Below are 162,008 nucleotides of genomic sequence, written 5' to 3' on the forward strand. Positions count from 1 at the left end.
CTGATGGTCACAACGGCTTCTCGTTCGTCGTACTCGCCGGACAACAGCGTGACGATTTCGAGGTCCGCGAGAGCCTTGCGAATAGAAGTCAGCTCTTTGGCGGCCTCGGCCATTGAGGCTTCGTCGCCCTCGTCCTGGCCGAGTTCCACCAGTACTTCGAGGTCGTCAATCCGGGAGGCAAGTTTGGACAAGCGCTCCACTTCGGCTTGGCGGTGGGACAAACGCGACGTCACGACTTGCGCCGATGCGGGGTCATCCCAAAGGTCCGGGGCGCCAGCCTGCTCACTCAATTCGGCGATTTCTGCCTTCAAGGCATCAACATCGGTGACGTTCTCGATGGAACTGTAAGTGGCGCGAAGCGCGCGGATTTCTGCGGGAAAATCAATCTCAGCCATGGTCTTTCCAGCGTACGCTATCAGCCGGACTCCCCCGACTGGGCGCCGTCATTGCGTCTCTATGATTGCGTCCTTGCGTTGTGCCGCTATTGGGTGAGCCGGGACCTGGCGGTGGATCTTGCTTCAACGGGGATTCCCTCAGGCAGCAGGAAGGTGACCAAGGGCGGATGGGCGACGGCAGTTAAGACCACCAGCGCTGTACCGCCGGGTGAACTGCCCGTTTCAGGAGAGATTTCCAAGTGATCGTGCGTTGAGAAGGCTTCGCTGTTCCCCAGATACAGTTCAACCGCGCCCAGCACCCGCTCGTCCACCAGCGGCGCCGAGGGCGCACCGCTTCCTCCGATGTCACCCACCACGTACGAGTCTGCAGCAGCAAGTGCGGCGCCATCAGCCAAGGACAGGAGTTTCTTATGCTCCAGGTAAATCGCCGAAGCAGCCATTACCACCGCGGCCAACAGGAGCGCCAGAAGTACGAAGCCTACGATCAGCACGGTCATCTGGCCCTCTTCCGCTTTGCGCCCTATTCGCCCCATCACCATGTTTACGGCTCCTCCTCACGTTGACGATTCACTTAAAGCGGCCAACGACTTGTGTGGCAGAGGCATTGAGCACGGCAGCGTTCAGATGTAGGGAGTCGCCAAACGGCACCATCGGCAACGGGACAGTCAGTCGAACCCAAACTGTCACTGCTGCGCCCGCTGAAAGGCAATCTGCCCGGTCGCACGTGATCTCCATCTTGGCCGCTTGCGCCGGGTAGCCGTAGTCCTTCAACGCCATGAGGACGCTCTGTTCTGCGTTGGTCCTCGCCAGGGCGGGTTCAGTTTGGGAGACAAAGACCTTGGCCGCCTGATCCGCAGCACCCACCACCGCGAAGGATCCGCCTTGGATTTGGCCCACGGTTACCAGGAAATAGACAACCGGGACCATGAGCATCAGTGCCAGGAACGTAAACTCCACGATGGCACTGCCGCGTTGCCTTTCGACGTCGGTACCCACTGTGGATATGTCTTGATATGGTCCGAACGCCAACCGCCAAGCCTTGGTCAGCAGATGCCTGCGGCGGTTCGAGGGCGAAGCGGGAAACGGCGCCGGAGCCAGAACATCACTTTGGAAGGGCAGCATGTCCGGTAACCTCCATGACTCCACGCGGTCCGATAAGCCCCACGACTGGCATAGGCGCCCTCACGGTCACTTCCAATGCCCGAATTCCATCCAGATTCCTTTCGGCGGTGGTCACATCTGCCGCGAAATCGCCATTGAGCGCCGTTTCGATCAGTTCGGACGCCCTGGCCTCCGCGTCCGTTTCCGTTCGATCGGCAAGGGTTCCATATCGCGCTCCGGACGCGGCGGCATCAACAATCGTGTTTCGGACGTGAAGGACAAGCGTGAGCTGGACGATCGCCATGAATAGCAAGGTCAACAGGGCCCCAATCATCACAAAATCGATAACCGCGGAACCTCGTTCCCCGCTATTAGGTGCGTCGGGACGTTTTAATTCACGCAGCCTTTCAAATGCGCAGGACAGGCGGAGTGTGTGATATTTTCTGCGGGACCAGGCTTGTCCCATCTCCTACTTGCCCACTTTGGCCATGGCCTGCGTGAAGAGGTCCGCCAGCGCTGGCGATGCAATTGCGAGGAGTCCCGCGACCAATATTGCAGACATTAGTGTGATCATCACCCACCCCGGGACGTCACCGCGCTCACGGTGTTCCAGCGGCGCAACATTTCGCGACGTCACGGCGAAGGCCCATGAGAAAAAGGGCCAAGTCATCGTGTTTGCGGCAGAAAACGATCGTCCATGCTTCTTCATTATTTTCCCCAATGTGTGTGTTTGTATCGCTGGCATTAAGCGATGGGTGGATAGAGATAATTGGTCAAGGCGCCCGGCTTGGTCCCGTCAAAGGCTCAGCTGCAAGGCGGCAAGTGCTGGAAACGCTGCGAAAATTACCGTTAGTGGAAGGACTCCGAATACCAGGGGCACCATCATGCCGATTTCTTTTCGACCGGCTGATTCCATCAATTCCCGCTTCGCAGCGTCGCGGACATCGGCGGCTTGCGCCCGAAGTACATCGGCCAACGGAGTCCCCCGCTCCACGGCCACCACCAGTCCGTCAACGAATCGGACGAGGGGCGGCAGTTGCGTCCGGGTAGAGAACGCTTGGAGTGCTTGGACCAAGGACTTTCCTGATCTCGTATCCGCCAGAACCGCGGTGAACTCCTTGGCCAGTTCGCCGGTGGAGGTACGGGAGATCCTGTCCATCGCACCCACTGCGCTCTCTCCGGCGGCGACGGCCAGCGCCATGAGTTCGGCAAGGCTGGGAAACTCCGCGAGAATTACCGATTCGCGGCGCTTAATTTTTTGGCCAAGCACGAAATCGCGGAGCACGTACCCACAAAAGGCAGCCCCGATTACCGCCACCAGTGATGGAAGCGGGCTGAATCGTCCGGAGGCAGCACCCAGCCCTACGCCGACCACAGCAAGCAGGAAACCGGCTGCGGCCCACACCAGTTGCTCCGCCCTGAAATCCAACACGCTTTTCGCGGACCCGGCACGAGCGAGTCTCTTTCGCAACGCTGGGCCGCCGCTGTTAAAGCGGTACAAGTAGCCAATCCCATCCTGGATAACCGGGCGGAGTATGCGTTCCAATGGTCCAAAGGGTGTCAGATTATGTGTAGGCGCCCGAAGGAGGCGCGACTCGAGATTATGCGACCTAAGCTGCGGGTGAATGCGCTCCGCGAAAGTCCGGCCACGCATGAATGGAAGCCGCACCAGGATCAACCATGTCCCTGAACCCAGGAGTAGTCCGAGGAGTGTTGCGATGGCGGTCGAGGTGCTCATCGCAGGACCCGCCCATCTTCGGGTAACGCCCCAATGCGCAGCATGACTGCGTAACACAAAACCGAGACGATAAGCCCGCCGAGCAGCACCACGGCCCCGATTCCGGAGTTGTAGGCAAGCATGGCTTCAGGTCTACCGGCCATGACCACCAAGACTATCCAGGGTGCTGCGACGGCAAGCCGGGCACCGTTTACGGTCCAAGACTGCCTGGCCTCGAGTTCGCTGCGCGTCCGGGCGCTTTCCCGAAGAAACCCGGCCAACGTACCCAACATGCGCCCGAGGTCCGAGCCACCCACCTCCCGGGTCATGCGAAGTGCCTCGATGATCCGGTCAGCCACCGGATCTGCCAGGCGGTCCTTGAGTTTGTTGACAGCCGCATCGAACTGACCGCCGGACCTATAGTCGGCACCAAAATCCAGGAACAGGCTCCTTAGTTCGGCCGGCCCGTTGTGTCCAAGTTGGATCAAGGCCTCTGGCAAAGCCAGACCGGCGCGAATGGCGGATCTGAGGTGGTCAACAACATCGGGCCACAGTTGGCGCAGGGTGGCACGGCGTTTCCGCGCCCGCCGACGCACGAGGCCAAAAGGGATCCAAGCGCCAAAGAGGCCGAAACAAAGGCAGACCGGCAATGACGCGGTCACAACGAAAAACAGGAGCATCGCGATGATTCCGCATCCAGTGCAGCTGAGAAGGAGGCCCGTACTCGTGACCTTTTCTATGCCTGCTGAGAGCAAGAGATGTTCAAGCCGTCGTGGTCGGGGTTCCCTTGCCCTGACGCCTGGCGGATGCTCCCAGGTGGACCACCAGATAAGTAATGCTCCACCGCCGCAAAGGATCCCCAACAGCGGTGCCATTAGTTAAGTTCCAGCAGCGCGGCCACATCAAAACCTGCCACGGCAAACTTTTCGACCGCGGGCATGGAGTTGGCTTTGGGCTGCAACTGCCCTTCCAGCATGCGGAACACCACCGAGGATTCGATGACGCCGTTTTCCACACGGCGTCCCAACGACAGGATTTCGGTTACCTGCCTGCGCCCATTGGCCTGCCTGGCACAATGCACCACCAAGTCAATGCACGAGGCAACTGTGGGCAGGACGAATGCACTGGAAATGTTCGCCCCTGCCAGCAAAGGCAGCGTGCAAATCTTGGTGACGGCATCATGTGCCGAATTGGCATGGACTGTGCACATGCCAGGCAGCCCGGAATTCAACGCGATCAGCATGTCCAGGCTTTCGGCCTCGCGGACTTCGCCAACCACCAGGCGATCAGGTCTCATGCGAAGGGCTTCTTTAACGAGCCTTCGCAACGGAATTTCTCCATGACCTTCCAGGTTCGGTTGCCTGCATTGCAGACCCACAACATCACGCAGAGGGAGTTGCAATTCAAAGATCTCTTCAACGGTCACAACGCGCTCACGTGAGCCAATGCTTGCCGAAAGGCAGTTCAACATTGTGGTCTTCCCTGCCTGGGTCGCACCGGAAACGAGGATGTTGAGTCCGCTTGCAACGGCTGCGCCAAGGAATCTGGCGGATTGGGGTGTGAGGCTTCCCAACTCGACGAGATGCTCAAGCCGGTTCGCCCTGGCGATGAACTTTCTGATGTTGACGGCCCAGTGCTTCCTGGTCACGTCTGGAATAGCAACATGCAATCGTGACCCGTCCGGCAGGGCCGCATCCACGAACGGTGACGACAAGTCCAGCCGCCGTCCCGAACTCTTGAGCATCCGTTCAACGAGGTCCCGGATTTGCTGTTCGCTCAGGGTGATGCCCGTCAGCTCGGACTCCCCATTACGCGCGACATAAATCTCGTGGGGCGCGTTGATCCAAATTTCCTCAATTCCGGGATCATCCAGGAACGGCTGCAGGGGTCCGAATCCCGCTACGGCGTCAAAGACGTGCCTGCGGGCGGTTTCCAGATGTCCCAATGGCGGAAGGGGTCCAAGGAGCGCCCTCTCGTCATAGTCGTTGACCGCGTCCTCAACCAAGCGTCGGACTTCCGCGGTCTGTTCGAAGGGGTCCAAGCCGCGGCGTCTGATAAGTTCGCGGACCTCACCTTCCACAATCCCAACGGCCTCCATATTTCCCCCAAAAAACCTTCGTGTCCGTATCCGAGAGGCGTATCTCGAGTGACCTACGCTAAGGGAGCCGCTGTCGAGGGCCAAGTTGTGCTTGGCGGGTTGTGGATAACTATTGGAACAAGAGTCCCTTCAGCATCGCCTGTACCACTAGTCACTCCAGTTTCCGAATGTTAGGGTAAAGCCCGTTAGGAGCTGGCCTTTGGTCCCATGCGCAGGCGCCCGCCCCGGAGCTTGTCAGCAAGCCACACCATGCGCCGCTGAACCGCGGCACAGGGCCGGAATTGGATATGACAAGAACCCCCATAGAGTCGGTCCGTCGCTTGCCGCTTGCAAGGACTGGGATCACCCTTTGCCTGGCCCTCCTTGCAGGGACTTTTTCCGGCATTCCTGCATGGGCGGAGGACTCCGGCCCACGCCCGGCTCCCGCCCCCATCGCTGAACAGACGCCGCCCACAGCGGACTCGCTTCGTCCATCCGGTTCGGGGAGCACCTCGGACAGCGCCCCGACGGTGACCGACCAGCCGCAGGTGCCTACCGCCGTCGAGCCTTCACCTTCGGTTGCACCGCTGCCGGCCGTCGGCCCTGCTCCGGACGATCAAGCAACGCTGCCTACCACGAAAGCAATGCCTGGCAGTGCTCCGGATGCCGAGACCATGAAAGCGGCAATGCGCGCCGCAATTCCTGCTGGCGGGGCAGAGATGGGTCAGCGCTCACCCAGGGTCATTGCAGCAAAGCAAGGCAGCGGAAATTCAGGGCCTGCTGGCGCACGCACAGTGGGACAGGTGGTGCCGATGGACGCCGATCCAGGTCATTGGAGACCAACCATCGGTATCCATGGACAGGACGTCAGCGCGCACCAGGGCAACGTCGACTGGCAAAGCCAATGGAACGAAGGATCCCGCTGGGCTTACGTGAAGGCCTCCGAGGGCAACTATTACCTGAACGAAAACTATGCACAGCAATATAACGGATCCCGCAACGCCGGCATGGTCCGCGGCGCCTATCACTTCGCCATCCCCAACTGGTCTTCGGGTGCGGACCAAGCGAGATACTTCGTGGCAAATGGCGGCGGATGGACAGCGGACGGTTACACACTTCCTCCAGTCCTGGACATCGAATACAACCCCTACGCCGGACGGACCATCAATGGCTTCTACTTCGGCAACACGTGCTACAACATGTCCAAGGCACAACTTGGACAGTGGGCTGCCGATTTCGGCAACACGGTCAAAGCCCTGACGGGGCGTTTTCCCGTCGTTTACAGCACCACTGACTGGTGGAATACGTGTGTAGGAAACTCCACGTTCGGGAGTTACCCGCTGTGGATCGCCTCGTACTGGAACAACCCCACGAACTCCCCTGGCTCCTTGCCCGCCAGTTGGGGCAACTACACCATGTGGCAGTACAGCAGCACCGGGCCGTTCGAAGGTGATTCCAACATCTTCAATGGCAGCTACGATCAGCTGCGGACGTTCGCACGTGGCGCCTCAGCCCCCTCCAACCCGTCCATCAAGTCCGGTGCTGACCTCCTGGCTACAAGCTCAACCGGCAGGCTCGATGCATTTCCGGCGGACGGAAGTGGCCGGATCACTGGTCCAGTGGCCATCGGTTCGGGGTGGACGGGTGCAAAATCGCTCTACGTCGTCGATTGGAACCAGGACGGTGTTCAGGACATTCTTTCTCAGTGGTCCGACGGAACGCTGAAAGTCTTCCGGGGTGCTCCTGGCGGCAGCTTCTATGCTCCCATCCAAGTCGGTTCCGGTTGGCAGGAAATGTCCCTGACCGTGGGTTGGTGGAACTCCAAAGATGCCTATCCGGGCGTTATAGGACAGGACTATCTGGGCAATCTGTACAGGTACCCCAACACAGGAGGTGGAGCGCTTGGGGGTGGCGTCTTGATTGGGACAGGCTTCAGCGGCCACCAGCTGAACCAGATCGACTTCGATGGCGACGGCAGCCAAGACATCGTTACGCGCACTTCCGATGGCACTCTTCGACTGTACCGTTCGAATGGCTTGGGTAGCTTCCTCAACCAAGCCGCCCAGGTGATCGGTTCCGGATGGAATGGCATGACGTCGGTAAGTTCAGCAATCGGCTTCAGCGGCGCCGGTTCCCAGGGACTCCATGCCCGCACCGCCAATGGTGACCTCTACTATTACCCAGCCGTCGCGGGTTCGTGGGGCGACCGCAGTCTCATCGGACTGGGCTGGGATGACGCGATCCGGATCAGCGACGCTCCCCTGGATGTTGAGACAACACTCGGCATCGACCCGGAGGATGTTGTCGCGGTCCGTGCCGATGCCAACCTCTACCGCTATCCCGGGACTGGTACCACTGCCCTTCTACCGGAAGACCTCATCGGAACAGGGTGGGCCGGCCTGAAGGCCGGGTTTGTCACGGATTGGAACGGAGACGGCGCCCTGGACATTGTGGCGCAGTGGGCCGACGGCCGGCTTAACGTCTACCCGGGCAAGACGGGCAGCGGTTTTGGGGCTCCCATCGCCCTCGGCAGTAACTGGAAGGACTGGACGCTAAGCGTTGGGACATGGAAAAAGGCCGATGCACATCCCGGAATCGTAGGATACGACTCCACGGGTCGCCTCTACTACTTCAGCAACCCCAGCGGAAAGACGGTGTCCACCGGTATCTCCATCGGAGTCGGTTGGACTGGCTTGGACATAGTTCAAATGGACTTTGACAAAGACTCCAATGCCGATCTCCTGGCGAAAAACGCAGCGGGCGATCTGAAACTGTACCGTTCCAACGGCACCGGCAACTTCATGCAGGAAGCTGCAGCGGTGGTCGGAACAGGTTGGAACGTCATCACAAGTTTCGGTGCCGTCCGCGGATTTGCCGGAACCGGCTCCAGCGGTGTCATCGCCCGGACCACCGTAGGCGAGCTGCGGTACTACCCGGTGGGTTCAAACGGGTCGTGGGGAACACCAGCCCGAATCGGCACAGGCTGGAATTCCCTGACGATTCTGGCACCCGCGGCGAAATAGTACCCACGCAGTCCACTTTCGAGGGCCCGTTCGTGGAAATCTTCCATGAACGGGCCTTCTTTTGAATCCGGCAGACCGCCCCGTCCGGGCGGTCGATAAATATCGCCCAGGAGCGGGCAAATTTCGGGGATCACATGGTCTAATGAAGGTGGTCTCACGTATTGGCTGTTCAGCGCATTTTGGGATACGGACTTTGTTTGGGGGCAAGCGAAGATCACCCATTGCGCACAATCAAGGAGTGATCTTTTATGGCGTTTAGAGTTGGAACTGCAAGCGCTGACATTACGCCGTCGCTGAGCACCAATCCGTATATGGCCGGATATGGCACCACCGATGGCGGACGCGAGGCCACCAGCAGTTCACCGTTCGAGCCCCTGTATGCTCGGGCAATCCTCATCTGGGAAGACGCACATCCCCACATCATCATCTCGTTGGACGTTCTGGCACTGCCTCGGGCCATGCATCAAAGGATCCGCGACAGGATCATTCAACTCGCGGATTGGTCCAGCAGCGACATCCTGATCCAGGCGACGCATACGCACAACGGTCCAGCACTGATCGATACGTTGCATCCCTACATGGCGTATGGGTTGGCAGACCTTGGGTTGCTCCGCTCGTACAGCGCCGACCTGGAAGACACGATCGTTGACCTTGCCCAGGAAGCCCTGGATGCCAATGAAATTCCGGTGACTTTCGACTACAAAGTCTCAACACAGAATTTTTCCGCCAACAGAGTGGGGCTTCCCTATACAGAAACGGCCGTCCCCATTCTCGTGGCCAGGCGCGGCAACGGTACACCTGCGGCCGTGATTTTCAGCTATGGCTGCCACCCCATCAGTGCAGGCTTGCGCACGCTGTTTGACGGAGATTTCGCAGCAGGTGCCTGCAATTACATCGAGAACCGTAACCCGAATTGTTTCGCCATGTTTGTGCAGGGACCCGCTGGGGACCAAGACCCAGGCGGAGTCCGCAGCTGGGAGCTCAGGGACCAGCATGGGGACGCCCTCGGCGCGACCGTCAATTCAAACATGCAGTCGGCCGGACGAGCACTCAGCGGCCCGATGGTGACTCGATACCAGGAGGTCCAGCTTCCACTGGACATCACAGCGACGGCCAGCAACCTGGCTGCTGTGCGTGCCGCGTACGTGGCTCGTTTGGGGAACCCCAATGGCCAGCCGCAGTGGTATCAGCGTCATGCCCAGGTAATGATCGGCCGTATCGACAGCAACAGCTACAAGACAGCGGTGCCCTCCCCGTTCCAAGTGTGGAAGTTCAACGGAAGCCCCCAGCTTAAGATCGCCATGATCGGCGGCGAGCTCGTCAGTGGATATGGGGCGTATTTCCGGAATCGCAACGGCGGAACCAACGGCATCATCGTCGGCGGATATGCCAATGAGTCCTGCTGCTACATACCAAGCAATGAATTTTTTCCGCCCAACATGCCACTCGGCAGTTATGAGGGTGGCTGGGAGCCGGATTACCCAGGAATTGCTGGTGGCTCAATGACCGTCTATGGACATCTGGCCCATTTCAAGGCGGGTACGAATGGCGTGGAGACCACACTTATCAATGCGATGAATACCTTGCTTGCCTGACTGGATGGACTGTGTGAAGGCGCGGATCCAAGAGGGTCCGCGCCTTTCCGTGTCTGCCCCTTCAGGGAGTCGCCTACTTACACTTCCGTCTTAAGCCACTTGGTGAGCACAGCCGCCTGCGGCGCCAACGGCGCAAGCGTCAGGGCCCCTTTCACAACAGGAACCCCATAAGTGCTGAGCGAGGCTGCGATTGTCCTGGGATCCGTCCGGGTGCAGGCCTTAATGATGCGCAGACAGAGACCAGACGCATCGCCTGGTGCAGCACCCGCTGCCAGGGCGGCATTAACGGCTGCTGTCTCCTCCGGAGTCAGGATATGTGGTCCTTTTCCGACGTAGTCGACTTGGCAGTCAGTGACGTGCAAATACCGGGTGGATGCCCAGACTTCTTCAAGGCTCGAGAACTTGCCTATGAGGCTGCCATCGGCCGCCGTACAAGTGAATTGATACCGGGTCAGGGGCTCCGGACGTTCCCGGGGGATTTTGTCCTTGTTGTCGACCACAGGTGCCATATCAAGTGCGGCTGGTTGGGAAGTATCTATATTGGTTCCTGAGCAACCGGCCAAGGCAATAGCTGCCACACCGAACTGAAGAACACTGCGCCTGCGCATGTCCACCGAGGGATCCCCACTTCATTCGGATGCTCCCCAGCTCCGCATGCATTGGTTATTCGCCCCAAGCCGTTTCCGGCTGCGTCTTAGTACATCTTCCCCCAAATTCCGCATTTGTCACTAGTAAAGTTTTGGCCGGCAGCAAGATCGAGGCCTTCGCCCACCGCTGGAAGTCCTCCCTCGGCGGCAATGGCACCCCCTGCGCCGGTTAAGGACCACCTGCAATCTGCTGCGGACGGGCCCTGCCTGACGACTTGATATTTGCCGGGTTGCACCGAATCGCCCACGAGGTGGCTGCCATCAGCCATCCTCGTACCCTCGGCCCATGCTGCGATGATTTTGCCCTGCGGAGCATCCGGGCAGAGTGAGGCCGCGGCAAGCAACGTCCCGCGTCCGGCTTCCTCAAATCCGCCCGGCCCGCTTTCATCACTGATCCGCGTGCAGAGGCGGAGGACGTCCAACATCACTGCCAGTCCGTCATCGTCGCCCGCTCCTTGCGGTGCCGCCGTCGAAATTGCTTCGGTTTCACGGGGCGTTGGCTCGAACGGTTGCGGCCCTGTGTAAGTGACCTCACAGGAGCCCATCCGCGTGTAATTGGTGGCGGCCCAGACCTCGGCGAGGCTCGACAACTGGACTTCCGGCGAGGCGTCCAGGCTTGTGCATCGATACGCGTAGCGGCCAGGTTCATCACCGTCGCCCAATGGCTCGCCGCCATCGGTGGTGCCACTACTGGGAATCGTCGACGGCGAGTGGCTGGGCTCCGCTGTGGCGCTGCTGTTTGCGGTGCCGGTTGTCGTGGACGAGGTACTCGTTCCCGGCTGTGGTTGGGCCGATGGAGTACAGGCGACCAAAAGCATCACCAGCGGCACCACCATCGGAAACAGTCTGCGCATTATGACCTCCATCTCAATCGTGCGGGGCTGCGCATGCGCGGTCAAGACGTCCGCCGGGGCGACGTTGCGGGCAAAAAATGTCTCCCATCAAAAAGTACCTAGTGACAAATGTGAAAATTGGGGGAAGATGTACGTAGACGCAGCCGGAGACGGCGTGGGGCGAATAACCAATGCATGCGGAGCTGGGGAGCATCCGAATGAAGTGGGGATCCCTCGGTGGACACGCGCAATCGCAGTGTTCTTCAGCTTGGTTTGGCGTGTCTTGCCTTCGCCGGTCGCTCAAGAACCTCTCATGTAAACTCCCATCCCTCCGCGTTCAGCGGGAGAGTTGCAGGACGGCGTCGCCATAGACTCACCGCATTGATCGCCTCGGCGAGCCTGGCTACGGCAGCGCTCACAGGTGTATTCACAGCGGGGGCTGCCAACGCCGACCAGGCCCGCCAAACTGTGGCAGTGGGTCTTACGAAGGCAGCTGGATCGGTGGTGGACCCGGCCGGAAGGATCTGGGTCTCAGATGCGCGTGCCGGATTCTGCCGGGTGACCGAAGCTGCAGGGGCCACCCCGGGCGGGCTCGAAACAGGCACCTGCCTCGGGGGCACCCTGACTGGCCATAAGAAGGGCCCCGCACTAGCCGGAACTCCTGCCATGATTGATCCGTCTCCTGGCAATCACGGCTCTGGCGACGAAATCGCGTTCATTCCGGATGCCGCCGTCGGAAGTTCCGAGGTAGTCCGCGCAATTTGGAAGCCCAGCGCAGGCATATTCGACTATGACAGCCAGTTGACCATTTTCGACGGCGACCTCCGTCCGAATGCCGTCAGTGACGGCCCCGATGGCAACATCTATCTGTCGTTCGCAAATGCCCGGTCGATTGTAAAGATCGCGGATCCGACGGCCCTCCATCCGAGCATCGAATCAATCGCTTCGGTTAACTCAAACTCCCTGAGTCTTGCCGCCACGCACCGCAACAGTGCCGGCAACGTAGTGGTTTATGTCGCTGAAACCTCAGGACTGACGGTATTCACGGCACCCGATGATGGAGTATTGACCAACTTCGTTCCAGCACCGCTATATAACGTCGGCAAGCCCACAGCCATCTACTACGACTGGCAGACGCCACTGGTCCTGTACACGGGAACGGGTGGGGGAACCACTACGGCCGACGCCGGCAAAGACACCGTCTCGCGCATCGACTTGAGCACCGACACCGTAGACAACCAATGGGCCCTCGGTTTCAGCAAGATCGGCGGACTGAACATGCGCGACGGCAAACTACTGGTCATGGAAGATCCGGGACAGCTGGATCCTGCCAAACCCGCCCAACAGGGCAGGTTGCTCACCCTTGGTGGCGTCGTACCTTCGATCGTGAGTGGTCCGACGGCGGCAAACGGAACCCAGGCAGCGAACCCGGCGTACACCAATGATTCCACTCCTACTTTCACCGTGGCCTCAACGCCTCCGGGCGGCGCCCTTGAATGCAGCCTCCAGTTGAGCACCGCAACACCTGTCTGGCAGGTGTGCACGACTGGCACGTTTACGCCGGCAACCGCATTGACCAACGGCGCCTACACATTCTCCGTACGCGCGGCTCCATCAGGGCTTCCTGTATCACGGGCGTTCACTGTGGATCTGACGGCCCCCGCCGCTCCGGTCATCACCTCACCCGCTGCTGGAGCAACAGTCAATGGTGCGCCCGTCCTGGGCGTGACTGCGGAGACGGACACTGTCCTGTCCTGCTCGGTCGATTCCACGACTGCTTTCACGGCCTGCAGTAACGGATACGTCTTCAACCTCAGCACCGAGGGCCAGCACGTCCTTCGGGTTCGGGCGACAGACATGGCAGGCAATATCAGCACCGTGGCATCGGTGACTGTTACCACTGACCTGACCGCACCGCAGGTGTCCATCAGTTCTCCTGCAGAAGGCGCAACAGTCGGCATCTCGCCGTCGTTCGTCTTTGCCTCGACGTCCACGGACGTTGCCGGGTTCAGGTGCAAGCTGGGCACAAACGCCTTTACGGCGTGCACGTCGCCAAAGTCCTACACCAACGTACCCAATGGACCTATCGCGTTCACGGTGGAAGCCCGGGACAATGCGGGGAACACCTCCACCGCAACCAGAAACGTCACTGTCTTCGCTCCCGACACCACGCCACCTGTGGTCTCTGTCGATCCGGTCGGAGGAACGTACGGGCCCAACAAAACCATCAGCCTCACCGTGAACGAAGCAGCCACCATCTACGTGACCACCGATGGCACGACGCCGACAACGTCCAGTCCCGTCTACTCCGGGCCGATAGCGTTGACGTCATCGATGACGTTGAAGTATTTCGCACGCGACACTGCGGGCAACTCTTCAACGGTAGCGACGCAGACGTACGTCCTTGACAACACCGCCCCGGTTCTAACGGTTGCGCCCGCTGCCGGAGCCTATGCTTCAGGGCAGCTTGTCACCATGACCTCCAGCGAACCTGGAAGCATCCTCTACACAACGGATGGCACCACGCCCGCTACTGCAGTTGCAGGAAGCACGAAAGCATACTCGAGTCCATTCGCGCTCACGGCCAACACCACCGTAAAGGCCCTAGCTGTCGACGCGTATGGAAATGCTTCTGCAGTCACTACCAGTGCCTACACGATCTTGGACACCACCCCACCGGTGGTCACCGCGACTCCACCCGGGGGCAGTTACCCGGTGAACCAGCAGATCACCCTCACGGTGAACGAAGCAGGCTCGAGCATCTACTTCACAACCAACGGCACCACCCCGACTGCCACGGCAGCCAACAAGTACTCCACACCCATCACGCTGACGGCCGCCATGACCTTGAAGTACTTCGCGGTTGATCCGTCAAACAATAGTTCGGCGATCATCAGCCAGAACTACACCGTGACGGCGCCACCGGCGAACACATGGAAGGACTACAGCGGAGACGCAAAGAACGACGTCGTGGCGCGGGACAACGGCGGCACGCTCTGGCTCTACCCGGGTAATGGCAGTGGTGGTTGGTTGACGCAACGCTCGCTGGGAACTGGTTGGAACTTGCTGAACGCGATCATTCCCACCAAGGACTTCAACGGTGATGGACGCAGCGACGTCCTGGCGCGCGATACCAATGGCGCCCTCTGGCTCTATCCCGGAAACGGGGCTGGCGGGCTCCAGCCCAGGGTGCAGGCCGGCACAGCTTGGTCGGGCATGACGCTCATCCTCGCGCCAGGGGACTTCAGCGGTGATGGGAAGGCTGATGTGTTGGCGCGCGATTCAGCTGGTGTCCTGTGGCTGTACCGCGGAAACGGCACGGGAGGCTTCGCGTCAAGCGCCCAGGTCGGGACTGGGTGGAACTCCATGACGGCCATCCTGAGTACCGGCGATTTCAACGGCGACAGCAAGACGGACGTCCTGGCCAGGGACACGTCCGGGATCCTATGGCTGTATCCAGGCAACGGCACCGGCGGTTGGCTGAGCAGGGTCCAAGTTGGAAGCGGCTGGAGCGGGATGACTGCAATCCTGGGCCCCGGCGACTTCAACGGAGACGGCAAGAACGATGTGCTTGCGCGCGACTCCGGTGGCAACCTCTTCCTGTATCCCGGCAACGGTACATCAGGATGGCTCTCCCGGAGCCAGGTCGGGTGGGGCTGGGGAGGGTTCACGTCGCTCCCCTAGCAGCAAAGACGTGACCCCGGCAGGAAAGAGAAGGGAGGGTCAGGACGCCAAGCGTCCTGACCCTCCCTTTCTTGTTGCGGGAATTCGCTACGTACGTTCCTTCATGGGATGCATCGTCGGCCTGTTTGGACTTGCCTGTATATCCAGTTGGAGGGACACCAACAGCATTTGAACGCCCAGCACAAAGGGCACGACAGCCAACATCACCGATCCCGCGGTAGGAGACCCTACGCTTGCGGCGAGAACCCATATCCCAGCCACAAGACCCATGACGATAAGAGCGATTCCTGCGATCAACAGAAGAGCCACTGCTGAGAAGGACCAGACCATGTACTTCCACCAAACACGGCGCCAGAAGCCGCCAAAGAGCATGGCCAGCAGCTCGGGGATCACCTTCCGAAGCTTGATGCTGGAAACTTCATTGCCGTAGACAGCGGGAATCGGGACATCCACAATCGGTACATCGAGGATATTGAGGTGAATCAGGAGGTCGTTCTCAAAGCTGTAGCGTGCGGCCACCTTATTCATTGGCAGGCGACGAAGAACTTCCGTCCGGATCGCCGTGTAGCCATTCTGGGGGTCGAAGATGTGCCAGTAACCCGAGGCCAGCTTTGTCATGAACGACAAAACGATGTTGCCAAAGATGCGGTAGCCAGGCATACCGGCAAAGGACTCACCTGAAAAGAAGCGGTTGGCCTTGGCAAAGCCGTAACCATCCACCACGGGATCGAGCAGCTGGGGCAGGTACTCCGGATCCATCTGGGCATCGCCGGCCATCACAACGTTGATGTCGGAGCCCAGCTCCATTGCCGCTTTATGCGCCGTCAGGACAGCGCCACCCACACCTTGGTTGACCTCATGCCGAATCAAGGTGACCCTGCCGTCGTCCGCCCGAAGGGCAGCCCCAGAGGTGTCGTCAGGGCTGCAGTCATCAACAATGACAATGTCATCGACGAAATCAGGCATCGTTTCGATCACCTGTGCGATGTGGTTCTCTTCTTTATAGGCCGGTACTACCGCGGCAATTCGAACGCCTCGATACATCGATTATCCTTCGCTGCTGTTAGGTGTGAATTTCTGTGCTGGCGCGTCAGTTTCCGACGCGCCATCTGTCTGTCCGCTGGCGCTCTTCGGATGCTTCTTTTGCGGGAAGATCCAGTGCTTGTAAATGAAGTAGTTCCATCCCATGGTCACAATCGTCGCAACCACTTTACCGGCAACATATCCGGCACCCAGGAACTGGAAGAGCTCCACGATTCCCATGACCGCCAAAGTGTTGAAGGCCAGGAGTCCGGAGTACCGCAGCACTCCACCCAGAGCCGTTCCGCCTCCCCCAAAAGCAAAGTGGCGCTGCAGGAAGTAGTTGAAGAAGAAACTGCCCCAGAATCCTGCGCCCGTGGCCAACCAAAGGGGCCAACCAAACACTTGGAAGCACAGCGCAAGCAGACCGAGGTCCACAATGAAGCTCAGACCGCCCACCACAAGGAATCTGAACAAACTGGACGAGAAGAACTTTTTGATGAATGCCTTCATTGGTTAGCAGATCCTTCCAAGCGGGGCGATGCCATCGGGTTTCCGGTTCTCGAGGATCCCTGGGACTCCGTCAAGCTGCACGCGGTCCTTGGAAGCTGCGTCGAAGGCTTGTTTGCCACCCGGTAACTGGGACCAATCGATCCGGTACAAGGCTGCGTTTCCATCTCGCACAACAAGCTTCAAGTAAGGGATGGAATCAGGATGGGTCAACCCCGCCTTGGGCTCGTCCCAGGCCCGGATCCGACCGTCGGCTATGTACACCCATTCGATACCAAGCTCGGAAGCGGCCGCCCGCGCGTCGGGATCCGTCGCCAACTCAGGGAGCTTTTGAAGGACAAGCAACTGGCGGTTCGTGGGAAGTATTTCGAAGTGCCGGATCATCGGCATTCGGTTCCCGAGTGCATACATCCATACGGAGCCATCACAGGCGTCATTCAGCACTGTGGCGTCCTGGGGAACATATTGGTCAATTTTGCTCAGCAGATCCACTTCGGATGAGCTGAGGGTGAGGCCATCAATCTTTGTATTGATGTTGATGCGTTCGGCGTTTTGCTTGAAGTATGGGATGGCGCCCACCCCGCATACCAACAAAACGGCGACGGCGGCCGCTGCCGTGACGACGTGGTTCGGCCTGCGCCCATTCTTGCCCCCGGATTCCTGGGATTCTGCCCGACGATTGCGGAAGCGCCGGACGGCCCACTCGATTGCCTCGCCAGCCTGGGCAACACCCAAGCCCGCAAGCGGCACGAGAAGCATGACAAGGATGCCGAAAATGCGCCATTGGTCGTCGTAGAAAGGTGCTGTCAGGTTCAGGAAACGGGGGCTGTCGCTGCCCATGGTGTAAACCGACAGAAACGCAAAAGCCAGGACCGGGCAGAAGTACCACCACATGCGGATCCTGAACGCAACAGCAAGGCAGCCAAGGGCAACAAGCGTTGTCAGGATCGGCATTGCCATGGAGCCATGGTTCAGGAAAACAATATTCTGAATGGCACCGTTGCGATCAGTATCCGGTGCCCACATCATCTTGGAGACGCGCTCAGATTCCTTGAGCATCTGGGTAATGATCGGCAGACCGATGATCGCCGCGAGAACCCCCGACACTGCCAGATAAACAGTAATGCCCAGGATCCTGCCCTTGCGACGTATCAGTGCGGAGAGCAGCCAGAAAAACAGTACCGGCAGTACGACGAAAGCCAGGGAGGGGTGCACAGCAATAAGTCCCACTGCGCCGAAGGCAATGCCCAGGACCCAGAACTTTTGCCGCTCCAAAGCACCTTTGACGGCCAGGAAGACGAATGGACCCACCAACAGCATGCCAGCGAAAAATGGAATCAACGGGCCACGCCACAGTAGGTCGTAGGGGTAGACCGTGAACCATCCCGAGACTGCGGCCGCGGCGGCGACGGCAACCGGGCGGCGTGTGAGGATCATGGTTAAGGCCATGGCGCTCAGGGGCAACTGAACGGCCATCATCACCAAGACGAAAGCATTCAGGAACACCGGGATGCTGACAGTACTCATTGGCCAGAACAGCGCGAGCACGGCGTGGAAAGCGATCGGGTAGCTCCTGATGGGTGCATCAGAAATAGTGGTGTCGTAGTAGGCGAAGTTTCCCGCTATGGAGGGATCCCATTCATGATTCACCGAGATAAGCCGGATCATGTTTGCGTGCCAGGGAATGTCCCAGTCCTGGTTTATGCCCAGGAGGCCCTCGGTGCCAACAAACCACGACACGGCTGCTACGGCGCCGCCCGCAAGAAGGCCTACCAGCAGGATCCACCAGGAGCCGGCAAATCGGTGCTTACCGAAAATGCTTGGCTGTGTTCGGACGCGAGTCTGGAACTTGTCGGGGAATCTACGCCTCAACAGGAGGCGTAGACCAAACAGGACAGCAGCCAACACCAGAAGGACGACGGATACAGGAAGCAGCTGCCAGCTCAACCCCAAGGAATTGCCCATCACACCGATGACCGTCAGGGCACCCATGCCCAACAATGGTGCCACCACGGGCAAGAGGGTTCGGCGCACTCCCAGTGCTTCACCGAGAAGCCAACCTGGACCCCACCACAACACAACGATCAGGAGTACACACAACAGCAGCGGGCCGATACCCATTCCTACGATCGCCTTTCTTAGATGCTTCCACTAGCCATCCCTTGACAGACGACTTTTGCTATTGGATGCCGGACTTTAGTTGCGTTCCCGCAGCCAGGCGACAGCCTGGTCAGCCGGACCTTCGAATTGGACAGTTCCGGAGGATAAGACGACTCCCCTGTCGCAGATCCGCGAAATCATGTCCAGGTCATGGCTAACAACCACGAGGGTCCTGCCTTCGTCGGACAGCTGCTTAATCTTGGCCAGGCACTTGCGCTGGAAAGGTTCATCGCCAACAGCCAGGATCTCGTCCACGAGGAAGATGTCCGGCTGCGTATGAACAGCCACCGCAAAAGCAAGACGCAGGAACATGCCGGAAGAATAGAACTTCACTTCCGTGTCGATGAACTGCTCGATTTCCGAGAAAGCGACGATCTCGTCGAATTTCTCGTTGATCTCCTGCTCTGTCATTCCAAGGATCGCGGCGTTGAGGAAGACGTTCTCACGGCCGGACAAATCCGGGTGAAACCCCGCCCCAACCTCAATCAGGCCCGCGACGCGGCCTTTGGTCCGCACAGTGCCCTGATCCGGAAGAATGACGCCGGAAATCAACTTAAGCAACGTGGACTTACCGGAGCCATTGAAACCCAGAAGGGCGACGGTCTCCCCATCCTGTATCTCGAAACTGACATCGTGCAGCGCATCGAACTTCTTGGTGAGGTCACCCTTGCGTCCCTTGACGAGCCACACAAGCGTCTCTTTAAGAGAGTGGGAGTGACGCAGATTGAAAGTCTTTTTCAAGCCTTTGACTATGACGGCGGCGCCCACTCAGACCTCCTGCGCAAAGTGGCCTTCGAGCCGGCGGAACACCAGCTGGCCGATAATAAGGAAAACTGCGGCCATGCCCAGTCCAGCCAGCCCTGTCAACATCAGATGAGGGGGCAGTTCTACAGGCTTGGTGACGGTCGGGTACCAGAACGCCCAGTGGAACAATTCCACGGCTACGGTCACGGGGTTGAGCTGGTAGATCGTTAAGACCCAATCCGGGGCAAGACGACGGATCATGGTCCAGTCATAGAGGACGGGTGAAGTCCAGGTGACAATCATCATCAACATGTCCACGATGTTCTCTGCATCGCGGAAAAACACGTTGATGGCACCTGCCAGGAGGCCCAGGCCAGTGGCGGTCACGGCCACAATGACAAAGCCCAGCGCTGCGCCCACCAGCTGCATCACGTCTGGTCGCCACCCGCTGAAAAGGGCAGCAGCCAGCAAGACGACAAGCTGGGGAAGGAAATGCACTGCAGCGACCCAGACCGACGCCACGGGAAAAAGTTCCCGTGGCAGGTAGATCTTCTTCACCAATGCGGCATTCCACACTATGGATCGCGTAGCGTTCGAAAAAGCTTCCGTGAAGAAATTGACCACGATGACGCCGGAGAACATGTACAGGGCGTAGTTGGGGATCTGGTCCCCCACGCGAAGTACGATTCCCAAGGCAAAGAACAGAACCAAGTACTGGACCAACGGCTTCACGTATGACCAAGCCAGACCCAGCACGGAGCCCCGGTAGCGGACCCTGAGTTCCTTGCGGACGATCAATTTGAGGAGGTACCGGCGCCGGAATACATCCAGCAGACCGGCACCTACCCCTGGAACAGCATAAATATCAGTGGAGTTGGCCATCGCTACTTTTTGGGCTCCGAGGCATCGAACGTCTCTCGCCACGACTCCATCGATGTGATCTGAGGCAGCGCCTCACGGTACTGGGCGCGGAGCGTCTCCCAATTCGAGAAAAGCTGCGCGTGCAGCTGCGCTGTCTCAACCAAAAGCCGGCGCGCCAGCTTGGGGTCACGCTGGTACCACGACGCTCCTGTTCCATCAGCGTTGGAGACCACTGCACTGTCAAGATGCGCCAAACTCCACCATTTGCCGTCCTGATGCGCTACATGGGCTTCGGGGTTGGTCTTGGCAGAATCGCGAACCGGAGCAAGGGTCTGCTTAAGGACAGTCTTTACCGCCCAAGGCAGAAGGCCAAGCGCACCCGGCTGCTTGTAGGTCTGCGGCTTCTTCGGGGGACGTTTACGGAAGGACTCAGGGAAGGCGCCGGGGTCGGTCTTGACCTGGGAGTCAACAAATTCCTCGCGCATTGCACGGAGTTTGGGCATTGTGGTGGGCAACTGCTCGTGGAGCTTGCCTGGCCCCTCCAAGACATCCCGGAGAGCCATGACGCGAGCTTGCTCGGGGTAGTACTGCATCGATACCAAATGCTTAATGTCCGTATTCAGGCTTTCCCGGAATATCCGGCCACCTTTGGGGAACGGGGAATGCAGAAGAGTCGCGATGAGCCTGTTGCGTTCGTGGTAGTAAGCCTGCCAGTCCACAGAATCATCTTTATCAGCCCATGAGACATGCCATACCGCTGCACCTGGGAGGGTAACGGTCGGGAAACCTGCCGCGCGGGCGCGCAAGGAGTACTCGGCGTCGTCCCATTTGATGAACACGGGAAGGGAGAGTCCGATGTTTTCCACGACGGTCTTGGGGATGAGGCACATCCACCAACCGTTGTAGTCAGCGTCCCAGCGGCGGTGCAGCAGTGGCGTTGAGCGAAGGCCTTCTGCGGAGAAGTCGTGATTTCCCAGGCCCTCCACGGGTCCCCAAAGGAAACGGTAAAAATTCACTACTTCGGCGTAGGCGTGCAAAACGGACTTGTTATACATGTCGAACATGTGTCCGCCGACGATGGTGGGCTTACGGCATAGGTCGGCAAATGCGACCGCTCTGAGCACACCTTCGGTTTCAAGTTCAATGTCGTCGTCGAGAAGCATGACGTAGTCGCTCTTGTCAGAGACGAGCATCTCGTACATGTTGCGGGCGAATCCACCCGACCCACCAAGGTTGCCTTGGTTGATAATGCGCAACTGCTCGCCCATGGATGCGGCGACGGCGTCGAACCCGTCTTCGTCGGCCACCTTTTTGTTGCCTTGGTCAACGATGATCAGTTCCGCGAGGATTTCACGGAGGCCGGAGTCGGCATCGATTGATTTGATGGTTTCAAGGCAGTAATCGGCACGGTTGAACGTTGTAACACCCAGCGTGACTTTCCCCTGGGGCCTGCCTTCATCAGGAACAGCCCAATGGGCGCTCTTGAGTGTCATTCCATCGCCGCCGGCGATGAGGTCGAACCAGTACCAGCCGCCATCACCAAAGGGAGCGAGCGTAAGTTCGAACTCGTTCGATGCAGTTCCCTCAACAAGGATCGAGTCGACCCGCTGCGACGCGCCGCGCGCATTCGAGCGGTAAACGATGACCGTTCCTTCGCCCTCGGTCTCGATGTGGAGAACCGTCTTTGTGGCGATGGTCCATTTCCGCCAGTAACTGGCCGGGAAGGCATTGAAGTAGGAACCAAAGGAAAGACGCTCGCCCCGTCGAACCTGCACCGACCCGCGGTCCAGGATGTCCTCCGGGTGGAGTTTGCGGGCCATGCCCACTGCCTGGACAACTGCTGTGCCGTTGTCGTCCTGCTTGCGGACCTTATTGGTGTCCGGATCGACATAGAGCGGCAGGGTGTCGAGGTCGCGGTTGGCTGGGAAAACCACACGCTGGACTATTCGAAGGTTCTGCTCAGTCGACGCCGGGCTGTCTGCGACTGTTGTGGCCGTCATGGCAGTCTCCTGGCTTTCATTTGTTGTGGCGGTCATGCGTCCACTCCACCACTTTCCAGCTTTGCGCCGCCCGTAAAGTGCGGCTTGATCTTGTTGTCGAACATGGACAGGGCCGAACCGATGGCCATGTGCATGTCCAGGTACTTGTACGTTCCAAGACGGCCGCCAAACAATACAGATTTCTCGCCACGTGCAAGATCACGGTAAGCGAGCAGTTTGCTGCGGTCGTCTGATGTGTTGACGGGGTAGTAAGGCTCGTCGCCCTTCTCAGCAAAACGCGAGAATTCGCGCATGATGACCGTCGCGTCCTTCGTGTAGTCGCGCTCAGGGTGGAAGTGGCGGAACTCGTGGATGCGGGTGAAGGCAGTCTCCGGATCCGGGTAGTTCATCACCGGGCAGCCCTGGAAATCCTCAATCGGCAGCACTTCTTCTTCGAGGTCGATCGTGCGCCAGGAGAGATCACCCTCGGCGTAGTCGAAGTAGCGGTCTACGGGGCCTGTGTAGATGACCGGAACCTGCCCGAGGACGGATGACCGGCCGAACTCGCCATCGTCAAAGAAATCGGTGTTCAGAACGACTTCGATGTTGGGGTTGTCCGCCATGCGTTCGATCCAGGCCGTATAGCCGTCAACCGGCAGCCCTTCATGGGCGTCATTGAAGTAGCGGTTGTCATAGTTGTAGCGAACCGGGAGCCTCGAGATGATCTCCGCGGGAAGGTCCTTCGGATCCGTCTGCCACTGCTTGCCGGTGTAGTGCTTGATGAATGCCTCGTACAGGGGCCGCCCGATCAGCTGAATACCCTTGTCATTCAGGTTCTGCGGATCAGTACCGGCAAGCTCGCCTGCTTGCTCCGCAATGAGCTGGCGCGCTTCGCTGGGGCTCATTGCTGCACGGAAGAACTGGTTGATAGTACCGAGGTTGATCGGCATGGGGTACACCTCGCCCTTGTGGCTGGTGTAAACCTTGTGCTGGTAGTTCGTGAACTTGGTAAACCGGTTCACGTACTCCCAGACACGTTCATTCGACGTATGGAAGAGATGCGCGCCGTAGCGGTGCACCTCGATTCCCGTCTTCTCTTCATTCTCGCTGTAGGCGTTTCCTCCAATATGGTGGCGGCGATCAAGAACCGCGACCTTTAGCCCCAACTCGGTAGCGGCGCGTTCTGCAATGGTCAGGCCAAAGAAACCCGAGCCGACGACGACGAGATCAGCGTTCACAAACTCTCCTGTGTATTGGCGTGCGGGCACAGAAGTGCCCACGTCTACTGGTCAAGGCTACCCGACATGGCTTGCGTTCCCCGTATCCGGGCCCATGGCCGAGCATGGGCGGCCGGGGTCCACAAACACCAAAGGGAGGCTGGCACATGGCCAACCTCCCCCAAAGACGATGCTTGATTTGGCGTATCAGAGGCAGATGACGGAGCCCGACTTCGCCGAGTCCAACACGGCCTCAGCAACCCTCAGGGTCTCCAGGCCTTCCGCCATCGTGACGATATTCATCGACTTTCCGAGGATTGCGTCACGGAACGCCTCGTGTTCCATCTTTAGCGGCTCCCGCTTGGCAAGGGCGAACCGTGTCGAGGATCCCTCCGACACTCCCCGGAAGGCTGCGACGGAATCCCAGTCTGTCTGGAACGTTCCGTTCTCCACGAAGGTAAGGTCTGCAGAAATGGTGTCTGCGATGAATGCTCCACGTTCGCCCAGAACTACCGTTGTACGTTCCTTCATGGGTGACAACCAATTCACGATGTGATTGGTTACAACGCCGCTCTTGAGGTGGCCAATGGCTGTGACCATGTCCTCATGTTCGCGGCCACTACGGGAGGTTGTGTGCGCTACGACGTTCACGAAGTTGCTCTGCGCGAGCCAGGCGGTGAGGTCGATGTCGTGCGTGGCAAGATCCTTGACCACCCCGACGTCGGCGATGCGTGCAGGGAAGGGTCCCTGGCGCCGCGTGCTGATCTGGTAGACGTCACCGAGGTCACCGTTCCCGAGCCGCTCGCGAAGGCTTTGCAGGGAAGGGTTGAAGCGCTCGATGTGGCCGACGGCGCCGATGAGGCCCTTGGCTTCGAAGGCCTGGGCAATGCGTCCACCCGACTCGGAATCGTTGGCAATCGGTTTCTCAACGAGGCAGTGGATGCCAGCTTCAGCCAGCCGCAAGGCCACTTCCTCATGCAGGATGGTCGGCACGGCAGCCACTGCCATGTCGATTCCTTGCTCAATGAGTTCCTCGACTGTGTTGTAGACAGTCAGGCCATCAGCAACGTTGTGCGGATCGCCGAACGAATCCGCGACAGCAACCAGGTCAACGCCATCAAGCTCGCGGATAACCCGGGCATGGTGGCGGCCCATCATACCCAGTCCGATGAGGCCTGCGCGGAGGTTTGCCACTAGCTTCCTGCCTTTGCGATGGCGTTGACAGCCGTCACGATGCGGTCCAGATCGTCCTGGCTCAAAGATGGGTGCACCGGGAGGGACAGCACGCTGGCCGCAGATTCCTCAGTTACGGGCAGCTCATCCGATGTCTGGAAAGGCGCAAGACGGTGGTTCGGGATGGGGTAGTACACGCCACAGCCGACGTTGTATTCCTCACGCAATGCCTTAGCAAAACCATCACGGTCCTCGGAAATGCGGATGGTGTACTGATGGTAGACGTGCTCATATCCCTCGGCTACCTTCGGCGTGATGACGCCTTCGATGTTCGCGTCAAAGAACGCTGCGTTTTCCTGCCGCGTCTTCGTCCAGCCTTCGACCTTCGTCAGTTGGACGCGCCCGATGGCTGCATGAATGTTGGTCATGCGGGCATTAAAGCCAACCAACTCATTCTCGTACTGGCGCTCCATGCCCTGGTTCCGCAAGAGGCGGAGGCGACGTTCGACGTCGGCAAGGCCTGTGCTGACCATGCCACCCTCACCGGAGGTCATGTTCTTCGTGGGGTAAAGGCTGAACATGGCGAAGTCGCCGAAGGTTCCAACCTTCCGGCCGTTGACAGCGGCACCATGGGCCTGAGCCGCATCTTCGAACACCTTAACCCCGTGCTTGGCAGCGAGCGCGCCAATGGCATCGACGTCGAAGGGGTGGCCATAGAGGTGGACCGGCATGATCGCCGCCGTGCGGTCGGTAATCTTCGACTCAACAGAGGCAGGATCCAGCGTGTAGTAATCCGGGTCAACATCGGCAAAGACTGGCGTGGCTCCGGTCAGAGCGACCGAGTTGGCCGTGGCTGCGAAGGTGAAGGAAGGAACAATGACTTCGTCGCCGGCGCCTATGCCGGCGGCCAGAAGGCCAAGGTGCAGCCCTGAGGTGCCGGAGTTGACGGCGACAGCTGCGCGGCCGTCCAGAAGTACTTGGGAAAATTCCTGCTCGAATGACGCAACCTCCGAGCCTTGGGCAAGCTGGCCGGAGGCCAGAACTGCCTCTACGGCCTTGCGCTCGTCATCGCCAATGATGGGTTTGGCGGGGGGAATGAATTCGGGGCTCATGCCTCTACCTCTCGAAGTGTCTCGTTCTGTTCAACATATGTGGCGCCGGTTTCCGGGCATACCCAGTTCCCGCCAATGTTCTGCAGCGGGAAGCCCGCCTTACCGACCCAGCCCCGCCGCTTGGCCGGAACCCCGACCATCAGCGCGAAATCAGGGACGTCTTTGGCCACAACCGCTCCGGCGGCTACGGTGGCCCAGCGTCCGATGGTCACGGGAGCGACGCATACGGCGCGGGCACCAATGGACGCTCCTTCACGAATAGTGACGCCCACAGGCTCCCAGTCGTGCGCACTCTTCAGGCTTCCGTCCGGACCTACGGCACGGGGATAAGTATCATTCGTCAGCACTACTGCCGGGCCGATAAACACCCCGGCTTCCAGTTCTGCGGGCTCGTAGACAAGTGCATAGTTCTGGACTTTGCAGTTGTCCCCCATCTTGACGCCAGTGCCGATGTAGGCACCACGTCCGACGATGCAATTGACGCCTAATTCGGCTTTCTCGCGGACTTGGGCCAGATGCCAGATCTTGGATCCATCACCAATTACCGCCTCGTCCGAAACATCGGCGCTCTCTGCAACCACTATCACCGGTGAAGGTCCCTTCTCATTGAGCACACGCGACAACGAGTTTCATCTTAGCCGAGACGCCATGTCCTCGCGTCAAGTCAGCGCCTTCAGGTGGTACCGCCAAGAGTTATCCACATAGCCCAGGAAAGGGGCAGCCGCCTGCCCGGGAATTCCATAGCCTCAGTTCTGGACGGCTGCGGGATTCCAGGAAGGAATGGGCGAATGAACTTTGAGTGCACACTGGTCCGCGGCCCGAACGCCGCATCACTGGAGCCACCGGAAGAGCTGACAATCACCGTCGACGGCGGAATGCCGGGCTCAGAGCTCCAGCGGCAATTGCACAAGGCCCGCGGGGTCGGTCCCCTCTCAGTTGCGGGGGAAGACCTATCCACGCTGACTGTCGGACACCCGCCACTCGTGGCGGGGGCCGTCCTGGTGGACGGACACCGTCCCGCGGAAAAGTCCGACTCTCCGGCAATGCCGCTCCTGCTCCTGGCACATACCGGGCCGGGGGCCGGCACAGTCTTTGCACTCCAACGCGGTCACCACCACATTGGCCGCGGCGATGTGGACATTCGCATTCCTGATCCGGGGATGTCCCGCGAGCACGCCGTGTTGAGGGTGTCCAGCACCGCATTGAGCATCACGGACACAGGGAGCCGGAATTGGGTACTTGTTGATGGGGAGCGTGTCCGGGAAAAGACTGTGACGTCGTCGTCGAGAATTCGCTGCGGCAACACAAGCTTCACTATCGTTACGCCAAAGAGCTCCACTCCCGGGATTCATGCCGACGCCGGCCGTTCCGTTGAAGTGCCACTTGAAGTCCAGCGTCAGGCGGGCTCCTTGAACCGGTGGTCGGTTGCCGTTGCGGCGGGCCTCCCGCTGGTAGCAGGCGTTGGTCTAGCACTCGCAACGGGAATGTGGATGTTCCTTGGATTTACGGCCGTTTCCGCGCTGAGCCTGCTTGTTCCGATGATCACCGGAAGGAAGGGACGCAGGGAGTTCAGGCTTGCCGTCGCAACGGCGGCCCTGCAGGACGCCGAACGCCGCCGCCGATGTTCGCCGTCTGCCGCGGAGATCATCGTTGCCACCTTGGCCCCGGCGGCAGGCTTGGTCCTGAACCCCCAGGCACCTCTAGCATTGCCTCGCCCTGGGGCGGGATCGCCTGTTGCGTCACGACAAGGTACGGCCGCCGGGCCCGAAACATGGGTCCGTCTAGGTACGGCGCCCACTCTGGCCAACGTGCGGCCCGTCCCTGCAGATCCCCATTTCCGTCCACCAGCAATCGGCTCCATGCCAGTGACGCTGGGCTTGCACCCCGGGATTGTTGAGCTGCACGGCCAGACCGAGCACGTCGATGCCCTGATCCGTTTCATCGTCATGCAATTGGCAAGTTTCCCAGGGTCGTCGGCCAAGCCGATCATTCTTCTTGGACCAATAGGGCGCCTGCCTCTCAGCGCCCGGTTCCTGCCGTACCTGACGCTTGCCACGAATCAGGCGGCCGCGACAGCAGCTCTTCGAAGGTCGAAAGGAACCAACAATGGCAGGCTCGTAGTTCTCGATGACCCGTCGGGCGGGGATGACGGCAATACCAAACTCCTGGATGCCGCCTTGGAGGCTTCCTGGCAGGTGTTGCGGCATTCCGGCCCCTACGCCGGGCCCACCGGAGTTGTCATTGAGATCGGACAGTCTGGTACATCCGCTGTTTTGCAGTTCCCCGGTGGCCTGCAGGAGTTCATCCCGGACATGGTTCCGCTAAAGGCTTTCGATCAGTTTTGCCGCACAGTTGCGTCCACTCCGCACCGGGAAGGTCCTGCCGACGACGGCATACCAGGATTCTGCTCTCTGAATGACCTTCTTCCCGGCGGACCTCGAGGCATACTCCGGCGATGGGTAGGCGAGAACGGGTCAAACGAGCTCCAGGCAATTCTGGGGCAGGGCCAGGACGGGCCCTTGACCTTTGACTTCCATGTCGATGGACCACATCTCCTGGTAGCCGGAACGACCGGCGCCGGGAAGTCAGAACTCCTGCGGACGATCGTGGCATCCATGGCCCTGAATCATTCACCGGACCAGGTGACATTCCTGTTTGTCGATTTCAAGGGCGGCTCGGGCCTACGCCCTTTACTTGGGCTTCCACACTGCGTGGGCCTTCTTACTGACCTTGGAAGTCATCATCTTGACCGCGTGCTTACTTCCCTGCGAGGCGAGATCCGCCGTCGCGAGGAGTTGTTCGCGGACCTTGGGACTTCAGACTTGGCTGCATATCAACGTTCGCCCGCGGCTACAGAGGCGGCGGTCCCCCACCTGGTCCTTGTTGTGGATGAGTTCCGAATGTTGGTCGACGAAGCCCCCGGGGCACTGCGTGAGTTGATGCGCGTGGCCGCCATTGGACGGTCCCTGGGCATTCACCTGGTCATGGCTACACAAAGGCCACAGGGTGCATTGACTGCCGACATCCGCGCCAACGTCACCTCAAGCGTCGCCCTGCGTGTTCAGTCGGATGCGGAATCAATGGACATCATCAATTCCAAAGCCGCAGCTTCCATCGGCGTCGATGTCCCTGGGCGGGCATATCTTGTGAGGGCCACCGGTGACCCCGAAGAATTCCAGACGGCGTCCCTTGCCGTGCCAACCACGATCAGCCGGCGGGCCCCGGGGGCAGCAATCGTGCAGTCGGCGATCGGTGCCTTGAACCCTCCCCCGGACAAACAGCCAGTGGCCGGGAAGTCGACGGCACAGGCGGAAGCAAGGGCGGAAGGGGTGGTCTCGGCGACCCGAACCGCTTGGCGCTCGCTGGGGCGGGCCGACCCCAGACAACCTGTAGCCCCACTGTTGCCGGTCTCCATTGGGTGGAGTGAAGACCTGTCCACTTTCCGTGTGGCGGGCAACGACGGTGAAGACGCAATGGACGCGTCGATAACCCCTGTAGGTCCATTGGGGATCGTGGACAGACCGGAACAGCAGTCAGTTGATGTCCTGCAATGGTCGCCTTCCGAGCACGGTCATTTAGCCATGATTGGCAGCAGTTCCAGTGGGATGCACGAATGTTTCAAGGCTGCATCGGCGATGCTGGCAGCACATGGGACCCCACCGCATCTGTACATCCTGGATGCAGCTGGAATGCTGGGAAAGCTCCGCCAAGGCGGCAGCTATGGCGCCACTTTGGGCCTGCATCAGTTGGCGTTGGCGGTACGGGTCCTTGAGCGGCTCGCTGAAGAAATGGCACGTCGCCGCGCGGCCGGCGAGGACGTGTCCACAAGTCCCCGTTTGGTCCTGGTGGTTACTGGCTTTTGCTCATGGGCCGCAGCGCTCCGATCAGGGCGTTTCGCGTGGGCGGAGGACCTTTTGAGGGACATCATCCGCGACGGGACGCCCCTTGGCGTCACAGTCCTGATCTCCGGAGAACGTGAACTAGTCAGCTCACGCTTTTTCGGCGCAATCCCAAACCGGGCATTTTTCCCAACGGGCGCCACGGAGGAATCGCGTTATCACTGGCCCCGCCTTCCGGAAGTCGAGTCTGTCCCAGGGCGCGCTGTTGCCATGGGCGGATTTGTTCAGGGCGCAGCCACCATGGTTCATTTCCGCACTGCCCCAAGCGGGACGGACTGGCCGTTCGTTGATCTTCAACCTTCGTCGGAACCACCTTTCCGGATCCGGCCCCTCCCGGAATCCCTCAGCACGTCTGATTTCGATGTCGCCGTGGCAGCTACCCCAAGAGCATCGCGGCGATCCCCCGAATCGGCGCAGTCCGGTAGCTACCGCGTTGCAGCTGAAGACCTGGAGTGCGGGATATCGCCGGACTTCGTTCCCCTTTGGATCGGCATTGGGGGTGACGAATCGGTCCCCGTGTCATTTCCCCTTGCACCGCGTGGTGTCAGCATCATCATTGGGGGTCGTGGCTCCGGCAAGACTTCGGTGTTGACATCCCTGATGTCCCTTAATCCCCAGGTTCCATGGATCTTCCCGGGGGCTGGAACTACCACGGGGGCTTTCTGGGCAACCGTGGCCGACTCAGCCACTGCTGGATCACTGGATCCTGCGAGCATCCTCTGTGTCGATGACGCCGATCTCCTGGATCCGGGGGGACGGGCAGCTCTCGCCGCCCTGGCTGGCCGGACACGAGGAGTGATCATGACCGCCACGTCAGGTCCCGGATTGCTTCAGCGCTTGCCACTGGCCGCAGAGGCCCAAGCCAATGGCAAGGGCCTCATTCTGGCTCCGAGGACTCCTCTGGACGGCGACATCCTCGGCGTGAGGTTGGAAATAGAAAACTCACCGCGTGCCGGTCGGGGCGTGATTGTCCGGGGAAACCGTGCAGTCCAGGTGCAGGTGGCGTTCACTACCGACTCCGCGACGCACATCAGCACCATTGGAAGTCAGGGCAGCATTGACTAGAGCGCGCCCTGCGTCCCTCCCGCTCGTGACGCATAGGCGATAACGCTCTTTTGGAAGAGAAACACGATCGCTGCCAGCGCAGGCAAAATCATAGCCAACCCTGGCAGAACCAGGCCGCCGGTCATGGTTGGGAAACCGATGGTAAGGACGAACAACTGGGCCACAAGGGCGGCCGCGCGGGTCCATCGGTAGCCGCGGAACAGGAAATGGCCCACTGCGAACAGCCACGCGGAGAAGGCCAATAAGAGGCCCAGCGTAAAGACCGCTCCCCAAAAAGTCAGGACAGGGGCTCCGGTCAATAGTTCGAAGGCGTACCAGGCCGCAGCGCCCAGGAGCGCCAGTGCTTCCAGCACGACAACGATCGAAATAATCAGGATTCCGGGGGGTTTCTTGCCTCCGGATTCCAGACCCGGGGTTACGGGGCCGTCGGACGCAGGTCTAACTGGACCGTTGTTTCCATCTGATCCAGAGTTTGGTTGGGCCGGGTTAACAGGAGGTCTTGACACACTGGCACACTACCGGACATAGTCATCTAGCAGTGAGGGCACTGGCGGCTGATGTGATGCATCGCTCACGGATTCAGGGCATTTCAACGACTAATACCCCTTGTTTACAAGGCGTTAACATGAAACGCTTGACTCAGACGACCAAGGGGGCCCATGCGGGCCCCTTTCCTTTGGAGCCTCTCGTGAATGTTTTCACAAAAGGCTCAAACTAGTTCTCACGAATGGAGTGACTGATCAGCATGGATTGGCGTAATCGCGCAGCCTGCCTCGACAAGGACCCGGAGCTCTTTTTCCCAGTCGGCAACACGGGACCAGCACTTCTGCAGATTGAGGAAGCAAAGAGCGTTTGCCGCCGGTGCCCCGTAGTGGACACTTGCCTTCAGTGGGCTTTGGAGTCCGGCCAGGATGCAGGCGTCTGGGGTGGCATGAGCGAGGACGAACGCCGCGCACTCAAGCGTCGCGCAGCACGAGCCCGCCGCGCTTCTTAGCAGCCCAGCGCGCTTCTTCGTAGGCAGTACAAGCACCAAACGCAGAAGGCCGCGGACCACATGGTCCGCGGCCTTCTGCGTTTAAGTCAGCTGCCCGTTAAACCCTTCCACCTCCGGAAGGTCCTATGCGCGCGCGAGGTTCAGGACAATTTCGACGGCGGTGCCGCCACCGTCCCGGGGGCTCCACTGAATGGATCCCCCAAGCTCGCTTGTGACCAGGGTACGCACGATCTGCAGACCCAGGCCTTCCGTGTATTGCCCGTCCGGCAACCCAACGCCATCATCGGCAATTGTCACCGTTAGGAACTCGTCATTTCCGTCTCCCGCTGCACGGTCAGCCAGCAGCCAAACGGTTCCCGTCCTTCCCTCCAAACCGTGCTCAACAGCATTCGTTACGAGTTCGTTGATGACCAGGGCCAGGGGCGTTGCGAAATCGCTCGGCAGTTCGCCGAACATCCCGGACCTTTCCGTCCGTACTTGCTGGGAAGGTGAAGCGACTTCGGCAGAAAGCCTGAACTGGCGCCCGATGAGTTCATCGAAGTCGACGCTTTGAGTCAGGCCTTGGGACAGGGTCTCGTGAACAAGCGCGATGGTAGCCACGCGCCGCATGGCCTGTTCCAGTCCCTGTTTTGCTTCGTCGCTGACCATCCGTCGGGACTGCATACGCAGCAGGGCGGCAACGGTCTGGAGGTTGTTCTTGACTCGGTGGTGGATCTCGCGGATCGTTGCGTCCTTGGTGACCAGCTCCATTTCGCGGCGCCTCAACTCGGAGACATCGCGGCATAAAACAAGGGCGCCAAAGCGATGTTGCTCGTCGCGCAAAGGAATGGCACGCAGGGAAAGGCTGACCCCTCTGGACTCAATCTCGCTGCGCCATGGCATTCGGCCCGTGACAACCAACGGCAGTGTCTCGTCCACCATGCGCCGATCCTTCAGTAGTCCGGCCGTCACTTCAGCGAGGGAACGTCCTTCCAGGGACTCGACCTCGCCCAACCGCCGGAAAGCAGACACGCCATTGGGACTCGCGTACTGCACAATGCCTTCAGCGTCGAGCCGGATGAGTCCGTCCCCTACACGGGGGGCACCTCTGCGGGATCCCGTCGGCGATGCGAAGTCGGGCCACAACCCTAGAGTTCCCATGCGAAGGAGATCGTAGGCGCACTGCCGATACGTGAGTTCCAGCCGGGACGGCATACGGGAACTGGATAGGTCCATATGGGACGTGACAACCGCGAGAGTCCTGCCGTTGCGCACCATCGGCACGGCTTCGACACGCAGCGCCATCTCGCTGCTCCAGCTCGTCTCACTGGAGCGCTCAATGGAGCGGCTGTTCCAGGCCTTTTCCACGAGTGGACGAAGATCCGAGCGGATGCCCTCACCCACGAAGTCCGCATGAAACACCGTGTGCGATGTTGACGGACGTACGTGGGCGAGGGCGATGTACCCAAACTCCGGATGCGGAAACCACAAGGCCAGGTCGGCAAACGCCAGGTCGGCGACCATTTGCCAATCGCCCACCAGGAGGTGCAGCCATTCGGCATCCCCAGGCCCGAAATCAGCGTGTTCCCTGATGGGGTCTGTAAAGATTGCCACTGCACCTCCATTTGCGACGCGGGACCAGCCCCTAGCGTCGAACGATTGACCTCAAGAGCCTTAATGCTACCGATAGTGAAGCCATGTCATCGGCCTCGAGGGAATTGACCTCATCAAACATGGTCTTCGCCCGTCCAAGTTGTTCGGCATTCAGGCCTTCCCACGCCCTCAGGCGATCCTCGGCAGGGGTGCCGGGCGTGCTCGACTCAAGAACCGACGTCGTCATATCTGCGACGGTTGAGTAGAGATCGTCCCGGAGCGCCGCACGGGCAAGTGCCTGCCAGCGGTCGTCGCGGGGCAGGGCGCTGATCCGTTCCAGCAGCGAGTCCACGTGGAAGCGGTTGAACACCGTGTAGTAGACATGCGCTACTTCCTCGACGCTGTTGGTCCCGGTCTGGGCGATCCTTGCGATGTCCAGCAAGGCATAGCTCTCGAACAACTCGGCCCACCTGTGGGCCAAGTGATCCGGCAATTCCCAGCCACGGGCTTTTTCCAGCCAGCCGCTGATACGAACTTTGTCATCGCCACGCAGGTAGTCCAGCAATTTGGCCCGAAGTGGCGCCATCATGGGCTTGAACGACTTCACGACGTCGGCAATCGGGCGGGACGCCATGCCCTGCCCGAGCACCCACCGGACTGCGCGGTCCAGGAGCCGGCGGACATCCAGATGGACTTCGCTCCAGTGCTCGGTGGGGAACGATGCCGGAAGGGCATTCAATTCCTCAACCATCGGATCGAGATCGTAGATTTCACGCAGCGCCACGAATGCCTTGGCTACCGCTACCTCGTTGGCAGATGTTTCTTCGATCGCCCGGAAGGCGAAGGTAATGCCACCGAGGTTGATGATGTCGTTGGCCACCACCGTAGCGATGATTTCTCGCCGCAGCGGGTGGGTGTCAAGTTCGGCGTCGAACCTCTCCCGCAACTGCTTCGGGAAGTAGGCCCGGATCGTGTCCTTGAACCAGGGGTCGTCGGCCAGGTTGCTGTCCCGGAGGGCAGCCGCCAACTCGATCTTCGCGTAGGCGGCCAGGACGGACAGCTCGGGAGATGTCAGTCCCTGTCCCTGTTCCAGGCGCTGGCGCAGTGTCTCGGTAGTGGGCAGTGCCTCGAGGTCACGCTTGAGGTCGGCTGATTTTTCCAGCCAGTCCATCAGGCGCTCGTAGCTGGGGCTCCAGTCCGCAACGCGGGTCCGGTCGTTAAGGAGCAAGATGTTTTGGTCGATGTTGTCCTGCAGGACCAGGCGGCCGACTTCCTCGGTCATGTCAGCCAGGAATGCTGCGCGTTCTGTGGCCTCAAGCTTCCCTGCCGCCACCATACGGTCAACGAAGATCTTGATATTGACCTCGTGGTCGGAGCAGTCAACGCCCGCCGAGTTATCGATCGCATCCGTGTTAAGGATGACGCCCTGCAACGCGGCTTCAATACGTCCACGTTGGGTCAACCCCAGGTTGCCGCCTTCGCCGACTACCTTGACGCGGAGGTCCTTCCCGTCCACGCGGATGGCATCATTGGCTTTGTCTCCGACAGCAGCATGTGTCTCCGTGCTGGCTTTGACGTAAGTGCCGATGCCACCGTTGTACAGAAGGTCCGCCGGGGCAAGCAGGATTGCCCGAAGCAATTCGGGAGGGCTCAGCTGGGTGGTTCCGTCCGGCAACCCCAGCGCCTTACGCACCTGGTCCGACACGGGGATTGTCTTGGCTTGACGTGGGTACACGCCACCGCCCTCGCTGATGAGTGTCCGGTCATAGTCGTCCCACGAGGATCGCGGGAGCTCGAAGAGCCTTTGCCTTTCTGCGTACGATGCTGCGGTGTCCGGGTTCGGGTCCAGGAAGATATGGCGGTGGTCAAAGGCTGCCACGAGCCGGATGTGGCGCGAAAGCAACATACCGTTGCCGAAAACGTCCCCTGACATGTCTCCCACACCAACAACGGTGAACTCTTCGGTCTGGGTGTCCAGGTCGAGTTCGCTGAAGTGCCTCTTCACAGACTCCCAGGCGCCACGGGCGGTGATGCCCATGGCCTTGTGGTCGTAGCCCACGGATCCGCCCGATGCGAAGGCGTCGCCAAGCCAGAACCCGTATTCGGCAGCCAATCCGTTGGCCGTGTCTGAGAACGTTGCGGTTCCCTTGTCGGCGGCCACCACCAGATAGGAGTCATCGCCGTCGTGGCGGACAACGTCCGACGGCGGCACAAGCCTTTCGCCGTCCGTTGTAGTAACGAGGTTGTCGGTGATATCCAGCAGCCCGCGAATGAAGGTCTTGTAGCTCTCCACACCTTCGGCCATCCACGCGGCGCGGTCCACTGCCGGGTTGGGCAGCTTCTTCGCGAAGAATCCACCCTTGGCGCCGGTCGGTACGATGACGGCGTTTTTCACGGTCTGTGCCTTCACAAGGCCCAGGATCTCAGTACGGAAGTCTTCGCGGCGATCGGACCAGCGAAGACCGCCGCGGGCCACCTTGCCGAAGCGAAGGTGGACGCCCTCCACGCGCGGAGAGTAAACCCAGATTTCGAACATGGGGCGCGGGAACGGCAGACCCTCGATGGTGGTGGGATCCAGCTTGAAGCTCAGGTATCCCTTGTTTTGGAAGAAGTTGGTACGCAGCGTCGACTCAATGAGGTTGACGAAGGTCCGAAGCACGCGGTCCGCGTCCAAGGTTGCGACTTGCTCGATAGCTTCTGCCAGGGCAGCCCTTGCGGCACCTTGCTGTTGGGGACGCTTGCTTTCTTCGACGTGGGGATCAAAGCGGGCGGCAAACAATACGGTCAGACCCCGCGCCACATCCGGATTGGCCAAGAGGGTATCGGCGATGAACCCAAAGGAATTGGTGTTGCCCATCTGGCGCATGTACTTGGCGTAGGCCCGGAGGACTACCACCTGGCGCCAGTGCATGCCTTCGCGAAGCACAAGGCGGTCAAAATTGTCCGACTCGACGGCCCCTGTGACCGCAGCACCAAACGAGTCAGCCAGGAGATCTCCGGTGGCCAGCGGGTCTATGCCGGCCGGGTACTTCAGCCCAAGGTCATACAGGAAAAAGTCGCGGTGATCCGCGGTTTCGATTTCGAAGGGCCGTTCGTCCAGGACTTCGAGGCCAAGGTTGTGGAAGTAAGGAAGGATCTGGCTCAGGCTCTTGGGCTCCATCAAGTAGAGCTTGACCCTCGCATCCTCCTCCAGCACGTCACCGGCACCTTCGGGAAGGTACACGTGCACGCCGGGGCGCAGTTCCTTGCTCGCTTCCCCTGCCCGTTCGGCCTGGGCTCCATACTTTTCAAACCGTTCGATGTCCTCCAGCGCGTCCTCAACCTCGTAGTCGACGCGGTAGCCGGGAGGGAATGCCTCAGCCCACAAGGCGGACAGTACGTCAGCACTCTCCGCGGGACGGTTCTCACGAAGTACCTCGGCGATGCCTTCGCTCCATGACCGTGACGCCCGCATTAGCCGGTGTTCGAGTTCTTCTGCGTTGACATCGGCAAGTTCCGCGGTGCGTGGCAGCCTGATCCTGAAGAAAACGCGAGCAAGGGCCGACTCCGTGATCCTCGCTTCGTAGTCAATGCTCTCAGCTTGGAACGTCTCGCGCAGTTCCTGCTCAATACGGAGCCTGACACTCGTGGTGTACCGGTCACGCGGCAGGTACACGACTGCGGACATGAAACGTCCGTAGATATCGGGGCGCAGGAAAAGCTTGGTCCGGCGCCGTTCCTGGAGTCGCTGGATCCCGGTGGCCGTGGCCGCAAGATCCGGGATTTCGATCTGGAACAGTTCGTCGCGTGGGTATGTTTCCAGGATGCCCAGAAGGTCCTTGCCCGAGTGGGAATCCATGGGGAAGCCCGCATTCCGCAGCACTGCGTCCACTTTGTCGCGGACGATGGGGATGTTGCGGACCGATCCTGTGTAGGCACTTGTGGCGAAAAGTCCGATAAAGCGCCGCTCACCGTTGACGTTCCCTGCCGCGTCGAAGCTCTTGACTCCGATGTAGTCCAGGTATGCGGGACGGTGGACGGTTGAGCGGGAGTTGGCCTTTGTGATCACCAGTGCCCGCTTTTCACGGGCGCGCTTGCGGCCGGCGTCGGTGAGGTGCTGGATCTGCCGGGTGTTGTCGCCAGCGCGGAGCAAGCCAAGTCCGCTGTCCTCACGAAGTTCCAGGACGTCCTCGCCGTCTTCATTGACGAGGTCGTACTCGCGGTAACCGAGGAAGGTGAAGTTGCCGTCATCCAGCCAGCGCAAAAGGTCCTGCGCCTGCCTGAGTTCGGCAATCTGCTCGGGGTGGGAGACGCTTCCAAGCGTCTCTGCAAGTTCCAGTGCCTTGCTACGCATTTTCGGCCAGTCTTCAACGGCGGCGCGAACATCCCCGAGGACACGTTGGAGCCCCGCAACCAATTCTGCGCGGGCTTCTTCGCTTACGCGGTCAATTTCGACGGCGATCCAAGACTCCATGTGCGACGAATTGTCGTTATCGCCGAGCAGGTGGGCGACGCTGGGCAGTGCCGCGGTGTCGCCACTGGAAATGCCGATATTTGACGGGACTCTGGAAACGCTGCTGAGTTCGCCCGAGACCCGGTCGCGGGTAACCACGAAAAGCGGGTGCATCACGAGCCGGATGGCGCAGTTTTGGCGAACGAGTTCGGCGTTGACGGAATCAACCAGGAACGGCATGTCGTCAGTAACGATGTAGACCACGTTTCGGTCAGCCTCGACGCCGATCTCCACGATGGCATTTCCAGGCCGCCGGGACTGCGCAACTTTCTTATGTGTGCTTGCCCGCGAAATCAGGAGCTCGGGGGCATACGCCCGGGAGTCCTCCTCTGCGAGGTGCTCATAGTAGTCACCGAAGAACCCCTCACGGACAACTGCTGCATCGGACCGATCCTCCACGCTGGATCCTGACGACATCTACAAACGCCTCCATCACATGTTGATTGCTGCGACTCTGCAGCCCACATAGCGAGCCTAGCGCTTAAGCAGACCGAAAGGTCTGGTAGATCGGACAAGGGATTTCCGATTTTGCTGGATAGGTGCACAGACCAGCCCCGCAATGGCCTTACGCAAGGGAGAGTCGGGCGATGATTCCAGCAAGACAGACCCCGACAACAGTGCGGCATCGCACGCTTCCGCGTCCGCAGGTAAGTAGGCATCAACGCCATGGCCAGGGCCGAAGCGCTCCCAGGCCTCGGATAACTGCTGCCTGGGAGAACGGCCCGCCGACGCCTGCTTAACCTTATTCAGGAGCACACGTGGTGTTGCCTGCGGAACCGCAGCTTCGAGCTCGGCAAGGCCACGGACCAACCGCGGAACGCCGATCGCGTCCGCAGCCCCGACGGCAAAAACCTCGTCTGCCAACTCCAAGCTGCGCAGGGTAGCGCCATTGCGGCGTGGCGCCATAGTGTCAAAGCTCAATTCCTCGTCTGCTTCCAGGCAGAAACCGGTGTCCACGACGACTACATCGGCGACCTGCTTGGCCCTTTCAAGGACAAGCGAGAGCGCAGAGGCCCTCAGTTCAGGCCAGCGGTCCGCCCTTGTAGTTCCAGTGAGTACGCGAAATCCACCACTCTTGGTGAAGACAGGCGTAGCAGCCCGGTCCAGTGCATCCGAATCCAGCAATCCTTGGTCAGCGAGCCTGCAGGCCTGGGCGAGGCCAGCAGACTCCTCCAACAGCCCCAGCATGGCCGACACGCTCGCACCGTAGCTGTCAGCATCCACAAGAATCACGGACTTGCCTTCGGCCGCCAACTCGGCAGCCATGTTTACCGCAACCAGAGTTCTTCCCGGCGCGCCTGTTGGTCCCCACACAGCTATTACCCTCCCTGAGCCGGCCGCTTCGGGTACTCGGGTTTCCGGCACCAATTGGAATCCCGCAGATGAGTCTGCGAAGCCGGCGTCTGGGAAGGTGCGCGCGCCTACATGCCCACTGTGGCGACCGACTGCCTCGGAAATCCTCACGGCAAGGGCAGCGGGCTCAATATCAGTAGATGCTGTTACTACACCAATGGCGGTGAGCCTCGAGACCTCCACCGGGTCCACGGTCAAGGCGAGAATGGACACGCCTACGGCAGCCAGCCGATCCACCAATGTAGCGGTTAGTTCTTCGCAGCCCTCGGCAACGACTGCCGCCAAGGCAAGGCCGCTTTGGCAAGCAGCCATCAACTCCGCAAGCTCTGAACACCGGCGAACCACTGTGACGGGGCCATGCAAGCGCTCCAGCCCACCAACCACCGCTTCCTGTGCCTGGCCAACAGTTATGACCGGGATGCTCATTGATTGATGCCCGCGGGGTTCCAAACAACAGATACCTTGGCGGCGTTTGCCTTGGCACCCAGCAGCTTGGGCATCTGCTTGTCCGTGACCAGCACCAGCACCACCGTTGTCTTTGAGGCGCCGAGGGCACCGGAACCCACAGTTACCTCTGCAATTTCGGCACCAGGCAGCAATAGCTGTGGTTCTTCAAAGGCGTTTTGCGAGCCCGGCATGGCGACCCAGACGTCCACCTTCGCCCCGGGAACCGCCTGCGCTGGAAGTGACTCATCCATTGATATGGCAACGGGCTTGCGATTCAGGGCGTCAGCCTGCCCGAGGCTCTTCCGTGGAACGAGTTGGTCCTTCTCAATTCTCTGTAGCGCCACCTTGCCCTGGGCAATTCCGCCCTCCACGGTTACGTAGCCGGACTCGACGTCATCCAAGCGAACCTGGACGACGGTTAAATCCTCTGGCCCCACGGTTTGGCCAACCGCGATACCCTCCCGTGCGGCATAAACCTGTGTGGTCCGGTCAGCGGTACTAACGACTGAGATGACCCCGGCGACGGATACAAGCATGAGCAGCACTCCCACCAATAGGCGTGGATCCTTCCAAGACGGCTTCTTCAACCTGTTGCTGGCGACGCCTGTACTCGGATCCATTTTCCCGCTCCCCCATTGAAGTTTCATGGCACGGTTACCCGCGCCTCTTCATTGTTGCCGTGACCCGGCGCAAGCCAAAGTCAAGAACCCCAAATCAATGGAAATTGTGGATAACTGTGTCAAACGGTGCCAACAGATGCCAAAATAGTCACATGCCCCGATTCCTGACTCTGGCGGACGTCGCCGAACAACTGCAGATAAATTCGCCGCAGGCCTACGCCCTGGTCCGCAGCGGCGAGTTGAAAGCCATTCAGGTCGGAGGACGCGGGCAATGGCGCATCGAGGAAAAGATGTTGGAGCAATACATCGAGGAGCGGTACGCCGAGGCCAGCCGCATGATTGAAGAGGCCAAGTCCAAGTCGAGCTAGCGTTGGGCGGTCAAACACGCCTATGAACGGCTAGAGTCCCTGGTTCCCGCTTGAGCATAGGGCCGCGAGTGATGTGAAGGGAATCGTCCTCACGGCAGCCACTGCACCGCCCCGCCGCGCCTCGCCCCGCGTATCAGCAAAATCGAAATGGTCCCGCCCAACCCTGTCGATGACACCATGGAGCCTCTGGTCTCCCCCCGGACCAGTGGCCAGGACGACTGTCACCGGCGCCCTGTCACGGGAGAGTCCCCGGAGGGCGCTGGCAAGCCTTAGCGAACTTTGGACCTGGGAGGCGGGTTTTCTAGCCAATCTTCCGAGTCCGTCGTAATGACTTACCGATGCGCATGGAATAAGCCATTGCCGTCCGTTGACGACCAACACAAACCAGTCACCGCCAATGTGGCCCAGGGTCCCTTGGAGAGAAATACCGCCGCTCAGCACCAAAGCGATCTCAGCTCCGGCGACTCCTCGAAGCCTGTCCGCAAGGTCCAGACCGGCAAGCTCGACCCGCACGCGTTCGGATATTTCCGATTCACGGGCCAAGGTGCGCTCAGCAGAAAATTGCGCTTCCAGATCTTCGAAGAGAGAGTCCCATCTCATATGGTCACAATAGGACCCGTAGCGCGTGGCGCCAACCGCAATGGGATTTTCCCGTCATGATTGGACAAAGCCCTTCGACTGTGCTCAGAATTAGCAAACAGCACCAAATGATATCAAACAGCATTAAAGAGCCGAAAGGGTAAGAATGAGCAGCGATCCACCAAGGATCCGCCACGATGCCGCCTTCGCCGCCGTGCTCCTCGCGCTGGGGCTGTTGCTGGTAATCGTCGGGCAGAGCCTCTTGGGGCAGTGGCAGGTGGATGTGTCCCACGGACAGACAAGTACGTTCGAGCACCTCCTGGCCCTCGCATCCAGCGCCTCGGGAATTGCCATTGTGTCTTGGTGGATCCTTTCACTTGGCCTCGCAGCCTGGGCTGCAGTTCTGCACGGCGCGGGAAGGAGCGGGAGGGCCGACGCCATCGCCAAGTTCAGTCCAGGTTTCATGCTAAGGCTGGCGTTTGCCCTTCTAAGCCTGAATTTCCTCGGAATACAGGCCGCACAGGCTGCCGCAATGCCGGAACCACAATGGCAAGCCACCTCCAATGGCGCCGCGGGCATGGCAGCGTGGCATCCATCAGCTGGCGTACAAGGACCCGTGCCCGCTGTGGAAATGGTTCCAGCGGTAACCACCGAAGAAAGCCGCGAGGCAACCCGGACAGGGCCTGCATGGCGGCCACATCCTCCCATAGTTGAGCCTGACCTCCTGTCGCGCCCAGGCTCTCGCGAGATGGCGTTTGAACACCCCGTGGAGGCCGGCGTTGCCGTCAAGCCGGGTGACACGCTGTGGTCCATTGCCGCGGACCACCTTGGACCCTTCGCGACAGACGTTGACATCGCTCTCCATTGGCCGAGCTGGTATTCAGCCAACCGAAGGATCATTGGTGACGACCCCGCGTCCTTGCGCCCGGGGCAAGTACTGCAGCCCCCAACGCCGGACTAAGGTCCTCGCGGCCCGTAAAGAATCCGCCAGTAAAGAATCCGACTGTAAAGAACGGCACCCACTCAGGGGCACTCGTTCAAGACGTAAGACAGTCCCATTGTCATCCCAGACGTAGCAACCTGAGCCAAGCGATGCCCGCGCAACGGCTCACAGAGTGAACTCATGAGGATTGACCATGACTGTTGCAACTGCACGCCGCCACGCAGACCGCCAAAGAACCAAACGTCCCGCACCGAATGCCGGTGCCGACGCCTCTACCCTGGACGTAAGGCTAGTGGCACGAAGCATCGCCCAAGCTGCAGTAGAGGTACTTGCGGGGACCAGGCCTGCTCTCCAGTTGTCCAGATCCCTCGATGCGCAATGCTTTCTTTCGCTTCAGCATCGGGCTGCCCTTACACGCGAACACGCTGCACGTAGCCGCGGCACGGTTCAGGTCCACAGAAGCCCAATGGTCCGTTCCGTCCGTGCTTGCGCCATTTCAGACTCCATCTACGAGGTCAGCATCGTTGTCTCTGAGGAGCAGCGCTCGCGCGCAATTGCCATGAGGTTGGAACACTCCGACGGGACATGGCAGGTCACCGCCCTGGAGATTGGCTAGGCACCCGTGGCACCCGTGAGCCAACCAGGTTGCCTCAACCGGGAGGCAGCAGATCTACGAAAAAAGACCCCGGACTTGTGTCCGGGGCCTTCTCTCACAGGGTGGCTGGATCAGCGCCGCTTCTTCTTGGCGGTTTTGCGCTGTTCCTGGGTGGCTGCTTTAGCAGGATTACCCGATCGGCCCGAGGAGCGGCCTTCGATGCGGGTCTGGCTCGCCCCGTCCTCGCCTGGGGCTGTGTACTGCAATTGCGCTGGCTTTTCGGGTGTCTCCAGACCGGCAGCACGGATCTGGGGATCGTGGTGCTCGGTGTGTGCACCTGCCGCAGTATCGTCGGCAACAACGACATCTTCGGCGGGGGTCACCTCAACTTCAAGGTTGTAGAGGAACCCGATGCTTTCCTCCCGAATGGCTTCCATCATGCTTTGGAACATCACGAAGCCTTCGCGCTGGTACTCCACCAGCGGATCGCGTTGAGCCATGGCCCGCAGCCCGATGCCCTCTTTGAGGTAGTCCATCTCGTACAAGTGTTCTTGCCATTTACGCCCAAGCACCGACAGAACCACCCGGCGCTCCAGCTCGCGCATACTTTCGGAGCCAATTGCTTCTTCACGGGCCTGGTACACCAGCCGCGCGTCAGAGAGGATCTCTTCCTTGAGGAATTCGGCAGTGACCCTGGACTTACCGCCGGCTTCATCAATGATTTCCTGCGCAGTGACGGTGGCTGGGTAAAGCGTCTTCAGGTTTGACCAGAGCTGGTTGAAGTCCCAATCATCGCCGTTGCCTTCTGCCGTGGCGGCTTCAATAAGGGCGTTGATGGTGTCTTCCAGGAAGAACTGAACTTTTTCGTGGAGGTCATCGCCTTCGAGGATCCGACGACGGTCCCCGTAGATCGCTTCACGCTGGCGGTTCAAGACGTCGTCGTACTTGAGGACGTTCTTGCGCTGCTCCGCGTTGCGGGCTTCCACCTGACCTTGAGCCGAGGCAATGGCACGGGAAACGAGCTTTGATTCCAGCGCGACGTCGTCCGGCACGGAACTGTTCATGAGTCGCTCGGCAGCACCGGAATTGAACAGCCTCATGAGGTCGTCGGTCAGTGAAAGGTAGAAACGGGATTCCCCGGGATCGCCCTGACGTCCGGAGCGGCCGCGCAACTGATTATCAATCCGGCGGGACTCGTGGCGCTCGGTGCCCAGCACATATAGGCCGCCAAGGTCCAGTACTTCCTCGTGCTCGTCCTTAACCGCCTGCTTGGCCGCTGCGAGTGCCTCCGGCCATGCTGCCTCGTACTCTTCCGAGTTCTCCTCGGGGTCGAGCCCCCTCTTGGCGAGCTCTGCGATAGCAGTGAATTCGGCGTTGCCACCAAGCATGATGTCGGTACCGCGGCCTGCCATATTGGTTGCCACCGTGACGGCACCCTTACGTCCGGCCTGCGCGACGATGGAGGCTTCCCGTGCGTGGTTCTTGGCGTTGAGAACCTCGTGGCGGATTCCTTCCTTTGCCAGCAGCTTGGAGAGATATTCGCTCTTCTCGACGCTGGTGGTGCCAACAAGTACTGGCTGGCCCTTTTCGTGGCGTTCCGCAATGTCCTTGACTACAGCGTCAAACTTGACGATCTCGTTCTTATAGACGAGGTCCGACTGGTCAATGCGCTGCATGTCCCGGTTGGTGGGAATGGGTACAACTCCGAGTTTGTACGTACTCATGAACTCGGCTGCCTCGGTCTCGGCCGTACCCGTCATGCCGGACAGCTTCGAATACATGCGGAAGTAGTTCTGCAGCGTTACCGTTGCCAGGGTCTGGTTTTCGGCCTTGATCTCGACGTTTTCCTTGGCCTCGATGGCCTGGTGCATGCCTTCGTTGTATCGTCGCCCGGCAAGGATACGGCCTGTGTGCTCGTCAACAATCAGGACTTCGCCGTCGAGTATGACGTAATCCTTGTCGCGCTTGAAGAGTTCCTTCGCCTTGATGGCGTTGTTCAGGAAACCAATGAGAGGGGTGTTGGCCGATTCATACAGGTTCTGGATACCGAGGTAGTCCTCCACCTTTTCAATTCCGGTTTCCAGGACACCAACAGTCCGCTTCTTCTCGTCGACTTCGTAGTCGACCTCCGGCTGTAGCCGGAGAACGACCTTTGCGAATTCGCTGAACCAGCGGTTTGTGTCGCCTTGGGCCGGACCCGAGATGATGAGGGGGGTACGCGCTTCATCGATCAGAATCGAGTCAACTTCATCCACAATGGCGAAGTTGTGCCCCCGCTGAACGAGTTCACTGGCGTCCCAGGCCATGTTGTCGCGCAAATAGTCGAAGCCAAATTCGTTGTTTGTCCCGTAGGTGATGTCTGCGGCGTACTGCTGCCGACGCACTGACGGATCCTGGTTGGAGAGGATGCAGCCGCTGGTAAGGCCAAGGAAGCGGTAGACGCGTCCCATGAGTTCGGACTGGTATTCGGCAAGGTAATCATTCACCGTGACCACATGGACGCCATTGCCCGTAAGGGCATTGAGGTAGGCCGGCGCCGTTGCCACGAGGGTCTTGCCTTCACCGGTTTTCATTTCGGCAATGTTGCCCAGATGGAGGGCGGCGCCACCCATAAGCTGGACGTCAAAGTGCCGCATGCCCAACGTTCGGGATGAGGCCTCACGGACCGCAGCAAATGCCTCCGGCAGGAGGGCATCCAAGGTCTCGCCGTCCTGGTGCCGGGAGCGCAGGCGGTCTGTTTCCTCCCGAAGTTCAGCGTCTGAGAACGTCTTGAAAGAGTCTTCCAGGGCATTGATGGAATCGGCATAGTTCCGCAGTTGCCGGAGTGTTTTCTTGTCACCCGTGCGGAGAAGTTTTTCGATTAGTGATGCCACGTGAAATTGCTCCCAGTCTCATGCTGCCGAATTCTGGCTGTTTCAGTCTACGGGAGAGAGTATCGCCACGTTATCCGGTTCCCCTGTGAGCGGACTGCTTTGCCCATCTGGCCCACGACGCCCGGTAGGGCCTCCGGCCACAGCCTCGGAGAGCGAAACCGCGAGATCCCCCACGGGCCACACAACAACTTCCTGAAGGCCGAGCCATTCGGCCATGAGCCACAATTCGGCGGAAAGCTCGACGGCGGTATCCGGTGGCGCTCCTGGTTCACCAAATGCGGACCGAACCAAGAGTTGGCCTGCGGCCCTGTCAGCCTTCAAATCGACCCGGGCCACGATGCCTTCCCTAAGCAGGAAGGGCAAAACGTAGTAGCCGAAACGGCGCTTGTCAGCAGGCGTGTAGATCTCAATTCGATAGTGGAATCCGAACAACTCTTCCAGGCGCCGCCGCTCGAAGACGAGCGAGTCAAAAGGGCTCAGCAGCGCCCGGCCTTCGGCCTTGCGTGGCAATCTGGCATCGATGTGCCGGTACGTTTCCCGGTCCCAACCGCGAACGGAAACGCGCTCCAGCCGGCCTGCCTGGAGGAGGCGCTGCACCGACGCCTCCCCAGCCTTCAGCGGGGTCCGAAAATAGTCGGCAAAACACCGGACCGTTCCGATGCCATGTGCCAAGGCAGCTGCATCCATGAGCCGGTCAAGGGCGGTATCTGCATCCATCCCGCTGTGTACCGAACCCGGCAGAACCCTGGAAGTAAGTGTGTAGAGACGTTCGAATTGGGGTGTCCGCGAAGCCGCTGAAACGCGGCCTTCTTCAAACAGGTGCTCTAGAACGCGCTTTACGGTGTTCCAGTTCCAGCCCCAATTTGCGCTTTCGGTGTCCTGGGTGTGCCCAAGTTGTACAGTCAAGGCAGACGCCGTCATCGGCGGTCCGGCCTCAAGGGCTGCGAGGATTCGTTCCTCCATGGCGATCCGCACCGCGGGCTCCATGTGATGTGCCCCCACCCACGCCCGCTTTTGCCAGAGAAGCAGGTCGGGAAAATGCTCCGGACGGATATAGCTGGCCTCGTGAGCCCAGTACTCCATCATTTTGCGCGGTTTTCGGCCTGCCATGGAGTGAAGGATTGCCGGATCATAGTTTCCCAGGCGGGAAAAGAATGGCAGATAGTGGCTCCGAGCCAGCACATTCACGGAGTCGATCTGGACAAGCTGGATCCGGGCAAAGGTCCGGCCCACCGCCCGTGGGGTCACGGGGCCGGCGGGCCGGACTTTCGCCAATCCTTGGGCTGCCAATGCGATCCGCCGTGCCTGTGACAGGCTCAGCGAAGCGGTCATTGAAGTCCTTTCTCGTGCGATTAAGCCTTACTTGGCGGTGGCCGCCTGGTCATCCGAGCGGTACGCGTGGATCTTCTCCTCCACGGCTTCCTCGCCGGGCTCGCAGGTGGAGTCGAGGGTTATGACACCATAAGTCCAGCCACTGCGCCGGTATACAACCGAGGGCGCATTGGTTTCCTTATCCAGGAACAGGTAGAAGTTGTGCCCCACCAGTTCCATGTTGTCCACTGCATCATCGAGTGTGAGGGATGCGGCGGGGAAAACCTTCCGACGGATCAAAACGGGTGAATCACCTGCTGGAATATCGTTCTCGATGTCGTACGGCGACCGCTCATCGGCCTGCGGTTCAGCCTCTTGGTGGTTGTTGGCGCCTGCGTAAATTGGCTCACTGGCACTGGCGGGCTCGAGGGAGGCCGTTGCTTCCCGAACGGCCTTGGGCGTGTGGCGCCCGTGGTGCACCTTCTTCCTGTCCTTTGCGCGACGCAACCGCTCAAGCAGCTTGTTGTACGCAAGATCGAAGGCAGCAAATTTGTCAGCGGCTGTGGCCTCGGCACGGATAACAGGGCCTCGGCCCAGGACGGTCACTTCAACGGTGAGCTGTCCCGGCGTTTGCCGGGGGTTGGTCTCCTTGGAAACCTTGGCGTCGACTCGCTGGACTTTGTCCCCCAGCGATTCAATCTTTGAGATTTTCTCGCCGGCATATTCGCGAAAGCGGTCAGAAACTGTCAGATTTCGTCCGCTGATCATGAACTCCATGGTGCCCTCCAAATAACTCAGGTGACACGATAACGACGCTGTAGGGGGCTGGTCTGACGGACAGTCGAGCCCCTTTCCGAGCCGCTATCGACAGGTACATCTGTTCTTGGTACCCACAACCGACGTTAGTTCATCGGCACGAGTTATTCACCCTTTGGTCACTTATTTTTTGTTTGCGTCTTAACCCCACCAGGGGGCTCGTCCCCGGGGGTACGGGAGGCGTAGGCTGGTGGCCTCGTGGCCGCGAGAACAACGGCGCCGCAGACTATCCCGCCAGCCGCAGACACTGCCCGGGCAGCCTCCGCGAGGGTGGCTCCAGTGGTGAGAACATCGTCCACAATCAGGCATCTTTGTCCGCGCATCTTTTCCCTGCAGCGGGGTCGAACCCTCATGGAACCCCGGACACGCCTGGCACGCTCACCCCTGCCGAGTCCTTTTTGGCCCGTGGAACCATCTCTCCCCTCGGTGCCAAGGATGGCCCTGACGCCACTTCCGATCAGGTCTTTGCACGTTGCGGCCAGCCGTCGGCTTTCCAGGCGACTCCCGGTCTTTTCAAGCGCATCGAAACCCGGGCACCGGGACAACATCCCTCGTCTCTTCATGCATCGGAGCAGAACGTGTACGGGGCTGAAACCGCGACTTCGGAAGGCCTTGCCGCTGCTGGGAACGGGAACAACGCAAAACCCCGGCTGGTCACCAATGGCCAGACGGAGTGCGTTTCCGAAGCAGGGCGCCAACACCTCAGCCAGCCGCCACTGGCCGAAGCTCTTGAAGGACAACAGGGACTGCGAAAGTTCATCCCTATAGGGTCCTGCGGCCACCACACCGAGCTTTACACTGCCATCAACATCGACCAACGCAGGCGATTCCTGTTCGGCCCTGAAGGGGTTCCTGCAAAGCTGACGCACCCGCTTCGCACAATCCCTGCACAGGACGGCATCTTCCACACCGCAGCAGACGCAATCAACGGGAACCAGGAGTGCAACCAACTCCATCAGTGCCGCTTGCAAGTTGGCAATCAGCCGCCCAAGCAGGCGCCGGTCCTCTCCGCGTCGCCGGGGTCCTGAGGGGTCCGGGGCACCGACATCCGGGTCAATCCGGCGCTGGATGCGTTGGGCAGATCGAGGACCGTTGACGGCAAACGGGAGGTTGATCACGAAATCATTCATGCTGGTAGCCTTAGCCACTTTTTGGTCCGGTAACAGCCCAGCAGCCTGCTATGTGAACAACCACGGTCTTGGGGGCGACGCCTCCAGGGTGCCTGGCTCCCGGTCAGCCCGGGAAGGCCGGCTCCGTAGGGCCCTTGAGCTGAAGTTCCCAACCATTTCCGACTCGTTGAAAGATTCCCGCCGTGGACTGGCCGTAGATCTGTTCTGCCCCGTTACCTGCGCTCAGACTCATGAGGCCGTCCCACGGCGCCAGTTGCTGCGGCTCCCCCGAGGTCAGCGAGAGCAACTCCGGAACCACGGTAGCCGTTGCCGAACTGGCCATTACGGCAACGGTGGATCCGTTGACCCACACTCCCTGGTCAGGCGAGGTGGAAGTGAAAAGAGTGATCGGAGTCGTAAGATCCTTCGGCGCGCCGTCTGCATTCCGGACGATGCCCGTAACCTGAACCACTGATTTACCGTTAGCTTCGGATATCACCAGCGCCCGGGTACCTTCGCGTGAGATGCGGAAATCCTTGATAGTCCGCCCGGAAAGCCACGTGGGAGATATGGTCGCGGTGGGCACAGCCATGCCAGGGGCAACGCCAGTGGGCTTGAAAGCCACAACCTCAGTATTCCCGCTGGCGCCTGGTCCCGCCGTCCAAACCCAATCATGAGGGCTGAACGAAGGACCGGCCAAAGTGCTTCGGGTGGTCAGTTGCCGGGCCGGTTGACCAGGCTCAATGGAGTACAACGTGGTTTTGTCGCCGTTGAGGAAGGCAACGGTTTGGGATACCGGCGACTCGGCGGGCGAATGGGGGCCGAGCCCCGCAACCGACTGAATGTCAGGCAATGGCGAAACGCGATTGTTCTCATAGCGGACCAAGTCGCCGTTACTGACGGCAATCTGGCGGGCAGGCACATTCTTGTCCACAACCGGCGGAAGAACTGTCCCATTGTCCTCGACGCGGACCAGGTCCTGGTCTGCGCGAAGCTGGACGTTGATGACGTCCGGTTGCCCCCTGAAGGTTAACGCCAGCTGGTTCTGCATGCGTTGGCGGTCTTCTGCCGATGCATCGAACAGTTCCTTGGCCGACAAATCCACCTGGGCTGCGCCTGAAACGACGGGGACAGATTCCCGGGCCAACTTCATTCCGGAGGGAAAGGCGCTTACCACCGCCCCACGCAAATACGGCGCAGGCCCGGCAAGCAGGGCGCTGGTCATGGACTTAACAGTCTTCTTCTTGATGAACCATCGGTAGTCCGGCACCGCATACGTGAACGTCGGATCATAGAAGTAGATCGGAAAAGCGCCGTAAATGACTTTGAACGTCTCTTCCGGAATCGCAGTACCATCCGGAACCTTGGAGATCCGCCACTCCCCCTCCACTTTCTCCAGCGAGACTGGGATGGTCTCCTTGGTCCCCGGTGGGAACTGCGTCGCTATTCCGTCCGCATCCACTGTGTAGGCAAGGTCCACCTCGTAGAGGTACTCATTCTCCACGGCCGTCTTGACCACGTGGGCTCCGCGGAAAACGATGGCCCGCTTATCCGGCTTCCACGTTACGGCTTGGGCTTGGGTCAAATATTGCCGCGCTACGGGATAGTCGTCCTCATAGCCGCTGCCAGCCATATAGAAATCCTCAATGACGGCTTCCGGTGTGGAGCCTGCACGCGGTGCTGCGGGGAAGAATACAGGGGCGTTGGGGTTTCCTGCTCCCTCATCCTGGCTCTTTCCCACTGGACCGGACCGGGGAATCTGGGCGCACGAGGCCAGCAAGACCATCAGCGCCGCCAACGCGGCAACGAAGGCCCGCCTGCGTCCGGTGCAAAGGAACCTCATGATGCACCGCCCTTTCCCTCGTCACCCGAAGGAGGTGTTCCGACGTCGGATTTGCCGTCTGTGGTGCCAAAACCCGTACCCAGGACAAGCATCTGGCGTTCGCTACGGGCTCCGGGCAAGTCGATGTCCGCAGGTTCCAACTGCAGGGGCGACTTGAGGATGGTTCCACCTTGCTTGAGCGGCAATGTCAACCTGAAGTTTGAGCCCGCCCCTTTGCGACCCCATGCTTGAAGCCAGCCGTTGTGGAGCTTGGTGTCTTCGGCGGCGATGGACAATCCCAGTCCGCTTCCACCAGTAGTTCGGGCGCGTGCCGGGTCAGCCCGCCAGAAGCGGTCGAAGACCCTGGCAGCTTCCGCTTGGCTCATTCCAATGCCGTGGTCCCGCACGGCCACAGCCACGGCGTCGTGGTTTGCTGCCACAGAAATGTGGATCGGCTTTCCCTCGCCGTGCTCAAGGGCATTGAGGAGCAGGTTCCTCAGGATCCGGTCGATCCTGCGCGAGTCCATTTCGACAATGATGCTCTTCTGACGGGCGTTCAGGCGGACCTCAGAACCGTATTCGGAGGCTACGGGTGCTGCGCCCTCCATGACGTGCGAGATCACTTGGAATATGTCCTGGGGTTCGGCGTCCAAGACGGCAGCACCGGCATCGAAGCGCGAAATTTCCAGCAGGTCAGACAACAAGGACTGGAACCGTTCCACTTGGTGATAGAGGAGTTCGGCCGAGCGTTTGTTCATAGGATCGAAGTCTTCACGGGCGTCGTAAAGGACCTCCGCGGCCATGCGAACGGTCGTCAATGGGGTGCGAAGTTCGTGCGAGACATCCGAGACGAACCTTTGCTGCATTTGGGACAGCGTGGCCAACTGGGTGATCTGTTCCTGCAGGCTGGCCGCCATATGGTTGAACGAAGCACCAAGCCTGGCAACCTCATCCTCACCCTTGACCACCATGCGCTCTTGGAGTTGGCCCGCCGCCAGCTTTTCCGACACCACGGCAGCATGGCTCACAGGGCTGACCACATTGCGCGTGACGTACCATGCGATGGCACCAATCATGAGCACGAGCGCCGCACCACCGGCCCACAGCACGTTCTGGATTTCGTCCAGGGTCTTCTGTGCAGTGTTCAGGTCATAGATCAAATACAACTCATAGGCAGTGCCGTTAAAGGTGACTTTGTTTCCGACAGCAATACCGGGGCGGTCCTCGTTTCCAACAGGGAACTGCATGGAGGCCCAGAACTGTTGCTTCCCGCCGTCCTGGACAGCCTTTCGCAATTCCGGCGGGATGACGCGGACGGTGAGCTGGTCCGAGGCTCGCGACTCCACCCAGCGGTTACGGGGTTTGGTCTGTTCCGGGACGGCTTCAAAGACGTAGCGCCGCTGGATCACCGAGCCCCGGCCCTCTACCGCGGTTAACGTGTCGTAGACCAACGTGATGACGCTTGATTGATCAGTAACCTGTGCGCCGTCGAAGGTGTCCTGAACCTGTTTTACGTTGTAGCGGGACTCCGACTCCGCTTGGGCCAGCCTCTCCTGGAAAAGGTTGTTGGCGATCTGGTTGGAAAGGTACGCACCGACGATCGCAAAAGACGTTACGGCAAGCAGGAGCGTGGTCAGCACGGTCCTGAACTCCAATGACCGCCGCCATCGCCTCAGCAAAGAACGCCAGAGGAAGCGAAGACCCGGCCGTATCTGCCGGACACCGATCGAGACGAGGCGGGAAACCCTCAGAACCAGAATTAGGCCACGTCGAGTCCATATCCGGGCGCGCCACATCAGCCAGGGAAGGTTCCTTGGTAGTGGATCGCTGGGAGTAGAGGGTGAATTCCCGGACGCCGAAGTCTCCGCGGTCTGCTCCAAGGATGTCGTCTTCTCCTGGGCGCGCTGCTCCGGACTGTTCGGACTCTGGTCCTTGCCCGTGGTGCCGGTCTTGCCGGCGGGAGACTCAGGAACCTGCTTTATACCCGACACCACGCACCGTCAATACAACTTCGGGCGCTTCCGGATCCCGTTCAATCTTGGAGCGCAAACGCTGAACATGGACGTTGACCAACCGGGTGTCCGCGGCATGGCGGTATCCCCACACCTGTTCAAGCAAAAGTTCGCGTGTAAAGACCTGCCACGGCTTGCGGGCCAATGCCACCAGGAGGTCGAACTCCAACGGTGTGAGCGAGATACGCTCTCCACCGCGGGTGACGAGGTGCCCTGCGACGTCGATGGTTACGTCAGCAATCCGCAGGGTTTCCGGAGCCTTTTGTTCGCCCGGCCGAAGGCGCGCACGGACCCGCGCCACGAGCTCAGCGGGTTTGAAAGGCTTGGGCACGTAGTCGTCAGCACCGGACTCAAGCCCGCGGACAACATCCGAGGTGTCCGATTTCGCCGTCAGCATGACGATGGGAACGTCCGATTCTCCACGAATCTGCCTGCAAACTTCAATGCCGTCCGAACCCGGCAGCATGAGATCCAAGAGCACCAAATCGGGTTTGGACGAACGGAACACTTCAAGAGCCTGGCCGCCGTCTGCGCAGAATACGGGCTCGAAGCCATCATTGCGCAGGACAATACCAATCATCTCTGCGAGCGCTTCGTCGTCGTCAACTACCAGAATGCGTGCCTTCATAGTTATATATTCCCTTATCGCCAAGCCTTTGTCCTGTTGGGCGGGCGCACGGCATGGCGTCCCCCAGGGCACTTCCACCGTACTGTACGGCCGCGATTTGCTCGACGTAGACCTGCGGTCCGGGCAGTATGGGCTCAGGCTATGAGGGAGGACACCGGGACTATAGGCTTGGGGCGAAGGTCCATGTGGGGGACGTCGGATGTCGGCGGGCCGGATCTCTTGGGGAGGAAATCGTGTCACAACCAGAGCACGGCCAGCAGCCATATCCAGGCGGTCAGCCTGCGTGGGGCAACCAGCCCCAGTGGGGCGGTCCGCCCGCGTGGGCAGCCCCTCAGGGCGGCGGCAACAACTGGCCCGGCTACCCTCCGGGAGGACCAGCGGGTGTATGGCCTTCGGCTGCGCCCGGCGGACCACCCTATGGCCAACCCATGTATGTTGCCCCACCCAAGCCCGGTGTCATTCCCCTACGACCCCTGCAATTCGGAGAGCTGCTCGACGGCTCCTTCCAGACCATACGCCGGAATGCCGCCTCCATGTTTGGTTCAGCCCTGATCGTCCAGGCCATTGCCGCAGCCCTCCTGGGCGTTGTGACCGTTGCCATGTACGAGCTCATGGATTCGTTGGAATCGACGGATTTCAGTGAGGACGCGGCTGGATTCTTCGGCCCGTTCCTGGCCGTCATGGCGGGTTCGGTGGGAGTCTCCGTGCTAATCGGCTTTCTCGGCGCCGTTCTCCAAGGCGTCATGGTCATTCCGGTTTCCCGTTCTGTCCTGAACCGACGAACAGGCTTCGGGCAAATGTGGAAGCTGGCCGCCGGGCGGATCCTGCCTCTCCTGGGGGTAGCAGCCCTCCTCACTATCGGTGGACTGCTGGCCGCAGCCGCCGTCGTCGGGATTGCTGTGCTGTTGTTCACGGCCTTGGGACCGGCTGCCTTGTTGATTGTCATCCCCCTGGGTTTCGGGGCCATCATTGTCTTTGTCTGGATTGGGCTGAAGCTCATGTTTGCTCCCGCCGCCATCGTCGTGGAGCGGATCGGCGTCTATGACGGACTCTTGCGATCCTGGCAGTTGACCAAGAGCAATTGGTGGCGGATCTTTGGCATAACCCTGTTGGTGAGCATCATGGTGGGAATCATCGCCCAGATAGTGCAGATTCCAGCTTCTCTCGCCGCGACCGCCATTGGATCGGTAGTCTCCCCCCACCCGGACGCCGAAACAGTGGCCTCCACTCTGATCCTCACCACCGTGATCTCGATGATCATTGGGGCTTTGGTGGGGTCTGTGACGTTCGCTTTCCAAACATCCGTGTCCGCGCTCATCTATATGGACCTTCGAATGCGCCGGGATGGGCTGGACGTGGAGTTGATGCGGCTGATGGAAAGCGGTGCAGATCCGGACGGAATTCCGGGTGGTCCCCCACAACAGGTACACGTCAACACGTGGCCCCCGGGCGCGGGCCACTCGCCAGGCACTCCTCCTGGCCTCTGGCCGCAGGCATGAGGGAAACATTAGGCCATTCCATTACCGCTTTGGCCGGCATGGAGCCGCCGGTGACGCCTGACGGTGCGGAAGCACGTCGTTGGGCGGAGGAGGAACTATCCAAGGCGCAGTATGCCCAAGCCCGACCCAGTTGGCTGGACCAGCTTTGGCGGGATTTCCTGGACTGGCTCAACTCCCTGGAAGGGGACGGAACTTCCCCGGAAAGCAACTTCGCTGTTCCCGTCATCATCGCCTTGGCTGTGGTGCTCATTGTGGTGGCTATCTTCGTTGTCCGGCCCAGGCTGAATGCCAAGAGAAAGACCTCCGTTAGCGGCATGTACGGCAGGGACGCGGCTGTGGATGCTGCGACGTACCGGAAGCGCGCTCTTGCCGCAGCCGACGACGGCGACTGGCCTACCGCCGTCGTCGATCAGTTTCGGGCCTTGGTGCGTTCCGCGGAGGAACGGGATGTCATTGAAGCGCGGGCCGGGCGGACGGCCGATGAGGCCGCAGGCCACTTGGGCCTGGCCTTCACCCCTGCTCAACACCGACTGGTCGATGCCGCCCGCCTGTTTGATGCGGTCCGCTATGGAGAACAGGCGGCAACACGCTCGGACTATGACGAATTGCGCAAGCTGGATATGGACCTCCTTGCCCTGACACCTGACTTCAGTGACCAGGAGCAGCAGGGATTCGCGGTGCCGCGATGACCCTCAAGGAACAGGTGCCAGAAGCTTTACAGGGAGGAACTCCTCCTCATCGGCGGGTCAGCGCATTGTGGAGTTGGTTCCGCAGGCACTTGGTTTGGATTGCGCTGGGGGTGGTGTTTGCCGCATTCGTGACGTTCCTGGTAGTGGAGCGGTTCTCGGCACCCAAGGATTCACGGTCCTTATCTACCCGTAATCCCGCTCCCGACGGGGCCATGGCCTTGGCCGAAATACTGGGGCGCCACGGTGTGGGCATAACTCCCACCGATACCCTCGAAGACACCCTGGCCGCACTTTCCGACGACGACTCCACCGTGCTGCTGTATGACCCCCGCGGTTTCCTGGACAGATCGCAGTTGCAGGATGTGAGGGCTGCAGCCGGGCGGGTGGTGGTGGTCGCACCGCGCCTACGCACGTTGAACGGCCTCGATCCGGACTTCCGTCCCGGCGGGGTGGTTCCCGAAGCGACAAAAAACCTTGAACCGGGCTGCGGCCAGGAAGACGCCGAGCAGGCGGGACCCGTTGCCGCACAAGGACCGGTGTACCTGGGGCCCGTAGTTTGCTACGCCACCCGCAGTGATGGACCAGGACTCTACGTGTCCTCGGCAGATGGGCATTTCGTTGTTTTGGGGAGCACCGAGTTGCTGGAAAACCAACACCTCGCGGCCGCTGGTAACGCCGCATTGGCGACGCGGACCTTGGGAAGCGCCCCCAACTTGGTCTGGTACACACCAGGCCTCGCGGATGTAGCGTCCGATAGATCCACCCCGACGCTCAACCAGCTTGCACCGCCGTGGGTGGCGTTTGCGGGTCCATGGCTGGCCGTCATAGCTATCCTTGCCATCCTCTGGCGCGGACGACGTTTGGGACCGTTGGTCTTTGAACCGCTTCCCGTGGTGGTTAAGGCCGCAGAAACAGCCGAAGGGCGTGCACGTCTATATCAGGATTCACGTGCCGTGGAACGCGCAGCCGACAATCTACGGGCAGGAACCCTCGCCCGGTTGGCCAAGCATTTCAATCTGGGGACGGACGCCACCGCGGAGGCCATCATCGACGCCGTGGCCCGGCGCCTTGGACGGCAGTCCCCCGCGGTCCGGTGGGCGCTCATTGATTCCAAGCCGCAGACAGAAGGACAACTGGTGCAGTGGGCACAACAGATCGAACGAATCGAACAGGAGGCGACGGCCCGATGAGCAACCAGCCGAACAACTACACGGACAGCACCAACCAATACTCCGGTGGCGCGGCCCACCAGGTAAACCAGGCGCACGCAGGCGATCCGCATGTGCATGGAGCAGAGGTAAATGGAACACAGCTAAATGGACCACAACAGGGCGGCCACCGCAGCGGTACGGAGGATCCTGCCCGACAGTCCCTGCTGAACGTCCGGAACGAGGTTGGGAAGGCTGTGGTCGGGCAGGATCCCACAGTTACGGGCATGCTGATCGCCCTTCTTTGCGGCGGCCATGTCCTGCTGGAAGGCGTGCCCGGCGTCGCGAAGACCCTGTTGGTCCGGGCGTTGTCCACTGCCCTGAGCCTGGAAACCAAGCGCGTACAGTTCACCCCGGACCTCATGCCCGGTGACGTCACGGGCTCCTTGGTGTACGACTCGCATTCATCGGAATTCACTTTCCGGGAAGGGCCGGTTTTCACTAACATCCTGCTGGCCGATGAAATAAACCGAACGCCGCCCAAGACGCAGGCCTCGCTCCTGGAAGCCATGGAGGAACGCCAGGTTTCCGTGGATGGCGTATCGCGGCCGCTCCCTGCCCCATTCATCGTGGCAGCCACCCAGAATCCCGTGGAATACGAAGGAACCTACCCCCTGCCCGAGGCCCAATTGGACAGGTTCCTCCTCAAGCTGACCATGCCCTTGCCAGGCAGAGCCGAGGAAATCGAAGTGATCCGCCGGCACGCCGGTGGCTTCGACCCCCGAAACCTCGCTGCGGCAGGCGTGCGGGCGGTGGCTGGCGCCGTCGAGCTTTCCAACGCTCGTGCGGCTGTGGCGCAAGTGGCCGTCGCACCGGAAATCCTGGCCTACATTGTGGACGTAGTCCGGGCAACCAGGTCAGCCCCGTCCTTCCAACTGGGCGTCTCTCCTCGCGGCGCTACTGCCCTCCTGAACACTTCGAAGGCATGGGCCTGGCTGTCCGGGCGGCCCTTCGTGACACCGGACGACGTCAAAGCCTTATCGTTGCCTTGCCTCAGGCACCGGGTAGGCCTGCGTCCTGAGGCCCAGATGGATGGCATCCACGTTGACGACGTGCTCGGAAGCATCCTCGCGTCCGTTCCGGTGCCTCGTTGATTCTGCCGGTGATGCAGATGACAGCAATGGCAAGAGTGCCCTGATGGCCATCACGGGTCGTTTTGTGTTGCTGGCAGTTGCCGGGCTGGTTCCGTTGCTGCTGTTTCCGGCCTGGAGCACGGTGCTGTTCATCGTTATCGGACTGCTGCTGTTCCTGGCCCTTGACCTTATCCTGGCGGCTTCCCCAGCCAAGCTGGGCTTGGCACGCCAGCAACCGGGCAACGTCACTTTGGAGAGTCATGTTGATTCCGTCCTCACTGTGACCAACCTGGGCCGCCGAAAGCTGCGGGCGATGGTCCGGGATGGTTGGCAACCCTCCGCTGGAGCCCTAAACCCAGCCCAGGCGCTTGACGTTCCACCCGGCGAACGTCGCCGCGTGACGGTATCCCTGATGCCACGGCGTCGCGGCGATCTTGAGAGCCCACATGTGACGATCCGTTCGTATGGACCCTTGCGGCTGGCCGCACGGCAGCGGACGAGGACACTTCCCGCCCGCCTTCGAGTGCTGCCGCCTTTCCATTCCAAACGGCATCTGCCATCGAAACTTCGCAAGCTGCGCGAACTTGATGGCAGGGCGGCTGTGCAGATCCGGGGCGCGGGAACGGAGTTCGATTCCCTGCGGGACTACGTTCGCGGCGATGACGTCCGATCCATTGACTGGCGTGCAACCGCCCGTCGCACATCTGTGGTGGTGCGGACCTGGCGTCCGGAACGGGACAGGCGGGTTGTGATCGTTCTGGACACATCCCGAACCGCAGCGGCCAGGATTGACGACGAGCCGAGGCTCGATACCGGGATTGAGGCTGCGCTGCTGCTCGCGGTTCTAGCGGAACGGGGCGGGGATCGGGTTGACTTCCTCGCCTACGACCGGATGCTCCGCGCGAGGGTCGAATCTGCTTCGAAAGGCAACCTCCTGGCCCAACTCGTTCAAGCCATGGCGACGTTGGAGGCCGAACTCATAGAACTGGACTGGCAGCAGATCCCAGGCCAGGTACGGGCCGTATCGGCGCACCGCTCGCTGGTGGTGCTTTTGACAGCCCTCGACGGCGGCGCCCCCGAGGAAGGCCTTCTCCCCATGGTGGCCCAGCTGGTCCGCCAGCACGTAGTGGTAGTCGCATCTGTCCGGGACCCCTTGCTGGCAGTAATGAAAGCCGGACGTTCCACCGCCAGCCAGGTTTTCCGTGCCGCAGCCGCGGAGCGCGCCCTGCTGGAACGCGCTGCCGTCACAGAACAATTGCGGCAACTCGGGGCTGAAGTGGTGGACGCCGAACCCTCTGAAGTCCCTCCCTTGCTTGCTGACACCTACATCCGGCTTAAAGCGGCCGGGCGGCTCTAGGAAGGACTCCAATGAACGAACCTATCTACCAGCTCGCCCTGGGCAATGATTTCACCAAGTTGGCACCCGAACTCCAGGAGTACTTCTCCCTGGCGGCAGGCTCCGGGTCATATGGAATTGGTGAGGGGGTCTTTGACGTTGTAGGGTGCCAGCAAAAATGGTTGCGTCCTTTGCTGGCCCTGACGGGAAGCGAAGAGGCCTTCTTCCCTGAATACGGCGAAGGCATACCGTTCCGTATTGAGAACCATGCCCACGTGGATCCCTTTGGCCGGCAAGCCCTCACGGCACGGCGTGAAATCTACTTCCCCTCCGGGACGCGGTTGTTCCACGACACCACGAGCGCTATCACCACGCCGCAGACCGGCTCCGTCACGCCCGCACCGGTCCGGTTGGTGGACCATGTTGGCCGTTACCGTCGCCTCGTCACGGACCTTGACGTAACTGCCATGCCCAACGGCCGGCTACGAGGTGTGTCGAAAGCCAGCCGGCTCTTCCTGGGTCCATTGCGCATTCCGTTGCCGGCAGCCTTGGACGCAAAGGCCTTTGCGGAGCAATGGTGGGACGAGAACGAGGGCAAGCACCGGATCCAGGTCAAGGTCATCCAACCCCAGATCGGCGTAGTGCTTGTCTATGCCGGCCGCTTCGATTACCGGTTGGCGCCTTACTTGGCCGGGGCTGCCCAGGGCACATCGCTCCCGCGCTATGCAGAACCGGATCGCTGGGAAAAGAGGATCTAGCCCTCGCCAATCATCCCTGCGACAGGCCAATCAACCTGTGACAGCCCGATCAACCCTGTGACAGCTGATCAAGGCCATCGGCCACTTGGGTGAGTCGGGCAAGGACTTCCTTCGCTGTGGAGGGCTTCACGTGGGCGAGTCCCGTCGCCGGCGTTAGGCGCAGTGCCGGCAAGGCAGACGCCGGGAGGCCCAGTTGGCTCCAAGGCCGCCAAATGCTTTCCACAATGTCCGCGGTCCGCGGAAGCATGGCATCAGCATCCGCTGTGGGCATCGCACCGGCCCACACGCGTTTGCCCTTTTCCACTGCTCCGGCAAGGTGCTCCCACTGGCGGGTAGTCAACGCCTTCAGGGGAACAGCAACGCCATCGGCGCCCGCATCGAGTATGCGATCAATCGGGGCCTCGATCTCCGGTACGGCCACCACAATTTCGACGGCGCCCGCTGCCCTGAGCGCCTCGATCACCAACCGCCAGGCTCCCGCAACTTCCTCGCCGGGGATGGACCGCAGAGTCCGGTAACCACTCGCCGTCGGGATTGTTCCGCCCATCACTGCAGCAATATCCGGCTCGTCCAACTGGACCACAACGCCCGCTCCGGGCACCGCTCCCGAGATCCGCTGAAGGTGTTCTGCGACTCCGGCTGCCAGTGACTCTGCAATGTCACGGCGTGCCCCAAAATCGAGGAGGGCTCTTTCGCCGTTGTGGAGGTACAAACCGGCTGCGAGGCTCAGGGGGCCCATCAGTTGGACCTTGATCCCGCTGGCTGAAACTTCTTCCGTTCCAGCGACATCAGCCAGGATGTTAATGTCAGTCGCAAGCGCAGACCGTGCCCGCTGGGCGTCCTTTCCCGGCCGGTCCACCAATCTCCAACCGTGGGGTTGAACGTCCACGGCCAAGTCCACCAGCAGCGATGCTGTCCTGCCTACGGCATCGGATCCGACACCACGGTCCGGCAGTTCGGGCAGGAACGGAAGGTGGGGGTCCCCCAATTCGCCCCGGACGATCCGCAGGGATTCTGCAGGGTCAGTCCCTGGCCATGGGCCAAGAGCCGTCGCGCTGACCCGTTGCACTTCACCCGACATACTTTCAGGCCTGCTGGCTGGAGATCTGGTGATCCTCTGCGATGGCCTCATGATGGCGGATCACTTCACTGATGATGAAATTCAGGAACTTCTCGGCAAATGCGGGGTCAAGATGCGCGTCCTCGGCCAGGCGGCGAAGCCGGGCGATCTGGGCTGCTTCCCGTCCGGGGTCGCCAGCGGGAAGCTTGTGCGTGGCCTTGAGGACCCCTACTTTCTGGGTGGCCTTGAAGCGTTCCGCGAGCAGGAAAACGAGTGTGGCATCGATGTTGTCGATGCTGGACCGGATGGAGAGCAGCTCATCCATGACGCCGCGATCCACCTGGCCCGCGAGGGAGCTCGCTGACGGGTTGAAGGAATCGTGGTCTTCGGGGAGGGCATTGTTCTGCTCGGTCATGTTCCCCAGTCTATGGGGTGCGGCGGTAGCGTTGCCGGTGTTACCTGACGGCATCCCGTAAGCAGTGTTCCTGCCGCGGGAATCGGTGCAGAATGGCAGCATCACTGCACTCGACCAAGGGAGCTTCCATGAAAATCGCTGTCCTGGGAACAGGAATGGTGGGGCACGCCCTGGCTGGCAAGCTGGTGTCGTTGGGCCACGAGGTCATCATGGGTTCCCGCGAATCCGGCAATCCCAAGGGCGAAGAGTGGGCCCGACAAGCTGGTCCACGCGCCCGTGCCGGCTCTTTCGCGCAAGCGTGCGCAGAGTCCGAGCTGATCGTGAATGCCACACCCGGTACTGTGAGCCTGGCCGTCCTCGCTGAAGCCGGCGAGGCCACCCTGAACGGCAAAATCATCTTGGACGTAGCTAATGCCCTGGATGGATCCAGCGGCTTCCCGCCATCGCTCACAGTCTGCAACACCGACAGCATCGCCGAGACCATTCAACGGACCTACCCCGAGCTTCGGGTAGTGAAATCCCTTAATACAGTCAGCGCCCCCGTGATGGTGGATCCTGGGCGGCTTCCGGGCCCACATGACATGTTCATGGCGGGAAACGACGCGGATGCCAAGTCCACAGTGTCAGGCCTGCTGCAGGAGTTTGGTTGGGCGCCCGAGCACATCAGGGACCTTGGCGGACTCGACGCTGCCCGTGGCATGGAAATGTGGCTGCCCTTATGGCTAAGGATCTTCATGCAGCAGCCGAAGGGAAAGATGTTCAACATCGCTATCGTCTCGGAATAGCTCAGGAACCACCCTCCGCAATGGAGACACTAAAGGCCCGCTCCCCAGCGTGGGAAACGGGCCTTCGGTGCATCATCCGGACTTTCTCAGCGCCGGGCTAACTCAGTGCCGGGCTTTCTCAGTGCGGGCCTTTGGGACTAGCCGCCCAACAGCGCGCGGTGGGCTTCCCGGCGTCGCGCCTGTTCGTCTGGGTCCGGAACCGGCAAGGAAGCGATCAGCCGCTTGGTGTAGTCGTGCTGGGGCGAGCTCATCACATGGTTGCCGATGCCCTGCTCCACCAACTGTCCCTTGTACAGCACGCCAACCCAGTGCGACAACATGTCCACCACCGCGAGGTCGTGGCTGATGAAAAGGGCCGCGAAGCCGAACTGCTCCTGGATGTCCTTGAACAAGTCCAGAACCTTGGCCTGCACTGAGACGTCCAGCGCGGAGGTTGGTTCGTCGGCAATCAGCAGGCGTGGGTTGAGCGCCAACGACCTCGCAAGAGAGGCGCGCTGCCGCTGTCCACCGGACAGCTCGTGCGGGTAGCGTTGCGCATACGACGCCGGCAGCTGGACCGACTCGAGCAGCTCGCCTACCTTTTTCCGCGCCTCAGCCGCGCTGGGCTTCGTGTGGATAATCAGCGGCTCAGCCACGCACTCGCCGATGGTGAGATGCGGGTTAAAGGAGGCGGCAGGGTCCTGGAAAACAAAGCCGATCTCCTTCCGCAGCGGACGGAAAGTGCGCTCCTTGAAGTCCAGCATCTCGTAGCCAAGGACTTTGAGACTGCCGCCCGTTGTCCTGTTCAGGCCTGCGATTGCCCGGCCAATGGTGGACTTTCCGGAACCGGACTCGCCCACCAAGCCAAAAACCTCGTTCTCCGAGACCGTAAAGGTGACGTTGTCCACGGCTTTGAAGCCATGGCGTCCAAACCGGCCCGGGTACTCAACGGTGAGGTTCTTCGCCTCGACGAGGACCTTGCCGTCCTGATGCAACCGGCCACGGGCGCCTTCGGAGGCGGAGTTCCGGCCCAGGTGCGGGACCGCTGCAAGGAGCTTTTTCGTGTAGTCCTGCTTCGGCTCCGCGAACAACACCCTCGAGGGCGCTTCCTCCACCACATCGCCTTGGTACATGACCACCACGCGGTCAGCGAGGTCGGCCACTACGCCCATGTTGTGGGTAATCAAGACGATGGATGTGCCGTAGTTATCCCGCAAGTCACGGAGTAATTGCAGGATTTCCGCCTGTACCGTCACGTCCAGGGCTGTCGTTGGTTCATCGGCCACAATCAGGCCCGGGTTCAGTGCCAATGCCGCGGCAATCACCACGCGCTGCTTTTGCCCGCCGGAAAACTGGTGTGGGTAGTAGTTGACCCGGGTTTCGGGGTCCGGAATACCCACCTTTCGCAGGGCTTCCGTGGCCCGTTCCTTGGCTTGCTTTGCAGAAACGCGGTGGCCATCCTTGGCGTGCGCACGGATCCCTTCGGCAATTTGCCAGCCCACCGTGAACACAGGGTTCAAAGCGGTGGAGGGTTCCTGGAAGACCATCGCTACGTCGCGGCCTCGGATCCTTCGCAGTGCGGATTTGCTGACACTGATCACGTTGCTTCCATTGATCACCACGGCGCCGGAACTGATGGCGGTTTCCGGAAGCAGCCCAAGGATGGTCTTGGCCGTCACGGTCTTGCCGGAGCCGGACTCCCCCACGATCGCCACTACTTCCCCGGCTTTGACGTCCAGGCTGACATCCTTCACGGCATAGACGTCCCCGCCGTCCGTGGCGAAGGTGACTTTGAGCCGGTCAATGGTGAGGACGGGTTCGCTGGGGGCCGCGGCGTCGGAAATGTTTCCGAGGTTGGTGGTCATGGCTTACCTGCCTCTGAAGGTGTAGGGGTTGCAGGGGTTTTCGTGGCGCCTGCGCGCTTGCGGCCACGGATCCGCGGATCGTTGAGGTCGTTGATGCTTTCGCCAACCAGCGTCAGGCCCAGGACTGTCAGCACGATTGCGATGCCAGGGAAGACACCCGTCCACCAGATACCCGAAGAGGTATCGGCAAGCGCCTTGTTCAGGTCAAAGCCCCACTCCGCAGCGGATGTTGGCTCGATGCCAAAGCCCAGGAAGCCAAGGCCTGCAAGCGTAAGGATCGCTTCGGAGGCATTGAGCGTGAACATCAGGGGCAGGGTCCGCGTTGCGTTTTTAAAGATGTGCCGTCCGATGATACGCAGGCTGGACGCACCCAGTACCTTGGCCGACTCGACGAATGGCTCAGCCTTGAGCCGGATGGTTTCGGCGCGGATGACCCGGAAATATTGGGGCACGAACACGACGGTGATCGAGAACGCACAGGAGAAAATACCGCCCCAGAAACTGGACTGGCCACGGCTGATCACGATCGAGATGACTATTGCCAAAAGCAGGGTGGGGAACGCATAGATGGCGTCCGCTACTACTACAAGGATCCTGTCCAGCCAGCCGCCGAAGTAGCCGCTGAGCAGGCCCAGTGCGACGCCGAGGAAAAGTGACATCGCCACGGACACGATGATGACGGTCACGGCCGTCTGGGATCCCCACAGGACGCGGGACAGGACGTCATAGCCGCCCACAGTGGTGCCAAGGAGGTGCTTGGCGCCCGGTGCCTGCTGGGTGGGGAAGGAACCGGACGCATCGCTGAGTTGGGAGTAGCCGTAGGGGGCCAGAAGCGGGGCGAAAATGCTTGTCAGCAGGAACAACCCGCTGAGAACGACGCCCACCACCAGCATGCCCCGCTGGAGGCCAACGCTTTTCCTGAGGTGGGACACCACCGGAAGCCGGAAGAAGAGGGGCTGCTTGGGAGCAGTCAGTGAAGGAGTGCTCATGGTCAGTACCTCACTCGGGGATCGATGAGCGCGGCAATGATGTCCACGATGAAGTTGGTCACGGCGACGATGATGGCCAGCAGCACGACAATGCCTTGGACAGCCACAAAGTCACGGGCATTCAGGTACTGCACCAACTGGTACCCCAGGCCCTTCCACTCGAAGGTTGTCTCGGTCAGGATGGCACCGCCGAGCATGAGCGCAATTTGCAGGCCCATGACAGTGATGATGGGGATCAGTGCAGGCTTGTAGGCGTGTTTGGTCACCAGCCGGAACTCACTAACGCCCCGGGAACGGCCGGCCTCAATGTAGTCCTTTCCCAGTGTGCCAATGACGTTTGTCCGTACCAGCCGCAGGAAGACCCCTGCGGTCAGCAAACCAAGGGCCACGGCCGGCAGGACAGCGTGGGATGCAACATCTCCAAGAGCAGCGAAGTTGCCGCTGCGGAGCGCATCCAGCCAGTAGATGCCTGATGGCGCTCCCAAGGTGCTCATGGTCAGTTCCGTGCGGGTGGAGGCGCGTCCTGCTACGGGGAACCATCCGAGCCACACCGAAAATGTCAGTTTGAGAAGCAGGCCGGAGAAGAACACGGGGGTGGCATAACAGAGGATTGCGAAGAACCGCAGGACGGCGTCGGAGCTCTTGTCGCGGTATTGGGCGGCGATGAGTCCGAACGGGATACCGACTGCGAGCGCCACGATCAATGCGTTGATCGACAGCTCCAGCGTTGCGGCACCAAAGGTAGTGAGTACCTCCACGACTGGTCGACGATCAGTGATCGTCGAGCCAAAGTTGCCGGTGATGAGTTGGCCGAGGTATTCAAAGTACTGGATCAGAACCGGGCGGTCATAGCCGGCATCGTGGATTCGCTGGGCCAGTACATCCGGTGGGAGGCGTCCGCCTTGGGCAGCTGTGATGGGATCTCCAATGACCCGCATCAAGAAGAAGACCAGCGTCACCAGAATGAAGACGGTGGGGATGATCAGGAAGAACCGGATCACGATGTATTTTCCAAGGCCTCCCCCGGCCTTGGACTTGCTCTTGGGAGCTACTATTCCGGGCTCGGCCTCGGGTACCTCTATAAGTGTTGTCATTGTTACCTGTATTTCCTGCCCGTGGATTGCGCGGGATTGGCTCATGCATGCCGGCCACGATCGTGGTCAGCAAAGGAGGCGGGACACCGGATCAGTGTCCCGCCCCTTTCCATCACATGGTGTGGTTACTTGGAAACAGTCCCGAGGCGGAACTTGAATGAAGCGTCCAGTGTCTTGTCGACACCGTTGACACCACTTCCGACCACCGCCACCTGTGCGCCCTGAAGCAGCGGCAGTGTGGAAATGTCCTTCGCAAGGGCGTTTTGGACGTCCTTGATGGCGGTTTCACGGGCCGACTTGTCTGCCTCTGTAAGCTCCTTGTTGATGAGCTCGTTCACAGCATCGTTGTTGTAGTGGTTGTTCAGGAAGCCGCCCTTGGGGAAGAACGGCGTCAAGTAGTTGTCAGCGTCACTGAAGTCCGGGAACCAACCGAATTGGAACAGCGGGTACTCATCGGCGCGGCTGGCCTTGGTATACGTGACCCATTCGGTGGACTGCAGGTTCACCGTGAACAGCCCGGACTTCTCCAGCTGCTCCTTGACCATGGCGTATTCGTCACCCGACGACCCACCGTAGTGGTCCGGGTTGTACTGCAGGTTCAGGGCCACTTTTTCAGTGATTCCGGCGTCTGCCAGCACCTTCTTGGCCTTGTCGAGGCTTGGCTTTCCTGCGTCGCCGTAGGCATCCTTGAACGACTCGTTGGCGCCCAGGAATCCGCTCGGAACGTTGGAGTACAGCGGCAGGTAGGTGCCCTTGTAGACCTGGTCCGCAATCGCCTGGCGATCGACAAGGTTGGCTATTGCTTGCCGGACCGCCAGGGCCTTTGCCGGATCTGCGCCCGGCGCCTTGGTGCCGAAAGGCATGGTGTCGAAGTTGAACGTGATGTAGCGGATCTCGCCACCTGGACCGACCAGAACCTTGACCTTGGAATCCTTCTTGAGGTCGTCAACATCGGTGGCACTCAGGCTGCGGAACGCCACATCGAGGTTGCCCTGCTGGATATCCAGCTTCAGGTTCGTAGGGCTGGCGTAGTACTTGATCGTGGCGGCGTCATTGGCCGGCTTGCCAAGGACACCCTTGTAGTCGGGGAATGCCTTCAGGCTGACCAGTTCATTCTTCTTGTAGCTATCGATCGTGTACTGCCCGTAGAACGCTTTGGCCTTGATGATCTCGTCGTCAGGAAGGACCTTGTCCGCGGGGAAGACTTCATCGTCCACAATCGGCGCAGCTGGGCTGCTGAGGATAAACGGGACGGTCTGGTCGTTGGCCAGCTTCGACTTGAACACCACCGTGTTGGCATCCGGGGTGGTCACGCTCACAATGTTGGCCAGCAACGACGCCGGGCCGGAGGGGTCGTTGATGGCGACCTGGCGGTCAAAGGAGAACTTGACATCCTTTGAATCCAGCGTGTGTCCATTGGCCCATTTCAGACCGGACTTGAGCTTGACGGTGTATTCGGTAGGTGCCGTGAACGACGACGACTCCGCAAGGTCCGGGACCGGTTCTGCACCGCCTGGCTTGGAGTTCAGCAGGAACGAGTAAATCTGGTTCATCACCATGAATGAACCATTGTCGTAGGATCCTGCCGGGTCCAATGCGGTGACTTTGTCTGTGGTGCCGTAGGCGATCGGGCCGCCGGCAGCCGGGGCGGACGATGAACCGCCGCCGGAGGGGCCCGTGCATGCAGTCAAAGCGAGGGCGGAAACGCCCGCCAGCGCGATAACGCCATGCAGGGCCTTCTTCTTCAGTGCCATCTGTGAACCTTCTGTTCGATGGATTAGGCGAACCGCCGTGGGATATTTGTGACGGAGCGCACTCTTGATTCCACGATTCAATCAGACTTCCGCGCCCCGGGGCCCTTGATTTTGTGATTCGAGACACAATATTTACCAACCAGTAGGTTTTCCAGGGGACGCTAAGGCATTGCCCCTGAAGAAGCGCCGGAATATCTTTATTCCGAGTTGATAAGCGCTGGATCACGGACAGGCAGAACACGGCCGTGGACAGCATCCAGGCGGCGGTTCAGGGGGCCGCCGAGGTAATTGGTGCAAGGACCAGTCCTAAGGACGGGAACATGAGCAAGACAGCCCTCTGTGTGGGGATCAACAAGTTCAAGTATTTACCCGAATCGAGCTGGCTTCACGGTTGCGTTAATGACGCTGAAGACCTGGCCGCCCTCCTTGGGGCGCAGTACGGTTTCGCTTCCTCCAGCATCAAGGTCCTAAGGGATGCCAAGGCCACCAAAAAGTCCGTAATGGCCGAACTCAACAAGTTGGTCGACAGCGCGGTGGAGGGAGCGTCCAACCATATTGTCTTCACCTTCTCCAGCCATGGCACGCAGATACCCGATACCAGCGGCGATGAGGTGGATCGGCTGGACGAGGCCTTTGCCTGCTATGACATCAACAACGCCGGCGACTCCTGGGACCCGGAGACAGTGATCAGTGACGACGAGTTGGCCACGCTCTTCGGGCGTCTGCCGGAGGGTGTCCTCATGGACGTCGTCCTGGACACCTGCCACAGCGGCACTGGACTGAAGTCCCTGGACCTCTTGCCGGGCAGACGCCCGCGTTTCCTGCCTGCCCCAACACCCCGGGCCGCGATCGCGAACGAGTTCAGCGACGCCCGCACCCTTCGCGATTTGGTGAAATCAGCCACACTGTCCAAGCCTGTGCTGATGGCAGCCTGCCGATCTGACCAGACTGCTGCGGACGCCCTGATCGAGGGCCGCTACAACGGAGCCTTCACCTATCATTTCGTCAAGGCCCTGCAGGGCAACGGCACAGCAGTGCGTGCGGAAGTCCTGAAGCTGGTGAGCAAAGCGCTCAAAGGCGGCGGTTTTGATCAAATCGCCCAATTGGAAGGCACGACGGCGGCACGCAAGGCTGCCTGGGGCAGCTAACCTTCCGTTGGCGTCACCCCCGGGGCATCAGCTATCGCCCGCGCCTATGCCGCCGGGCCTATTCCCCCGTACCTATTCCCCTGTGCCGTGGAACTTGTGCCTGGCACCGGAAGATGCGGCTTCCTCGACGTCGTGCTGTTGATCGGAACCAAACAGCATCCCCTGCCGCTCCCGGTCCATTACTGGTTTGAGCGCGGCATAGACCAGGCGGCCACCGGCGTCGAATCTGAGGATTCCTCCTCCACGGACATCCACGAAATCCCGCCGCGTCTTCAAGCCAAGGCGGACATAGGCCTCCTTGCGGCTCATCCGCACCGTTTGAATGAATGATGCCCCGATTTCGGAGATGATGAAGCCGTCCGGTGACACGCGTTCGGACGTGCGCACCCGCGTGGAGCTCAGTGGAGTGCGCCGCTCCAGCCGGGCCGCGTCCAGGAGCCTCGGGTTTTCCCACACGAAGCGTTGGACTTCCTGGGGGTCTGACCCCAGGGCCGACAGTCGGATGGGATAGCGAAGCCCCTGGTAGTTATCCACCCCGCTGATGTTGTTCAGCGACACCCGGCGGATCCCTATGGCAGAGAATTCCGTTTGGAGGGCGTCCCGATAGCCGTAGGTGTCTTCCGGGACCATGTCCAGGTCTGCGGCAATGATGCCACGTAGGAGATCCCGCCAAGTAACGTCCACGGGTGGCATATAGGAAAGGCCCCTGATCACCATGCGCAGGACCCTCATAGCCACAATGGAACCGGATTCGGCTTTCTGCTGAAGGCTTTGGTTGTCCCCAAAACGGGCGTTTCTTTCCGACCACAACCGCTGGACGGCCCTGAGTACTGCCCCGACCACCACAGCTCCGCGGGCGTGCGGGTCCGGCATGGTTTGCCAACCCTCAGGAACGGCGCCAACAAATGGTTCCCTCAACGGACCACGGGCGAAAAGGTCCCTCGCAAAGTCAAAGAGGGACCTTATCAGGATCGCGTCGTCCACCACCTGCCCTGCCTCAAACCCTTCCCCGGCAGCTTCAAGTTGCCGGAAGACCACCTCACGGGATGAAAACACCGACAGTATGGCCACCAGGTCTGCCAGTGCCTCGTGCATGGCAAGTTGCTCCATGGTGGCCAGCTGGTCCGCCCACGCAGGCCGGAAGCCGTCCAGGATCGCGTGGGTGACTTCGTGGGCAACAATGTCCCTGAACAGCGCAGTGGGTACTTTGTAGCCCATGCGGTCCACGGAGCCGAAGCGTATGGTGTTGGTACCGCGCTCATATCCGGTATCGATGGCTGTGACACGATCCCTTGCCTTCAGGACCACCCGCCCCTCCGGATTCCAGGGCATTCGCCGGCCGAGCGTGGATTCGAAGATCTCCAGGGTGCTCATGGCCACGCCGTAGACGTGCTGGGCGAGGAAACGGGTATCGTCCAGGAGTTCGCGGAGGTCCGTGGGCGGAGCTTCTGAAACCAGTTGCCAGGGGTCGCCTTGGCGAGTCAGGGTTACTGGAGACACATTGGTGCCGCGCCACTTCCGGATGTGGATCGCGTAGCGGTGTCCAGTGGGGCCACGCCGGAGCCGCTCTACGGGTATCCGTACCTGGGCTGTCAGCGGTGGAGCCCCGCCGCTGCCTATCGGCCCCTCTGCAAGGACCGTCACGGAGACCATCTGCCCTGCTTTGATGTCTCCCGGGCTCTTCTTTGGAAATGCCACAGCCATCGCCATCTTCGAATGCGGACCCCAACACACCGCAGCGGTTGCGCTGCTTAGGCCAGTATGGGGGCCCTCAAACTCGGAGGCAATAATCCGGTGACAGCTAAAGAACTGCCCTCTGCAGGGAACGTGCGGCGTCGATGGTTGCCTGTCCCAGTACCCGGGTGCCCTGATACAGCACGACGGTCTGGCCAGGCGCCACTCCCCGTAGCGGTTCGGTCAGGGTGACCACGAGTTCGGCCCGCTCAACACCCTCTTCATCGGCAACCGGCTCAATGTGTGCACGGGCCGGAACGGGATCACCATGTGCCCGCACCTGGGCGTGGCACTCGAATTCTGCACCCGTATCAACCTCGGAGATGGGCAGGCCAGCCCATGACACCTTGATGCCGCGGATTTCATCGATGGCAAGGAGCGCTTCCGGCCCCACAACCACCTTGTTTTCCTTCGGACGGATTTCCAGGACAAACCGGGGCTTACCATCGGAAGCCGGCGTGCCCAGCTTCAGTCCCCGGCGCTGGCCGACGGTGAAGGCGTTGGCACCAGGGTGCTCGCCTACCTTCGTGCCGGTTTCGTCCACGATGTCGCCAGTTGTCATTTCGATTTTCTCGGCCAGCCAACCACGCGTATCTCCATCGGAGATGAAGCAAATATCGTGGCTATCCGGCTTGTTTGCCACCGACAAACCCCGCCTTTCGGCCTCAGCCCTTACCTCGGCCTTGGAAGGAGTGTCCGCAAGCGGGAACATGGAGTGCTTAAGCTGCTCATGGGTCAGTACGCCCAGGACATAGCTTTGGTCCTTGGCCCAGTCCGCCGCCCGATGCAGTTCACGGTTGCCGTCGGCGTCTTCGATGACTTTGGCGTAGTGCCCGGTGCATACAGCGTCAAACCCCAGGGCAATGGCCTTTTCCAGCAAGGCAGCAAACTTGATGCGCTCGTTGCAACGCATGCACGGATTCGGGGTGCGTCCTGCAGCATATTCGTCGATGAAGTCCTGGACGACATCTTCCTTGAAGCGTTCGGAGAAGTCCCAAACATAGTAGGGAATCCCTAGGACATCACAGGCGCGCCATGCATCGCGGGAGTCTTCGATGGTGCAGCAGCCCCGGCTTCCGGTGCGAAGGGTGCCGGGCATGCGCGACAACGCAAGGTGGACTCCGACGACGTCGTGTCCGGCCTCGACGGCGCGGGCGGCGGCCACGGCGGAGTCGACTCCGCCGCTCATTGCTGCAAGTACTCGCATGCTGGCTTTCCGTGGTTTAGGGGTTTTGCTATTGAATCCGGCTGAGGCGAGCCGGCACGCCCAACTATTCTAGCTCCCGCACCAATGTGCGCGCTAAATCCCTTGACTGGCCATAGGACGAAATCTAAAGTCAAAGTAAGTTGTTTTAGAAAGGCAAAGACAAAAGGTGGGCTGAAATGACGCATGAACGAATGCTCATCGCCGGCGGCGGCCTGGCCGGTGCAACCGCAGCAAAAACCCTTCGCTCAGAAGGCTTTGCTGGACCCGTTACCCTCCTGGCATCCGAGGAGCGGATCCCTTACCTTCGGCCGCCCCTGTCCAAGGAGTTCCTTCTGGGCAAGGCCGACGAAGATAGCGTTCCGGTGGTGCCAGCCGGCTGGTACGAAGAAAACGACGTCGAACTGCTTTTGGGCAACCCTGCAATGGGCATCGATGCCGGGAACCGAACCGTAACCCTTCAGGACGGCCGGACCCTTGACTACGCCAAACTGCTGATAGCCACCGGGGCGCAACCCCGGCGCATCCCGCTTCCCGGCATTGACCTGGAGGGCGTGATGACTTTCAGGACCTTTGAGGACAGCCTGCGCCTGCAGTCCCTGCTCAGGGACGGAGGCAAGCATGTGGTCATGGTGGGTTCCGGGTGGATCGGCATGGAGCTGGCCGCGGCTGCCCGCAGTTACGGCAATGATGTGGTCCTGCTCGGCTTGGAAGAGATTCCACTTAGTGCCGCCATCGGCCCTGAACTGGGCAACTACTTCCGGGCACTCCACGAAGAGAACGGCGTCAGCTTCAGGCTACCTGCGAGCGCTTCTGCCATCGAGGGGAATGATGGCCATGTCTCCGGAGTCCGAACCAACGCGGGAGAAGTCCTACCCGCGGATATCGTCATCATTGCAGTGGGGGTGGTGCCCGACACATCGTTGGCAGAAACAGCAGGGCTAAGCCTGGACAACGGAGTCCTGGTGGATTCCGCTCTTCGCAGCAGCGCCCCGGACATCCTGGCAGCAGGTGACGTTGCCAACGCCCTGCATCCCTTCACCGGCGAGCACCATCGCAGTGAGCATTGGGCGAATGCACTCAATGGCGGCAAAGTGGCCGCAAAGACGATGCTGGACCAAAATGCCGCCCTGGATGTTGTGCCGTATTTCTATACGGATCAGTTCACGCTCAGCATGGAGTACTCGGGTTTCCCTTCGCTGACCTCCGGGGTGGAGCCCGTGATTCGCGGCTCGCTCGATGACGGCAGTTTCATCGCGTTCTGGATGCGCGATGGCCAGAAGGAGCAGGGCGAAGTGGTGGCCGGAATGAGCGTGAATATGCGCCGCGTGCAGAAGCCCATCAAGGCGCTGATTTCCGGCCGGGTGCCCGTAGACATAACCCGTCTGACAGATGCCGACGTTCCCCTTGAGGAACTGTTGCCCCACGAGTGAAACCCGGCGCTAAAACTCCGTTGGCCCTCGCCGCGCCACCGTTGCCGCTGTCTGGATGCTGGATTCATGACCGGCCATGCCTGCTTGCCGAGCCCGCGAACAGGCCTCCGGCAGCGCCTTAAGCAGTGCCTCAACATCGGCTTCTGTTGAGCTGTGCCCCAGCGTGAAACGTTGAGCACCACGGGCAGTGTCTTCATCCAGCCCCATGGCCAGGAGGACGTGGGAGGGACGGGGCACCCCCGCGGTGCAGGCCGAACCGGTAGATGACTCAACGCCTGCGAGGTCCAGAAGAAACAGGAGCGAATCTCCCTCGCACCCAGGAAAAGTGAAGTGGGCGTTGCCGGGCAGTCGGCCTTCCCCAGGTGCCCCACGGAGCACAGCATCAGGAACAGCCTGCCGAACCCCGGCAATGAGACGGTCGCGCAGCCCGCTGATGCGCTCGCCCTCAGCGGCCAGGCTACCTGTAACGGCCTCCGCAGCTGCCGCAAAGGCAGCAATAGCCGGAGTGTCCAGCGTTCCCGAGCGCACATCGCGCTCCTGCCCGCCGCCATGTTGAACCGGAGTCAACTTGATCGCGCGTCCGAGGAACAACGCGCCAACGCCGACGGGCCCGCCGAGTTTATGCCCCGAGACTGACATTGCAGCGAGCCCGGAAGCCCGGAAATCGACCGGAACGGAACCGAAGGCCTGGACCGCATCCGAGTGCACCGGAATCCCGTATCGGCCAGCCAGTTCCACTATCTCTGCAACGGGCTGAATGGTGCCCACTTCGTTATTGGCCCACATCACCGTGACAAGCGCAACGGAGTCGGGGTCACGTTCCAGTTCGCGCTGCACGGCATCAAGTCGCACCGCACCCTGGGCATCGACCGGCAACCACACGGCCTCGGCTCCCTCATGACGCTCAAGCCACTCCACTGTGTCCATGACCGCATGATGTTCGACGGCGGAGCACAGGATACGGGTCCGGCGGGGGTTTTCGTCATGGCGGGCCCAGAAAAGGCCCTTGACGGCCAGGTTGTCGGCCTCAGTCCCACCCGAGGTGAAAATTACCTCGGAAGGGTGGGCCCCGGCGGCCGCCGCCAACGTTTCGCGCGCATCTTCCACCGCGCGCCGTGCCCGCCGCCCGGCTCCATGGAGGGAGGACGGGTTGCCGGTCCGCGCCAGCTCGCGCGTCATGACGGCAAGGGCTTGGGCCGACATGGGGGTGGTGGCGGCGTGGTCGAGGTATACAGGCACGTTGCAATTCTACCGGCGGCGTCAGCGTCAGGTCCGGGGTCAGGTTTTTGGGCCTGGTTCCAAGCTGCCGATCCGGGCACAGCAATGGCCAGGGCCAGGTTCCGGAAGGACGTTGTCAGCACTAAGACCGGATGCGGTGGCCGCGCCCTTGAGGAACGCGCCGTTCATGGCGCAGACCACCTCCTCATGATCCTGCGAAAGCCGATGGAACGGACAGTTAAGCAGTCGGTACCCTCCCGCGTCATCAGCCATTGGCTCATAGCCGAGGTCCGCCAAAGCACCCAGGAAATCGCCGGGCCGGCCCGCTTCCTGGCCCTTGCGGCCCGCAACATCCAGCAAAGCGTCCCGCACGGGAAGTTCCCCTTTCAGGGAACGCGTGATAGCCGTAGCCATCAGATCCCCGGCGAGATCGTACTGGCGCTCAGGGACAGAGGCACCAACCTCATCCATGGCCGGGCGGTAGAGCTTGGCAGGCCGACCCGAACCAGGCCCGGCTTTGTCAGAGGACTTTCTGAACTCCACCTGCAAGACTCCGTCCTTCACCAAACGATCCAGATGGAAGGAGGCCGTGCTTCGGGGAATACCGAGGGCACGGGCCGCTTCGTCCCGACCGACCGCATCTGCGGCGCCGCGCACGTAGGCGAACAACACCCTGCGGTTGTCGTCGTCCAAGGAGGCGATCGCCGAGATCCTTTGGAGCCAAGAGTGGCGTGCAGTGGTCATACAGTCAGAATATCTCTAAAAACAAGATTCGTTGCTTAAACTTCGACTCGGATCTAAAATCAAGTTACCTATTTTTAGAAAGGAATGCGTCATGGAAGCCGCAACCACCCACATGAGCCCGAAGTCCAGCCACAGCGACCTCCGGGACCCTTCCCGGCAGGCCTTTCTCCTCCTGAGGACGGTCTTCACGATTGCCCCGATCATTTTCGGGCTCGATAAATTCAGCAACCTCCTGGTGGACTGGACTGTCTACTTGGCGCCCGCAGCCACCGCCGTGGTACCTGTTTCAGCCCAGACCTTCATGTACGGCGTGGGAGTCATCGAAATTATCGCCGGCATCCTCGTCGCCCTGCGGCCACGCTGGGGATCCCTCGTTGTCGCAGCCTGGCTGCTCGGCATCATCGTCAACCTGCTGGTGCTTGGCTCGTTCTTCGACGTAGCGCTGAGGGACTTCGGCCTGCTGGTGGGAGCACTCGCGTTGAACCGCCTGGCCACCGCGTTCAAGAAATAACTCTCAGGCTGGTGGGACCACGGCCAACCGGGACTGGACCTCAGCCCTGGCCTTGGCCAGGGTCCCGCTATCCGGACAAGCAACCGATATGTAAACAGAGGAAGCCGGGCTGCTGAAAAGCCTGGCAAGGACCACGGAAGCGACACCGCCGGAAGCCGGAGCTGATTCCAAGGCCAATAATTCCACGCTATGCTCCGGCTTGCCCGAATCCTGGCCCCACCGCAATGAGGCCGGCGTTAGCTTGTCCACAGCGATGCCTGGATCCACGTAACGGAACAGTTCCTTCGTGGACGCGGCGTCATCCCCCGGCACTACCAATGGCCCCTGGTTAACGCTGACCCGGACAACCACCGCGCACCCATCTGTCTTTGCGTACCGGGTTTCACCTTGCAAGCCGGAGTGCACAACGGACCATCCTGGCGCCTCCTCCAGGCGGCTTGACACTAATACCGGGTCTCCGGGCGCCAAAGTTCCTCCCGCGTCCAAGGGCAGGTCCCTCGCGGCGAGAGCCTCAGCATCGTGTCCGGGCGTGATGGTTGGGGTGGAAAGCGTCGACTCCGAAGGTGAAGGCTTCGGTGCTGCGGGGTCAGGCACGTTCACACTGCATCCGGCAAGCAGCGCACCCAAAGCAGCCACAGCAGGCACGACGCCCAAACCAGGTACAGCGCCCACCAACGCCCGGAACTGCCGTCGTCCAACACCCCGCGTCATTGGCGATCCTTTCTTTTGCCGGCCAGCCACGTCTGCCGCGATCGAGTCTAACCTCCCGCCACAGCGGACCGTGGCCGGCGGACCTCAGACTGGTCAAACGGCTCCGGACAGTTCAACTATGCAAGGACGCGCAGACCCCCGGGCACAACCTCGACCTCCACAGGCAACCTGCCCACGCGCTCGCCGTCGGCGTAAGCCACAACGCCTTCTGCCTCCAGCCGCACCTTCCGGACCCGGCGGATCTCCACGGCCGGATGGCCAAGGTGTTTGCCGGCGAACACCTTGGGAAACACTGCCAGGAAATTCAGCCGCGATAACGGCTTGACGATAAACAAATCCAGCCACCCGTCGTCGGGTAAAGCATCGGGCGTTATTCTCATCCCGCCGCCGATCGATTGGCCGTTCGCCACGGAAATCAGCAACGCCGGTTGGCGCCACTGCCCGCCGTCGGCCGTCACTGTGTATTCGATACGCCGGAAGGAACCGAGTTCCCGGAGCATCGCCAGGTTGTAACGGCTCTTTCCCTTGGGCCAACGCCACGAGTTCGCCCTCTCATTGACGGCAGCGTCAAATCCAGCAGACAGGACCCCCGCAAAATAGCTGCTTCGGCCGCCTGCGGTGACGCGTCCGGCGTCGATCTTCCGCCCGCCCGATGGCATTGACGCCAGCAAACGATCGCACGCCGCCTTCGTGTCCGTGAGTGGCAAGCCCAGCAATCTGGCAACATCATTGCCAGTGCCAGCGGGAACAATTCCCAGGGGAACGTCCTTTCCGGCGAGCGCATTGACACCCAAATGGACCATGCCGTCCCCGCCCACCACAACCAGCGCACTGATGCCTGCAGTTATGGCCTCATCAACCAGGGTTCGGAGGTCGTCATAGCTTCCTGCTTCCAGCACGACGACGTCACAACCGCCAGCGCGAAGGGAGGCTGCCGCCTCGTCCCCGGCGAGGCCGCGACGGCCGAACGATGCTGTTGGATTTATGGCAAGGGCGATCTTCTCCGCCGAGTGCGTGGGATTCTTGGGCGCCGGAGGATTCACCTGCTGAATTATGCCAGCCGGGAACCACCGCGCCCGCTGCCGACGTTCTCATAGTGGCTGGATAAACTGGCCATACCGCCCCGCGAGTGGAGCGGACCACCATCCTAGAGAAGGGCCTGTGCTTGGCCGAGGGCAGCAGTTCCCACTATCAGGTTCTTCGCGTGTCCGTCACTGCGACTGACAAGGAGATCAAGGTGGCCTATCGGAAGGCCGCCCGGATGGCCCACCCCGATCACGGCGGCGAGGCCGAAATGTTCCGTCGCGTAACGCTCGCGTATGAGACCCTGATTGATCCGAAGCGGCGGGCCGAGTATGACCGCAGGTATGCCAGCGGCGCTTCCGGACGCAGCCAACCGCGTCCGGGAGACTATACGGGTGCATCTGCGCCCGGTCCGGCCACCAGTGCCGGGGTCAGGCGTCCGCAGGCCCAGCGCAACACGGCAGGCGATCCGCCCGTTTACGTTCCGGCCTTTGATGACCCGCTGGAGGTTCCGCTCATTTCAAAAGCGGAAGCCGCCCAACAGGTCCATGGATTGCCGCGAAAACGTGGCATATTCGGTGCCGAAGCGCGCATCCAGCGCGAGATGCGTACGGTTCAGCTCATCAGCAGGCAGGTCCTGCCCGCCATCCCCGCCGCAAGGCTCATCAATGGGCTCCGCTCCCCCTCTGACAACAACCACATCGACCACGCGGTGCTTTCCGGCTACCGGCTGGCGTTGGTTGGTTCCATGCTGTTGCCCAAGGGCGCCTACGCGTGGGACGGCAATTCGCTGCGCCACGGCGGCCGGTCTGTGGCTCCGCCGCAACTGGCCCACATTGTCCGCCACATGCAGGACCTCTTCCCTGAGTTGAACGTCACCGGCTGGGTGGTCCTGCACAGTCCTGACGGCAACCTGCACGAACCGGTCATTGACCAGTACGGCAAAGGACAGTCCAGCCATAACGCGGTTGAGATGGTCAATGGTGCAGGATTGGTCCGCGGTTTGAAGCAGTTCGTTGCTTCAGGACCAGCACCCAACACGGTGGTGGTTCCAGTTCTTGCCCGCTTGCTCCGCGGCATGCACTGACATCTTGCTTTCGCCGGCACTGGGTGGCTCAGAATGAAGCCAACGCAATGGGACTGGCTGGGACGGGACTGGCTAGGATGGGACGGTGTTCCGCATCCTCTTCCACACTCCAGAAATCCCGGGCAATACGGGCAACGCCATTCGTTTGGCCGCCATCACCGGCGCCGAACTCCATCTGGTGGAGCCTCTGGGCTTTGACTTTTCCGATGCCAAGCTGCGCCGGGCGGGCCTGGACTACCACGATCTCGCCGTCGTCACGGTCCATAAGGACATCAACGCGGCATGGGCAGCCCTGCAGCCTGAGCGTGTGTTTGCGTTTACGTCCGACGGCGAAACGTCCTACACGGATATCAACTACCGTGAGGGTGACGTACTGATGTTCGGCCCTGAATCTGTCGGGCTCCCGGATTGGCTGAAGAAGGATTCGCACGTCACTGCCCGGGTGCGGCTCCCGATGCGGCCTTCCCTGCGTTCACTGAACCTGGCAAACGCCGCGTCCATCGCCGTTTTCGAGGCGTGGCGCCAGAACGGATTTGCCGGCGCCAAGGTGTAGCCCATCCACGGCGCCCGCAGCTGCGAATAACCTATGCAGGATGAATTCCTGCTTTGGACATTCGATGAGGGAGCCACATGAGCGCACTCGAGGCCAGGGTAGTGACGGCAAGCTGCACCGCCGCGCCACTCCCTCGTGCTGCCCGTTTCAAACCGCACGACTTATGCTGGACAGTGATGGACACCCCCAACAATCCCGGTCCCCCGGTCGTCGAGACTTCCGGGACCGCGAAAGACCTGAACCCGCAGCTCGCGGGACTGCTTGAGTTGGTTGCAGCTGGCGACCAAGAGGCCTTTGCCGAGTTCTACCGATTGACGTCCAAACGCGTCTTCGGCATGGCCAGGCGCGTCCTGGTCGATTCCGAACTGAGTGAGGATGCCACCCAGGAAGTCTTCATCCAGGTCTGGCAAGGCGCCGCAAAATTCGACCCCGCGGCCGGCAGCCCCCTGGCTTGGCTGATGACCATCGCGCACCGCCGGGCCATCGATCGCGTCCGTGCCGTCCAGGCGGCCACAGACCGCGAAGCCCGATACGGGGCGGCGAGCCAGGAACTTGATCGCGACGTCGTGTCCGAAGAAGCCGACACAAACTTTGAGGCCGAGGCAGTCAGCCGGTGCCTGGGCACTTTGACGGACACCCAGCGCGAGTCCGTCCGCCTTGCCTATTACGGTGGGCTCACTTACCGGGAGGTCGCTGAGCACCTCGGTGCCGCAGTTCCCACCATCAAGTCCCGCATTCGCGACGGACTCCTGCGCTTGAAGACCTGCTTGGGGGTGGGCTGAATGAGCGAGAACAACGGTGGAGGATTTGTCCGCAGAATGTTCGCCAATGACATCGCAACCGACTTGGCCGAGGGCCGTGTCCTCGAACTCGCGGAAATCTATGCCTTGGACGCCGTCACTGAATCCGAACGGGCACTGATTGACGAATACGTCAAGGACGCTCCGGAAGGTCCAGCGTTCCAGGAGCGGGTCCGGCAGGCCCGCGAGACCCTGGTGGTGGGTTTCACTCCTGAAGAAGAACCGCCCCCTGCCGTCTTCGCCAACATTATGGACCGGATCAACCGGGAATCTGCCATGGACTCCGCCGCCAGGACCGGCATTAATGTAGAGGCGGAGCCAATCCTCGACGAACTGGCCCGCGCCAGGACCAAGCGCGGAGAACGCCGCCTCGGGCGGGGACGCGCATGGCTGGTTGGCGCAGCGGCTGCTGCCGTCATCGCTTTGGGTGGCGTAGGTGTCGGCGTGTACGTTGCCGGCCAGAACGATCCCGTGAACCAGGTCCTGCAGGCCCAGGATGTCCAAAAGAAGACGGCTCAGGTTCCCGGCGGCGGGACGGCTACAATTTCAGCTTCCTCCACCAAGGACTCCTTTGTGGTGCTGATGGACGGCGTAGCCCCGGCCCCCGACGGTAAGGTCTACCAGTTGTGGACGTTGCCGAAGGATGGGTCAGCCCCCGTGCCGCAGGGCACTATGGACGCCGAGACGTTGTCCAAGCCGGCAGTGGTGAAGGGATTGTCCTCAGCTTCGTCGGTAGCCATTACGGTGGAGCCCGCTGGCGGATCAAGCTCACCCACGCAGCCGCCTGTGTTGGTGGTTCCGCTGAGCGCCTGATGTCAGCCAAGCCTTTCTTCAACGGTTAAGGTCCGACGGCGGCCGTCCCACCAAGGTGGGGCGGCCGCCGTCGTTCTTGCCTGCAGTTGACCGGCAGCTACAACACGAGCGACAACAGCATCACGAAGCCGAACCCAACCAGGGACATCAATGTCTCCATCACAGACCAGGTCTTGAAGGTCTGCCCGACTGTTAGGCCGAAGAGCTCCTTGACCAGCCAGAAACCGGCATCATTCACGTGCGAAAGGAACAATGAGCCTGCACCGATCGCCAAGGCGAGCAGTGCCGCGTGGGTTGGGGTCAAGCTGCTGGCCAGGGGCGCGACAATGCCGGCGGCAGTCACGGTTGCAACGGTTGCCGAGCCTGTGGCGAGGCGGAGCGCCACCGCCACAATAAAGCCCAGCACGAGGACGGACATGTTGGCCCCTTCCGCCCACTTCTTGACGGCGTCGCCCACGCCGGCACCAATCAATGTCTGCTTGAAACCACCGCCAGCTCCAACAATCAGAAGGATTGCTGCGATCGGGCCCAGGCTGTCGCCCAGCTTGGCAGTGATCTTGCTGCCCGTGAATCCCACTGCGTACCCGAAGCTCACAATGGCAGCGAGTACGGCCAGTGTCATGGCCACCAGGGGCTGGCCCACGAAATCGAAGAAGATCCTGATCATCGGAGCGGTTGCGGCGTCCGGCCAGATGATGTCACCCAAAGCCTTGAGCAGCATGAGGACTACCGGGAAAATAATGGTCAGCAGCGTCACCAGGAACGAGGGCTGGCGCTTGACGTCGCTGAGGTCAGCGCGGTGCTGGGTGTCGATGCCACCCGCCACGGCGGGAGCGTCCACCGGGACCCAACGCGCAGCCAGCCGGGAGAAAAGCGGCCCACAAATGATGACCGTGGGAATGGCCACGAGAATGCCCAGGCCCAGTGTTGTTCCCAATTCGGCTTTCACAGCGCTGATGGCAATCAGCGGTCCCGGGTGCGGGGGCACCAAGCCATGGAGCACTGAAAGGCCCGCCAAAGCCGGGATCGCGATGCGCATGAGCTTCATCCCGGATCTCTGCGTCACGAGGACAATCACGGGAAGCAGGAGCACAAGACCGATCTCGAAGAACATCGGCAGGCCAATGATCACTGCCACGAGCGTGATCATCCAGACGATCTTGTTGCCGGTGGCTTTGGCCAACAAGGTGTCCACTACCCGGTTGGCTCCACCGGAGTCCGCAAGCAACTTGCCAAGCATTGCGCCCAAGGCAATCAGCAGGCCGACTTCCTTGAGGACGCCGCCAACTCCGTCCTCAAAGTTGGTAATGACCTTGCCCAGTTCCACGCCCGAGGCGAGGCCGACAAACGCCGAGCCCAGCACCAGCGCCAGGAATGGGTGGAGTTTCAGCTTTGCGATCAGAACCACGATCAGTGCAATGCCCACGGCTGCCACCACAAGAAGCTGGGTGTCGTGCCCGGTCCACTCCTGTACCTGCGTGGCAGTTTCCACGGCGATCACGTGGCGCTCGCTTCGGAACCTGCACCCACGGGGCGCAAGCCGAGCCGCTCGATGACTTCGTCCGCTTCCTCAGCGGGCGATGCTGAAACACACAGCGAGATATAGTTCTCGTCTTCCGTGGGTTCCTCGAGTGCTTCAAACTGGGACTCCAGGAGCGACGGCGGCATGAAGTGGCCGTGCCGCGACGCGAGCCGGTCCGAGATCTTGTCTTTGCTCCCTTGCAGGAAAACAAAGACAACCCCTTCGCCCCGGAGTACGTCGCGGTACTTCTTCTTCAATGCCGAGCACGTGATGATGGCCGGCGTACCGGCATCGGTGTGTTCCCGGATCCAGTCGGCAATGATGCCAAGCCAAGGCCACCGGTCCTCATCGCTGAGTGCCTGGCCCGAGTGCATCTTGGCCACATTCGCTTCCGGATGGAGGTCGTCGCCTTCGGCGAGATCCCATCCAAGCTTTCCGGCCAGTACGCCGGCTACTGTCGACTTGCCCGAACCGGAGACTCCCATAATCACCAGTACGGGTTGCTGTGCAGTCTTCGCCATCAAAGTCTGCCTTCCTCGAATAAATATGATTTAACCGAGGTCCAGCATATGACACGGGTTACATATCGGCAATGTCAGAAGCCGGCGATAGTACTGGATCCGTTGACGGACACCACGTGGAAACTCTCAGCACTGGTCCCGGCAGGAAGCCCTGCACGCGCACCATTGGCCATCAACATGCCACGGACCACGCGCTCCATCCCCTCGATGTCCGGGTGCTGGCTCGCGTGGATGCGGATCGCATCGAGCTTGGCATCAACATGCTTGGTGACGTCCACGAAATGGTTCTCACGGTCCGCTGGACTGGAGATAAACCAGAGCCAGGGCAGTTTGTAGGCCGCGAGTCCGGCCTCAGCCAACTCAGGGTACGCAAAGGGATTCTCCACAGCGGGATATACCGCCCTGGTCACGGCTTCCCCGGCTGCGAGGTGGTCGGGGTGGCTCTTCTGAAGGCGGTCCCAGTTCCGTTCCGGGTGCATGGTCAACACGATGTCCGGGCGGATTTCCCGAATGAGCTTCACAACCTGCTTGATGACGTTGTGTGTCGGCTCGAGGTAGCCGTCGTGTTCGTGCAGGTACCGGATGTCGTCGACTCCCACCAACTCGGCTGCGCGTTGCTGTTCGGTGGCACGGAGTTCGATAATGCGTTCCCGGTCAACGGGATCAAACCCGCCGGCGTCGCCGTCAGTCATGATGCAGTAGGTGACCTGAACGCCCGCAGCAGTCCAGGCAGCTATGGTTCCTGCAGCTCCAAAGTCGATGTCGTCAGGATGGGCAGTAAAACAAAGCACCCGCTCAACACGCTCCGTGGAGGCGTTGAACGGGCTCTTTGCTGACGGAACGCCAGAAGTCAAAGGGATCAGCCTTTCCGCTTTTTGATCTCAGCTGTTGCCTGCGGCACGACTTTGAACAGATCGCCGATGATGCCGAAGTCCGCGATCTCAAAGACAGGAGACTCTGCATCCTTGTTGATGGCCACAATGACCTTGGATGTCTGCATTCCAGCCTTTTGTTGGATTGCTCCTGAGATGCCTGCCGAAATATACAGCTGCGGAGAGACAGTCACACCGGTTTGGCCCACTTGCGCGTCGTGGCCAATCCAGCCAGCATCTGTTGCTGCACGGGAAGCGCCAACGGCAGCACCAAGAGCATCAGCGAGTTCTTCCAAGGGGCCAAAGTCGCCATCGACACCCCGCCCGCCGGCCACGACGATCCGGGCCTCGCTGAGGTCGGGCCGGCCACTGGCGGGCTTCTCCGTGCGGGAAGAGATCCGGGCCGCATTAGCTGCTGCGTCCGCAGGAACCTCAACCTTGGCTGTCGTGGGAGCTGTGGCTGCGCCTGCAGGCTCTGTTTCGACGATGTTCGCTTTTACCGAAAAGACCGACACTGGAGTGGTGGCCTTCGCCGTGGTGTTGTACGAACCCGCGAGAACCGACTTGTGAGCGGTGCCATCCGCATCCAGACCAACGACATCCGTGATGACTCCGGCGTTCAACTTAATGCCGAGTCGTCCCGCGATCTCTTTGCCCTCGGGCGAGTTTTCGATCAGGACAGCCGTGGCGCCTGAAGCCGCCACTGCAGCCGCGAGGTACCCGGCCTTTGGCGCAACCAGGTAGTCGTCAAGGTCCTCCACCGAGGGCTGGTAGATCGTCGCCACGCCATAGGCACCCAAGGTGGCAGCGACGTCGTCGGTTAATTCACCGTTGATCGCGACGGCGGTCTCCCCCAGCTTCCGCGCAAGGGTCAGGAGCTCCAAACTGCTCTTCTTGAGCGCGGCCCCGGGGTTATCAATGAAAACAAGTGCATTAGCCATGGTTGGAGTCCTTTAGAGCAGCTTCTGTGCGGCCAGGAAGTCGACGAGCTTGATGCCGGCGTCGCCCTCGTCGGTGATGATCGTACCTGCGGTCCTGGGCGGGCGGGCAGCTGCAGACTCCACAACTGTCCACGAGCCTGCTTGGCCTACCTCGGAAGGATCGACACCGATATCGGCAAGCGACAACGAGGCAATCTTCTTCTTCTTGGCTGCCAGGATTCCCTTGAAATTGGGGTATCTCGGTTCATTGATCTGGTCTGTGACCGAGACGAGCGCCGGGAGCTGCGCTTCGACGGTTTCCGAGTGGGAGCCGGCATCGCGACGTGCCACGACGGTTCCGCCGTTAACCTCGAGGCTGGACGCAAACGTAAGCTGCGGGAGCGACAACCGCTCGGCCAGCTGGGCCGGGATGAGCGAGGTCTCGCCGTCCGTGGAAGCCATGCCGGTCAGGACCAGGTCCACCGGGCGTCCGTCTGCGGAGAGATGGCGGATGGTGGCTGCAAGCGCCAACGAGGTGGCAGCGGCGTCCGAACCAGCCAGCGCGTCATCGCTCAGGTGGACTCCGGAGTAGGCGCCAATCTGCAACGACTTCTTGACTGCGTTTACCGCACCGGAGGGTCCCATGCTGAGGGCAATGACCTCGTTGCCGGCTTTGGCCCCGCCACGCTCTTCAGCCAGCTGCAGTGCTGCCTCAAGGGCGTACTCGTCAAGTTCGGACAAGATGCTCTCATCGCGGTCAGTTGTGTTGCCGGGTCCGGTGATGTGCCGGTCGAACTGCGCGTCCGGGACGTGCTTGACCAGAACGACAATCTTCAATGTCTCTTCCACTGTCTTCGAAGCAGCCTTCCATGCTTGTGGACGGCCAACCGCAGGAGCGTGGCCGTGAATTGCCCAGCGCGTGGGCTTCCCCTAGCTAAGCATATTGCCCGCAGAAACCCGCAGAAAAACGACTGTGCGTTAACGCCTGTTTCATGAGCTACGTCAACAGAGGCACAACGCCTGCGTCAACAGGAGGGCGGGTGACACCTGTGAGGTGGCACCCGCCGTCGTCCGCTTTGCCAGCAGGTTCCTGCTGTTGGGGTTGTTACTGCTGTGCGGCGTCCAAAGTAACTTCTACTTCCTGCGACTGGCCGTTGCGCTGGATAGTTACCTTCACCTTGGCGCCGGCGGCCTGTTCGCGGACGGCCGCGGTCAACTGGTTGGGGTCAGTCACCTGGTAGTCACCGAACTTGGTGACGACGTCGCCAACCTTGATGCCGGCCTTCGCCGCGGCCGAGCCCGTTGTCACCGAGGCCACCTCTGCGCCAACCGAGAACCCCGAATCATTGTTCGTGGACGACTTCGATCGTACAGAGACACCAAACTGGCCATGGCTTGCCTTGCCGGTATCGATGATTTCCTGTGCAACGCGCTTTGCGTGATTGATCGGGATGCTGAAGCCCACACCGATGTTTCCGGTGGAGGAATCCGCTGTGCCACTGCCCGCCGAAGCAATAGCCACGTTGACGCCGATGATCTCGCCCTTGCTGTTTACCAGTGCGCCACCGGAATTGCCCGGGTTGATGGCTGCGTCTGTCTGGATCACGTTGATCGAAATCGAGCCCTCATTGGCACTGGGCTGGCTTTGGCCGCCACCTGGAGGTGCAAACTGAAAGCCCTGGTCACCGCCCTGGGAATTGTCAGTGCCTTCCTTCGGGGCGGCAGAGGAAGCGACGCTAATGGTGCGGTTGAGGGTGGAGACAATACCGTCCGTGACAGTGCCCGTTAGGCCAAGCGGCGAACCAATCGCGACGGCGGTATCGCCCACGTTGATTTTCGAGGAATCCCCGAGTGTGGCCGGCACCAAACCGGACGTATCGTCCACCTTGATAACTGCGAGGTCGGAGAGCGGATCAGTTCCAACAACCTTCGCCTTGAGAACCTTTCCGTCACTGGTGCGGACCTCGATGGCAGCATTGGATGTTGCACCATCAAGCGTGACGACGTGGGTGTTGGTCAGGATGTGGCCTTGGTCATCGATAATAATGCCGGACCCTGTTCCGCCCTCGTTTCCACTGGTTGCCTTGATGGTGACCACGCTCGGCGACGCCTTGGCTGCTGCTGCCGTGATGACGTTGACGTCGTCCTTGTTATTCACGATCACCGTGCTCGACTGGCCACCACTTGAGGCCGCCGGTGCCGGGTTGTCCAAAAGCGCGGTGCTGCCTGCCACCACACCGCCACCTACGAGGCCGGCGGCAAGGATGCTGGCAATGAGCGTTCCGATACCGAATGCCGGCTTGCGCTTGGTGCCAAGGGAGGACTGCTGGCCCGGAGCGCTGTGGAGGTTTGGGTTCCCTGGATTGCTGCCTCCGCCATAAAACGGCTGGTGCTGCGGGTAGTTGGGACGATGGCCCGGGTCTTGGTGCTGGGGACCGCCGTAGTACTGCGGCTGGCCTGTGTTTCCGTAAGGCTGGCCGGTGCTTGCCTGCTGGCCGGTGCTTCCCTGGGAACCCGGGTTGCCGTCAGGGCGTGTGTTAGTGTGCAGACCTTGGTTTGCATTGGTGTGAGGTGCCGGTTGGGCCGGCGGCTGAAAGGCCGGCAGCGGAGTCGTTGCATGCGGACCGGTTCCCTGCCCGGAGTTCCAGCCAGACTGCTGCGGCTGCTGGTGGGTGGCAGCGGAGTCAGGCCTCGCAGCGGGATCCCGCGGCTCGGACGGATCACGGTTCTCTGGTGCGGTGCCCTGCGCTGGGTTCTCCGTCATGGGTCTTCCTTTCATCCTTGTCTTCCACAACTATGGCCCTTTTTACTGGAACAAAATCGGACGTTCGCTGGGAGCTTCCTGAAAGCCGTTGGCCGTGCTCCAACAGGGCCCGCGTTGAGGCCCACATGGCAACCGCACAGAGCCTCAACGCCCAGGCACCGCGCGTTTCTCCTGTGTTTCGCTGGTGGCATATTCAAGGCTGTGGACGGGGTATGGGGTGCACCATAGAATCAAGTGGAATTGCCACAGCGACCTGCGGCTTTACAAACCATGCGTGGGGGCGCTGAGCATTCTGTGACGATTGGTTCGCCTTGTTCCAGTCGCAGACGTGCTGAAGGGTTGCACATGCGGTCAATAGTGAAACGTGTACTCGCCGTGATTGGCGTGGCTGGAATGTTGGCCCTCCCGGCTGGCGCAGCCTGGGCTGCAGATCCGGTGACCATACCGTCCGGCACAAACATCGTCGATGACGCCAACGTCCTTGGCAGCCGGAAGGGCGAAGTTCAGGACGCCATCCAGAAAACCCTCAAGGATCACAAATACAACCTGTACGTGGTTACGGTGAACTCCTTCGAGAATCCGTCAGATCCCAAGGCGTGGACCGCAGCGGTAGCCAAAGCCAAGGGCATGGGCAAGCCTGATGCGATCCTTGCGATTTCCACGGCTGGCCAGTATAACTTCGCGCTCAACTCAGATAGCCCCATCTACTCGAAGCAGGGCGCTATAGCCCAAAACGCCGTGGCAGCCAACCTGGGCGGCGGCAAGAAGGACTACGCCCAGGCCGCCATTGACACCGCTGCTGCCATTGGCGACGCGGCAGGCGGTGGAAGCGGTACCGTGCCAAGCGGCAACGGCAGTGCCGGGGTCCTCGTCGGTGTTGGCGTAGTAGCAGCAGGGGGCGCGGCCACCTATCTCTACCTGCGAAACCGGCGCAAGAAGGCCGGCCAGGCGTCCAGTGCCAGCTACGGCCCGCAAGGACAAGAGCTTGACCCGCTGGCAGCACTGAGTATTCCAGAGCTGCGCCAGAAGAGCGGCTCGCTGCTGATCGAAGCTGATGACGCCATCAAGTCCAGCGAACAGGAGCTCGGCTTCGCCCAGGCCCAATACGGTGACTCTGCGATTGGCAACTTCACCAAGGCCCTGCAGGAAGCCAAAGCCCATATGACCGAATCGTTCAAGTTGCAACAGCAGCTCGACGACCATATCCCGGACACCGAGGAACAACAGCGCACATGGCTCGGAGAGATTATTCGCCGTTCAGAAGCGGCCCTCGCATCACTACGTGACCAGAAAGCGGACTTCGACTCCCTTCGTGAACTCGAGAAGAAGGCCCCGCAAGCGTTGGCCACAGTCACCGCAGGCGCCCGGGAGGCCGACTCCAGGATCGCCACCGCAGAGCAATCCCTCGAGGGCCTCCGCAGTAAGTACGCCGAATCTGCCTTGACGCAGGTCTCAGACAACATCCTGCAGGCCAAGGAACGCCTTGCTTTCGTGCAGAACGCTGCCACCACCGCCCAGGAAAAACTGGCTGCCGGCGAAAACAGCCTGGCTGCCGTAGCTGTCCGCGCTGCCGAAGAGAGCCTGCACCAGACAAACGTCCTGATCGATGCCATCTCCAAGACTGCAGGCAGCCTTGACGAGGCACGCGCATCGCTGGAAAGCGCGGTTGCGGAGACCAGCCAGGACCTCGCGCAGGCCAGGGCCATGATCCAGTCGGGTGAACATCCCGAACTCGCTGGGCCCGTGGCTGGTGTGGAGGCGGCGCTGGGTCAAGTCAAGGCTGAAATCCAAGGTGGCAAGATCGACCCCATTGCTACGTTGACCCGCGTAGAAACAGCGCACCAGGCGCTTGATCAGTCGTTGTCCGGCATCCGGGACCAGCAGGAACAGGCCCGCCGTGCCCAAGCATCCTTGCAGCAAACCATCATGGCGGCACAGGCCCAGATCAGTGCTACCTCGGATTACATCACGGCCCGTCGGGGTGGCGTTGGCACGGAGGCCCGCACCCGGCTCGCCGAGGCCCAGCGCAATCTCGACTATGCTTTGTCGATCTCGCGCAATGACCCGGTGACGGCTCTGACCTATGCCCAGCAGGCACACTCACTCGCCGCGCAGGCAGCACAGCTGGCGCAGGCCGACGTCGACCACTTCGGCTATGCCGATCAAGGCTACGGCCGCGGTGGCATGTTCGGCGGTGGCGGCGGAGGTGGCGGTCTTGGAGGCGCGATCCTCGGCGGCATTCTGATTAACTCCATCTTCAACAGCGGTGGCGGCGGTTGGGGCGGCGGCCACAGCGACGGCGGTGGCGGCGGCGGGTTCTTCGGCGGCGACTCCGGCGGCGACTGGGGCGGCGGTGGAGGAGACTTCGGTGGCGGCGACTCCGGAAGTTTCTAGCCCCACAGTTTAGATGGGGTCCATGCCCCGTCTAGGAGCGGTACAACAACTGATCACTGATTTCAGTGGCTTCCACTGAGCAGGACGAAAGGCAACACCATGGTTAAGCAGTCCATTTTCGGTCGGATCTCGCAGCTCGCCAAAGCAAACATCAACGCTTTGCTGGACCAGGCTGAGGACCCGCAGAAGATGCTGGACCAGATGGTCCGCGACTACACGAACAACATTGCTGAGGCCGAGTCCGCAGTGGCTCAGACCATCGGGAACCTCCGCATGCTGCAGGCCGACTACAACGAAGACGTCAAGAACGCCCAAGACTGGGGCAACAAAGCCCTTGCCGCGTCACGCAAGGCCGACGAATACCGTGCTGCCGGGGATACCGAGGATGCCACGAAATTCGATAATCTGGCCAAGGTTGCCATCCAACGCCAAATGACGGCAGAGTCCGAAGCCAGGGCCGCCGAGCCCAGCATTGCGTCCCAGACTGAGGTTGTGGACAAGCTCAAGAGCGGGCTTGACCAAATGAAGAACAAGCTCAACCAACTCACTGCCAAGCGCAATGAACTCGTGGCCCGTTCCAAGACCGCTGCTGCGCAGTCGCAGGTGCACGATGCCCTGAAGAGCATCGACATCATGGACCCCACGAGTGAAGTTGGCCGCTTCGAAGAGAAGATTCGTCGCGAGGAGGCCAAGGTCCTGGGCCAGCAGGAACTTGCTGCATCCAGCTTGGACGCCCAGTTCAACCAGCTGGAAGACCTTGGGGAGCAGACCGAAATTGAGGCGCGTCTGGCAGCTCTGAAGTCCGGCGGCAGCAAGCCTGCGATCGGGGCCGGTGCCCCTGCCTCCAGCGGTGCAACCATCGACGAAACCGACTTCGACAAGCTCTAACAACGTAGGGCATGGCAGCCCTTTGATGTTGCCTGAACCATGAAAACTGGCCGGATCCCTCTTCGGGGTCCGGCCATTTCGTTTTCTGTGCAGAACTTTGCCTACAGCGGGGAGGCCTCCAATGGATCCTGGCTGGGGCTGGCATCTGTGGCCACTTCAGCACGAATTTCGAAGCCCTTTGGGTGAAAATATGTCACAGTGCATTCCAGGACTTCACCGTGTGCTCCCAGCGTGGTCCTTTCCAAGCGCGGAACCATGGGAAATTCGCGGACATTCAGGGCATCAGCGAGGTGCTCCGGCGGGGCGTGCATCGTGACGTTGATTTCAGCACGCTGGAGGGGCTTGGATGTCCGGTCCTGGATCACCTGGTAGATGGAATTGCGCTCGGCGTCCGCGAGGCTGATGTGACGGCCAATGTGCGAGGGAATGAAGATCTCCGCGATGGCATAGGGCCAACCGCCGCTTGAATAGGAGCGACGGATCACGAGGACAAGGTTGTCATCGGATACCAGCTTGGCTGGCACCGACCTATCCTTCTCCATCCATTTGTATTCAATCAGGCCTTTGACAGTCTTCATTCCTGCCGCTGTGAACGTCTCCATGAAGGGCGCCAGGCGGTTCAGCATCCGTACCGGACGCTGGGCCATGACGAAAGTTCCCTTGCCCTGCCGGCGAACAAGCAGCCCCTTCACAACAAGGCTTTCTATCGCCTTGCGGACCGTAGTACGACTGATCCCGTACTCGTCCATCAATGATTCTTCGGTCGGGATCCGTGCGCCCGGTTCCAACCGGCTGACTTGATCCGTCAGTACGTCTGCAACCTGCTGGTAAACCGCTACAGGGCTGTTCCTCTGCAGGGCGTGTCGATCCAGGCCCTGGTTGTAGTCTTCCTTGACCATCCGGCCTTCCCATCCATTCCCGGCGTGCAGCCGTTCCGGATTTGATGCTAGCACCGGCACTGAACGCGAACACCGGCACGGCCGGGCCTGTGCCGCACAAACAAAAGGTCCGGATCAGTGAAACTGATCCGGACCTTTCTCCAGTTGCGGGGACAGGATTTGAACCTGTGACCTCTGGGTTATGAGCCCAGCGAGCTACCGAACTGCTCCACCCCGCGTCGCAAGAACAACTCTACCGCACCAGGCAGGGTGCTTATGACCATAATGGGTTGAAGGTGCTGCAGATCACGGCCCTGGGGTTGGCCAGCAAATGGTCGCCAGGCTCTGCGGCGAAATCGACCTTCCGAGCCTGCCCCTGACCCTGCGTCAACTCCGGCCCAAACACCCGGGGAAAACAAAAGATCCGGACCAGTAAATACTGATCCGGATCTTTTCTCCAGTTGCGGGGACAGGATTTGAACCTGTGACCTCTGGGTTATGAGCCCAGCGAGCTACCGAACTGCTCCACCCCGCGTCGCAAGAACAACATTACCGTCCGGTGAATGACAGACCAAATCCTGGCGACGTGACGTGCATCTCCCCCCGTCAATATCGCTCCCCCGGACGCCCAGCAGACCGCTTGCCCGAGGGGCTCCTCTAAATCGAAAGGGCCGTTGCCCGCTCCAGGAGGAGAGGACAACGGCCCTTCTAATCATGCGGCGTCAAACATTCACCGGGTACTAGCTGCTCGGTGAAGGCGACGGTGTGGCGCTGGGTGTAGCTGTCGGTTCGGGCGTTATGCCGAGCCGGGTTTCAGCGTCGATCGCCCTCTTGAGAGCATCGGAGAGCTTCGCCTGCTGCTGGCCATAACCGGCAAAGTCTCCCTTTGCCAAAGCTCCTTGGCCATCCTGGATTGCCTTGTTGGCGTCGTCGAGAGCAGCCTTGAGGTCAGCCTTGGCATCGGTCGGGCCGGCAGGAGGCGTTGTGGTCCCAGGGGGTGTTGCGGGCGTCTGGCCATTGTTCTCAGAGTCGCCAGCCTTGGCACCGGAGTTACCGCCGAACAACTGGTCCAGGGCCTCATCCAAGGTAGCTGCAAAGCCGATCTTGTCACCGAATGCCACGAGGACCCGCTGCAGGGTGGGGTAAGAGGTCTCGCCTGTTGACTTCAGGTAGACGGGCTGGACGTAGAGTAGACCGCCACCGACGGGCAGGGTCAGCAGGTTGCCGTTCAAAACGTCCGAAGCGCCCTGACGCAGCAAGTTAAGCGCCTGGGAAACGGTGGGATCCGAGTTGAACTTGTTCTGCGCCTGTCCGGGGCCAGGAACCTGGGTGTCCGTTGGAAGTTGCAACAGCCTTAGTTTGCCGTAGCTGTCCGCCTTAACACCCTTGACATTCCCGGCATCGGAGTCGGCGGCCAGGAATCCGTAGAGGATATTCCTTGCATTGCCGTTGACTGTTTGTGGGATGAACGAAGACGTCAGCTGGAACGCAGGCTTCTCCTGGTCTGGCATCTGCAAAGACATGTAGAACGGCGGCTGCTTGACTGCTTCCGAGACCGTTGGGTCGTTCGGAACACTCCAGGCATCGTTGTTCTGATAGAAGTTGTCTGGGTTGGTGACGTGGTAGCGACCCAGAAGTTCACGCTGGACCTTGAAAAGGTCCTCGGGGTAACGGACGTGGCTCATGAGGTCGCCAGACATCTCGCTGTAGGGCTTGATCGTGGTGGGGAACACCTTCTGCCAAGCCTTCAGGAGAGGATCCTGGTCGTCCCAGGCGTAGAGCGTGACCGAGCCGTCGTAGGCATCAACCGTGGCCTTGACCGAGTTGCGGATGTAATTCACCGAGCTGTTGGGCAGTGTCACCGTCCGGCCTGCGCTGGTCTGCGAATCAACGGTCGCGTTCTGCAACTGCTGGGGTTGGGAGTACGGGAAGTACTGGCTGGTGGTGTAACCATCAACGATCCACTTCACCCGACCATCCACGACGGCCGGATACGCGTTGCCATCCACGGTCAGGTAGGGAGCGAGCTTCTCAACCCGTTCGCGGGGATTGCGGTCGTAGAGAATCTGGGATTTCTCGTTCACGCCGTCCGAAAGCAACAAATCCGAGGACTGGAATTTGATGGAGTACAGAATGCGGTTGAGCCAGTTGCCTACATTGGGTCCGCCGTTGCCGGTGAAGGTGTATTGCGTCTCTCCCCCGCCTTCGCGTCCCGCTGGGCGGTCCTGTTCGCGATGCTGGGCACCTTCGGGAGCGCCAACGATCGAATATTCAGGAGAGTTCTCGCCGAAGTAGATGCGGGGTTCGTACGTGGTGTCATTGCCGAGAACGCCGTTGGACGGAATGCCTGATTGCAGGAATTCCGGCTTGCCATCAACGGTGAACTTATTGCCCTTCGCGGCGACCACACCATAACCGTGGGTGTAAACGATGTGCCGGTTGACCCAGGTCTGCTGGTTTGCGCTCAGGCCATCAGGGTTCAGCTCGCGAACAGCGATTACTGTGTCCTGTACTTTGCCGTCCACCGTGTAGCGGTCCACATTCAGCGTCTGCGGGAATTGATAGTACGGACGGTACTGCTCAAGCTGGGCGAACGCCGAGGAGATGAGGTTCGGGTCCAGCAGGCGGATGTTGGCCGCCGTCTGCGCGTCCTTTGCCAAAGCTCCGCTTGTAGCCGTTGTTGTGGCGTTATAGGCGGAGACATCAATCTTGTCCAAGCCGTAGGCTGCCCGGGTCATCTTGATATTGCGGTCAATAAACTCCCTTTCCAGGGTGTTCTCCGAAGGGCGCACCTGGAATTGCTGGATTACCCATGGGTAGACGCCACCAGCCAAGATAGCTGTGATGATCAGCATCGCGGTACCGATCACGGGCAGGCGCCAGCGGCCAATAACCGCAGCAATGATAAAGAGGATCGCAACCAAGCCCGCAGCAACCGCCAGGATGGCCTTGGTGGGCACAACGGCATTGACGTCCGTATACAGCGCACCTGCCCACCGTCCGGATGAGCTCTGCACAGTGGAGTACCTGTCCAGCCAGAAATTCACGCCAAGGAGCAACAGGAAGAATGCACCGGTTACGGCAATGTGGATTTGGGCGGCACGGCTGGTGAAAACACCACGCTCCATGAGCCGGATGCTTCCATACAGGTAATGCGTGAGGATGCCGGCAATGCCAGCCACTACGGCGATGCTGATGAGGAATCCGGTGACAAAGCCAAGGAACGGGAGCGACATCAGGTAGAAGCTGATGTCCAGATTGAACAACGGATCCGTTTGGCCGAAGGGCTCCTGGTTGAAGAAGAGGAGGACCTTCTGCCACTGGCTTGCCGCGGCGCTGCCGGCAAAGAGCCCGAACAGGATGGGAAGGCCAACCATGACGACGCGGCGGACAGGCTCAAGCTGGGCCTGGTAGCGGTTGAGCTTGTCACGTGACTCAGCATCCGGAGCATAGACCGGCCGGGCGTGGTACGCGATCCTGATGGCGAAGTAGACGGCAGCGAACATCATGGCGAAACCGACCAGGAACGTGACGATCCGGGCGAGGTTCTCACGGACATAAACTTCGAAGAAGCCGAGCTGCTGGTACCAGAGGACATCTGTCCATACATTGGCGAAGAAAATGAATCCAACGACGGCCACTGCCACGACGATGAGCGTCGGAGTCAGGGCACCTCGTCTCAGCGGCGATCTTCCGGGCGGGTTGGAGCTGGCGGGACGGGACAAACTCTGTACCTCATTGGTGGTCGTCAGTTAAAAGTCGGTGTGCGTGTGTTCGACGATCTCTGCCCCTGGGCGATGGCGGAGTCCGTCATATATGCCACGAGTGGCGGTGGAGCTAAGTTCCACCGCCAGTCTAGTTGTTGGTGCAGGTGGGAAGGCCCGCCGTGTCCTGTCCTGAACCGAGTCGTTCCACTGCCGCGGTGGCATCGGCCAAGGTTTCCACCTTCACCACCTGCAGGCCATCAGGAACGTGCCCTACGACGTCGCCGCAATTCGCGGCCGGAGCCAGGAACATCGTGGCTCCATGCTGGCGCGCTCCAATCATCTTCTGCGCAATGCCGCCGATGGCTCCCACTGCTCCATCGGCGGTGATGGTTCCGGTCCCGGCCACGTGCTTTCCTCCTGTGAGGTCCCCCGGCGTGAGATTGTCCACGATGCCCAGGGCAAACATCATTCCTGCGCTTGGACCCCCCACATTGTCCAAGGAAATTTTCACCTCAAACGGGAAAGTGAAGTCGCTGCCCAGGAGGATGCCCAGGACATAGCGGCCAGCCGGATTCTTGGTGGGCGTTATCGTTTCCGTGACTGCAGAACCGTTCCTGTCCACGACGAGGACCGCCGGGGTGCCGTTTCCGGCTGCCAGTTCAGCCTGGACCATGCTGAGGGAGGAGATCGGCTTTCCATTAATGGAGGTCAACCGGTCGCCCTCCTGAAGTTTCCCCACTGAAGGTGACGGATCCGACAGGCCCGCCACCTTGAGCCTCTGTTCAAAAGGGATGTCCAATTGCCGCAGCGCTGCGGCAACAGCGTTTTCCTGCGAAGTCTCCATGGCAATTTCGCCTTGCTGGACCGTCTCCTCCGCCGTCGTGCCTTTGGGATAGATCAATTCCTCGGGATAAACGGCTTTCGATTTGTCCAACCACGCCCGAAAGACCTCAAAAATAGTTGCAGGAGTCTTCGGCCCGCCCGCCATCACTACCGTCGTCAGGTCCAGGTTCCCCTTGGCCGGGAAGGACTCATGTCCCGAAATGCTGATGACCGGCTTGTCCCCATCCTGCCCCAACGTATTAAACGTCGGTCCGGCAGACTCAACAACGTAGGGAACCGGCAAAGCAGCCGCCCCGATCCCAAGTCCGAGTGCCAGCAGTCCCGAAACCACCATGATCATGTACCGGCCGCTGCCGGGAGGTTCCGGAGATTCCGGGGAGGAATCGGCGTCGGGCGTTTGACGCGGATCGAGCGAGCCCTCCGGGCTGGGCGAAGTAAGCATTGAGGCCTCTCTTTACCGGCATTGCGAAACCGGCATTTTGGCTCCTGCCGCTGGCCGCGGCGACGGGCACATACCAAACATCCACATTACGCGGTCGGACGTTGTGGGGATGCTTTGCCTACAGCGAACGACGCCGCACACAGGCAGACAGCCTTCCCACCGCGCGGTACGGTGAAAGTGATCACCAGCCAGTTCGACGATCGGCGGCACCATGACTTCCAACCCCAACAACCCGTCAGATGACGATGAGACGCCCAAGGACCCGCTGGCGGAAATGCTGCAGAACCTGATGGGCGGCCAAGGCATGGGCAACATCGATCCCGCCGAACTGGCCAAGGCCGCGGGGCTGCCCAACGATCCCCAGCTCCTGCAGCAAATGTTCGCACAGGTTCAGGCCATGATGAGCTCAACATCCGAGGGCCCGGTGAACTGGCAACTGGCCCATGAGAACGCACGACGCGTTGCGGCTTCCGGGAGCGATCCCTCGGTGAACGCCCAGCAGGCCCGGGACATCGATGAAGCACTCCGGCTAGCGGAACTATGGCTGGATCCGGTGACAGATCTTTCCGCCACCGGACTTATCGGCCGTGCGTGGTCCCGCGCCGAATGGGTTGAAGCAACGCTTGGAACGTGGAAGCGGCTGACTGAGCCAGTTGCCAACAGCATCGCCAATGCCTTGTCCAATGCCTTGACCCAGCAGATGCCCGAGGAAATGAAGTCCATGATGGGTGGTGCCTCGTCAATGCTCCAGAACATGGGCGGCGCCATATTCGGGATGCAATTGGGCCAGGCGATAGGCGCGCTCTCGGCCGAGGTAGTCAGCTCCACGGACATTGGTGTTCCCTTGGCTGACCTGGAGATGGCTCTGCTGCCGGCCAACGTCGCCAAGTTCGGCGAAGGACTCAGCCTCCCCGAAAATGATGTCCGGCTCTTCCTCGCCGTCCGCGAGGCAGCCCACGCCCGGTTGTTCGTTCAGGTCCCCTGGCTTCGCGGCCACTTGCTGGGCGCCATCGAAGCCTATGCACGAGGGATCCACATCGACATGTCCCGAATCGAGGATCTCGCGCGGGATCTGGATCCGGGCAATCCTGAAGGAATCCAGGAAGCCTTGTCCCAGGGTGTCTTCACTCCGGAGCGGACGCCGGTGCAGACCGCCGCTCTCGAAAAGCTCGAAACAGCGCTTGCCCTCGTGGAGGGTTGGGTAGATGAGCTCACTGCTGAAGCCACGGAAAAGGTACTGCCCTCGGCTACCGCCCTGCGCGAAACCGTCCGTCGTCGGCGTGCCACTGGCGGTCCTGCCGAACATGCCTTCTCGTCGCTTGTGGGGCTGGAACTGCGCCCCCGCAGGCTTCGGGAGGCCGCTACCCTGTGGGCAACCCTGAAGGCAGAACGCGGTATTGCAGGCAGGGATGCCATCTGGCACCACCCTGACCTGTTGCCCACCGGTGAAGACCTGGACGATCCCAAGGGCTTCTCCGAACGCCGCAGGCTCGCCGAGGCCAGCGACACCGAAGTTGACGATGCTCTGCAGAAGCTCTTGAGCGGTGGCTACGATGAGCCTGCGGACGCTGTGTCGGAGGACGCCGAACCGGAGGACGAAGACTCCCAGGACGACACCGGGCCCGACTCGGGCAGCGCAGACCCGAAGTCACCGTCCACATGATCTCAGCAATGGTCGCCATGGATTTTCATGGCGGCCATTGTCGTCTCTAGCCCGTTGCCTCCGTGCCAGCGCTCGTTCCAGCAGATTGGTTGGCGTCACCGCTAATCCCATCACCGCTAATCCCACGGGATGTCGCGAACGCGACCCCCTCCAGGAATGCTTTGGCGCGCTGTGTCTCCGGGTAGGCCTCAAGCAAGCGCCAAAACTGCGCGTTGTGTCCAGCTACCAACAAATGCGCCAGTTCGTGCAGGAGCACGTAGTCGATCACCCACTGCGGCATCGCCTGAAGCTTGTTCGAAAGCCGGATGGTTCCATCCGCTGGAGTGGCCGAGCCCCACCGTGAGTTCTGGTTCGTCACCCAGCGGACCGACGTCGGAACCGCCCGTCCTCCGAGGTAGGTGCGCGAAAGGTGCGCTGCATGCTGGGCAAGTGCCTCGTCCGTTGCAGGCCTGCGCCGATCTGGTTTACCCGCTCGACGCTCCCCTTGCCTCTGCAGCTTCGCAAGCATGCGCCGCACCCACTCGCGCTCCTGCGATTTGGTAAAACTTGCCGGAATCGCGACAACGGCATTACCGTCTTCCCAAAACGCAGCTACCGTTCGCCGGCGCCGGGCTGAGCGCCTGACGACTACCGGAGCGCCGTCGTCGGTGAGCATAGGAACGTCCGGCTGGCCGGCTGTTGAGCGCGGCATCAGAGGTTGGTGCTCTCGGCGAGGACTGCGAGGACGGCTTCGCCGTAACGCTCGAGTTTGGAGGGCCCTACCCCCGCCAGTCCGGCCAATTCCTCCAGCGACGCCGGCCGGGCTTCGGCTATTGCGGTTAACGTGGCATCAGTGAAGACAACGTAGGCGGGAACGTCGGCAGATTGCGCTTCATCGCGCCGCCACTGCCTCAGGGCGTCGAAGGTCTGTTCCTCATACGTGGGCGGGCATTGGTTGCAGCGACCCACCTTCCTCTCGGCTCCGGAGGCAAGCATGCTTCCACACACCCTGCACGACGCCGGCGCGGCAGCTTTGCGGCGGGTGGAACCTGCCCGGCTCCTGGCGTTCGCAGACGCTACCGAATCCGGCCGGAGTCCATCGAGGAAGCGCGAGGGCTTGCGGTTGGCGCGGCCACCAGGAGTGCGCGCCGAAGACCACGACAGGTTCAGATGCTCACGCGCACGAGTGATCCCGACGTACAGCAGTCGGCGTTCTTCGTCCACGTCCTCCGGTGTGTCCGCGAAGGAGATAGGCATGAGTCCTTCGCTGAGGCCCACCAGGAAGACGGCATCCCATTCAAGGCCCTTTGCTGCGTGAAGGGAGGCAAGCGTTACACCCTGAACTGTGGGAGCATGTTGGGCCACCGAACGTTCCTGGAGCTCGTTGACGAACTCAGCCAAGGTGAAAGACTCTCCACGGCTGACTGACAACTCATCAGCCAAGGCCACCAAAGCGGCCAGGGATTCCCAACGCTCGCGAAGGGCTCCCCCGCTGTGGGGCGCGGATTCACTGTAGCCAAGGGAGGCAACGATGTCACGGACAATCTGGCCCAAAGGCTCCAGGGGGCCTTCCGCCACAGCCCTGGTTGCCGCACGCAGTTGCAGGATGGCATCCCGGACCTCCTTGCGGGCGAAGAACCTCTCTCCGCCGCGAAGTTGGTAACCGATCCCCGCCGACGCCAACGCTTGCTCGTAAGCTTCGGATTGCCCGTTGGTGCGGAACAATATGGCGATCTCGCTAGCCTTGACACCCGTGGTGAGTAACTCCTGGATTCTGCCTGCAACAACCGCCGCTTCCGCTTCGTCGTCGGGACATTCCATGAACCGCGGTTCCGGGCCGGCCGGCCTTTGGGCGACAAGCTTGAGCGGAGGCGCCCACGCCGCATCGGCAACCGGTCCACCACTTCGGCGGGACCCGAGGAGATCATTGGCCAGCTTAACGACCTGTGGCGTAGACCTGTAGTCACGGATGAGCTTGACCACGGTGGCGCCTGGGTAGTGTGCCTTGAAATTCAAGAGATGTTTGGGTGAGGCTCCCGTAAAGGAGTAAATCGTCTGGCTGGCATCGCCCACCACGCACAATTCGTCACGACCACCCAACCAGAGGTCCAGGAGCCGCTGCTGAAGCGGGGAAACGTCCTGGTACTCGTCGACGACGAAGTGGCGGTATTGCTCCCTGACCGTCGCGGCCACCTTGGGATCCTCTTGGAGGATCCCGACCGTAATCAGCAGGACGTCTTCGAAGTCAATGACGTTGCGGTCAGTCTTAATATCCTCGTACGCCTGGAACACCCTGGACACAGCCGTGAGGTCGAAGCCTCCCGGAGTCCCGCGTCCTTGTGCATTCTCCAGGTAGTTGGCAGGGGTGAGCATAGAGACTTTTGCCCATTCAATCTCTGCAGCCAAGTCCCTGATGGACGCGCGATCAGTGCTGAGCCGAAGCCTGCGTGAGGCCTCAGCGATCATGTTGGCCTTGTGGTCCAGCAGGCTGGGCAGGGTACCGCCGATCGCCTGCGGCCAGAAGAACTGTAATTGCCTCAGGGCCGCAGCATGGAAAGTCCGCGCCTGGACATTGGCCACGCCAAGATCCCGAAGCCTGCTCCGCATTTCGGCCGCCGCCCTGGCTGTGAAGGTCACTGCCAGCAGCCTCTGCGGTGAGTAAACCCCCGAGTGCACTCCATAGGCGATGCGGTGCGTGATGGCGCGGGTCTTGCCTGTGCCTGCACCTGCAAGTACGCACAGGGGGCCAGTGAGAGTGCTGGCTACTTCACGTTGCTCATCATCCAAGCCGCTGAGGACTCGCTCCTCAAGTGAGCCACCGACGTCGAAAATTCCTCCTGTCACGGCTGGAGGTCTTCGATGACGCCGCCGTACCAATGCTCAATCAACGAGCGCGCAATCGACAGGCGCGTGGAGATGGTGATGTCGCCACTCAACACGGCCTCCTGCAACTCTTCCCGGCTGAACCACCGCGCGCGGGTGACCTCGACGCCGTCGGGGCGGGCAACGGCGTCGTTCGTTATCGCCGTAAAGCCCAACATGAGCGAGGCAGGGAAGGGCCACGACTGCGAACCGAGATACTGGCACGCTGTAACGCGGACACCTACTTCCTCGCCGATTTCACGGACAACAGCCTGCTCAAGCGATTCCCCGGGTTCAACAAATCCAGCCAGGGTGGAGTAGTTCCGGGCGTCGGCAGGCCCGCCGCCACCCAGCAGAAGCCGGCCATCAGGGCCAACGACAGTAACGATGATCGCCGGGTCTGTGCGCGGATAGTGCTCAGAGTTGTCCTGGGGACACCGCCGTACCCAGCCCCCGGATTCAATATCAGTTGGCGTGCCGCACTGCGGGCAATGGGTATGTGTCGCGTGCCAGTTGGAGATGGCACTCGCCTCGATGAACAAGGCGGTGTCAGTAGCATCGAGACGTCCGGCAACCTCCCGGAACCCGGCCAACTGCGTATCGGAAGGGATCAGAGCTGTCCCGGGCAAAGGCGGCTCAGCAACTGTAAACAGCAAAACAGGAGTACCCTCGGCCACGGACGAAGGCCGCAAGGTTGTACCCAGGTAGATAGCAGTCAAAGCGCCGGCTTTTGCTTCGCCGAGGGCAGCCCACAGTGGACCAGCGTCCCCGAACCATAGGCCGTCCCTGCTCACCAGCGCCTTGCGTTGGGAAATGACCATGGCCTTGGCCTCACCGGAGACGATCAGGTCCTCAACCATGCCAGGCTTCATGCGCTCATTTGAGCCTCGGTCCACCAACGCCGGGCGCACTGGAAGAACAGTTTCCATCAAGTGGTTGGCCAGCGCCGGAGACTCCGCATAACTCATGTATCTACCGTACTGATTCGCACCGACAAAGAACATTTGGATCGGCCGCATGTGCATATCGTGGCACTGCCGGCCGGTGAACGGACCGATGATCCACTTCTGCCTTGTTTTCGTGCGGATCTGAAGACTCGCCGCACTGCATCATGGCCATAGGCGCCACTCAATCTACCGTGGAAGACGTGAGAAGAACACCGCTCGAACTGGCCGCTGTAGCAACCGCGGCGGTGCCCGGACTGGCACCGACGGCTACAGCCTATTCCCCCGATGACGACGCCGACTTCGATTCGGCGTTGTTGCTCGACGCGGAAGGCAAGCGCTGGCGCGTCCGTTCGCCGCGTCATCCCGAGGCCAGTACCCGTCTCGAAACGGAATTCATGGTCCTGCGCGCCTTCGCGCCCGCCATCCGTGCCGAGCTTCCTTTCCATGTGCCAACCGTCGCCGGCACAGTCCGGCAGGGCGCCCTCACAACGTTCGTATACGCCCATCTGCAGGGTTCCACGTTGTCCATTGACGAGCTATCCGCCGGCAGTCCGGCTTTGGCCCGTGATATTGGCAATGCCCTTGCGGCCATCCACGACCTCCCACTGGCACTGGTCAACAATGCAGATCTGCCCAGTTACTCGGCCAACGAGTTTCGGCAGCGCAAGCTCAACGAATTGGACCAGGCGGCCACTACCGGCAAGATTCCCGCAATTTTGCTGCGTCGCTGGGAACATGCCCTCGAGGACGTCGCACTATGGCGATTCAACCCCTCGGTGGTTCATGGCGACCTCCATGAAGACAACCTGATGGTCCAGGACGATACTGTGACGGCCTTGACAGGATGGACTGATCTCCGCATCGGTGATCCAGCAGATGATTTCGCGTGGCTGGTGGCGTCCAACGAAGCCTCGTTTGTTGAGGCCGTGCTGAGCCGGTATACCGAGGCGCGCCGGGACACGCCCGACGCCCATCTGCTTCGACGGGCCGCTTTGCTGGCTGAATTCGCGTTGGCCCAGTACCTGGTGAAGGCAATGGCCGTTGGACACGAGGACATGACGACCGAGGCAGTATCGATGCTGCAGTCCCTCGCGGACGACATCGAAGAGCAAGCCCGGCATGACGAGGCCGCCCTGGCCGCCGAACAGGCAGCAGCAGCTGACGCCGAGGCAGAAGGCGCAGCACTACAGGAGGCCTCGAATCACTCGACGAACGCCCGGCAGCCTGCCGTTACCGTCGTGGCGATTCCCGACGCCGGGACGCCAGTCTCAGTGACGCCCGTACCGCCCACATCGTCGAAGGAAGTCCCCCGCGCCGGAGTGCCTGACGCCGAAGCGCCTGACAAGGAAGCGGCTGACAAGGAAGCGCCTGACAAGGAAGCAGCATCAGACGCGGATGCTGGAAGCGCGTCTGAGAAGCTGGCGGAAGAATCCACCTCCCGGCCTCAGGATGACGCGTCGACTGCAGCTTTGAATGTTGTCACTGTGACACCGCTGCATGCCGGCGGGCGTTCCTAGACCAGCGCTTCTCCAGGACTCCTTCTACTTTGAGGCCTCACTTGCGGGATCGCTCTTGAGGGCCTTGGCGATGATCTGCTCGAGTTCCTCGGCGCTGCCCAAGTCATGCGGGCGCACCACAGCATCCTCCGCAACGTAATAGAACGCCGCGCTGACTTCCTCCAGGGAAACGCCCTTCAACCGCGCCCAGGCAAGACGGTACACAGCCAACTGCACGGCCCTCGCTGCAAGCTGTTTGCCTGCAGGCCGGCGACCTGTTTTCCAGTCGATGAGTTGCCATCGCCCGTCCGCGTCGCGGAAAACGGCGTCGATACGTCCGCGGACCACCACGTCACCGATCTTCGTTTCCACGGGCACTTCCACAAACGCTGGAGCCCGATGCGCCCACTCGGACTGCTTGAACGCTTCAACCATGTGATCCAAGCCGTACGCTTCGTCGATATGGGCATCCGAGCCAGGTGCTTCGTCGATGTCCAACATGCCGGTTGTTCCGAAGTACTCCTCCACCCAGGCGTGGAAAGCTGTTCCCTTTCGGGCCGAAATGCCTGGTTCCCGGGGTACGGGTCGGCGCAGTTGGGCCAACACCGCTGCAGGATCGGCGCCAAGGTCAACGAACAGGGACGCCGAAATATGGCTGGGTAAGTGCACGTCCTGATGAAGCTTTCCCTGGAGCCGGCGATCCAGGAGCAGCTGGGCTTCGTGTGACCACCGCCCCGGGTTGCCAGTCAAAGCTTCCGGTGATGCTTGAGAAGCGCATTCCTCCATGAATTCAAGCACACGGGCTGCCGCCCGGTCCATGGCGGCACGGCGGCCGGGAACGAGCCTAATGCGGGCTCCGGTGCGGGGATCGGACGGGCCTTCGAGTGGATCATACGGAAATTGAGCCACTTCCAACGTGGCGGTGAGCGGACTGTTATCGGGCAGTGATTCTTCGGCTACTGACTCAGGGTGGACCACAACAACGCTCCGCCCAGTCCCGACAGCGCGGGCGTCCCCGGACGAGGAAGACACTCCCGCGAGTGGCGCCAGTTCGGAAAGGAACGACGACATCCCTGCCATACCGGATCTGGACCCGTTCCACGCTGAGCTGGACACCATCAAAACAAACTTGGCCCGAGTGTAGGCGACGTACGCAAGCCGGCGTTCCTCGGCTTCGCCATGATGTTGAACATCCGATTTGAAGTCCCTCTCTGCGTCCAACCACCCTTTTTGGTCGTTGTGGTCCAGATCCCACTGCGGCAGATCAGCCCGGTCACCCCGCAACGGCCATGGCAAGGCGGCTGCGCCGCTGCTCCATCGGGAGTCCCTGTTGCTGGGGAAGGAACCTGCGTTGAGCCCCGGGACAAAGACGACGTCCCATTCCAGCCCCTTGGAGGCGTGGACTGTCAGGAGTTGGACTGCTTCCCGATTGGTTTCAAGAGGTGCAATGTCCAGGCCACCTTCCTCGGAGGCTGCGGCTTCCAGCCAGGAGAGGAATGCCAGGAGATCTATCCGCTGGGAAGTCTGCAGGAATCCGGCTGCTGCGTCCTGGAAGGCATCCAGGTTTCGGCGTGCTTGGTGGATGCTGACGCCAGGCTTTGCGGCTACCTCGATATCCAGCAACATGGCACGTTCAACCTCGCCGAGCAAGGTTGTCAGGTCATCCCCGATGTAGGTGCGAAGGGAGCGCAATTCCTCCGACAACCTCGTCAATCGTTCCAGGGCTGAAGGGCTCAGCGTCCTCCCGTGTCCGGATGTCCATCCCGGCCGCGGCAGGAAGTCCAGGGCTTCCACAAGGCTTGCGGCGTCAGTGATGTCGCTTTCCACCGTCACAGCCGCCGGGTCCTCGTCGGCGACCTCAAGAGTGTTCCCTGGTCCTGACCTTCGCCTGGCCAAAAAACGGGACCAATCGTTGAAGGCCATGAGGTCCGCTGGTCCAAGGCGCCATCGGGCTCCGGCAAGAAGCCGCATCAACGCATCGGAACGGCCAGGATCAGCCAGGACCCGCAGCGTTGCCACCAAGTCCACGATCTCCGGAGTGTCCAACAGACCGCCGAGGCCGACGATCTCATAGGCAATTCCCTGAAGTTCAAATTCCCTCCGAAGGCATTCCAACTGCGCACGTCGCCGGCAAAGAACCGCCATGGTTGGCTTAACAGGAGTACCGTCTTTCTCTTCTTCGAAGACGGTCCTCTGGTAGCGCCGGACGTCGCGGGCAATAGCGCCAGCCTCGTCTTCATCTGTGCTGAACCGACCGATAACAACGCTGCCTTCGGCCGCGAACGGACTTGGCACCAGGGGCGGAACCGCAACGCCACTTGCAGTGTCCCTCTCCCCTGCGGGGCCGTCGGCAGCTGCCGCCTTGTTCAAGGGTGCGGCAATAGTGTTGGCCGCTTGGAGGATGTTCCTGCCGTTGCGCCAAGCCGTGGTGAGGTAGGACGTTGGCGCCACGGAGTAGGCATCTCCGCCAGATGCCTGGTCGTTGTGCCTCACGGGGAACTCCTGCACAAAGTGGAAGAGCTGTCCCGCCGAGGCGCCGCGGAATCCGTAAATCGATTGGTTCGGGTCCCCTACCGCGGTGACGGCATGACCTTGGCCGAAAAGGCGCGAAAACAAGACAAGCTGAGCATGCGAAGTGTCTTGGAACTCGTCCAGCAGCACCACCTTGTAGCGTGCCCGCTCAGTGGCCGCAGCCAACGGTATTTCCCGCGAAATGCGGGCCGCGAGTGCCACGAGGTCACCGAAATCCAGCACTCCCCGTTGACGTTTGGCATCCTGGTACCGGAGAACCATATCTGCGACGCTGGCCCGGGTGCGCAGCATGGAAGCCAGTTCCCCTGCCGCCTGCGTGGGGTTCTTCTTTGCACCGGCCATGTAAGGGAGTTGCTCGAAGGACTGAACGCGTTCCAGCACCCAGTCGCGGACAGTGGCGGGGTCCTGCAGGTGTTCCGCGCACTCGCCGGCCAGCTGGATGACGGCATTGACGAGCGTCGACTTTGCAGCGGTGAAATGCTCATATTCGCCGTCGTAGGCCTCAACAACCTCGCTTGCCAACTGCCACGATTGGGCCCCACCCAGCAGGACGACGTCCCGCTCGATGCCCAACCTCAATCCATAGTCCGAAACAATTCCGCTCGCGTAGGAATGGTACGTGGACACCTTGGGCTCGAGGTCGTCGGCACCCAGAAGCCCCTCCGGGAAGCCAATGCTGCCGTCGTCCTCGGTCGCTATGCGCTGGAGGGTGGCCAGTTTTGTCCGGATTCTGCTGGCCAGCTCGCCAGCAGCCTTGCGGGTAAATGTCACACCCAGGACCTCCTCCGGCCGGACCCAGCCATTGGCCACGAGCCACACAACGCGGTCTGCCATGGTGGCGGTCTTTCCCGAGCCAGCGCCGGCAATCACAAGCCGTGGCGTAAGTGAGGAAGCAATGATGCTTGCCTGCTCTGCGGTGGGGTGGTTCTTTTCGCCAAGAATGTCTGCCAACTCCGACGGGGAGAATCTGGGAACAGGCAGCCCGGACTCCACATGCAGGATTCCGGCATCCCTTGTCCCGGATCCTTCAAGAAGTTCGGTAGTCATTCAGTGACCTGCTTTCCTCTGGCGCACAGTGGGCAAACATCGGGCAGACGGCAACCATGTCCGCCGTGTCCCGCTTTGCTCGGATCATGCCGGGCCTCGAACGTTGCGCCGACCATGAGTTCCGCGGCCTCATTGACCAAAGCCTCTGCCCAGTTGTCGTCGGGCTCGAGCGGATCCTGCTGTTGAACCCCGGGGCTCTTGGCCTTGGTTCCCAGCTGCGCGAGAACGGCGCCACCTGGAACAGGTTTGCCAAACTCCCCAAGCGTGCCCGCTTCCTCAAATGCACCTTTGAGCACCGCTGCCTGGTACGCACCCAGCTGAGGGTGCCTGGCTACTTCGGCCTTGCCCGGCTGGCGTTTCCCGGTCTTGAGATCGACGATCACCAAGCGGCCTTCGGCGTCGATTTCCAAGCGGTCAACCTGTCCGCGAAGCACAGCGTGCCGGGTGGCGGCGGAATCATCCGCATCCTCGTCCCGACGTACAGAACGTAGGTGGACGTCAGGAAGTTGGACTTCGAAGTCGTGCTCCACGGCGAGCAGGCTCCTGCCTTCGCTGCGCATGATGAGTACGTACTGGGCCAATTTGCGCACCATCAGTTCCGCACGCTGGTAATCAAGCTTTCCTTCCCAATTGTCTTTCATGCCAAGGGTGGGCCAGCGGCGAACAAGTTCCGCAACGTACTGCGCGCCTGTTGCGTCCGGCAGTTCCTGTGCAATGCTGTGGACCAGCGTGCCAAGGCTCCGTGCGAAGTCAGTAGCAGCTTCTCCCCCGGCCGCTTGCACAAACCAATCCAGTGGGGACTTATGAACAGACTCCACCTTGGATGGCGATACCGACACAGTTCCTCCTGGAGGCACAACCGCTTCCTCGGAGCTCAAGGGCGCCAAGCCCCACCATGTATCCGGATGTGCCCCGGCCACGGGTGGATCAACAGAGGCAAGACGGGCCAGCACACGTGCTGCTTCGCGCGCGGTGGGCGATTCGTTCTTGGCGTCGTGATCGTCAGCCTGAACATGCTGCCTCAACTCAGCAACAAGCGCGCGAAGAGTCATCGGGCGATCCACCGGGGTGTAATCGCGCCGGTATTCGCCAGAAGCCAACGGTGCGACGTAATCCAGGAAGGCCGAAGGTTGTTCGTCCTCGGAGGAGACAGCCGTGCAGATGAGCACCTCCTTGGCGCGTGAGACCGCAGTGGAGAAACTCCTGAGTTCGTCGTAGCGAATGTCCCTCAGCCTGCTGAGGGGGCCGCGGCCCAGCGCGTAGTCAACTCCATGCTCCACGGCGTCCGCAAACAGGGTACTGCCCAGGAGTTCCCCGCGTAGACGGGTGTTCGGCCAGACACCTTCCTGCAGGCCGGCCACGATCACCACAGGCCATTCGCGGCCCGCGGCGCTGGCCGGCGTCATGATTTCCACGCATTCCTCAAGCTTGGCCCTTGCCGCCAGGGTGTCCATCGGAAGTTCCTGGTTCAACAAGTAATCGAGGAACTGTTCCGGGCCGGAGCCGGGCAGTTGATCCACAAATCGCTCCGCTGTGTGGAACAGCGCCATCATGGCGTCAAGGTCGCGGTCGGCGCGGGCCCCCGCACTCCCACCTTCCATCGCAGCGTCAGTCCAGCGCGAAGCCAACCCCGTGGCGTGCCATAGCGCCCAGAGGACGGATTCCGCGTTGGCCCCAGGCTCGGCTGCGGCGGCGGTGCCCGCAGCAATCATCCGTGCGAGTCGTCGGGCAGGGTTCCCTTCAATCCCCAACGAAGCCAGCGCTCCCGGTTCAAGCAACGCTTCCACCAGCAAAGCGTCACTGGAACGTCCGCCGCCGCCAAGTAGCTCCTCGCGCCGGAGTGATTGACGGAGGCGGCGGAGCTCAATGGCGGAGGCTCCACCAATGCGCGAAGTCAGGAGGGAAACAGCGGTTTCAGGAGTGAGCTTGGCCGGATCAAGGATGACAGCGAAGACTTCAAGGAGGGGTCGGACGGCCACCTCATCCCGGACTGCAGAATCCGCCACAGGAACGCGCACTGGAATTCCCTGTCCACTGAGGTAGCGCTGGAGTTGCGAGATCAGTCCACCATTGCGGACGATGACCGCAATATCACCGAAGTCCCGGCCGTCGCGCAGCTGCGCTTCCAGAATCCGCTGTGCAACATACCGGAGCTCATGGACGGGAGAAGGCAGCACATGCCCTTCCACCCGCCCTCCGTTGCTGATTTCCTGAACGCCTTCGAGGGACTCCGGCTGTTCGAGGCGCCTGGCCCGTTGGCCTCCGGATCGTTGGGAGATACGTGCGGCAACCCTTGTCCAGGCCTGCGCCACCTTTGGGCAATGACGGTGCGTGGTCCACAATGGCCGCTCAAGTACCCCGTGGCTTCCTTCGAGAAGCAGGGGCAGCTCCGCGACAAGGTCCGGCCGCGCTCCGCGGAAGCCCTGCACCACGGTGTCAGGCGAATAGGTAACTACGGCATCCTTGCCCTCGGCAATATCCGCGAGGAGTTCAAACACGGCAGGATTGGATTCCTGGGCATCGTCCACGAGAATCAGCTGCAGGCGGTCGCGCTCAGCGGCGAGGAAAGCGGGCGAGTCCTGAAAAATCTGGCGTGCCGTGGTGATGATCCCCGCTGGATCAAAGGCCTCGGGCATTCGGAGGTCCAAAACATCCCGATACTCACTGTAGAGCTCGGCGGCTGCCATCCAATCCGGACGCCCGCATTCATAGGCGAGCCCCACGAGGTCCTCTGCAGTGCGGCCGGACTCAATAATGCGGTCAAATAATTGGCGGATCTCGTGGCGGAAGCCACGGGTAGGCAGTGCTGCGGAGAGGTCCTCGGGCCAGGGCAACTGATGCCCAGGGCGGGAATGGCCCTCCAGTAACTCCTTGATGATCAGATCCTGTTCTGGTCCGGACAGGAGCTTGGGCTGCCGGGGCAACGGCTGGACGCCCTCCGCTTTGGCCCGCCGGATGACGTCGAAGGCGTACGACGCCCAGGTGCGTGCCGGCGTCGTACTGAGGCTTCTGTCCAGGCGGCCGGTGAAGGTGTCCCGCAAGGCGGCCGCGGCGTGCCGCCCAGGAGCGAGGATAAGTATCCGATCGGGATCCACGCCGTCTTCATTAACGCGGCGGACCGCGGATTCGACCAGCACGGTGGACTTTCCCGTGCCCGGGCCCCCAGGAACCAGAACAGGTCCGCCTCCTTGCCTGACTGACACAACCGCATCCTGGTCCGGAGACAGGTCAGGCGCCGCGTAGTGAATCTCGCGCGGCGGAAGCAGACGGAGTGCTGCCGGGGCTTGGCGGGTTTTGGTAGCTGTTGCGGTCACACAGACATTTCATCATCGGGCACCGACAAAATATGGAGCTGACGCTCCAACTGGTCCGAGATCACATCAATTCGATCGAACTCAGCATCGGTTGGCGCCCATCGTGCAGCTCCGAGATCCACGCGCCAGCGGCCCTCACCCGTCCGCAGGAATTCCTCAAAGGCGCCGTGCAGGGGCGTGGACTCCTGCACATAATGGCGCAGGGCCTCTGCCTCATGGCCGGGCGGTGCATCCCCGCTTGCCCGCAGGACACGCCACCAAGCTACGGAACTGCCGTAGTGGCTCATCACCGACCCCACCTGCCGGGGTCCGCCGGCTCCAAGGAGTTCAGCGACGTCGCCATATGACACGGCCGCGCCGGGCGGAACAAGGTCCACGACAGCCAGCACCGCCGTCACATACTCCATCCGCATGTGCTCCAGCGTAGCCGCAGGAGTGTCGTGCCCAGTACTGTCAGTGCCAGCCGGTAGCGTGAAAACATGAGCTCCTGGAACACCCTCCCCCGCGCTGCCTTCGACCTCGAAACCACTGGAAAGAATTCCCGTTCCGCCCGCATCGTCACCGCTTCAATCACTGTGGTGGATGCACACGGAGAACTCATCAGAGAGCATGAATGGCTGGCGGACCCCGGGGTGGAGATTCCCCTGGAGGCCAGCGAGGTCCACGGAGTGACTACGGAGAAAGCCCGCGCGGAAGGCCGACCAGCGGCCGAAGTCACCCGCGAGGTGGCAGCGGTTCTTCAGCAATTGTTCGACGACGACACCCCCGTCATTGCATTCAACGCCAGCTACGACTTCACGGTGCTCGCTGCCGAGTCAGCGCGGCATGGTGTCCCCCAATTGACCCGTTTCCCGGTACTGGATCCATATGTGATGAACAAGCAGGTGGACCGGTACCGCAAGGGCAAGCGCACCTTGACAGCTTTGTGTGAGGAATATGGCGTGATCCTGGACAACGCCCACACCTCAGCTGCGGATGCGTTGGCGACGCTGCGCGTTTTGGATGCCATGGCTGGCAAATTCCCCAAGTTGCAAATGCCTGCCTCCAAGCTGCACCATTTGCAGGTGGACTGGGCTGCATCCCAAGCTGCTGACTTCCAGCAGTATCTGCGGCGAAGCAAGCCCACCGCTGTGATCGAAGGCGAGTGGCCCGTACTGCCACCCGAGGACGCCAGCCGAGGCGGCTTCTGAGACAGGTTCCGGCACGGGCGACCCGCAGTTGGGACGCAAGTCACAAGAATTCCGAAGCTCCTCAAGCACGAGCGCTGTGCGCAGGGATTCCATCACTTTGCCCATCGCCGGAATAGATCGGGGAGCTCAGGGTTCCCTGTAGGAACTTTCTTCGGAAAAAACGAGCCCGAGCAATCACTTGTTCGATTCACCTCCCGTTCGTGGGCTGGTGACATAATTAAGTTTGGCGGGTTGAAGTCTGCTAGGGCAGCCATCCCCATACTTGTTGCCACGTTCCCCGCCCACCGCGAACGTCTCTGTGACCCGACGAAAGTGATTTCTTCATGAAATTCAAAGCCCTCAAGTGGCTGTCTGCTGCTCCCGTAGCCGCGGCCCTGGTGATCTCCTTGGCAGCATGCGGCGGAGGATCCTCCCAGCCCAGCGGCTCGCCCACCGATGCCCTCGCCGGCAGCGACCAGCAGACCCTGGACAAGTACACCACCGCGGACGTCACGCCGCTGGACAAGATCGACAAGTCCAAGTTGGGCCTCGTCACCGATGGCACGCTGCGCGTCGGCACCCTGTCCGATGCGCCGCCGAACATCTTCATCGATCCTTCGGGCAAGTTCACGGGTTATGACAACGAACTCCTTCGCGCCATCGGCGACAAGCTTGGCCTGAAGGTGGAGTTTGCGTCGACTGACTTCTCCGCGCTGCTCTCGCAGGTAGCAAACAAGCAGTTCGACGTCGGATCTTCCTCGATCTCCACCACGGATGCCCGTCGAAAGACCGTCGGCTTCACCAACGGCTACGACTTTGGCTACATGGCCGTCGTGACCAAGAGCGACGCCAAGGTCACCGGCTTCGCCGACCTCAAGGAAGGCGTCCGGATCGGCGTCGTCCAAGGCACCGTTCAAGATGACTATGTCACGAACACTCTCAAGCTCGAGCCCGTGCGTTTCCCTGACTACAACACCGTTTATGGCAACGTGAAGAACGGTCAGATCGACGCTTGGGTGGCTCCCTCCCAGCAGGCTTCCGGCCAGGTCAAGGACGGCGACGGTACCAAGATCGCCGAAAAGGTTGTCAACACGCAGAACTTCACGGCCTACGCCGTGAACAAGGACAACCAGCCGCTCCTCGATGCGCTGAACGCCGGCCTGGACGCCGTTATTGCTGACGGTACGTGGACCAAGCTCACCTCCCAGTGGTACACCGACCGTCCCACCGCGGCCGAGCAGACTCCGCAGGGCTGGAAGCCGGGCAGCAAAGCCGTCCAGATTCCGGCCAAGTAACCCGGGCGTTCCATGGATATCCTCAAGCAACTCTCTGACACCTTCCTCGACTGGGAGGCGATGGGCGAAGTCGTACCCAAGATGTTCGCCGTCGGCCTGCCGAACACCCTGGTGCTCGCTGTCATTTCGGGCATTATCGGGACCCTGCTGGGCATGGCCCTGGCCCTGATGGGGATTTCCCGGAACGCCGCGGCCCGGTGGATTGCACGCATCTATACGGACGTCCTCCGCGGACTTCCGCCCGTGTTGACCATTCTGGTCATCGGATTCGGCTTTGGCCCCATCATCCGTGAACTGACCGGTTCCACGAGCCCCTACCCGATGGCCATCGCAGCGCTGTCTTTGATGTCGGGGGCCTACATCGGCGAGATCTTCCGATCCGGTATCCAGAGCGTGGACAAGGGACAGCTCGAAGCGTCCCGCGCCTTGGGGTTCGGCTACGGCGCTTCCATGCGCTTGGTAGTGGTTCCCCAAGGCATCCGCCGGGTGCTTCCTGCGTTGGTTAACCAATTCATTGCCCTGATCAAGGAATCCTCCCTCGTCTTCCTCCTGGGCCTGCTGGCTACGGAGCGCGAGATCTTCCAGATCGGCAAGGACGCGGCTGCGACCAGCGGCAACCTCTCGCCCTACGTGGCTGCCGCCATCTTCTACCTGGTACTCACTATTCCGCTCACGCACTTCGTGAACTGGATTGATGCCCGCTTCCGTTCAGGCAGGCCTGAAAAGAAAGAACCGGACGATGCCGCGGCGGTCGTCGGGAAGGGAGCCCACGCATGAGCGAATTTACATCCGGAACGTTGACGGCAAAGAACATCCATTTGTCGTTCGGCACCAACCATGTCCTGCGGGGCATTGACCTGCACGTTGAGAAGGGCACCACGGCTTCGGTCATCGGTCCCTCGGGTTCAGGCAAGTCAACGCTGCTCCGTGTGATGAACCGGCTCATCGAACCGGACCAAGGCGACATCCTGTTGGATGGCCGTTCCGTCCTCAAGGACAATCCCGACGAGCTCCGGCGTCGGATCGGCATGGTGTTCCAGCAGTTCAATCTCTTCCCCCACAAGACGGTGGCCGAGAACATCTCCTTGGCGCTGCGTAAGATTCGCGGAATGTCCAAGGAACAGGCGCGTGAGGAAGCCTTGGCCCAACTGGACCTGGTGGGCCTCAAGCACAGGGCCGATGCCCGCCCTGCCAATCTTTCGGGTGGACAGCAACAGCGCGTAGCCATTGCCCGTGCGCTTGCCATGAAGCCCGAGGTCATGTTTTTCGATGAGGCCACTTCCGCGCTGGACCCGGAACTCGTCAAGGGCGTACTTGCCCTGATGACCGATCTTGCACAGGGAGGCATGACCATGGTGGTGGTTACCCATGAGATGGGCTTCTCCCGCAATGTCTCAGACGTGGTGACGTTCATGGACGCTGGCGTAGTTGTGGAATCCGGTCCGCCGGAGCAGCTGTTCAACGACCCCCGGACAAAGCGGCTCCAAGGCTTCCTCTCGGACGTCCTATAGTCCCCGCAAGGCAGCCAAACAGCAGACCCCGCCTCCAGACCTTCGCCCTAGTGGTGAAAGTCAGGGATGCGGGGTTTCCTGCATTAAGCGCAATGGCGGCGGGGCACCAGCCAGTCTCCGCCCCCTTATCTTATTTCCAGCATTACTTCCCAAGTTTCACAGACAACACCGTCAGGGCCGCAGCGTCCACCTTATTGCGGAAATCCGGCTCGGACTGCGCTTTCTGGAGTACGGCGTCATACATAGCGGGGATGCTTCCCGGGTCCGCGCAAACCAGCATTGTGCCGCCCGCTGCGAAGAAGTTGATAGCGCGGTCCGCGGTGGTCCACGGCTTCAACTGTGCTGCACTACAGACGTCATCCGAGAGGATAATGCCTTTGAAGCCAGCGTCGCCGCGAAGCATCTGCCCCATGACCACGGGTGAGAACGGCGCGATGTTGGCGGGGTCGATTTGGTCGTAGTAGGCATTGGACACCATGACCCATTGCACGCCGTTCGTAATGGCTGTCCGAAATGGCTCCAGGGCAGGGTCATTCCGCGTAGTTTCAGTGTCCCTGACGTTCTGGCTGACATCGGTGTTGGGAACTACCCGGCCGAGACCTGGGAAGTGCTTCACGACCGGTGCAACCCCGGCATCCTTCATGCCTTGGGCAAAAGCGTTTCCGAGGTTGGACACTTGCCCCGGTACATATCCATACTCGCGTTGGAATTGTCCGATGGGCGCATTGGATGGCGCGAACCCAGGGCTCGTCACAGTATCAAGGACCGGAGCCAGATTGACGTTGACGCCAGCGCTACGGAGTTCCTTCCCCCAAACAGTGGCGTCTGCCCGCAGCTTCGCGGGACCAGCCCCGGCCTGCGCCAACGCGGCAGGGATGGCGGAGAAACCCGGACCAGCCAGGACCTGGACGTATCCACCTTCCTGGTCAGTGGCCACGAAAAGAGGCAGCCCACCGGTAGTTTCAGCGGAAACCGTCCCGGTGAGGGACGCCACGAGGGCAGCTGTGGCAGCAGTCCCGGCCTTGCTGCGACCACTCAAGTAGACGTTCCCTGCGTGGTATTTGGTGAGTGCTTCCATGGTGCCCGGCTCCGCACCCGTCGCCTTCGCGGCAACCATGAAGAGCTGCCCAACACGTTGCTCGAGGCTTAGCCTGGCCAGCTGTTGTTGCGCCGTGGACAGTGCGTCGGGGGTAGGTGCTGCCGAAGGTGCCGGGGAGTCCTTGGGCTGGCTCGACGCCCCGGACGTGGCCTTGCCCGGAACAGGGGTATTCGTCGGCGAGGGGGTAATTGCAGACGGCGAAACCGGTGCAGTTGTGGGGCTCGCGGTTTCATTTCCGCTTGAGCAACCAGGCACCATAGTGACCAGGATTCCGGCCGCCGCGGCCCTTACACCAAGGGATGCAATTGACTGGATTCTGCGCATGGTAAACCGTGAATTCGTTGGGGTTGGGTTTCCCTTACGAGCCTACCCCGGGAAGTCGCAGTGCCCCAGCCTGCTTCGACCAGCCGGCCGGGGCGCCGCGTTGTCCTTGACTTAGGCGATCGCGGCGGCTGCAGCCTTCGCAGCAGCCGGGAGTGCGTCAACGATCCTGTTCATGGCAGCGTCGTCATGAGCCGCGGACAGGAACCAGGCCTCGAAGACTGACGGCGGCAAGTAGACGCCGGAGTCAAGCATCGAATGGAAGAACGGTGCGTAGCGGTAAGCTTGCTGGCCCTGGGCGTCGTCGTAGTTGTGCACGCCGTGGGTGGAGGTACCGAACGCAACCGAGAACAGGTTGCCTGCACGCTGGATGGAGTGGTCCACGCCTTCTGCATCAAGGGCGGACGAAAGAGCGGCGGACAGCTCCAGCGAGCGGGCGTCCACATAGGCATAGACGTCAGGCGTGGCATGGGTAAGCGTTGCGACACCGGCAGCCATGGCCACAGGGTTTCCTGACAGCGTGCCTGCCTGGTACACCGGACCCACGGGTGCAAGGTAATCCATGACGTCGGCACGTCCGCCGAGGGCCGCCGTCGGCATTCCCCCTCCAATAACCTTGCCGAAGGTCAGCAGGTCCGGCGCCCATCCTTCCTGACGGCCCGTGAGTCCCCAGTAGCCGGCGTAACCAGTCCGGAAACCGGTGAGGACTTCGTCGAGGATGAGGAGCGCCCCGTGTTCCGCGGTGATGCGGGACAGCCCAGCGTTGAAGCCCTCGCCCGGGGTCACAACACCCATGTTTGCCGGGGCAGCTTCGGTAATCACGGCCGCGATGTTGTTGCCGTGCTTGGCGAAGGCAGCTTCGACAGCTGTGAGGTCGTTGTAAGGCAAAACAAGTGTCTCAGCGGCGGTGGCTGCCGTGACGCCGGCCGAACCCGGGAGGGCCAACGTCGCGAGGCCGGAACCTGCGGCTGCCAGCAGGCCGTCCAGGTGGCCGTGGTAGCACCCTGCAAACTTGATGATCAGGTTGCGGCCGGTAAAGCCACGGGCGAGGCGAACCGCCGTCATCGTGGCCTCAGTGCCCGTGGACACCATGCGCAGGCGTTCGACGGCGGACACGCGCTCTTTCACGATCTCGGCGAGGTTGGCCTCATCCGGGGTGGATGCTCCGAAGGACAGGCCGCGGTCCACAGCAGCGTGTACGGCGTCGAGCACGGCGGGGTGGGCATGGCCAAGCAGGGCCGGGCCCCACGAGCAGACAAGATCCACGTATTCCTTGCCATCAGCGTCAGTGAGGTACGCGCCCTTGGCCGAAACCATGAATTTCGGAGTGCCGCCAACGGATCCGAAAGCACGCACGGGCGAATTCACTCCGCCGGGCATCAAGGACTGGGCACGATCAAAAAGCTGGTCGGACACAGGGGTGTTTGAAGTCATGGTTCCTATTCTTTCAGTCATTCAGAAGCGTCTTTCGGTGATTCAGAAGCGCAGTTATGAGGCGTCCGCCAGCAGCTCAGCGACCCGTGGGGCCACTTCAGTGCCGTACAACTCGATGCAGCGCATCATGGATCCGTGCGGCAGGGTGCCGTTGCTGTATTTGAGGTCGAAGCGGTCCACGCCGAGGTTGCGCTTAAGCAGGGCGATTTTCCGGGCCACAGTCTCGGGAGAACCCACATAGAGAGCGCCCTCCGGGCCGCACATTGCGTCGAATTCCCCCCGGTTTCCCGGACCCCAGCCGCGCTCGGCCCCGATTCTGTTGCGCTGCTCGAGCCAATGCGGAAAGAGTTCTTCCCGGGCATTCTGGTCAGTGTCTGCAATGAAGCCGGGTGAGTGTGTTGCGATCTGTCGCATCGAGTGACCGTATTTGGCCATTGCGTCGCGATAAAGATTGACAAGGGGAGCGAACCGGCGGGGCTCTCCCCCGATGATCGCCAAGATAATCGGATAGCCATATTCCGCGCACCGCAACACAGATTCGGGTGTCCCACCCACACCTATCCATGCCGGCAGCAAATGGTGCTGCAAACGCGGGTAAACCTGGAGTCCGTTCACGTTGGGGCGGGTCCGCCCTTCCCAATGAACCGGCTTCTGGGCCCTTACTTTGTCAAAGAGCTCAAGCTTTTCTTCGAAAAGGACGTCGTAGTCCGCGAGGTCCAGCCCGAACAATGGGAAGGACTCAATAAATGAGCCCCTGCCCAGCATGACCTCCGCCCGGCCGTTGGAGATTGCGTCAACGGTGGCGAAACGTTGGAAGACCCGGATCGGATCATCCGAACTAAGTACTGTCACGGCCGATCCGAGCCGAATGCGGGATGTTACTGCGGCAGCTGCCGCGAGGAAGACCTCGGGAGCAGATACGGCAAAATCGCGGCGGTGATGCTCTCCCACGCCAAAAGCATGAATGCCCAGGGCATCAGCCAGCTTTGCTTCCTCAAGCAACTCCCGCAGAACCTGGGCGTGCTCCTTCGGGTTACCGTCGGCATCGAGGCCTGCGTCCCCGAAGGTGTTCAGGCCGAGCAGGATTTCGGCATCGCCCACGGGTGCGGTGGGGTCGGAGTCAGCCCTGGATGCAGATGGAAATTCCGATTCGGAAGGCACTGCGGTCATCAGGACTCCTTCAGCCAGCCTGCCAGTTCGGAGGCCCAGTAGGTCAGGACGGTATCGGCTCCGGCCCTCTTGATGCCCAGCACGGACTCCGTGATGGCGCCGCGCCGATCGATCCAGCCGTTGGCAGCTGCCGCTTCGATCATGGCGTACTCCCCCGAGATTTGGTAGGCCGAGACGGGTACGGGGCTCATTGCCGCAATATCCGCGAGGATGTCGAGGTAGCTCATGGCTGGCTTGACCATGACCATGTCAGCGCCTTCTTCAAGGTCCAATTCCACTTCGAGAATGGCTTCGCGACGGTTGGCTGCGTCCATTTGGTAGGTTCGGCGATCGCCCTTCAGCTGGGAGTCCACCGCTTCACGGAACGGGCCGTAGAAAGCTGAGGCGTACTTGGCCGCATAGGCCAGGACAACGGTGTTCTTGTGGCCCGAATCCTCCAAAGCCTGGCGGATGACGGCGATTTGTCCGTCCATCATGCCCGAAGGTCCCAACACATGGGCGCCCGCCTCCGCCTGGGCAACGGCCATCTGACCGTAGATCTCCAGGGTGGCATCGTTGTCCACGTATCCTTCGGCATCCAGGACGCCGCAGTGTCCGTGGTCAGTGAATTCGTCCAGGCAGACATCGCCCATGATCACGAGGTCATCGCCTACTTCGGCCTTAACGTCCCGGATGGCCTTGTTCAGGACACCTTCCGGGTCCAAGGATGCCGTGCCCCGAGCGTCCCGAACCTCTGGTACGCCGAACAGCATGATGCCGCCCACGCCAAGTTCCACGGCTTCCGCAGCTGCGCGCTTGAGAGTGTCAGTGGTGTGCTGGACGACGCCGGGCATTGAACTAATCGGGCTGGGCTCGCTGAGGCCCTCACGGATGAAGGCCGGAAGTATGAGGTCTGCCGGGGCCAGACGTGTTTCTGCCGTAAGCCTGCGCATCGCCGGGGTTGTGCGCAAGCGGCGGGGACGGTGGTTTGGAAAGCTCATCTGGGGTTCCCTTCATTGGCGAATACTGTTTCCAAGGCGGCCGCGATGCCGTCCGGGGTAGGTTCTTTGGCGGTGGCTCCGACGGTGATTCCGAGATGAGTGGCCTCTTCCGCCGTCGGACGGCCAATGGCTATGAATCGGCACCTGCCCAAGGGCAGAAGGGTCTGCGCAATCCGCCGGGCGGCACTGGGGGAAGCGGCCACGACGGCGTCGAGCATCCCGGCGTCAATGGCCGCGCGGGCTTCCGAGGGAGTCATTTCCTGCGGCTGTCCGCTACGGGAACCAACAGTGCCGGAGGCAGAACTGGCGAACGCAGAATTGCCGGAATGCACGACGACGGCGGGCAGTTCGGCTTCGAGGCGCAGTCCCGTCCGGGCCGGATAGTCCACCGTGTGATAGGCGGTCACGGACGCTACGGCTGCGCCCTTGGCGGCCAATCCGTCACGCAGACCGGGGCCTGCGATATCTGCTTGCGGGAGAAGAACACGCGCAGGTGCCGGTTCCCATAAGGCTAGAAGGCCTTCGGCGGATTGCATGTCAGTGGGCGCCAGCGAGACGGTCAGGCCGATAGCCTCCAGGATCCGCCGTGATGATGGCCCGATCGTGGCCACGCGGGTCCGGGATGGCACGAGATCTACCGGAAGCGTGCCACGCTCCGCAGCCTTTTCGAGCAGGACGCGCACGGTGGTGATGCTGCTGATCACCATCCAGTCAAAATATCCAGCGGACAGCTGGTCCAGGGCGGCGTCGAGGGAAGCCTGGTCCTCAGCCCGCTCGAAATCGATGAGGGGAAGCACCAACGGCTCCGCTCCGAGCGTGTGCAGGAGCGAAGCAAGTGGCCGGGCACGGTCGGCGCTCCTGGTAATCAGGACCCGCCGACCTGCCAAAGCCGATGCTTGAGTCACATCAGGACGCTGCAAGATCCGCGATCTCCGCGGCACCAGCAGCGAGCAGGAGCTCCGCAACTTCGATGCCGAGCAACGTCGCCCCTACTTCGGTCAGGCCATCGGTGGCTTTCTTCTCGCGAACTGTCTTGGTGCCGTCAACGGCGCAGACAACAGCTTCAAGATGCAGCATGCTGCCCTTCCTGAAGGCATAAGCGCCCACCGGCGCGGCACAACCCGCTTCCAGCCGGGCCAGGACGGCACGTTCAGCTGTCACGGCAAGCCGAGTGTCGTCGTCGTTCAATGCAGCTAGAGCCTGGGCGAGAACACCATTGGGGCCTTCCACGTGCGGGGCATCCTCCGTACGGCATTCGATGGCCAGTGCGCCTTGGCCCGGGGCAGGCAACATGACATCGGTCTCGAAGAACTCACTCACGGTGTCCAGCCGGTCCATCCGTTCCAGCCCAGCCGCTGCGAGCACAACGGCGTCCAAGTCGCAGGACTTGCCGGGAACAACTTCGTCGGTGGCGTTGCCGGGAAGCCCGGGGACGCGTCCCAGTCGCGTGTCCACGTTGCCACGGATATCCAGCACCTCAATGTCAGGCCGGGCAGCCCTTAGCTGCGCAGCACGCCGGGGTGAACCCGTACCTACCTTGGCGCCACCGGGCAATTCGGCAAGGGTGAGGCCATCCCGGGCACACAACACATCCCTGACATCCACGCGCTTGGGAGTAGCGGCGATGCTCAGTCCAACTGCAGCCCCCGTGGGCAGGTCCTTCAAAGAATGAACAGCGACATCGCAGGTTTCAGCAAGCAAGGCATCGCGCAGGGCCGCCACGAAGACACCTGTGCCGCCCATCTGTGACAGCGATCCGGTCTTGACGTCGCCCTCGGTCTTGATATGCACCAATTCCACCGGGAATCCACCAACAGCTGCCAGCCGATCGGCCGTCTGCTGGGTCTGGGTCAGCGCAAGCTTGCTGGCCCGGGTGCCAATGCGGATGGTCACTTGCCGACCTCCGAGGAGGTGTAAGCGTCGTGCCCAACGCCGATAGTGGAACCGACCTCTGCAATAACCGGCTTTGCTCCTCGGAAGTTTTCGCAACAATTGGGGCGGCAGACATCGTACCAAGGACCAAGGTCCGTAACGTGGGGACGATCGGCGATGTTGTTATCCACTGTGCGTTCACAGATCAGGTCAACCAGACCGGAAACAAAGGCCGCGTGCGTTCCCGGGGTGGGGACGCGGGTGGCTTCAATCTCCAGGTTCCTGCAGGTCTCCAGGGCTTCGGTGTCCAGGTCCCAGGCAACTTCCATATGGTCACTGACGAAGCCGAGGGGAACGATCACCACGCCGCGTACGCCTTCGGGGGCGATTTCTTCGAGGTGATCGTTGATGTCCGGTTCCAGCCAAGGAATGTGCGGCGCGCCGGAGCGGGATTGGTACACGAGGTCCCAAGCCACGTTCGGGGCAACGGCATCCATGATGGCCTGGGCGTTTGCCAGGTGCTGTGCCGCGTAGGCAGATCCTTCTGCGAATTCGCGCGGCTCGTCCTCGGACCTTCCGGCTGCTTCGGCGTCGCGCGTGGGAATGGAATGGGTGGCAAACAAGACCCGGATTTTTGAATCGGGATCGGATTCGCCGGCAGCGGTCAGCTTGCCGCGGATTTCTTCGAGGCCGGCTGCGGTGCCTTCAAGGAAAGGTTGCACAACGCCGGGGTGGTCGAAGTACTGGCGGATCTTGTCCACTTCGAGCTTGCCGTCCAGACCCGTTTCGGTGAGGGCGATGCCAATGTCTTCGCGGTATTGGCGGCAGCTGGAGTAGCAGGAGTAGATGCTGGTGGTAAGCATCAGGATCCGGCGGTGGCCGGCGTCGTAGGCATCCTGCAGGACCGGAGCGATGTACGGGTCCCAGTTCCGGTTACCCCACAAGACCGGAAGCTCAATGCCGCGTTTAGCCAGCTCGGCCTCGATCGCGGCCTTCAGTTCACGGTTCTGCTGGTTGATGGGGCTGATACCCCCAAACGCGCGGTAGTGGTGCGAGACCTCTTCAAGGCGTTCATCCGGGATGCCACGGCCACGGGTGACGTTGCGGAGGAAGGGAATGACATCTTCCTGGCCTTCAGGACCACCAAAGGATGCGAGCAGCACGGCGTCGTACTGCTTTGCTTCCTGGCGGCCACGCTCGGTGACTTCGTTGGGGGTGGTGGAGACACCAAGGCCACTCATGCGAGGACCTCTGCGATCTCGGCAGCAGTCACGCGGCGGCCTGTGTAGAACGGAATTTCTTCGCGGACATGGTTGCGGGCGTCGGTTGCGCGAAGGTGACGCATGAGGTCAACGAGGTCGACGAGTTCAGGTGCCTCCAGGCCCAGGATCCACTCCCAGTCACCCAGCGCGAACGAGGAAACAGTGTTGGATATGACCTGCGGGAACTCCCGACCCAGCATTCCGTGGTCGCGCAGCATCTTTCCGCGTTCTTCCGCGGGAAGCAGGTACCACTCGTAGGAGCGGACGAACGGATAAACGCACAGCCAGGTGCTGGGCTCAACGCCCCTCGCGTAGGCCGGGACGTGGCTCTTGGCAAACTCGGCTTCCCTGTGGACGCCCATCGCGGACCAGACGATCTCGGTGCCGGCAAAGAGCTTGCTGCGGCGAATGGAACGCACGGCTGACTGAAGGTCTTCCGGCTTGGATCCGTGGAGCCACACCATGATGTCGGCATCCGAGCGCATGGCGGAAACGTCGTAGCTGCCTCGCAGGGTCACGCCTTCTTCGGCGAGCTTCCCTTCAAGTGCTTCAAATTCCTGGGCAGCATCGCCGCTGCGCAGGACGTCGGCTGAGCGCTTGAAGACGGTCCAGAGCGTAAAGAACTGCTCTTCGGTTCCAGCAGTTTTAGTGACAGATTCGGCAGAAGTGTGGCTCATGGTTCAAGTTTGCCCCGTGCTAGCCACTAAGTCGAAACGGATCACTTCTACAAGACGTAGAAGTGACACAAATCACGAAATTGGGTGAATATCTCTGCTGCCTTGGGCGAGCTGCGAGCGGGTATCCGCCACCACTGCGGCAAGGCCATTACCTGCCAACCAACCACCAACTACCGTTAGGCCATCGGCTGCGGCGCACACCTTCCGGACCTGCTCTACGCGCTGTTTATGACCGACGGCGGCAAACGGCAAGGCGCCTGCCCAGCGAACCACATCCCAATCAACAATGTCCGCGCGCGTAACGGGCACCGTCAACAACGCGGAAGCATCATCGAGCGCTGCGGCCAGCAACTCTTCATCGTCCATGACAACATCCGGCGCTCCCCCATCGGCATCCTCACGGCGGCCATAGGAAAGGCGCAGGACGTGCGTGCCCGGCCCGGCCTCCTCTGCCAGCCAATCCCATTTGGCAGTGGCATGCGTCAAGGCCTTAGCCCGGATACCCGGGGTCTGGGGGGCCACGAGGATTCCGGTGCCGCGGGGCCGTCCATCCAGTTCGGGAAGGTCGACAACCATCGTCACCAAGCTCACCAAGGGTCCTGGAGCAGGCCGCAGGCCGGACAGTTCCGGTACCGCCGTTTCCAGGAGCCCCACGGCAGCGGGGCCATCGAGCGCTACTACCAGCCGACCGACGTCGTACGTGGCGTCACCGGCGGTGACCCGCCAGCCGTTGCTCGTTTTCGATACGCTGTCAGCGCCCTTTCCACTCAGCATGTCCACGCCGCGGTCCCGGAGGTCCTTAACCAGCGCGGAAATCAAGGTGTTCATGCCACCCTTCAAGCCGCCGACGGCGGAACCCGCTTTCGCGGGCCCGGCACCAGGGCCGGGGGCTGCCTTGCGCTGGGCAGCAACAGCAGCAGCCAAGGACCCGTGCTTCTTCAGGCCTGCGCGGAGGCCCGGGGCCACCATGTCGACGTCCAAGAGGCCGGGATCGGCGGAGTGAACGCCACCCACCACCGGAGCAACCAGCCGCTCCAGGACCTTTTTGCCCATGCGGGCGCGGACGAGGGAGGACACGCTGGTGACCTCAGATGTTGTGCCAAGCGAAGCGGGCAGCCAGCGGTCCAGGGATGCACGCAGGGCTCCGGAGAGGCCAAGCGAACGCCTCACCTCGGGGTCCCAAGGATTGGCCGGGATACCAAGAATTCCAGTCTTGGGCAGCTCTTGCGGCCCATCCGGTAACTGCACCCAGGCGCCGCCCGGGTGCGGGGAAACGATCTGGCCCTCCAGCCCGAGTTCGCGCGCCAGATCGGCGACTGCCGTGGACCGCGTAGCAAAGGACTCGGCCCCGCTGTCCAATGACAAGCCGGCTACCGTGTGTCCTCCGACGCAACCACCCCAGGCCTCGCTCGCCTCGAGGATCGTCACGGAGGTTCCCGCCATTGCCAGTTCCCGCGCAGCCAGAAGGCCGGAAACGCCGCCACCGATCACGACAGCGGTAGGCCCAGGCGATGGTTGCGTTGTGGCTGCTTCCTTCGTCTTGCCGTGGACGTGTCCCCCGCGCATGCGTCCTACTCTGCCGGGATCGAGTGGATGAGCTCCACGACCCGCGTCAGGACAGCCGGGTCCGTCTCCGGGGGCACGCCGTGGCCCAGGTTCACCACGTGGCCTGGAGCGTGAGAGCCCGCGGCTATGACTTCGCGGACATGCGCTTCCAGGACCTCCCACGGGGCCGGGAGAAGGGCGGGGTCAATGTTGCCCTGGAGCGGCACCGTGCCACCCAAACGGCGGTTGGCCTCATCCAGCGGCAGCCTGTAGTCCACTCCCACAACGTCCACACCGACGTCGCGCATGGCGACAAGGAGCTCGGACGTGCCGGTACCGAAGTGCACCAGCGGGGCACCCAGCCCGCGCACGTGCTCCAGCGCCCGCGCTGATGCAGGAGCGACGTACTTGGCGTAATCAGCCAGGCCCAAGGACCCAGCCCAGGAGTCAAAGAGCTGTCCGGCTGACGCCCCGGCCTCAAGCTGTGCCTGAAGGAACATTCCGGAAGCATCCGCTGCCCAGTTGGCGAGGGCTGTCCAGGTTTCGGGGTCCGCGTGCATCATGGTCCGGGGGCCGAGGTGGTCCCGCGAAGGTTTCCCTTCGACCATGTAGGCGGCGAGCGTGAACGGCGCGCCGGCGAACCCGATGAGTGGAGTCTTGCCCAGTTCCGCCACCGTCAGGCGAACGGCTTCGCGGATGGGCTCAAGTGCTTCCCAGGTCAGCTTGGGAAGGGCAGCTACATCGGCGGCTGTCCGTACGGGCTTGTCCAGGACCGGACCCACGCCCGGAACGATGTCCACGCCAACGCCTGCGAGCTTCAGCGGGATAACGATGTCGGAGAAGAAGATGGCGGCATCCACGTCGTGTCGGCGAACCGGCTGCAGGGTGATCTCAGCGGCCAGTTCGGGACGCAGGCACGAGTCCAGCATGGCAACGCCCTCGCGGACCTTCAGGTATTCCGGCAGGGACCTGCCAGCCTGGCGCATGAACCATACCGGCCTGCGTGACGGCTTGCCGCCCCGGTAGGCGGTGATGAGCGGGGAGTCCGACGTACGGCCGTCCATCAACGGGTGATCCGCGCCAAGTTTGCCGGCAGGTTCGCCTGCAGGGGCGTTGGTGGCCGTACTATTGGATGCTGCCGCGCTAGAAGTCATGCCTTTGATTGTGCCGAAAATCCCGGCCAAAAGATAACGACAGGCTGTCACGCCCCACCCCTCCAACCGGTGGAGTGGCGGGGATCACAGAACCGCGTGTGAATTCCCACTGCGCCGCATTGTTCTACCGGCCTGCGAAAAAGCTATGATTGGGTTGCTGTGGTTCTTTTCTCATTGGTGGCTACACACGCCGACATCGACCTCGAAACCGTTGCTCAGCTGAGCAACGGTTCCTCTGAGCTTGCCTCTTCGGCCCTCTCCGGATCCCCGATGGTCTCCGGCGCGGTAGTCCTGGCAACCTGCAACCGCTATGAGATCTACGGCGAAACAGCCAACGGAGCAGGCCTCGAAGCCGCCCGGTCGGCCTTGGTTTCCCAGATCAGCGAATTGAGCGGCCTCAACGAACAACTCGTGTCCCGCTCCTTCAGCACGCACACGGGACCTGACGTCACGCGGCACCTCTTCGCTGTAAGCGCCGGCTTGGACTCTGCGGTGGTGGGCGAACGCGAAATAGCCGGCCAGGTCCGCCGGGCCCTGATCACCGCTCAGCAGGAAGGCACTGCGAGTTCTGGACTCGTCCGCCTCTTCCAGGCTGCATCCAAGACCGCAAAAGACGTTGGCGCCCAAACGGCCCTCGGCTCGCGCGGCCTTTCCATCGTCTCTGTAGCCTTGGATCTGGCAACGGACCTCTCTGACAGTGACGATTGGTCTGCCAAGAAGGTAGTCGTTTTCGGAACGGGCGCCTACGCCGGCGCCACCATGTCCTTGCTCCGCGAACGCGGATGCACCGATGTTTCCGTCTACTCTTCCTCAGGCCGCGCCGAGGGGTTCGTCGCTACCCGCGGGGGCACAGCGCTCGACGCCGACAGCCTTCCGGCGGCAGTTGCCGCAGCCGACGTCATGATCGGATGCAGCGGTTCGGACACGCGCGTTGAAGCCGAGGATCTTGCCCGGGTCAGGGCAAATTCCGGTAAGACACTCATCGCGATCGATCTCGCGCTCACCCATGACTTCGACCCCGCAGTAGGCGAGCTCGACGGCGTCGAACTCCTCACGCTTGAGTCCGTACGTCTGGCTGCACCCCAGGAACAGGCGGAATCCCTGTCCCATGCCAGCGAGATCGTCAATGGCGCTGCATCGGCATTTGAAGCCGAACGCGAATCCCGCTCCGTGGACTCCGCGATCGTTGCCCTGCGGCGCCACACCATGAATGTGCTGGACGCTGAGATGGAAAAAGTCCGCGCCCGCCACGGTTGCACCGCCGCTGCCGAAGAGGTGGAGTTTGCGCTGCGCCGAATGGTCAAGCAGCTCCTGCACATTCCAACGGTGCGCGCCCGCGAACTTGCAGCCAACGGACAACAAGATGACTACGTGGCCGCCCTGGAAGCCTTGTACGGCATCCAAGTGGAGCAGCCCCAGGCTCCTGCTGCTGCAGAATGCCCCGTAGACCACGAGCAACTCCGCTCCGAAAGCGCCTGAAGACCCGTCTCCATCGGAATGCGCACGGGGCTCCAGCGATGCTTTCAGCCGAAGGCGTTCACGCCTGTCAGCTCAGCGGATAGTTCCCACAACTTCCGGGCATCCGCCCTGTCAATCGCGTGTCCGTCGACTCCCCTGTACCTTGCCAGGGGCGATTCCTTGTCCGTTGGTTCAGCAATGTCACAGTCCTCGCAGTAGACACCGCCCATGCCAGCCAAAGCCGGGGACGTCGCAGCCCAGACAGACGTCGCAGCTCCTTGCTCCGGCGTCTTGAAACCTTCCCGGAGGTTTCCGTCGGCGTCCATCCACCCCGCAGCCACCATTTCTTCTTTAGGCAGGTGGCGTTGGAGTTCGGTCATGATCCCTCCGGGGTGGACTGCGAAAGCACGGACCCCTGAGTCCCGGCCCAGGCGGTCCAGCTCCACGGCGAAGAGCGAATTCGCGGTTTTGGCCTGCCCGTAGGCGCGCCACTTGTCATAGCCTGAGGTGAAATTGATGTCGTCAAAGCGGAGGGGTGAGAGCTTGTGGCCGGTGGACGAAAGGGACACTACCCTCGCGTTCCCGGAGGCGAGCAGTGCAGGCCACAAAAGGTTGACCAGCGTGTAATGCCCCAAGTGGTTCGTGGCGAACTGTGCCTCCCAGCCAGGCCCAACGCGATGCTCTGGGCTTGCCATGATCGCTGCGTTGTTTATCAGGATGTCCAAGGTGTCGTGCCGGTCAAGGTAGCGCGCTGCGAAGGCCCTGACGCTAGCTTGGTCGGCGAGGTCCAGGGCGTCCGCTTCCACGGCGTCCGCCAAACCTGCCTCTGCCAGTACCTTCTGTGCGTGTTCGAGCCTGCGCGCCGGAACGGTAACGGTCGCCCCGGCCGAGGCCAAAGCCCTCACAGTCTCCAGTCCAAGCCCGGAATAACCGCCAGTGACAATTGCCGTCTTACCCGTCAAGTCAAGGCCTTCGACTACTTCCATGGCAGTTGAGCCATGCCCAAAACCTGAGCCGATGGGGTGTTGGGGCGTTTCTGTAAATTCTCCGCTCATGCTTGAGCTTCGCACAGATCAGGCGCGGGTGGGGAACGACTAGTAGACAGGCTTTTCGGGCTCGACGTCGCGGACCCAGGCGAGGATACCGCCGTCGAGATGGCTGACGCGCGTGTAGCCGGCCTTCTGTGCCGCCTCCAGGACGGCAGCAGAGCGCGTACCGGCCTTGCAGTGGAACACGATGTCCTTGTCCTGCGGCAATTCGATCCAAGCCTCGCCTGAAAGGATCCGGCCCTGCGGGATGAGGACGGAGCCGTCGATGTTCACGATGCTGTGCTCGCCGGACTCGCGGACGTCCACCAATTCAAAGTCGCGTTCACCAGCTTCCCGCTCGGCCAGCATCCGGGCGAGATCCTTCGCGGTGACGGTGTGCTCCTGGTCAGTAGCAGCAACCGGAGTCACCCCGCAAAATGCTTCATAGTCCACGAGTTCAGTGATGGGCTCCGCTTCAGGATCCTTGGAGACCTTGATTTCGCGCCAGCTGCCCCCAAGGGCGTCGAACAACGCTACCCGGCCAAGCAGGGAACGGCCGACGCCGGTAATCAGCTTAACTGCCTCCGTCACCATGAGGGAGCCAACGGCTGCACACAACATACCGAAGACTCCGCCCTCACCGCATGAGGGCACCGAGCCGGCAGGCGGGGCTTCAGGGTAGAGGTCACGGTAGGTGGGGCCGTGCTCGGCCCAGAAGACGCTGACTTGGCCGTCGAACCGGAAGATGGAGCCCCAGACGTACGGCTTGCCCAAAATCGCGGCGGCGTCGTTGACCAGGTAGCGGGTGGCAAAGTTGTCCGCGCCGTCCAGGATGAGATCGTAATCCGCGAACAGTTCCAAGGCATTCGAGGAGTCAAGGCGGACGTTGTGCAGGACAACATCCACCAAAGGGTTCAGCTCCGCAATGGCCTTCCGCGCAGATTCGATTTTCGGCGTGCCGACGTCGTTGACGCCGTGGATGACCTGACGCTGCAGGTTGCTGAGGTCTACGTCGTCGTCGTCGACGATTCCCAGGGTTCCTACGCCCGCCGCAGCGAGGTACAGCAATGCTGGAGATCCCAGCCCGCCGGCACCGATGACAAGAACTTTCGCATTCTTAAGCCTGCGTTGGCCCAGAGCGCCGATTTCCGGAATGATGAGATGCCGGGAGTACCGTTCCACCTCGGCCGGCGTTAGTGCGGCGGCCGGTTCAACGAGGGGTGGCAGGACAGCGGGCGCGGGGTGGGCAGCAAGAATTGAGGCCATACCCCAATGTATGCCTGCCGATGCCGCCCGGTCATATTACCCACCGGTACAGTGGTCATAACTGCAAAGGAAAGGCGGCAGACTGTGGCTGACGGCACACGGGCAAACGATGGAGCACCAGCGAAGCAAGAACGGACTGGTTCGACGCGTTCAGCGAGGTTGCCCCGGGACGAGCGCCGCGCACAACTGCTTAACGCCGCGTTGGAAGTTTTCGTCTCCAACGGCTTCCACGGCGCCGCCATGGACGAAATTGCCGAGACAGCGCATGTGAGCAAGCCGGTCCTATATCAGCACTTCCCTTCCAAGCGCGAGTTGTACATGGCGCTGCTGGACAGCCACCTGGCCGCCCTGACCGATTTGATGCTCAACGCCCTGAACTCCACCACGGATAACAAAGAGCGCGTGAAGGCAGTCATGCGGGCCTACTACAGGTTCATTGCCGACGACGACCAAGCCCACCGCCTGGTTTTCGAGTCTGACCTCATTAATGACCCCGATGTCAGCTCGCGCTTGGAGACGTTCAACAAAACGTTCGCCGACGCCGTGGCCCACGTCATCGCCGAGGACACCAAATTGCCTCCTCTGGAGGCACAGCTCCTGGGCCGGGGACTGGCAGGAATGGCGCAGGTCAGCGCCCGCTACTGGCTGGAAACCGATGGAAACCTGGACCTCGATGTAGCCAGTGATCTGATCTATCGTTTAGCTTGGCGCGGAATCAGTCGATTCCCCAAAGAGTCCTAGGCTACAAATAGAGGACTGACTTAAAACTTGATTGGCTTGGAGGCCTTGCTGTGGAAGTAAAGATCGGCATTCAGAATGTTGGCCGTGAAATTGTGCTCGAATCCGCACTCGATGCTGATGCTGTAGCCAAGATCGTCGGAGAGGCCATCTCCAAGGGTTCGGACCTGCGGCTCACGGATGAGAAGGGCCGCCAGATCATCGTTCCGGGCAGCGTGTTGGGCTACGTTGAAATTGGTGCCGAGGAAGTCCGCCGCGTCGGCTTCGGCGCACTCTAGCGGTTCCCGGCTACAGCTGCCGCTAAGGAGTCTCCATGCTTTCACTCGTTGTGGTGGTTCTTGCCACCATCGCTACAGGCTTCATCGTGTGGGCAAATGACAAGCGACACGGCAAGTACGGCGTTGCATTGCCGGCGGGCGTTTCGGCAACCGTGGGCGTGCTGAGCTGGATAGCTTTCATCATGGCCGGCTTTGGTTACCAGCCCGGGCTGACCTGGATCCCCTGGATCCTCCCTATCGTGTTGGGGACGGTCATCGCGATTGCCGTTGTGGTCTTTCTGGGCCGCAAGCGCACCCAGCATGACACCGCCGCCCTCACCAAAGCCCTGAGGCTCTAGGCGCTGGTCGCTCTCAAACGACGCTGTTCAGTCTTAAATGGCTCTGGCCATCACCCGTGGGTGATGGCCAGAGCCATTTAACCTTCTGTCCCGTTCAAGCTCCTGGGTAGCGATCCGGCTGCGCCGCGGCACCTGATGCGGCTGCGGCCTCGCTCACGGCGGCCGCAGCGGCGACGTCGCGTTGGGTCACCTGGCCGCCGGCGTCGTGGGAAACGTAACGCAGGAACACCCTGTTGTAACGCCAGTCAAGATCCGGATGGTGGTTCTGTTCCTCGGCGATCTGGCCAATGGCGGCAATGAGCGCCAAGGCGTCCGCCGCCGTCGAGGTTTTGAACACCGTCACCAGGCCGTCCTGGAGCCTCCAGTCCGGAAGGTCCTTGAGGGCGGCCTCCATAGCGACCTGGGTCAATGGCTCTTTCCTGTCAGCCACAACGGCTCCTTCATTCAGAGGAACTCTGCCCGGCCTTCCATGGCCGATGACGCGAGGGCGTGCTCCCGGCGCGGGATACGGCCTGCCTGCTTGGCCAGCCTACCGGCGATCACCGCGTGTTTGAAGGCTTCGCCCATCTGCACCGGATTCTGCGCACGGGTCACAGCTGTTGCCAGCAGGACAGCATCGCAGCCCAGCTCCATGGCAAGCGCGGCATCAGAGGCGGTCCCGATGCCGGCGTCAAGCACTACCGGCACGGAGGCCCGGGACACGATCAGTTCGATGTTGTGCGGGTTCAGGATGCCCAGCCCCGTCCCAATAGGCGAGCCGAGGGGCATGACTGCCGTGGCACCCAGGTTTTCCAGCCGGAGCGCAAGGACAGGATCGTCATTGGTGTAGGCGAAGACCTTGAAGCCACGGTTCACCAGCTGTTCCGTTGCCTCCACGAGTTCCACCGCGTCCGGAAGGAGCGTGTGTTCATCGGCGATGACTTCCAGCTTCACCCAGTCCGTCTCCAGCGCCTCCCGGGCGAGCTCTGCCGTCATCACTGCGTCCTTGGCAGTAAAACAGCCAGCGGTGTTGGGCAGGACCCGGATGTTGTGATCCAGCAGGAGTTGAAACAGTGAACCTGTCTCGGCCGGTGAGTATCGCCGCATTGCCACAGTGGTCAGTTCCGTTCCTGACGCCAGGAGGGCTGCTCCCAGCCCATCCAGACTCGGCGCACCACCGGTACCCATGATCAGGCGGGAGCCGAATTCGACGCCGTCGATCACTAAAGCATCAGTGCGGATCTCAGTATTTGCTGCGGTCATTTTCAGCCTCCCTGGACTGCGGTTACGAGTTCGAGTTCGTCTCCATCGGCGAGCGCAGTCGCTGCCCATTGGCTGCGCGGCACTACCTCGGAATTACGTGCGACGGCGACACCCAGCTTGCCGCCGTCGGCTGCCTGTCCCCGGTGGTCCAGGACGCGGCCTGTGATGGCGCTGACCAGCGTGCTGACTGATGCGTCGTCCGCCACGGCGTGATCGGAGCCGTTGAGTTTGATGTTCATGGTGTGTCCTTGATTGCTGGTTGGAGGCGGTGATCCCGCGTTGCCGTGAATCGATCGGGCCGGAAAATGGACCATCGGGGGTCGGCTGAGCCGCTGATCAGCCCGCCTACGATTTTGGCGGCCACAGGCGTCAACAGGACGCCGTGGCGGAAGAACCCGGTTGCGATCACGAGACCGTCGATAGTGCCTTCGGGCCCAGTAACGCGTCCCAGTAATGGTGCGTTGTCAGGAGTCCCGGGCCGTGCGCGAGCTGTCGCCTCCAACAGTTCCAGTTCCGCTACCGACGGAACCAACACCTGTGCATCCCGCAGCAGTTGGTAGACGCCACCGGCGGACACTGCATTGGTGGATACCGATAGTCCGTCCTCGCGCTGGGTGGCTCCAATCACCACCGTGCCATCATCCCGGGGCACGATGTAGACCGGCACCCCGCGGACCATGCCCCGGACGGTGGATGTGATCAGGGGCTGGAGGTGTTGGGGAACGCGCAGCCTGAGAATGTCGCCATAAACGGGCCGCAGGGGCAGATTGAGGCCCTCGGGGAGATTGCCGATCCTTGCTGCGTCGAGTCCGCAGGCCACTACAGTCTCCGAAGCCAAAATGACGACGCCGGAGTCCGTTTTGGTGCCGGGATACAGTTCGACCCCCGAGACCCGGTCCCCATCCCAGAGCAACCGGGATGCTTGGAACGGCAGGGCGAAACCGTCTTCAGCCCCGGAAACCCACGTTGCATCACTTGGTCCGTGGGCTGACAATCCTTCCAGGAGGCATCGTGCAAGGCGCCGAGGATCCACCTGGTGATCGGCTGGTATGTCGAAGGCACAGGAGATCTGTGGGCTCAGCAGAGGCTCACGCTCACGCGCTTCCCGCAATGACAAGGGCTCCACGTGCAGCCCCGCGGCCTGCTGCACGATGCGGAGGTCTGCCAGCGCGCGACGGTCCGCGGCGTCGGCACCAACGGCAATGGTCGACGTCGTGCGGTATCCGGTGGCTGATTCGCTGCCCTGGACGCTCCGGATGAAAGCGGGCCACAGTTGCGAGGATTCCAGCATGAGTTCCAGGAGGTCTTCCTCCTGGTAGTGGAGCTCACTCACCGGAGCCAGCATCCCGGCGGCAGCGAACGTCGCACCCGATGCAGGGGTGGGATCAATGAGGACCACGGAGCGGCCCTGGCGGCGGGCTTCGTGCGCGATGCCAAGGCCAATGATGCCGCCACCAATCACGGCCACATCTGCATGCAAGGGGTTTTGGCGGGATTCTGCCATATGTTTCCTTCCCTACGCCGGTATTAGCCGGATCAGGTCAAGCGGTCGGCGCTGAAGCCCTCTCAGCCGGACGGTCATATGACGCTGTCACGGCTCCCGCAGTACGTGCCCAGTTTAGAGGAACTACTCTGGTTTCCATGACCCAGCATGATGTCCACACCACTGCCCGTCTCTACTTGTGCACCGATGCCCGCAAACGGCAGGGCGATTTTGAAGACTTCGTCGACGCCGCGTTCGAGGGCGGCGTAGACATCATCCAGCTTCGCGACAAGACGCTCGAGGCCGCCGAAGAGCTTGAGGTCCTGGAGGTTCTGCACGACGTTGCCCAACGGCACGGGCGGCTGTGGGCCGTCAACGACCGCGCCGATGTTGCCAGTATTTCCGGGGCTCCGGTGTTCCATATCGGGCAAAAGGACATCCCCCTGCGCGCCGCACGTCACCTCCTCCACGACCGCACCGTGATCGGCCTCTCCACCCATACGCCGGAGCAGGTTGACGCCGCCATAACGGCCTCCCCTGGCAGGAGTGGACTGGATTATTTCTGTGTTGGTCCGGTGTGGGCAACGCCCACAAAGCCTGGTCGTGACGCAGTTGGGCTGGACCTGGTCACATATGCCGCGGAAGCCGTAAAACGCGCAGACGAGGAAACTGTTGGTGGCGTGCTGCTTCCCTGGTTCGCGATCGGTGGCATCGACCTCAGCAACGTTGAACAGGTGGTTGCCGCAGGAGCGAGCCGGATCGTCGTCGTGCGGGCCATCACTGAAGCGGAGGACCCGACGGCGGCAGGCAAGGCGCTGCTGGGAGCCCTCGACGCCGGCTAGACAGTCGGCTCGGACTTGGGCGGCGGCTAGGGCGGGTCGAAGCCTAAGCCGTCAGTCCAAGCCCCGACATCCGGCGCCCGTGCCGCTCGGCAAGCTCAGCGGTGAGTGCCCTGACTGCTGCTCGGGCATCCCCTCCGGCCTTGAGGAGCGGTCCCAGGTCGGGATGTTCCATGCCGACTCGTTGGGCTTGGGTAAGTGCCTCACCGACAAGGCGGCGACCCCACAAAGCCAGTCGCGATGACAGGCGCGGGTCATCCGCCAGTGCGCGCCGCAGGAGGATACGGAGCACTTCCGTGGCTTGGTCGGCGGAGGCAACCTTCTGGACAAAGAGTTGCGTCCCGGCATCAAGGAATGAGGCGACCATGCGGTAGAAGTCCGAAGACACGGTGTCGATCACATACGCCTTCATGACGGATTCAAACCAGTCCGCTGGCCTCGTTCGCTCATGGAAGTGGTCAAACGAACGCTGGAACGGAAGCATGGCCTCTTCGGCGTCGAGTCCCATCTCCGAGAGCCGGCTGCTGATCATGGCGAAGTTTCCGTAGGCACCCACAGCGATCTTCGCCAGCACTGCCCTGTCATGGAGCGTGGGAGCGTACCGGGAGTCGAAAGACAGCCGGCCAAACGCCGAGAGCTCGCCGTATGCCATGGCTCCCAACAGCTCCGAGGAGAGGCGCTGGACACGAGCATTATCGTCCAAGGAAGTGCTCATGGTCCAAGACTATCCAGCGATTTCGGGCTAACCTGATTTTCGTGTCACATCATCGGATTTCGCCCAACGTCGACGACTCGTCGGACCAGCTCGCGGAGGCATTTGCAGCCCTCCGGACCGAACTGGAGCTCCCGGGCGAGTATCCGGCCGAAGCCGTGGCGGAAGCCCGGAAAGCAGTAGAAAACCACACGCTGCCGGACCGTGACCTCAGGGACATTCCGTTTGTGACCATCGATCCAGCCACGTCCACCGACCTGGACCAAGCGGTATTCATTGAACGTGCCGGTGACGGTTACAAAGTCCTCTACGCAATCGCGGACGTGCCATCCTTTGTGGCTCCCGGCGGGGCGCTCGATGCCGAAACCCGGCAACGGGGACAAACGTTTTACGCTCCTGACGGGAGGATCCCGCTGCACCCGGAGGTTATCAGCGAAAACGCAGGAAGCCTGCTGGCTGGCCAAGACTGCAGCGCTTTCGTGTGGGCCTTCGAACTGGACCACAACGCGGAGGTATCCACCACGTCCGTGGCCCGTGGCACCGTCCGTAGTCGCGCCAAGCTCAGTTACAAAGGTGCCCAGGAACTGATCGATGCCGGCACAGCCCCAGCGGTCCTTGAACTCCTTAAGGAGGTTGGCCTGAAGCGCGTTGAACTGGAACGACTCCGCGGTGGCGCCAACCTGAACATGCCGGAGCAGGAAATCGTCCAGGCGACCGGTGGCGGGGGCTACAGGATTGTGGCCGCGCCGTCCCTGCCTGTGGAGGACTGGAACGCGCAGATATCCCTCATGACCGGGATGGCAGCGGCCCAACTAATGCTCGACGGAAAAGTGGGCATCCTGCGCACCATGCCGGCACCGGATGAACGGTCACTGCTCCATTTCAAACGCCAGACCAAGGCTCTCGGAAAACCCTGGGACGGCGAGGTCACCTACGGTGAGTACCTTCGGACACTTGACGCTTCGGATCCCAAACAGCTTGCCATCCTGCACTCGGCAGGCACACTCTTCCGCGGCGCTGGATACACGCCTTTCGACGGCGAACTTCCACCCAACATTCTGCAGTCAGCCATCGGCGCGCCCTATGCCCACACGACTGCCCCTTTGCGTCGCCTCATCGACCGCTTTGTCCTGGTGATCTGCGAGGCCCTCAGCAATGGCCACCAGATCCCGTCGTGGGCGCGGGAAGCACTTCCATCCCTGCCTGAGATCATGGCGTCATCCGACCAACTGGCCGGGCGGCTTGAGCGTCTGGCCATGGACACCGTGGAAGCTGCACTCGTGGCGAACCACATCGGCGAGGAGTTCGACGCCGTCGTCATCTCCGGTTCCAAGCCCTCCAACGGCTCGGCGAATGGCAATGGGCGAGGAAACGGAAACGGCAATGGGCCCTTCGGCATCATCCAGATAGCCGAACCGGCGGTGACAGCCCGATGTGACGGTGAACTGGAATCAGGCACGAAGGTCCGGGTGCAACTCCTGAAGGCCGATATCGCCAGCCGCGAGATCCGCTTTACCCTGCTTCCCTGAAGCTCCGCAGCACCCGAACTGCCGCCGATCCGGGGTTTACGGCTCCCAGAGGATAGACTGACCCTGTAGTAATGGATGCCCGGTCGTTGATTCAGTTAATTTTTGAACTCAACAAGCCCGCCCCTACGCGATCTTGAGATGTGCCCGCTGGTCACCAGTGCCAGTACTTAGATAGCCCGCGATCGGCTTCCACTGGATTAGCTTGCGCGCCCGTTCGTGCTCCGGTACGGCTCCGCCACCCGTTGAGCATGCAGCGCCAATGCCCAAATGAATAAGGAAACTCCCTGTGAGTGAATTGCACACCCATGAAGTCCTGACGGACGCCACCGGCACCGAATCCATCGAGCCCGAGGAAACGATCATCTCTGATGAGACGCCCCACGAGATCGAAGAGAAATCGTTCGCTGACTACAACGTCCGCGCCGACATCGTCGAATCCCTCGCCGATGCCGGTATCACCCACCCCTTCCCCATCCAGGCCATGACGCTGCCCGTCGCCCTCAGCGGCCACGACATCATCGGCCAGGCCAAGACCGGTACAGGCAAGACCCTCGGTTTCGGCATTCCGGCACTGCAGCGCGTGGAGGGCCGGGACGACCCCGGCTACGCCAAGCTGGCCGTCCCCGGTGCGCCGCAGGCCTTGGTCATCGTTCCTACCCGTGAGCTTGCGGTACAGGTGGCCAATGATCTCCAGGCGGCATCGCGTAAGCGCAACGCCCGCATCGCCACAATCTACGGTGGCCGTGCCTACGAGCCGCAGATCGACGCCCTCCAGAAGGGCGTCGAGGTAGTGGTTGGCACCCCCGGCCGTTTGATCGACCTCTACAAGCAGAAGCACCTCAGCCTGAAGAACGTCAAAATGGTGATCCTGGACGAGGCCGACGAAATGCTGGACCTCGGCTTCCTGCCGGACGTGGAAACACTCATCGCTGGTACACCGGCCGTTCGCCAGACCTTGCTGTTCTCCGCCACCATGCCCGGCCCGGTCATTGCGATGGCCCGCCGCTACATGACGCAGCCCACCCACATCCGTGCTGCCGATCCGAACGACGAAGGCCTCACCAAGCGCGACATCCGCCAGCTCATCTACCGTGCCCACAGCATGGACAAGACCGAGGTAGTGGCCCGAATCCTGCAGGCCCGCGGACGTGGCCGCACCATCATCTTCACCAAAACCAAGCGCACCGCCGCCAAGGTGGCGGAGGAACTGGTCGACCGCGGATTTGCCGCTGCTGCGATCCACGGCGACCTCGGCCAGGGCGCCCGCGAGCAGGCTCTCCGCGCGTTCCGCAACAACAAGGTGGACGTCCTGGTTGCCACGGACGTTGCCGCCCGTGGCATCGACGTCGATGACGTTACGCACGTCATCAACTACCAGTGCGTGGAAGACGAAAAGATCTACCTGCACCGCGTGGGCCGTACCGGCCGCGCCGGCAACAAGGGAACCGCCGTCACCTTCGTCGACTGGGACGACATGCCCCGCTGGGGCCTGATCAACAAAGCACTGGGGCTCAGCGTTCCGGAGCCGGTTGAAACCTATTCCTCCTCCCCCCACCTCTACAGTGACCTCGACATTCCCGAGGGCACCAAGGGCCGCCTCCCGCGCAGCAAGCGCACCCTTGCCGGCGTCGATGCCGAGGTCCTCGAGGACCTGGGTGAAACAGGCAAGAAGAACTCCCGTTCCGGCGGTTCATCCCGTGACGGTGGACGCAATGGCGGCCGTGGCCGTGGAAACGCAGCCAAGTCCACCGAAGCCAACTCGGAATCAAACGGTGAGGGCGGGCGCAACCGCACACGCCGCCGTCGTACATCCGAAGCCGATGCGGCCCCCGCTGCTGGTGCCTCCGAAACCCGCAGCGCTACTGGCGAAAATGCCGAGAAGCCGGCCCGCACGCGGCGTACCCGCACGCGCCGCCGTAACGGCGAAGTGGTTTCCGGCGGGACCGCTGGCGCCCAGTCCGGCAACTCCGAGGCCTAAAGTCCTCAATGACTGAAACTGTTTGGGCGCCGGACGGCGGCAATCTGGTGGTGCACGCGGACAACGCGGAATTCCTCCCGACGCTGCCGGACGGCGCCTTCACACTCATTTACGTGGACCCGCCCTTCAACACTGGCCGGGTTCAACGCCGCCAGGAAACACGCATGGTCCGCAACGCGGACGGCGACGGCGACCGCGTCGGGTTCAAGGGACGCTCCTACGACACCATCAAGGGTGCCCTTCACAGCTACGATGACGCCTTCAGCGACTACTGGTCCTTCCTGGAACCCAAGCTCGTAGAGGCCTGGCGGCTCCTTGCCGACAACGGCACGCTGTACCTGCACCTGGACTACCGCGAGGTGCACTACGCCAAGGTGATGTTGGACGCCATCTTCGGCCGGGAATGTTTCCTCAACGAGATCATCTGGGCCTACGACTACGGCGCCCGGGCCAAGAACCGCTGGCCCACCAAGCACGACAACATCCTGGTGTACGTCAAGAATCCTACGAAGTACCACTTCGACAACGCTGAAGTGGACCGTGAACCCTACATGGCACCCGGCCTGGTAACGCCCGCCAAACGCGAACTCGGCAAACTCCCCACGGACGTCTGGTGGCACACCATCGTCTCGCCAACCGGCAGGGAAAAGACCGGCTACCCCACCCAGAAACCCGAAGGCCTGGTACGCAGGATCGTCTCCGCCTCAAGCCGCGAGGGCGACTGGTGCCTGGATTTCTTTGCGGGATCAGGAACTCTCGGCGCTGTTGCCGCCAAGCTGGGGCGCAATTTCGTGTGCGTGGACCAGAACGAGCAAGCCATCGAGGTCATGCGGAAGCGGCTGGGCGCCAAGGCGTCGTTCCACCCCAACTAGAGCCGTATGTTGGTCAGCCGCACCCGTGCATCAATTGGATTCCGTGGTCGCCCTGCCTATTTTCCAGCACTGCTCCATAGGAATCACACAATGCGTTAACCAGCAGTGCGAAGCCTTGACCGTTCTGATAATTCCCTTCACCGCCGGGCACCTCAGGCACGGTGCCTGGAGGGAGGAATACCCAGGCGCCCCAGGCTTCCACATAGCCCCAGTTTCCGGTGAAGTGGACGTTGCTGCTGATATCGGGAACATATACCCACTCAGTGCCTGTATAGGCCGGGCGGCTCACGTTATTACAGTCCAGGGCATTTGCTGTGGCGGGGATGAACATTAAAGTGGCGGCAAGGGCTGTTGCAGCCAAGGATTTCTTGAACATGATTGCTCCATCGACGGGGTGAGTCATTCCTTGCGATGAGACCTTCCGTGGTGCGGCCCAGCCCGCCTCCCCCACGAGCGCCAGACTACTCTTCCCCTGCAGCACGTCAACACATTTTTCGAAGCCGTGGATTCGGCAGCGGTATCCTCTTATGGCCGGACAACCCGCGTTCCCGTGCCCAACTCCTCGATCCTCGCCAGGACGTCCGGGGATGTCAGGTTCTCTCCCAGCCGATTGGGTTTGCCGGCTCCGTGATAGTCGGATGATCCCGTGATGAGCAGCCCATGTTCGGATGCCATGGTGCGAAGAAGGCTACGGCCTTCTTCCGGGTTGTCGCGGTGCTCAATTTCCAGGCCGAGCAGTCCGGCGTCGATCATCTCCCGGTACGTCCGCTCCCCCACAATTCGTCCCCTCGCCGAAGCCACCGGGTGTGCGAAGACCGGCACTCCGCCAGCGGCACGGACAAGCTCGACGGCGATAGCGGGTTCGGGTGCATAGTGCTGCACGAAGTATCGCGAATGCGAGGTGAGGATGGACGTGAAGGCTTCGGAGCGGTCAGCGACTACGCCAGCAGCGACCAAGGCATCCGCGATATGCGGACGCCCTACTGTGGCGCCAGGAGCCACATGGTGGATGACGTCGTCCCACGTCAGGGGGTAATCCTCTGACAACAGAGTGACCATGCGCTCGGCGCGCGTGAGCCGGGCGTCCTTTGATTTGGTGATCTCCTCAAGAAGCCCGGGGTGGGAAGGATCATGCAGGTAGCTCAAAAGGTGGACGCTGATCCCCTGCTCCGTCCGGCACGAGATCTCCATTCCGGGAACAAAAGTGACTCCATGCTCCTTGGCAGCGGCAGCAGCAAGCGCCCAGCCATCAGTGGAATCGTGGTCCGTCAACGCAATGACGTCCAGGCCTGCAGCTGCGGCCGAAATGATCACCCCGGCCGGGGGCTCGGTTCCGTCGGAAACATTCGAGTGCGTATGCAGGTCTATCCTCACTTTCCCAGCCTATGGGATGCGGACCTTCTTGGGGTGTTGCGCCGTTGGCCTCCTCACGAAACTGGTGGGACGATGTAACGGTGAATGATGCCGAAAACACCCCGTATGCGGAATCCACAGATTCCCAGCCCCTGCAAGAGCGCGTCAACAACCGTTCGCAGCGGCCCACATCCGATGCCTTCAAGGCATTCATGGCCAGCAACTGGGCGCCCGCACCGCAGGTAACCCCCGCTCGTGACGCCGTTGCAGACCACGCTGCCCGCCGCCGTCGCGCAATTTCCGAGCTGTTCAAGGGCGAACGGCTCGTTATCCCGGCCGGTCCTCTCAAGGTCCGCTCAAACGACTGCGACTACCGCTTCCGCCCGCACTCCGGATTCGCCCACCTCACCGGGCTGGGCCTGGACCACGAGCCGGATGCCGTTTTGATCCTGGAACCGGTAGGTGAAGGAAAGGGCGACGACGGCGGTCACCACACTGCCACCCTGTACTTCCGCCCCCTGGCGGGCCGCGATACCGAGCAGTTCTACGCCGACTCCCGGGCCGGTGAATTCTGGATTGGCGCACGGCCCACACTGGCAGAATTCAAAGCCCGCCTGGGCCTGCCCACGGCGCACATTTCCGAACTTGAACTGGCCATCACCAAGAACGTGGGCGCGCCGGAAATCGGCGGCATCTCCATCCGCCTGGTCCGCAAGGTCGATGAGAACATCGATGCTTTGGTGGACACAGCCCGTTACAACACGGCCAAGGATCCTGAGAACCTTGACCTGGGCGAGCTCGATGCTTTGGACGAAAAGCTCAGTGAAGCACTCTCCGAACTCCGCCTGATCAAGGACGAGTGGGAGATCGAGCAGATGAAGATCGCCGTCGCCGCCACCGTGGAAGGCTTCGCCGACGTCGTCCGGGCCCTCCCGCGTGCTTTGACGCACAAGCGCGGCGAACGCGTGGTTGAAGGCGCCTTCTTCGCCCGTGCCCGCGAGGAAGGCAACGAACTCGGCTACGACACCATCGCAGCGTCCGGCAACAACGCCACAGTGTTGCATTGGACCCGCAACTCGGGCGCCGTCAACGCTGGTGAACTCCTGCTGCTTGACGCAGGAGTGGAGGCTGATTCGCTGTACACAGCGGATGTCACGCGGACCCTGCCGGCAAACGGCACTTTTACCGAGGTGCAGCGCAAGGTCTACGAAGCTGTCCTGGACGCTGCTGATGCGGGGTTCGCCGCCGCACGGCCCGGCGTGAAATTCCGGGATATCCACACTGCAGCCACCACGGTGCTTGCCGAGCGCCTCGCTGAATGGGATCTGCTGCCTGTCTCTGTTGAGGAAGCCATCAGCCCCGAAGGCCAGCAGCACCGCCGCTGGATGCCACACGGCACCAGCCATCACCTCGGCCTGGACGTACACGACTGCGCCCAGGCCAAGCGCGATCTCTACCTTAATGGAATCCTCACGGAGGGCATGATCTTCACGATCGAGCCCGGCCTGTACTTCAAGAACGAAGACCTGGCCATTCCTGCCGAATACCGTGGCATCGGTGTCCGCATCGAGGACGATATCCTCATGACCGCGGACGGCCCCGTGAACCTGAGCGCAGCGTTGCCGCGCAAGGCCGACGACGTCGAGTCCTGGATGGCCGGCATCTACCAGGAAGCCGCGGGCTAGGCTTCAGCAAGGGGAGCAAGTCCGCCCCGGGCAAACAACAGCACAAAGGGAAGGCCACCGGATGGATATCCAGTGGCCTTCCCTTTGTACTCCTTCTGAGGCTATTGCTTGTGGGAATCCTCGTTCCCAGGCTGCTGATCCTCGTGCCGGGGGGCGTTCTGGCCTTCCGTGACTCGAACGCCGTACTGGGGGCGGCCATCGGGCAGGTCCGGATAGCGCATCGGTGACGGCGTCGGGTTCTGTACTGGCTGCGCAGCAGGAGCCTGCGCGCCGGAGGCATCGGGTTCTGTAGGCTCCGGTCCGCGTTGGCCATAGGGATCGTTCCAGGTGGCAGGACGGTCAGGTGCCTGGCCGGGCTGCTGGAAGGGCGCGTTTGGCGGACTGTAGCTTTGTGCTTGTCCGGTGGCAGCCTGGGCGGAGTTCATGGGTAATTGGTGGAGCAACCGGCGGGCTTCGTGGGCTGCCTCGATGGCAACAATGACATCGTAATTGGTGGCGACCACCTGGCTTGTGGACGTGAAGTCGCGCTTGCCGCGCTGGGTGGCGTACGTGGCGATGCCGAACAGCATAAAGAAAGCTGCACCCATAAGCACGGAGGTGATGATGGAGAAGGTGCCACCAGCGGGCGTGAAGAAGGAGAGCATGACGCCAACGAAGAGGCCGAACCACATGCCGCTCAGAGCACCGGACAAGGCAACGCGTGGGTAGCTCAGCCGGCCGGTTACCCGCTCCACCATCTTGAGGTCGTTGCCCACGATCGATACCAGGTGAACGGGGAACTGCTGGTCCGCGAGGTAGTCCACCGCCTTTTGGGCATCCAAATATGAGGTGTACGAGCCAACAGTGTCACCTTGAGGTACGCTGCGGGACTCCTCAACGGCTTTAGGAGCACCAAAAATGTTTGACATAGCCCCATTGTGTCGCATGTAGATGTGAAGCGGCTGGAATTCAGCTAAAAGAGAGCAGACTCGGTAGCCTGTAAACATGAGCACACATCCCTCACGCGTCTTTGTCGCGCGCCTGCTCGGCTTGGACGTTTTCGACCCCCTGGGCGATCGTTTAGGCCGGTTGCGCGACGTCGTCGTGCTCTCCCGGGGGACCCGTGGCGCCCCGCATGTGGTTGGCATCGTGGTGGAAGTGCCGGGCAAGAAGCGGGTCTTCGTGCCGATGACCCGAATCACCTCCATCGACCAGACCCAGATCATCTGCACGGGCTTGGTGAACCTGCGTCGCTTCGAACAACGGGGCGCTGAAACACTCGTGGTAGCGGAAATGTTTGATCGCCGCGTCACCCTTGCCGATGGCAGCGATGCAACGATCGAGGACATCGCGATGGACCAGCACCGGTCCAAGGACTGGTTCGTCAGCAAACTCTTCGTCCGTCGCGGGCATTCCTTATCGCCCCTGAGCAGGCTCCGCCGCAACGAAACCCTGATCATTGACTGGGCGGACGCGCAGACCGGTGGGCATAACGAGCCCCAGGCGGCCACACAGTTCGTTGCCACGCACGAGGACCTCAAGCCTGCTGACTTCGCCGAAGCCCTGCAGGAGATGAGCGACAAGCGCCGCTTTGAAGTGGCAAGCGAACTTCAGGACGAACGGTTGGCAGACGTCCTCCAGGAGCTTCCCGAGGACGACCAAGTGGAGATCCTGTCCGCCCTGGACGTGGAACGGGCCGCGGATGTCCTGGAAGAAATGGATCCCGACGACGCCGCCGACCTCCTGGCCGAGCTCCCCTCTGCGCAAGCGGAAGAACTGTTGCAGCTCATGGAGCCCCAGGAAGCCGAAGACGTCCGGCGTCTCTTGGAGTACGACGAAGACACTGCAGGTGGCCTCATGACACCCGTGCCCGTCATCCTGCCTCCTGAAGCCACGGTGGCCGAAGCCCTGGCCCACGTTCGGCGCGAGGAGCTCTCGCCCGCCTTGGCGTCCTCCATCTTCATCGCACGTCCTCCCCTGGAAACGCCCACCGGCCGCTTCCTGGGCGTCGTACATATACAACAGCTCCTGCGCTTCCCTCCGCCGGAGCCGCTGGGCAACCTCGTTGACAAGAACCTTGAGCCGTTGTCGGACCAGGCGCACATCAGCGAAGTAGCCCGGACCCTGGCCACGTACAACCTCAACTCCCTTCCCGTCGTCGACGACGACGGCCGCCTTGTGGGGGCGGTGACTGTTGATGACGTGTTGGATCACCTGTTGCCCGATGACTGGCGCGCTCACGAGGACGACGCCCCTATAAGGAAACTCGGAGGCCGCATTGGCTGATATCAACGCCACCCGATCCCCCAGGTCCACTGGACGCGCAAACAATCCCGGGAGCCTCGACACGCCCCTGAGCGGGCGTCAACGCATACTGCCTAAGTTCTCCCCCAACCCGGACGCGTTCGGCAATGCCACGGAGGGCTTCGCGCGTTTCATGGGTACGCCGCAGTTCCTGGTGTACATGACGGTCTTCTGCCTCTTCTGGCTGGCATGGAATACGTTTGCGCCCACGGAGTGGCAGTTCGACCGCGTGGAGCTGGGCTTCACCCTGTTGACACTCATGTTGTCGCTCCAGGCGTCCTATGCTGCGCCGCTCCTGCTGCTGGCCCAGAACCGTCAAGACGACCGGGACCGCGTATCGCTGCAGCAGGACCGCCAGCGCGCCGAGCGGAACCTGTCAGATACTGAATACTTGACCCGCGAATTGGCCTCCCTGCGTATCGCGCTGCGTGAGGTAGCTACCCGCGACTACGTCCGCGCTGAACTCCGCAGCCTGCTGGAGGACATCATCGATGCCCAGGAGGAGCTGCGCGAGAGCGAAACGGCAGAAGAAGGCAGCGAATCTTCGGCTGACAAGGTCAAGGAGAAGCTCAAGGAGAAACGGGACAAGTCGCGTGGACCACGCACGCAGCAGATCCCCAAAGTACGCCCGCAACGTCCGGGGCCCCAGCACTCCAGCGCGAAGCCGGCCCCTCCCGAAAATCCTGAAAGCCGAGCGTAACCCATGACCACCCCATCGGCCGAGGCACTTCACGCTGCCTTGGCAACCGTCATTGACCCCGAATTGCGGCGTCCTATCACCGAACTTGGCATGGTGGAGTCGGTGTCGGCCAACGACGACGGCAACGTCCATGTGGCGGTGCTGCTCACGATCGCCGGTTGCCCACTACGAGACACCATTACGGCAGATGCGACAAACGCCTTGTCCGGCGTCGCAGGCGTCACCGGCGTTGACGTGGAGCTGAAGGTCATGACCCCCGCCCAGCGCGAGGCTTTGAAGGAACAACTCCGCGGTCCGGGCGGCCAACGGGGCATCCCATTCGCGAAGCCCGGGTCCCTGACGAAGGTCTACGCAGTGGCCAGCGGAAAAGGCGGCGTGGGTAAGTCCTCCGTCACTGTCAACCTCGCCTGTGCCCTGGCCGCCCAGGGCCTACGGGTGGGCATCGTGGACGCCGACGTGCACGGCTTCTCCGTCCCAGGGCTCATGGGCATCACGCAGAAACCGACGCAGGTGGATGACATGATCCTGCCTCCTGTGGCCTACGGAGTGAAGGTCATATCAATTGGCATGTTCGTTGCGGGAAACCAGCCCGTGGCGTGGCGTGGTCCCATGCTGCACCGCGCTTTGGAGCAGTTCCTCACGGACGTCTACTTTGGCGACCTCGATGCCCTTTTCCTGGACCTGCCTCCCGGAACGGGCGATATCGCAATATCCGTGGCCCAGCTCCTCCCGAACGCCGAAATCCTCGTGGTAACCACCCCGCAGGCTGCCGCCGCGGATGTCGCCGAACGGGCCGGAACCATCGCAACCCAAACCGGCCAGAAGGTTGCCGGCGTCATCGAAAACATGTCCTTCCTGGAAATGCCCGACGGCGGTCGCATGGAATTGTTCGGAAGTGGCGGCGGTGCCGTGCTGGCTGAGCGGCTGAGTGCTGCCGTGGGCAGCGACGTGCCTCTTCTCGGCCAGATTCCCTTGGACATCCGGTTGCGTGAGGGCGGGGATGCCGGAAAACCTGTAGTCCTTGCCGCTGGCGAAACTGCTGCTGCAAGAGCGTTGGAAGGTATTGCAGGGATGCTGGCAACGCGTCCGCGCGGATTGTCCGGCATGCCGCTGGGAATCCAGCCGCGCTGAAGCCACCGGGCTTCGAAAGGTCCTGGGAAAGCTACGTAGCTTCGGTATCGAAAGGCGCGGCCTCGCCTTCGGCGAGCCGCTCAATAATGCGAGCTGGAGCCTTGGGCTTCGTGTCCACCGCTGCTGCCGCAGCAGTTGCGGCAGCAACTGGGGCGCCGGCGTTGACTGGCTTCGAATCATCCTCAAGCAAAGCATCCTTGATGATGCGCCGTGGATCGTACTGGCGGGGATCGTACTTCTTCCAGTCGACCTCATCGATGTCGATGCCGACTTCTTCCTTGATCTGCTCGCGTGCGCCGGAGGCCATCCTGCGGACTTCCTTCACCAGGTTGGCGAGCTTTTGAGTGTATTCGGGCAAACGGCTGGGACCGATGACGAGTACGCCGATAATCAGAAGGAGTATGAACTCCGGGCCGTTGATTCCAAACACGCTACGAAGATTACCTTGTCTGTGGTGCCGGTCATAAACCAGCGGGACGGAGCAGTGTCCGGAGGCCGCGGATCATCCGTTCGGACCACGTCTCGGAGGCTTGCGGAGCTTTGGTGCTGATCATGGAGTCGCCTGCACGAACCAACTCGGGAACGGCGTCGTCGGCCACATCGGCCGGGAGGTCCGATGAGTAGCTGAGGACTGCGGCGGAGGTCCGGTAGACAGCCTCCCACGGCGTCCCCTGCGTGAGAGAGAGCTGCGCCGAAGTCGGACGTCCAGTGACGGCGAGGTCTGAAGCCTGCAGGTGCTCTTCCACAACAGTGGCGTAATGGCCGTTGCTTTCCAGCCGGAGTTCCACCGCCGGGTGACCGTTGTGCACGGTGGCCTTGGCAGCCACGACATGGAAGCCCATACCGCCAAGTTCAGGACATGCCCACCCCTGGCCCCGCAGGGCATCCAACTGTTCGGAGCTCAAATTCACGGGTGCGGTGGGCCGGAAGTCCGGCGTCGCAACGAATTCCGGCGTCATCATCAGTTCCGCTGGGCCGCCGGTTAACGCACTGGAAAGGGATGAGGCGTCGTTGCCGGCACCGATGCCTGCGTTCGGCGCAGTATCTCCTGCCACCGCATATGCCGCCAAGCCCAGTGCACCTGCACTTACCGTGAGAGAGCCAGCGGCCACTCCGGCGATCCGAAGGGCCCGCCACGCACCACCCCTGGTCCGCGAATTTGCGACCAGCGGGACCTGCTCGTTCGCGAGTCGTTGTGTGTGCTGGAGCAAACGCGCCGTCAGGTCCTCGCTGGCTTCGGGCACCGCTGCTCCGCGAAGCCGTTCAAGATACTGCCGCTCCCTGTTCAGGGCAGCACGGCACTCCGGGCAATGCCGTAGGTGCTCTGGGTTCCGGGTGTGGCGCAGGGCAGCAAGTTTGTAACGTGCAGCGGGATTGCGACGTGCAGCGGGTTTGCGGCGTGACAGTGCACCCGGACGGATGTGGCGTCGAGGCATCGACTACCTAGAGAATGCTGGCGATGCGAGGCATCTTCAGGCGGGGCTTGCGGGCGTCAGCCGGGCGGGGGTCACGGTGGGCGAGCTTCTCCCGCAGCATAGTGCGGCCACGGTGGATACGGGACCTGACGGTGCCCAGCTTTACGCCCAGCGCCTCCGCCACTTCGTCGTAAGACAATCCTTCAAGATCACACAGAACAACGGCAGCCCTGAAATCCGGTGGCAATTCTTCCAACGCACGCTGAACATCAAGGTCCAGGTTGTTGTGCTCGAAGCTCTGCTCGGGGCCTGGCTCGCGGCCCGGCAGGCGTGACTCGGCGTCCTCGGCAAGGGCGTCAAAGCGGATCCGACTCTTACGACGTGCCTGGTCCAGGAAAAGGTTGGTGGTAATACGGTGCAGCCACCCGTCCAGGGTTCCCGGCTTGAAGTTTTCCAGCGAACGGAAAACCCTGACAAACACCTCTTGGGTGAGGTCCTCGGCGTCGAACTTGTTTCCGGTCAGGCGGTAGGCAAGGCGGTACACCTTGGCGGAGTGGTTGGCGACCACGTCCTCCCAGCTGGGCATGACCCAATCTATAACGGCCTCAACGCTCTCCGATGTCTGGACTGGCGCAGCATGCGATGCCGGCATCGTCCACTCCCCTCAAACTGTGGTTCACCGGACTCGTCCGGTGCCGCCCACCGCGTGGATGACCGGATCAATATCATCCCAAGTTTGTCTGGGAATTTCCTGACTAAGGCACAATTTCCACGCAAGGCGAAATCCTGCCGCAGACACAATCCCGGGACGGCTGCGAACACGGGGTTTGCAGCACTGGACACAGTAGGCTTGTACAGACACCCCTACGCGCGGAAAGCGAACCCTTCATGAGTGCCGACAAGTCAACCAGCTGGTCCTATGCAGAAGATCTGCCTGCTGAGGATGACGTCTTGTTGCGCGCCCGGGAAAGGTCCTACGAATTGGGCGTCAAGCCCATCAGCCCTGGCGTTGGAGCCGTGTTGACCGTCCTTGCCGCGGCTTCGAAGGCACAAACAGTAGTTGAGGTTGGTTCCGGCGCGGGAGTGTCAGGGGTTTGCCTCTTGCGGGGTCTGGGTCCGCAAGCCGTCCTGACTACCATCGACGTCGATGTCGAACACCTCAAGGCCGCCCGCGAAGCCTTCCTGGAGTCCGGCAGCCCGGCCAACCGCACCCGGACAATCTCCGGCAGGGCCGCCGACGTCCTCCCCCGGCTCACAGACTCCGCGTACGACCTTGTCTTCATCGATGCCGACAAGCCGAACTTCCCCCGCTACGTTGAACAGGCCGTCCGGTTGCTCAAGACCGGTGGCACCCTGGTGATCAACGACGCCTTGGATAAGGACCGCGTCTCAAATCCAGCAGCCCGCGACTCCACCACTGTGGTTCTCCGGCAAGTTGGCAAATCCATTCGCGACGACGACCGCCTGGCCTCAGCGATGCTTCCCACCGGCGACGGACTTCTGGTGGCTGTCAAAAAATAGGAAATTGCCATTTAGCGCACATTCTTAAAGAACGGCACCCAAGAAAAAACGGTGCTGCTTAAACAAAAGCAGGGCTCCGGCTCTCGCCGGGCCCTGGTCTTTTGAATCCAGCCTGCCTATGAATCTATTCGGTAACGCCCACAAGGCATTCCTTGAGGTTCTCCGCCTCCGCGGCATTGAGCTCGACTACAAGCCGTCCTCCGCCTTCGAGCGGCACACGCATGATCAGGCTGCGTCCCTCTTTGGTTACTTCCATAGGGCCGTCGCCAGTACGTGGTTTCATAGCCGCCATTAGGAAAATCCCCTCCATTTGTCCCAAGTCACGCCCAACCCGGCCGGGCTGGATCCGCTTCGCAATTGCAGCCGGCGGCACCGCTTGGGAGGCCGCCTTGGCCGGGCACTTTTAGGTGCTTTTGTCCTTGCTCGTATTCCATTATCCCGTACTTACCCGTCCGTAGCGAATCAATGGACTAATTACCCTGACACGGAACAAAGACACTTCCCGACGGCGGACAGCCGGGTTATGGCGGATAGTCACCGCCTCCGGGCAATGGCGCCCACGCCCAAAGCCACACCACCCAGACAATCTGGAGGAGGACAAACATGACGACGACGGTTCCCCTGTACGCCTTGGACTTGGACAGCATTGCTGCACCGAGGGCCAGCGGGAAAAGAGGAAGCAGCATCCGGAAAGTACTGGTTTGGGGATGCAGGAACACCAGCAAATAGCCCATGTAGCATGCGCACCAAAGGCGCATTTCCGTTCCCAGTCCCCGTACAGGCTTTGAGACCATCAGCAGCACGAACAAGCCGACGAACACGAAGGGGGCCAGCACGCCAAGAACGGGCCCGAACAGCATGATTCCGGTATCGAACCACGGTTTGAAGGGCACCAGGTCATGTCCGCGCCAGGCAGTCTCCGTACGCGTGTAGGCGCTGGGATCCCCCGTGACCGCCCACGCTATGGCGGGCCATGCAAGGGCTCCGAGTCCGGTGGCCAGCACCAAGCCCCCCAGGGACACGAGTTCTGGCGTGGACGAAGACCCGGCCTGTGGTTCGTCGTCCGCGATTGCCGGCCTGAAACGCTGCCAGAGCCGCCAAACCAGGAGGAGGCCCAGCATCGCAGCGAAGGGGACTCCCGTGGGTCTGGACAAACACATCAACAGCACTATGGGTATGGCTGCCGCGTAGCGTCGCCGGACCACGAGGAGCAATGAGCCGGACAACAGCAGGAGGTTCAGGGATTCTGCGTAGGGCACCTGGAGAATTGGCGACACCGGGAACGTGGACACGAAGACGACGCCCCACATTGCGGTACGCCGGCTGGCCGCTTCCCTGAACAGTTTGAAGATCACCAAGGCAGCACCGAGGCCGGCAACCATGGCTATGGCGGTGAGGGACTGAAGAGTCCCGACTCCTGTGACGACGCTGATCCCCCGTCCCAGGAACGGGAACAAGGCATAGAACGCCCAGGCGTTCTCCTTAACTACCCCGTTGGCATCCACCGGGAGCACGGAGGGGTAGCCGTTGTCCGCAGCCTGCGCATACCAGCGCCCGTCCCAGATGGTGATGAAGTTCCAGTAGTCCGGCGTGGGCGGGAACCATGGATTCACTCCTTGATGAACGGCGGCCGCCATAAAGATGCAGGCACTGACCACCCGGGCCACCACAAACACCAAGGAAACCTGAAGCCACCAGGGCCAATGTGCCATCCTGGCCACCGCGGCGGAGATACTCCGCGAAAGGCGTGCAGTGGGTCCTTCCCCGCCAAAACGGGTTGGTGCAGGTGTGCTCACGGTGAGGTCCGCTTGGCGTCGCCATCCTCAAGCTTTGATTGGACCAGCACGCTGAGTCTCTCGATCTCACGGTCCTTGGCTACCAACTGGTCCCGAAGCTCATCAAGGACCTGGTCCACCTGATCCATGCGGTAACCGCGCAGGCCCAGTGCAAAGCGCACGGCGTCGATGTCTGTGGCTGCAGCCTTCTCCGGGAGCAGCACCGGAGGCAGGTTGGGCAGGGGATCATCCAGGCCCGCTCCCACGGAGCCGCCACGGATGATGCGGGCGCCAAAATACAATGCGGCACCGACGAGGACAATCGCGACAAACACCAGGAAAAAGCTCACAGCCACCATCGTGCCAGAAACAGCCGCCTACTCCGGGCGCTGGTTTCCATTGGTCGTGGCTGGAAGCGGAGCGCCGTGCAATACGCGGTGGACGGCATCGGCAGGGTCATCCACCAGCTGAATCAGGTCCAGGTCCTTTTCGGACACCATCCCTTCAGCAACCAAAGTGTCCCGGATCCACTCAATCATTGGACCCCAGAAGCGAACACCCAACAGCACGATCGGGAACGATGTCACCTTGCGTGTCTGTACCAGGACCATTGCCTCGAACAGCTCATCCAGGGTTCCCAGTCCGCCGGGCAAGACGACGAAGCCCTGGGCGTATTTCACGAACATCGTCTTGCGGGCGAAGAAGTACCGGAAGTTGATCCCCAGGTCCACCCATTGGTTCAGGCCCTGCTCGAACGGCAACTCAATGCCCAGCCCGACAGATACGCCATTGCCCTCCACAGCACCCTTGTTGGCGGCTTCCATGGAGCCCGGACCGCCGCCGGTGATCACTGCAACCCCGGCTTGGGCGAGCTTGCGCCCCACATCCACTGCCATCTCGTAGTACTCGGTTCCAGGTTTGGTACGGGCTGAACCGAAAACACTGACGGCCGGACCAATATCGGCCAACGCCCCAAAGCCCTCAACGAATTCGCTCTGAATCCTCAGGACGCGCCAAGGATCGGTGTGGATGAACTGCCCGGCACCGCTCGTGTCCAGCAAATGCTGATCGGACATTCCCGTGTCCGCCTGTTTACGTCGCAGCTCCAAAGGACCCTTGTGCTTGGCCGGTGGAATCTCCGAAGGCAGGGGCACATGAACGCCCGCGACGTGGCCATTCGCGTCGGGGCTGGGAACCGGGTGCTGGCTAATGCTCATTGCCCAAGGCTAGCGCGGATGAATGCAAGCGAAGACGCTACGACGCGGTTCTTGCATTGCAGTCTGGTATATCGCTGGAGGGCAGGTTTCTGTTCAGTCACGATCTGGAGGAACTTGCCGTGACCGTGGTCATAATTGTGTCTTTGTTCGCTAGATTCGTCCTATGACTACTCAAGTGTCCGGCGATGCGCTCGTCTCCCTGAACAGCGTCAACAAACACTACGGTCAGTTGCACGTCCTCAAAGACATCAACCTCCAGGTTCGGAAGGGTGAAGTCGTCGTGGTCATCGGGCCGTCCGGCTCCGGTAAGTCCACGTTGTGCCGTGCCATCAACCGTTTGGAAACGATCGACGACGGCGACATCGCGATCGACGGGAAGAAGCTCCCGGAAGAAGGCAAAGAGCTCGCCCACCTGCGTGCAGACGTCGGAATGGTGTTCCAGTCCTTCAACCTGTTCGCCCACAAGACGATCCTTGAGAACGTCACGCTGGGACCGATCAAGGTGAAGGGCGTTGCCAAAGGCACGGCGGAAAGGGAGGCCATGGCCCTCCTGGAACGTGTCGGCGTCGGGCACCAGGCTCCCAAGCTCCCCGCGCAGCTCTCCGGTGGCCAGCAACAGCGTGTGGCTATTGCCCGCGCACTTGCCATGAAGCCCAAGGTGATGTTGTTCGACGAACCAACCTCGGCCCTGGACCCCGAAATGATCAACGAGGTCCTGGACGTCATGATCCAGTTGGCAAAAGAAGGCATGACCATGATCGTGGTTACCCACGAGATGGGCTTTGCCCGCAAGGCAGCCGACCGCGTCGTGTTCATGGCCGATGGCCAGATCGTGGAAGATTCAACACCCGAGGAATTCTTCACCAATCCGCAGAGCAACCGCGCCAAAGACTTCCTGTCCAAGCTTCTGACCCACTAGCTCCCTGCTGACCCGCATCCAGGCCCGCACGGACCGCACCCAGGCCGTACGCCGGCCAACCAATGAAAGGAATGTCATGAAGAAGGCTTTTATTACCCGGAGGAAATCTCTCCTGGTTGCCGCTTCTGCTGCACTGGCCCTCTCGCTGAGCGCTTGTGGTGGAGGCGGTGGCACCACTACTCCGCCCGTTGCCTCAGCGAGCTTCGAGGCCGGTACCACAATGGCGAAGTTGAACCAGGCCAAGAAGATCACCATTGGTACCAAGTTTGACCAGCCGCTGTTCGGCCAGAAGGGCCTGGACGGCAAGCCCGTCGGCTTCGACGTAGAAATCGGCAAGGCCATCGCCGCCAAGCTCGGCATTGAACCTGACAAGATCGAATGGGTTGAAACCGTCTCCCAGAACCGTGAATCGTTCATCGAGCAGGGCCGCGTTGACCTCGTCATCGCCACCTACACGATCAACGACGCCCGCAAGGAAAAGGTCTCCTTCGCTGGGCCGTACTACGAGGCCGGTCAGGCCCTGCTTGTGAACAAGGACGATAACTCCATCACCAAGCCCGAGGACGTCAAGGGCAAGAAGGTCTGCTCAGTCACGGGTTCCACCCCGGCCAAAACCATCGCCGAGAAGTACGGTGCCGAGGTTGTGCCCGCTGCCACGTATACCGCTTGCCTGGAACCGCTGCGCAACAAGCAGGTTGTCGCCGTCACAACAGACAACGTGATCCTCGCCGGCTACGTGGACAAGGAACCAGACGCCTTCAAGCTCGCTTCGGACGAGACCTTCACCAAAGAGCCTTACGGCATCGGTCTGAAGAAGGACGACACCGTCTTCCGCAACTGGATCAACGACCAGCTCGAGGCGTTCGCCAAGGACGGCACCTACAAGAAGGCATGGGAAGCCACTGCAGGCAAGGTCATCAAGACCACTCCTGAACTTCCTGCGATCAACCGCTACTAGTCGGAACCCGGTTACTGTGGCCGCCCACCCGGACGGCCACAGTAACCGGATCCTGTCCCCTGATAGCTGCAGTCAAAGGAAGCCATGGACGCCGTCATAGCAAGCCTCCCCCAATATTGGGACGGATTTCTCCGAACCCTCTATCTCTCCGTAATTTCAGGAATCGTTGCCCTCCTCGTCGGCACGCTCCTGGCGGCCATGAGGGTTTCCCCCGTGGCCGCACTCCGCGGCTTCAGCATGTTCTATGTTGAAGTCGCCAGAAATACCCCGCTCACAATTATTTTCTTTTTCTCAGCAATCGTGCTTCCGCGGCTTGGCGTCAAGTTCGAGCAGTTTGAAGTCGCCGCGATCATCGCGCTCAGCAGCTACACGGCCGCCTTCATCGCCGAAGCCGTCCGTTCCGGTGTCAACAGCGTCCCAGTGGGGCAAGCAGAAGCTGCCCGCAGCATCGGGATGACCTTCATCCAGGTCCTGGGTTTCATAGTCCTTCCCCAAGCCGTTCGGACTGTTATCCCCCCGATGATCAACATCTTGATCGCATTGGTCAAAAACTCTTCGGTGGCCGGCGCGTTCTTCGTCCTTGAGCTATTCGGCTACGGTCGCAAGCTCTCCAACGACTACGGTGACCAGGTGCTCTGGATCTTGCTCGGAGTGGCATTCTTCTACCTCCTGATTACAGTGCCGTTGGGTCTCGTGGCGCACTTTGTTGAACGAAAGGTGGCGATTGCCCGATGACCTCGGTCCTGTACGACGTCCCCGGGCCCAAGGCCCGCCTCTATTCGCTCCTGGGATCCGTGGCCGGAATCCTCATCATTCTCGGCATCTTGGCCATCGCTGTGACCACGCTCGCACAGCAAGGCATCTTCGACGCCGATCGTTGGGAGATCTTTTACGGCCCCTTGGCTCCCGATGTCTGGAGTCTGATTGGCCAAGGTATCCTCTCCACACTGGCTGCGGCTGCGGTGGCAGCTGTAGTTGCGTTCCCGTTGGGAATCGCCCTCTGCCTCCTGCGTATCTCCCTGATCGCGTGGATCCGGGTTCCCACCCAAGTAGTTCTGGAGTTTCTCCGGGGCATGCCAGTGGTCCTCATGATGCTGTTCATCCTGTTGGTTTTTGCCACAGGACAGTTCCAGGCCGTCGTGGTCGGCTTGGTGCTCTACAACGCGGCCATTTTCGCCGAAATCCTTCGTGCCGGCATCCAGTCCCTTCCCAAGGGGCAACGCGAGGCTGGACTCGCGATCGGCCTTCGGAGCTTCCAGTCGCGCATGTCCATCGAGTTCCCGCAGGCAGTTCGCCGGATGCTCCCGTCGCTGGTGGCCCAGCTGGTGGTTCTGCTCAAGGACACGTCACTCGGATACATCGTTGGCTACGAGGAACTCCTGCGGAAGATCCAGATCATGGCCGACTTCCTGGGCCCGGACTTCCTGTTTCCCGCGTTCTTCGTGGGCGCTGCAATCTACATCCTGATCAACCTGACCGTTTCCCGGATTGCGATCTGGATCGAACGGCGAGGTTCCAAGAAGGCGGCCGGTGGCATGGCTTCGGCCATCAAGACCGTTGACCTTGAGGTAAACGTCCCTGGACCTGAAAAGAAGTAGTCCCAGGAACATTCCTTTAGGCATGAAAGAAGGTCCGCAGCCGTTCATTCGGCTGCGGACCTTCTCTTTATGCCTTTGAACCTCAGCGAACCAGCCACGTCCGGAGTGCACGAAGGCATTCCCGGACGGCATCGGCGTCGACGTGTTCATTGTCCTTGTGCGCCAGCAACGGATCGCCGGGTCCAAAGTTCACAGCCGGGATGCCTAGCTCACTGAAACGCGCGACGTCGGTCCAACCGTATTTCGGCTTTGGTTCCGCGCCCACTGCGGCCACGAAAGACGCAGCTGCCGGGTGGTTCAGTCCGGGCCGGGCGCCGGCAGCAGCGTCCGTTCGGACGACGTCGAATCCGTCCAGGAGCTCCCGCACGTGGGCCTCAGCCTGGTCCGGCGTCTTGTCTGGAGCGAAGCGGTAGTTGATCTCTACCACGCAGCGGTCCGGGATGACGTTGCCAGCCGTGCCGCCATTGATCCTGACCGCATTGAGGCTCTCCCGGTAGTCCAGGCCGTCCACGTTGATGGTCCGCGGCTCGTAGGCTGCGAGGCGCGCGAGGATGGGTGCCGCGGCGTGGATCGCGTTGCTGCCCATCCACGCGCGGGCTGAGTGGGCCGCTTCACCGAGGGTGGTCGCTTCGAACCGGCTGGTTCCATTGCAGCCCCCTTCAACTGTGCCGTGTGTGGGCTCAAGAAGAATGGCAAAGTCCCCCAGGAGCAGGTCACCATGATTGCGGACCAGCCTGCCCAGGCCACTCTTGACGGCCTCTACTTCCTCGTGGTCATAGAAGACAAAGGTGACATCCTTGTCCGGTTCCTTGCCGTCGTCGAACAAGGTCGCCGCGAGTGCGAGCTGCACGGCAACGCCGCCCTTCATGTCGGTAGTCCCCCGGCCATAAAGCACGCCCTCCCCGGGAATGCCCGACTCCCACGTCGCCGGAACGGTGCCCAGCGAGCCTTCCACCGTGGGCAGCGGCACAGTGTCCAGGTGTCCAGCGAGGATGACGCGCTCGGCGCGGCCAAGCTCGGTGCGGGCAATGATGGCGTCGCCGTCACGGACGACTGTGTATTCGGGGATGGCGCGCAGGGCGGCCTCGACGAGATCGGCGAGCTGGGTCTCGTTGCCGGAGACACTGTTGATATCGATCAGCGCGGCTGTCAGCAAGGCGACGTCCTGGCGCAGGTCCAGTAGGGCAGGGGCAGGGTTAAGGGTCACCACTCCACCTTAACGCTCCGGGCGGCTGTGATTCGGGCAACAAATGCGACCTACCCGGGGTGAGACGGGTTTCAGCCGTGCCACGGGCGCTCGATACACTTGGGCCATGACTGAAACTGCTTCCTCTGCTGCGCCCGCAAACCACCGATCAGCCTACGGATTCGGCCTCGCCACCATCGCAACCTCGCCTTCCGGGGAAGCAACCGTACTGGATGTCTGGTACCCGGCGCCTGCCTTGGGTGTAGCCGCTGAAACCCTTCGTGACGTCGAAAATGCCGATCCCGCACTCACTGCACTGGCCGACGACGGCAAGGACGCCGATCGCGGTACAGAGCAGAAAGTGGTCTTCGCACAGATCGACCTCGACGCCGCCCCGGCGGACACCGCTGATGCTTACTTGCGCCTTCACCTTCTCTCGCACCGCTTGGTCAAGCCCAACAGCATCAATCTGGATGGCGTCTTCGGCAAGCTCCCCAACGTCGTATGGACCAACTTCGGCCCAGCCGCCGTCGAAGGTTTCGAAATGACGCGTGCGCGCCTGCGCAAGCGCGGCAACGTCGTGGTCTACGGCGTGGACAAGTTCCCGCGCATGGTTGACTACGTGGTTCCCACAGGTGTGCGGATCGCCGACGCCGACCGCGTCCGCTTGGGTGCGCACCTGGCCGAGGGCACCACGGTGATGCATGAAGGCTTCGTGAACTTCAACGCCGGAACCCTGGGCACGTCCATGGTGGAAGGCCGCATCTCCGCTGGAGTGGTGGCCGGTGACGGCACGGACGTCGGCGGCGGTGCCTCCATCATGGGTACGCTATCCGGCGGAGGCAAGGAAAAGATTGCCTTGGGCGAGCGGGTACTGCTTGGTGCCAACTCCGGCGTCGGCATCAGCATCGGCGACGATTCCGTGGTTGAAGCCGGCCTCTACGTCACCGCCGGCACCCGCGTCCGTGTGCCCGGTCCCAAGGACGAGAACGGCGAAGATACCAGCAAGATCATCAAGGCCGTTGAACTTTCCGGTGTTCCCAACCTGCTGTTCCGCCGCAACTCCACAACCGGCGGCGTGGAAGTCCTGCCCCGCAAGGGCCAGACCGTGGAGTTGAACGAGGCACTCCACGCCAACTAGCAGAAGACAAGCAATGCGCCGGTTCCGCCGCGCCATCGTTGCGGTGCTTGCGCTGGCCCTCGTGGCCGGTGCTGTCTACGCGATAGTTGCCATACTGCAGCGCTCCGAGACCCTGGTCTCGGAGCGCTGCCTCGCCGTCATAGGTTCAGAAAGCTACGAGTTGGCTACCGACCAAGCGGCCAACGCCTCGCTCATCACGGCTATCTCTGTTCAGCGCGGACTTCCACCAAGGGCTGCAAGCATCGCCCTCGCCACCGCGATGCAGGAGTCCAAGCTGCGGAACATCAATTACGGCGACGATGCAGGACCTGATTCCCGGGGGTTGTTCCAACAGAGGCCATCGCAAGGCTGGGGAACCGAGGCACAGGTCATGGACCCTGTCTATGCGACGAACGCCTTCTATAACGGCCTCATCAAAATTCCCGGTTACGAGACCATGGAGATTACCCAGGCAGCCCAGCAGGTCCAGCGCTCCGCGTTCCCGCGGGCATACGCCCAGCACGAGAACATGGGTCGCGCTTTCGCTTCTGCCCTCACCGGTCATTCCGAATCCGCGCTGACCTGTGAACTCCGGATGCCTGAAGCGGCCGGTGACCCTGCCGCCGTCGTGGAGGAACTGACGGCGGCGTACGGCCCCCAGCCCGCCACAGTCCAGGGCCGCTCGGTGCAACTGGATATCACCGGTACGCAAGCCTGGGCAGTTGCCCATTGGGCTGTGGCCAACGCCAAGTCCCTGTCCATCACGCAAGTGGATGTTGGCGGTCAGACGTGGAACAGGGAAAAACGCGACGGGTGGATTGCTTCGGCGGCGCCGTCTGAATCAGTGACCATCACCGTCTCGGCACCGACCACCTGAGCTAGGCGAGTATCTCCACCACAGGCTGGACATAACTGCGGAAGACGTCGGGCTCGGACAGCAGCTTGTGGCTCATGATCATGGTGCTTGGCTCCAAATACCAGGCCCGGGGTTCGTTGAGCGGCAATTCGATAATGGTGAGATCAAAGTCCCGCGAACTACGCCCGACTTCCAGAAGCCTGTCCTCCACCATCTCGTTCAGGACTCCCGTAACGCCGTTGGCTTCGCGCTCTGCCTCGATCTTCGCGTATTCATCGATCCTGTCCGTTGCCCATCCCAAAGCTGAGCCAAAGTGTGCCTGCAGGACACGCTGGAGGGCAGGGGAATTCCCGAAGGCCTTGAAACTGGGCGGCGCGAGCTCAAGTGCCGGGTCGGGATAGGTCTTCACGAGCTTCTCCCACCAAGCCTCCCACTCGGTTTTCAGGGCGTGGATCCCGCCCACATCCGAAGTGAGGTGACTGTGATCGGCATGGCGGACCTTGGGAGCAGCGTGGGACAGCAACGGTTTTCCGGCACCGTCGAGTCCAGCTACATCGCGCAAGTACAGGGCGATGAGCATCGGCCCGGACGTGTCCATGGTGATGCGCCATCCCGGGCCGCCTGACTCATGCATCCGAATTCCTCCCTTGGCAGGTTCCCGACATGTCCCAGTCTATTCCCGTTGGCTTGCTACGGTAACGGTGCGGGAGACACTGCTTGCTGGGCGGCACACGGGGCTTCCCGTGGACGTCCGCGGGGAGGCGGGACAGCCTATGGCGTAGCCGGCACCGGAGCGAAAGCTGCGAGATGGGCCGTGAGGACGTCACTGCACATCTCGGCCGTCATCCATTCGGGCTGGAGCAGGGCATGCATGCAAAGGCCGTCCATGGTGGCCAGGAGCCGTTCAGCCTCCGTGACAAGGCCTTGCCGGGCTTCGGCTTCGCCGGGGCTCAACAGGATGATGAGGCGTCCCACAATGGCAGCGACTGCGCGGTGACTGCGTTCGGCCTCGGTAGCCAGGACCGGTTTGATTCGCGCAGCGTGGCGGAAGGCCATCCAAACACAGGCGTCCACAGCGAGCTCTTCATCCAAGGGAAGGAACTGACCCAAGAGGTTCAACACCGCGGCGTGCTGCCCGGCGCTGCCCGGAGTTTCGCCTTCAACGGCAAGCAAAGCTGACTCCAGCCGGCCGCTGATACGGTCGATGACGGAGGCAAAGGAGAACACGAGAAGCTCGTCGCTGCTGGCAAAATAGTGCCGCACGGAGCCTACGGCCAGTCCGGCTTCATCAGCTACTTCACGAAGGGATGCCCGCTCCAAACCGTCGCTTGCGATGATCCTGAAGACAGCTTGGACAACTTCCTGGCGCCGGGCTTCGGCATCAACAATTTTGGGCACCAGTAGTTTTTAGCACGAACGTGCTTCAACCACGCTCAACACTGAGCGGCGTGGCTCGGATTTCCGATAGCGTAGACACCATGAAAATTCTTGTCACGGGTGGCACCGGCTACATCGGTTCGCACACCGTTCTGTCCCTTCAGGAAGCCGGCCATGACGTCGTCGTGCTCGATAACCTCGTGAACTCCAGCGAAGAGTCACTGCGCAGGGTCTCCGAGCTCACTGGCAAGACCGCAGCCTTCCACAAGGTGGACCTGGTGGACGAGCCCGCCGTCGAGGCCGTGTTCGACCAGCACCAGATCGACGCCGTGATCCATTTCGCAGGACTCAAGGCCGTGGGCGAATCCGTTCAAGAGCCATTGGCGTACTACTACAACAACATCGTGGGCACGCTGAACCTGCTCCGGGCCATGGACAAGCACAATGTCCGTTCCATCGTGTTCAGCTCCTCCGCAACCGTATATGGCGAGCACAATCCCATCCCGTACATCGAGAAGATGGAAATCGGCGCCAACAACCCGTACGGCCGCACCAAGGAACAGATCGAAGACATCCTCTCAGACCTGGGCAATGCGGACGACCGCTGGCATATCGCACTGCTGCGCTACTTCAACCCCGTGGGCGCCCACCCGTCCGGCCGCATCGGCGAGGACCCGCAAGGCATCCCCAACAATCTCGTCCCGTTCATCGCCCAGGTTGCCGTGGGACGCCGCGAGAAGCTCATGGTTTTCGGTGGCGACTATGACACCCCCGATGGCACCGCCCAGCGCGACTACATCCACGTAGTTGACCTCGCTGAAGGTCACGTAGCCGCACTGAACTTCATCGCTGACCGCGCGGGAGTTCGCCGCTGGAACCTGGGGTCCGGCAGAGGATCCTCCGTGTTGGAGGTACTGCGGTCCTTCGAAAAGGCCGTCGGACACGAGCTGCCCTACGAAATCACGGGCCGCCGCGCTGGCGACCTCCCCGCCTTCTGGGCCGATGCTTCGTCGGCCCTCGCAGACCTCGGATGGTCCACCACGAAGACCGTGGACCAGATGTGCGAGGACCACTGGCGCTGGCAGAAGAACAATCCGTACGGATACAACGCTTCTTAATCACAACGCGGGGATCCTTCTATGGTTGTCAAGGGTGGCGTGGGTCCGTGTTTGTGGCGTTAAGGGTTCGGTAGGTCCGTCGGGCGAGATAGCGTTTCACGCACCGGCGGATCTCCTTTTTGGTTC

At 61.3% G+C, this 162,008-nt stretch carries 141 protein-coding genes, 2 tRNA genes and 1 riboswitch (1 of these 144 running past the window's edge); of the genes, 51 read left to right on the forward strand and 92 right to left on the reverse strand.

From position 1 onward, the window contains the following. The 8 genes from prfB to KSW38_RS07765 form a co-directional block, all read right to left on the reverse strand. A protein-coding gene (gene prfB, locus KSW38_RS07735) for a peptide chain release factor 2 (RefSeq protein WP_216924002.1) crosses the window boundary here: on the reverse strand, positions 1-395 show its 5' end (the start). It extends 721 nt beyond the left edge of the window; 395 of the gene's 1,116 nt are visible here — the first part of the coding sequence; its start codon is at positions 393-395; its stop codon lies beyond the left edge, outside the window. An 86-nt stretch (positions 396-481) separates the two neighbouring features. Then, entirely contained in the window at positions 482-934 is a 453-nt protein-coding gene (locus KSW38_RS07740) for a pilus assembly protein TadG-related protein (protein WP_308169304.1), read from the reverse strand. A 28-nt stretch (positions 935-962) separates the two neighbouring features. Then, positions 963-1,517, reverse strand: coding sequence for a hypothetical protein (locus KSW38_RS07745; protein ID WP_254186202.1), 555 nt, complete (start codon positions 1,515-1,517; stop codon positions 963-965). Beyond that, positions 1,498-1,899 (reverse strand): TadE/TadG family type IV pilus assembly protein, encoded by a 402-nt coding sequence (locus tag KSW38_RS07750; protein WP_256449700.1) that lies wholly within the window; start codon positions 1,897-1,899, stop codon positions 1,498-1,500. Before KSW38_RS07750 ends, KSW38_RS07745 begins: the two co-directional genes overlap by 20 nt. Positions 1,900-1,965: 66 nt before the next feature. Next, the gene (locus KSW38_RS23395) at positions 1,966-2,166 is read right to left on the reverse strand and encodes a hypothetical protein (RefSeq protein ID WP_254186204.1); all 201 of its coding nucleotides are present in this window, start codon (positions 2,164-2,166) and stop codon (positions 1,966-1,968) included. Positions 2,167-2,292: 126 nt separating this feature from the next. Next, positions 2,293-3,234 carry a type II secretion system F family protein gene (locus KSW38_RS07755; RefSeq protein WP_216924004.1) on the reverse strand — a complete coding sequence of 314 codons (942 nt, stop codon included), beginning with the start codon at positions 3,232-3,234 and terminating at the stop codon, positions 2,293-2,295. Next, entirely contained in the window at positions 3,231-4,088 is an 858-nt protein-coding gene (locus tag KSW38_RS07760; protein WP_216924005.1) for a type II secretion system F family protein, read from the reverse strand. The genes KSW38_RS07755 and KSW38_RS07760 overlap by 4 nt, the downstream gene beginning before the upstream one ends. Then, on the reverse strand, positions 4,088-5,311 hold the full coding sequence (locus KSW38_RS07765) for a TadA family conjugal transfer-associated ATPase (protein ID WP_216924006.1): 1,224 nt from the start codon (positions 5,309-5,311) through the stop codon (positions 4,088-4,090). Before KSW38_RS07765 ends, KSW38_RS07760 begins: the two co-directional genes overlap by 1 nt. Before the next feature lie 287 nt (positions 5,312-5,598). Between KSW38_RS07765 and KSW38_RS07770 the strand changes: the two genes are divergently transcribed. After that, the gene (locus KSW38_RS07770) at positions 5,599-8,313 is read left to right on the forward strand and encodes a GH25 family lysozyme (RefSeq protein ID WP_216924007.1); all 2,715 of its coding nucleotides are present in this window, start codon (positions 5,599-5,601) and stop codon (positions 8,311-8,313) included. A 248-nt stretch (positions 8,314-8,561) separates the two neighbouring features. Next, positions 8,562-9,908, forward strand: coding sequence for a hypothetical protein (locus KSW38_RS07775; protein ID WP_216924008.1), 1,347 nt, complete (start codon positions 8,562-8,564; stop codon positions 9,906-9,908). Between the two features lie 77 nt (positions 9,909-9,985). Here the strand turns inward: KSW38_RS07775 and KSW38_RS07780 are convergent, their stop codons facing one another. Together KSW38_RS07780 and KSW38_RS07785 are read right to left on the reverse strand one after the other, a co-directional pair. Continuing rightward, positions 9,986-10,516, reverse strand: coding sequence for a hypothetical protein (locus tag KSW38_RS07780; RefSeq protein ID WP_216924009.1), 531 nt, complete (start codon positions 10,514-10,516; stop codon positions 9,986-9,988). A gap of 86 nt (positions 10,517-10,602) precedes the next feature. After that, positions 10,603-11,409, reverse strand: coding sequence for a hypothetical protein (locus tag KSW38_RS07785; protein ID WP_216924010.1), 807 nt, complete (start codon positions 11,407-11,409; stop codon positions 10,603-10,605). A 360-nt stretch (positions 11,410-11,769) separates the two neighbouring features. Between KSW38_RS07785 and KSW38_RS07790 the strand changes: the two genes are divergently transcribed. Next, the gene (locus tag KSW38_RS07790; RefSeq protein ID WP_254186205.1) at positions 11,770-15,072 is read left to right on the forward strand and encodes a chitobiase/beta-hexosaminidase C-terminal domain-containing protein; all 3,303 of its coding nucleotides are present in this window, start codon (positions 11,770-11,772) and stop codon (positions 15,070-15,072) included. 87 nt (positions 15,073-15,159) lie between these two features. Here the strand turns inward: KSW38_RS07790 and KSW38_RS07795 are convergent, their stop codons facing one another. From KSW38_RS07795 to KSW38_RS07840, 10 genes are all read right to left on the reverse strand, one after another. Then, entirely contained in the window at positions 15,160-16,116 is a 957-nt protein-coding gene (locus KSW38_RS07795; protein WP_216924011.1) for a glycosyltransferase family 2 protein, read from the reverse strand. Between the two features lie 3 nt (positions 16,117-16,119). Beyond that, positions 16,120-16,605, reverse strand: coding sequence for a GtrA family protein (locus tag KSW38_RS07800; protein ID WP_216924012.1), 486 nt, complete (start codon positions 16,603-16,605; stop codon positions 16,120-16,122). Between the two features lie 3 nt (positions 16,606-16,608). Next, positions 16,609-18,723, reverse strand: coding sequence for a DUF6541 family protein (locus KSW38_RS07805; protein ID WP_216924013.1), 2,115 nt, complete (start codon positions 18,721-18,723; stop codon positions 16,609-16,611). 75 nt (positions 18,724-18,798) lie between these two features. Next, positions 18,799-19,530, reverse strand: a complete 732-nt coding sequence (locus KSW38_RS07810) for an ABC transporter ATP-binding protein (protein WP_216924014.1) — start codon at positions 19,528-19,530, stop codon at positions 18,799-18,801. After that, positions 19,531-20,388 (reverse strand): ABC transporter permease, encoded by an 858-nt coding sequence (locus KSW38_RS07815; RefSeq protein ID WP_216924015.1) that lies wholly within the window; start codon positions 20,386-20,388, stop codon positions 19,531-19,533. A 2-nt stretch (positions 20,389-20,390) separates the two neighbouring features. Then, entirely contained in the window at positions 20,391-22,403 is a 2,013-nt protein-coding gene (locus KSW38_RS07820) for a glycosyltransferase (protein ID WP_216924016.1), read from the reverse strand. Further along, entirely contained in the window at positions 22,400-23,584 is a 1,185-nt protein-coding gene (gene glf, locus KSW38_RS07825; RefSeq protein ID WP_216924017.1) for a UDP-galactopyranose mutase, read from the reverse strand. Before glf ends, KSW38_RS07820 begins: the two co-directional genes overlap by 4 nt. 186 nt (positions 23,585-23,770) lie before the next feature. Further along, positions 23,771-24,757: a Gfo/Idh/MocA family protein gene (locus KSW38_RS07830; RefSeq protein WP_216924018.1), complete on the reverse strand. Its 987-nt coding sequence runs from the start codon at positions 24,755-24,757 to the stop codon at positions 23,771-23,773. Continuing rightward, a complete protein-coding gene (locus tag KSW38_RS07835; protein ID WP_216924019.1) occupies positions 24,757-25,848 on the reverse strand; it encodes a DegT/DnrJ/EryC1/StrS family aminotransferase in 1,092 nt (363 codons plus the stop codon). The genes KSW38_RS07830 and KSW38_RS07835 overlap by 1 nt, the downstream gene beginning before the upstream one ends. Next, complete coding sequence (locus KSW38_RS07840) at positions 25,845-26,462, reverse strand: acyltransferase (protein WP_216924020.1); 618 nt, start codon at positions 26,460-26,462, stop codon at positions 25,845-25,847. The genes KSW38_RS07835 and KSW38_RS07840 overlap by 4 nt, the downstream gene beginning before the upstream one ends. 174 nt (positions 26,463-26,636) lie before the next feature. Here KSW38_RS07840 and KSW38_RS07845 point away from each other — a divergent pair, with 174 nt between their 5' ends. Next, positions 26,637-30,812 (forward strand): type VII secretion EssC family protein, encoded by a 4,176-nt coding sequence (locus KSW38_RS07845; protein WP_216924021.1) that lies wholly within the window; start codon positions 26,637-26,639, stop codon positions 30,810-30,812. On the opposite strand, the gene KSW38_RS07850 is transcribed toward KSW38_RS07845, so the two are convergent. Next, complete coding sequence (locus KSW38_RS07850; RefSeq protein WP_377650466.1) at positions 30,809-31,165, reverse strand: hypothetical protein; 357 nt, start codon at positions 31,163-31,165, stop codon at positions 30,809-30,811. The two genes, KSW38_RS07845 and KSW38_RS07850, sit on opposite strands and share 4 nt — an antisense overlap. A 392-nt stretch (positions 31,166-31,557) precedes the next feature. On the opposite strand from KSW38_RS07850, the gene KSW38_RS07855 reads away from it, so the two are divergent. Next, on the forward strand, positions 31,558-31,806 hold the full coding sequence (locus KSW38_RS07855) for a WhiB family transcriptional regulator (protein WP_003804966.1): 249 nt from the start codon (positions 31,558-31,560) through the stop codon (positions 31,804-31,806). A gap of 123 nt (positions 31,807-31,929) precedes the next feature. On the opposite strand, the gene KSW38_RS07860 is transcribed toward KSW38_RS07855, so the two are convergent. The 4 genes from KSW38_RS07860 to KSW38_RS07875 are packed head-to-tail and all read right to left on the reverse strand — an operon-like array spanning position 31,930 to position 40,290. After that, a complete protein-coding gene (locus KSW38_RS07860) occupies positions 31,930-33,399 on the reverse strand; it encodes a sensor histidine kinase (protein WP_216924023.1) in 1,470 nt (489 codons plus the stop codon). 31 nt (positions 33,400-33,430) lie between these two features. Next, a complete protein-coding gene (locus KSW38_RS07865) occupies positions 33,431-38,287 on the reverse strand; it encodes an NAD-glutamate dehydrogenase (RefSeq protein ID WP_216924024.1) in 4,857 nt (1,618 codons plus the stop codon). Positions 38,288-38,344: 57 nt separating this feature from the next. After that, a complete protein-coding gene (locus KSW38_RS07870) occupies positions 38,345-39,649 on the reverse strand; it encodes a CpaE/TadZ family protein (protein ID WP_216924025.1) in 1,305 nt (434 codons plus the stop codon). Continuing rightward, a complete protein-coding gene (locus KSW38_RS07875) occupies positions 39,646-40,290 on the reverse strand; it encodes an SAF domain-containing protein (protein ID WP_216924026.1) in 645 nt (214 codons plus the stop codon). The genes KSW38_RS07870 and KSW38_RS07875 overlap by 4 nt, the downstream gene beginning before the upstream one ends. A 152-nt stretch (positions 40,291-40,442) precedes the next feature. Here KSW38_RS07875 and KSW38_RS07880 point away from each other — a divergent pair, with 152 nt between their 5' ends. Beyond that, positions 40,443-40,658, forward strand: a complete 216-nt coding sequence (locus KSW38_RS07880) for a helix-turn-helix domain-containing protein (protein WP_216924027.1) — start codon at positions 40,443-40,445, stop codon at positions 40,656-40,658. A 30-nt stretch (positions 40,659-40,688) separates the two neighbouring features. On the opposite strand, the gene KSW38_RS07885 is transcribed toward KSW38_RS07880, so the two are convergent. Further along, the gene (locus KSW38_RS07885; protein WP_216924028.1) at positions 40,689-41,258 is read right to left on the reverse strand and encodes a hypothetical protein; all 570 of its coding nucleotides are present in this window, start codon (positions 41,256-41,258) and stop codon (positions 40,689-40,691) included. A gap of 145 nt (positions 41,259-41,403) precedes the next feature. On the opposite strand from KSW38_RS07885, the gene KSW38_RS07890 reads away from it, so the two are divergent. After that, positions 41,404-42,198 carry a LysM peptidoglycan-binding domain-containing protein gene (locus KSW38_RS07890; protein WP_216924029.1) on the forward strand — a complete coding sequence of 265 codons (795 nt, stop codon included), beginning with the start codon at positions 41,404-41,406 and terminating at the stop codon, positions 42,196-42,198. A 175-nt stretch (positions 42,199-42,373) separates the two neighbouring features. Then, positions 42,374-42,796 carry an Rv3235 family protein gene (locus KSW38_RS07895; RefSeq protein WP_254186208.1) on the forward strand — a complete coding sequence of 141 codons (423 nt, stop codon included), beginning with the start codon at positions 42,374-42,376 and terminating at the stop codon, positions 42,794-42,796. Positions 42,797-42,906: 110 nt separating this feature from the next. On the opposite strand, the gene secA is transcribed toward KSW38_RS07895, so the two are convergent. The 4 genes from secA to KSW38_RS23400 all read right to left on the reverse strand — a co-directional run bounded on the left by secA (position 42,907) and on the right by KSW38_RS23400 (position 48,128). Then, complete coding sequence (secA, locus tag KSW38_RS07900; protein WP_216924031.1) at positions 42,907-45,648, reverse strand: preprotein translocase subunit SecA; 2,742 nt, start codon at positions 45,646-45,648, stop codon at positions 42,907-42,909. A 42-nt stretch (positions 45,649-45,690) separates the two neighbouring features. Next, positions 45,691-46,980 (reverse strand): winged helix-turn-helix domain-containing protein, encoded by a 1,290-nt coding sequence (locus tag KSW38_RS07905; RefSeq protein WP_216924032.1) that lies wholly within the window; start codon positions 46,978-46,980, stop codon positions 45,691-45,693. 27 nt (positions 46,981-47,007) lie between these two features. Then, complete coding sequence (gene hpf, locus KSW38_RS07910) at positions 47,008-47,736, reverse strand: ribosome hibernation-promoting factor, HPF/YfiA family (protein ID WP_216924033.1); 729 nt, start codon at positions 47,734-47,736, stop codon at positions 47,008-47,010. 158 nt (positions 47,737-47,894) lie between these two features. After that, entirely contained in the window at positions 47,895-48,128 is a 234-nt protein-coding gene (locus KSW38_RS23400) for a phosphoribosyltransferase family protein (protein ID WP_308169307.1), read from the reverse strand. On the opposite strand from KSW38_RS23400, the gene KSW38_RS23405 reads away from it, so the two are divergent. Then, the gene (locus tag KSW38_RS23405) at positions 48,087-48,803 is read left to right on the forward strand and encodes a hypothetical protein (protein WP_254186267.1); all 717 of its coding nucleotides are present in this window, start codon (positions 48,087-48,089) and stop codon (positions 48,801-48,803) included. The two genes, KSW38_RS23400 and KSW38_RS23405, sit on opposite strands and share 42 nt — an antisense overlap. A gap of 205 nt (positions 48,804-49,008) precedes the next feature. Here KSW38_RS23405 and KSW38_RS07920 read toward each other — a convergent pair whose 3' ends face one another. The 3 genes from KSW38_RS07920 to mtrA all read right to left on the reverse strand — a co-directional run bounded on the left by KSW38_RS07920 (position 49,009) and on the right by mtrA (position 53,346). Then, positions 49,009-50,727 carry an LpqB family beta-propeller domain-containing protein gene (locus tag KSW38_RS07920; protein WP_216924035.1) on the reverse strand — a complete coding sequence of 573 codons (1,719 nt, stop codon included), beginning with the start codon at positions 50,725-50,727 and terminating at the stop codon, positions 49,009-49,011. After that, positions 50,724-52,502 (reverse strand): MtrAB system histidine kinase MtrB, encoded by a 1,779-nt coding sequence (gene mtrB / locus KSW38_RS07925; RefSeq protein ID WP_254186250.1) that lies wholly within the window; start codon positions 52,500-52,502, stop codon positions 50,724-50,726. Before mtrB ends, KSW38_RS07920 begins: the two co-directional genes overlap by 4 nt. 169 nt (positions 52,503-52,671) lie before the next feature. Beyond that, on the reverse strand, positions 52,672-53,346 hold the full coding sequence (mtrA, locus tag KSW38_RS07930; protein WP_144649950.1) for an MtrAB system response regulator MtrA: 675 nt from the start codon (positions 53,344-53,346) through the stop codon (positions 52,672-52,674). A gap of 233 nt (positions 53,347-53,579) precedes the next feature. Between mtrA and KSW38_RS07935 the strand changes: the two genes are divergently transcribed. The 6 genes from KSW38_RS07935 (at position 53,580) to KSW38_RS07960 (ending at position 59,909) form a co-directional block, all read left to right on the forward strand. Next, positions 53,580-54,845 carry a DUF7847 domain-containing protein gene (locus tag KSW38_RS07935; RefSeq protein WP_308169305.1) on the forward strand — a complete coding sequence of 422 codons (1,266 nt, stop codon included), beginning with the start codon at positions 53,580-53,582 and terminating at the stop codon, positions 54,843-54,845. Continuing rightward, entirely contained in the window at positions 54,842-55,534 is a 693-nt protein-coding gene (locus KSW38_RS07940; RefSeq protein WP_216924036.1) for a DUF4129 domain-containing protein, read from the forward strand. The genes KSW38_RS07935 and KSW38_RS07940 overlap by 4 nt, the downstream gene beginning before the upstream one ends. Positions 55,535-55,644: 110 nt before the next feature. Further along, complete coding sequence (locus tag KSW38_RS07945) at positions 55,645-56,724, forward strand: DUF4350 domain-containing protein (protein ID WP_308169306.1); 1,080 nt, start codon at positions 55,645-55,647, stop codon at positions 56,722-56,724. Then, positions 56,721-57,836: an AAA family ATPase gene (locus KSW38_RS07950; RefSeq protein ID WP_216924038.1), complete on the forward strand. Its 1,116-nt coding sequence runs from the start codon at positions 56,721-56,723 to the stop codon at positions 57,834-57,836. The genes KSW38_RS07945 and KSW38_RS07950 overlap by 4 nt, the downstream gene beginning before the upstream one ends. Before the next feature lie 43 nt (positions 57,837-57,879). Continuing rightward, the gene (locus KSW38_RS07955) at positions 57,880-59,172 is read left to right on the forward strand and encodes a DUF58 domain-containing protein (protein ID WP_216924181.1); all 1,293 of its coding nucleotides are present in this window, start codon (positions 57,880-57,882) and stop codon (positions 59,170-59,172) included. 11 nt (positions 59,173-59,183) lie between these two features. Continuing rightward, complete coding sequence (locus KSW38_RS07960) at positions 59,184-59,909, forward strand: DUF4166 domain-containing protein (protein ID WP_216924039.1); 726 nt, start codon at positions 59,184-59,186, stop codon at positions 59,907-59,909. A 49-nt stretch (positions 59,910-59,958) separates the two neighbouring features. Here the strand turns inward: KSW38_RS07960 and KSW38_RS07965 are convergent, their stop codons facing one another. Beyond that, positions 59,959-60,990 (reverse strand): uroporphyrinogen decarboxylase/cobalamine-independent methonine synthase family protein, encoded by a 1,032-nt coding sequence (locus KSW38_RS07965; protein ID WP_216924040.1) that lies wholly within the window; start codon positions 60,988-60,990, stop codon positions 59,959-59,961. A gap of 4 nt (positions 60,991-60,994) precedes the next feature. Further along, a complete protein-coding gene (locus KSW38_RS07970; protein WP_216924041.1) occupies positions 60,995-61,384 on the reverse strand; it encodes a chorismate mutase in 390 nt (129 codons plus the stop codon). Between the two features lie 128 nt (positions 61,385-61,512). On the opposite strand from KSW38_RS07970, the gene KSW38_RS07975 reads away from it, so the two are divergent. Beyond that, on the forward strand, positions 61,513-62,169 hold the full coding sequence (locus KSW38_RS07975) for an NADPH-dependent F420 reductase (protein ID WP_216924042.1): 657 nt from the start codon (positions 61,513-61,515) through the stop codon (positions 62,167-62,169). Between the two features lie 137 nt (positions 62,170-62,306). Here KSW38_RS07975 and KSW38_RS07980 read toward each other — a convergent pair whose 3' ends face one another. From KSW38_RS07980 to KSW38_RS07995, 4 genes are all read right to left on the reverse strand, one after another. Then, on the reverse strand, positions 62,307-64,013 hold the full coding sequence (locus tag KSW38_RS07980) for an ABC transporter ATP-binding protein (protein ID WP_216924043.1): 1,707 nt from the start codon (positions 64,011-64,013) through the stop codon (positions 62,307-62,309). Further along, positions 64,010-65,002: an ABC transporter permease gene (locus KSW38_RS07985; protein WP_216924044.1), complete on the reverse strand. Its 993-nt coding sequence runs from the start codon at positions 65,000-65,002 to the stop codon at positions 64,010-64,012. The genes KSW38_RS07980 and KSW38_RS07985 overlap by 4 nt, the downstream gene beginning before the upstream one ends. 2 nt (positions 65,003-65,004) lie before the next feature. After that, positions 65,005-66,096 (reverse strand): ABC transporter permease, encoded by a 1,092-nt coding sequence (locus KSW38_RS07990; protein WP_216924045.1) that lies wholly within the window; start codon positions 66,094-66,096, stop codon positions 65,005-65,007. 125 nt (positions 66,097-66,221) lie between these two features. After that, positions 66,222-67,850: an ABC transporter substrate-binding protein gene (locus KSW38_RS07995; RefSeq protein WP_216924046.1), complete on the reverse strand. Its 1,629-nt coding sequence runs from the start codon at positions 67,848-67,850 to the stop codon at positions 66,222-66,224. A gap of 320 nt (positions 67,851-68,170) precedes the next feature. Between KSW38_RS07995 and KSW38_RS08000 the strand changes: the two genes are divergently transcribed. After that, entirely contained in the window at positions 68,171-68,998 is an 828-nt protein-coding gene (locus KSW38_RS08000; RefSeq protein WP_216924047.1) for a caspase family protein, read from the forward strand. A gap of 72 nt (positions 68,999-69,070) precedes the next feature. Here the strand turns inward: KSW38_RS08000 and KSW38_RS08005 are convergent, their stop codons facing one another. Together KSW38_RS08005 and mnmA are read right to left on the reverse strand one after the other, a co-directional pair. Continuing rightward, the gene (locus KSW38_RS08005) at positions 69,071-70,696 is read right to left on the reverse strand and encodes a gluzincin family metallopeptidase (protein ID WP_216924048.1); all 1,626 of its coding nucleotides are present in this window, start codon (positions 70,694-70,696) and stop codon (positions 69,071-69,073) included. Between the two features lie 103 nt (positions 70,697-70,799). Beyond that, complete coding sequence (mnmA, locus tag KSW38_RS08010; protein ID WP_254186251.1) at positions 70,800-71,921, reverse strand: tRNA 2-thiouridine(34) synthase MnmA; 1,122 nt, start codon at positions 71,919-71,921, stop codon at positions 70,800-70,802. Positions 71,922-72,115: 194 nt separating this feature from the next. On the opposite strand from mnmA, the gene KSW38_RS08015 reads away from it, so the two are divergent. Continuing rightward, positions 72,116-73,369, forward strand: coding sequence for an NAD(P)/FAD-dependent oxidoreductase (locus tag KSW38_RS08015; RefSeq protein ID WP_216924050.1), 1,254 nt, complete (start codon positions 72,116-72,118; stop codon positions 73,367-73,369). A 9-nt stretch (positions 73,370-73,378) separates the two neighbouring features. Here the strand turns inward: KSW38_RS08015 and KSW38_RS08020 are convergent, their stop codons facing one another. Together KSW38_RS08020 and KSW38_RS08025 are read right to left on the reverse strand one after the other, a co-directional pair. Then, on the reverse strand, positions 73,379-74,608 hold the full coding sequence (locus KSW38_RS08020; RefSeq protein ID WP_216924051.1) for a cysteine desulfurase family protein: 1,230 nt from the start codon (positions 74,606-74,608) through the stop codon (positions 73,379-73,381). 39 nt (positions 74,609-74,647) lie between these two features. Further along, on the reverse strand, positions 74,648-75,331 hold the full coding sequence (locus tag KSW38_RS08025; RefSeq protein ID WP_216924052.1) for a helix-turn-helix transcriptional regulator: 684 nt from the start codon (positions 75,329-75,331) through the stop codon (positions 74,648-74,650). A gap of 91 nt (positions 75,332-75,422) precedes the next feature. Here KSW38_RS08025 and KSW38_RS08030 point away from each other — a divergent pair, with 91 nt between their 5' ends. Further along, positions 75,423-75,842, forward strand: coding sequence for a hypothetical protein (locus KSW38_RS08030; RefSeq protein WP_216924053.1), 420 nt, complete (start codon positions 75,423-75,425; stop codon positions 75,840-75,842). 3 nt (positions 75,843-75,845) lie between these two features. Here KSW38_RS08030 and KSW38_RS08035 read toward each other — a convergent pair whose 3' ends face one another. Continuing rightward, positions 75,846-76,553 carry a hypothetical protein gene (locus KSW38_RS08035; RefSeq protein ID WP_254186209.1) on the reverse strand — a complete coding sequence of 236 codons (708 nt, stop codon included), beginning with the start codon at positions 76,551-76,553 and terminating at the stop codon, positions 75,846-75,848. A gap of 116 nt (positions 76,554-76,669) precedes the next feature. Continuing rightward, positions 76,670-77,596: a diacylglycerol/lipid kinase family protein gene (locus KSW38_RS08040; protein ID WP_216924054.1), complete on the reverse strand. Its 927-nt coding sequence runs from the start codon at positions 77,594-77,596 to the stop codon at positions 76,670-76,672. Positions 77,597-77,718: 122 nt separating this feature from the next. Here KSW38_RS08040 and KSW38_RS08045 point away from each other — a divergent pair, with 122 nt between their 5' ends. The 4 genes from KSW38_RS08045 to KSW38_RS08060 all read left to right on the forward strand — a co-directional run bounded on the left by KSW38_RS08045 (position 77,719) and on the right by KSW38_RS08060 (position 80,829). After that, the gene (locus KSW38_RS08045; RefSeq protein WP_216924055.1) at positions 77,719-78,663 is read left to right on the forward strand and encodes a J domain-containing protein; all 945 of its coding nucleotides are present in this window, start codon (positions 77,719-77,721) and stop codon (positions 78,661-78,663) included. An 85-nt stretch (positions 78,664-78,748) separates the two neighbouring features. After that, positions 78,749-79,216 carry a tRNA (cytidine(34)-2'-O)-methyltransferase gene (locus KSW38_RS08050; RefSeq protein ID WP_216924056.1) on the forward strand — a complete coding sequence of 156 codons (468 nt, stop codon included), beginning with the start codon at positions 78,749-78,751 and terminating at the stop codon, positions 79,214-79,216. Between the two features lie 176 nt (positions 79,217-79,392). Then, the gene (gene sigK, locus KSW38_RS08055; protein WP_254186254.1) at positions 79,393-79,998 is read left to right on the forward strand and encodes an ECF RNA polymerase sigma factor SigK; all 606 of its coding nucleotides are present in this window, start codon (positions 79,393-79,395) and stop codon (positions 79,996-79,998) included. Next, complete coding sequence (locus KSW38_RS08060) at positions 79,999-80,829, forward strand: anti-sigma factor (protein WP_216924058.1); 831 nt, start codon at positions 79,999-80,001, stop codon at positions 80,827-80,829. A 97-nt stretch (positions 80,830-80,926) separates the two neighbouring features. On the opposite strand, the gene KSW38_RS08065 is transcribed toward KSW38_RS08060, so the two are convergent. From KSW38_RS08065 to KSW38_RS08090, 6 genes are all read right to left on the reverse strand, one after another. Further along, complete coding sequence (locus KSW38_RS08065; protein ID WP_216924059.1) at positions 80,927-82,330, reverse strand: GntT/GntP/DsdX family permease; 1,404 nt, start codon at positions 82,328-82,330, stop codon at positions 80,927-80,929. After that, a complete protein-coding gene (locus KSW38_RS08070; protein WP_216924060.1) occupies positions 82,327-82,872 on the reverse strand; it encodes a gluconokinase in 546 nt (181 codons plus the stop codon). Before KSW38_RS08070 ends, KSW38_RS08065 begins: the two co-directional genes overlap by 4 nt. 74 nt (positions 82,873-82,946) lie before the next feature. After that, complete coding sequence (locus KSW38_RS08075; protein ID WP_216924061.1) at positions 82,947-83,726, reverse strand: PIG-L deacetylase family protein; 780 nt, start codon at positions 83,724-83,726, stop codon at positions 82,947-82,949. Positions 83,727-83,731: 5 nt separating this feature from the next. Continuing rightward, positions 83,732-84,685, reverse strand: coding sequence for an electron transfer flavoprotein subunit alpha/FixB family protein (locus KSW38_RS08080; RefSeq protein WP_216924062.1), 954 nt, complete (start codon positions 84,683-84,685; stop codon positions 83,732-83,734). 12 nt (positions 84,686-84,697) lie between these two features. Then, positions 84,698-85,501 carry an electron transfer flavoprotein subunit beta/FixA family protein gene (locus tag KSW38_RS08085; RefSeq protein WP_216924063.1) on the reverse strand — a complete coding sequence of 268 codons (804 nt, stop codon included), beginning with the start codon at positions 85,499-85,501 and terminating at the stop codon, positions 84,698-84,700. A gap of 268 nt (positions 85,502-85,769) precedes the next feature. Next, positions 85,770-87,428 carry a S1C family serine protease gene (locus tag KSW38_RS08090; protein ID WP_216924064.1) on the reverse strand — a complete coding sequence of 553 codons (1,659 nt, stop codon included), beginning with the start codon at positions 87,426-87,428 and terminating at the stop codon, positions 85,770-85,772. Positions 87,429-87,773: 345 nt separating this feature from the next. Between KSW38_RS08090 and KSW38_RS08095 the strand changes: the two genes are divergently transcribed. Then, complete coding sequence (locus KSW38_RS08095) at positions 87,774-89,822, forward strand: TPM domain-containing protein (protein WP_216924065.1); 2,049 nt, start codon at positions 87,774-87,776, stop codon at positions 89,820-89,822. A gap of 99 nt (positions 89,823-89,921) precedes the next feature. Continuing rightward, positions 89,922-90,710, forward strand: a complete 789-nt coding sequence (locus KSW38_RS08100; protein ID WP_216924066.1) for a PspA/IM30 family protein — start codon at positions 89,922-89,924, stop codon at positions 90,708-90,710. A 101-nt stretch (positions 90,711-90,811) separates the two neighbouring features. Here KSW38_RS08100 and KSW38_RS08105 read toward each other — a convergent pair whose 3' ends face one another. The 5 genes from KSW38_RS08105 to KSW38_RS08125 all read right to left on the reverse strand — a co-directional run bounded on the left by KSW38_RS08105 (position 90,812) and on the right by KSW38_RS08125 (position 96,580). After that, the gene (locus KSW38_RS08105; RefSeq protein ID WP_216924067.1) at positions 90,812-91,609 is read right to left on the reverse strand and encodes a GntR family transcriptional regulator; all 798 of its coding nucleotides are present in this window, start codon (positions 91,607-91,609) and stop codon (positions 90,812-90,814) included. A 144-nt stretch (positions 91,610-91,753) separates the two neighbouring features. Further along, positions 91,754-91,827 (reverse strand) — tRNA-Met (locus KSW38_RS08110). Positions 91,828-92,049: 222 nt separating this feature from the next. Continuing rightward, positions 92,050-92,123 (reverse strand) — tRNA-Met (locus KSW38_RS08115). A gap of 205 nt (positions 92,124-92,328) precedes the next feature. Next, positions 92,329-95,313 carry a UPF0182 family membrane protein gene (locus KSW38_RS08120; RefSeq protein ID WP_216924068.1) on the reverse strand — a complete coding sequence of 995 codons (2,985 nt, stop codon included), beginning with the start codon at positions 95,311-95,313 and terminating at the stop codon, positions 92,329-92,331. 130 nt (positions 95,314-95,443) lie between these two features. After that, positions 95,444-96,580 carry a YlbL family protein gene (locus KSW38_RS08125; protein ID WP_216924069.1) on the reverse strand — a complete coding sequence of 379 codons (1,137 nt, stop codon included), beginning with the start codon at positions 96,578-96,580 and terminating at the stop codon, positions 95,444-95,446. Positions 96,581-96,791: 211 nt separating this feature from the next. On the opposite strand from KSW38_RS08125, the gene KSW38_RS08130 reads away from it, so the two are divergent. After that, entirely contained in the window at positions 96,792-98,243 is a 1,452-nt protein-coding gene (locus KSW38_RS08130; RefSeq protein WP_216924070.1) for a zinc-dependent metalloprotease, read from the forward strand. Between the two features lie 46 nt (positions 98,244-98,289). Here the strand turns inward: KSW38_RS08130 and KSW38_RS08135 are convergent, their stop codons facing one another. From KSW38_RS08135 to nudC, 3 genes are read right to left on the reverse strand one after another with little or no spacing between them, the layout of a single operon-like run. After that, entirely contained in the window at positions 98,290-98,934 is a 645-nt protein-coding gene (locus KSW38_RS08135; RefSeq protein WP_216924071.1) for a M48 metallopeptidase family protein, read from the reverse strand. Beyond that, a complete protein-coding gene (locus KSW38_RS08140) occupies positions 98,934-101,066 on the reverse strand; it encodes an ATP-dependent DNA helicase UvrD2 (protein ID WP_216924072.1) in 2,133 nt (710 codons plus the stop codon). Before KSW38_RS08140 ends, KSW38_RS08135 begins: the two co-directional genes overlap by 1 nt. Beyond that, complete coding sequence (gene nudC, locus KSW38_RS08145; RefSeq protein WP_216924073.1) at positions 101,063-102,052, reverse strand: NAD(+) diphosphatase; 990 nt, start codon at positions 102,050-102,052, stop codon at positions 101,063-101,065. The genes KSW38_RS08140 and nudC overlap by 4 nt, the downstream gene beginning before the upstream one ends. A 179-nt stretch (positions 102,053-102,231) precedes the next feature. Here nudC and KSW38_RS08150 point away from each other — a divergent pair, with 179 nt between their 5' ends. After that, positions 102,232-103,548, forward strand: coding sequence for a macrolide 2'-phosphotransferase (locus KSW38_RS08150; RefSeq protein ID WP_216924074.1), 1,317 nt, complete (start codon positions 102,232-102,234; stop codon positions 103,546-103,548). A 24-nt stretch (positions 103,549-103,572) separates the two neighbouring features. Here KSW38_RS08150 and KSW38_RS08155 read toward each other — a convergent pair whose 3' ends face one another. The 3 genes from KSW38_RS08155 to KSW38_RS08165 are packed head-to-tail and all read right to left on the reverse strand — an operon-like array spanning position 103,573 to position 110,833. Further along, the gene (locus KSW38_RS08155) at positions 103,573-107,106 is read right to left on the reverse strand and encodes an ATP-dependent helicase (protein ID WP_216924075.1); all 3,534 of its coding nucleotides are present in this window, start codon (positions 107,104-107,106) and stop codon (positions 103,573-103,575) included. Then, positions 107,103-110,420: an ATP-dependent helicase gene (locus KSW38_RS08160; protein WP_216924076.1), complete on the reverse strand. Its 3,318-nt coding sequence runs from the start codon at positions 110,418-110,420 to the stop codon at positions 107,103-107,105. Before KSW38_RS08160 ends, KSW38_RS08155 begins: the two co-directional genes overlap by 4 nt. Next, complete coding sequence (locus KSW38_RS08165; RefSeq protein ID WP_216924077.1) at positions 110,417-110,833, reverse strand: MGMT family protein; 417 nt, start codon at positions 110,831-110,833, stop codon at positions 110,417-110,419. Before KSW38_RS08165 ends, KSW38_RS08160 begins: the two co-directional genes overlap by 4 nt. Before the next feature lie 66 nt (positions 110,834-110,899). Here KSW38_RS08165 and KSW38_RS08170 point away from each other — a divergent pair, with 66 nt between their 5' ends. The 4 genes from KSW38_RS08170 (at position 110,900) to KSW38_RS08185 (ending at position 114,395) form a co-directional block, all read left to right on the forward strand. Then, entirely contained in the window at positions 110,900-111,610 is a 711-nt protein-coding gene (locus tag KSW38_RS08170; protein WP_216924078.1) for a 3'-5' exonuclease, read from the forward strand. A 323-nt stretch (positions 111,611-111,933) separates the two neighbouring features. Continuing rightward, complete coding sequence (locus KSW38_RS08175; protein WP_216924079.1) at positions 111,934-112,884, forward strand: ABC transporter substrate-binding protein; 951 nt, start codon at positions 111,934-111,936, stop codon at positions 112,882-112,884. 12 nt (positions 112,885-112,896) lie between these two features. Next, positions 112,897-113,661 (forward strand): amino acid ABC transporter permease, encoded by a 765-nt coding sequence (locus KSW38_RS08180; RefSeq protein WP_216924080.1) that lies wholly within the window; start codon positions 112,897-112,899, stop codon positions 113,659-113,661. After that, positions 113,658-114,395: an amino acid ABC transporter ATP-binding protein gene (locus KSW38_RS08185; protein WP_216924081.1), complete on the forward strand. Its 738-nt coding sequence runs from the start codon at positions 113,658-113,660 to the stop codon at positions 114,393-114,395. The genes KSW38_RS08180 and KSW38_RS08185 overlap by 4 nt, the downstream gene beginning before the upstream one ends. Positions 114,396-114,537: 142 nt before the next feature. Here KSW38_RS08185 and KSW38_RS08190 read toward each other — a convergent pair whose 3' ends face one another. The 10 genes from KSW38_RS08190 to hemE all read right to left on the reverse strand — a co-directional run bounded on the left by KSW38_RS08190 (position 114,538) and on the right by hemE (position 125,909). After that, positions 114,538-115,818, reverse strand: coding sequence for a glycoside hydrolase family 3 N-terminal domain-containing protein (locus KSW38_RS08190; protein ID WP_216924082.1), 1,281 nt, complete (start codon positions 115,816-115,818; stop codon positions 114,538-114,540). Positions 115,819-115,929: 111 nt separating this feature from the next. Further along, positions 115,930-117,249, reverse strand: a complete 1,320-nt coding sequence (gene hemL, locus KSW38_RS08195; RefSeq protein WP_216924083.1) for a glutamate-1-semialdehyde 2,1-aminomutase — start codon at positions 117,247-117,249, stop codon at positions 115,930-115,932. A 54-nt stretch (positions 117,250-117,303) separates the two neighbouring features. After that, a complete protein-coding gene (locus KSW38_RS08200; RefSeq protein WP_216924084.1) occupies positions 117,304-118,419 on the reverse strand; it encodes an LLM class flavin-dependent oxidoreductase in 1,116 nt (371 codons plus the stop codon). Further along, entirely contained in the window at positions 118,419-119,399 is a 981-nt protein-coding gene (gene hemB / locus KSW38_RS08205) for a porphobilinogen synthase (protein ID WP_216924085.1), read from the reverse strand. Before hemB ends, KSW38_RS08200 begins: the two co-directional genes overlap by 1 nt. Continuing rightward, a complete protein-coding gene (locus KSW38_RS08210; RefSeq protein WP_223946452.1) occupies positions 119,396-120,304 on the reverse strand; it encodes a uroporphyrinogen-III synthase in 909 nt (302 codons plus the stop codon). Before KSW38_RS08210 ends, hemB begins: the two co-directional genes overlap by 4 nt. Position 120,305: 1 nt before the next feature. Then, the gene (gene hemC, locus KSW38_RS08215) at positions 120,306-121,292 is read right to left on the reverse strand and encodes a hydroxymethylbilane synthase (RefSeq protein WP_216924087.1); all 987 of its coding nucleotides are present in this window, start codon (positions 121,290-121,292) and stop codon (positions 120,306-120,308) included. After that, on the reverse strand, positions 121,289-122,512 hold the full coding sequence (locus KSW38_RS08220) for a ferrochelatase (RefSeq protein WP_216924088.1): 1,224 nt from the start codon (positions 122,510-122,512) through the stop codon (positions 121,289-121,291). Before KSW38_RS08220 ends, hemC begins: the two co-directional genes overlap by 4 nt. Then, positions 122,509-123,210: a hydrogen peroxide-dependent heme synthase gene (gene hemQ / locus KSW38_RS08225; RefSeq protein WP_216924089.1), complete on the reverse strand. Its 702-nt coding sequence runs from the start codon at positions 123,208-123,210 to the stop codon at positions 122,509-122,511. The genes KSW38_RS08220 and hemQ overlap by 4 nt, the downstream gene beginning before the upstream one ends. A 72-nt stretch (positions 123,211-123,282) precedes the next feature. Further along, positions 123,283-124,776, reverse strand: coding sequence for a protoporphyrinogen oxidase (gene hemG / locus KSW38_RS08230; protein WP_216924090.1), 1,494 nt, complete (start codon positions 124,774-124,776; stop codon positions 123,283-123,285). A gap of 5 nt (positions 124,777-124,781) precedes the next feature. Then, positions 124,782-125,909 (reverse strand): uroporphyrinogen decarboxylase, encoded by a 1,128-nt coding sequence (hemE, locus tag KSW38_RS08235; protein ID WP_216924091.1) that lies wholly within the window; start codon positions 125,907-125,909, stop codon positions 124,782-124,784. A 159-nt stretch (positions 125,910-126,068) separates the two neighbouring features. Here hemE and KSW38_RS08240 point away from each other — a divergent pair, with 159 nt between their 5' ends. Beyond that, positions 126,069-127,388, forward strand: a complete 1,320-nt coding sequence (locus KSW38_RS08240; protein WP_216924092.1) for a glutamyl-tRNA reductase — start codon at positions 126,069-126,071, stop codon at positions 127,386-127,388. A gap of 44 nt (positions 127,389-127,432) precedes the next feature. On the opposite strand, the gene KSW38_RS08245 is transcribed toward KSW38_RS08240, so the two are convergent. Together KSW38_RS08245 and moeB are read right to left on the reverse strand one after the other, a co-directional pair. Next, on the reverse strand, positions 127,433-128,422 hold the full coding sequence (locus KSW38_RS08245; protein ID WP_216924093.1) for an SDR family NAD(P)-dependent oxidoreductase: 990 nt from the start codon (positions 128,420-128,422) through the stop codon (positions 127,433-127,435). Between the two features lie 39 nt (positions 128,423-128,461). Next, a complete protein-coding gene (gene moeB, locus KSW38_RS08250) occupies positions 128,462-129,661 on the reverse strand; it encodes a molybdopterin-synthase adenylyltransferase MoeB (protein ID WP_216924094.1) in 1,200 nt (399 codons plus the stop codon). A 6-nt stretch (positions 129,662-129,667) separates the two neighbouring features. Between moeB and KSW38_RS08255 the strand changes: the two genes are divergently transcribed. Genes KSW38_RS08255 through KSW38_RS08265 form a run of 3 tightly spaced genes read left to right on the forward strand, consistent with a single transcriptional unit; the run spans position 129,668 to position 131,015 of the window. Next, on the forward strand, positions 129,668-130,402 hold the full coding sequence (locus KSW38_RS08255) for a TetR/AcrR family transcriptional regulator (RefSeq protein ID WP_223946458.1): 735 nt from the start codon (positions 129,668-129,670) through the stop codon (positions 130,400-130,402). A gap of 50 nt (positions 130,403-130,452) precedes the next feature. After that, a complete protein-coding gene (locus tag KSW38_RS08260; protein ID WP_216924096.1) occupies positions 130,453-130,677 on the forward strand; it encodes a DUF3107 domain-containing protein in 225 nt (74 codons plus the stop codon). A gap of 35 nt (positions 130,678-130,712) precedes the next feature. Continuing rightward, positions 130,713-131,015 (forward strand): cytochrome c-type biogenesis protein, encoded by a 303-nt coding sequence (locus tag KSW38_RS08265; protein ID WP_216924097.1) that lies wholly within the window; start codon positions 130,713-130,715, stop codon positions 131,013-131,015. Between the two features lie 94 nt (positions 131,016-131,109). Here KSW38_RS08265 and KSW38_RS08270 read toward each other — a convergent pair whose 3' ends face one another. From KSW38_RS08270 to KSW38_RS08285, 4 genes are all read right to left on the reverse strand, one after another. Further along, complete coding sequence (locus KSW38_RS08270) at positions 131,110-131,445, reverse strand: 4a-hydroxytetrahydrobiopterin dehydratase (protein ID WP_216924098.1); 336 nt, start codon at positions 131,443-131,445, stop codon at positions 131,110-131,112. 14 nt (positions 131,446-131,459) lie between these two features. Beyond that, positions 131,460-132,257, reverse strand: coding sequence for a thiazole synthase (locus KSW38_RS08275; protein WP_216924099.1), 798 nt, complete (start codon positions 132,255-132,257; stop codon positions 131,460-131,462). A gap of 2 nt (positions 132,258-132,259) precedes the next feature. Next, positions 132,260-132,496, reverse strand: coding sequence for a sulfur carrier protein ThiS (gene thiS / locus KSW38_RS08280; RefSeq protein WP_216924100.1), 237 nt, complete (start codon positions 132,494-132,496; stop codon positions 132,260-132,262). Further along, positions 132,493-133,761 (reverse strand): FAD-dependent oxidoreductase, encoded by a 1,269-nt coding sequence (locus tag KSW38_RS08285; protein WP_216924101.1) that lies wholly within the window; start codon positions 133,759-133,761, stop codon positions 132,493-132,495. The genes thiS and KSW38_RS08285 overlap by 4 nt, the downstream gene beginning before the upstream one ends. After that, positions 133,754-133,871: riboswitch (TPP riboswitch) on the reverse strand. Its footprint overlaps the gene before it by 8 nt. 27 nt (positions 133,872-133,898) lie before the next feature. On the opposite strand from KSW38_RS08285, the gene thiE reads away from it, so the two are divergent. After that, positions 133,899-134,582: a thiamine phosphate synthase gene (thiE, locus tag KSW38_RS08290; protein WP_216924102.1), complete on the forward strand. Its 684-nt coding sequence runs from the start codon at positions 133,899-133,901 to the stop codon at positions 134,580-134,582. A gap of 43 nt (positions 134,583-134,625) precedes the next feature. On the opposite strand, the gene KSW38_RS08295 is transcribed toward thiE, so the two are convergent. Further along, on the reverse strand, positions 134,626-135,294 hold the full coding sequence (locus tag KSW38_RS08295) for a ferritin-like fold-containing protein (RefSeq protein ID WP_216924103.1): 669 nt from the start codon (positions 135,292-135,294) through the stop codon (positions 134,626-134,628). Positions 135,295-135,335: 41 nt separating this feature from the next. Here KSW38_RS08295 and KSW38_RS08300 point away from each other — a divergent pair, with 41 nt between their 5' ends. The 3 genes from KSW38_RS08300 (at position 135,336) to KSW38_RS08310 (ending at position 139,670) form a co-directional block, all read left to right on the forward strand. After that, positions 135,336-136,820: an RNB domain-containing ribonuclease gene (locus KSW38_RS08300; RefSeq protein WP_216924104.1), complete on the forward strand. Its 1,485-nt coding sequence runs from the start codon at positions 135,336-135,338 to the stop codon at positions 136,818-136,820. A gap of 286 nt (positions 136,821-137,106) precedes the next feature. Next, positions 137,107-138,798 (forward strand): DEAD/DEAH box helicase, encoded by a 1,692-nt coding sequence (locus KSW38_RS08305; RefSeq protein ID WP_216924105.1) that lies wholly within the window; start codon positions 137,107-137,109, stop codon positions 138,796-138,798. Positions 138,799-138,806: 8 nt separating this feature from the next. Further along, positions 138,807-139,670, forward strand: coding sequence for a DNA-methyltransferase (locus tag KSW38_RS08310; protein WP_216924106.1), 864 nt, complete (start codon positions 138,807-138,809; stop codon positions 139,668-139,670). A 13-nt stretch (positions 139,671-139,683) separates the two neighbouring features. Here the strand turns inward: KSW38_RS08310 and KSW38_RS08315 are convergent, their stop codons facing one another. Continuing rightward, on the reverse strand, positions 139,684-140,046 hold the full coding sequence (locus KSW38_RS08315; protein WP_216924107.1) for a hypothetical protein: 363 nt from the start codon (positions 140,044-140,046) through the stop codon (positions 139,684-139,686). 149 nt (positions 140,047-140,195) lie between these two features. Continuing rightward, a complete protein-coding gene (locus tag KSW38_RS08320) occupies positions 140,196-141,044 on the reverse strand; it encodes a PHP domain-containing protein (RefSeq protein WP_216924108.1) in 849 nt (282 codons plus the stop codon). 80 nt (positions 141,045-141,124) lie between these two features. Between KSW38_RS08320 and KSW38_RS08325 the strand changes: the two genes are divergently transcribed. Further along, a complete protein-coding gene (locus KSW38_RS08325) occupies positions 141,125-142,708 on the forward strand; it encodes an aminopeptidase P family protein (RefSeq protein WP_216924109.1) in 1,584 nt (527 codons plus the stop codon). Between the two features lie 101 nt (positions 142,709-142,809). Here KSW38_RS08325 and KSW38_RS08330 read toward each other — a convergent pair whose 3' ends face one another. Continuing rightward, positions 142,810-143,616 (reverse strand): YflT domain-containing protein, encoded by an 807-nt coding sequence (locus tag KSW38_RS08330; protein WP_216924110.1) that lies wholly within the window; start codon positions 143,614-143,616, stop codon positions 142,810-142,812. A gap of 76 nt (positions 143,617-143,692) precedes the next feature. Between KSW38_RS08330 and KSW38_RS08335 the strand changes: the two genes are divergently transcribed. The 3 genes from KSW38_RS08335 to KSW38_RS08345 are packed head-to-tail and all read left to right on the forward strand — an operon-like array spanning position 143,693 to position 146,822. Further along, on the forward strand, positions 143,693-144,973 hold the full coding sequence (locus tag KSW38_RS08335; protein WP_216924111.1) for a magnesium transporter MgtE N-terminal domain-containing protein: 1,281 nt from the start codon (positions 143,693-143,695) through the stop codon (positions 144,971-144,973). Next, a complete protein-coding gene (locus KSW38_RS08340; protein WP_254186212.1) occupies positions 144,966-145,691 on the forward strand; it encodes a DUF1003 domain-containing protein in 726 nt (241 codons plus the stop codon). Before KSW38_RS08335 ends, KSW38_RS08340 begins: the two co-directional genes overlap by 8 nt. A gap of 3 nt (positions 145,692-145,694) precedes the next feature. Then, positions 145,695-146,822 (forward strand): Mrp/NBP35 family ATP-binding protein, encoded by a 1,128-nt coding sequence (locus tag KSW38_RS08345; RefSeq protein ID WP_216924112.1) that lies wholly within the window; start codon positions 145,695-145,697, stop codon positions 146,820-146,822. 31 nt (positions 146,823-146,853) lie between these two features. Here the strand turns inward: KSW38_RS08345 and KSW38_RS08350 are convergent, their stop codons facing one another. Genes KSW38_RS08350 through sigE form a run of 3 tightly spaced genes read right to left on the reverse strand, consistent with a single transcriptional unit; the run spans position 146,854 to position 148,889 of the window. Further along, complete coding sequence (locus tag KSW38_RS08350) at positions 146,854-147,252, reverse strand: twin-arginine translocase TatA/TatE family subunit (protein WP_216924113.1); 399 nt, start codon at positions 147,250-147,252, stop codon at positions 146,854-146,856. A 31-nt stretch (positions 147,253-147,283) separates the two neighbouring features. Further along, positions 147,284-148,258 carry a hypothetical protein gene (locus tag KSW38_RS08355; protein ID WP_254186213.1) on the reverse strand — a complete coding sequence of 325 codons (975 nt, stop codon included), beginning with the start codon at positions 148,256-148,258 and terminating at the stop codon, positions 147,284-147,286. 7 nt (positions 148,259-148,265) lie between these two features. After that, the gene (gene sigE / locus KSW38_RS08360) at positions 148,266-148,889 is read right to left on the reverse strand and encodes an RNA polymerase sigma factor SigE (protein WP_216924114.1); all 624 of its coding nucleotides are present in this window, start codon (positions 148,887-148,889) and stop codon (positions 148,266-148,268) included. Between the two features lie 236 nt (positions 148,890-149,125). Between sigE and KSW38_RS08365 the strand changes: the two genes are divergently transcribed. Further along, entirely contained in the window at positions 149,126-149,758 is a 633-nt protein-coding gene (locus KSW38_RS08365; RefSeq protein WP_216924115.1) for an O-methyltransferase, read from the forward strand. A gap of 124 nt (positions 149,759-149,882) precedes the next feature. On the opposite strand, the gene KSW38_RS08370 is transcribed toward KSW38_RS08365, so the two are convergent. The 4 genes from KSW38_RS08370 to KSW38_RS08385 form a co-directional block, all read right to left on the reverse strand. Next, positions 149,883-150,050: a DUF3117 domain-containing protein gene (locus KSW38_RS08370; RefSeq protein WP_064721643.1), complete on the reverse strand. Its 168-nt coding sequence runs from the start codon at positions 150,048-150,050 to the stop codon at positions 149,883-149,885. A 229-nt stretch (positions 150,051-150,279) separates the two neighbouring features. Further along, on the reverse strand, positions 150,280-151,470 hold the full coding sequence (locus KSW38_RS08375) for a hypothetical protein (RefSeq protein WP_216924188.1): 1,191 nt from the start codon (positions 151,468-151,470) through the stop codon (positions 150,280-150,282). A gap of 80 nt (positions 151,471-151,550) precedes the next feature. Then, positions 151,551-151,892: a DivIVA domain-containing protein gene (locus KSW38_RS08380; RefSeq protein WP_216924116.1), complete on the reverse strand. Its 342-nt coding sequence runs from the start codon at positions 151,890-151,892 to the stop codon at positions 151,551-151,553. An 18-nt stretch (positions 151,893-151,910) separates the two neighbouring features. Then, positions 151,911-152,750: an LOG family protein gene (locus tag KSW38_RS08385; protein ID WP_216924117.1), complete on the reverse strand. Its 840-nt coding sequence runs from the start codon at positions 152,748-152,750 to the stop codon at positions 151,911-151,913. A 163-nt stretch (positions 152,751-152,913) separates the two neighbouring features. Between KSW38_RS08385 and KSW38_RS08390 the strand changes: the two genes are divergently transcribed. From KSW38_RS08390 to KSW38_RS08405, 4 genes are all read left to right on the forward strand, one after another. Continuing rightward, a complete protein-coding gene (locus KSW38_RS08390) occupies positions 152,914-153,669 on the forward strand; it encodes an amino acid ABC transporter ATP-binding protein (protein ID WP_216924118.1) in 756 nt (251 codons plus the stop codon). A 76-nt stretch (positions 153,670-153,745) separates the two neighbouring features. Continuing rightward, on the forward strand, positions 153,746-154,627 hold the full coding sequence (locus KSW38_RS08395) for a glutamate ABC transporter substrate-binding protein (RefSeq protein WP_216924120.1): 882 nt from the start codon (positions 153,746-153,748) through the stop codon (positions 154,625-154,627). Between the two features lie 84 nt (positions 154,628-154,711). Beyond that, entirely contained in the window at positions 154,712-155,362 is a 651-nt protein-coding gene (locus KSW38_RS08400) for an amino acid ABC transporter permease (protein WP_216924122.1), read from the forward strand. Further along, a complete protein-coding gene (locus tag KSW38_RS08405; protein WP_216924124.1) occupies positions 155,359-156,225 on the forward strand; it encodes an amino acid ABC transporter permease in 867 nt (288 codons plus the stop codon). The genes KSW38_RS08400 and KSW38_RS08405 overlap by 4 nt, the downstream gene beginning before the upstream one ends. Positions 156,226-156,307: 82 nt before the next feature. Here KSW38_RS08405 and dapE read toward each other — a convergent pair whose 3' ends face one another. Beyond that, complete coding sequence (dapE, locus tag KSW38_RS08410) at positions 156,308-157,432, reverse strand: succinyl-diaminopimelate desuccinylase (RefSeq protein ID WP_216924126.1); 1,125 nt, start codon at positions 157,430-157,432, stop codon at positions 156,308-156,310. 106 nt (positions 157,433-157,538) lie between these two features. On the opposite strand from dapE, the gene dapD reads away from it, so the two are divergent. Next, positions 157,539-158,552: a 2,3,4,5-tetrahydropyridine-2,6-dicarboxylate N-succinyltransferase gene (gene dapD / locus KSW38_RS08415; RefSeq protein ID WP_216924127.1), complete on the forward strand. Its 1,014-nt coding sequence runs from the start codon at positions 157,539-157,541 to the stop codon at positions 158,550-158,552. 13 nt (positions 158,553-158,565) lie between these two features. Further along, a complete protein-coding gene (locus KSW38_RS08420; protein WP_216924128.1) occupies positions 158,566-159,408 on the forward strand; it encodes a transglycosylase SLT domain-containing protein in 843 nt (280 codons plus the stop codon). A gap of 1 nt (position 159,409) precedes the next feature. Here the strand turns inward: KSW38_RS08420 and KSW38_RS08425 are convergent, their stop codons facing one another. Together KSW38_RS08425 and KSW38_RS08430 are read right to left on the reverse strand one after the other, a co-directional pair. After that, the gene (locus KSW38_RS08425) at positions 159,410-160,021 is read right to left on the reverse strand and encodes a hypothetical protein (RefSeq protein WP_216924129.1); all 612 of its coding nucleotides are present in this window, start codon (positions 160,019-160,021) and stop codon (positions 159,410-159,412) included. Between the two features lie 137 nt (positions 160,022-160,158). Next, positions 160,159-160,785: a TetR/AcrR family transcriptional regulator gene (locus tag KSW38_RS08430; RefSeq protein WP_216924130.1), complete on the reverse strand. Its 627-nt coding sequence runs from the start codon at positions 160,783-160,785 to the stop codon at positions 160,159-160,161. Between the two features lie 80 nt (positions 160,786-160,865). On the opposite strand from KSW38_RS08430, the gene galE reads away from it, so the two are divergent. Continuing rightward, on the forward strand, positions 160,866-161,882 hold the full coding sequence (gene galE / locus KSW38_RS08435; RefSeq protein ID WP_216924132.1) for a UDP-glucose 4-epimerase GalE: 1,017 nt from the start codon (positions 160,866-160,868) through the stop codon (positions 161,880-161,882). Positions 161,883-162,008 lie beyond the last annotated feature (126 nt).

Source organism: Paenarthrobacter aromaticivorans (genome assembly GCF_019038615.1).
GTDB classification, from domain to species: Bacteria; Actinomycetota; Actinomycetes; order Actinomycetales; family Micrococcaceae; genus Arthrobacter; species Arthrobacter aromaticivorans.

Coding starts and splice junctions, on each gene's coding strand:
- KSW38_RS07740 (WP_308169304.1), bottom strand. CDS start 934: ATGGTGATGGGGCGAATAGGGCGCAAAGCGGAAGAGGGCCAGATGACC.
- KSW38_RS07745 (WP_254186202.1), bottom strand. CDS start 1,517: ATGCTGCCCTTCCAAAGTGATGTTCTGGCTCCGGCGCCGTTTCCCGCT.
- KSW38_RS23395 (WP_254186204.1), bottom strand. CDS start 2,166: ATGACTTGGCCCTTTTTCTCATGGGCCTTCGCCGTGACGTCGCGAAAT.
- KSW38_RS07755 (WP_216924004.1), bottom strand. CDS start 3,234: ATGAGCACCTCGACCGCCATCGCAACACTCCTCGGACTACTCCTGGGT.
- KSW38_RS07760 (WP_216924005.1), bottom strand. CDS start 4,088: ATGGCACCGCTGTTGGGGATCCTTTGCGGCGGTGGAGCATTACTTATC.
- KSW38_RS07765 (WP_216924006.1), bottom strand. CDS start 5,311: ATGGAGGCCGTTGGGATTGTGGAAGGTGAGGTCCGCGAACTTATCAGA.
- KSW38_RS07770 (WP_216924007.1), top strand. CDS start 5,599: ATGACAAGAACCCCCATAGAGTCGGTCCGTCGCTTGCCGCTTGCAAGG.
- KSW38_RS07775 (WP_216924008.1), top strand. CDS start 8,562: ATGGCGTTTAGAGTTGGAACTGCAAGCGCTGACATTACGCCGTCGCTG.
- KSW38_RS07780 (WP_216924009.1), bottom strand. CDS start 10,516: ATGCGCAGGCGCAGTGTTCTTCAGTTCGGTGTGGCAGCTATTGCCTTG.
- KSW38_RS07785 (WP_216924010.1), bottom strand. CDS start 11,409: ATGCGCAGACTGTTTCCGATGGTGGTGCCGCTGGTGATGCTTTTGGTC.
- KSW38_RS07795 (WP_216924011.1), bottom strand. CDS start 16,116: ATGTATCGAGGCGTTCGAATTGCCGCGGTAGTACCGGCCTATAAAGAA.
- KSW38_RS07800 (WP_216924012.1), bottom strand. CDS start 16,605: ATGAAGGCATTCATCAAAAAGTTCTTCTCGTCCAGTTTGTTCAGATTC.
- KSW38_RS07805 (WP_216924013.1), bottom strand. CDS start 18,723: ATGGGTATCGGCCCGCTGCTGTTGTGTGTACTCCTGATCGTTGTGTTG.
- KSW38_RS07815 (WP_216924015.1), bottom strand. CDS start 20,388: ATGGCCAACTCCACTGATATTTATGCTGTTCCAGGGGTAGGTGCCGGT.
- KSW38_RS07820 (WP_216924016.1), bottom strand. CDS start 22,403: ATGACCGCCACAACAAATGAAAGCCAGGAGACTGCCATGACGGCCACA.
- KSW38_RS07835 (WP_216924019.1), bottom strand. CDS start 25,848: ATGAGCCCCGAATTCATTCCCCCCGCCAAACCCATCATTGGCGATGAC.
- KSW38_RS07845 (WP_216924021.1), top strand. CDS start 26,637: ATGAACTTTGAGTGCACACTGGTCCGCGGCCCGAACGCCGCATCACTG.
- KSW38_RS07855 (WP_003804966.1), top strand. CDS start 31,558: ATGGATTGGCGTAATCGCGCAGCCTGCCTCGACAAGGACCCGGAGCTC.
- KSW38_RS07865 (WP_216924024.1), bottom strand. CDS start 38,287: ATGTCGTCAGGATCCAGCGTGGAGGATCGGTCCGATGCAGCAGTTGTC.
- KSW38_RS07870 (WP_216924025.1), bottom strand. CDS start 39,649: ATGAGCATCCCGGTCATAACTGTTGGCCAGGCACAGGAAGCGGTGGTT.
- KSW38_RS07875 (WP_216924026.1), bottom strand. CDS start 40,290: ATGGATCCGAGTACAGGCGTCGCCAGCAACAGGTTGAAGAAGCCGTCT.
- KSW38_RS07880 (WP_216924027.1), top strand. CDS start 40,443: ATGCCCCGATTCCTGACTCTGGCGGACGTCGCCGAACAACTGCAGATA.
- KSW38_RS07885 (WP_216924028.1), bottom strand. CDS start 41,258: ATGAGATGGGACTCTCTCTTCGAAGATCTGGAAGCGCAATTTTCTGCT.
- KSW38_RS07890 (WP_216924029.1), top strand. CDS start 41,404: ATGAGCAGCGATCCACCAAGGATCCGCCACGATGCCGCCTTCGCCGCC.
- KSW38_RS07895 (WP_254186208.1), top strand. CDS start 42,374: ATGACTGTTGCAACTGCACGCCGCCACGCAGACCGCCAAAGAACCAAA.
- KSW38_RS07905 (WP_216924032.1), bottom strand. CDS start 46,980: ATGACCGCTTCGCTGAGCCTGTCACAGGCACGGCGGATCGCATTGGCA.
- hpf (WP_216924033.1), bottom strand. CDS start 47,736: ATGGAGTTCATGATCAGCGGACGAAATCTGACAGTTTCTGACCGCTTT.
- KSW38_RS23400 (WP_308169307.1), bottom strand. CDS start 48,128: ATGAGGGTTCGACCCCGCTGCAGGGAAAAGATGCGCGGACAAAGATGC.
- KSW38_RS07920 (WP_216924035.1), bottom strand. CDS start 50,727: ATGAGGTTCCTTTGCACCGGACGCAGGCGGGCCTTCGTTGCCGCGTTG.
- mtrB (WP_254186250.1), bottom strand. CDS start 52,502: ATGTGGCGCGCCCGGATATGGACTCGACGTGGCCTAATTCTGGTTCTG.
- mtrA (WP_144649950.1), bottom strand. CDS start 53,346: ATGAAGGCACGCATTCTGGTAGTTGACGACGACGAAGCGCTCGCAGAG.
- KSW38_RS07940 (WP_216924036.1), top strand. CDS start 54,842: ATGAGGGAAACATTAGGCCATTCCATTACCGCTTTGGCCGGCATGGAG.
- KSW38_RS07950 (WP_216924038.1), top strand. CDS start 56,721: ATGAGCAACCAGCCGAACAACTACACGGACAGCACCAACCAATACTCC.
- KSW38_RS07955 (WP_216924181.1), top strand. CDS start 57,880: ATGGCCATCACGGGTCGTTTTGTGTTGCTGGCAGTTGCCGGGCTGGTT.
- KSW38_RS07960 (WP_216924039.1), top strand. CDS start 59,184: ATGAACGAACCTATCTACCAGCTCGCCCTGGGCAATGATTTCACCAAG.
- KSW38_RS07965 (WP_216924040.1), bottom strand. CDS start 60,990: ATGTCGGGTGAAGTGCAACGGGTCAGCGCGACGGCTCTTGGCCCATGG.
- KSW38_RS07970 (WP_216924041.1), bottom strand. CDS start 61,384: ATGACCGAGCAGAACAATGCCCTCCCCGAAGACCACGATTCCTTCAAC.
- KSW38_RS07975 (WP_216924042.1), top strand. CDS start 61,513: ATGAAAATCGCTGTCCTGGGAACAGGAATGGTGGGGCACGCCCTGGCT.
- KSW38_RS07980 (WP_216924043.1), bottom strand. CDS start 64,013: ATGACCACCAACCTCGGAAACATTTCCGACGCCGCGGCCCCCAGCGAA.
- KSW38_RS07985 (WP_216924044.1), bottom strand. CDS start 65,002: ATGAGCACTCCTTCACTGACTGCTCCCAAGCAGCCCCTCTTCTTCCGG.
- KSW38_RS07990 (WP_216924045.1), bottom strand. CDS start 66,096: ATGACAACACTTATAGAGGTACCCGAGGCCGAGCCCGGAATAGTAGCT.
- KSW38_RS07995 (WP_216924046.1), bottom strand. CDS start 67,850: ATGGCACTGAAGAAGAAGGCCCTGCATGGCGTTATCGCGCTGGCGGGC.
- KSW38_RS08000 (WP_216924047.1), top strand. CDS start 68,171: ATGAGCAAGACAGCCCTCTGTGTGGGGATCAACAAGTTCAAGTATTTA.
- mnmA (WP_254186251.1), bottom strand. CDS start 71,921: ATGAGCGGCGGAGTCGACTCCGCCGTGGCCGCCGCCCGCGCCGTCGAG.
- KSW38_RS08015 (WP_216924050.1), top strand. CDS start 72,116: ATGACGCATGAACGAATGCTCATCGCCGGCGGCGGCCTGGCCGGTGCA.
- KSW38_RS08025 (WP_216924052.1), bottom strand. CDS start 75,331: ATGACCACTGCACGCCACTCTTGGCTCCAAAGGATCTCGGCGATCGCC.
- KSW38_RS08030 (WP_216924053.1), top strand. CDS start 75,423: ATGGAAGCCGCAACCACCCACATGAGCCCGAAGTCCAGCCACAGCGAC.
- KSW38_RS08035 (WP_254186209.1), bottom strand. CDS start 76,553: ATGACGCGGGGTGTTGGACGACGGCAGTTCCGGGCGTTGGTGGGCGCT.
- sigK (WP_254186254.1), top strand. CDS start 79,393: ATGGACACCCCCAACAATCCCGGTCCCCCGGTCGTCGAGACTTCCGGG.
- KSW38_RS08060 (WP_216924058.1), top strand. CDS start 79,999: ATGAGCGAGAACAACGGTGGAGGATTTGTCCGCAGAATGTTCGCCAAT.
- KSW38_RS08070 (WP_216924060.1), bottom strand. CDS start 82,872: ATGGCGAAGACTGCACAGCAACCCGTACTGGTGATTATGGGAGTCTCC.
- KSW38_RS08080 (WP_216924062.1), bottom strand. CDS start 84,685: ATGGCTAATGCACTTGTTTTCATTGATAACCCCGGGGCCGCGCTCAAG.
- KSW38_RS08090 (WP_216924064.1), bottom strand. CDS start 87,428: ATGACGGAGAACCCAGCGCAGGGCACCGCACCAGAGAACCGTGATCCG.
- KSW38_RS08095 (WP_216924065.1), top strand. CDS start 87,774: ATGCGGTCAATAGTGAAACGTGTACTCGCCGTGATTGGCGTGGCTGGA.
- KSW38_RS08100 (WP_216924066.1), top strand. CDS start 89,922: ATGGTTAAGCAGTCCATTTTCGGTCGGATCTCGCAGCTCGCCAAAGCA.
- KSW38_RS08105 (WP_216924067.1), bottom strand. CDS start 91,609: ATGGTCAAGGAAGACTACAACCAGGGCCTGGATCGACACGCCCTGCAG.
- KSW38_RS08125 (WP_216924069.1), bottom strand. CDS start 96,580: ATGCTTACTTCGCCCAGCCCGGAGGGCTCGCTCGATCCGCGTCAAACG.
- KSW38_RS08130 (WP_216924070.1), top strand. CDS start 96,792: ATGACTTCCAACCCCAACAACCCGTCAGATGACGATGAGACGCCCAAG.
- KSW38_RS08135 (WP_216924071.1), bottom strand. CDS start 98,934: ATGCCGCGCTCAACAGCCGGCCAGCCGGACGTTCCTATGCTCACCGAC.
- nudC (WP_216924073.1), bottom strand. CDS start 102,052: ATGAGTTATGCGGAGTCTCCGGCGCTGGCCAACCACTTGATGGAAACT.
- KSW38_RS08155 (WP_216924075.1), bottom strand. CDS start 107,106: ATGACTACCGAACTTCTTGAAGGATCCGGGACAAGGGATGCCGGAATC.
- KSW38_RS08165 (WP_216924077.1), bottom strand. CDS start 110,833: ATGCGGATGGAGTATGTGACGGCGGTGCTGGCTGTCGTGGACCTTGTT.
- KSW38_RS08170 (WP_216924078.1), top strand. CDS start 110,900: ATGAGCTCCTGGAACACCCTCCCCCGCGCTGCCTTCGACCTCGAAACC.
- KSW38_RS08175 (WP_216924079.1), top strand. CDS start 111,934: ATGAAATTCAAAGCCCTCAAGTGGCTGTCTGCTGCTCCCGTAGCCGCG.
- KSW38_RS08180 (WP_216924080.1), top strand. CDS start 112,897: ATGGATATCCTCAAGCAACTCTCTGACACCTTCCTCGACTGGGAGGCG.
- KSW38_RS08185 (WP_216924081.1), top strand. CDS start 113,658: ATGAGCGAATTTACATCCGGAACGTTGACGGCAAAGAACATCCATTTG.
- KSW38_RS08190 (WP_216924082.1), bottom strand. CDS start 115,818: ATGCGCAGAATCCAGTCAATTGCATCCCTTGGTGTAAGGGCCGCGGCG.
- hemL (WP_216924083.1), bottom strand. CDS start 117,249: ATGACTTCAAACACCCCTGTGTCCGACCAGCTTTTTGATCGTGCCCAG.
- KSW38_RS08200 (WP_216924084.1), bottom strand. CDS start 118,419: ATGACCGCAGTGCCTTCCGAATCGGAATTTCCATCTGCATCCAGGGCT.
- hemB (WP_216924085.1), bottom strand. CDS start 119,399: ATGAGCTTTCCAAACCACCGTCCCCGCCGCTTGCGCACAACCCCGGCG.
- KSW38_RS08220 (WP_216924088.1), bottom strand. CDS start 122,512: ATGAGTGGCCTTGGTGTCTCCACCACCCCCAACGAAGTCACCGAGCGT.
- hemQ (WP_216924089.1), bottom strand. CDS start 123,210: ATGAGCCACACTTCTGCCGAATCTGTCACTAAAACTGCTGGAACCGAA.
- hemG (WP_216924090.1), bottom strand. CDS start 124,776: ATGCGCGGGGGACACGTCCACGGCAAGACGAAGGAAGCAGCCACAACG.
- hemE (WP_216924091.1), bottom strand. CDS start 125,909: ATGACTTCTAGCGCGGCAGCATCCAATAGTACGGCCACCAACGCCCCT.
- KSW38_RS08245 (WP_216924093.1), bottom strand. CDS start 128,422: ATGAGCGGAGAATTTACAGAAACGCCCCAACACCCCATCGGCTCAGGT.
- moeB (WP_216924094.1), bottom strand. CDS start 129,661: ATGGCCTCAATTCTTGCTGCCCACCCCGCGCCCGCTGTCCTGCCACCC.
- KSW38_RS08255 (WP_223946458.1), top strand. CDS start 129,668: ATGTATGCCTGCCGATGCCGCCCGGTCATATTACCCACCGGTACAGTG.
- KSW38_RS08265 (WP_216924097.1), top strand. CDS start 130,713: ATGCTTTCACTCGTTGTGGTGGTTCTTGCCACCATCGCTACAGGCTTC.
- KSW38_RS08275 (WP_216924099.1), bottom strand. CDS start 132,257: ATGACCGCAGCAAATACTGAGATCCGCACTGATGCTTTAGTGATCGAC.
- thiS (WP_216924100.1), bottom strand. CDS start 132,496: ATGAACATCAAACTCAACGGCTCCGATCACGCCGTGGCGGACGACGCA.
- KSW38_RS08285 (WP_216924101.1), bottom strand. CDS start 133,761: ATGGCAGAATCCCGCCAAAACCCCTTGCATGCAGATGTGGCCGTGATT.
- thiE (WP_216924102.1), top strand. CDS start 133,899: ATGACCCAGCATGATGTCCACACCACTGCCCGTCTCTACTTGTGCACC.
- KSW38_RS08295 (WP_216924103.1), bottom strand. CDS start 135,294: ATGAGCACTTCCTTGGACGATAATGCTCGTGTCCAGCGCCTCTCCTCG.
- KSW38_RS08310 (WP_216924106.1), top strand. CDS start 138,807: ATGACTGAAACTGTTTGGGCGCCGGACGGCGGCAATCTGGTGGTGCAC.
- KSW38_RS08315 (WP_216924107.1), bottom strand. CDS start 140,046: ATGTTCAAGAAATCCTTGGCTGCAACAGCCCTTGCCGCCACTTTAATG.
- KSW38_RS08330 (WP_216924110.1), bottom strand. CDS start 143,616: ATGTCAAACATTTTTGGTGCTCCTAAAGCCGTTGAGGAGTCCCGCAGC.
- KSW38_RS08335 (WP_216924111.1), top strand. CDS start 143,693: ATGAGCACACATCCCTCACGCGTCTTTGTCGCGCGCCTGCTCGGCTTG.
- KSW38_RS08345 (WP_216924112.1), top strand. CDS start 145,695: ATGACCACCCCATCGGCCGAGGCACTTCACGCTGCCTTGGCAACCGTC.
- KSW38_RS08355 (WP_254186213.1), bottom strand. CDS start 148,258: ATGCCTCGACGCCACATCCGTCCGGGTGCACTGTCACGCCGCAAACCC.
- sigE (WP_216924114.1), bottom strand. CDS start 148,889: ATGCCGGCATCGCATGCTGCGCCAGTCCAGACATCGGAGAGCGTTGAG.
- KSW38_RS08365 (WP_216924115.1), top strand. CDS start 149,126: ATGAGTGCCGACAAGTCAACCAGCTGGTCCTATGCAGAAGATCTGCCT.
- KSW38_RS08370 (WP_064721643.1), bottom strand. CDS start 150,050: ATGGCGGCTATGAAACCACGTACTGGCGACGGCCCTATGGAAGTAACC.
- KSW38_RS08375 (WP_216924188.1), bottom strand. CDS start 151,470: ATGGCACATTGGCCCTGGTGGCTTCAGGTTTCCTTGGTGTTTGTGGTG.
- KSW38_RS08380 (WP_216924116.1), bottom strand. CDS start 151,892: ATGGTGGCTGTGAGCTTTTTCCTGGTGTTTGTCGCGATTGTCCTCGTC.
- KSW38_RS08385 (WP_216924117.1), bottom strand. CDS start 152,750: ATGAGCATTAGCCAGCACCCGGTTCCCAGCCCCGACGCGAATGGCCAC.
- KSW38_RS08390 (WP_216924118.1), top strand. CDS start 152,914: ATGACTACTCAAGTGTCCGGCGATGCGCTCGTCTCCCTGAACAGCGTC.
- KSW38_RS08395 (WP_216924120.1), top strand. CDS start 153,746: ATGAAGAAGGCTTTTATTACCCGGAGGAAATCTCTCCTGGTTGCCGCT.
- KSW38_RS08400 (WP_216924122.1), top strand. CDS start 154,712: ATGGACGCCGTCATAGCAAGCCTCCCCCAATATTGGGACGGATTTCTC.
- KSW38_RS08405 (WP_216924124.1), top strand. CDS start 155,359: ATGACCTCGGTCCTGTACGACGTCCCCGGGCCCAAGGCCCGCCTCTAT.
- dapD (WP_216924127.1), top strand. CDS start 157,539: ATGACTGAAACTGCTTCCTCTGCTGCGCCCGCAAACCACCGATCAGCC.
- KSW38_RS08420 (WP_216924128.1), top strand. CDS start 158,566: ATGCGCCGGTTCCGCCGCGCCATCGTTGCGGTGCTTGCGCTGGCCCTC.
- KSW38_RS08425 (WP_216924129.1), bottom strand. CDS start 160,021: ATGCATGAGTCAGGCGGCCCGGGATGGCGCATCACCATGGACACGTCC.
- galE (WP_216924132.1), top strand. CDS start 160,866: ATGAAAATTCTTGTCACGGGTGGCACCGGCTACATCGGTTCGCACACC.